We start from the raw sequence: 225225 nt of genomic DNA, 5'->3' as shown, positions 1-225225 counted from the left end.
ACCCCGCGCTCGTGCAGCAGCTGCACCGCATCCAGGCCCCAGCCCGGTGTGGCGGGGGAGTTGTGGGCGGTCCAGCCGGTGTGCAGCGCGACGAAACCACCCGCCGGCAGCGGCCCGTGGCGGGCCTCCCAGCGGAGGAGGTCGGCGGCGGTGAGGGAGGGGGCGTCGATAAGCGGGACGACCGCCAGCGGGAGGATGAGCTCTTCCGGGACGATCCCGGCCAGGCTGCGCGCGCCGGGTAGGGCGTGGCCGGGGGCGTCGACGTGTGTGCCCCAGGGGCCGACGAGACGGTAGTTGAGCACCTCGAAGCTGTCGGGACCGGCCTCCGCCAGCGCCGTGACCGTTATGTCGGGATCGGTGGGGAACTTCGGCTGGCCCGGGCGCATCGGGCGGGTGAGGTCCACCAGGCGGGAGAATTCCATGCCCCTACAATGCAGGCATGTCCAAGAAGAAACCCCGTCCCACGCCCGTGCCTGCCGAGCGGATCCCCGGCCTCGTCGACGCCCACACCCATCTGGCATCGGCTGGGGCGCGGACCCCGGAGGAGGTGGCGGCCCTGGTGGGCCGGGCGGTGGACGCAGGTGTGGAACAGATCTGCACGGTCGGGGACGGGCTCGCCGAGGCGGAGCTCGCGCTGCAGGCGGCACAGCACCATGAGCGGGTCTACGCGGCCTGTGCCATCCATCCGACGCGCGCGCACGAGCTTGACGGCGCCGCGCGCGCCCGGCTCACCGAGCTGGTCGCCGACCCGCGCTGCGTGGCGGTGGGGGAGACCGGTCTGGACACCTACTGGATCCGGCATGAGCCGGAGCGCACGGCCCCGCTGGAGGTGCAGGAGGAGGCGTTGCGCTGGCACATCGATCTGGCGGTGTCCTCGGGTAAGGCGCTGATGCTGCACAACCGGGAGGCGGACGAGGACCTCATGCGGGTGCTGGGGGAGGCCCCGCGGCCGGTGGAGACGATCCTGCACTGCTTCTCCTCCCCGCTGGCGGTGGCCGAGGAGGCCCTGGCGCGCGGTTATGTGCTCAGCTTCGCCGGAAACGTCACGTTCAAGCGGAATGAGGAGCTCCGGGAGGTGGCGCGGATCGCACCGCGGGGGCAGGTGCTCATCGAGACGGATGCGCCCTACATGACGCCCGAGCCTTTCCGCGGTGCGCGCAATGAGCCGGCCCTGATCGGCCACACGGCGTTGTGCGTGGCCCGGGCCCGGGGGATGGAACCGGAGGAGTTCGCCGCGGAGGTCTCGGAGACCTTCGAACGGGTCTATTGCCGCGTGGAGTGACTATTCTCACACCTGCGTGGGGTGCGCTGCGTGTTCCAGCACTTATGGAGCGGGGTGGGTGACGTGTCCGCGGGTTCCGGCGTGTCGTCGATTCCCTGAATGGCATCCAACTGTTACCGTACTGTGATCAACGAGCGGTAACGGACGGCATCTCGCTAACCGGGACCCAACGCCTTCCCCGACCGAGATCGAGAACGTAACCCCATGGGAATCAAGAACACTTCACGAATCACGCGGATCAACTCCGGTACCTCCACCGTCAAGCGGCTCGCCACTGGCGGGGTCATGGGTGCCCTGCTCGTCGGCGGTGTCTCCGTCGTCGGTGCACAGAAGGACGTCACCCTCGACATCAACGGTGAGGCCACCGAGCTGACCACCCTGTCCCGCGATGTCGCCGGCGCACTCAAGGCCGCCGGTGTCACCCTCGGCGAGCATGACCTGGTCTACCCGGCACCGAGCGAGTCCCTGGCCGAGGGGGCGGAGATCACCGTCCGCACCGCCAAGCCCGTCGCCGTGGTCATCGACGGTGAGACCACCGACATCACCTCCACCGCGCTGACCGTCGAGGACCTCGTCGGCCAGCTCGACGGTCTCACCCCGGCCGCCCGCACCGCCGAGGACGGCGACACCCGCCTCACCGACGGCATGCGCGTGGACATCACCACCCCCAAGATCGTCGCCCTCAACGACGGCGGGAAGGTCGTCTACACCGAGATCGCCGCCTCCACCGTCGGTGACCTGCTCAATGACCGCGGTATCGAACTCGGTGAGCACGACCGCGTCACCCCGGACCTGGATTCCCCGCTGACCAAGAACGCCAGGGTCGAGATCGAGCGTGTGGCCGTCGCGGAGGAGACCGTCACGGAGTCCTTCGACGCCGAGCCGGAGTACGTCGACGATCCGGAGTCCGCAGAGGGTAGCGAGAAGGTCCTCGTCGAGGGCGCCCCGGGCAGCCGTGAGGTCACCACCCGCATCACCACAGTCAACGGCGTGGAGTCTGAACGGGAGCAGATCAACGAGGTCGAGCTCGCCCCCGCCACCCCGGCGAAGATCTCCCGCGGCACCAAGGCCGCCCCCTCCGTGGCCGGCGGTTCGGTGTGGGACACCCTCGCCCAGTGCGAGTCCGGCGGTGACTGGTCCATCAACACCGGCAACGGCTACCAGGGTGGTCTGCAGTTCTCGCCCTCCACCTGGGCCGCCTACGGTGGCACCCAGTACGCGGCCACCGCCAACCTGGCCACCCGCGAGCAGCAGATCGCCATCGCCGAGAAAACCCAGGCAGGCCAGGGCTGGGGCGCGTGGCCCGCCTGCACCGCGAAGATGGGTCTGCGCTAGCCGCGGAATCTGGTTACCCTCGGGTGGCGGAAGGATATTCAGCCCAACGCATGCGAGAGGTAATCCCCATGTCCCACCTGAACAACATCCGCGTCGCGGTCATCGCCACCGACAACTTCGAGGACTCCGAGCTCAGCAGCCCGGTTGCGGCCGTCCGTGAGCACGGTGCCACCGTGACCATCCTGTCCACCGAGGCCGGCACCATCGAGGGCAAGAACGGCACGCAGGTCACCGTCGACGCCACCACCGCCGACGCCGACCCGGTCGAATTCGACGCCCTCATCCTGCCGGGCGGCACCGGTAACGCCGACAGGATCCGCATGGATGAGGCCGCCGTCGACTTCGTGAGGAAGCACGTCGAGGCCGGCAAACCCGTCGGCGTGATCTGCCACGGCGGCTGGATCCTCACCGACGCCGACGTGCTCTCCGGACGCACCCTCACCTCCTACCCCTCACTGAAGACGGATCTGCGCAACGCCGGTGCCACCTGGGTGGATGAGGAGGTCCACGTCGACAACGGGCTGGTCTCCTCCCGCACCCCGGAGGACCTGCCCGCCTTCAACGAGAAGATCCTGGAGCAGTTCGCCGCCGGTGCGCGGTAGCCGTCAACCGCTGCGGGTGGTCTAGATTGGTTGCATGACCTCCAGTGACCAGCCCGCCGACCTGCTCGGCCCCGTGGAGATCCGCGCCCTGGCGGAGAAGCTCGACGTCACCCCGACGAAGAAGCTCGGCCAGAACTTCCTGCACGACCCGAACACGGTGCGTCGGATCATCGCGGCCGCGGACCTCGACCCCGCCGACCACGTCGTGGAGGTGGGGCCCGGTCTCGGTTCCCTCACCCTCGGGCTGCTGGACACCGTGGCGAAGGTCACGGCCGTGGAAATCGACCGGCGCCTGGCCGCCGAACTGCCCGCCACCGTCGCCAGCCGCGCCCCGCAGTACGCCGACCGGCTGACGGTCGTGCAGAAGGATGCCCTGCGCGTAGCCCCGGAGGACCTGGGGCAGCCCACCGCCCTGGTGGCCAACCTGCCCTACAACGTCTCCGTGCCGGTGCTGCTGCACTTTCTGGCCACCTTCCCGAGCATCCGCCGGGTGCTGGTGATGGTGCAGGCCGAGGTCGCCGACCGCCTCGCAGCGGCATCCGGCTCGAAGATCTACGGCGTGCCCAGCGTCAAGGCCGCCTTCTACGGTGATGTCCGCCGCGCCGGCGCCATCGGCCGCCACGTGTTCTGGCCCGCCCCGAACATCGAGTCCGGCCTGGTCCGCATCGACCTGTTCGCCCCCGGAACCGAGCCCTGGCCGGTCAATGAGGAATCCCGGGCCGTGGTCTGGCCGGTTGTCGACGCCGCCTTCGCCCAACGCCGCAAGACCCTCCGCGCCGCGCTCGCCGGCCACTACGGCTCCGCCACCGCCGCCGAGGAGGCCCTGCGGGCGGCGGACATCGACCCGCAGCTGCGCGGCGAGAAGCTCACCGTCCACGATTTCGTCCGGCTGGCGGGGATCACCTCATGAGGCGCATCAGTGCCCGGGCCCACGCCAAGATCAACCTCCACCTCGGGGTGGGGGATCTGCGCGAGGACGGCTACCACGACCTGGTCACCGTCTTCCAGTCCCTCAGCCTGGCGGATACGGTGACGCTCGACATCTCCGCGGAGGAGACGGTGGCCTCCGGGAGCATCGTCGGGGCGCTCACCGTCAACGGCCTGGATGCGGCCTCGGTGCCGCGCGATGCGGGAAACCTGGCGTGGCGGGCCGTCGATAAGCTCGTCGACCACTACCGCGTCCAGTTCGGGCTGGAGGAGGCCCCGCGGGTGTACATCAACATCCACAAGGGCATCCCCACCGCCGGCGGCATGGCGGGCGGTTCCGCCGACGCCGCGGCTGCCCTCGTGGCCACCCACGCACTGCTCAGCGAGACATACCCCGCCCTGCCCATGGGCACCCTGCTGGAGCTGGCCGCCGAGCTGGGCTCCGATGTGCCCTTCACCCTGCGTGGCGGCACCATGCTCGGCACCGGCCGCGGCGAACAGCTGACACCGATGCTCTCCCGCGGCACCTACCACTGGGCGCTGATCTTCTTCCGGGAGGGACTGTCCACCCCGGCGGTGTTCCAGGAACTCGACAGGTTGCGCGCCGAGGGCATCACCAGCGGACCCTCCCTGCACACCGAGGACCTGGCCCGCACATTGATGACCGGTGATCCGGAGAAACTCGCCGGCACCCTGACCAATGATCTGCAGCTCCCCGCCATCATGCTGCGCCGCGACGTCGCCCGCACACTGGATGTGGGCAGGCAGGCCGGCGCCCTGGCGGCCATGGTCTCCGGCTCGGGCCCCACGGTCGCCTTCCTCTGCGATTCGCAGCTGCAGGCCCGCGACCTCGTCGACGACCTGCTCGCCGACGGCAGCGCCTATTCCGGCGCCACCGCCCACGGCCCCGGCAAGGGCGCCCACGTCATCGACTGAGTACGCCGTGGCATGCACCCCCGACATGAGTTTTCCCGCCGGAGGGCCGCAGCAGCATAGAATATGCAGTTGATATGGCGAATCTGATTAATCTCGAGAATGTCTCCAAGACCTGGGGGCTCAAGACCCTCCTCGACGGCGTGAGCCTCGGCGTGCAGACCGGCGACCGCATCGGCGTCGTCGGACTCAACGGCGGCGGCAAGACCACCCTTCTGGAGGTCCTCACCGGCATCGAGGAGCCCGACTCCGGCCGGGTGTCCCACACCTCCAACCTGCGCATGGCGGTGGTCACCCAGCGCGCGGACCTCGACGATGAGGACACCGTCGCCGACGTCGTTCTCGCCCCGCTGGGCCTGCAGACCTTCGAGTGGGCCTCCAACGCGCTCGTGCGTGAGGTCCTCGGTGGTCTCGGCGTGGCCGAGCTGGGCCTGGACACGAAGGTCGGCGGTCTCTCCGGTGGCGAACGGCGCCGCGTCAACCTCGCTGCGGCCCTGGTCCGTGACCTTGACCTGGTGGTCCTCGACGAACCGACCAACCATCTCGACGTCGAGGGCGTGCAGTGGTTGGCGGAGCACCTGATCTCCCGGCGCATGGCCATCGTCGTAGTCACCCACGACCGCTGGTTCCTGGACACCATCGCCACCATGACGTGGGAGGTGCACGACGGCCGCGTCGACATCTACGAAGGCGGCTACAACGACTGGGTCTTCGCCCGGGCGGAGCGCGCCCGGCAGGCTGACGCCATCGAGCAGCGGCGCCAGAACCTCGCGCGCAAGGAACTCGCCTGGCTGCGGCGTGGCGCACCTGCGCGCACCTCGAAGCCCCGTTACCGCGTCGAGGCCGCCGAAACGCTCATCGCCGACGTGCCGGCACCGCGTGACTCCGTCGAGCTCATGGCCTTCTCCCGGCAGCGGCAGGGCAAGGTCGTCATCGAGCTTGAGGACGCCCGCGTCGAGACCCTGGACGGGCGGATGCTCGTCGACCACCTCACCTGGCGCCTGGCCCCCGGCGAGCGCATCGGCCTCGTCGGTGTCAACGGCTCCGGCAAGACCACGCTCCTGCGTACCCTCGCCGGCGAGCACCCGCTGGCCTCCGGCAAACGCATCGAGGGGCAGACGGTCCGCCTCGGTTGGTTGCGCCAGGAACTCGATGACCTCGACCCCAGGCGCACGCTTCTTGACGCAGTCGAGGACGTCGCCACCTACGTGCAGCTGGGCAAGAAGGAGATGTCCGCCTCCCAGCTCGCCGAGCGCCTGGGTTTCTCCCCGAAACGCCAGCGCACCCCAGTGGGGGACCTCTCCGGTGGTGAACGCCGCCGCCTGCAGCTGACGCGCGTGCTCATGGCGGAGCCGAACGTACTGCTCCTCGACGAGCCCACCAACGACCTCGACATCGACACCCTCCAGGAACTGGAGTCCCTCCTTGATTCCTGGCCGGGCACCCTCGTGGTCATCTCCCACGACCGTTACCTCATCGAACGCGTCACGGACACCACCTGGGCACTGTTCGGCGACGGGAATCTCACCAACCTGCCGCGCGGTATCGAGCAGTACCTCGAGATCCGCGGCCAGATGGCGGAGGCGGAGGGCTCTGCCCCGCTCGACCTGGGGGAGAAGGACCGCCCGGCTGTCGAGAAGCAGTCCGGACTGAGCTCCCAGGAGGAGCGTGAGCTGAAGAAGCAGCTCAACGCCCTGGAACGCAAGATGTCGCGTATCGACGACCGCATAGCCACCTTCGAGCAGGAGATGGCCGTGCTCTCCGCCTCGGATGACCCCGACTACGGCAAGATCTCCGACGCCAACGCCGCCCTCAACGAGGCCCGCACCGAATACGAGGAACTCGAGATGGAGTGGCTCGAGGTTGGGGAGCAGCTGGAGGGTTAGTCCTCCGCCAGCAGCGTGCCCAGCCAGATGCCGAGCGCCAGGTCATCAATCTGACCGAGCCACGTCTGGCGTACCCGGCCCTGCCGGTCCACGAGCATGGTGGTGGGGGTGCCCTCCAACCGCCAACGACGCATCGTCGCCGGCAGGACCCCAGCGCCGGGCCTGTCGACGGCCACCGGGAAGCTCACCCCGAACTCGGAGAGGAAGACTTCGAGCGCTTCGGGGGTCATGACCTCATGGTGCTCGAAGACGCTGTGGATGCCGATCACCGCGACCTGATCGCCCTTGACCATGCGGTGCACGCGCTGGGCCTGGGGGATGCCGTGGTTGACGCAGCCCGGGCACAGCATCTGGAAGAACTCGATGAGCACGACCTTCCCCCGCAGGTCCTCCGGGCTCAGCGGCCCGGAGTTGAACCAGTGGCTGACATCGAAATCCAGGGGCTCGTACGTGGCCATGGTCACAGCCTAGCCGGAGATGCCGCCGCTGAGATCGGGATCGGGGAGCGGGTGCACCATCCAGCCGGACCAGTCACATTTCCGGAAACCGAAGGGGACGGGGAAGGGCAGGTCCCGCAGCACCACGCGCAGGACGATCTCCTCGTCCCACGCGGCGTCGGCGATCATCTGCTCCACCTTCTCGGTGGTCATACCGGGGTCGATGTGGAAGGCCTTGTAGTCGATTCCCTTCGGGCCGACCACGTTGTAGGGCTTCAGGAACAGGCGCAGGAAGGTGGCCACCGGAATCTCCTTGAGGAAGGGACTGTCTTTCCTGTCCATCGAACACCACGGCAGAGCGTTTCTCACGCCGGACACCTATCATGGTCCGCATGATCCTGATCAATGTCCGATTCCGTCCGCTTCCCGAGTATGTCGAGAATTTCCGCGAGCTGGTCGAGGAGTTCACTGCCGCCACCCGCGCGGAGCCCGGCTGCATCTTCTTCGACTGGTCCCGCAACACCGATGACCCGGCCGAGTACATCCTCATCGAGGCCTTCCACGATGACGGCGCCGAGGCGCACGTGCAGTCGGAGCACTTCAGGAAGGCCGGGGAGATGTTCCCGGAGATCCTGAGTGAGACCCCGCAGATCATCAACACCCTCATCGAGGGCAAGACCGACTGGGACCGCATGGCCGAATTCCAGGTCGGCTGACGGTACTCTCGGAACCATGGGCAACAAGGACACCGACATCACTGACCGCCGCAAGCCACCAGGGAAGCTGAACAAGAAGGCCTACGAGAAGGAACTCAAACGTCTGCAGGCCGAACTGGTGGACATGCAGCAGTGGGTGGTCGAGACCGGTGCCCGTGTCGTCATCATCATGGAGGGCCGTGACGCCGCCGGCAAGGGCTCCGCGATCAAGCGGATCACCCAGTACCTCAATCCGCGCAGCGCGCGCATCGAGGCCCTGCCCGCCCCGAACTCCCGGGAGCAGGGGCAGTGGTACTTCCAGCGCTATGTGGAGAAGCTGCCCACCGCCGGTGAGATCGTCATCTTCGACCGTTCCTGGTACAACCGGGCGGGTGTGGAACGGGTGATGGGCTTCTGCACCTCGCAGGAGTACCGCCGTTTCCTGCACCAGGCCCCCATCTTCGAGCGTCTCCTGGTGGAGGACGGGATCCTGCTGCGCAAGTACTGGTTCTCGGTCTCCGACGAGGAGCAGGTGGCGCGTTTCCAGTCGCGCCTGGAGGACCCGCTGCGCCGCTGGAAGCTCTCACCGATGGATCTGCAGTCGATCACCCGCTGGGAGGACTACTCGCGGGCGAAGGACGAGATGTTCATCCACACCGACATCCCCTCCGCCCCCTGGTACACGGTGGAGAGCGAGGACAAGAAGCGCTCACGCATCAATGTCATCAGCCATCTGCTGTCGACGATCCCCTACGAGAGGATCGACCGGCCGCTGCCGGAGATCCCGCAGCGCCCGACCTCGGACAACGGCTATGCGCGCCCGCCGCGTGCCGAGTTCCACTATGTCCCCGACGTGGCCTCCCGGCTCGTGGAGAAGAAGGCGAAGAAGAAGCGGTAGCACCGGCTCACATGCCCAGCATCCCCCGAAGCACGGTTACCACACCGGCCTCCGTGTTGGGTGGGGCGATGTGGTGTGCGATGGCCCGGATCTCCGGGTGGGCGTTCTCCATCGCGTAGGCCGTGCCGGCGGCCTGCAGCAGCTCCAGATCGTTGAGGTAGTCGCCGAAGGCGAGGATCTCGTGCTTCTCCACGCCCAGTTCCTCCGCCAGCGCAGTCAGCGCCCGGCCCTTGCCGGCCTCAGCTGACATGATGTCGACCCAGTGCGCACCGGAGACCACGACGTTGGCGTCGGGGGCGGCCCGGCGCAGCGGCGGGTAGGCGTATTCCTCGGCGTCGTGGCTGGTGAAGATCGCCAGCTTGATCACGTCGGCGTCGGCGACATCCAGCAGATCCGGCACCTGCTCCCGGGACACGTAGTACTTCTGCAGCTCGGTCCGGGTCGTCTCGCTGACGGTGGGCAGGTGGTAGGCCACGTCGGGGGTGCACACCACCAGGTCGAGTTCCTCCTCGCCGCAGGCGGCGATGACGGAGCGGACGATGGTGGGGTTCAGCAGGGTGGTGGACACGATGCCGCCCTCATGGAATACGCAGGTGCCGTTCTCGGCGATGAAGGTTCCCGGGTCGTGTTCGCCGGGGAACATCGAACGCAGTGTGGCCAGCTGGCGGCCGGAGGCCGGTGCGACGGCGATGCCGCGGGAGCGGGCCTCGGTGAGGACCTCCCAGAAGGTGTCGGGGATGCGGCCCTCGGGGTCGAGCAGCGTGCCGTCCATGTCGAGGGCGATGAGGCGGAACTCCATAAAATATGACCTTCCCGTCGGTAGGCTGTGCACATGACCACACAGACTGAAACGCCCGTGCTCGTCTCCGTCCGCCACCATACCGGCGTTCTGGAACTCAACCGTCCCAGGGCGCTCAACAGCCTCAACCCGGAGATGGTGGAGATCATCACCCGCGCCCTGGAGGAGTGGCGGGACGATGAATCCGTCGCCCAGGTGCTCATCACCTCGACCTCCCCGAAGGCCTTCTGCGCCGGTGGCGATGTCCGCCACGTCCGTGAGGAGATCCTCGCCGGGCAGGAGGAACGGGCCGACCGGTTCTTCTCGGACGAGTACGCGATGAACCACCTCATCGCCGGCTACCCCAAGCCCTATATCGCGGTACTTGACGGCATCACCATGGGTGGCGGGCTGGGCGTGTCCGCCCACGGCTCCCACCGCGTGGTCACGGGGCAGGCGTGGGCCTCCATGCCGGAGATGGCCATCGGTTACATCACCGACGTCGGCATCTCCTGGGCCTCCCAGCGCTGGCCGGGCTCCTCGCCCGCCCTCGGCGCCTTCATCGGCCTGACCGGTTACCGGCTCACCGCCGCCGACATGCTCTACTGCGGCCTGGCCACCCACATGGTCGCCGACGCGGCGGCCTTCACCGGGGATGTCGTTGACCTCGGGGTCGAGGAGGCGCTGACCACCCACGCGACCGTGGTGGCGGAGGAGTCCCGCCTCGCCGAGTGGCGGGAGAGCATCGAGGAGGTCTTCTCCAATGTGACCTGGGCGGATATCGACGCCGCCCTGGCCACCCACGCCGACCAGGACTTCGTCACCGCCGTCCGCGTGCTCATGGCGGGCGGTTCCCCGTCGGCGATTCTCGCCACCGCCGAGCTCTACGCCGCCAACCGGGACGCCCCTGACCTGCGCCACGGCCTGGACAACGAGGAACGCCTCGGTGAGCTCGTCCGCCGCCAGCCCGATTTTCTGGAGGGCGTGCGCGCCGTGCTCGTGGACAAGACCCGTGATCCGCAGTTCAGCCCCGTCCCGGACCCGAACGTCTACCGCGCCGTGCTGCAGTGAAGGTGTGGGGCTGGTACCTCGGCATTCTCGCGGTGCTGCTGGGCTGCTGGGGATACCTGGTACTCAACTTCCACCTCGTGCCGGATCCCATGCCGACCCACTTCGGGCTGGACGGGCAACCGGACGGCTGGGCACGTAAGTCACTGGGCACCGCGTTGGGCCTGGTCGGGATGGGGCCCATGATCCTGCTGGTGGTGGGTGCGGGGGTGAGCGGACTCAATAACGCCATCGCCCGGGACGCAGGGGAACGGCAGCAGCTGTCTGCCCGGTTGATGAGCCCCGTGATCGCCGCCTGGCTCTTTGTCCTGGCCGCCTTCATCGCGACCGGGGTGACTGCCGGTCTGCTCGGCCACCACGGGCCAGTGGTCAGCTGGGGTCTGCTGGGCGGCATCCTCCTGGCCACCGCTGTGATGGCCTGGCGGATGCGCCTGGTCAGCCGTACCATCGATGCCGCGCATCCGCCGGAGGAGAAGGAAAAGCGCACCCGTTGGGGTTTCTACTTCAATGCCGATGACCCGGAAACGATGGTCTCCCTGGAGAACGGCTCCTACACCACCCTCAACTTCGCCCGCCCCGGAGCGTGGGGGATCCTGGCGATGCTGCTCGGGCCGATGATCGTGCTCGTCACGGTGGCGGCGCTGGCATGAGGTCGAGAAGGTCTGCACTGGCGCGGATCAGGGCCTCCGACTGCACAGTGATCGACTGGAGTCGTTTCCGGAGCACATCGGTTGCCTGACTAACATCACCGAACTGGCGGATGGGGACGAGGATCTCCCCGATCGCGCCGCCAGGCCACTGAGTGAGTATTCGTTCACGGTGGCAACCCTCCGTAAGCACTTCAACTTTAAGCTTGAACCATGTCCATGGAACAGGTACTTGAAACAATCAGAAACTTCCCCGGGGTGATGGAACTCGCACCCCAGACCGGCAGTGAACACCCGGAGGTCTCGTGGGGAGACCATTTCTTCTACTACGCCCCGGACGGAGAGCTGCCGACGAACCGGCAGCCCTACGCAACGATCATCACCGACAATTATCCGGACGACACCGGATCACACCTCGATCTTCCCGACCGGTGGCGGTTGAACATCCATGTCGGACGGGCCCAGTTCGCGGAGATCCTGGGTTTCGGCGTCGAGGACATCGACTCGACCGGTGTCGACTTCGGCGTCGCTGACGTATTCTTCCCCCACCCGCTCTACGGGGCCTACGGTTGGATTTCCGTGGTCAATCCAGGAGACAACACCCTGTCGCGGGCCACGGCAGCGCTTCTCGACGCCCACCTGGCCGACCAATCCCGTGTCGAACGGCGTTAGATGTCCACACCCCGTAGCCGGGCATAGGATGCCCGGGCCCGCTGCTGGTCCAGATCGGTGGCGAGCGGGGCCTGCAGGGTCGCCGCCACCGCGGCGGGGGTGGTCGGGGCGTCCGGGCCGGGGAGGCGGAGGGCGGGGGCGTCGAGCAGGACGACGCCCGTGGTCTCCTTATTCAGGGGCACGAAGGCGTGCGTCCACATGCCCAGGACCGGCTTGACCGCATCCGTCAGACCAAGGAGCCGGGCCCGGTCGAGGGAGAGTCTGGGACGGGCCATGTCGAGGATGCCGTTGTCGATACCGAAGCGCCGCAGATTCTCCGCCGGGCCGGGTGGCAGGTTCGGGTCGGCCCACGCCCAGGTCCACGTGTCGGCGGTGACGGTGGCGACGATGAGGGCCGTGGCCTCCACCTGCTCGTTGAGCAGGGCCCGGCCCCGCGCGATGTCGAGATTGATGCGCGGATCAGGGAGAGTGCCGTTGAACAGGAGCTGGTGTTCGGCTGCGAAGAAGTGGGCGTCGGCACGCACCTCGGCCAGATCCATCCCGCCGGAGACCACCACCGGCAGGTCGCCGTCGAAGAGGACCTTCGTGCCGTCGGAGAAGTCGAAGCTCGTCGCACTGGAGCGCACCCCCAGGCCGCGGGTGGCGGCGTAGGAGAGCAGGGCCCGGCGGGCGTCGAGACGCGAGTCGAGTCCGGCCAACCCCAGCGTCAGCACGCTGCGGATCGGACCGGGCTCAGAACGGAAACCCAGGGCCAGCACCCGCGTCGCCCCGGCGGACGGGGCGAGCAGGACAGGCACGTTGCCGTGGAGGGTGCGGGCCGCGCTGAGCAGCTCATCGGAAGCCGGTTGCGGGGCATGCAGCTCCGGGATGTCCAGCTCATGGTGCCGGCTCCACTCCCACCGGCCGTCGGTGATCCGGGCGACCTCGGTGGCCGGCAGGTCCCGCGCCCCCACGCGGGCAATGTCGCCGGTGAACTCCACCCCCGATGTCCCCATCTCCCGGGCCCAGGCGGCGTCGATGTCCGCCTGGGCGAGGGCACCGTCGGTGCGCAGGTCAGTGAGCGAGGTGGGGGCGGGCAGATCCATGGGCCCAGGATATCTGAGCCCCCGGTCCTACTTGATGCCCTGGCGCTCCTTGAACTCGCGGCGCTTGGCGTGCAGGATCGGCTCGGTGTAACCGGACGGGGATTCGGTGCCCTTGAGGATCAGGTCCTTGGCGGCCTGGAAGGCGATGGAGTAGTCGAAGTCGACGGCCATCGGCAGGTAGGCCGGGTCCCCCTCGTTCTGGCGGTCGACGACCTCCGCCATGCGCTTGAGGGACTCGAGGACCTCCTCCTCGGTGACGACACCGTGGACCAGCCAGTTGCACAGCAGCTGGGAGGAGATGCGCAGGGTCGCGCGGTCCTCCATGAGGTCGATGTCGTGGATGTCCGGGACCTTGGAGCAGCCGACACCCTGCTCGACCCAGCGGACGACATAGCCCAGGATGGACTGGCAGTTGTTGTCCAGCTCCTCCTTCTTCTCCGCCTCGGACCAGTCGGTGGAGGGGGAGACGGGGACGGTCAACAGGCCGTGGAAGGTGTCCCGGCGGCCTTTCGCCTTGAGCTCGTCCTGGACGGAGAAGACATCGACCTGGTGGTAGTGGGTGGCGTGCAGGGTCGCGCCGGTGGGGGAGGGGACCCAGGCGGTGTTCGCACCCTCACGTGGCTGACCGATCTTGGCCTCCAGCATTTCAGCCATCAGCTCGGTCATGGCCCACATGCCCTTGCCGATCTGGGACTTGCCCGACAGACCACGGGCCAGGCCGGAGTCGACATTGGAATCCTCGTAGGACTGCTTCCACGGGGCCTTCTGCATGTCAGCCTTGCGGACCATGGCGCCGGCCTGCATGGAGGTGTGGATCTCATCGCCGGTGCGGTCCAGGAAGCCCGTGTTGATGAACGCCAGGCGGTCTGCGACGTTCATGATGCAGGCATCCAGGTTGACGGAGGTGCGGCGCTCCTCATCCATGACGCCGACCTTGAGGGTGTAGCGCGGCAGTCCGAGCAGGTCCTCGACGCGGGCGAACAGGTCGTTGGTGAAGGCGACCTCGTCGGGGCCGTGCTGCTTCGGCTTGACGATGTAGATGGAGCCGGTGCGGGAGTTGCGCAGCGGGTTGCGGACGTCCAGGCCCGGGATGGCGGCGACGGTGGTGACGACAGCATCCATGATGCCCTCGAAGATCTCCTCGCCGTCAACGAGGATCGCCGGGTTCTGCATGAGGTGGCCGACGTTGCGGACGAAGAGCAGGGAACGGCCGTGAAGACGGATGTCGGTGCCGTTGCGGCCGATGAAGTTGCGGTCGCGGTTGAGGGTGCGGGTGAAGGTCCGGTCGCCCTTGGCGACCTCCTCCTTCAGCTCACCGGTGTTCAGGCCGAACCAGTTGCGGTAGCCGAGGGTCTTGTCCTCACCGTCAACCGCGGCGATGGAGTCCTCGAAGTCCATGATGGTGGTGATGGCGGACTCGAGGACGATGTCCTTGATGCCGCACTTGTCGTCCTTGCCCACCGGGGTGGACGGGTCGACCTGCAGCTCAATGTGCAGGCCGTTGTTGCGCAGCAGGATGGAGGACGGATCCTCGAGATCACCGGTGAAACCGCGGTAGGCGGTCTTGTCCTGCAGGCGGTGCTCCTGATCGCCGACACGGGCGACCAGGTAGCCGGCGGTGATGTCGTAGCGGTCGACATCGGCGTGGGAGGCGCCCTCCAGCGGGACGGCCTTGTCCAGGAAGTCACGGCCCCAGGCGATGACCTTCCTGCCGCGGACCGGGTTGTAGCTCCTGCCCTTCTCCGCACCGTCATCCTCGGGGATGGCGTTGGTGCCGTAGAGGGCATCGTAGAGGGAGCCCCAGCGTGCGTTCGCGGCGTTCAGGGCGAAACGGGCGTTGAGGATCGGGACGACCAGCTGCGGGCCGGCCATGATGGCGATCTCGTCGTCGACGCCGCGGGTGCGGATCTCGCCCTCCTCCGGCGCGTCGACCAGGTAGCCGATCTCACGCAGGAAAGCCTCATGCTGGGCCGGGTCAGGCTGGCCGGGGGTGGCGCGGTAGTACTCGTCGAGCTTCGCCTGCAGCTCGTCGCGGCGGGCGAGCAGTTCCTTGTTCCGCGGGGTGAAATCTCTGACGATCTCGGTGAAACCGTTCCAGAACTCGTCGGCGTCGACGCCCACGACCGGGAGGACCTCATTGGCGAGGAAGTCGTGCAGGACCTTGGCAACCTGAAGGCCGGCGACCTCGATGCGTTCGGTGGTGTCCTTCAACTCAGTCTGAGTCATCTGAATGCTCCTTGGCGGGTCTGGGAATCTGAAGAAATGCGGAAACACTCGCATACTAGGCGATGTCCCCACCCTAAGTGATTCCAGTCACGGGGTAAATGGTTTCGCGGATTTAGCCGCTCACTACCCCTGATATGACGTCGGTCTCACCTGTCTGTTCGCATGACTTTGGCGGGCTGTGCGGCCGTACCTGCACTTTTGGTTTCGATTCATTTGTGCAGGCCATGGGGTTGGGAGTCAACCGGACATTCGACCTCCGGGAGTTGTGGGGTTAACAAAATTAGCAAAAACCCCCACTACCCCCGCACATAATTTGGACGGCCCCAGCCATTGACGGCGGGCACTTTTAAGGGCACTGTGTGAGTCACGCCACCGAGAGCGGATGCAGATCCCGCAGGTGGAACCCTCCTCCATACCTACGCCGGGCAGCCCCACGGGCTGAGCCGGCGAACAAGACAGGAAAGTGAGTCCTCTCCATGACCACTACCGGCCAGGCACGTACCGCAGCTGAGATCCAGAAGGACTGGGACGAGAACCCCCGCTGGGAAGGCATCACCCGCGACTACACCGCTGAGCAGGTGGAGCAGCTCCAGGGCAACGTCATCGAGGAGCACACCCTCGCCCGCCGCGGCGCCGAGATCCTGTGGGACAAGGTCTCCAAGCGCGACGGCTCCTACATCAACTCCCTGGGTGCCCTCACCGGCAACATGGCTGTCCAGCAGGTCCGCGCCGGCCTGCAGGCCGTCTACCTCTCCGGCTGGCAGGTCGCCGGCGACGCCAACCTCTCCGGCCACACCTACCCGGACCAGTCCCTGTACCCGGCCAACTCCGTGCCGAGCGTCGTCCGCCGCATCAACAACGCGCTGATGCGCGCCGACGAGATCTCCCGCGTCGAGGGTGACACCTCCGTCGAGGACTGGCTGGTCCCGATCGTCGCCGACGGTGAGGCCGGCTTCGGTGGCGCACTCAACGTCTACGAGCTGCAGAAGGCCATGATCAACGCCGGTGCCGCCGGCACCCACTGGGAGGACCAGCTGGCCTCCGAGAAGAAGTGTGGCCACCTCGGTGGCAAGGTGCTCATCCCGACCCAGCAGCACATCCGCACCCTGACCTCCGCCCGCCTGGCCGCTGACGTCGCCGACACCCCGACCGTCGTCATCGCCCGCACCGACGCCGAGGCCGCCACCCTGATCACCTCCGACGTCGATGAGCGCGACAAGCCGTTCATCACCGGTGAGCGCACCGCCGAGGGTTACTACCACGTCAAGAACGGCCTCGAGCCCTGCATCGCCCGTGCGAAGTCCTACGCCCCGTACGCAGACATGATCTGGATGGAGACCGGCACCCCGGACCTCGAGCTGGCCAAGAAGTTCGCCGACGGCGTCCACGAGGAGTTCCCGGACCAGCTGCTGTCCTACAACTGCTCCCCGTCCTTCAACTGGTCCGCACACCTCGACGCGGACGAGATCGCCAAGTTCCAGAAGGAGCTGGGCGCGATGGGCTTCACCTTCCAGTTCATCACCCTGGCAGGCTTCCACTCCCTGAACTACGGCATGTTCGACCTGGCCCACGGCTACGCCCGCGAGGGCATGCCCGCCTTCGTCGACCTGCAGAACCGTGAGTTCAAGGCTGCCGAGGAGCGCGGCTTCACCGCCGTCAGGCACCAGCGTGAGGTCGGTGCCGGCTACTTCGACACCATCGCCACCACCGTCGACCCGCTGTCCTCCACCACCGCCCTCAAGGGCTCCACCGAGGAAGGCCAGTTCTAATACAACAGAACTGACAGTATTCGACAGCTGATGCCGAAGGCGGCGTGCACCGTGAACCATCACGGGCACGCCGCCTTCGTGCTTCCCGCACCAGATCAAGGAGAAACACGCATGACCACCTTCATTCCCACCGCCGACCTCGTCGACATCATCGGTGAGGACGTCCGCTCCTGCGATACCCAGTTCCGGGACTTCGGGGGTATCACCGATTTCTGCGGCTCCATCACCACCATCCGCTGCCACCACGACAACGGCCTGGTCAAGCAGACACTGAACACCCCCAACCCGGGCGGCGTGCTCGTCGTTGACGGACAGGGTTCCCTCCACACCGCGCTCATGGGTGACCTCATCGCCGGCGCCGGCGTGGCGAACGGCTGGGCAGGTGTGGTCATCCTCGGCGCGGTCCGCGATTCCGCGGTCATCCGCACCCTGGAGATCGGCACCAAGGCGCTCGGCACCAACCCGCGCAAGTCCGCCAAGGACGCGGCGGGGGAGAAGGACGTGACCGTATCCTTCGGCGGCGTCGACTTCGTGCCGGGCCACATCCTCTACGCCGACGCCGACGGGATCGTCGTGACCGAGGAACCGGTCCCGGACCCGGCTGTATAGAATCGTCGGGAACCCCCACCCGCCAGCTCTCCCCGGAAAGGGCGGCATCCTTGTTCCAGGCCGTGTCCTTCGCGCTGTTGGACTCCCTCAACGCGCTGCTCATCGGTGTCATCGTCGCCCTGGGCGTGATGCTGCCACGCACCGGTCGCTACCGGCGCATCGTCACCCTCCTCATCGCGGGTGACTGGCTGGGGGTGTTCCTCCTCGCCCTGGTCACCATGCTCATCTTCGACGGGCTCGGGGACCTGGTGCAGCGGGCGCTGGAATCGCCGGTCTTCGGAATACTGCTCATCGCCACCGGCCTGATCACCCTCGTGCTCACGGTACGCAGTTCCGGAAACGGTGATTCCGCCCTGGTCCGGCGGTTGCTCGGCCCGCTGAAGGAACCGTCGGTCAAGACCGTCGGCGTGGGTTTCGTGCTGGGGGTCACCCAGTCGGCGACGTCGTTGCCTTTCTTCACCGGCCTGGCCTTCCTTTCCGTCAGTGGTTACGGGCCTGCGGTGCGCTACGTCGGGTTGATCTTCTACGCCAGCCTGGCGCTCAGCCTGCCGGCCCTCTCCGCCTTCTTCGTCGGGATGGTCCGTGCCTACCCCTACAGTCCTTTCGGCCGGGCCTTCGAGTACATGCGTGTCCGGCAGGAGCTCATGGTCAGGATCGCGGGTTATGTGGTGGCGGTCGCGCTCACGGTCTTCGGTATTGCGACGCTGCTGTAGCGCTATTCCACGATGAAGGCCACGTTCAGCCCGTCGAGCTCGTAGCCACCCGGCTCCGCCGGCACCGTTGAGGTGATCTCAGCGGCCACCGCACGGGTGACGGGGATGATCCAGCCCCGCTTGGGGTCATGGGCGGGCACCAGGCGGGAATCCTTCACCGGGACCAGCACCACCCGCCTGCCCCCAGCGGACAGTGCGGTGGGGGAGCTGAGGGCGCCGAGAAGCAGGGCAACGTCGGCCACACCGAGGGTGATGATCACCAGGGACTCGGCCGTGTGCACCTGCAGGTGCCCGAGCGCGACCTCGGTGAGGTGCGCGGGGACGTCGACAAGCTCTTTCCGGCGGAACAGCGCCATCAGTCGTCGGCCACCAGGGGATCCATCGTCAGGTGCGGCAGTTCACGCTCGATGAAGGCCAGCTTCCACTTGTCACCGAACAGGGCGATGAGCTCGCCGTCGGTACGTGTGAACACCTCCACGCCGCGCTGGCGGCCCAGCTCGGCCGCCGATTCGGCATCGGTGCGCCGGGCCACGGAGTAGGGCACCGGCTCGGTGATCGTCTCCACGTTGTACTCCAGCTCCATGCGGGCCTGCATGACCTCGAACTGCATGGGGCCGACCGCCGCCATGACCGGGTTGGCCTCGCCACGGACGTCGTTGCGCAGGATCTGCACCACGCCCTCGGAATCCAGCTGCTCGAGCGCCTTGCGGAACTGCTTGTACTTGCCCAGCGACTTCGCCCGCAGGGTACGGAAGTGCTCGGGGGCGAACTGCGGCATCGGCGGGAACTGGACCTTCCGGCCCGCGTAAATCGTGTCGCCGGGTGCCAGTGAACCGGCGTTGACCAGGCCGACGATATCGCCGGGGAAGGCGGTCTCGACGGTGGCGCGGGTGCGGCCGAAGACGGTCAGCGCGTATTTGGTGGAGAAACTACGACCCGACTGTGCATGCGTGACCTGCATGCCGCGGTCGAACTCGCCGGAGACCACCCGCATGAAGGCCAGGGTGTCGCGGTGGTTGCGGTCCATGCCCGCCTGCACCTTGAACACCACGCCGGAGAACTCGTCGTCCAGCTCGCGGACCTCATCCATCGCGCTTGTCGACGCCGCCACCGCCGCCGGATCGCTCGCCCGCTCGTGCGGGGCGGGCGCGATGGCGCACAGGGTGTCCAGGATCTGGTGCACGCCGAAGTTGAGCATCGCGGAAGCGAAGATCAGCGGGGAGGTCACGCACTGCTCGAAGAGGCCCTGGTCGTGGACTGCACCATCGGCGGCCAGTAGCTCGGCCTCCTCGACGGCGGTCTCCCAGACCTCCTCCTCACGCGCGGCGGCGTCATCGGGGGAGTAGAACTCCTCCGGGGCGATGGTGGAACCACCGGCGGTACGGGTGAAGTGGATGTACTCCTCAACCTCCCCCTCCTCGCTGACGCGCGCGAGGCCACGGAAGTCACCGGCTTCGCCGACCGGCCAGAACAGCGGGGTGGGCTGCAGCTCGATTTCGCGGACGATCTCGTCGACCAGCTCCAGCGGCTCCCGGCCGACACGGTCCCACTTGTTGATCACGGTGATGATCGGCAGACCACGTGCCTTGCACACGCGGAAGAGCTTGAGGGTCTGCGGCTCCAGGCCCTTCGCGGCGTCGATGAGCATGACGGCAGCGTCAACGGCCGTGAGCACACGGTAGGTGTCCTCCGAGAAGTCCGCGTGACCCGGGGTGTCCACCAGGTTGATCATGTACGGGTCGCCTGCATGACCCTCGGGGGCGTACTCGAACTGCAGGGCGGAGGACGCGATCGAGATGCCGCGGTCCTTCTCCATCTCCATCCAGTCCGAGACGGTGGCCTTGCGGCCGGCCTTGCCGTGCGTGGCACCCGCCTCGGAGATGATGTGCGCGTGCAGGGCCAGCGCCTCCGTCAGGGTGGACTTACCGGCATCCGGGTGCGCGATGACGGCGAATGTGCGGCGGCGGGCCGCTTCGGCAGTGGTGCTCATAATGAGAACAGCGTAGCCGCTGCCGTACCCCCGGGTCACACCGGAGGCGGCAGCGGCCGTGCGGGGATCGACTAGTCGTCGAAGATGTCGTCCCAGTCATCCCAGTCGATCCGGGAGGAGAGTCCGAGGAGGGACAGCAGAGCCTGGAAGTTCATGACGGTGTCCTTGTCTGTGGAGGGAGTGTCCGGTTTTCCGGCACACCCCCATCACACCGCCCGCAGATGAAACCATCATGAAACGGGGATGAGAATTCTACCGGGCGTGGATCTCGTTCTGGGTTTTGTGCAGTCCCTGTTCCACGAGCATCCGGGCGGCCTCGGCGGCCGTGGCCACCGCGGCGTCCAGCTCCGCGCCGCCCTCGACGGGGGAGAGTACGTAATCCGGCACCGCCATACCCTTCGGCGGGCGGGAGATACCGATGCGCACCCGCAGGTAATCGCGCGTGCCCAGCAGTTCGGAACAGGACTTCAGGCCGTTGTGGCCGTTCTCGTTGCCGCCCAGCTTCACCCGCACCTTGCCGGTGGGCAGATCGAGCTCGTCGTGGATGACGATGATCCGTTCCGCCGGCACCCCGAGTTTCTGCGCCAGTGGGGCCACCGCCTCGCCGGAGAGGTTCATGAAGGTGGTGGAGCGCAGCACCAGCACGTCCCGGTCGCTGATGCGCAGCTGTGCGGCGTGGGCCTTCGTGCCGGGCACCGGCTCCAGCAGGTCCCCACCCTCCGCCAGCAGATCGTCGACCGCCATGTAGCCGACGTTGTGGCGTGTTGAGGCGTATTTCAGCCCCGGGTTGCCCAGACCGAGGATGATCCAGTCGGCCTTCAGCTCCCGCTGCACGGGAGCTGCGGCGGGGGTCGTCTTCTTGCGGCGGAACAGGTCGAGGAGCTTGAACACGTCCGTTAGTGTCTCACACATGGACATTCCGCAGATCATCATCGCGCCGATGGCCGGCGGCCCCTCGACACCACAGCTGGTCAACGCCGCCGCTGCAGCCGGATCGCTGGGTTTCCTCGCCACCGGGGGTGCCCCCGCCGCTGTCCTGCGTGCCCAGCTGGCGGAGGCCACCGGCCCCTACGGCGTCAACCTGTTCACCCGCCAGGTTCCCTTCACCTCGCTTGCCGACGTCGAACGCATCGCCGCCGGACGCCCCCTCCCCGAGGTGGACCTGAGCAGCGGCTTCGACGAGAAATTCGCCGCGCTTCTCGACGCCCCGCACCCGCCCGCGGTCGTCTCCGCGACCTTCGGACCCTTCCGACGGCCGGAGATAGAGGCGCTGCATGCCCGGGGCATCGCCGCCTGGATCACGGTGACCAACCCGGAGGACGCGCGCACCGCCGCGGAACTGGGGGCAGATGCGTTGGTGGTCCAGGGACCGGAGGCCGGCGGACACCGCTCCACCTGGACCGTGGCGGAGGAACCTGATCGGCGTTCCCTGCCCGAGCTGGTGCGTGCCATTGACGTGGACCTGCCGTTGGTGGCCGCCGGGGGCATCCGCGACCGGGCTGATGTCGCCACCGCCCTGGCGCTGCCCGGGGTGGTTGCGGTGTCCTGCGGCTCCGCCTTCCTGCTCGCCGAGGAAGCCGGCACCTCCGCAGCCAACCGGGAGCTGCTGCGGCAGGGCGGGGAATCGGTGGACAGCCGGGCCTTCACCGGACGGGTCGCCCGGGGCCTGGCGACCGACTACACGCGACAGCACCCGGACATGCCGCCGATCTACCCCTACCTGCGGCCGCTGACGCCCGAGCAGCCCTACTGTCTGGTGGGTGAGGGTGTCGAGAAGCTCACCGAGGGCACCGTTGCCGAGCTTGTATCACGTCTGATGGTATGAATAAAAGTTTTCAGGCTAGAGTCAAGGGGAAGTTTCCCCCTTACACCCGGAGGTAGAACCGCAGTGACCGCCAACGCGCAGCCTGAGCAGAACCATCAGATCGACTGGAACGAGAAAGTCGCTCTAGCTCAGGAGATGCTGCCGCTGATCAGCCAGCTGCACCGCAACAACGACGTGGTCGTCTCCATCTTCGGACGACTGCTCGTCGGCGTGAAGGACACCGACATCATCAAGTCGCACCGTTACGCCCGTCGCGTCACAGACCGTGAGCTCCCGCTCACCCAGACCCTGCCCATCCTGCGCGAGCTCGTCGACATGAACCTCGGCACCGCCTCGCTCGACATCGGCCGCCTGGCCACCGGCTTCGAGAAGTCCGGCGGCACCGACCTGCGCGCCTACCTCGATGAGGAACTCGCCGAGGTCGTCGGCACCCACAGCGAGAACGACCCCACCGACGTCGTCCTCTACGGCTTCGGCCGCATCGGCCGCCTCCTGGCCCGCATCCTCATCGCCCGCGAGGCCACCTACGGTGGTGTCCGCCTGCGCGCTGTCGTGGTACGCAAGAACAGCGAGGACGACATCGTCAAGCGCGCCTCGCTCCTGCGTCGCGACTCCGTGCACGGTGCCTTCGACGGCACCATCACCGTCGACGAGGAGAACGACATCATCTGGGCCAACGGCACCAGGATCCAGGTGATCTACTCCAACTCCCCGGCCGAGGTCGACTACACCGCCTACGGCATCAACAACGCCATCGTCGTCGACAACACCGGTCGCTGGCGTGACCGCGAGGGTCTGTCCCAGCACCTCGAGTCCAAGGGTGTGTCCCGCGTCGTGCTCACCGCGCCGGGCAAGGGCGACCTGATCAACGTCGTCTACGGCATCAACCAGGACATGATCGGCGACGAGAAGATCGTCACCGCCGCCTCCTGCACCACCAACGGCATCACCCCGGTGCTCAAGGTCATCAACGACCGCTACGGCGTCGTCCACGGCCATGTCGAGACCGTCCACTCCTTCACCAACGACCAGAACCTCATCGACAACTTCCACAAGGGTTCCCGTCGTGGCCGCGCCGCCGGCCTGAACATGGTGCTCACCGAGACCGGCGCCGCCAAGGCCGTCGCCAAGGCCCTGCCCGAGTTCGAGGGCAAGCTCACCGGCAACGCCATCCGCGTGCCCACCCCGAACGTCTCCATGGCGGTGCTCAACCTGACCCTGGAGAAGGAGGTTGACCGCGACGAGGTCAACAACTTCCTCCGCAAGGTCTCGCTGCACTCCAACCTGCGCCAGCAGATCAGCTACATCCAGTCCCCGGAGGTCGTCTCCACCGACTTCGTCGGCTCCACCCACGCCGGCATCGTCGATGGTCTGGCGACCATCGCCAGCGGCAAGCACCTCGTGCTCTACGTCTGGTACGACAACGAGTTCGGCTACTCCAACCAGGTCGTCCGCATCGTCGAGGAGCTCGCCGGCGCCCGCCCGGAGATCTACCCGCGCCGCCTCGAGGCTGTCGCACTGAAGTAGTTCCGGTCACGAAGCGGTGAAGAAATCCCGGCGGATGGCGTAGCAGCCGCCGCCGGGATTACGCTTTGTGCATGGGCAAGAAAAAATCGGCCAAGCACAAGAACAAGAAGGACAAGAAGAAACACCAGGCCGTCAGCGCTGCAGGATGGAAGACCAAGAAGAAGTGCTGCCGCTCCAACCCGCGCTGCAAAAAATGCCCTGTCGTCTACACCCGGCTGCTCAAGGCGGGGGCCTTTGATGAGGGTGGGGACTTCAGGGAGCAGCTCAAACACGCGCGCCGTTGGTAGGGGAGAAGCAGACGACGCCCCGGCTGCCTCCCGGGAGGGGGACAGACGGGGCGTCGATGAGCAACTGACTACAGCCAGCGGGGCGGGGCGGGCACCTCGCCCTGCGGGCTGGTCACGCCCTGGGCACCGCGGCCGGCGGCCCAGCGGGTCAGACCCGGCAGGGAGCCGTGGATCTCCACGGTGTTGTCACCGGGGGAGACCTCGATGCGTTCACCGGAGTCAGTGTTGACCAGGACCAGGCCCTCACCGGCACCGCCGCCACGCCACTTGCCGGCGATCTCCGGCAGGAGGGTGGCCAGGATGACCTCCGGGATGTCGCTGAAACCAGCATTGACACCCAGGTCGACGGCGTGCAGCCAGACCTCGCGGGTACGCATCCACAGCGTCTCCGACGCCGGGACCGTGCGGCCCTGGGCCGTTTTGACCTCTGCCTGCCACGCGGCGTCGGCGGCGTCGCGCCAGGCGACGTCGAGACGCACGAGGGTGTGGTCGTGCAGGTTGCGGATGGCGTCCGGGAGGAGGGTGGCGCCGAAGGCGATCTCCTGGTTGCGGGCCTGCGGGGAGGAGTACATGGGCTTCTCCTCGCCCGTCTCCGCCCACTCCATGAGGTTGCAGAGTGCGGCGGCGTTGTAGGCCACATGAGCGGCCAGGTGTGCCACGGTCCAGCCCGGGAGCAGAGTGTCGCGGCCGAAATCGGCGTTGTCGATGAGCGCCAGCTGGCCCGAGTAGTGGGCGGTGCCACGACGGGTCAGGCTGAGTCGCTCCTCAATGGACAGATCGTGGAAGGAGTTCATTACTCGAACACCGTCTTGTTGGCGACGTAACCCAGGCCCTCGATCTCGACCTTGACGATGTCGCCGTCGCCGATGTAGGTCTTCGGGTTGCGGGCGTGGCCGACGCCACCCGGGGTGCCGGTGACGATGACGTCGCCGGCGTCCAGCGGGTAGATGTGGGAGATGTACTCGACCAGCTGGGCCGGGTTGAACACCAGGTCATCGGTCGGGGTGGTCTGCATCTTCTCCTCGCCACGGTAGGTGGCCAGCTCGCCACCGAACTCGTAGGAGTCGGCGGTGGTCATCCACGGACCGAAGCCTGAGGTCTTCTCGAAGGACTTGCCCTGGTGCCACTGCAGGGTGCGGTACTGGTAGTCACGCATGGTGTAGTCGTTCATGACGGCGTAACCGGCGATGTAATCGGCGGCGTCAGCCTCCTTGACGCGACGTGCGCGCTTGCCGATGATGACGGCCAGCTCGCCCTCCCAGTCCAGCTCACCGTTGGCGTACTCGGGGACGAGGACGTCATCGAACGGGCCGGTCAGGGCATCCGGGTACTTGACGAAGAGGGTCGGGTGGGTCGGCAGGTCGCGGCCCATCTCCTTGATGTGGTTGGCGTAGTTCAGGCCGACGCACACGATCTTCTTCGGGGCCGGGACAACGGCCTCGAGGTCGGTCTGCTCGAAGGTGACCTCTTCGCCGGCGGCCTTCTCAGCCACCTCGCGCCAGTTGTCCTCCTGCAGCAGGTCGCCGACGTTGGCGAAACCGTCGATCTTCACGGCGGTGTTGTCGGACTCGACGCGGGCGACGAAGGTGCCCTGGGTGGAGCGGATGGTTGCAAGACGCATGTTGGTTTAGATTCCTTCCGGAGTGTAGGTACGAGCGAGGTCCAGCTTCTCGAAGATCGGGTGATCAGAGAAGCAGAAGAGATCGACACCGTCGGTGCCGGCCTCCAGGGACCACAGCTTCCAGGACGGGATGTTCACGACGTCGCCGTGGTTCATCTCGAAGGTCTGGTCGCCGACCTTGATAGTGGCAGATCCTTCGAAAACCTGGAAAACGCGGTTGCCGACCTCCTTGATCGGAGTGGTCGAGGCACCCGGGCGCAGGCGGTGGAACTCAGCGCGGATGGTCGACATGACGTCGCCACCGGTGGTCGGGTTGGTGTAGCGGATGGCTGCGTGACCCGGGCCGACGACTCCGGGGAAGCCGGCGTCCTCGAGGGAGAGCTGGTCCTTGAGGGCGGCGTCGGTGTGCTCCCAGGCGTAACGGCCGATGGTGGAGGAGGTGGTGGCACCCGGGAAAGCAACCGGGCGCAGGCCCGGGTGGGCCCACAGGCGCTCGGAGCGGGAGTAGTCCGGGGTGGACTCGTCGGTGAGCTTCTCGGAGCCGTACTCGAAGAAGCCGGTGTCCATCTGGTACGCGAAGGGGATGTCCAGGCCGTCCAGCCAGGCCATCGGCTCGGTGGCGATGTTGTGGTGGCCGTGGAAGTTCCAGCCCGGGGTGAGCAGGAAGTCGCCGCGCTTCATCGGGACCGCGTCGCCGTTGACGACGGTCCAGACGCCCTCGCCCTCGATGACGAAACGGAAGGCGTTCTGGGAGTGGCGGTGCTCCGGTGCGTTCTCACCCGGGGCGAGATACTGGATGGCCGCCCACAGGGTGGGGGCGATGTAGGTCGGGCCGCCGAGGCCCGGGTTGGCCAGGCCGATGGCGCGGCGCTCGCCGCCACGGCCGACGGGGACGAGCTCACCGGAGCGGCGGGCGAGCTTGATCAGCTCGGACCAGTCCCAGCGATGGGCGACGGCCTGCGGGTCCGGCTCGTTCGGCATGAGGCCGCCGATCTGGTTCCACAGCGGCTTCATCTGGAGATCGTCCATCTTGGCGTACATGTCGTTGAGCTCGGCCTGCTCCTCCGGAGTGGGCTCGGGGGCGACGAAGTCAACGTGCTTGTTCGAGTAGTCGGTGCTCTCGCTCATGCTTGAACCTCCTGCATCAAATGGTGCACTCGGCAGAGGCCGGGTGCAGGGGTGGTTGTGAGGTCAAACATATGCGTCGGAAAAGTGTGACTCAAAGATATTCCGCACCACGGAAAAAGTTTCAGGGGGTAATTTTTTCTACCCCTTGAGGGGTAGGGGAGCCGTCCGCACCTCCTCCAGGCGGAAATTCAGGTCCCGCACATTTTTCACCAGAACTTCAGCGCAACGGCGGTGGACGTTCCGGAATCTGCCGGTCGGCGTGGCCACCGAAACCGCTCCCAGCACGTCGCCGAGGTTATTGCGCAGGCAGGCGGCCACGGCGGAGACATCATGCTCGTAGAGACCGTGGTTGAGGGAGAAGCCGCGGCTGCGGATTCTGTGCAGCTGCCTGCGCAGACTCTCAAATTCGGCGTCGGGGAGGGAGGGATAGAGGGCGCGCAGTTCTGCTGCGGACCGCTCGGCGAGCATCACCAGGCCGCCCGCATTCTGCTCTGCGGGCATGACCTGGCCGCGACGGCTGCCGACACGGACCGGGTGGCTGCCCTCCACCGTATGGAGGAAATGCACCTTATTGCCCACCAGGACCATGAGGTGGGTGGTCTCCCCGGTCTCTGCGGCAATCGCCGTCAGGTGTGCCGAACAGGCGGAGATCAGCTCGTTGCCCACGCCCGGCTGCAGGCTGGAGGAGAGCAGTGCGGGGCCGGGGAGGTAGGTGCGGGACTCGCTGCGGGTGGCGAAGCCGCGGTAGACGAGCATCGCCATGGAGCGGTGGACGGTGGAGGGGCTGACCTTCAGCTGCTCGGCGGCCGCGGAGATGGCCAGGGTGCCCTGGTCGCGGAGCATGAGGATCAGCGTGAGGGACAGGTCCACCGACTGGAGGAATTCCCTCGGGGGTGGGCCATGGGTGGGGGCCGAATTCATCGTCATATCACCTTCCGTCATGTGGAATAACTTTGATTGTAACTCCCATCACGCGGATGATGTCCCTATGGCTCCTATCTCCCAAGACCCGCGAAGCGGGCAAATCACTGCTGGAATGGCAGGTGACACAAACGCGCCTGGCATGGGTGACAGCAACCGTGGTCTGACGATCCTCGGCATCAGCGGCAAGCGACTCGCCGCTGTCCTCATCGGCTGGTTCTTCGTCGTCTTCGACGGTTATGACCTCATCGTCTACGGCACCGTCCAGACCGAGCTCATGGAGGAATGGAATCTGAACTCGGCCACGGCCGGCACCATCGGTTCCACCGCCTTCCTGGGCATGGTCATTGGTGCTGTCTGGGTCGGCAGGCTCTCTGACCGGGTCGGCCGTAAATTCGCCGTCATCGGTTCCGTCATCATCCTGTCCGTCTTTACGCTGTTGTGCGCTTTCGCCATCAGCCCGTGGATGTTCGGTGCATTCCGTCTCCTGGCCGGCATCGGCCTCGGTGGCCTCGTGCCCTCCGTCAACGCCATGACCGCCGATCTGGTTCCGCGCCGCTACATGTCCGCGTGGGCGACCGTCATGATGTCCGGTGTTCCGCTGGGCGGATCCATCGCCGCCGTCCTGGCCCAGTTCATCGTCCCGTCCCACGACGACTGGGGCTGGCGCTTCATGTTCCTTCTGGCTCTCGTGCCGATCGTCTTCGGCCTGCCGATCGCCATGAAGGTCATCCCCTCCGACCAGGCGATCCGTGATGATCACGCCGCCCGTGAGGGAGCCGACGAACCGGCCGGGTTCAAGGACCTGCTCGTGGGCAAGTACATGGTGATCTCCATCTGGTTCGCCCTGGCCACCTTCGTCACGCTGCTCGCGTGGTATGGCCTGGGCACCTGGCTGCCGCGCCTCATGCAGCAGGCAGGCTATGATTTCGGCGCGGCCCTGAACTTCACCCTCGCCCTCAACCTCGGAGCCATCCTCGGTTCCGTGATCACGGCCTGGGCAGGAGTCCGCTTCGGTCCGCTGAAGTCGGGTGCGGTGGCGGCCGGTGTCGCTGGTGTGTCGCTTCTGCTGCTGCTCAGTGAGCCGGGTATCGCCGCGGTGTACCTCATCCTGGTGCTCGCCGGTGTGGGTACCCATGGCACGCAGATCCTCATCATCGCCGCAGTGGCCAACTTCTACCCGCACAACCTACGCGGTACGGCCCTGGGCTGGGCGCTGGGCGTCGGACGTATCGGCGCGGTCGTCGCACCGCAGCTGGCCGGCCTGCTGCTCAACTGGAACCTGGGTGTCGGCTCGAACTTCATCCTCTTCGGTGCCTCTGCGCTGCTGTCCTCGGTGTCGCTGATCGTCCTGTTCTTCATCCACCGCCGGATGGAGAACCCGACGACCAGGGTCATCAACGCCACCGCGGGCAACCGCTAGTCTCTTCCCCACATTTCCGTTGAAAGGAAGTCTCCTATGTCTGAAAACATCCTGACCGCCTCCGAGGACCTCAAGGGCCAGAAGATCATCATCTCCGGTGGAGGTATCGGTGGCGCCGCCGGCGCACTCGCACTCTCCCTGCGTGGTGCCGATGTCACGCTCTACGAGCGTGCCCCCGAGTTCAAGGAGGTCGGTGCCGGCCTGCAGATCGGCCCGCACGGCGTCAAGATGCTGGAGAAGTGGGGCCTGAAGGAGCGTGTCTTCGAGTCCGGCTACCTCCCGGAGCGCATGCAGTTCCGCGACGCCATCACCACCGAGCCGATCCTGACCATGAATTTCGACGATGACTTCGAGAAGCATTACGGCGGCAAGTACCTGGTCATCCACCGCTCCGACCTGCTGTCCATCCTCGTGGAGGCCGCGCAGGAGGCCGGCGCAACCCTGCACAACGACGTGCAGGTCCTGGGTGCGGACACCCGTGAGGACGGCGTCACCGTCCACATCGAACACCGTTCCGAGGGGCGCAAGGAGGACGTCGAGGCTGACATGCTCATCGCCTTCGACGGCACCCACTCCGTCTTCCGCAAGGAGATCGTCCAGGACGATCCGGTCCCGTCCGCCTACGTCGCCTACCGCGGCACCTCCGAGCTGCCCAGCGACCCGGAGATGAAGGACCTCAAGGACGTCGTCGGCTACATCGGCCCGCGGGTCCACTTCATCCAGTACCCGCTGCGCCACGGTGAGCTGCTCAACCAGGTGGCCGTCTTCCAGTCGCCGCGTTACCTCGAGGCCCTGACCGACGGCACCGAGGTCCCGGAGGACTGGGGCAACAACGAGGAGTTCAAGAACGCCTTCGGCCACACCAACGAGTTCGTCCAGGGTCGTCTCGGCTCCATGTGGCTGGACACCTGGTGGCAGATGGCGGACCGCGAGCCGCTGGAGAACTGGGTCGTCTCCGACCGCATCATCGTCATGGGCGATGCCGCGCACCCGCCGCTGCAGTACCTGGCCTCCGGTGCCGTCATGGCCATGGAGGACGCCGAGTGCCTCGCGCTCTACGCCTCCCAGGCCGCGGCGAAGGGCGAGCTCAACTGGGGTGAGGTCCTCCGTGAGGTCTCCGGTGAGCGCGCACCGCGTTGCGCACGTATCCAGACCATCGGCCGTTTCTGGGGCGAGCTGTGGCACGTCGACGGTGTTTCCCGTCTCATCCGCAACGAAACCTTCCGCAACGCCGAGCGTTCCGGCTGGTACCGCTACGCCGACTGGCTGTGGGACTACGACGCTGAGCGTCGCGAGTACCTGCAGGACCCGTCCAAGGGTGAGCTGCCGGTTGAACTGCAGGAGTGGGAGTACAACATCCACAAGGTCATCGCCCAGCGCGAGGCCGGCGTGGCAGCAGCAGAGCTGACCATCTGACCACCCGCTTATCGACGCCCCGTTCTCAACCGAGAACGGGGCGTTCCGCGTTCTCTACAGGCTGCGTTCCAGCTCATCGGCCGCATCGGAGCAGATGAAGATCAGCTCCCCGGCCTCCTGCCGGCTGAAGGGCTTGAGCACGTAGGCGGCCGGGTCCATCCGCCCGGGCGGGCGGCCGATGCCGATGGACAGCCTCTGGTACTCCTTCGTGCCCAGCGATTTCGTCACCGATTTCAGGCCGTTGTGCCCGTGGTCACCGCCGCCGGTGCGCAGACGGATCTGCCCGAAGTCGAGCTCGAGTTCGTCATGGATGACGACGATGTCCGCTGGGGCGATCTTGAAGAAGGTCGCCAACGCCTTGACCGGTCCGCCGGAGACGTTCATGTAGCTGCGGGTCCGCGCCAGGATGAGCCGGCGCCCGCAGTGGCGGACCTCAGCGATCTCGGTGTTGGTGCGCTTGTGCACCGCGAAGCTCGCGGGGACGGGGGAGATGCGGGAGGCGAGTTCGTCGAGAAGCATCGTCCCGATGTTGTGGCGGGTGTCGGCGTATTTCGCGCCCGGGTTACCCAGCCCGACAATGAGAAGTGGAGAATCAGTCACGAGACCCAAGTCTGGCACAGAAAAAGGGGAACGCCCCCGACCAGTACTGGTCGGGGGCGTCGGGGGAGCAGACTACTCTGCGGCCGGAGCCTCGGCACCAGCCTCACCCTCGGCAGCCTCGCCCTCCTCCGGGACCTCGGCGACCTCCTCGAAGGTGATGTTGAAGACGAGGGTCTCGGCGTCGTCGACCAGGGTGACATCGGTCGGCAGCTTGATGTCGCCGGCGTTGATGACGTTGCCGGCCTCGATGCCCTCGACGGAGACGACGATCTCCTCCGGAATCTCGAGGACGTCTGCCTCGATGAGCAGGGTGTCGACTTCCTGGATGAGCATCGCGCCGGAGAAGACCTCGCCCTCGGAGATGACCGGGACCTCGACCTCGACGCGCTCGCCACGGGTGATGGCGAGCAGGTCGACGTGGTCGATGTTCAGGTTCAGGATGTTCTGGTCGATGTGCTTGACCATGGTGAGGTGCTTCTCACCGTCGATGTCGAGCTCCACAATGGCGTTGACGCCCTGGTTGCGGATGACGGCGGTGAACTCGATGCGGTCCACGGAGAAGTGGACGTTCTCGGTGGTGCCGGAGTAGACGACGCCCGGGATGCGGCCGGCGGTGCGCAGACGGCGGGCGAAGCCCTTGCCGAACTCGTCACGGGGGGTGGCGGTAAGGGTGGGGTACTGTGCCATGTGGCTGTGTCTCCTGTAGTTGTTTCCGGCCGCTGCCCTCAGAAAACAATGAAGGCCCGCGACCGACTCTGGTCTGAGGGGAAATGTCCTCGTCGAGTCATCGCAGGCCAATGAAGAACCTTCAAGATCGCGTCGATAACGGCCCGTTTCAGGGCCCTCGCCGAGACGTGGGGAATTTTAGCACGGGGGCCGGGACTGTCCCAAGCGAGGTGGCTCAGAGATGCTTCAAGGCCTCACGGCGCGTGAGCGCGGAAACCTCATGCGCCGCGAGGAAATCCCGCACCCGGCCGGGTGCGGTCTTCGCGTATTCACGTAAGGCCCAACCGATGGCCTTGTCGATGAAGAATTCATCCGACCCCAGGTTCACGCGGATGATCTCCGCGAGCAGTGCCTCGTCCGTGGCCTCCCGGAGCCCCAGCTGGTGAAGGATCGCCACCCGGCGCACCCACAGGTCCCCGTCGGCGGCCCAGTCCCGCATCTGTTCCGAAGTGGCGGCACGACCGATGGGTTTGGCCAGCGCGTCGACGGTGTCCCACCAGGATCTCCGCACCACCAGCGAGCGCAGCCACGTCACATCCCCCGGCCCGAGGGGTACATCACGCAGATGGTCGCAGGCGACGTACTGGAACTCGCGCTCCGCCGCCGCCCAGCACTCCTCGACGAGCTCCCGGTCCACTGCTTTGCGACGCCCCCGCAGCACCTCCTGCACCGCCGCGCGACGGTCCGGCGTCGCCACCCCCAGGAAAAGGAACTGCCCCCGCATGTAGGCCGACATGCCCGCCGCACGGACGGGGTCGGCGAGGGGGCGCAGGGCGGCGTCGATGAGCGGGAAGTCGGTGGCCACAGGAGTAAGGTAGCAACATCATGAAGCGAAAACTGCAGCTGGGCGCGATTCTCCTCGGAGGGTTCGTCGGCCCCTACACCGGCCAGGCGCTCGCTGTCGTCATCCCGGAGTTCGCCGGGACCTTCGACATCAGCGTGGCGCAGGCGGCGGCGACGATGTCGGTCTACCTCTTTCCCTTTGCCACGATGATGCTCTTCTCGGGGCGGCTGGTACGCCGGTTCCAACCGCACCGGGTGGTGGCCGCCGCCTATGCCGTGACGCTGCCGATGGCCCTGCTGCTCCTTATCACCCCCTCCTGGGAACTGTTCGCCGCCGCCTATGCGGTGATCGGTGTGGCCAACGCCTTCACCACACCTGTGCTGCAGAATCTGCTCCGCGCCCTGACCCCGCCCGAGCAGCTCGGGCAGATCCTGGGCACCTATGCGGCGATGCAGTCGCTGGGGATGCTCTCCGCCCCGCTCATCACCGGTCTGTCGAGCCTGGTCACCTGGCGCCTGACTTTCCTGATCCCGGTCGCGGTGGCCCTCTACATCCTCATCGTGCGGCTGCCGGTGGTGCCGCCGCCGGTCCAGTCCGACAACAACAACGGTGGCCGGGTGCGCATCGCGCCCACCCTCACACACATGGCAACCAGCTTCGTCGTCGGTTGCGGCATCATCGGTCTGGGTTTCCTCACCTCGCTGCATGTGGAAAACGTCTTCGATCTCGGTCCGATCGGCCGTGGCCTGGTCATCATGGCCGGCGGTGCGGCCGCCTTCCTGCTCTCCCGGCGGGTCGGGGCGATGGCCGACCGCTACGGTGCGACTGCCGTGCTCGTGGTCAGCGGTGTGCTCGCCGCCGTGGCCCTGTTCATCCTCCCGGTCGCCCCGTGGGTCGTGCTGGTGGCGATGATGTGGGCGGTGGCGGTCGTCGCCGCGCAGGGCATGCAGGCCACGATCAACCTCACGGTGCTGCAGGGGCCCGCGGGCTCCTCGCTCATCTCCACCGTCCAGGCCTTCCGCTTCTTCGGCTCCGCGGCGGCCCCGGTGCTCTTCCTCCCGATTTACACCGGCATCGGCGGGGCCGCCTTCTGGGTGGCGTCTGCAGCCCTGTTCCTGGTGGCCGGCGCCCAGTGGGGGCTGGGCCGGGCCGAGGCACAGCGGATCGGCTGAACGACGGGGAGATCTCGGAACAGACACAGATCTCCTGGAAGGATCGACGGGTGCCGGGGCGCAGTCATAGGCTTGTTCCATGACGCAACGACTGAACCACCCGCAGATCTTCGTCAACCTGCCTGTCGCCGACCTGGCGGCCTCGAAGGCCTTCTACAGTGCCCTCGGCTGGGAGGTCAACGAGGAGTTCACCGATGAGAAGGCAAGCTCGGTCCAGGCCAGTGACACGATCTTCGTGATGCTGCTGACGCGCGAGTTCTTCTCCACCTTCCACCCCAAGGAGACGGCGACGGCCGATTCCCCGCGCGAGGTGATCACGGCCCTGTCCGTGGACTCCAATGAGGACGTCGACGAGATGCTCCGCCGCGCCCGGGAGGCCGGTGCCCACGTCCACACCGAGCCACATCAGGACGAAGGCATGTACATCGGGGCCTTCTCGGACCCTGATGGACATGCCTGGGAGATCTTCGCCAGCGACTGGGGCTAGACGGCGGTGTAACCACCGTCCACCAGGTGGTAGGAACCGGTGATGAAGGAGGCCTCCTCGGAGAGGAGGAAGTTCACCAGGGCGACAACCTCGGGGGTCTCGCCGAGACGGCCCAGCGGGTGACGGGAGACCAACTGGCCCTGGACCTCTTCAGTCAGTGTGTCCATCAGTGGGGTTCTGATGTAGGCCGGGCCCACAGCGTTGACGCGGATGCCATTCTTGCCGTACTCGGCAGCGACGTTCTTGGTCAGGCCGATAACGGCGTGCTTGGAAGCGGTGTAGGCGGCATTGTCGAGGATGGCTACAGAGCCGTGGATGGAGGACATGTTGACGATGGCGTAGTTGCCGTCGCCCTGCTTGAGGAACTGCTCGATCTGGTACCGGTTACCGTAGGCGACGCCGTTGAGATTGATGTCGATGACGCGGTCCCACTTGTCCAGGTCCATCTCGCCGACCGGGGCGCCGGGGCCGTTGATACCGGCGTTGTTGACGGCCAGGTGCAGGGCACCGAACTTCTCGACGGCAAGTTCCACCGCCTTGCGGTTGTCCTCGCGGGAGGCGGAATCCATCTTCATGGCCGCGGCTTTGCCGCCGGCCTGCTCGATCTCGGTGGCGACGTTCTCCGCCCCCTCCTGGTTGAGATCGGCCACGATGACACTGGCGCCACGGGCGGCGAGGTCCTTCGCGATACCTGCTCCCAGGCCCTGGGCGGCGCCGGTGACGAGGGCTACTTTTCCGTTGAAGTCATTCTTGTCGGTCATGGTTCTTCCTTTCCTGCCTGCGGCTAAGGTTCCGCGGGCTGAACACCAGTGTACATACATTTTTGATGACACGTCTACAAAGCGTGTGGGAAGCGACGAAAACCCCCGGTCACCTTGAGGTGACCGGGGGCGTCGATAAGCGGGGAACCTAGGCCTGGCCCTCGAAGAGGGTGGTCACGGAACCGTTCTCGAAGATCTCGTTGATCGTCCGGGCCAGCAGCGGGGCAATGGACAGGACCGTGAGGTTCTTCCAGCCCTCAGTGTTCTGCGGCAGGGTGTCGGTGGTGATGATCTCCTCGGCACCGCAGTCGCTGAGGCGCTCGCGGGCCGGGTCGGAGAAGACACCGTGGGTGCAGGCGATGACGACGTCCTTGGCACCGGCCTCCTTGAGCACGCGCACGGCGCCGGCGATGGTGCCGCCGGTGTCGATCATGTCATCGAGCAGGATGCAGTTCCTGCCCTCGACCTCACCGACCACACGGTTGGCCACGACTTCGTTGGCCACCTCGGTGGAACGGGTCTTGTGGATGAAGGCCAGCGGGGCATCGCCCAGGGTGTTGGCCCACTTCTCCGCGACCTTGACCCGGCCGGCGTCAGGGGAGACGACGACCAGGTTGTCCAGGGAGTACTTGTCCTTGATGTAGTCCGTGAGGATCGGCATCGCGTGCATGTGATCGACCGGGCCGTCGAAGAAGCCCTGGATCTGGTCTGTGTGCAGGTCCACGGACACGATGCGGTCCGCACCTGCGGCGGCGAGCAGGTCAGCGACCAGGCGCGCGGAGATCGGCTCACGGCCGCGGTGCTTCTTGTCCTGGCGTGCGTAGGGGTAGAACGGCAGGATCGCGGTGATGCGCTTCGCGGAGCCACGCTTGAGGGCATCAATCATGATCAGCTGCTCCATCAGCCACTTGTTCAGCGGCTGGGTGTGCGACTGGATGACGAAGCAGTCCGCACCTCGCACGGACTCCTCGAAACGGATGAAGATCTCGCCGTTGGCGAAGTCCTGGGCGGTGGTGGGGGTGAGCTCGTAGTCAAGCTCTCGAGCCACAGCCTCGCCGAGCTCCGGGTGCGCACGCCCGGAGAACAGCATCATGTTCTTGTGGCTTTCGGTCCAGTGGGCAGTCATGACAGGCCGCTTAACCTTCCTGGTCGGTTACGTCGACGCTCTCCCGGGCGTGCCGTGCCGCCTCCGCGGCCGGGGAACCCGGGCGCTTCCGCTCAACCCAGCCGTCGATGTTTCGCTGCTGGCCGCCGGACACGGCGAGTGCCCCCGGGGGAACATCCTCGCGGATCACTGTACCCGCCCCCGAATATGCGCCGTCACCGACGGTCACCGGAGCGATGAACATGGTGTCGGAGCCGGTGCGGACGTGGGAACCGATGGTGGTGTGGTGCTTGGTCATCCCGTCGTAGTTGACGAAGACACTGGAGGCGCCGATGTTGGATTCCTCGCCCACGGTGGCGTCACCGATGTAGGTCAGGTGGGGGACCTTGGAACCGCGGCCGATGGTCGCGTTCTTCGCCTCGACGAAGCCACCGAGCTTGCCCTCATCACCCAGGTGGGTGCCGGGGCGGAGGTAGGTGAAGGGGCCGACGGTGGCGTCCTCGCCGATGGTGGAGCGCTCAGCGTGGGTGCGCACGACGGAGGAACCGCGGCCGACGGTCACGTCGGTGAGGGTGGTGTCCGGGCCGATGACCGCGCCGTCGCCGATGGCGGTCGCCCCCCACAGCTGGGTGCCGGGGTGGATGGTCACATCCCGGCCGACGGTGACGTCCACACCGATGAAGGTGGAGACCGGGTCGATGACGGTGGCACCGCCGCGCATGGCGGCCTCCACAGTGCGGCGGTTGAGCTCGCGGCCGGCCTCAGCCAGCTGCACCCGGTCGTTGACGCCGGCCAGTTCGCGGGGGTCGGCGGCGACGTGGGCGCGCACCGGGTGGCCGGCGGAACGCGCGATGCCGAGCACGTCGGTGAGGTAGAGCTCACCCTGGGCGTTGTCGGTGTCCAGGCCGGTCAGGGCCTCGCGCAGGATGGTGCCGTCGAAGGCGAAGACACCGGAGTTGACCTCGGTGATGGCGAGCTCCTGCTCGGAGGCGTCCTTCTGCTCGACGATGGCGGTGACCTCCCCGTCGGTGTCACGCACGATGCGGCCGTAACCGGTGGGGTCGTCCAGACGCGTGGTCAGGACTGTGACGGCGGTGGGGGAGACGGTGTGGGCGTCCAGGAGCGAGCGCAGTGTCTCCGCGGTGAGCAGCGGGACGTCACCGTTGGTGACGATCACCGTGCCCTCGAAATCCGGGATCGGCGCCAGCCCGCACTGCACGGCGTGGCCGGTGCCGTTCTGCTCCTCCTGCACGGCCTGCAGCACCTCACGTCCCAGCTTCCCGGCGACCTGGTCGACGGCGGGGGAGACCTGCTCACGCTGGTGGCCGACGACGGCCACGATGTGCCGCGGTTCGACGCCCGCCGCCGCGTGCAGAGCGTGGGAGAGCAGCGTGCGGCCGCCGATCTCATGGAGTGTCTTCTGCTTGGCGGACTTCATGCGGGTGCCGGCGCCGGCGGCCAGCACCACCACGGCGCAGTCAGTGAAATTGGGCACGTTCTTCGGTCTCCTTGATGTGATCGCGGTGCTCGTACCGGTTCAGCATATAACCCAGCAGAGACGGCGGCAGGATGTTCGCGCGGAGGATACGCTTTATATATGCAGGCGATCGTCCATTCCACCTACGGCATCTCCTCCCTGGCCCTCACCGACCAGCCCGCCCCGCTACCGCGTCCCGGTGAGGTACTCGTCCGCGTCGCCGGCGCGGGCGTCGACCGTGGTGTCTGGCACCTGGTCACCGGCCGCCCACTGCTCATGCGCCTGGGCACCGGCCTGTTCCAGCCACGCAACACCGGGGTGGGGATCGAGGTCTCCGGCACCGTCGAGGCCGTCGGTGAGGGGGTGACCCGTTTCCGGCTCGACGACCGGGTATTCGGGGTGGGGCGCAGCACCTTCGCGGAACTCGCCGTGGCACAGGAAGGAAACCTCGCGCCAGCCCCCGAATCCATCCCACTTGCTGACGCCGCCGCCCTCCCCGTCTCCGCGCTCACCGCACTGCAGGCGGTCCGCGCCGCTGAGATCGGCGACGGGGCGCAGGTACTGGTGCTCGGTGCCTCCGGCGGGGTGGGTACGCACGCCGTCCAGATCGCTGTGGCCCGCGGCGCGGAGGTCACGGCAGTGTGCAGCACACGCAAGGCCCCGCGCGTGCTGGAACTCGGCGTCACCCGGGTCCTGGACTACCTGGGTGAGGAGAGTGCCGTCGTGGCGGCGGGCCCCTATGACGCGATCATCGACACGGGCGGCAACCGGCCCGCCAGCCAACTCACCGGATTGCTGGCCCGGGGCGGTTCGGCGGTCATCGTCGGCGGTGAACAGGCCGGAACCGCCCTGCTGGGCGGTTTCTCCCGCCAGCTGATTGCACCCCTGGTGGGACTGGTGGGCCGCCGTCGGCTGGTGTCGCTGGTCTCCGTGACCTCAGCCGCTGACCTCATCGAGTTGGTGGGACTCGTGGAATCCGGCCAGCTGCGCCCGGTGGTGGATCAGCGGCTGCCCCTGGCCCGGGCCGGGGAGGCACTGAACCTGCTGGCCAGTGGAGCGGTGACGGGAAAGCTGGTGCTGCAGGTCGATTAAGGCAGCCGGCGTGCCGCGACCACACCGACCAGCCCGGTGGCGGCCAGGAAGAGCAGTGCCGCCGAGGGGCCCAGCATGGCGATCCCGCCCGAGACCGCGCCGACCAACAGGAGGATGACGCCCATGAGGGTGTTGGCGGCCCCCACGTAGCGGGTGCGCTGATCTCCCTCGGCCATGTCGACGATGTAGGTCTTGCGTGCAACCCGCACCGCGGTGTGGGTGAGGTTGAGCAGGAAGAAGCCGATGGGGAAGGCCCAGGCGTTGACCACGTCCGGGGCCCAGTGGGCGGAGGCGACCAGGGCGATGATGACCAGGGAACCGACGAGAGCACCCTGACTCATGGTGGTGCGTGCGGAGATGTCCGACCAGACGCCGGAGATGCGCCCACCCAGCACCGCGGCCAGGCCGGAGGCGATGAGGAAGACACCCAGGCCGGTCAGGCCGTACCCGACCTCCTGGCTGAGAGTGACCACGAAGGCGGTGGACAGCGCCGTGACCAGCAGCAGGGACCGGACGATGACGAACTGCCGGAAGGCCCGGTCCCCGGTGAACAGTCCCACGGTATCCGCCCACCAGCCCTGCTGCAGGCCCTGGGGTTCCTGCCCGGAGACGGGTTCGTGGATGGTGGCGAAGACCGCCGCCGCCACCGCCCACGCCCCGGCGGAGGCGAAGATCAGCACCGCCAGCAGCCAGGTCGGCGCGCCGGTGCCGAGGAACTCCAGCAGCAGACCAACTGCCAGGGCGAAGACCCCGCCGACGGCGGCCGCCCGGCCCGTGACCACCCCGCGCCGGCCCTTCGCGATGGTGCGCCCCTGTACATCCTTCGAGGCGATCGAGCACAGGGAGCGGAAGACCGACAGGACCGCGAGCAGGACGATGACGGTGAAGCCGAGGGCGGTACCGCCCAGAACCAGGACCGCGAGGCCGATCAACGCCGCAGCGACCGCCTGCCCGAGGGAGCCGAGCACCCAGATTCGTTTGCGTGAGCGCTGCGTGGTCACCCACGGGGTGAAGGCGGCCTGGGGGAGCATGGAACCGGATTCGCGGACCGGAACGAGCAGGGCGATGAAGAAGCCAGGGGCGCCGGCTGCCTGCAGCAGCCACGGCAGGACAGTTTTGGCGGCGACGATCTGGTCGCCCACGCCCTGGAGGCCGTTCGACCAGATGAAACGGCGTGCCGCGTGTTTCTCGTCGGCGGGGCCGGGTGTCGGGGGAGTGCTCACACGGTCACCTTAATGGGCGGCACGGGTAGTGGCGTGAATATAAAAGCATCATATTTTCTGTACCGAGTGGTCTGCAATGTATGAACTAAGTAGTACGTAATTTCCCCGAAAGGACACCATGAGCGACAACAGCCCCTCCCTCCCCATCATCTCGCTGGCCACCCTCCTGGGTCGCTCCGGTGAGGCGGAACGCGCCGCGGAGATCATCCGCCTGCGCGAGGTGACCCACACCATCGGCTTCTTCTACCTCGCGGACCACGGAGTCCCCGAGGAGCTCCAACAGCAGCTCTTCGACGCAGCCAGACGCTTCTTCGCACTGCCGAAGGAAGCCAAACAGGAGATCTCCAACCTGAACAACCCGCACTACCGCGGATACGCCGAACTCGGCGACGAGCGAACCCAGGGTCTGGTCGATTGGCGCGAGCAGATCGATTACGGCGCGGACCGGGCGGCGGAGACCGGAGGGCTGACCACCCACCCGTGGCGGGTGCTGGAGGGGCCCAACCCCTGGCCCACCACCGTTCCCGAGCTGAAGGACCTGGTCAACCAATGGCTGGACACTCTCACAGAGGTGGGCCTCGATCTGCTCCGCGCCTGGGCGGAATCGCTGGGCCAGGAACCGGATTTCTTCGACGGGCACTTCACCCGCCCCTACCCGCTGCTGAAACTCGCCCACTACCCGGGCCACGACGGTTCACAGTCCGGGCAGGGTGTGGGCGCGCACCACGACCCCGGCGTGCTCACCCTCCTGCTGCCGGAACAGGGCTCGGCAGGCCTGCAGGTGGAGAACGAGGGTGGATGGATCGACGTCGAACCCCTACCCAACCACTTTGTGGTCAACATCGGCGAGCTGCTTGAGGCCGCCACCGACGGCTACCTCAAGGCCACCCCGCACCGCGTGCTCCCGCCGGGGCCGGGCACCTCCCGCTACTCCATCCCCTATTTCCTCGCCCCCAACCTGGACTCCCGCTTCCCCCGGGTGCCGCTGCCCGGGGAACTGGCCGCCGTCGCGCCCGGCCGCGGCAGGGACATGCACGGCGAGGAAATCTTCGACATTTCCGGCCGCAACACGCTCAAGGCCCGCCTGCGCGCGCACCCGGAGACCACCGCCCGTTACCACGCCGACCTCGCCGCCTCCCTGGCCTAAGGAAAGACACCGACATGAAACACGCACGCCCCCTCCTGCTCACCCTCACCGCACTGGCCACCGCCGGGGCCCTGGCCTCCTGCTCCTCCACCCCGGAGGGGGAAGGCCCACTGCAGGTGCTCGCGGCCTCCACCCCGCACGCCGAGATCCTGGAATGGGTCGATGAGAACGACGACACCTTCGAGCTCGACATCAAGGTTGTCACCGGCGGACCTGAGGTCAACGCCGCACTCGTCGACGGCAGCGCACCCCTCAACTTCTTCCAGCACGAGCCCTACCTCCTGGACTGGCAGGAGCAGACCGGTCAGACCGGCGTGGAGGTGCTCGCCCCGATCCACATTGAGCCGATGTCCCTGTACTCCGCCCGGTACGGGGACCTGGCGGACATCCCCGAGGGCTCAACGATCACCCTGCCGCGCAGCGCCAGCAACTTCGCCCGCGGCTTGCTCCTCCTGCAGGACCACGGGGTGATCACCCTGGACACAGATGCCGATCCGGCAGCGATCTCCCAGATCACCGTCGAGTCCGTCGCGGACAACCCCCGCAACCTCGATCTGGTGCCGATCGAGGACGACCTGGCCGCCCGCTCACTGGATGACTCCTCGGTGGCGGCCGCCGTCATCAGCTCGAACTTCGCACTCGAGGCCGGACTCGACCCCGTCGGTGGTGCCCTGATCACCGAGGACGCGGAGGGCAACCCCTACGCCAACATCCTCGTCGCCTCCGCCGGAGCCGTCGACGATGAGCGGGTGGCTGCGCTCACCGGGGCCATTACCTCGGCGGCGACCGCCGACTGGATCCGGGAGCGATTCGGTTCTGCGGTGGTACCGGTCACAGATTCCGGGGCGATATCCGGGTAATCTGTCCGGACAAGGCTGTCTGTTAATTTTCACCAGAGGAACACCGAGGAAACATGAGCACCCAGGATCCGTCCCTGCCGATCATCTCCCTGCGCAAACTCGTCCACGGCCCCGACCGTGCGGAGGAAATCGCCCGACTGCGCCAGGTCACCCACGAGATCGGCTTCTTCTACCTGGCCGACCACGGCATCCCGCTGTCCTTCCAGCACGAGATGATCGACATGGCCAAGGAGTTCTTCGCCCTGCCCAAGGAACAGAAGTACGAGATCTCCAACCTGGACAACCCGCACTACCGCGGCTACGCCGAACTCGGGGACGAACGCACCCAGGGGCTGGTCGACTGGCGCGAGCAGATCGACTTCGGCTTCGACGGTCCCGCCGAGACCGAGGGATTGGACACCAACCCCTGGCGCATCCTGTGGGGCCCCAACCCCTGGCCCAGTGCCATCCCCCGCATGAAGGACCTGGTCACCCGCTGGCAGGAGGACCTCGGCGCGGTGGGTATGACCCTGCTGCACGCCTGGGCGGAATCCCTCGACCAGGAACCGGAGTTCTTCGACGCGGCATTCGAGAAGCCGTACCCGACCATGAAGTTGGCCCACTACCCGGGCCACGACGGTTCCGAGTCCGGCCAGGGTGTCGGCGCGCACCACGACTCGGGTGTACTCACCCTGCTGCTGCTCGAGGACGGTTCCTCCGGTCTGCAGGTCGAGACCGCCGAGGGCTGGATTGACGCTGACCCCATCACCGACCACTTCGTGGTCAACATCGGTGAGCTGCTTGAGGCCGCCACCGACGGCTACCTCAAGGCCACCCCGCACCGGGTTCTCCCTCCGGAGCCGGGCACCTCCCGCTACTCGGTGCCCTTCTTCCTAGCTCCGGACCTCGACGCCCGCTTCCCGCGCGTCGAGCTACCACCAGAGCTGGCCGCCGACGCCCCCGGCGCCGGCGCGGACCTCTCCGACCAGGAGATCTTCGACCTGTGCGGGCGTAACACCATCAAGTCCCGCTTCCGCGCCCACCCGGAGACCACCGCCCGCTACCACGCGGAGCTCGCGGCCTCTCTGGGTTGATCCGGTGGGGCGCACCGCCGTCTAGGCTGAATACATGAGCACCCGTTTCAGTCGCCGGACCTTCTTCCGCGGGGCGGCGGTGCTGCTGGCCGGGGCGGTAGCCGCTGCCTGCACCCGCAACGGGCAGCCCGAACCCCGCGGCTACGATGCGGAGCCGCGGCCCCTGCCCATCCCGCCGCTGTACGAAGGCGAGCTTATCGACGGCCGCCGCCGGTTCCAGGTCACCACCCAGGCGGGCAGCGCCGAGATCCTGCCCGGCATCGTCACCACCACATGGGGTTTCTCCGGCGGGCACCTGGGGCCGACGTTCCGGGCGCACCGGGGTGAGGACGTCACCGTCGACATCACCAACGAACTCGACGAGATGACCACCATCCACTGGCACGGCATGAAGCTGCCCGCCTGGGCGGACGGCGGCCCGCACTCGCCGATCGAACCCGGCGCGACGTGGACCCCGGAATGGACGGTGGATCAGCCGGCCGCGACCCTCTGGTACCACCCGCATCCGCATGAGCGCACCGCCCTGCACTGCTACCGCGGGCTGGCGGGCATGTTCCTCCTCGACGACGAGGTCACCGCGGGGCTGGGTCTGCCGGAGGACTACGGGGTCGACGACATCCCCGTGATCATCGCGGACGTGAAATTCACCGCCGACGGGCAACTCGACGAGGAGATCGACCCCACCTTCGGGCTGCTCGGCGACACCCCGCTGGTCAACGGCATCACCAACTGCCGTTTCCAGGCCACCACCCGGCGGCTGCGCGTGCGGTTGCTCAACGCCGCCGGGATGCGCTTCCACCACCTCGCGTTTTCCGACGACCGCCCCTTCCACGTCATCGCCTCCGATTCCGGTCTGCTCGCCGCCCCGGAGGAAGTGGACTCGGTACTGCTGGGGCCCGCGGAGCGGGTGGAGATCATCGTCGATCTGGAGCCGGGGGAGGAGGTCACGCTGCGCTCAGTGGGGCTGGACAACAACTTCGGCATCCCGACCGGCGAGAACAGCCCCGACTTCGGTTTCCAGGACGCTTTTAACCTGCTGCAGATCACCGGACCGGGCAACGATGCCCCGCAGCCGCCGGAGCTGCCCGGGGAGCTGGACCCGGCGGCGCAGGCAAGCCCGGACCTGCGGGGAGCACCGCGCCGGGAGTTCGTGCTCAACACCTTCGAGATCAACGGCCGGCTCATGGACATGGAACGGGTTGATTTCGTCATTGACCACCGGGGTCCGGAGTTGTGGACCGTGACCAATGAGAACGCTGACTGGCCCCACAACTTCCACATCCACGATGCCCGCTTCAAGGTGCTCAGCCTCACCGGAACCGACGTCGCTGAAGTGACCACCAGCGGCTGGAAGGACACCGTCGCCCTGCCGCCGGGATCCACTGCAGAACTCGCCGTGGAATTCGGCTGGCACCCCGACAACACCATGCCCTACATGTTCCACTGCCACATGCTGCTGCACGAGGACATGGGCATGATGGGCCAGTTCATGGTGGTCGCGCCCGGTCAGGAGCCGGACCTGGTGCCGATGTCAGAATGAATGGATGGCGGTCTCCTTGAGCAGGCGCAGACGGATCTTCTTGGCTGTCTCCATGTGCTCGCGGGCGAGCTGGCGGGCCAGCTCCTCATCCCGGTCCTCGATGGCCCGGATGATGGCGGCGTGCTCGTCCAGGGACTCGGGCCAGCGGCCACCCACGGCGAGTGTGGGGCGGGGCGAGTGGATCAGGTGGGTGCCCAATCGTTCCAGCAGGTCAATGAGCACGGGATTGCGGGTTGCCGCCCAGACCGCCTCGTGGAACTCGAGGTTGGTGCTCAACATCTCCTGCTCGGTGGGGTTCTCCAGTGCGCGGTCGCGGGCCAACAGCGCCTCCAGACGCAGCAGCTCCGACAACTGATGGGACCGCGCAGCCTCTCCGGCGGCGGTCTCTTCCAGCTTGATCCGCAGGTCATAGACCTGGATGACCCGTTCCGGATCGGTGCGGGGGATCTCCAGACCCCGGTCCCGACGCACGAGCAGCTGCTCCTGCTGCAGGCGGGTCAGCGCGGAACGGATCGGGGTGCGGGAGACCCCGAAACGCTCCGCCAGCGGGATCTCCTTGAACTGAGTGCCGGCCGGGTGCTGGCCGGTGAGGATCTCATCGCGGAGGGTGGTGAAGATCTGGTCGGTGTCCACTTTCCGCTCTCTAGGTGAAACCATCCTCACTCCTCGCTTTCTCCGCAGTGACCGGCACCGGCGGAACCTCCTCCCCTGGATTCTACCCGTCAGGCCAGGCAGCCGGCCCGTCGCCCGAACACGCAACCGGCAGCAAGACCGGTGCCGCCCGGGTAGTTCTGGCTGAACAGCCCACCCAGCATCTCGCCGGCTGCGAACAACCCCTCGATCCACTCACCCTGCTCATTGAGCACCCGGCCGTGGGCGTCCGTCTTCACTCCGCCGAAGGTGAAGGTGATCCCGCAGGTGACCGGGAAAGCGTAGAAAGGGCCCTTCTCCAGGGGGACCGCCCAGTTGCTCTTCGGGGGAGTCACATCGGCGGCCCTGCCGTCCTTGATGGTGGGGTCGAATTCCAGGCCCCTGTCAATGGCGGAGTTGTAGGTCTCAATGGTGGTGGTGAAGCCGTCCCGGTCGATGCCCAGCTTGTCGGCCAGCTCGCCGATGCTGTCGGCCACCTCCACGGAAATACCGGGCATGTCGTATTCCTCGGTCCGCAGCATGGGCCGGATCTGCGAGTCGAAGATCTGGTAGGCGATGGAACCCGGCTGGCGGAGGATCTCCTTGCCGTATTTCGCGTAGGTGTAGTTGCGGAAGTCGGCGCCCTCGTCGAGGAAACGCTCACCGTCGCGGTTGACTAGGACGCCGAGGAAGTAACTCTGGCGGGTGAGACGGTTGGTCAGCTCCCGGTTGGACTCGTTGTTTTCACAGAGAGCGTCCCACTGGACGCTGTGGCACGTGGAGAAGTCCCCGCCCTTCGCGGCGCCGATCTTCAGTGCGGCCGCGATCATGTCCCCCTGGTTGTAGGGCGTGCCGCGGACCTTCGCGTTCTCCCAGCCTTCACCGAGGTGCTCCCTCCGCCACTCGGGGTTAGCCTCGAAGCCGCCGGCCGCCATCACCACCGATTCAGCGTGCAGCTCGACCTCACCGTCCCGGGTCTCAGCGCGGACACCGGTGACTTTCCCCGACCCATCGGTGAGCAGTTCTTTCGCACGGTGGTTGTAGCGGATATCCACGCCGTTCTCCCGTGCCACCCGGGTGTGGTCCTCGATCATCCCCTCGCCGCCGCCGACATTGCCGACATGGAGTCCGCCCCAGAAGAGGTGGCTGCCGTCCGGGCGCTCGTAGGCCTGGCGTTCGTACATGAGCCGGTACTTCAATCCCAGCGACTTCAGCCACAGCAGGGTGGGGGTGATCTCGCTGATGAGGACCTCGGTCAGCTCCGGATCGTTCTTGCCCTCGGTGACCTTCTCCAGATCTGCCCGGTACTCATCGGCAGAGTATGGGGGGACAACGGTGGTGGAGTGGCGTGGGTCTTCCTCGACGAGGCGCTTCAGGTCCTCGAGTCCGTCATGGACGATGCGCGTGGCGCCGGCGGTGTAGAAGCTGTTGCCGCCGGCCATGTCCTCACTGCCGTGCTCAAGCAGGATGACGCTGCGCCCCCTGGTCGCTGCGGCGTGGGCGGCAGTGAACGCCGCGTTGCCCCCGCCGACGACGATGACGTCGGCGTCTCGGCTGTGCTGGCTCTGGTCAGTGTTCACGGATGCTCCTTAGGTGGGCCGGATGGGTCTTTGTATACAGAAGTATACAAATATATTCCGGGAGGTGCTCCTGTATTCCTGGCACGGGACGGGTGCTGCACCTGGTCGCCTGCTCCGGAGGTAATGGCGGCCGTTGATGGAGGCAGCCTCGGGAGCCGGTCGATATCTGAGGTATCGACCAGCTGGCCGGTCTATCGGTGGCGGGGGGTGGGCGGGGTGCTCGCGGTAGAACTCACCTCGGGTGAGTAGGGGGAAGGGAACGTCACGGTACCTGCATGCCAGGCAGCTGGCCGCAGCATTGTGGTGTACTTGTTCCCGATGCGTTTCTTCTCGTGAGTCAAATCCTGGACGACTCACAGAACTGGATGGGCGTAAACGCGGAGTAGGGCAACACGTTCCTGAGTCTCTTGCTACTTGTTCTGACGGCAATTTGCCCTTGACGGATGCGCCGGATCGCCAGGTCACCGGAGAGGTCCCCGCATGAGGGGCCGGGTGTCCGGCAGGGAGCTACTGGCTCCCGACCACCTTGGAGAACTCTGGCCCCAACTCCATCAGCAACGATCTGAAGGCCATTTCCAACGGTGAAAGGGAACGTTCCTCTCGCTGACCCAGTAGTACGCGCCGCACTGGGGCATCGACGGCGATCCCCAGAATTTTGACGTTCGGGTGCTGGACAACCAGCGCGCTCCTCGGTGCAATCGCCACGCCGATCCCTACGCTGACCATCGCCTGCGTCTCCTGGTAGTCATTGGCATACATGGCGATTCTGGGCCGGAAGCCTGCCTGGGATCCTGATTTTTCGATAACTTCCACGACGGGGTGATTATCGCCCCGCGTCACCCAGTTCTCCTCGGCGAGCTGCTCCAGGTGGACGTGGTCCTGCCTGGCCAGATGGTGATCTTTTGCTACCAGGACCACGAAAGTTTCCCGGAAAACTTCTGTGGTGGTCAGCCCTTCTCGCATGAATGGGGTCCAGGGGTAGTCCCACAGGAGTGCTAGTTGGACCCCGCCCTCCTCCAGCTCCTGGACCAGCCTATTCAGTCTCGCGCTGCGGATCAGGAGGTCTACCGATGGGTATCGACGCTTGAATTTATCGATGGCCAGGGGGAGGAACGAGGCGGCGACAGTGGGAAACGCCCCTATTGACAGGCTGCCTTTCCTTCCGCTGGCCAGTTCTGCGATGTCGGATTCTGCCGCTGCCAGTTGTCGCATCACGCGACGAGCATGCTCCGCGAGAACTAGCCCCGCCTCGGTGGGTTCAATGCCTCGGCGGCCCCTCTGGAAGAGGGACAGGCCAACTTCCTTCTCTAGTTTCTTCAGCTGTTGGGAGATCGCTGAAGGAGTGAAGAGAAGTTCGTCTGCTGCTGCCGTCACCGAGCCGAGCTCCAGGGTTTTCACAAACATGTGCAGTCGTCGAGTGTCATACATCTTTTCTCCTTTTTTCGAGATGCTGCAACAGCTTTGCTAAACGATTCTAAATCTATCTGTAGTAACTCTACACTTCAGAGGGGGGGGCGGAATGGCTGCTCGGACCCTCGTGGACACTCTTCGGCTCCAGTCTTCGAGCGATGGAGGGGGGCGGGAGGCCAGTAGATTAAGAAATAGTTAATTCACTTTAATTTAGTTTACATTGACTTCATTGATGGGAGGGGTAAAGCTACTTGTAAATCAAAAGTGATAGGAGTTACATATGCAGGTCCGGGCAGTCTGGATGCGTGGAGGAACAAGCAAGTGCTGGGTCTTTGAGAACGCCGCTCTCTCAGGGACAGGCCTCACGGTGGATCAAGTTCTGTTGCGGGCGTTCGGTAGCCCCGATACCCGGCAGCTGGACGGTGTAGGCGGAGGAACTTCGACGACAAGTAAGGCGGTCATTGTTTCTCGGAGTGAAAGGCCGGACGTCGATGTGGACTTCACTTTTGCGCAGGTGGGCATTGAAGAGGCCAAAGTCGACTGGGGAAGCAACTGCGGTAACTGCTCCGCTACTGTCGGTCTCTATGCGATCGAGCAGGGATGGGTCGATGCGACGCACCCGAGGACACGTGTCAATGTATTCAACGAAAACACGAATCAACTGATTGTGGAGACGATCTCCACACCCGGTGGCCAGCTCCCCGCTCAGCCTGATGACATGATGATCGGAACGCCCTTTGGCGGGCACAAGGTTCTTCTGGGCTTCCGTAGCCCTGAAGGGGCCACCACCGGTGCACTCTTTCCGGCCGGGCAGCGTCAAAGCGAGCTGCAGGTGGAGGACTCAGTAGTAAAGGTCTCCATGGTAGATGCTGGGGCGCCGACTATCTTGATACCAGCAAGCGAACTGAACCTTGATCCCTCCTCTTATGGCGACTGGAAAACCGCTGTCACAGGACTGCTGCCTCAGATCGAAAATATTCGCCGTCATGCTGCAGTTGCAATGGGGCTGGCGGAAAATCCCCGAGTTGCTGCACGCGCCATTCCTAAAATTGGTATTGTGTCGGATTCCCCCGATCAGGGTGCGGACATTCAGATCCTCATGTTCTCGATGGGCAAACCCCACCCTGCTATTCCGATTACTGCGAGTATTGCACTTACAAAGGCGGTTCTGGAGCCCGGGACACTTGCCCATGTTCCTGCCGCCGATCCGCAGCGGTTGCGTATCCGAACCCCTGTCGGAGTTATCGAAACCCATCATGAAGTCACCCTGTCTGGCACTGAAGTCGGAGTGGTGAGGACGGCCCGGAGTATCGCCGAGGCAGAATTGTTTGTCCCTGAGGGTGACCCTTCCTTGATAACCGTAGGAGCTGTGTGAAAATGAGGAAACGAACCAGCCGACGCCGGCTCTTTCGGATGGGGGGAGCAGCGCTGATGGCCAGCTTGATGGTGGCCTGTGCGCCGGCCCAGACTTCCTACCACCCCTCCGGAAACGGGATCATCGATGTGGTGGTGCCCTACGGAACCGGGGGTGGTACCGATACCTGGGCCCGATTTATCACGCCGTATTTTGCTTCGATGCAGCCGGAGGTCAACCGGTATCAGGTGGAGAACATCCCAGGTGGAGAATCAATTACAGGCACCAATGCCTATGTCCACGCGGGAGTAGTTGATGGCAACCAGACTCTTGTGGCCTCGGCAACGACCTATTTCCAGAGCATGCTCGGGCACCCTGCTGCGGAGTTCAGATTTAATGAAATGGAACCGCTGGTTCTCAACGGGACAGGCGCGGTGTTGTGGACGGGAGCTGACAGTGGCATCACCTCCGTCGAGGATCTGATCAACCGCGAGGAAGAGTCGCTGTACGGCGGTATGTCGGCCACCGGCCTTGATCTTGTTCCGCTTCTGGCGCTAGAGGCGCTGGGTGCCCCTGTCAAGGGAGTTTTCGGTATGGAAGGCCGCGGGCCAAGTCGACTTGCTGTCCAACGTGGTGAAACTGACTTGGATTTCCAGACAACCGCCTCCTACCTGTCGCAGGTGCAACCTTTTGTGGAAACCGGGGAAGCGATTCCGTTGTTCAGCGTGGGAATCCTGGAAAACGGTGAGGTTGTCCGCGATCCCAATGTTCCTGACATCCCGACCTTTGCTGAGGTGTATGAAAAGTACGGGGGAAAAACGGAGGAACAGCGTAAAGCCTATGAGGCCTACCAGGCGTTTGTGACGCCAGGTTTCTTTTACCAGAAGGGCCTGTGGGCCAATAAAGACACTGCCGACGATGTCATTGACCAGTACGACCAGATGGTTTCAGCGCTGAACACGGATCCTCAGTTTTTTGATGAGGCGGAATCCGCCCTCGGGGGATACCAGCTTCTTTCAGGTAAGCAGCACCGGGAAACTTTCCGAAAAGCTCTGGAGCTAGATCCGGAGGTCATGCATTTCACGAATGAGCTGCTGGCTGAAAAATACGCCGCACCGGTACACGGATAGGAGACGGACATGGTTGATGCAGCTCTAGCCGCTTTATCCAATTTTGCAGACCCGAGCATGTGGATCTTCCTGGGTGCCGGTGTGCTCGTCGGAATCATTATCGGCGTCATTCCCGGGCTCGGAGGAACAGGGGCAGTCGCGGTCCTGCTTCCTTTCGTATTTGTTCTTGAACCCAATCAGGCCATTGCCATGATCATCGGCGCGGTGGCTGTCGTGCACACCTCTGATGTCATCACTTCAGTGGTGCTGGGCATACCAGGTTCTGCGGCTGCCTCTGTCTTTCTTCTCGACGGCCATCAGATGGCGAAGAAGGGCCAGGGTGGACAAGCACTTTCGGCTAGTTTCATTGCCTCCATGCTGGGGGGACTTATCGGAATCGTGGCCCTCACGATCATCGTCCCCATCGCTCAGCCTATTGTGACTGCCTTCGGCTCTCCGGAGATTTTCGCCCTCATCATCATGGGTGTTTTCCTCACCGCTCTTCTCTCCAAGGGAAACATCATCAAGGGCCTGCTCATTTCAGCCTTCGGACTTGTTCTCGGCATGATCGGTGTCTCACCGATTTCGGCTGAGTACCGATTCACTTTTGGTTCCGAGTATCTCACCGATGGTATCGGGCTGGTCGCTGCCGCCCTTGGCATCTTCGGGCTGTCTGAAATTATTGACCTTGTCGCCCGCAAAACCAAGGTTGCTGAAGGCGACATGAACATTGGAGGTGGCTGGGGCGCAGGTATGCGTGACATCGGCCGCTACTGGGGCGATGTGCTCCGTGGCTCTGCGGTGGGCGTCGGTGTGGGCTTTTTGCCGGGTGTGGGTGCCACTGCCGGTTCCTGGCTGGCATATGGTCAGGCCCAGGCTTTCGCTGCAAGAAAACCAGCCACGGACAGATTCGGCAAGGGTGACCCGAGAGGGGTGATCGCGCCTTCTGCGGCAAGCAACGGTATCGAATCCGGATCATTGATTCCCACCCTGCTGTTCGGAGTCCCCGGAGCTGCCCCGTTTGCCCTGCTGCTCGGAGTCTTACTGATCTTCGGTATCCAGCCAGGCCCCACCCTGATTACCAATGAACTGGATCTCGTATATTTCATCGTCTGGGCCTTCGCCATCGCCAGTGTCCTCGGATCAATTCTGGCGTTCGTGCTGGCACGCCCTCTGGCTCGATTGAGTTATGTACGCTTCCCGATTCTCGCCGCCGCCCTGATACCCATTCTTTTTCTGAGTGGTTTCCAGGAACCCCTGAATCTGAACGTATTCTACATGATGCTGGCACTGGGAATCGTGGGTTGGGTTGCCAAGATGACCAACATTCCGCGCGCTCCGTTCCTGATCGCCTACGTGCTCGCAGAGCCACTTGAGCGGTACTATTTCCTGACCGTCAATGTCTTCGATCCCATTGAATGGATGACCCGCCCATTCGTCCTCGTCATCATTCTGATCCTTGTAGGAACGGTATCAGTTCCTCTGATCCGAAAAAAGATGCGTAAGACGAGGGCTAATGCGCCCGTCACACAGGTCTCGGAGAAATCAGAACTACCCGTCCCCCCGGTCCTTGATCTGGCCGTGTCTGTCATCCTCCTTCTCTTCTTCGCCGGAGTTATCGCGCTCGCTACCCAGTACTCTGCGAGCGGCAGCTTGTTTCCGACGGCGGTGGGTATTGTGGGCGTCGGCCTGGGTCTGTTCAGTCTCTACAAAGACATTCGAGTTGCCCGGAACGAGGGCCTTGAGGTGGAAGCGAAATACCTCTGGCTTGACCGCATACGTATCGTGGCAGGATCCTTGGCCTGGATGTTCGCCTATATCTGGCTGGTTTTCCTGTTCGGCATGATCATCGGGACCGCCGTCTTTGCCCTCCCGTTCCTGTTGATAGTGGCACGCATGAAAATCCTCTCGGCTGTGCTCTACACGGCCAGCATTAGCGGGGTGATATACCTCTTAGCCGAGTTTGCGCAGTTGGTCCCGCCAGCTGGCTACCTGTTCTAGGTAGAGAGCCGAACTGCAAAAGTACTGTCCACGATCACTGTTTCGGCGATCAGTTCTCCGCTCTGTCAACAACCGCCCTGTGAACAGCAGGGCGGTTCATCGTTCCTGAGGATCCAGACTTGAGTTGCCAGTTGCCCACTGCGCACTCTCGAACGACTGCCCGAGCACACGGGGAAGATGCCTCTGTGCAGACAAGCTGACGGACTTCCCCTGTGACGTTGTCATCACGCCATATCCTCCGGTCTGCAGGAGGAGGCCCCAGAGCTCATCCGTGGTCCTGGGTGCGGCTGGCAACCCTCGCTGAGACGGGTGATCCGTCTGCGGACCCCTGTCTCGCTGTATCCGCCCGCGCGTCCCGCAAACAGAAAGCTTCCCCGCCAGGACTCGAACCTGGAAAGCTGGTACCAAAAACCAGAGTGTTGCCGATTACACCACGGGGAACCGCACACTTGATGTGCACGATCAGCGTACCCGACAGTCGGCTGGGGGCTAAACAGCGGCTCGGGATAGGCTGTGAGGCATGGTTCGACAGCGGATGACGGGCAAGGAACGCCGGGAGCAGCTCATTTCGATCGGCCGCGAGGTGTTCGCCGAGCGGGGTTTCGAGGGCTCGAGTGTGGAGGAGATCGCGGCCCGCGCCGGGGTGTCCAAACCGGTCGTCTACGAGCACTTCGGCGGCAAGGAGGGCCTCTACGCCGTGGTGGTGGACCGGGAGATGATCAGCCTGGAGAAGATCATCACCGAGGCACTGTCGCACGGCCGTTCCCGGGTGCGCATCGAACAGGCCGTCATCGCCCTGCTGACGTACGTGGAGGAGGAGACCGACGGCTTCCTCATCCTGGTGCGGGATCTGGTGCCCGGCCAGGACCAGTCCTATGCCACGCTGCTGAACACCGCGGTGGGGCAGGTCTCCCACATCCTGGGGGATTCCTTCACCAGGCAGGGGCTGGACCCGGAGGTGGCGGTCCTCTACGGCCAGGCGCTGGTGGGCATGGTCTCCATGACCGCCCAGTGGTGGCTGGATGAACGCGAGCCCGCCAAGGAGGTCGTGGCGGCGCACATCGTCAACCTGTGCTGGAACGGGCTGGCGGGAATGAAATCCTCACCGACGTTGTCGGATGGGGTCCAGGAACAACTGCGGCAGGCAGGGGAGAAGTAGATGGTGCAGAAGACTCCGGCGATGCTGGCGGGCCTGCTCAAGGTCGCGGCGACGGACCCGAAACTCAAGGGCATGGTCGCCAACATCGGGCAGCGTCGACTGCACCTGACCGGCATCGATCAGGTCCGGCCCTGGGCCGTGGGGACCCTGGCACACCACGCCCCGGTGCTGCTGGTCACCGCCACCGGCCGCGAGGCGGAGGACCTCACCGCTGAGCTGCGCGCCATGCTGGGGGAGAAGGTTGTCTGGTTCCCGTCCTGGGAAACCCTGCCGCATGAACGGCTCAGCCCCGGCGTGGACACCATCGGACAGCGCGCACGCGTGCTCGACCTCCTCGGCAGGGGAGAGGTCTCCGTCGTGGTCACCGCCGCCCGCGGTTTCTGCCAGCCCCTGCTCGAGTCCGTCGAAGGCCGCGAACCGGTGGTGCTCAAGGAAGGCGTGGAACACGATTTCACGCAGCTGACGGAGGAACTGGTCTTCCGCGCCTACAGCCACGTGGACATGGTGGCCCGGCGCGGGGAGTTCGCCACCCGCGGCGGCATCCTCGATGTCTTCCCCACGACCGCGGACCATCCGGTGCGCGTGGAGTTCTGGGGGGATGAGGTCTCCGACATCCGCCAGTTCGCTGTCGCCGACCAGCGTACGGACCCGGATGCCGAGGTCGGTTCGGTGGAGATCTACCCGGCCCGCGAACTTCCCATCACCGAGACCATTGCCGAGCGGGCCGCAGAGTTGGCACTGAAGCACCCCGGTAACGCCACCCTGGTGGAGTTGCTGACGAAGATCTCCGACCGCATCCCGGCGGACGGGATGGAGGCGCTGATCCCGGCACTCGTCGATACGCGCATGGTCACCCTGCCGGAGCTGATGCCGGAGCAGACCCACATCGTGCTGGTGGGCCCGGAGAAGATCCGCACCCGCATCGCCGACCTGGAGGCCACCGACGCCGAGTTCCTCGCCGCCGGCTGGGAGGCAGCCGCCATGGGCGCCTCGGGCCCCATCGCCGCCGAAGGCCTGGACCTGGCGGCCTCCTCCTACCGTTCCTACGGCTCCCTGCAGGTCACAGCGGAGAAGAACGCCCTGCCCTGGTGGACCTTCTCTCCGACCGGCATGTTCGAGGCGGATGATGCGGAGACCCTGCCGTTGGACTTCGAGCCCGGGCCCACCCCGCGTGGCGACGCCGCCCAGATCGCGGCGATGATGTCGCTGCTGCTCGCGCACACCACCGACGGTGGCCGCGCCGCCTTCATCGCCCCCGCCCACGGCGCGATCAAACGCATGGTGGAGCGCTTCGCCGAGGCCGGCATCCCGGCGAAGGTGGCCACCCCGGGTTGGGAACCCTCACCCGGTGAGGTCACCCTCTACCAGGCGCTCAGCCACGCCGGCGTGGTTTTCCCGAAGGTGCGCAAACACCGTGACGGCGCCGCGCTGCCCTTGGTCGTCATCACCGAGACCGACCTGACCGGCAACCGCGTCGGCGACATCGCCGGTGCCAAGCGCCGCCCTGCCCGACGCCGCAACCGCGTCGACCCGCTGGCGCTGAAGACCGGCGACTTCGTCGTGCACGAGACCCACGGCATCGGCCGCTTCCTCAAGATGGCGGAGCGGACGATCCACGCGGGGGATGAGACGTCGAGACGCGAGTACATCGTGCTCGAGTACGCGGCGGCAAAACGCGGGCAGCCCGCCGACCAGCTGTGGGTGCCGATGGATTCGCTCGACCTGCTGAGCAAGTACTCCGGTGGGGAATCGCCGACCCTGTCGAAGATGGGTGGTTCCGACTGGAAGAACACCAAGAAGAAGGCGCGTGCCGCAGTCCGGGAGATCGCGGGTGAGCTCGTCGAGCTCTACGCCAAGCGGCAGGCCGCGCCGGGCCATGCCTTCGCGCCGGACAACCCCTGGCAGAAGGAGATGGAGGACAACTTCCCCTTCGTCGAGACCGAGGACCAGATGCTGGCCATCGACGCGGTGAAGGAGGACATGGAGTCGCATGTCCCCATGGACCGGGTCATCGTCGGTGATGTCGGCTACGGCAAGACCGAGGTGGCGGTGCGCGCCGCCTTCAAGGCCGTGCAGGACGGCAAACAGGTCGCGGTGCTCGTGCCCACCACACTGCTCGCCCAGCAGCACCACTCCACCTTCGAGGAGCGCATGACGGGCTTCCCGGTGACCATCCGTGGCCTGTCCCGTTTCACCTCCACGGCGGAGTCGAAGGAGATCATCGCGGGGCTGTCCGACGGCAGCGTGGACATCGTCATCGGCACCCACCGGATCCTGCAGACCGGTGTGCACTGGAAGAACCTCGGGCTGATCATCGTGGACGAGGAGCAGCGCTTCGGCGTCGAGCACAAGGAACACATCAAGGCCCTGCGCACCAACGTGGATGTGCTCACCATGTCGGCCACCCCGATCCCGCGCACCCTGGAGATGTCGATGGCCGGCATCCGTGAGATGACCACCATCCTCACCCCGCCAGAGGACCGCCACCCCGTGCTCACCTATGTGGGCGCACAGGAGGACAAGCAGATCGCCGCGGCCATCCGCCGCGAGCTGCTGCGCGACGGTCAGGTCTTCTTCATCCACAACAAGGTCGCTGACATCGAGAAGAAGGCCCGCGAGCTGCGCGACCTTGTACCGGAGGCGCGCATCGTCATCGCCCACGGCCAGATGGGCGAGGAACTGCTGGAGAAGACCGTCCAGGGATTCTGGGACCGGGAATTCGATGTGCTGGTGTGCACCACCATCGTTGAGACCGGCCTGGACATCGCCAACGCCAACACCCTCATCGTCGAGAACGCCCACCACATGGGCCTGTCCCAGCTGCACCAGCTGCGCGGGCGCGTGGGCCGGTCCCGGGAACGCGGCTACGCCTACTTCCTCTACCCGAAGGGTGCCACCCTCACCGAGACCTCCTATGACCGGCTGGCCACCATCGCCCAGCACAACGACCTCGGTGCCGGCATGGCCGTGGCCATGAAGGACCTGGAGATGCGCGGCGCCGGCAACGTCCTCGGCGCGCAGCAGTCCGGCCACATCGCCGGCGTCGGCTTCGATCTCTACGTCCGCCTCGTCGGCGAGGCCGTGGAGGCCTATAAAGCGCTGGCCCGGGGTGAGGTCATCGACGCCACCGACCAGGGGCCGAAGGAGATCCGCATCGACCTGCCCGTCGACGCCCACATCCCCGAGTCCTACATCAACTCCGAGCGCCTGCGCCTTGAGGTCTACCGCAAGCTCGCGGCCTCCGCGACGGAGGTCGACCTGCGCCTGGCGGTCGAGGAGATGGAGGACCGTTTCGGCCCCGTCCCGGAGCCGGTGTCCATGCTGCTGGCCGTGGCACGCCTGCGCCACCAGGCCCGTAACGCCGGGATCTCGGACATCATCGTCCAGGGCACCCGCATCAAGGTCGGCCCCGTCGACCTGCCGGACTCGAAGCAGGTACGCCTCAAGCGGCTGTTCCCGGGCTCGAACTACCGGGCCGCCGCCAAGGCCATCCAGCTGCCCTTCCCCAAGGCCGGCCGCGGCGCGGGGCAGCCCAACCTGCGCGATGTGGAGCTGCTGCAGTGGATGGCGGACTTCCTCACCGCCATGTTCGAGGCCCAGGAGACCGACGTGACCGGCGGCGTGACGCCGGAGAAGGCGAAGAAGAAGCGGGTGTTCAGCATCAGCGAATAAGCTGCGGCTGTAACGGAAAGAACCGGTTCCCCCCACGGGGAACCGGTTCTTTCATTATCCAGGCGGAACTATTCGCCTAGGCCGGACTGGCCGACGGCGATCATGCGCTCCAGCGACTGACGGGCGGCGTCGGCGGTCTCCGCCGGGACGTCCACCTCATCGGTGCCCAGCGCGAGGGCCCGCAGGAGGGCCGCCGGGGTGATCATCTTCATGTAGCTGCAGGAGGCACGCTCGTTGACCGGCTGGAAGTCGATCTCGGGGGCGGTCTGACGCAGCTGGTGGAGCATACCCACCTCGGTGGCCACGAGCACGGTGCCGGTGCCCTGGTTCTTGGCCTCGTCAATCATCTGGCCGGTGGAGAGCAGGTGGACGCGCTCCTTCTCCACGAGGCCCTCGCCGGCGAGGTAGATGGCGGAGTTCGCGCAACCGCACTCCGGGTGGATGTAGAGGTCCGCATCCGGATTCGCCTCGGTGATCTCGACCAGGTCGCGGCCGGAGATACCGGCGTGGACGTGGCACTCGCCGGCCCAGATACGGATGTTCTCCCGGCCGGACTCTCGCTTGACGTGCGCACCGAGGAACTGGTCCGGGTTGAAGAGGATCTCCTTGTCCGCGGGCAGGGAGTTGACGATGTCCACCGCGTTGGAGGAGGTGCAGCACACGTCGGTCAGCGCCTTCACCTCGGCGGTGGTGTTGACGTAGGAGACGACCAGCGCCTCAGGGTGCTCGTCCTTCCACTCCTGCAGCTGCTCGGCGGTGATGGAATCGGCGAGCGAGCAACCGGCGCGCTCATCGGGGATGAGGACGGTCTTCTCGGGGGAGAGAATCTTGGCGGACTCGGCCATGAAGTGGACGCCACAGAAGACGATGACGTCGGCATCGGTGGTCGCGGCGATACGCGACAGACCGAGGGAATCACCCGTGAAGTGGGCGATGTCCTGGATCTCCGGTATCTCGTAGTTGTGGGCGAGGATGACGGCGTTGCGTTCGGCGGCGAGACGCCGGACCTCGGCAGCCCATTCCTCATTCGCCTCGATACCGGTCCAGCCTTCGGGACCGTCGACAATCTTGTCGAGCAGCGGTGATGCGAGCGGTGACAGTTTGTTGACCACGGTTGGTTTCTCCTATTAGCCCGGGTGTGACGGGACAATTATCACAGACAACCACTCGCCGGAGGAAATATATCCCCGCCCGGGGAATCTCAGAGGGTCAGTGCGCCCTGCGCCAACCCCCACACGGCGGCGACCGCGGCCGCGACAATGACGGTGACCACAACCCACTCGAAACGGTTGAAGACCCGTTCGTTGGCCTGCATCCGGGTCAACACATAGGGGATCAGCCCCGGGAGGACCGCCAGGGCACCGAAGAGCAGGTAGGTCAGGTCGGCAGCGTAGAAGAGCCAGCCGGCGTAGACGAGGGCCACAATGCCGATGAACAGGTGCCGGCGGTTGTCCCGGGCGGGGACGTCGGGACCGCTGTCGTCGAAACGCTCCCCGGCGTGCGGGTGGATGATGCCGCGCCCGCGGGCGGCGAGGAGCACCAGGTACAGGGCGGAGAATATATAGGGCACGAGATAGAGGACAGTGGCCAGCTGCACCATGGAGACGTAGGCCGTCTCATTGAGGAAGAAGACGATTACCGTGAGCTGGATGACCACCGTTGAGGTGAGCTGGGCGGCCCACGGGGCGCCGGCGGTGTTGACCGCACCCAGACGCCGCGGCAGGAGACCGTCGAAGGCCATCAGCGCGATGGGTTCCGCGCACAGCATCTGCCAGGAGACGTACGCCCCGAGTACGGACAGACACAGGCCCAGGGAGATCAGCGCCGCGCCCCAGGGACCGACGACCACCTCGAGGACGGAGGCCATCGAGTTGTCCGGCAGCGCGGCAAGCTCCTCCTGGGTGAGCACACCGTAGGACAGGGTGGACACGCTGACCAGGAGGGCGAGGACGGTGAGGAAGCCGATGATGGTGGCCCGTCCGACGTCCCGCCGGGTCCGGGCCTGCTTGGAGTACACCGATGCACCCTCCACACCGATGAACACCCACACGGTGAACAGCATGATGCCCTGCACCTGGTCGAATACTGAGGCGGTGGAACCACCGGTGGACCAGAAGTCCAGGGTGAAACGTTCCCAGCTGAAGCCGAGGAAGGCGACCAGCACGATGAACGCACCGATGGGCAGGAGCTTCGCCACCGTGGTCACCGCATTCATGAACGCCGCCTGCTTCACACCCCGGGAGAGCACGGCGAAGACGAGCCAGGTCATGGCGGAGACCGCCAGCATCGTCGGCACCGGATGCTCCGGGCCCAGCCCCGGCACGTAGTGGCCGAGGGTGTTGAAGAATAAGGTGGCGTAACCCACCTGGGCGATCACCGAACCCAGCCAGTATCCCCAGCCCGAGGTGAAACCGATGTAGTCACCCAGCCCCGCCCGGACATAGGAGTACACACCGGAATCGAGGTGGGGTCTGCGCACCGCGAGCGTCTGGAAGACGAAGGCGATGGCGAGCATGCCCACTCCCGAGACCACCCAGCCGATCAGCGTCGCACCCGGGCCAGCGGCCGAGGCGACGTTCTGGGGGAGCGAGAAGATGCCGGAACCGACGGTGGAGCCGACGATCAGGGCCACCAGGCTCCACATGGTCACGGTATGCGTGCGCTTCGTCGTCACAGGTTCACTCTAGCGCCGGGGTGCGGAGGATTTAGGATGGGTCGCATGACTGTCCTGCTTCTCGACGACCGCTGGCCCACCCTCATCCCCCTCGAGGCGCACGGCCGGCTCGGCGGCCCCGTGGAGTTCACCGAGGAGGTGCCCGTCCGCGTCCGCTGGAGCCTCGGGGATTTCATCCCTGCGCAGGGCCCCGGGGTGCTGGTGAGCACCAATGACGCCAACCCGCGGGTGCGCGCCCGCGTTCGGGCCGGCGAGCCCGTCATCGTCGCCGAATCGCGCCGGGACCCTGTGCACACGGCGGTGCGGGTGATGGAACGGGCCTGCTCGGTGGGGGAATGGGAGTCATCCCAGACCCACCGTTCCCTCCTGCCCTACCTTGCCGAGGAGGCACAGGAGTTCGCCGCCGAGGTGGTGGCCTGGGAGCAGGACGGGGATGAGCGGGCCCTCAAGCAGGAACTCGGTGACGTGCTGCTGCAGGTGCTCTTCCACGCCGAGATCGCCGCCCGCAGGGGTGCCTTCGACTTCGGCGATGTGGCGCAGAGTTTCGTGGACAAGCTGCGCTCGCGTTCGCCCTACCTCTTCGACGGGACCCGCCGGGTGGTGCGGATGGAGGAGCAGGAACGGCTGTGGGCACAGGGAAAGGCCCGGGAGAAGGAGCTTCCCCCGGGCCTGTGACCTGAATCAGGCGACCGCCGTCAGTTCAGCGTGGCGGACAGGCCCTGCAGGAGATCCTGGATGTTGTCCATGTCCGGGATGGAGCTGCCCGGGAAGAACTCCGGGTCCTTCTTCACCGTGCCGCACGCGACGGCCTTGTCGCCGATCTGCTCAGCGAACTGGGCGCTGACCAGGTAGGTGGCCGGATCGGTCACGGTGAAGGGCTTCGCTTCGTCGCGGACCTGCTTCACCAGGTCAGAACGGGTGGTGTTGCCGTCAATGGTGAAGACAGCCTTGAGGAGGGGGTCAGCCTGGTTGCAGGGGGTGTTGGCGATGCCCTGGCTGACGATGGCGTTGAGGTCGCCGAGCTGGGCGGAGGCGGCCGGGGCGAGACCCACGACGACGGTGGCGGTTGCGGCGACGGTGGCGAGGGTACGGCGGAGCATGCGGGCACCTTTCAGATGTGGACAGTTGCCCCCGGCATTATAGGTTTCCTGTGGGGTGGTTGTGACGAAAGTGGCAATTTAGGGTGAAGTGCGGGGGTGACGGTCCCGCCGCGGGTCCTGCTTCCCGGATGCCGTAGGATCGTCCTCCATGAGTGGTGCTGTCAGACGGGTGATGGGCTGTGGCCTGGGAGTGGTTCTGGCGATCATCATGGTCATATCCCTCATCGCCTGGCTGTTGTCTTTCCTGGACATATCCGGCCCGACCCGGCAGCTCCAGCCGGTCCCGCCCGATGTTCCGCCTGCGGCCGGTGCCGAGGTTCCGGTCATCGACATCCACGCCCCCGGCCGCACCAGCGACAAACTGGATTTCTGGGCGCAGCCGCTGGCCGGGGCCACGGACATCCCCGCCCCCGCCCTGCGCGCCTACGGCAACGCAGAGCTCATCGCGGGCGAGGCCTGGCCGGGCTGCCAGCTGACATGGAACACCCTGGCCGGCATCGGCTGGGTGGAGACCCGCCACGGCACCTACTCCGGCAGTTACTTCGACCGCAGCGCCATCAACGAACTCGGTTTCGCGGAACCGCCGATCATCGGCATCCCGCTCGACGGCGGCCCCGGGGTGGCTGAGATCCGCGACACCGACGGCGGCATCCTCGACGGTGACACCGAATTCGACCGCGCGGTGGGCCCCATGCAGTTCATCCCCGAGTCCTGGAGGCGTTACGGCCGCGATGCCAACGGTGATGGCGTGGCCGACCCGCACCAGATCGACGACGCCGCCCTCGGCGCCGCCAATCTGCTGTGTGCCGGTGGCCGGGACCTGTCCACGCCGGAGGGTTGGAGCGAGGCCATCTACTCCTATAACCGTTCGCAGGAGTACCTCATCAACGTCCGGGATGCCGCCGCCTCCTATGCCCTGAACCAGCCGGCCCGCTAGAACTGGGGCAGGGGGTGGCCCGGGTAGGCGATTTCAGCCCCGGAACACACGGGTTGGTGGCCCCTCCCGGTGGGTTTTCTGGAACAATCAACGGGGGCGCGTGGGCATGCCGCGCGCAACGCTGACGTATGCATACCCCAAGATGGCTTTAGGAGGCCCAAAGTGGCTGACATCATTCACGTTTTCGCCCGAGAGATCATGGATTCCCGTGGCAACCCGACCGTCGAGGCCGGCGTCGTCCTCGATGACGGTACCCTCGCCACCGCCGGCGTCCCCTCCGGCGCCTCCACCGGCGTCCACGAGGCACATGAGCTGCGTGACGGTGGCGACCGCTACCTGGGCAAGGGCGTGCTGAAGGCTGTCGAGAACGTCAACGAGGAGATCGCCGACGAGCTGGCCGGCCTCGAGGCCGACGATCAGCGCCTGATCGACATGGCCATGCTGGAGCTGGACGGCACCGACAACAAGTCCCGCCTGGGCGCCAACGCCATCCTGGGCGTGTCCATGGCTGTGGCCCGCGCCGCCGCCGAATCCGCCGGTCTGCCGCTCTACCGCTACATCGGTGGCCCGAACGCGCATGTCCTGCCGGTACCGATGATGAACATCATCAACGGTGGCGCCCACGCCGACTCCGGCGTCGACGTCCAGGAGTTCATGATCGCCCCGATCGGATTCGACTCCTTCTCCGAGGCACTGCGCGCCGGCGCTGAGGTCTACCACGCGCTGAAGTCCGTGATCAAGGACAAGGGACTGTCCACCGGCCTGGGCGACGAGGGCGGTTTCGCCCCCTCCGTCGACTCCACCCGCGAGGCACTGGACCTGATCCTGGAGGCCATCAAGAAGGCCGGCTTCGAGCCGGGCAAGGACATCGCACTCGCGCTGGACGTCGCCTCCTCCGAGTTCTTCAGGGACGGCAAGTACCACTTCGAGGGTGGCGAGCTGAACGCCGAGGAGATGGCCGAGGTCTACGGTGGCCTGGTCGACGAGTACCCGATCGTCTCCATCGAGGACCCGCTGCAGGAGGACGACTGGGAGGGCTACGTCTCCCTGACCGCCGCCATCGGCGACAAGGTCCAGATCGTCGGAGATGACCTCTTCGTCACCAACCCGGTCCGTCTCCAGGAGGGTATCGACAAGAAGGCCGGCAACTCCATCCTGGTCAAGGTCAACCAGATCGGTACCCTCACCGAGACCTTCGACGCCGTCGAGCTGGCGCACCGCTCCGGCTACACCTCCATGATGTCGCACCGCTCCGGTGAGACCGAGGACACCACGATCGCCGATCTGGCCGTCGCCCTCAACTGCGGCCAGATCAAGACCGGTGCCCCGGCCCGATCCGACCGTGTGGCGAAGTACAACCAGCTGCTGCGCATCGAGCAGGAGCTGGGTGAGGCAGCCGTCTACGCCGGCCGCTCCGCCTTCCCGCGCTTCAAGTAGCGCCCGCCTGCCGACGCCCCGGCCGCACCGTGGAATACACGGTGCGGCCGGGGCTTCCCCTATCATTGAGGACCTATGGCGCCCGAATCCTCCTCCCGTTCCCGGCACACCGTGCCGGTGGTCACCCGTGCCGCCGATCTCCAGCCGCGCCGCCCGAAACGACCGAAGGTGCGCCTGAGCACCGCAGAGATCGGCGTCCTGGTGCTGGTGACCATCCTGGTGCTGGTGACCATCGCCGTGCCCCTGCGCAACTACTTCCAGAGCCGCTCCGAGATCGCCCGCCTCAACGAGTCCATCGCGGCGAAGGAGGCGGAGAAGGAACGCCTGCTGACGGAGATCGATAAATATGAGGACGAGGCCTATGTCCGGGAGGAGGCCCGGCGTCGCCTCGGGCTCATCGAACCCGGCGAGATCGCCTTCCGCGTCATCGACCCCGGCATGGAGACAGACTCCACGGTGACCACCTCCGCGGAGGAGCTCATCGAGGAGCTCAGCTGGTACCAGATCCTGTGGGATTCCGTCGCAACCCCGCCCGCAGACGACCCCGGTGGCGTGTTCATGGAAGAATGATCGCCATGACTGTCAACAATGCAGATCTGGCGGCCGTCGAGAAGCAGCTCGGACGTGCACCACGAGGGGTCCTGGACATCTCCTACCGCACCCCCGACGGCGCACCCGGCGTGGTGAAGACCTCACCCAGGCTCCCCGACGGCACCCCGTTCCCCACCCTGTACTACCTCACCGACCCGCGCCTGACCGCCGAGGCCTCCCGCCTCGAGGTTGCCCACGTGATGAAGTGGATGGAGGAACGGCTGGCGGCAGACGAGGCCCTGCAGGCCGACTACCGCGCCGCACACGACCACTACCTCGCCGAGCGCAACAGGCTTGACGACCTGGGCACCGATTTCACCGGCGGCGGCATGCCTGACCGGGTCAAGTGTCTGCATGTGCTCATCGCCTACGCACTCGCCGAGGGGCCGGGACGCGTCCGCTTCGGCACCGAGGCCGTGGCCCTGGCCGCCGACCGGGGAGGACTGCGCGGCACCGCCGTCCCCGCCGACTGGCCCACCTGCGGGGAACTGGGCTTCGATGCCCACCAGTTTGATGAGCTCTACCAGGAGGCCGCCAAATGACCCGTGTGGCGGCCGTCGACTGCGGCACCAACTCCATCCGCCTACTCATCTGCGACATCGTCGGCGGCAGTACCCGTGAGGTCACCCGCACGATGGAGATCGTCCGGCTCGGCCAGGGCGTCGACGCCACCGGGGAACTCGACCCTGCGGCGCTGGCACGGACCCGGGCAGCCCTGGAGCGTTTCGTGGGAATCATGGAGTTCGAGCAGGTGACGGCTGTCCGGATGGTGGCCACCTCCGCCACCCGCGATGCCAGTAACCGGGACGAGTTCTTCTCCATGACCGCAGAACTGCTCGGCCGCATCACCCCCGGGGCCCGGGCCGAGGTCATCTCCGGGGAAGAGGAGGCCGCCCTGTCCTTCCGTGGCGCGATCACCGACCTCGACGCCTCCGCCGGCCCCTTCTGCGTCATCGACCTGGGTGGTGGTTCCACCGAGTTCATCGTCGGCACCGCCGAGGGTGAAGTACTGGGTGCGCACTCCACGCAGATGGGCTGCGTACGCATCACCGAGCGCATCATGCGCTCCGACCCGCCCACCGAGACCGAGACCGAGATTGCGGCGGAGTACATCGCTGAGCGGCTGGCGGATGCAGTCAAGATCGTGCCCATCGCCAAGGCCCGCACGATCGTCGGAGTGGCCGGCACCTTCACCACCCTCTCCGCCCTCGCCCAGGGCCTGGAGACCTACGATCCGCAGGAGATCCACGGTTCCGTACTGCGTTTCTCCGCCCTACGGCTGCTCACCCGAGAGATCCGGCACCAGACGTCGGAGACGCGTGCCCTCAACCCGGTCGTGCATCCCGGGCGTGCGGACGTCCTCGGTGGTGGCAGCATGGTCGTCGAAGGCATCATGGACATGCTGGAGAAGGAGACGAAGGCCGACAGCTTCGTCATCAGCGAGAAGGACATCCTCGACGGTATCGTCGCCGGCCTGAAGGACAGGATCGGGGTCTGACCCCGGTGATGTCTCCGGCCAGGTCCGTCTACCGGTGGGCGTCCTGGGCCAGCGCCGTGTGCGGCGCCCATGTCATCGCCTACCTGCTGGGCACCCTGCCGCGTGCCCTCGCGGAACTCGGACTGCTGTATCTGCTGCCGGGTTACCTGGGCATCGTCTTCTGGGCGGTGGCCTTCGGCACTGGCCTGCTGGAGAATGTGGGGCCCCGACTGATGCTGCGCGGCCACATCCTCAGCGGCGCAGGCATGGGCCTGGTTTTCGTCTGGTCGGTCGCCGCACGCAACATGGACCTGCTTGTTCTCGTCCCCGCGGCCTTCGGAATCGGACAACTGCCTGTCCTGTGGGCCCTGTTGACCGTACACCGACCGGGCATGACCTAAAATAGGGAACCTGCAGGCCCCCATAGCCCAATTGGCAGAGGCGGCGGACTTAAAATCCGTTCAGTGTCGGTTCGAACCCGACTGGGGGCACTTTTCACGTCGAGGGGTGTGGACAGATATTGCGCGTGGCTCTAACGCGGTGACGCCGCGAACAGCCCCTTCACTCGTTCGGTCAGCTCTCCGTCCGGACCGTCAATGACGATGTCGGGGAGGACATCCCGGGCGGGGATCGGTGCGACGGGTGCGACCGGGCGCCCCAGTTCCGTCCGCCAGCCGGCGATCTGCTCCGCCGATGCCGCGTAGACGATGCGTCCCAGCCCCACCCAGCCATGCGCGGCGGCGCACATCGGGCAGTGCTCACCGGAGGTGTAGACAACGGCCTTCGACCTCCCCTCCGGGGTGAGGTTCTCGACTGCCCAGCGGGCGATGGCGAATTCGGGGTGGCGGGTGTCATCACCGTCGGCGGTGCGGTTGTGGTCGGCGAAGACCTCGGTGCCGTCCCCGGCGACGAGGACGGAGCCGTAGGGGTCATTTCCGGTTTCCAGGGCCTGTTCTGCCAGGTCAACGGCTCGGGCCAGCCACTGTTGATCAAGATCAGAGATGCTCATGCCCGCCAGCATAGGTGGGTTGTTCCCTAGCATGGGTGGTATGCGTATTTTCGGCTTCAATTCCCATGGCGGCCCCGAGGTTCTCCAGCACCTGGAGGTGCCCGCCCCGACGCCCGGTGCCGGTGAGGTGCTCATCGATGTCCGGGCCACCTCCGTCAACCCCGGTGATCTGAACACCCGCGAGGGCACCAATGATTTCGAGGTGGGCTTCCCCATGGCCTTCGGCCGGGAGGCCGCCGGAACGGTGGTCGCCGTGGGGGAGGGGGTGAGCGGTATCGAACCGGGGCAGCTGGTCTTCGGGTCCTCGGCCTCCGGGCACGGTTCCTTCGGTGAGCAGGCGCTTCTCCATGCCCCCTCAGTCACCCCTGTCCCCGAAGGCCTGGATGTCCAGCATGCAGCGTGCATCCCGGTGGCCTACGGCACCGCGCTGGACCTCATCGACATGCTGGATCTGAAGGCGGGGGAGCGGTTCGTGGTGCTCGGTGCCGGCGGTGGGGTGGGCACCGCGGTGACCTCCCTGGCCACCGCCCGGGGCATTGATGTCATCGGGGTGGCCTCCGCCCGCAAGAAGGAACTGGTGGAGTCCCTGGGTGGGCGTCATGTGGAGTCCGGCCCCGGGTGGGTGGAGCGGGTCCGCGCGGTGGCGGAGCACCCGGTGGCCCTGTTCGACCTGGTGGGCGGCGACGTCCTGCGGGAGGGTGCGGAACTCACCGACCGGCTGGTCTCTGTGGCGGACAAACCGACGGTGAAGGAACTGGGTGGCACCGATGTCCCGCGCCGCCGCACGCGCGAGGTCTTCGGAGAGGTGGCGCGGCTCCTTGCCTCGGGGAAAGCTCAGGTCACCGTCAGTGATGTCCTGCCCCTGAGCGAGGCCGCCGCGGCCGTGGCTGTCGTGGAGGACGGTCACGCCACGGGCAAGGTCGTGGTCACTGTCCCTTAGTGCGGTCCAGTTCCTCGCCGATGCGCGGCCACAGACGCCGGAGGATGTCGTCCCAGGTGATCACGCTGACGCCCTCGCGGTCGTCGACGACCACCGCAACCTGCTCATTGCTGGCGCGCATGCGGCCCAGCGCCTCGGAGAGCGTCATCGACTCGGGCAGCACGAGGCTGGGCCTGGAGTGCTCCCGCGCGGGGCAGCCGGGGTTGGCGAGCAGGGTGTCGCGCACGTGCACCAGGTGGGGGACATCAGAACTGTCATCGATGAGAGCCCGCATGAGGCCGGTGGACCGGGCCCATTCCTGAACATCGACGACGGTGGCCCCGGCTGGCAGCACCTCACGCGGGGTGACGGCGTCACCGAGGGTGAGGACATCGAGGTCGATGACCCCGGCGATCTGCGTGGCGTCGGTCACGTCGAGGGCCCCCTGCTCCCGGGAGTGCTCAACGAGGTGCTGCAGCGTCTCCGGATCGTAGCCCTTCGCTGCGGCGCGTTCGACCGGCTCCTCACCGGCCCGGGCCACCAGTCGGTTGGCGATGGTGTTGATCCACATCAGCAGGGGCCGGAAGACAGTGATGAAGCCGCGGGCGGGCCGGGCAATGAGCGTCAGCGCCTTCTCCGGGTGGGCGATGGCCCAGGACTTCGGCGCCATCTCGCCGACGACCAGATGCAGGAACGTCGCGATGAACAGGGCCAGCGCGAAGGCCACGATGTTGGAGGCGAAGGGCGGGAGCGGGGTGCCGTCGAGAAGCTCGACCAACGCATGGTGGATCCACGGTTCCGAGATCGCACCCAGGGCGAATGTGGCGACGGTGATACCCAGCTGGGCGCCGGCGAGCATGATGGTCAGCTCGTTGAGGCTGCGCAGCGCGGCGCGTGACGACGCCGAGGTCTCCGCCGTCTCCTCGAGACGGTTGCGGCGGGCAGCCAGCAGGGAGAACTCGATGATGACGAAGAATGCCGAGGCGACGATGATGAGCACCGTCAACGGCAGGGCGACATACCAGTTGCTCATGAGCGTTCCTCCTCAACCAGTTCGATACGGACCTGGGCGGGGACGTGGTGGTCGATCTTCTCCACCCGCACGTCCAGGCTGCGTAGCGGGGCGTCCCCGCCCTCGACGTGGTCGCCCGGTTCCGGGGCGAGCTCGATGCGGTGGACCTCGCCCTCCTCGACCAGGCCACCGGTATGGGCGATGAGCAGTCCGGAGATGGTCACGAAATCCCCCTCGGGCAGATCGTGGCCGATGACGCGTTCGATCTCGTCGAGCGGGGTGTCACCGTCGACGAGCCAGGTGTCTTCGCCGGTCGGGGTGATCTCCTCGGTCTCCTCGAGATCGTGCTCGTCGGTGACGTCACCGAGGATCTCCTCGGCCAGATCCTCGACGGTGACGATGCCGACGAAGCCGCCGTACTCGTCGATGACGCACGCCATCTTCTCGTGAGCCTCCTCGAGGGCGTCGACCGCCGCGGGAAGCGGCATCAGTTCGGGCACGACCAGAGGTTCCCGCATGAGAGCGGTGACCGGGGTGGCGTCGGGAAGCTGCGTGCCCAGCACGTCCCTGAGGTGGACGACGCCGACCGGGTCATGGTCATCATCGATCACGGGATAACGGGTGTGGGCCGTTGCCATGAGGACGCGGATCTCCCCGATGGTGGCGGCGGGATCCACCACATCCGTCCGGGAACGCGGGACCATGGCGTGCTCGACGTCGTATTCGTGGAAGTCGAGCAGGCGGCCCAGCACCAGCGAGGTCCCGGTGTCCAGGTCACCGCTGTCGCGGGAGGCGGAGACGATGTGCTCGAGATCCCGCCGGGTGGCGGTGGAGTCGACGTCCTCGAGCGGCTCGATCCGGAACAGGCGCAGCAGGGCGTTGGCGGAGTAGTCGAAGAAGCGGATCAGCCAGCCGAAGACCTTCAGGTAACCGGACGTGGACCGGGCCAGCGCCAGGGAGGACTTCAGGGGGGCGGCGAGCGTGTAGTTCTTCGGGAAGAGTTCACCGAAGATCATCTGCACGATGGTGGACACCGCCAACGCGAGGACGGTACCCACACCCACGGACACGGCGGTGGGCACACCCACCCCGCCGAGCAGGACGCCGAGCTGGCGGCCCACCAGCGGTTCCGCGGCGAAACCGACGAGCAGGCCCGTCACGGTGATGCCCAGCTGCGCGCCGGAGAGCATGAAGGAGGTGCGTTCGGTGACCCGGAGGGCGGAACGGGCCTTGCTGTCGCCCTCCTCCGAGCGGCGGCGCAGGACGGTGCGGTCCACCGACATGAAGGCGAATTCCTGGGCGACGAAATAGGCGTTGAGTGCGATCATCACCCCGATGACGAGGACGCCGCAGAGCAGGATGGCAGCAGCGGTGATCATGCCGTCCCCCTCATGCGCCGGGTGTCAGAGGGACGGTACGAACATTCGGGAGGCTCCATTGAGGAGATTCCACCTACGCTTTCTCAGTTTTCCAGGATGTGTTGGGAGAAGTTTAATGGATAACCACTCGCCGGGGGAACTAACGGCAGTTTTGTTACGTTGTACAGGGTACAAAGCTTAAGTCCGGACAAGGACAGGAACAGAAAGGTACGGGGTCACATCTTGCGCAGCAGCAACCCTGTCATGAATTCACTCACCACAGTCAAGGGCGGTGCCCAGCGCGGCGCCTACCCCTCGGGTATCCCCCAGGGCTACGGCGATCCGTACGCCGGTTATGGCCAGACACCGGCCACCGTCACCGGCGATCGCCCGATGACCGTCGATGATGTCGTCTCCAAGACCGGCATGACCCTCGGCGTCATCGTCCTGTTCGCCGTGGTCAACTTCGGCATCTCCCTGTTCAACCCCGGCGTGGCCATGCTCCTGACCATGGTCGGCGCCATCGGCGGCCTGATCACCGTGCTGGTGGCCACCTTCGGAAAGAAGTACGGCTCCGCGGCCGTGACCCTCATCTACGCGGTATTCGAGGGCTTCTTCGTCGGCGGCATCTCGGTGCTGTTCTCCGGCATGCTCGTCGGTGATGCCAACGCCGGCATCCTCATCGGCCAGGCCGTCCTCGGCACCGTCGGTGTGTTCCTGGGCATGCTCTTCGTCTACAAGACCGGCGCCGTCAAGGTCACCCCGAAGTTCAACCGCATCATGACCGGCGCCCTGGTCGGTGTACTGGTCCTGGCCCTGGGCAACCTCCTGCTGGCCCTGTTCACCGGCGCGAACCCGCTGCGTGACGGCGGCATGATCGCCATCATCTTCTCCCTGGTCTGCATCGGCCTGGCGGCGATGAGCTTCCTCTCCGACTTCGATGCGGCCGACAAGATGATCCGCGCCGGTGCCCCCTCCAAGATGGCCTGGGGTGTGGCCCTCGGCCTGGCCGTGACCCTGGTCTGGCTCTACACCGAGATCCTGCGTCTGCTGTCCTACTTCCGCGGCAACTAGCCCCACAGACGATAATGGACCCGCATCATGCGGGTCCATTTTTCATTCCCCCAGATAGAAGGCGATGGTGCGTTCGGCCTGGGCGCGGGCGGCGGCGGGGTCGCCGCCGCTATTGGCAAGCGCCTGAGCCCAGAGGTGGGCGACCTCGCGGATGAAGGTCTCCTCCTCGCCCTCCTGTGTGTCGGTGTCCATCGCCATGTGGAAGGCCAGCGCCACCAGGGAGCTGTCCCAGCCGATGCCACCGGCCGCCGGGCCGTAGACCGCCCAGTGTTCATCGGCGGGGGCCAGGTGCGTCAAGGTCAGGCGCGTGCCGGGATCAGCGGGGGAGAGGGTGACCTCGACAGTGCTGAGATTGTCGTTGTCCTCCCACGTCAGGCGCAGGAGCCGCTCCGGCGTACAGGTGGTGATCGTGCCGGCGACCCCGCTGTCGGTCAACCGGAAGCGGCCACCCTCACTGAGAGCGCCGCTGACCGTCTCGAACCAGTTCTCCAGGCGGGCAGGATCGGTGAGCGCGTCCCACAGGTCGGCCTCTGAGGCGGGGTAGGTGCGGGAGAGTTCGACGCCGACACCGGCGCCCTCCCGGACGACCCGCCGCGTGACGAGCGGGATCTGGTCGAGCAGGTTCATTTTTCTTCTCCCTGGTCAGAGGACGACGGGTTCGCCGTTAACGGACAGGCGTGAGAATACCAGCCCCTGCAGGCTCTGAACCGGCTCGGAGAACTCCACCCTCCGGTCGGGGTCTGCTGCTCAGGCGGGGAGCCGACACAAAAACGCACCCGGGTCGGTGGCGGTGGTGAAAACCACGCCGGTGACCCGGGTGCGAGGTGAAAGACACACGCCGCAGCGTCTAGTTCTGGGTGATAACTTCCCCGGTATCAGGCCGGTCCTCGTCGACGAGGTTTCCGTCAGCACCACCGGCGCCGTTGGCCGGGGTGGTGGTCGTGGTGGCCTCGGCGGTCTCGTCCGCTTCGGTCTCGGTCTCGGTGGCCCGCGGCGCGCTGAACTCAGTGGCGGTCTCGACCTTCCGGTCGGAGGGCTGCTCATTCGGCGGGGAGCAGGCGGCCAGCGCCAGAGCGAGCGAAGCGGCGCCGGCGACTGCGGCAGCCTTACGGGCGAAGATGCGGGTCATGGTGGGGATCCTCCCTGTAGTCACTGAATTCGGATACGAGATTACTTGGCCGCGCGCGGAGTTGCGGCAAGCTGGGAATCGTAGGGCCTCGCGGACATGAGGGTCACGCTGAGGGTCGTCCCGTTCGGGGCGGTGTACTCCCGCGTCTCGCCCTCCTGCGCACCCAGCAGGGCGGCACCCAGCGGGGAGTGTTCGGAGTAGGTCTCCAGGTGCTCGTTATCCGTCGCAGCGGCACGGGTGCCGATGAGGAAGGTCTCCTTGTCGTCCTTGTCACCGTTGTAGTAGACGTGGACGACCGAACCGACGAGGGCCACTCCCTCGACGACACCTTCACGCTCAGTGGTGGAGTTGGCCAGCAGTTCGGAGATCTGCTTGATGCGGGCCTCCTCCTGATCCTGCATCTCGCGGGCGGCGTCGTAGCCGGCGTTCTCCTTGAGGTCACCCTCTTCGCGGCGCTCGTTGATCTCCGCGGCGACGGCCGGGCGGTGATCGATCAGTGCCTGAAGCTCACGCTCGAGCTTCGCCTTCATTTCCGGGGTGATGTACTGCTTCTGGTTTTCAGCCATGGCTAAGTGACGTCCCTGCCTTCCCTATCCCTGGGTCCGGTGGGGCACATCCGACGGGGAGCCTCGTGCCCCCAGCAAGCGCGTCACCCACCGGTGTGAACAATTGCCCCGGATTTTAACACAGGTGCCCAGGGCAGCATCACTCGACTGCGTCGCCGGGCCCGATGGTCAGATGGTCGGGGATGAGCGTGGAGCAGCCGTAGACGCTGCCTGAGACGGGCAGGTCGCGGGAGGGGATGTCCACCTGGAAACGCTGGATCGGGTCCCCACCGGGTTCAATCAGCAGCTCCCGGCGGCCGACCTCGGCCATCTCGTAGTTGATGGCGGTGACGATGCAGTAGGAGGCCACGTCCGGATCGTCCCGGGTGACGTCGACCCACAGGCGCATGGTGGAGTCGTCGACACGCTCGTGCGAGACCATGGAGATGGTCACGTCCCGGGTATCCCGGTTGGCCAGGAACTGGGCGAGGGCGATGATGATCGCGCCAATGAGGAGCACACCGACCACCGCGACGATCTTGCCTCCGACACCTCCCGGCTTCTGCGGTGTGCGGTCCGACCCGTAACGGGCTTCGGGGCGGGGGGCAGCGGGAGAGCTCATCAACCATCCTCTGGGAGACCTGAACGTGGATCGGCATCATCCTAATGGATGGGCCGGTGAGGACCTGCTTTCCCACTGACCGGCCAGGCCCATTAGGATGGTGTGGGTTGATATCCCCTGGTATCACCACGGACAACCGAGAAAACCAAGACAAGGAAGCGACACGTGAGCGGATTCCGGCTCCTGGCTATTCATGCGCACCCCGATGACGAATCGTCGAAGGGTGCGGCGACGACGGCACGTTACGCCGCCGAGGGCAACCGGGCCATGGTGCTCACCTGTACCGGCGGGGAACGCGGTGACATCCTCAACCCGGCCATGGACCGGCCCGGTGTGCTGGAGAACATCATCGACATCCGCCGGGAGGAGATGGCCACCGCCGCCGAGGCTCTCGGCGTCGAACACGTGTGGCTGGGCCACGAAGATTCCGGCCTGCCGCAGGGTGACCCGCTGCCGCCTCTGCCGGAGGGCTGCTTCGCCCTCGTCCCGGGGATGGACGTGGCGGAGGAGTTCGTGAAGATCATCCGCGACTTCAAACCGCACGTGATCATCACCTACGACGAGAACGGCGGCTATCCCCACCCCGACCACCTCAAGGTGCATGAGGCGTCGATGATCGCCTGGGAGAAGGCCGGTGACCCGGACTTCGCCCCCGAGCTCGGCGAGCCGTGGACCCCGCTGAAGCTGTACTACACCCACGGCTTCGTCCACCAGCGCATGAAGATGTTCCACGACCTGCTTCTCGCGGAGGGGCGCACCAGCCCCTACGGGCCGATGCTGGAGCGCTGGGAGCGCAACCCCGCCGACATCATGGCGCGGGTGACCACCCAGGTCGAGTGCTCGGAGTACTTTCCCCACCGGGAGGCCGCCCTGCGGGCGCACGCCACCCAGATCGACCCGGCCGGTGCGTTCCTGGCCACCCCGGCGGAGGTCCAGCAGCAGCTCTGGCCGACCGAGGAATTCGAACTCGCGAAGACCCGTGTGGCAACCTCCCTCCCGGAGGATGACCTGTTCGCGGGCATCCCCGCGGACAAGAAGTAGGAGAAGACAAGATCATGGATGTCATCACCGACCTGATGATCCTCGCCCAGCAGCAGCAGGGCGGCCCCCTGGGGCCGGAGTTCGGCAAGGCCTCACCCATCGGCCTGCTCATCCTCGCCGTGCTGGGTGTCGCGGTGATCTCCATCGGCTGGGCCTTCCACCGCCGCTACAGCCGGTACAACCGCCGACGCGCCTTCGCCGAGGCACACGGCCTCGACGTCTTCGACCAGGAGGCCGTCGACCGCGCGATGGAGGAGGCCGGTCTGCTGGACCGCCGCAAGAGGAGCTGGTTCTAGCCAGAAACCGGAACCTGTGCTAAAGTGCCGGTCATGTTCGTCTGGCGATTTTATTTTGGAGAGGCTCCGGGGCTGAGTGACAGCCACCACCGCCTCGCCGTGTCGCCTGCGCGCTAACCGCCTGCGAACCGACGAACACCCCGGAGCCGAGCAGCACCTCCCCGAGAAATCGGGTTGAGGGGCTGCTTTTTTGTTTGCCCGGCGCACAGACCCCACACAATGAAAAACCCAGTGAAAGGTTCACAGACCATGACCGTCGCCACCTACGCCTCCACCTCCAACCGCCGCGTCGTAGCCTTCCACGATCTGCCCAGCCCGGAGGAAGTCCGCGACCGCCTGCCGATGACCCCCGCCCAGGAACACCGCGTCGAGAGTGACAGACAGCAGATCGCCGACATCTTCAACGGCGAGGACGACCGTCTCGTCGTCGTGGTCGGCCCCTGCTCGATCCACGACCCTGAGGCCGCCATCGACTACGCCAACCGCCTGGCCCCGCTGGCCTCCCTGCTGGCCGAGGACCTCAAGGTGGTCATGCGCGTGTACTTCGAGAAGCCGCGCACCACCGTCGGCTGGAAGGGCCTGATCAACGACCCGCACCTCGACGGCTCCTACAACATCAACCACGGCCTGGAACTGGCCCGCAAGGTCCTGCGCGAGGTGGTCAACCTCGAACTGCCCACCGCCAGCGAGTTCCTCGAACCGAACTCCCCGCAGTACTACGCCGATCTGGTGTCCTGGGGCGCCATCGGTGCCCGCACCACCGAATCGCAGGTGCACCGCCAGCTGGCCTCCGGCATGAGCATGCCCATCGGCTTCAAGAACGGCACCGACGGCAACATCCAGGTCGCTATCGACGCGGTCGCGGCCGCCTCGAAGCCGCACTTCTTCTTCGGCACCTCTGACGGCGGTCGTCCCGCCGTCGTGGAGACCGCCGGCAACGAAAACTGCCACATCATCCTCCGCGGCGGCACCGCCGGTCCGAATGCGGACTCGGAGTCGGTGGCGGGCATCGTCGAGAAGCTGCAGGCCCACACGGACACCCCGCGCCTGATGATCGACGTCTCCCACGCCAACTCCGGCAAGGACCACGTGCGCCAGGCGGAGGTGACCGCGGACGTCGCCAGGCAGATCGCCGCAGGTGACGAGGCCATCGCCGGCATCATGATGGAATCCTTCCTCGTCGAGGGCGCCCAGTCCCTCGACACCGCCAAGCTGCCTGCCAACGGCGGCGCAGGCCTCGTCTACGGTCAGTCCGTCACCGACTCATGCATGAACATCGACACCACCGTCGACCTGCTCGGTGACCTCGCGGCCGCCGTCCGCGCCCGCCGGGCACGTCGGTCGCAGTAGGTGACGGAACGGCGGGGCAGACCCACTACACTGAGTGCTGTGAAACTGTCCCGCCTGCTCTACCCGCTGTATGAGGCCCGTCTGGCCCGCGAACTCAAAGGCGTCCGACAGCCGAAGCACATCGCGATCATGGCCGACGGCAACCGCCGCTGGGCCCGCGCCGAGGGGCACTCCGACATCAGCCACGGCCACCGCGCCGGGGCGGAGAAGATCGGCGAGGTCGTCCGCTGGTGCGAGGAGACGGAGGTGGAGATCATCACCGTCTACCTCCTGTCCACCGAGAACCTCGGCCGCGAGGCACAGGAACTTGAACTGCTCTTCGGCATCATCGGCGATGTCGTCGACGAACTGTCCGGCGGCGAGTACACCTGCCGGGTCCGGCTCGTCGGCCACCTCGACCTCCTGCCCAGGGACGTCGCCGACCGTTGGCGTGCCGCCGCGGATCGGACCTGCGACAACACCGGCCTGACGGTCAACATCGCCGTCGGTTACGGCGGCCGCCAGGAGATTGTCGACGCCGTGCGCAACCTCATCGCCGAGGAGGTCGCCGCCGGCACCCCGGCGGCGGAACTCACGGCGAAGGTCACCGCCGACTCCCTCTCGCACCACCTCTACACCTCCGGCCAGCCCGACCCGGACCTGGTGATCCGTACCTCCGGTGAACAGCGGCTGTCCGGTTTCCTGCTGTGGCAGGCCGCCTACTCGGAGATCTGGTTCACTGAGACCTACTGGCCCGCCTTCCGCCGCATCGACCTGCTGCGGGCCCTCCGTGACTACTCCCGGCGCAGCCGCCGGTTCGGAAAGTGAGTTCCCCACCCATGAGCACCGTCCTCTACGAATCCGCCTACGGATCCGCCCGCCAGTACGCCGAGGCCCTCGCTGAGCGGCTCGGCTGCACTGCGCAGCCACTCTCCGGGGCCGACCCGGCGCAGCTGCGCACCTCCGCTGAACCGCTGGTCGTGCTCTCCTATGTCCACGGCCCCTCGATCCCGGCAGCCGGCTTCGTGGCCGACAATGACCTCGGTGACAGGCCCGTGGCCGTGTGCGCGGTGGGCATGACCCTGCTGGAGGTGGCCCGCGCCAAGGATCAGATGGCCGGCGCGCTGGGGAAGAAGGATCAGGTGACCCGCTTCTACCTTCCCGGGCGGCTGAGCTACTCCACGATGGGCCGCAGGCACAGGATGATCATGTGGGGGATCATCAAGGCGCTCAAGGCGAAGCGGGAGGCCGACCGCAGCCCCAACGACCGGGCCATGATCGAGTCTCACGACCGGGACACCGACCATGTGGATCTGCGGGAGCTGGACCAGGTCGTGGAGTGGGCGGCGGCGCACCACCCCTGACCCCTGACCCCTGACCACAGCCCTCAGATCTTGCGCATCCGCACCCGCTCGACCTGGTGATCAGCGCGCTTGCGCAGCACCAGGGAGGCGCGCACCCGCGTGGGCAGGATGTTCTCCACCAGGTTGGGCAGGTTGATGGACTGCCAGATCTCCCGGGCGGCAGCCCGGGCGCTGGCGTCCCCGTAGTCGGCGAAGTGGCCGAAGTGCGCACCCGGTTCCCGGAAGGCGGTGGAGCGCAGCTGCAGGAAGCGGTCGATGTACCATTTCTCGATGTCCTCGGTACGCGCGTCGACGTAGACGGAGAAGTCGAAGAGGTCGGAGACCATGAGCGTCGGACCGGTCTGCAGGACGTTGAGACCCTCGACGATGAGGATGTCCGGCTGCGCGATGGTCTGGACCTGGTCCGGCACCCGGTCATAGAGCTTGTGTGAGTACACCGGCGCGTCGACGGAGGCGCGCCCGGACTTCACGTCGGTGACGAAACGCAGCAGGGCACGCTGGTCATAGGACTCGGGGAAGCCCTTCCGGGACATCAGACCACGGGCATTGAGCTCTGCAGCGGGCAGGAGGAAACCGTCGGTGGTGACCAGGTCGACACGCGGGTGGGACTCCCAGCGCTGCAGCAGGACCTGCAGGAGGCGGGCGGTTGTGGACTTGCCCACGGCCACGGAGCCGGCAACGCCGATGATGAAGGGCACGTGGCCGGAGGCGGTGCCCAGGAAGGTCTCGGTTGCGGCCATGAGTTTCTGCCGGGCGGCGACCTGGAGGTGGATGAGCCGGGACAGCGGGAGGTAGACCTCGGCGACCTCGGCGAGGTCGATGGATTCGCCGAGGCCACGCAGCTGCGCGACCTCCTCTTCTGTGAGGACCTGGGGCATGGATTTACGTAGGGCACGCCAGGAAGCGCGGTCGAAATCCACGTAGGGGGTGTGGTCCTTGGGCCGAGACATGGCCCTATTGTGTCACCTGCCTCACTTCTGTCCGGGGTTCGGGGGTACGGGACAACCCCAGGACGCTAAGCTGATTCATCGACTGCCGTGAATTCCTAGAAAGGCTGGCTGAAACGCCCATGACCGCTGAGTCCTCCCTCAACCAGGAGCTGTCCCTTCTTGACCCTGAGGTCCACGCTGCCATCGGCGGCGAGATCACCCGTCAGCGCGACTTCCTGGAGATGATCGCCTCCGAGAACTTCGTGCCGCGTGCTGTCCTGCAGGCACAGGGTTCGGTATTCACCAACAAGTATGCCGAGGGTTACCCGGGCCGCCGTTACTACGGTGGCTGCGAGAACGCCGACATCGTCGAGGACCTGGCGCGCGACCGCGCCAAGGCCCTGTTCGGCGCCGAGTTCGCCAACGTCCAGCCGCACTCCGGTGCCCAGGCCAACGCTGCTGTCCTGCACGCCCTGGCCGACGCCGGGGACAAGATCATGGGCCTGTCCCTGGCCCACGGTGGTCACCTGACCCACGGCATGAAGCTGAACTTCTCCGGCAAGCTCTACGAGGTCGCCGCCTACGAGGTCGACCCGGAGACCCACCGCATCGACATGGACCGCGTCCGTGAGCAGGCCCTGGCCGAGCGCCCGAAGGTGCTCATCGCCGGCTGGTCCGCCTACCCGCGCACCCTGGACTTCGAGGCCTTCCGCTCCATCGCGGACGAGGTCGGCGCCTACCTGTGGACCGACATGGCGCACTTCGCCGGCCTGGTCGCCGCTGATCTGCACCCCTCCCCGGTGCCGCACGCCGATGTCGTGTCCACCACCGTGCACAAGACCCTGGGGGGTCCGCGTTCGGGCCTGATCGTCGCCAAGCAGGAGTGGGCCAAGAAGATCAACTCCGCCGTCTTCCCGGGCCAGCAGGGTGGACCGCTGATGCACGTCATCGCCGCCAAGGCCGTCGCCCTCAAGCTCGCCGGCACCGATGAGTTCAAGGACCGTCAGGCACGCACCATCGAGGGTGCGAAGATCCTCGCCGAGCGACTGACCGCCGCAGACGCCAAGGCCGCCGGCATCGACGTGCTCACCGGTGGCACCGATGTCCACCTGGTGCTCGCTGATCTGCGCAACTCGGACATGGACGGGCAGCAGGCCGAGGACCTCCTCCATGAGGTCGGCATCACCGTCAACCGCAACGCCGTGCCGAATGACCCGCGCCCGCCGATGGTCACCTCCGGCCTGCGCATCGGCACCCCGGCGCTGGCCACCCGCGGTCTCGACGCCGCCGCCTTCACCGAGGTCGCCGACATCATCGGCACCGCACTGGTGGACGGCAAGAACGCGGATGTGGAGAAGCTGCGCGCCCGCGTGGCGAAGCTGACCGACCAGTACCCGCTGTACGAGGGTCTCGAGGACTGGAAGATCAACTAGTCGCCGTGCGTGTCCTCATCATCGACAACCGGGATTCCTTCACCTGGAATCTGGTCGCCTATGTCGAGGACATCACCGGTGTCACCCCTGAGGTGATCACCAACGACGAACCCGGTTGGGATGTCGGCCGCGTCGCCACTTTCGACGCCGTCATCATCTCGCCGGGTCCCGGCCGCCCGGAGCGCGACGGGGACATCGGCATGTGCCTGGATGTCCTGCGCGACGGGCGTGTCCCGATTCTGGGGGTCTGCCTGGGCCATCAGGCCCTCGCCCTCGCCCACGGCGGCACGGTGGATCTGGCCCCGGAGCCCGTCCACGGGCGGGTGTTCCCCGTGCGTCATGACGGCTCGGGTCTCTTCACCTCACTGCCCCCGCTTATCGACGTCGTCCGCTACCATTCCCTCATCGTCAGTGATGTGCCCGGGGACCTGCAGGTCACCGCCCGGACGCCGGACGGACTGGTCATGGCCCTGGCCCACCGGCGGCTGCCCCAGTGGGGCGTGCAGTTCCACCCCGAGTCGATCGGTGGTTTCGACGGCCACACCCTCATCGCGAACTTCCTGGACCTGGCCGCCGAACGCAACCGGCGTTCGCGTTCCCGCTGGCGACTGCACACCGTCACCGTCGAGGGGGAGTGTGACGGCGAGGCCGTGTACGCGGAGTTCTTCGCGGACTCGGCGGATGCTTTCTGGCTGGACTCGACGACCCCAGACCACGGCACGGGGCGTTTCAGCTACCTCGGCGACGCCTCGGGACCACTGGCCCGCGTGTGGAGCGAACGGGTTGATCCGGAACGTTCGCTGTTTGAGGAGCTGGCCGCGGATCTCGCCGCCAACACCATCGACGCCGGGGAGACGGACTTCGGCTTCACCTGCGGCTGGGTCGGCTGGCTCGGCTACGAGCTGAAAGCCGAGTGCGGTGGCTCCGCGGCCCACGTCTCCCGGTATCCGGATCTGGGGATGATCTTCGCGGACCGGGCGGTGGTCATCGACCATGCACTGCGCCGCACGCACCTCATCGCGCTCATCGGATCCGAACATGATGCCGCCCAGCGCGAGTGGTGCACGGAAACCGCCCGGCGGGTGGCGGGGCTGGGGGCGCCGGCGGGCGTCGAGAAGCAGGGTGCGGTGGGCTCGCTGAGCGCCCGCCACTCCCGCACGGCCTACCTGGAGCTGGTGGAGCAGTGCCTGGCGGAGATCCGTCAGGGCGAGTCCTATGAGATCTGCCTGACCAATGAACTCACCGCCCCCGGGACGCTGGACGTGGGTGCGGCGTATGCGGCGTTGCGTGCGGCCAACCCCACGCCCTTCGGTTCCCTGCTGCGGATCGGTGGCGTGAACGCGCTCTCCTCCACACCGGAGCGTTTCCTGCAGGTCAGCGCCGAGGGGCTGGTGGAATCCCGGCCCATCAAAGGCACCCGGCCGCGCAGTGCAGATCCGCGGGAAGACACCCGGCTGCGCTCGGATCTGGCTGTCAACGACAAGGACCGCGCCGAGAACCTCATGATCGTCGACCTCGTGCGCAACGACCTCAGCCGGGTTGCCGAGCCGGGCAGCGTGCGCGCGGAGCCGCTGTTCCAGGTGGAGTCCTACGCCACCGTCCACCAGCTCGTCAGCACCGTCACCTGCCGCCTGGCTCCCGGACGGACGGCCGTGGACGCGGTGCGGGCGGCCTTCCCGGGTGGTTCCATGACGGGCGCGCCGAAGATCCGCACCATGGGAATCATCGACCGGCTGGAGGAAGGGCCGCGCGGCATCTACTCCGGCGGCATCGGTTATTTCTCGCTCGACGGGGCGATGGACCTGTCCATGGTGATCCGCACGATTGTCGCTGATGGGCACGGCCTGAGCTACGGCGTCGGCGGGGCGGTCATCGCGCTCTCGGATCCGGTGGGGGAGTACGAGGAGACTGTGACCAAATCCGCCCCGCTGCTGCGGCTGCTGGACCGGGAGTTCCCGCAGTGACACTGCTGCGCTGGGACGGGGCTGAGCTGGTGCCGGCGGAAGAGCCGGACAGCCGGCCGGATGTCGTCGACTCCTGGCTGGAGCACGACGGTTATGTGGGCAGCCGGCACCTGCATGAAGAGCGTTTCGCGGGCAGCCTGCCCGGGATCAAGGTGGGTGATTTCCTGACGGCGGTACGACGGGCGGTGCCGCACGAGGGCAACTGGTTCCCCCGTATCGAGGCCCACGGTCAGACGCTTTACCTGCGGGTCCGTCCTGCGCCGCCGCTGCGGACCCGAACGGTGCTGTGGGTGCCACCGGAACCGGATCCGCGGGTTGTTCCGCGCGTGAAGGGTCCGGATCTGCCCGTGTTGGCACGGTTGCGGGCGCAGGCACAGGAACACGGGGCGGACGATGCGCTTCTCTGGTCCGCCGACGGCCTGGTCGTGGAGGGGGCGAACTGCGCGTTGGCGTGGTGGGAGGGGGACCGGCTCATGGTCCCGGAACACCCCGGTCAGCTGCCCTCGGTGACGGTGACCGCGACCCGGGAGATGCTGGACGGGGTGGGGCAGCGGCCGGTGACGCCGACGGAGTTACGGCAGTACCCGGTATGGGCGGGCAGTGCCCTGCACGGCTGGACCGAGGTGGTCGGCTGGGTGGGGCAGGACGGCACGCGGCTTCGGGCCGTGACGGAACCGACCCCGGTGAGTGCGGCCGAGGTGACCACGCTGCTGCGCTGGAACTGACTTCACACCGCCCAGTCGCCCAGCGCCCCCTCCAGTGCGCCGAGGGCGGCCTCGATGAGGGGCCAGCGCTGGTCCTGCGGACAGCCGAGCTCCACCCAGTGGCGGCCGGCGTGGTCGAGGAAACCCACCCAGCCCCACAGCGCCCAGGTATGGCGGGGGAAATCGCCGATGCCGATGATCTCACGCAGCTGGCCGACCAGTTCCGTGTCGGCGGCATGCCGGTGGGTGAGAGCGGATTCCGGTTCGCCGACGCCGGGCAGGAGGGTGGGATCCTTCTGTAGGGCGTCGAGGTGCACCTGGAGCAGGTGACTGATGCGCTCGCGGACCGGGTGGCCGGGGTTGAGGGCGGTGACGGCGGTGAGACGGGCATCGAGAAGTGAGCGCAGCGAGTCTTCGACCACGGAGGCGTAGAGGTCTGCCTTGGAGGAGAAGTAGTGGAAGACCAGCGACTGGGAACTGCCGGAGGCCGCGGCGATGGTCGGCACGGAGGCCGCCGGGTAATCGGTGGTGGCGAAGTGGGCGCGGGCGGCCTCGAGGATGGCGGCGCGGCGTTCAGTGGTGCTCAGGCGTCTGCGGGTGCTCACGGTTGACAACCCTACCTGCTGTTGAGTTAAGGTCAATAGCAGTTACTGATCTCGACTCAATAGGAGTACCCGTGCTTGACCACGCCATCTTCTGGCACGTTTATCCTCTCGGCGCCACCGGCGCACCGATCCGCGACTGGTCGACTGGGGACGAGGCGCACCGCCTGCCGCGGCTGATCAACTGGCTCGACCACCTCATCGAGCTTGGTTGCAACGGGCTGCTGCTCGCTCCGGTCTTCGCCTCCAGCACGCACGGCTATGACACCCTCGACCACTTCCGCATCGACCCCCGTCTGGGCGATGACGCCGACTTCGACCGGCTCATCGCCGCCTGCCGGGAGCGCGGCATTGAGGTGCTCCTCGACGGCGTGTTCAACCACGTCGGCATCCACCACCCGATGGTCGCGGACGGTGGCCCCGTCCGTCGCCTGCCGGACGGCAGCCCGGAACCCTGGGAGGGGCACGGTGATCTGGCCCTGCTCGACCATGACGACCCCCGCACCGCCGAGCTCGTCGTCGACGTGATGAACCACTGGCTCGACCGCGGCATCGCCGGCTGGCGCCTCGACGTCGCCTACTCCGTGCCCACCTGGTTCTGGGCGCAGATCGTCGACCGGGTCCGGCAGCGACACCCTGACGCCGTCTTCCTCGGCGAAATCATCCACGGCGACTACGCTGCGCTGATCACCGAGGGACACCTGGACACCGTCACCCAGTACGAGCTGTGGAAAGCCATCTGGAGTTCGGTCAAGGACGTGAACTTCCACGAACTGGCCCATGCCCTGGGGCGCCATCGGGAGTTCATGGCGGCCGGTCCCATGCAGACCTTCGTGGGCAACCACGACGTCGACCGCATCGCCAGCACCGTCGGCGATGAAGGGGCAGCCCTGGCGGCCGTGCTGCTGCTGACCCTGCCGGGCGTGCCCAGCATCTACTACGGCGATGAACAGGCCTTCCGCGGGGTCAAGGGCACCGGTTTCGCCACTGACGATCCCATCCGGCCCGCTCTGCCGGAAACCCCGGTGGTGCTCTCGCTCCCGGCTGCCGCCATGTTCGAGCTCCACCGCGAGCTCATCGCCCTGCGCCGCCGCCACCCCTGGCTCACCCGCGGGCAGGTCGAGGTGCTGGACACCACCAACGAGACCATCCGTTACACCGTCACCGGGTACGGCCACCGCCTCGAGGCGACGCTGACATCCGCCCCGGTCTCCGTGGAACTCGTCTTCGACGACGGGGAGCGCTTCGCCGCGCAGTGGTGAGCCCGGTCGGGACAACGGAAAATCCCCGCTCACCGTGACCGGTGGGCGGGGGCAGTATCCGTCAGGGGGAGAAGCGCCTAGTTGGCGTTGAGTGCGGACTCTTCTTTGGTCGGGGCGACCGGCTCGGAGGAGGAGACGATCTCGGCCTCCGCGGGAGAACGCGGGATGAGGAAGGTGGCCACGGCACCGACCAGGGCGGCACCGGCGAAGATCCAGAAGGAGACGGTCGGACCGAAGCCGGCGCCGATGATCAGGCCGCCGATGGCCGGGCCGACGATGCCGCCGAGTCGGCCGAAGCCGGCGACCCAGGAGACACCCGCGGCACGGGAGGCGGTGCCGTAGTAGTTGGAGGCCAGGCCGTAGGTGAGGACCTGGGTGCCGATGACACCGATGCCGGCCATGATGATGAACGGGTACATCGGGGCAACGGAGGTGAACAGCGGCAGGATCGCCAGGGACGCCGCAGCCAGGGCGAAGGTGGAGGTGATGACGGCCTTGGCGCCGATGCGGTCGGCGATCCAGGAGGCGGTCAGGCCGCCGACGACGGCGCCACCGTTGAGGAAGAGCAGGGAGTACAGGGAGTCATGGGCGTTGGCGCCGTTGGCCTGCATGATCTTCGGCAGCCAGGTATTCAGCCCGTAGGTGGACAGCAGGCCGATGAAGGACATCACGCCGATGAGGACGGTGCCGGTGAGGTAGGAGCGGGAGAAGATGCCGGCGAAACCGGTCTTCTCCAGATCGGAGCGGGCACCGGAGGTGGTGGCGGGCGCGGTGGCCGGCTCGGCCAGGAACTTCTCCTCCGGCAGGCCGTGGCGGACGCAGACTGCACGGGCGTCGGCCTTGCGGCCACGGGTGACGAGCCAGCGCGGGGACTCCGGCAGGGCGAAGAATGCCAGGGGCAGCAGGAAGAGGATGGGGGTCGCGCCGATCCAGAACAGGCCACGCCAGCCGACCATGTCCTCGAAGCCGAGGGCGAAGAGGGAGGCCATGACGCCACCCATGGGGACACCGGAGTAGACGATGGCGTTGAAGAGGTTGCGGCGGTTGGCGGGGGCGAACTCCGCGATGATGGCGCCACCGGTGGCGACGATCATGCCGACACCCAGGCCGGTGACGAAGCGCAGGAAGCCGAACATGGCGATGGAGGTGGCCATGGCGGTCAGGCCCATGCCGACGGAGAACCAGGCGATGGCGGTGAGCATGACCTTGCGGCGGCCGATGCGGTCGCCGATGGCGCCGGCGGACAGGGCGCCGATCAGGACACCGATCATGGCGTAGGAGCCGAGGGTGCCGGCGACGGCGGGGGAGAGCTGGCCGATGTGGCTGGGATCCTCGAGCAGGGAGGACAGGACGGCGCCGTAGATGACGAGGTCGTAGCCGTCGAAGAGGATGGAGATGCCGACGACTGCAAGGACGAGGTACACCGTGCGGCGGTGCGCCGGCGATGCCCATGTTTCGGTGGTGTTCACTGTTCTTCCTTCTGTGGTCCGGATGACTTCCCTCTGTGACGGAGAGGATGACCGAACTGTAGAAGTGTTCCAGAACACATGAAACTAGGGGCGTCCCTAGTAACTGCCCGGGGGTCGGTGGGCGCGTTTCATGGTCTGACCTGTGGAAATGATGGTACCGGGGTGCTCCCCTGCAGGTGGATGGGGGTATTGACAGATTTCCGGTGCGCGCCGTTCCGGCGACGGGCGCAATGCATTGCGGTTTGGTAAACCCCTGTGCGGGGGTGAACAAAAGGGCGCTGAACGAACTTTAATGTTCGTTCAGCGCCCTTTTCTGCTGGTAGGGGGACTGTCAGTCCTCGGTTTCTGCTGCCGGGTTCTCGCGGCCCTCGGCCAGTGCGGTGCGGGCGGCACGCAGCCAGTCAGGCTGATCCTCCAGCAGCGCCTTGATCTCGGCGGTGGTCAACGGCTGGTCCAGGTCATTGCGCTTCAGCGCAGTGATGGTGATGCCCAGCTTCTGGGCGACGACCGGACGCGGGTGCGGGCCTGTCCGGCGCAGCTCAGTGAGCCACTCCGGCGGGGTCTCCTGCAGGGCCTTGAGCTCTGCGTGGGTGACGGCGTTGTTCTGGAACTCCTCCGGGGTTGCGGGCAGGTAGATGCCCAGCTTCTTGGCCGCGGTCTGCGGCTTCATTGCTCGACCGGAAGGCTGACGTGCGGACTCTTCATTCACACCCCCAACGGTAGCATTACCCCCATGCTGCGCCTGAGTTTCGTCACCGGCACCGAACCCGGCAAGTGGTTCACCCGCTTCCGGGACCGCACCGCCCACGGGCAGTTGCTCGCCACCGATTCGGAGGATCCGGTCGCAGAGCTTCTCGATGCCCGCGCCGACCTCGCCCTCACCCGTCTGCCCGACCCGCGCGTCACCGACGAGTATCACGTGGTCGAGCTCTACCGGGAGGCCCCCGGGATCGCCCTGCCGAAGGACAGTGAGCTCACGCTCCTGGACCGGTTGTCACCCGCTGATATTGAGGGCGAGATCATCAACTGGTCCACCCCGCCGGACGGCCGGATTGACATCCCTGCGGTCCGCACCGGGCTCCAGGTGGTGGCCGCGAACGTCGGGGTGCTCATCGCCCCGCGCCCGCTCATCCGGGTGCTCGCGCGCAAACAGATCGAGCACCGGGACTTTCTCGGCGATGTCCCGGTCACCACCATCGCGCTGGTCTGGCGGAGGGCTGACGACTCGGAGGCGATCCAGGATTTCGTCGGCATCGCCAAGGGGCGCACCCCCAACTCCTCCCGCCAGGCCGCACCGAAACGCACCGCCCGGGAGAAGACGCTGGCAAAGCAGCAGCGCCGGGCAGCGGGTGGCGCAGATGAGCGGACGCGCCGGTCGCGGCGGAGATAGCGGCATTTCCGCCCCTGTGTCGCAGAACACATATAAACTATCGGTCACATGTCCGTCCAGAATTAAGGAATCCATCATGAAGACCACTGCATTGACCCGCCGCCTGCTCGCCGGAGCTGCTGCGCTGACCCTGAGCTTCGGCGTCGTCGCCTGCGCCGACGACGGTGACAGCGCGGGGGAGACCACCGCGACGGAGACCACCGCCACCACCACGGACGAGGAAGCCACCGAGGCCACCACGCCTTCCGTGGACGCGGACGCGGAAGCACTGGCCACCGGCGAGGATGTCATGGTCGAGACCGCTGAGGGCACTGTCGGCATCTCTGCCGCCGCGGCCGCCGCTCTCGAGGAGTTCACCACCGAGTGGGGCACGCCCGAGACCATCGAGAACAATGACGTCGGCCAGGTCCTCGCCATCTATCCGGAGGGCAACCTCGCGGTGTTCTCCGAGGAGGCCGGTGCCGTGCCTGTGGGTGGTGAGATCGCCAACGAGTGGCTCGACGGTGGCGGCCTGGAGAACTCCATCGGCCTGCCGACCGGCCCGGAGGGTGACGCCCCAGAGGGCAACGGCCAGGTCCAGGAGTTCACCAACGGCACCATCTCCTGGTTGTCTGATGAGGACGGCGAGTTCTCCATCGACGTCCAGGAGGACGAGAACTAACTCGGGTCACCTCGCTGTCAGATGAGCTTCAGTTGCAGTTAGGTGAAGTTCATCTGACAGCCATGTAATTCTCCCTCTTCGTGTGCCTGCGGGGGTTAGCCTGAGGGCAACCGGATGAACCACCATCCGGCCCGCGTCCGTCCCCGAGTCGGTACCGGCTCGACGGCCGTGTTCCGAGATGATTCCCGTGGCGCTGACGGGTACCCGGACCGCCACACCAGGGGAGCCCGCGCCATGTTCGACTCGACCACCGACCACCTCACCGCCCGCCACCCGGACGACCATTCGGCCGTCGACCTCCGCACCTACGTCATCGACACCTCCGTGCTGCTCAGCGACCCGTGGGCGCTGCGCAAGTTCTCCGAACACGAGGTCGTCCTGCCGGTTGTGGTGATCACGGAGCTGGAAGGCAAGCGTCACCACCCGGAGCTCGGCTGGTTCGCCCGGCAGGCTCTGCGGATGCTCGAGGATCTGCGCGCCACCTACGAACGTCTCGATCAGCCCGTGCCGGTCAACGTCGAGGGCGGCACCCTGCGCGTGGAACTCAACCACCAGGACCAGTCCCAGCTGCCGGCGGCCTTCCGCGGTACGGAGGGCGACCACCGCATCCTCGCCTGCGCCCTCAACCTGCAGCAGGAGGGCCGGGACACGACGTTGGTGACCAAGGACGTGCCCCTGCGGGTCAAGGCCGGAGCCGTGGGCCTGCGGGCGGACGAGTATCACGCGCAGGACGTCGTGCTCACCGGTTATACCGGCATCACCGACGTGCACACCGACGCCGGAACCATCGACACCCTCTACCGCGAGGGCGAGATCGAGCTGCCGGACGGGGCTCTCACCGACACCGGTGACTTCGTCGCCGAGCTGCCCGTCCACTGCGGGATTCGGCTGACCACCTCCACCCAGTCCGCCCTGGGACGGGTCACCCGCGACGGTACGGTGCGCCTGGTCCGCGGTGACCAGCAGGCCTTCGGCCTGCATGGACGTTCCGCGGAGCAGCGCATCGCGCTCGATCTGCTGCTGGACAACAACGTGGGCATCGTCTCCATCGGTGGTCGGGCGGGCACCGGCAAGTCGGCGCTGGCGCTGTGCGCCGGGCTGGAGGCCGTGCTCGAGCGCAACGAGCACCGGCGCATCGTGGTCTTCCGTCCCCTCTATGCCGTCGGTGGCCAGAACCTCGGCTACCTGCCCGGCTCCGAGACCGAGAAGATGAACCCCTGGGCGCAGGCTGTCTTCGACACCCTCGACGGACTGGTCTCCGACAACGTCATGGAGGAGATCCAGGCCCGCGAGCTCATCGAGGTTCTGCCGCTGACCCACATCCGTGGCCGCTCCCTCCACGATTCCTTCGTCATCGTCGACGAGGCCCAGTCGCTGGAACGCAATGTCCTGCTCACCGTCCTGTCCCGCCTCGGCCGGGGTTCGCGGGTGGTGCTCACCCATGACGTGGCGCAGCGGGACAACCTGCGGGTGGGGCGACATGACGGGGTGCAGGCGGTGATCGAGAAGCTCAAGGACCACGAGCTCTTCGGACACGTCACACTGCAGCGTTCCGAGCGTTCCGCCATCGCGGAACTGGTCACTGACCTGCTGGAGGATGGGAAGTAGGCGGCCTGGGCCCCGGGACCGGGCTTCCGCCAGCGTTTGCGGGGCCTGACGTACGTGGGCGACAATGTTCGCATGGCAGACGCGACGTTCACGCTCCGACCCATCCGGCCTGAGGACTATCTTCAGGTCCGCGCGATCTACGAGAGGGGTCTGGAATCAGGCCACGCCACGTATGAGACGCAGGCGCCGACCTGGGAACAGTTCTCCCGGGACAAGATACTGGAGACCGTGTTCGTCGCCGTGGACAATGCGGACCCGGGCAAACTGCTGGGCTGGGTTGCCGCCGCCCCCATTTCCACCCGCGCTGTCTTCCACGGTGTCGTGGAGAACTCCATCTACATCCACCCCGACGCCCGCGGCCGCGGCGTGGCCGGCGCCCTCCTGGACAAACTCGTCGAAGTATGCCGGGACCTGCACAAATGGGGCATCCACGCCTGGGTCTTCCCCGAGAACGAAGGTTCAGCCGCGCTGCACCGTTCGCGCGGCTTCGAGAAGGTCGGCACCTACCACCACCTGGCGAAGATGACGTACGGCGACATGGCCGGCCAGTGGCGTGACACCGACATCTACGAGCTGCTGCTGCCCAAGCCGGGGGAGTAGCTACTCGATCGTCTCCTTGAGCTTGTCCTGTTTGACCGGCAGCAGGATGAACAGGGCAAAGGCGGTCAGGGGAACCATGAGCAGGAAGATCGGTGTCAGGCCGTCGTTGTAGCTGCTGAGCACCACCTCACGGATGGGGTCGGGCAGATTGACCACACCCGCCGGAGTCAGGGAGTTCGCCCCGCCCCCGGCCTCGGAGAACTGCTCGGCATAGGCGGCACCCTGCTCACCCAGCTGCGCAAAGGCACCGGGCAGGCGTTCGCTGAGGTTGGACTGCAGGTTGTGGATGAACATCGAACCGACCAGGGCGGCGCCGAGGGTGGAGCCGATCTGGCGGAAGAAGTTGTTTGCCGCGGTGGCGGTGCCCACAGCCGTGATGGGGAAGGAGTTCTGCACGATGAGCACGAGCACCTGCATGACCAGCCCGAGGCCGAAACCGAAGACGAAGAACAGGAAGCCCAGCTGCACCAGGGAGGTCTCCACGGTCAGCCGCGACATCAGCCACAGCGCGACCGTCACGACGGCCATGCCGACGATGGGGTAGGTCTTGTAGTTGCCGGACTTCGCGATGAGGAAGCCAACCACCGTTGAGGTACCGATCATGCCGACCATCATGGGGATCATCATCAGGCCTGCGTCGGTCGGGGTCAGGGAGTGGACCATCTGCAGGTAGGTGGGCAGGTAGGCCAGTGCGCCCATCATCGCCAGGCCGAGGACGGTGCCCGCGGCGGTGGTCAGCACCATATTGCGGTTACGGAACAGGGCCATCGGAATCAGGGGGTTGACGGCCTTGAGCTCCACGAGGACGAACAGGATCGCGCCGATGATGGTCGTGGCCCCCAGCCCCAGGATCACCGGGTCACCCCACTCGTACTCGGTGCCACCCCACGTGGACAGAAGGATGAGGGCGGCGGTGGTGACCGTCATCAGGGCAGTGCCCAGCCAGTCGAAGCGGCGGTTCTCCCCGCTGCCGGTGCGCAGGTGCAGGACCAGCACGGAGACGATCAGTGCCAGCAGACCGAGGGGGAGGTTGATCCACAGGCCCCAGCGCCAGCCGGGGCCGTCGGTGAACCAGCCGCCGAGAACCGGGCCGAGCACGGAGCTGACGCCGAACATCGCGCCCATGACGCCCATGTACTTGCCGCGCTGACGTGCGGGGACGACCTCGGCGACGATCGCCTGGGAGCTGATCATCATGCCGCCGGCGCCGAAGCCCTGGATGGCTCGCGCCACGATGAGCAGTTCCATGGACTGTGCGAAACCGCCCATGGTGGAGCCGAGGACGAAGACGGCGATGCCGAAGATATAGAGCCATTTGCGGCCCACCATGTCACCGAGCTTGCCGAAGATCGGCATGGCGATGGTCATGGTCACCATGAACGCAGAGATGACCCAGCTCATGTGGTTGACGCCGCCGAGCTCGCCGACGATGGTCGGGAGCGCAGTGGAGAAGATCATCTGCCCGAGCGAGCTCATGAGCATCGTGAGCAGGAGGGCCCCGAAGATGAGGCCGATGCGCGGGGCCTGCTTCTGCGCGCCCGGCGCGGGGGAGGTGGTTACCAAGGCAGTTCCTTTGCGAAGTCTGAGATGATCCGGCCGGTCTCGGGAAGCATGCGTGCCCGGGTGGCGGAATCAGTGGGGGAGTCGGTGCAGCGGGTCAGGCGGGAGACGTGCAGCCACACGCTCTCGCGGATGAGGCCCGAGATGATGGCGGCCTCGATCTCCGGGGGTTGGTCGGGCATCCGCCGGTCCCCGGGGTGTGCCTCGAGGTGGGCCACGACGAGCTGGTGCATCAGTTTCGCCTGTTCGCGCAAGCGGTTGACGGACATGAGCGCCACGGAGGGTTCGGCGGCGAAGATGCGGTGGCGGCGTTCCCGCAGTTCCGCGAGGAAATTCTGGTCAGCGCCGGCCTCGATGTCCTCGCTCTCTGCCTCGGTGGCGGTGGCGACGATGTGCTCCAGGGCGGAGCGGACCAGGTTGTCGGTGGGGGTGTCCACGAACAGCGCGCGACGGTGCTCGGCGACGGTCATGGGCGGCAGGCCGAGGACGGCCTCGTCCTTGGACTCCATGTAGTTGAAGAAGGTGCGGCGCGAGATCTCGGCGTCGCGGCAGATCTCCTCGACGGTGACGTTCTCGAAGCCGTGCTTCTCGACGAGCGCCGTCGCCGCGTCCTCAATCCGCCTGCGGGTCGCCTGGCGTTTGCGTTCACGGAGGGGAGTCTCATCACTCATGAGGTCACACCTTACACCGAGTGCATCTTTGCACTCAAGTGCAGATTTTTGCGGGCAGTGCCGGGGCGATGGGGGTAAGGTCTATGACGATGATCCTCCGCCGCCTCCGCGCGTTCCGCGACCGGAACCGCCCCGACCACATCTTTCCCGGACTCACCCGTGGCCGCGCCGGTGAACTCCGCACCGAACTGCGCCGCAGCCTCGCCGAGAAGGGGGCGACGGTGCGTTTCGACGGCCGCCACGCCATCATCGACCACCCGCACCGGGGGCGTGTCACCGTCAACATGGAGAACCTCATCGGCGACGTCGCCGGCTCCCAGCACCCCAAGGCACCGCGCACCCTGGCGCGTGCTTTCGTCAGCGCCGTCCTCGACGGCGAGCATGCCGAGGACCTCGGCACCGCCGGACTCTACGCCGGCCTGCGTCTGCGCATCGTCCCCACCGGCGGACTTGCGGCGGACGAGGCCGACATCATCTCCTCCGCCACCCTCCACAGCTTCACCGATGACACGGTGGTCACCCTCGTCCTCGACACGGAACGGTCCATCCAGACCATGCCGCTGGAACGTCTCCGCGATGTCGACGACCTGGACACCCTCGTGCGTGCCGCCCGCAACAACCTGCGGGAGGAACTCCTGGGGACCATTCCGGACACCCGCTCCCACCCCGGCTCGGAGATCCGCCCCGGCGCCCACTTCCGCTCCTTCGAATCCGGCAGCTACTACGTCGCCTCCGCCCCCGTCCTCCTGGAGGAGGTGCTGCGCGCCTGGGCACCCGATCTCGACCAGTCCCGCGGCATCCTCTTCGCCATCCCCACCCGACACATCCTCCTGGCCCGTGGGATCACCACCGGCGAGGACCTGCTCGAGGGCCTCGGCCGGCTCGCCCCCGTCGCCGCACAGATCGCCGCCGAGAGCTCCCACTCCGTCTCCCCGCTGCTGCACATGTGGCACGAGGGAGAGATTGCCACCCTGTCCTCCTTCGATGCCGAGGCCGGACAGCTGAAGATCACCCCCACGCCCTACCTCATGGAACTCATCGCCCGGGGCTGAAAAAGCGGACGCCCCGCTCTCGGGGTGAGAACGGGGCGTCGAGAAGCGGAGCGATTAGTCGCGGTCGGTGTTGGCCATGGCCAGCACGTCGAGGCGCTTGTCCAGCTCCTCCTCGGTGAGCTTCTCGCCGTCGACGAAGCCCATGTCGATGACGGTCTGACGGATGGTCTTGCCCTCGGCCAGAGCGGCCTTGGCCACCTTGGCGGCGTTCTCGTAACCGATCGCCGAGTTCAGCGGGGTGACGATGGACGGGGAGGACTCGGCCAGGGTACGCATGCGCTCGACGTTCGGCTCGATGCCGTCGACGAGGTTCTCCGCGAAGACGCGGGCGGTGTTGGCCAGCAGGCGGGAGGACTCGAGGACGTTGCGTGCCATGACCGGGATGAACACGTTGAGCTCGAACTGGCCCTGGGTGCCGGAGAAGGCGACGGCGGCATCATTGCCGATGACCTGGGCGGAGACCTGGGTGGCGGTCTCGCACAGGACCGGGTTGACCTTGCCCGGCATGATGGAGGAACCCGGCTGCAGGTCCGGCAGGTGGATCTCGGCGAAGCCGGTCAGCGGGCCGGAACCCATGAGACGGATGTCGTTGGCGATCTTGTAGAGGGAGACAGCCACGGTGCGCATGGCACCGGAGAATTCCACCAGCGCATCGCGGTTGGCCTGCGCCTCAAAGTGGTTCTTCGCCTCGGAGAGCTCCTGGACACCGGTGAGCTCCTTGAGTACCTCGGTGACCTTCGCGCCGAACTCGGCCGGGGTGTTCAGGCCGGTGCCCACGGCGGTGCCGCCGATCGGCAGCTCGCCCAGACGCTCCACGGTGGACTCGATGCGCTCGATACCCAGCTCGATCTGGCGGGCGTAGCCGCCGAACTCCTGGCCCAGGGTGACCGGGACGGCGTCCATGAGGTGGGTGCGGCCGGACTTGACGATGTCCTTCCACTCCGCGGCCTTCTTCGCCAGGGATTCGTGGAGCACCTTCAGTCCCGGGATCAGGTCGTTGACGGCGGCCTCGGTGGCGGCCACATGGGTGGCGGTGGGGAAGGTGTCGTTGGAGGACTGACCCATGTTGACGTCGTCGTTGGGATGGACCTCGGTGCCCGCGGCCTTCGCCAGGGAGGCGATGACCTCGTTGGTGTTCATGTTGGAGGAGGTGCCGGAACCGGTCTGGAAGACATCGATCGGGAACTCGGCGTCGTGCTCGCCATCCGCGATCTTCTTCGCCGCGGCGATGATGGCGTCAGCCTTGGCGCCGTCCAGCAGGCCGAGGTCCTTGTTGGCCTGGGCGCAGGCTGCCTTGAGCAGACCCATCGCGCGGATCTGGGCAGCCTCGAGGCCACGGCCGGAGATCGGGAAGTTCTCCACGGCACGCTGGGTCTGGGCCCGCCACAGTGCGTTCACCGGGACCTTGACCTCACCCATGGTGTCGTGTTCGATGCGGAATTCCTGCTCGGTCATGAAATCACTCATTTCTGGCTGCGCTTCAAAAAATTGGGTCGACCTGATCTTACCCATCCCACATCCGAATCTCATCGGTACCGCTGGTCAGGTGGACTCAGGCCTTCCTAAGTATGGGGCAGGACCGGCGGCAGCGGTGGAGGAATGGCGGGATTTTCGTCTCAGTGGCGGGAAATCCCGTCAATCCCGCTGGAACGGACGTAGCAGGCGGGGCAGGGCGGAGGCCACGAGGAGGATGAGGATCAGGCGGATGAGCTGGATGGCCACCACAGCGGGGCTCGTCTGTCCCTCGCTCGAGATCGCCAGCACGGTGTCGATCGCGCCGGGGCTGGTGGCCAGGTAGGCCTCGTAATAGGCGATGTCGACCCAGGCCGCGACGGGGAAGGCCACCAGGGCGCAACCGACGATGAGGACGATGATGAAGGTGACCGTGACGGGCAGTTGACGGGCGAAGAGCTTGAGGGAGCCCAGGGAGAGCGTACCGCCGCACAGCCAGCCGATCGCCAGGAAGGCGAGGATTCGGAAGGGCTCCGGCGGGGTCATGTCCACCTCAGAGGGCAGCAGTGCGACCAGGCCGATGGTCAGGAGCAGGGGCCCCAGCACGGAGGGAACCGGCAGGCGGAGCCGGGTGGCCAGGAGCCCTCCGAACAGTGCCATCAGGGCGATGAGCACCACGATCCACCAGGGCTGGTCCCCGGAGGGGGCCTGACCGCCGGGCTCGGCGACGTCGTGGGGCAGCAGCCCAGTCACGATCGGCAATGAGACCGCCACCGCCAGCAGGCGCAGATACTGGGTGAGCGCCACGAACCGCAGGTCACCGCCCATCTCCTTGGCGATGGCGGGCATGAACGCGGCACCACCGGCCAGCATGGACAGGATGCCGGTCTCCCGGCTGATACTCGGCTGTATACGGGACAGCAGCAGACCACCGCCGATGCCCACGCTGATGGTGAAGGCTGCCACCACCACCCCGGGCAGCAGGAAGCGGCTCAGGGTGGCCGGTGATTCGTTCAGCAGGGGGACAGCGGCCATGATGCCGACGATGCCCGCCCCGAACGTGTAGAGGATCTTGTTCACCGGCAGTTGCCGGCCGTTGATGATGGCCGAGGAACCGGCCGCCAGGATCCCGGCGAGGATCCAGGAGGCGGGCACACCCCAGAGGGTGAACAACCAACCGAGGAGCAGTGAGACAGGAGCGACGATCAGCCACCTGTACAGGGGTTTCTCTCCAAGTCCCACGATCGTTCTTCCTTCCGTTGGTGAGATGGTGTGCCGTCCTGGGTCCCGTCCCGGAGACAGTGCGAAAGACAAACGCGACACCGGACCGGTATGGTCCCGTGTCGCGCCGGAGAGTGTTCCTGTACCTGTTTAGGCGGACGGATCCTTGGAGTAGTCGATGACGGAGTACTCCTGCAGCTTGGCCAGCTGGTGACGGGACTCCACGTAACGGACGGTGCCGGACTTCGAGCGCATGACCAGCGAGCGGGTCGTCGCGCCGTTGGCACGGTAGGACACGCCGCGGAGCATGTCACCGTTGGTCACGCCGGTTGCGGCGAAGTAGCAGTTGTCGGAGGAGACCAGGTCGTTGATGCCGAGCACGGACTCGAGGTCGAGTCCGGCTTCTCGGGCGCGGCCGGCCTCGGCGTCGTCGATAGGCCACAGCTTGCCCTGGATCTCACCGCCCATGCACTTGAGGGCGCAGGCGGTGATGATGCCCTCCGGGGTGCCACCGATGCCCATGGCCATGTCGATGGAGTTCGAGTCCTGGGCGGCTGCGATGGCGCCGGCGACGTCACCGTCGGAGATCAGGCGTACCTTCGCGCCCGCGCGGCGGATGTCGGTGATCAGGTCGAGGTGGCGGGGGCGGTCCAGGACGACGATGGTGACGTCGGCGGGCTTGATGCCCTTGGCCTTGGCCACAGCGTTGATGTTGTGGGCGACCGGTGCCTCGATGTCGATGGTGCCGGCGGCCTCCGGGCCCACGGCGATCTTGTCCATGTAGAACACGGCCGACGGGTCATACATCGAGCCCCGCTCGGCGGCGGCGATGATGGAGATGGCGTTGGGGCGCCCCTCAGCCATCAGCGTGGTTCCGTCGACGGGGTCGACCGCGATGTCAACCTCGGCGCCCTGACCGTTGCCCACGCGCTCGCCGTTGTAGAGCATCGGGGCCTCGTCCTTCTCGCCCTCGCCGATGACGACGACGCCGTTCATGTTCACGGAGTTGATGAGGTGACGCATGGCGTCCACGGCTGCGCCGTCACCCTCCTCCTTCATGCCGCGGCCGACCCAGCGCCCCGATGCAAGTGCGGCCGCCTCGGTGACACGGACCAGCTCCATCGCAAGGTTACGATCGGGTGCTTCCGGGTGGGGTGCATTCATGTTCAACGGCCTCCTGCGGGCGGGATAAGTACTTGTGACTGGTGGCGGGGGAGGGTGATCCTCCCGCCTCCGGGATATTGTTCCACCTCTTCCGGGTGTCGGTGAGGGATTGACCACCCGAAAGAGGGGGGTGTGTCGGATCGGGAGGGCGTAATTCCTGAACGGGGGCCGGTCTGACATACTTGGGGCCGTGTCTGCAGCGGAAAAGCCCAGGATCTTCCAGGACGGCCGGGATATGCTCCTGTCCCTGGCCATCATCGTCGTGCTCATGTTGGTCAGCGTCGGTGCGACCGGCCTGTGCAGCTACGAACCGGGTACCCCCGAGAACGGCCCCGTCCGTGAGGTTGACGCCCATACCTTCATGGGGATGGAGGCCCGTGCCTCCTCCTATCCGTTGCGTATGCCGGAGAACCCGGAGGGGTGGGTCACCAACTCCGCCCGGCGCGGCATGGTCGCGGAGAATCAGGCCGCGATCGTCGGGTGGGTGACCGCGGAGGGTGGTTTCATCCAGCTGACCCAGACCCCGGTGCCCCTGGACGAAGCGGTCCGGGAGATTGACCCGGATCCCCGCGACCTGGACCGCACCGTGACGGTGGCCGGCCAGGACGTGCAGGTCTACCAGTCCGAGGAACGGGATGTCCGTGATCTGTGGGCCGTGGACATGGGGGAGACCCGCCTGCTGTTCAGCGGTGCGGCCTCGGATGAGGAGTTCCTCACCATCATCGGGGACACGGTGAGCGCTCAACCGCTGCCGACCTCCTAGGCGTCAGTCCTCGGTCGGGGTGGGGCGGGCGTTGCCCAGCGCCTCCTCGACCCGGCGGGCGGCACCATCGAGGTGCTCCTCGCAACGGCGGGCCAGTGCCTCGCCGCGCTCCCAGTAACGGAGCGATTCATCAAGCCCCATCTGTCCGAGCTCAAGGATCTTGACGGTCTCGATGAGCTCGTCACGGGCCTGCTCGTAGCTGAGCGTGGACACATCCGGGAATGCGTTCTGTCCGGCCTGGCCGCTGCCCACCACGTTGTCGTTCACTGTCTGTGTCTCCTCTGGGTTCTGGATGTCGGGGGATGTTCTAGTCTGCCGGGTTCGCGGACATGCCCGCGGCCGTGATGGAGCCGTCGGCCACACGGATGCGCAGCTGGCTGCCGGGCGGGGCCTGCCGGATGCTCATGACCACCTCCGGTGGGGTGCCGTCCCGGGGGACCACCTGCACCACGGAGTAACCGCGGGCCAGGGTGGCTGCCGGACCCAGGGCGGAGACCTGGGCCCGCAGGGCCCGCACCTGCGCGGTCTCCGTCTGCAGGAGGTACTGCACATCGCGGCGGATGAGGGCCACCCCCCGGTCAATTTCTTCCCGACGCCGCCGGATCGGTGTCATCGGGTCCGCCAGCACCGGGCGCGAGCGCATCCCCGCCAACCCGTGGCGTTCGCGCTGCACCCACCCGCGCAGGGCGGCGGCCATACGGGAACGGGCCTCGGCCAAAAACGCCCGTTCCTCCGCAACATCCGGCACGACCCGCTTCGCGGCATCGGTGGGGGTGGCGGCACGCAGATCGGCCACGTTGTCGAGCACCGGGTTGTCCGGCTCATGGCCGATGGCGGAGACCACCGGTGTCCGCGCGGCGGCCACCGCCCGCTGCAGCGCCTCCTCCGAGAAAGGCAGCAGATCCTCAACGCTGCCACCACCGCGGGCGATGATGATGACGTCGACCACGGGGTCGCTGTCGAGCACCTGCAGCGCGTTGATGATCTCCGGTACCGCGTTCGCGCCCTGCACGGCGGTGTTGATCACGCGGATGTCCACCTCGGGCCAACGGTCGCGGGCCACGGAGAGGACGTCGCGTTCCGCGGCGGAACCCCGGCCCGTGATCAGCCCGACCCTCACCGGAAGATAGGGAAGCCGCTTCTTGCGCGTCGGGTCGAACAGGCCCTCCTGGGCCAGCTGCGCACGCAGGCGTTCAATGCGGGCGAGGAGCTCGCCGATGCCCACGTGGCGGATCTCGGTGACCCACAGGGAGAAGCTGCCGCGTCCCTCGTAGAAGGCGGGGCGGCCGTTGACCACGACCCGGTCGCCGTCGCGAAGCGGGGAGGTCATCGACTGCACCAGGTTCGTCGGTGCGGTCAGCTGGACCGAGGTCTCCGATTCGGTGTCCCGCAGGGTGAGGTAGGACAGTTTCCACGTCGGTTTCACATTCACCTGGGTGAGCTGCCCTTCCACCCACGCGGAGCCCAGGCGCTGGATCCAGCCCTTGACCTCCGCGTTGAGACGCCGGACCGGCCACGGTGCCTCGGGGGTGGACTTCGGACCGGCCATGTGATGCTCCTGACAAGCGGTGTGGAATCAGTGACGCGTCCCAAGTCTAGGCTTAACAGCCCAGGTTGGTTAGGGTGGGGGCATGAGCGATGCAGTGAAGAAGGTTCTCCTCGCGGCTCCCCGCGGTTACTGTGCCGGTGTTGACCGGGCAGTGGAAACCGTGGAGAAGGCCCTGGAGAAGTACGGTGCCCCTGTCTATGTGCGTAAGGAAATTGTCCACAACCGTTATGTGGTGGACACCCTCGCCGAACGGGGTGCCGTCTTCGTGGAGGAGACCGATGAGGTGCCCGAGGGCGCACACCTGGTCTTCTCCGCTCACGGTGTCTCCCCGGCCGTCCACGCCGAGGCAGAGCGTCTCAGCCTGAACACCCTCGACGCCACCTGCCCGCTGGTGACCAAGGTCCACAATGAGGTCAAGCGCTTCGTCCGGGACGGTTACCAGATCCTCTTCGTTGGCCACGAGGGCCACGAGGAGGTTGAGGGAACCATGGGTGAGGCCCCCGACCACACCCACCTCATCGACGGGCTCGAGGGTGTGGAGAATGCGCCGGACTTCCCGGCCGACCAGCCGCTGGTCTGGCTCTCCCAGACCACGCTCTCGGTGGATGAGACCCTCCAGATCGTGGACGCCCTCAAGCAGCGTTACCCCGGCCTGCAGGATCCGCCGAGCGATGACATCTGCTACGCCACCCAGAACCGCCAGGTGGCCGTCAAGGCGATCGCGCCGAAGGCTGATCTGATGATCATCGTTGGTTCGCAGAACTCCTCCAACTCCAAGCGCATGGTCGAGGTCGCCCTCGACGCCGGAGCCAAGGCCGGATACCTCGTCGACTACGCCCACCAGATCGATGACGCCTGGCTGGAGGGAGTGGAGACCATCGGACTGTCCTCCGGTGCCTCCGTACCCGAGATCCTCGTCCAGGGGGTGCTCGAGTACCTGGCGGAGCGGGGCTTCGGGGACGTCGAGGAGATCACCACCGCCTCCGAGAAGATTGTCTTCTCCTTGCCGCGTGTCCTGCGCCCGGCGCGGACCTAGCGGAACCACACAGCACCAGAAGGCCGGTGGGGCCGGGGAAGTGATTCCCCGGCCCCACCGGCCTTCCTCATGCTGTGCCCGCCTGCTCAGCTGTAGAGATCGTCATCCAGGCGGCGACGGCGTCGCGGTGGCTGTGCCGCCCGGGCCTCCCGCGGATCACGCTGCGGCGGCATCTCGCGCCGCTCGCGGGGCGGACGGCCACCTTCTGAACGCGGTATGGGGCGGGGCGGCTCGGTGCGCCGCGGTGTCGCCGTCCCCTCCCGCTCGCGGGCAGTGGCCTGTGCGCGGTTACGGGCCAGCAGCTCATCGACGGTGACCTGGTTGGTGCGTCGTCGCGCCCGGGAGGCGGTGTCGCGGTTGACGCGGTCAGCCTCCGCGGTGCGGCGGCGGTGTTCGATCGCGGCGGCGTCCCGGGCCCGCCCGGAGCGGCGGAGCAACCAGATCCGCCCGACGGCGATGACACCGGCCGCGGCGGTGACACCGAACATGACGGGGAAGAACTGCGCCAGGGGGAACAGGGCCGTGAGGATCGTGGTGGTGGAGAAGGCAGCACTACCCTCGGCCGCCAGGGAGCGGCTGACCGCCCAGGAGGAACCCACCGTCATGACGGCGAAAACCAGCGGCAGGGAGGCGACCACGAGGAAGAGCCCGCGTGCCTCTGTGAATAGGGCAACCACGATGGCGGCGACACCGAAGCAGATGAGGAACGGGGTGCCGACGGCCTGGGCGTTGATGCTCAACAGCAGCCCGGTGACCAGGGCAGCCAGGACGATGGCGATGCCGGACCAGGTCGGGAGCCCGGCCGGCCGGGTCGCCTGACGGCTTCTGCTTCGGTGGGTGGGTGTGGACACGGAGGATCAGTCTAGCCCGGAGTCCTGCCGTACAGGTGAAGACATCTGGGTTCGGCCAGTTCCTCAGCGCCTGCCGAGACGTCCGATGAGCTTGTCGACGCGGGGCAGCCGCGGCCGGGGCAGGGTCCGCCCCCGGGGACCGGGCGGGCGGCTGGCAGGGGAGTCCGACTGCTCATCCTCCCTGTCGGGGCGGGCTTTATCGTACGGGGTATCCGGACGGCGGGGTTCGTCGACGTAGACGAGGGACTCGCGCCACTGCTGGCGCAGCAGGCGACCCTCCTCCTCCGAGAGCTGTCCGTTGAGTGCCCCCTCCGGTGTGACCCAGGTGATGTCCGCGGCAAGTTTCTCACCGGCCCGCAGCGCCGTCATGTCCTGCAGGTAGCGGAAGGCGACGGCGATCATCGCGACGAAGGGCACAGCCAGGAAGGAACCGACGAGGCCGAAGAGGCCGCCACCGATGGTGACGGACACCAGCACAATGACAGGGTGCAGATCCATGGCCTTCGACTGCAGCCACGGGGACAGGACGTTGCCCTCCAGCTGCTGGACGGCCAGGACGATGCCCAGCACGATCAGCGCCTCGGTGAAACCGAGGGAGACCAGTGCGACCAGCACGGAGAGGGTGCCCGCGACGATGGCCCCGACGAAGGGGATGAAACCGGCGATGAAGGTGATCACGGCCAGAGCCAGGGCCATGGGCACACCCACCAGGACGAGTCCGACGCCGATGAAGAAGGCGTCGACGAAGGAGACGATCGCCTGGGCGCGGATGAAACCTCCCAGGGTGGTCCAGCCGCGGGTGAGCGACTCTGTGAGGTGCCAGCCGGCGCGGCGTCCTGCGACGGCCCGTGCCCAGGGCAGGAAGCGGTGGCCGTCCTTGAGGAAGAAGAAGGTGAGGACCAGGACGACGAAGAGCGTGACAATGACCGTCGTGGCGGTACCCACGCCGGTGAGTATGCCGCCGGCGATGGTGCCCGCCTGATCCTGGATCCAGGAGGCCGCGTCATTGATCAGCTGGGAGAGGTCCTCTCCGTCGAGGTTCAACGGTGGGCCCTGCGCCCACAGCTGCAGCCGCTGCACGCCCTCCAGTGACTGCAGGTAGAGGATCTGCGACTGCCGGCCGATATCCGGGGCAATGAACCACAGGAGCGTGCCGAAGATCCCGAAGAAGCCGAGCATCGAGATCAACGCCGCCAACGCCGAGGGGAGACCCCGCCGGCGCAGCCATGTGGTGGGTGGGGCCAGGACCGTGCACACGATGATGGCGAAGACCACCGGCAGCACCCCGCGGCCGACCAGCTTGATCAGCAGCCACGCTCCATAGGCGAAGGCCGCGATGATGATCATCCGCAGCGCGAACATGGCGAAGGACTTCAGCCATTCCCCGGCGACCACCGAGCGGTCGATCTGGTCGGCGTAGCGTCCGATCTCCTCCCGGGTCGCCGGGTCCAGGTCGCTGAGGCGGGTGGAACCGGACACACCGGGCGGCGGGGTCGGGTCATCCAGGACTGCGTCGAGAGGGTCGGTTCGGGGGGTCGGCTGGTCGGTCACAGCCTCCATCTTGCCTGAGAAGCCCGCACTCGGGACAGTGGAGAAACCGCAGGCTGCTAGGATCAACCGCCGTGAGCCTTACTCTTGGAATCGTCGGACTGCCCAACGTGGGCAAGTCCACCCTGTTCAATGCCCTGACCCGTAACGACGTGCTCGCCGCGAACTACCCGTTCGCCACCATCGAGCCCAACATCGGCCTCGTCGAGCTTCCCGACGCCCGCCTGAACCGACTCGCCGAGATCTTCGGCTCCGAGCGGATCCTGCCGGCCACCGTGTCCTTCGTGGACATCGCCGGCATCGTCAAGGGCGCCTCCGAGGGCGAGGGCATGGGCAACGCCTTCCTGGCCAACATCCGCGAGGCGGAGGCCATCTGCCAGGTCGTGCGGGCCTTCTCCGACGAGAACGTCATCCACGTCGACGGCGTCGTCGACCCCGCTGATGACATCGCCGTGATCAACACCGAACTCATCCTCGCGGACCTGCAGACCATCGAGAAAGCCCTGCCGCGCCTGGAGAAGGACGCCCGCAAGGACAAGTCGCTTGGCGACGCCGTCGCGGCCACCAAGCATGCCCAGGCCATCCTCGAGGACGACCGCACCCTCTTCGCCGCCGCGAAGAACGGCGAGATCGACCTCGCCCTGATCCGCGATCTCCATCTCATGACCGCCAAGCCCTTCCTCTACGTCTTCAACTCCGACGAGGAGGTGCTCACCGACGAGGACCGCAAGGCCGAGCTCGCCGCCCTGGTTGCCCCCGCCGACTGTGTCTTCCTCGACGCCCAGACCGAGACTGAGCTCCTCGAGCTCGATGAGGACGAGGCCGCCGAGCTCCTCGAGTCCGTCGGCCAGACCGAGCCGGGCCTGCACTCCCTGGCCAAGGCCGGCTTCGCCACCCTCGGCCTGCAGACCTACCTCACCGCCGGGCCGAAGGAATCCCGCGCCTGGACCATCCCGCAGGGCGCGACCGCCCCGCAGGCTGCCGGCGTCATCCACACCGACTTCGAGCGCGGCTTCATCAAGGCCGAGATCGTCTCCTTCGAGGATCTCGACGCCGCCGGTTCCATGGCCGAGGCCAAGGCACAGGGCAAGGTCCGCCAGGAGGGCAAGGAGTACATCATGGTCGACGGCGACGTGGTGGACTTCAAGTTCAACGTTTAAATCCCAGTTCAGAGGGTATCTGGAGTGTCTCAGAATCCTGTAGCAGTGGCGCTCCTGGGATAAATCTGTGGCAGCTGCCCTAGGCGTGAAAAGGGTTGCTCAGCCAATAGAAGCGCCGGGGAGGGCAGGTATTCCCCGGCGTTTCCGTGTGTGGGATGTCAGGCGCGATCCATCGCGTCTATGTAACGCGTAAGTGCGTCCCGGTTCTGCTCGAGGAAGGCGATGCGCTCGACCATCTTGTCGCGCTGTTCGACGAGCATCGCGCGCAGTTCGGGATCGGGATCTGCGACGATCGTGCCGCTTGTGTCGTTCAGGCACGGCAGCATGTGGCTGATGATGCGGGTGGGGATCCCCGCGTCGAGCAGCCCGCGGATCTTCTGCACACGCGCCACGAGATACTCGTCGTACTCGCGGTAACCGTTATCGAGCCGCAGCGGCGTGATGAGTCCCTGCTCCTCGTAGTACCGCAACATGCGCGTGGGCACCCCTGTCCGCTTGGCCAGCTCGCCGATCCGCATCCGACTCTCCTTCACATCCATGTCAAGGATACGCGACGGACTCTAACGTCGGCACCCATGTGAACGTCAGTGCGCACGCACGTGAGCACATGGCGATTTGACATTCACATGGGTGTCAACGTTGGACGATAGGATCATGACCACGACAGACCGCAAGATCATCCTTGGCATGGCGCTGACTGACGGCTACGGCACCCTGCCGGGCGCCTGGCGCGCACCGTACGTCGACCCCGGAAACTACTCAAAGGTCGAAGCGAACATTCGCTACGCCCAAGCCGCCGAACGCGGCGGCTTCTCGTTCGTGTTCACGCCTGACTTCCCTGCCGTGCGGGGCAACCTCGAGCACGCGACCGTCAACAACATCATGGATCCACTCATGGAGGCGGCCGCGATCTCGCAGGCGACGAACAACATCGGTTTCGTGCTGACTGGATCTACGACGTTCCAGGAACCGTTCAACACAGCTCGGCAGTTCAAGACACTCGACATCATGAGTCACGGCCGCGCCGGCTGGAACGCCGTCACGACGAGCGACCATCTCGTCGCTGCGAATTACGGCAAGCGCGTCGCTGACCGTACCGAGCGATATCAGCGTGCCCACGAATCGATCCAGATCGTGCAGTCGCTCTGGGGCAGTTGGGAGAAGGACGCCTGGATCAAGGATCAGGAGTCGGGCCGCTTCATCGACCCCGCGAAGCTGCAGCCGATCAACCTCGGGGGCGAATACGTCTCATCGCGCGGACCGCTCGCATTACCGCCCTCGGAGCAGGGGCAGCCTGTTATCTTCACCTCGGGCGGCCCAAGCCCACATCTACTTGAGATCGCGGGGCGCTACGCGAGCGGCTTCATCACCGAGGTGTGGACGATCGACGAGGCCCGCGCTTCGCGCGCGGCGCTGCGTCGGGCAGCCGAGGAAGCCGGTCGCAACCCCGACGACGTGAAGTTCATCGTCGGCCTCATGACCACCGTGACCCCGACGGTGCGCGAAGGACTCGACCGGCGCATGTCAATGTCGGGCCAGGTCATCGAGGCGCGCTTGCCACACCTCAGCGCGATGATCGGCGTGCCTATTCAGCCGCAGCACATCGACAAGCCGCTCACACCCGAACAGCTGGCGATCGCGCACGCGTCACCTCAGGACCCGCGCTCCGAGATCGCGCTCAAGGTGGCGCGCGAGGGGTGGTCGCCGCGTGACATCCTTGCGCACGGTGTCATCGACTACCATCCCGTGACCGTGGGGCCGGGGCGGGTACACGCCGATCACATGAATGAATGGTTCGATGCCGGTGCCGCGGACGGCTTCTGGCTGTCGCCCGACGTCTACGAGGACGGCATCGACGCGTTCGTCGACGAGGTCGTTCCGATCCTGCGCGAGCGTGGCCTCTACCCCGAGGACTATGTGGGATCCACGTTGCGCGAAAACCTCGGCATCCCTGACCAGTACGGTCTTGGCGAGTGGTTGAAGTGATCACGCCGGATCAGATGCGCCATACGCTCGCGGGGTTCGCGACCGGACTGTCGGTCGTCGCAGCTGAAATCGACGGACAGATCGTGGGCATGCCCGCGAACTCACTCGTGTCGGTGTCGCTGGATCCGCCGCTCGTCTCGCTGTCGTTCGCGCACACGTCGACAACTTGGCCCGTTCTCCGGCGGGCCGAACGGTGGGGGATCAGTGTGCTCGGCGCTGGACAGGAGCAGGTGTTGAGCGATCTGCGCCGTCCGGCCGGCTCGCGGTTCGTCGGTGTCGAGATGGAAGTGATCGGTCAGGCGGCCTTTGTTGCTGGAGCGCTCGCGATGATCGAGGTCGTTCCGCGTACTACCGTCGAGGCGGGCGATCACACACTAATGCTGCTGGAGGTGCTTGCCCTCGAGCGCGATGAGACGCGAGAGCCCCTCGTATTCTTCGGCAGTCGTGTGCGCACGCTCGAGGGTTGACGTACTGCCGTTCGTGATGGCATCAGAGGTTGGTATGGACCGGGATGCTGTGGAATTCAAGGTCAATGTGTGGCTTCATGTCGGATGCCCTTACAGGAGGAAAGTTCCGGGGATTCCGGAGCAGGAATTCGGGATAACGGCGGTGTCCGTCGGTTGTATCGTTCCTGGTGGCAGATTCGGGTTCAACTCCCTGAACCGTCAGGCTGGCTAGACTGGGGCCGAAACAAATCCTTCTCTATCCAATTCAGGAGTTTTGAGCCATGAGCTTCAATGTCTATCTTTCGGGCGAAATCCACACCGACTGGCGCGAGGAGATCCAGCGCGGCGCTGAGGCCGCCGGGTTGGACGTGGTGTTCACTGCGCCGGTGACGGACCACCCGGCGAGCGACGCCGCCGGTGACCATCTCGGTGAGACCGAGAGCCAGTTCTGGCGTGACCACCAGTCCGCCAAGGTCAACGCCATCCGTACGCGCACCCTCATCGAGCAGGCCGATTTTGTGGTGGTGCGCTTCGGTGACCAGTACAAGCAGTGGAACGCCGCTTTCGACGCCGGATACTGTGCCGCGCTGGGCAAACCCTATGTGACCCTGCACGACGCCAATATCGTCCATCCCCTCAAGGAGGTCGACGCCGAGGCCCAGGCCTGGTGCACGACAACCGACCATGTGGTGGAGACCCTGCGGTACGTGCTCAAGGCCTGAGCCTGCTCATGCACTGTTGACCTAGGTGAATGCGGTCCTGACGAGCCCGGCGATTTTCTCCAGGGTGGCTTCGTCGATCTCATCGAGATACCACGCGCACGGTCGCAGGGTGCTGTCCGGCTCGGGTTCCACGTGGGCCTTCTCGGTCAGACCGAAAGTCATGACGTCGTCATCGAGCCGGAAGAACACCCGGACCGGGGTGCTGCGACCTGTCGCGTAGCCCGGCATGCCGTACCAGATGCGGGGCCTGAGCCTGGGACCGGCACTCAGGATGGTCTCGTGCAGCCGAGTCCCGATTGTGGAGTACGGCTCCGGCATCGCCACAATCCTGTCGAGGACCGCGTTGAGGTCTTCCTGCACCTTGTCTGTTTTCCTGGGGGACATGGGTCCACCTTTCTCTCGCGCCGCATCCGCGGCATGACATACACAGCCACTGCGGTTGCAGGGGCCGGGCAATCTCCATTGCGGACGTGCTCTGACCGGTGCCAGATCTCTCCACGAATGTGTCAGACGAACACCTCGTCATCGACTGCGCGAGGGCACTGATGTGCCGTCTCCATTATGCGCCCCGCGGGTGGCGACGACAAGGTCAACGTCCCAGCGATGTTGAGGGATGCATTATGGTTCGGGCCATGACCTCGCCCGACAACATCCTCCTCCACCTCGCACCTGAGGAGGAACAGCAGGTGCGGGAGATGTTCGCGCGCCTTGAAGAGCGGGGTTTCCCGACCCAGCACCAGACGCCGCACATCACGGTCACGTTCTCCCCGCGGATGGCGGGGGACGTCGTCAAGCGGGCAGCGGAGCTGCTGCCTCCGGTGATCCCCGCCCACTTCCAGCGGATGGGCACCGTCGTATTCGGCACGAGACGCCGACAGACGGTGGCGTGGCTGCTCGAGACCTCCGATGAACTGGAGATCGCCGCCCGCCACATCAGTGCGCTCAACCCCGACGGGCGCGGCCCGCGCTGGACCCCGCACCTGACGATGGGGCTACGGCTGGCTCGAGAGATCGTGCCCGACTACATCCGGGCACTCGACGAGGTGTGCTCCCCGCACCTCAAGGAACTCACGGCCGTCCGGGCGGCGCTATGGAAGCCCAGGCTCAGCGAGCTGACTGTACTGGCGGGGGAGGGGCCCGGCGCGCAGGGCCGGGACAAAGATGCTGCCGAGTCCTGTTGTGGTCCGTTCGGCTCCGTACCGTGAAAACTGTGGGCACCACGGTGTGGCCTGGCGGGGGTTCTCCGAACCACTGGGTGACACGGTTGCCACCCCCTCGGAAGCACCAACCAGCTGACGCACCTCTGAAGCCCCGGCAGCATCATCGTGATGTCCGCCACGAACCTCAGGAAGGGCTGACCACCCCTCATGGCAGTTATCACCGTAGATGTGACCGGCCCCGCCCCGGTGGAAACCGCGTGGCAACGCTACCTGCACCCGCAGAACTGGACCGACTGGGCCCCGCACCTGACCAGGGTCCGTGCCAGCACCCGCACTATCCGCCCCGGCACCACCGGCACCGTCACCGCGCTGGGTGTGGTGCCGGCCCGGTTCACTGTCCTCTCAGTCGACCCCGATAACTTCGCCTGGGCATGGACAGTGTGGGTCGGGCCCATCCGACTGGATCTGCACCACGACCTTGTGGCAGGCGATAACAGCACACTGGCGCGTATCCGGCTGGTGGGCCCGCGGCCGGTACTGCTGGCTTACCGGCCGCTCATGCGGTGGGCGATGCGGCGGCTGGTCTCCGACCGGTGATTTTCAGTCAACAAGCCCACTGATCACCCGGGTTGCCCGGTCCCCGCAGACGCGTATCCCCAGGGACGGAGACGGGATCTGATGATGTTCCAGCAGATCCGGGCGGGCCTCCTCATCAGTTGCAGCCTGCGGGGGCCCCCACGCTTGCGGCCGTACCTTCGGGAGGATACCGTGACAAATTCCTGCCGGGGGCGGGATCAGTAGAACCGTCCCTGATCCTGGACCGCATGTTCGCCCACAGAAGGTGAGCCTGACGTATCCGGGGCAGGTGACCCCTCAGAACGCAGATCAGTTCCCCTGTGACATACAACAGAGGTACCGAAAATCCGTGCATTCTTCTGCAATACGCATGTCCCATGCCTTGGACGATCAGGTCGTACCAGGGCCGGGACCTGAGGAAAACCACGGTCTCATCCCCACGGGAAGACCTCATCACAACAACGGGAATGCCGCAGTCAGTGGTCCCTTCACGTACCCCAAACCCCAGTCCTCGAACAGGAAGGGCACCCGCTATGTCAGCAATGGTGTTCCTTGGTCTCATCGCCTCAGCGGCACTTCTGGTCGCCTTCGCGTTGCTCAACATGGGCAAACTCACCCGAGACCACTACACGTATCAGATCCTCAACTTCCTCGGTGCGGGCTTTCTGGCCGCATCCGCAGCCAACCCGATGAATCCCGGCGTCTTCTGGGCCGAACTGATCTGGGCACTGCTGGGCCTCTACGGCATCATCGCCATCTGGATGAAGCGTCGCCCGGAGAAGACCGATCCCATTACCGTGACCGCCCCCACCCCGTACCTCGCCGCCGCGTAGCGAACCAGAAAAAGAGTGTGAATCGTGGAACCACTGATATTTTCCCACGAAATCGGCATCATCGCCGGTGTATTTCTTGTCGGAGCGTACGGACTGATGAACTTCGGCGTACTGACCACGGATTCCCCCCTGTACCAGGCTTTGAATGTTCTGGGTGCGCTCGGATTCGCCTATACCGCCGTATCGCCTTTCAACCCTGGTCTGCTGCTGACCGAGATCGTCTGGATCATCGTGGCCGTGGGATTTCTGTGGAAAATTTTCACCCGCAGGACCAAAGCGTCCAATGAGGCGACCGTCATAGAGCTCGTTGCACCAGGTACTCCAACCGGTGACAAGGAGACCGCGGGGAGGGAAGTCCCAGTCGCGGGCTGAGGCGGTCTTCCCGTGGTGGGTGCCTCACGTCTTGGTGAAGGAGACCACGAATGCTGTCCACCTGCGCCGGTGGTCCGCCTCCCCCTCTGCCGAGTGTCGGTTCCACTTCTTAGCTGGTCTTTTGTTTTCTCTCAGGGCAAATTTACTGGTGGACCTGCGGGTTCTGCGCTGACAGAATAGGGGGAGGATACTTCGACCGAGAGGCGAAGGCATGGCACAGCACCAGGATACGTACCAGAACGCACAGTTGAGTACCCGGCCCGTGGCATTCGTGCTGGGCGGTGGTGGTGTGCGTGGAGCCGTGGAAGTCGGCCAGGTGCGCGCCTTGTTCGAGGCGGGCATCGCCCCCGACATGATCATCGGTACCTCGATCGGCGCCATCAATGGTGCGCTGATCGCGCAGAACCCCTCGCTCGAGGTCATTGAACCCCTCACCAAGGCGTGGGGATCGGACCTGGCGAAGAAGATCTACGGGCAGTCCTTCGCGCGTCAGGTGGCGAATCTGATCCGGCACCGCAACCACCTGTTGTCTCCGGAACCGCTGCACAGTCTGCTGGAGGAGCACCTGGGAGCCGCCACCAGATTCGAGGACCTGGCTATCCCATTCTCCACGGTTGCCGCCAGTGTGGAAGGGGCCTGCGAGCGGTGGTTTGACACCGGGCCGGTGGTCCCCGCGGTCGTCGCCTCCTCCTCTGTGCCGGGGATCCTGCCCCCGGCTGAGATCAATGGTGAGCACCTCTACGACGGTGGGCTGGTGTCCTCCATCCCCCTGGGTCGGGCCATTGAACAGGGGGCGAAGACGATCTACGTGCTGCAGGTCGGGCGTATCGAGGAACCCCTTGTCCGGCCAACCAATGTCGTCGGTTCCATGTGGGTGTCCTTCGAGATCGCCCGTCGTCACCGGTTCGCCCGCGACCTGGCGGCACTGCCGGAAGGCGTCACCGTCCATGTGCTCCCCTCCGGTGGTGTGCCGCCGGGTGGTAAACGCAATGCCACCATGCCGACCCTGGTCGGTTCCGAAGGCCGCATGGAACAGGCCTACCAGCGTTCCGCCTGCTTCCTCGCCGAATCCGACGAGGTCAACCTGTTGCACAACCCGGAGGGTGATCTGTCCGTCGAATGCCCGTACGGGATGTCGGTGCGTGGGGTCAGGACCCTGAGGCAGCAGGAGCAGCCATGAGTATGCCACCCCGTTGGATCAGGCGGTTGACGGTTGCTCCGGCAGTGGCCATCGCTGCGGTCCTGCTCGTATGGACTCTGCCGCTGCTCCTCCTGCTCGTCGGTCTGACCGCCAGGCTACCCAGGGTCGGTCGACTGCCACGGGCCCTGTGGCTGCTGGTGTTCGTTCTCGTCTGGGAGGCCGTGGCCCTGGTGGTTCTGTTCGGCACCTGGATCGCCTCCGGCTTCGGTTGGGCAACTCACACCCGGCCGATCCGTAACCTCCATTACCGGCTCATCGGCAGGTTCCTGGAGGTCCTGTTCCGTCAGGTACGTTGGGCCCTGCGGTTGAAGATCCACGTCACCGACTCGAACCCGATCGCGGCGGCAGATGGTGTCCCACTCATCGTGGCCTCCCGCCATGCCGGTCCCGGTGACTCCTTCATCCTGGTTCACCTACTGCTCAACCAGTTCCACCGCAATCCGCGCATCGTCATGAAGGACATGCTCCAGTGGGATCCTGTCCTCGATGTGATTGCGCACCGGCTGCCCACGGTGGTCCTCACCCCCACCCCTTTCCAGAGCGGGCTGGTGCATGCCCATGGCACCAAACCTGCGGAACGTATCGCCGTGATGGCGGAGGACATGGGGAAGGGTGACGCGTTGCTGGTGTTCCCCGAGGGCGGCAAATTCACGCCCGGGCGCAAGGAATCACGGATCCGGCAGTTGATTGAGGACGATTACGGGGAGCTGGCCCAGCGCGCCAGTCGGATGCGCCATGTCCTGGCACCTCGACCCGGCGGAATTTTTGCCGCCGTCAGTGCCAGCCCGGAAACCGGAGTCCTGTTCGTCGCCCACACCGGTCTGGATCAGCTTCTCACGGTGAAGCAGTTGTGGCGTGCCCTGTCCGAGGAGAACACCATCGTGCTGAAGACCTGGTACGTGCATCCCTCGGAGATCCCGGGTCCCCTCCCGCAACGCATGGACTGGCTGTTCGACTGGTGGGAACAGATCGATGGGTGGATCGAGAACAGCAGGAATCACAGCCCGGTTTCCGGGGAGGATGGTTAGGTAGGTCACTTGTTGAACCGTGGGGAGCCCTGGATGGCGCCGCTGCGGCGGCCTGAGACGCATGGTCCGGAGAGCGGAGTGAGGTCCGGAATCGGGCGATTCCGGACCGTGGGGGAGTTGGCGGACTACAGGATCACGTAGCATCTGCCGAACAGCAGACAGTCGATCCACTGCATGATCCGGGTGATGAGTCCTCTCAAGCCGGGTTCCGGGGCAATCAGGGTCTGCATCGAGATCTCCTCCTTTCTTCTTGTCGGGGGGTGGTGGGCGGCACTCTCTTGCTGGTCAGGCCGATGAAAGGGTGTGCACTGACTCACCGTCCATCATGTGTCCCAGATTACATCACGGGCAGCCGGTGGAATAGGGGCGCGTCAACTCCGGTGACTGTATGTGCGCGGAAGCCTGATTATGCTGGCGGCGGTCAACCCGTCGAGGTACGTTCAAGCTATGTCCGCCGACAGGCCACCGTGGGAGCGCTACCTCCCCGGCATCGCCGCACTCCGGCGCTATGAGCGCCCCTGGCTGCGGGGAGACATCGTCGCGGGTGTCACCGTCGCTGCCTATCTGGTCCCGCAGGTGATGGCCTATGCGGTCATCGCCGGGCTTCCCGCGGTCGTCGGGCTGTGGGCCGTCCTCGCCCCGATGCTCATCTACTTCTTCTTGGGCACCTCCCGGAAGCTGTCGATAGGTCCGGAGTCCACGACTGCCCTGATGACGGCGGCGGGCGTCGGCGCGTTGGTGGGGGCCGCAGGCGGGCCGGAACGCTACGCCGAGGTCGCGGCCATCATGGCGATCGCGGTCGGCCTGGTCTGTCTTGTCGCTTTCGTCGCCCGCCTGGGATTTCTCACCAGGCTCCTGTCACGTCCCGTACTCATCGGCTACCTCATCGGTATTGCCCTCCTCATGATCGTCAGCCAGCTGGGCAAGATAACCAAGCTCGAGGTGGAGGGGGAGAACACGTGGCAGGAGGTGGTTTCCTTCCTCAACCAGCTGGGCCAGTCGCACCTGCCGACGGTGCTGCTCGCGGCAGGTGTCCTGCTCCTGCTCTACCTGGCGAACTGGCTGGTCCCCCGGGCCCCGGTCGCTTTGATGGCTCTGCTGCTCGCCGCCGCAGTGGTCGCCGTCTTCGGTCTCGACCGCTACGGGCTGGACGTCATCGGAGAGGTGCCCCGCGGACTGCCGGAACCCAGACTGCCGGATCTCGGTGACCTCGAGGTCTGGGCTCTGCTGCCGTATGCGGCCGGCATCGCAGTGGTGGGCTTCTCGGACAACATCCTCACCGGCCGGGCCTTCGCCTCCGGTAACGGTGAGGTCATTGACTCGAACCAGGAGCTGCTCGCCCTGGGCACGGCGAACGTGGCCAACGGTTTTCTCCAGGGTTTCCCGGTTTCCTCCAGCGGATCGCGGACCGTGCTTGGCGACGCCGCCGGCGCCCGCACCCAGGTCCACTCCCTCGTCGTGGTCATCATGGTGGTGATGGTGCTCATCTTCGCCGGTCCGGTGCTGGAGTCCTTCCCGGACGCGGCGCTGGGGGCGTTGGTCATCTACGCGGCAACCCAGCTGATCAACATCGGTGAGCTGCGCCGCATCGGCCGTTTCCGCCGCAGCGAACTCATGATCACGGCTGCGACGGCGGCGTCGGTGGCCATCTTCGGCGTGCTGGTGGGCATCGGTGTCGCCATCGTGCTGTCGATTCTGGACCTCATCCGGCGCATCACCCGGCCGTATGCGGATGTCCTCGGCTACGCGCCGGGAGTTCCGGGCATGCACAGTCTGGATGATTATGAGGAGGCGACTGCGGTCCGGGGGCTGGTGGTCTTCCGCTACGATTCGCCGCTCTTCTTCGCCAACGCCGACGACTTCGTCGCCCGGGCTCTGAAAGCAGTCGATGATGCTGAGCAGCCGGTGGAGTGGTTCCTCCTCAATGCCGAGGCGAACACGGAGGTCGATCTCACCGCGGTCGACGCACTGGAGGAGCTGCGCAGCAGGCTGAAGCAGCGCGGTATCCGTTTCGCCATGGCACGCGTCAAACGGGACCTGTACCGGCGTCTTGAGCCCTCAGGATTCATCCGGGAAGTCGGCGACGAGAACATCTTTGAGACGCTCCCGACTGCGGTACGGGAGTACGTGAGGCGTTATTCGATGAGACACGGGAAGCTACCTGAGGGGGTTCCGCAGGAGGTGCTCGAACCCTGACGAATCAGCATGATCACCGCATCCGCTTCGACTGGGGACAGGTTGGAGCGCAGGCCGCGGCAGCTGCGCTCGATGCCTCCGGGATGGCACCGGTGTGAACGGAGGAATCCGGCAGCAGGTCAGGTGGCTGATGGCGTATACCATCGTGTTGATTCCGGCTGTGGTGATCATCAGCCGACGCAACCGGGGAGTTGAAGGGTGAGTCCCACCCTCGCAGATCCACGCTCGGCGCACAGACCCCATTCTCATTAGGGTGGGACATGGTCGCCGTCGCAACCCCGGAACATCGGCTCGTCTGCGGCCTTCTCACCGGACAGATTCAACATAGGGATGGGGAAGATGCAGGTTTCGTTCGATTTCACAGACAAGATTGTCGTCATCACCGGCGGGGCCACGGGTATCGGTCGGGCCACCGCGGTGGAGTTCGCGAAGGCCGGGGCCGCCGTGGTGGTGGGGGACATCGATGACCGCGCGGCGGAGACCGTGCAGATCATCACGGAGGCCGGTGGCACCGCCGAGTTCGTGCGGACCGATGTGACTGACGACGCCTCGGTGCAGAACCTGGTGGATGTGGCCGTCGAGAAGCACGGCACCATCGACATCGCCTTCAACAACGCCGGTGTCCTGCCGCCCACCGCACCGCTGCATGAGCAGACGGTGGAGGACTGGCACAGAACCATGGGGGTGGACGCCACCGGGGTGTTTCTGGCCATGCGCCACCAGATCCCGGTGATGCTCAAGGCCGGCGGTGGCTCCATCGTCAATACCGCCTCCGTCGCCGGCGTCACCGCCGATCCGGGCATGACCCCGTATGTGGCGGCCAAGCATGCGGTGGTCGGCATGTCCAAGGGCGCGGCCCTGGACTACGCCACCGAGGGCATCCGCATCAACGTGCTCGCCCCGGGCCTGATCCGCACGCCCATGACCGAGCGCTGGCTCGACGACCCGGAGATCGCCCCGCGCGTGCTCGCGGACTCACCGATCGGGCGTGCCGCGGAGCCGGAGGAGGTCGCCGCCACCGTCCTGTACCTCTCCTCCGACATGGCCGGGGCTGTGACCGGTTCCGTCTACCGCGTCGACGGCGGCCGCACCGCTCACTAGACCGGCGGATCCAGCTGCTCCGCAAGCCCGATGAGGATCCCCTCCGGGCCCCGGATGTAGCAGAGCCGGTAGGCGTCCTCGTAACGGATCACCTCATCACTGACCAGCTCCGCACCGACGTTGTACAGCCGCTCCAGCGTCCCGTCGATGTCGTCCACCGCGAACATGGCGCGCAGGTAACCCAGGGCGTTGACCGGGGCGCGACGGTGGTCAGCGATGACCTCCGGGGACAGGTACCGGCACAGCTCCAGGCGGTTGTGGCCGTCCGGCGTGCGCATCATCGCGATCTCCACGCGCTGATCGCCCAGGCCGGTGACCCGGCCCGCCCACTCGCCCTCCACCATCATCCGGCCCTCGAGTTCGAGACCGAGCTCGCGGAAGAAGGCGACCGTGACGTCGAGGTCCTCGACGACGATGCCCATGTTGTCCATCCGCACGCTCATCGGAGGCCTGCCTGGGCGAGCCGCGGGTGAGGAGAGTGGGAAACTTCGGATGTTCGGGGGTTGATCACGGTTTCCTCCGTGTTTCATCAGGTTCACATGCTGCTGAGGTAAATGATACGCGCGGCACCCGGCCAGGTTAAGGGAAAAGTAGGAGCCGGCACTGAATATCGGGCCTGCGTAGGCTGACACCATGAAGTTCGTGGGCGTCGATCTCGCAGCCGATCCCCGGCGCACCGGGCTGGCCGTCATCAGGGGTGAAGACGGGTGCATGATCGAGCATCTCACCGTCGGTGCCGGGGACGAAGCCATCATCCAGGCGGCCCAGTCCGCTCAGCGGGTAGGGGTGGATGTCCCGCTCGGTTGGCCGACGAGCTTCGTCGACCTGCTCACCGCCCACGCCGCGGGCACCCTGCCCACCCCCGAGTCCACGGGACCTGAGTGGCGGAGGAACCTGGCGATGCGCGCCACGGACCTCGCCGTCCACCAACACACCGGGCTGACCCCCTTGAGTGTCTCCACCGACCGGATCGCCCATCCGGCGCTGCGGTGGGCGGGGATGGAGGCCCGCCTGCGGGATCTGGGCGTCGACACCGCCCGGGACGGCTCCGGCGTCATCTGCGAGGTCTACCCAGCGGCTGCCCTCCGCTGCTGGTCGCTGCCGTACCGGGGCTACAAGGCCGCGAAGAACGCTGGCCCGCGGGCCGAGCTGGTGGAACTTCTGCGGCAGCGGTGGACGTGGCTGGACTGGAACAGCAAGGAGGATCTCTGCGTGGCCGACGATAATGCCCTGGATGCGGTCCTCGCAGCGGTGATCGCCCGCGAAATCGCGTTCGGCCGGTGCGAGGCCCCTCCCGCCGAACTCCGGGAGAGCACGCGTCGGGAGGGATGGATCTGGCTACCGAAGGAGGAGAGTCCGGCGGATACCTGTCAGAGTGAAGACAGCTGAATCAGGGAGCTGCTCCGGACGTCTTCACATGCAAGATCAGGCACCGTTCTGACTGTCCTCCCTCTGCCGCTTTCTGAGGATTGAGTTAAGGACCACGACTCCGACCAGAGCAAAAATACTGAAGCTGATCCCGGCCGTCCAGGAAGAATTATTTATCCCTATGAGGACCGCTGTGATCAGTCCCGATACTGCTACCACGATTGCGTTGGGGTGGACTGGTGACGTTTTCCCGGACATGTTCCCATCCTTGCAGAATTCATGGACATTCCGCGGATTAGATTCCGGGCTCTCTCCGCTGCTGGATACGGTGGCGAATCTAGTCGACCAGATCGGGAGGAAAACGCTGGTAGGGCACGTGAAATTCGGCTAGGGTCGCTTATTCATGGCAACGCCCCACGTCAGGAGCTTTCGGGTATGACCATCGTTTCGCAATCGCCTGCCCCTACCCTTCGACGCTCGGGGAGCACCACCTGGATCACGGTGGTGGTCTGTGGGGTCATCTCGGCGATGCACATCTGGAAACTACCCAGTGTGCTCACGGAGGTCCAGGCCGATCTCAGCATCAGCCTGGTGCAGGCCGGCCTGCTGCTGGGGCTGGTGCAACTGGCGGGAATTCTGGGCGGGATCCCGGCATCCATCATCGGTGAGCGGGTGGGGTTGCGCCGCACCCTGGTTCTCGGCATGGGTCTGTTGGTGGTGGGCTCCGTGATCAGCGCCCTGGCGACCACCTCAGAGGTGATGATGTCCGCCCGCGCCCTGGAAGGCATCGGGTATCTCGCAGTCATCGTGATGGCCCCGGCGTTGATCCGCCGTGACACCCCGGTTGAACGGCTGACCGTGGCGATGGGGGCGTGGGCGGGCTTCCAGGGAACGGCGACGTTCCTTGCGGTGCTGAGTAGTGCCCTGCTTCTGCAGGTCACTGACTGGCGGGTGTGGTACTGGATCATGGCCACCGTGACTGCCCTCGGGATTCCACTGTTGCTGAAGTACACGGACCGGGATCCCCGGGGGGAGGGGGGAACAGGGCCGGCCTTCCGCCGGGTCTGGGTGACTGTGCGCAGCTGGAAGCCGTGGCTCGCTGGTGCGGTGTTCTCCTGCTACACCGTCCAGTGGACTTCCGTGATCGGGTTCCTGCCCACCGTCTACCAGGAATACGGGGTCGGCCCGGTGCTCGGTGGGACGCTCTCAGCGGTCGCCGGTGGGATCAACGCCGTGGGTGCTGTGATGGCCGGATTCCTGCTGCAGCGCGGATATGCTGTCCGTCCGCTGGTCATCACGGCCTTTGCAGTCATGGGTATCACTGCCTTCGGCGTCTACGCCGTGGACTGGGCTGTCGTACCCGGCACGTTCATCCCGCAGTTTGTGCTGGTCTGTGTCTTCTCGGTGGTAGGTGCCCTGATCCCGACCACCATGTTCCGGGTCATCGTGGACCTGGCCCCGCCTGGAGGCTCGGCGTCCGGTGCGGTCGGGTTGATGCAGCAGATCCAGAACGCCGGTAATTTCTTCGGCCCCATCCTGTTGGCATGGTTGGCCGCCCAAGCGCAGGGCTGGCACACCTCCTGGTGGCTCACCACTGCAGCGGGTCTCCTCGGTACTGCGTTGATCATGCTCTTCTCCGAGAAACGGCTGGGTTTTTCCCTGCGGGAGAGATGAGTCGACGATAACTGTCCTGGATGCGGTAATCGTCCACGAAAATCAGGCACGGCCGGTGCGAGCCATCTCCTGCCGAACTCCGGGAATCGACGCGCCGGGTGGAGTGGATCCGGGAAAGCATGTGAATCCAGAACGACAGCTGAATCGCCGGGATACCTCCCGGGATCTGTCACCGGGAATCGGAGGCAGGGGACTGGCCCAGCCTTGAGCAGTCCCCCCGGGTGATCGCCTGACCCACCTGTTTCATCCCGTCACGGATCAGTCCGCCGTAGGCGTCTTCCGCGAGGAGGTGCATATCGTGGGTAGCCGCATCGAGGTGTGCAACCGCGGCGGTGAAAGACCCGAGCTGACGCAGGTTGTCCGCGATGTTCAGGTACAGGGAGGGACGGAAGGACGCGATGTTGAATCCGTGTTGGACACCCCCGACCCCCTGTGCGGGTACCGCATCGGCCGCGTCCAGGGCACGGATGTCCCAGATCAGGGCTTCCGCGGGGTCGTCGTAGAGGTCGGCCAGATAATGCGCGAGGATGCACCGGTGGAACGCGTCCCCGGTGACCCCGATCTCGGCCCAGAGAGTGAGCAGCCGTTCGCGGGCTGAGGCTGAGTCCCCGCTCTCCTGCCATTGCCCGACCGCGCGGGTGATCGTCTCCATGACGGGATCGGGGCTGGTCTGCTGATCATGCATGAGTTTTCTCCTCGGATTCGTTGTTCAGGTCAATGAGCGTGGGCATGAGTACTGTCGTCAGGTCTCCGCGGTCGGCAGAGCGAACAGTCACGGGCTGATCCTTGCCCCGTAGCTCTAGGACCACATCCGGGCCGATTGCGGAACTCACCGCAGGAAACAGTTGCGTCGTGGCGAAAGAGATCTCTCCCATCCGGCCGGCGATCTCAGCTCCGATGCGATGAGCATGGCCGGTCGTCTCTCCGTCCCGGACCATCAGGAGGTCGTCAGAGCCGGAAAGGGTTGTGGCCTGGTGGGCGACGCTCTCCAGGGCACGCAGCAGCAGGTGTTTCGGAACGACCACCCGGCAGCGCACCTCCGAGAGCGAATCAAGCATCAGCTGGAAATCCGGGTACTCAATGCCGATCACCCGGCAAGAAAATCTCCGGCCCTCGGAGACGCGGAAAGTCACCTCTGCATCATCCAGCTCAACTGCGACATCGAGATTATGGCGCACCTCGTGGCTGATCCATCGGAGTTGTTCCCCATCCAGAACACCAGACCAGGGCTGCGGGGATGGGCCCGCTGCGATCAGTGTGCGCCTGGTCAACCGGTACCTGTCTGTCGCGGTCAGCGAGACTTCGGCGTGATCGACGCGGACGTATACCCCGGAGAGCGCCGGGTGGTCAGGGGTTCGGCCGGTGGCGGTGAATACCTGCTCGATAGCTTCGGCCAGTACCGGTCCCCGAAGATGCAGGGTGGGGCGCTTACCGCTGGCACCCAGGTGGTCCTTGATCGCCGCTGCCCGGGCCTGCGCAGCGCGCGCATCCGCCGCGATCCCGGCGGCGTGGGCGTCAATCAACGCACCAGCCTCTTCGGGTGGGGCATCGAACACCTCCTGGATCGCGGTGAGTGGCATGGAGATTTCCCGCAACTCCCGCAGCAGCTTGGCGCGGTGGATCTGGTCGTGTCCGTAGCGCCGGTAACCGGAGTGGGGATCCACGTCAGCGGGAGGTAATAATCCGGCGTCGTCGTAGAAGCGGAGCGCGCTCGCTGTCAACCCGGTGCGCCGGGCGAAGACGCCGATGGGCATCAGTTCCGTTTCAGTCACATGCCCATCCTCCGGCCTCAGGTAACTCGAAGGTCAAGTCTTCGTTCAGGAGCCTCAGTCCTGGATGGCCCGGATCGTAGGTTTCGTCGTATCGTGCCGACGATCTGACGTACAGCCTGGTCCCGCGGTCACTGACCCCGACCCACCGGCGGGGCAGAGGGCAGCGTGTCGTCGAGGCCACGGCGGCGCAGCTCCGCCCGGGCCCGGTCGAGACCACCGTGTTCCAGGGCGGCAAGGTTCGTGCGCCCCGTCCACACGTGACGACCGAAACGGTGCACACGCACCTCCAGGTCACCGGCGAGGTGCTCCAGATCGCCCGGCACGTTGCGGTGTTCGCTGGGCAGGGGGACGGGCAGGACGAAAGCCTGGTCGAGTGGGGCGGTGGCGGTGACCTCGATGCGCCAGCCGAAGCCGCGGCCCGACAGCTGCCACTGCTCATCGCTGGTGCGGGTGGTCACCGGGCTGATCATCGGGTCACCGAGGCGGATGACGCGGTCGTCGGGAAGCCGTACGACAAGCCCGGTGACCTCCACCTTCATCCGGCCGGTGGTCACGATGCCACCGGCGAAGGCGAGGCAGGCCTCGGGTTCTGCGAAGCCCTGGGTCTGCCCCCACCACCAGGCCTCGGGGAAGCCCTCCTGTCCCCAGTTTTTCTCGCCGTAGACCTGGGCGTCCTGGAACTTCCAGGTCTCATCGCCTACGGTCGCGGTGCCTGAGGCCTTCCCGCCGAGCAGCCAGGGGTGCCAGTACTGGTTGAGACCGGGGACGGCCTGGAAGATGCTTGATCCGCCGAGCGCGCGGTGCGGCCAGGGGGAGAGGTCGTGGAATTCCAGGTCGACGCGGGCATCAGCACCCAGATTCACGCGGAGGCGGCGGTCATTGCCTTCGAAGGCAGCAGGGGACCCCGGTTCGTCGCCGATGCCGCCTTCGACGCCGAGGCCGTTGGGGTTGGTCCAGGATCCGTCGAGTGCCCCGGTGCGGATGAAACCGTTGGGCCAGGCTGCGAGCCCGACCGTCGCCCAGGATCCCTGCGGACCCTTGTTGGCACCGCACAGGGCGATGAGCACCCGGCCAGTATCGGGGTCGGTGATGCGCCAGAAGTAGCCTTCCATCGCGACGCCGTGGTGGGCGCGCAGCGGATTGCCGAAGGGGAGGTCGGCGCCGGTCGAACGGTATCGTCTGAGCAGGCCCATGAGGTCAGTACAGCACAGGTGTGCCGTCCGCTGGTGGGCTTCGCGAAAATTCCTGCCCCTCCCGGAACAGCCTGCCTAGCATGGAGACCATGGACGATCTCACGCTGGAGAACCTCATGGACCTGGAGCGGCAGGGCTGGGAGGCACTCAGCAGCGCCACGGGTTGGGACTTCTATGGCCGTCTCATGACGGCTGAGGGGGTGATGCTGCTGGTCAACGGCATGGTGCTGGATCGGACGACCATCGCGGCCACGCTCAACGAGTCGCCCGCCTGGGCAAGCTTCGAGATCACCCCGGAGAAGCTGGTTCCGGTCGGCACGCACGCCGCCACCCTGGTCTACCGGGCGGTCGTCGAACGGCCCGGACAGCCGCCTTTTGAGGCGCTCATGGCCAGCACCTATGTGCTCCTTGACGGGGTGGTCCGCCTTGCGCTGTACCAGCAGACCACCACGACCCACTGAACCGGGGCAGTTTTCCGTTCGCGCCTCCCGCTACCAGTCGATGTCCCCGAAACCGGGGTCCCGGCGGCGCAGGTACTCACCGACGACGGCCGCGCCCAGGTCATCGAGCTCAGGGGCGGTGACGCGCCCGCCCACGCGGTCGGCGAGCTGGTTGAGGAAGTGTTCCAGCCCTGGGTCGTGGCCGAGCCGGAAGAAGGTCGTCCGGGTGCCCCGGCGGGTGACCTTGTCCAGCTGGATGAGGGTCTGGCGCAGGGTCTCGGGGTGGGTGGGCCAGTCGAACCAGGCCTCGCCGTGGGGCATGAGGTGGGCCGTCGGCTCACCGTCGGTGACGATGAGCAGCGTGGGGTCCATGCTGGGGTGCCGGGCGAAGAATTTTTCGGCCAGCAGCAGCCCGTGGTGGAGGTTGGTGCCCTGTTCGCGTACCGGGGGCAGGGCGGTGAGCTCGTCGATGTCCATGTTGAGTGCGTGGCGGCCGAAACCGATCAGCGCCAGTTCATCGCCCCGGAACCTCGTGGAGATGAGGTGGTGGAGGGCGAGCGCGGTGCGTTTCATCGGTACCCAGCGGCCCTCGGAGGCCATGGAATAGGAGGTGTCCACCAGCAGCGCCACCGCCGACTGGGTACGGGCCTCGGTCTCCACGACCTCGACGTCCTGCACCTCGATGCGCACCCGACCGGAGGGCGTCTCACCTTCGACGGCGGAACGCTGCAGGGCGTTGGTCACCGTCCGGGTCACGTCCCAGGGCTGGGTGTCGCCGAACTCCCAGGGCCGGGAGGCACCGGTCTGTTCCCCGGAGGCACCGGCCAGTTGGGCGTCGCGCGCGCCGGAGCGGGCACTGAGCTGCTTCGCGGCGTCGGCAAGCAGGGTCTTCCCGAGGCGGCGCATCGCCTGCGGGGACAAACCCAGCGAACCGTCGACATTGTGGCGTAGCAGGCCGCTGTCACGCATGGCGCGTTCCAGTTCCGCGAGGGTCTCGGCGGAGACAGCGGCCTCCTCGCCGAGCTGGCGGCCCAGCGCCTCAAGGTCGATGTCGGAGGAGTGCGCGCCGTCATAGGACTGGCTGAGCTGCTCCGCCAGCTCGTCCAGTTCGGCGATGTCCTGCACCGCGCCGGTGCCATCACCCAGCCCCAGTCCCTCCTCCCCGGAGAAGTCCTCCGAGCCGGACCAGTCAAGGTCCGGGCGCATGGACCGCAGGTTGCCCTCGAGTTCGCCCAACTGCTCCATGAGCTCCGGGGAGCCGAAGGCCTGGGCCGAGAGCTCCATCAGCTCCCGGCGCTGCTCCTCGGTCATGGAGTTGAGCATGCGCTGGGCGGCGGCAGAGCGCTTCGCCATCGCGTCGATGAGCTCGTCGACGTTGCGCGGGTTCTCCGGGAAGTTCCGGCCGTGTTTGTCCATGAAATCGGCGAAGTCCTGCTCGGTGTCCTCACCGCGGCGGTGCTTGTCCAGCAGCTCGTTGAGGTCCTGGAGCATCTGCTTCACGGCCGCCCGGTCCTCATCGGTGGCGTTCTCCAGTGCCTGCTTCATGCCGGCGAAACGCTGGTCGAGGACCTCGCGGCCGAGCAGGTCCCTGATCTGCTCGAATTTCTCCCGCGCGTCGGTGGACTGCCAGTCGTAGTCGGAGAGTTCGTTGACGGCCGCCGCGGTGGAGGCCGGCAGGTTGTCCAGCTGCATCTCGCGGAAGGCGCGGTCGGTGTCGTCCATGGTGACGTCGCGGGCGAGCTGGCCGCGTTCGGCGAGCACGGCGTCGTCGAGAAGCTTCTTCACCTCCTGCAGCGTGCCGCCCAGGTTGTGTTTCTGCAGCTTCTCCCGGCGCTTCTCGGCGATGCGGCGGGCGAGATCGTCGTAGCCCTCCCGCCCCCGGCTGCCGTGGCGCAGGAACTCCCGCAGGGCACGCTCGGGGGAGTAACCGGCCATGACCTCCTCGGCGATGGCCTCCAGCGCCTCAGTGACATCCACCGGAGGCGCGAGGGGATCCGGTCCGCCGGTGTAGCGGCCGTAGCGGGTGCGGCGTCGTTGTGGCATGTCGGCCTCCTAGGGAAGCGGGTTGTTCTAGCCGTAGATGGTCTCGCCCTCGCCGGAATCCTTCGCGATCTTCCGGGCGAGGTAGAGGGCCTCGAGGGCGAGTTCGACCGCACTGGCGCGGGTGCCCTCATCCTGTGCACCCAGTCGGGTGGCGATCTGGTCGTAGAGGTCGGATTCGCCGAGGTCAGGAAGCCCGGCGAGGAATTCGGCGGCGGTGACCTGTTCGCCGGTGGAGACGGTGGTCGTGCCGTCCAGGGCCTGAATCAGGGGAGCGAAGTCAAGCCCGCGCATGCGGGCGCGTACCGCCTCGGCAGTGGCGGTGCGCAGCAGATAACCGAGTACCTCCCATTCGCGGCCCTCCTCACCGGACTCGAACTCGACCTTGCCGCCGAGGACATCGACGGCCGCCTCCAGATCAACGAGGCGGGCCACCGCCTTCTCCTCGCCCCGGATCGCGGCGCGGTGCCGGGCGGCGGCCGCGACGGTCTCCGCACCCGCGATGGCGAAACGGGCGGAGACACCGGCGCGCTGGTTGACGGCCGGGGATTCGCGCAGCGCCCGGGTGTAGCGGGCCAGGATCTCCAGCAGCACCTCCGGCACCTCGGCGAGCAGGGTGGACTCCTGCTCGATGACGGCGATCTCGTCCTCGAGTTCGATGGGGTAATGGGTGCGGATCTCCGCCCCGAAGCGGTCCTTGAGCGGGGTGATGATGCGCCCGCGGTTGGTGTAGTCCTCCGGGTTGGCCGAGGCCACGACCAGCACGTCGAGCGGCAGGCGCAGCATGTAGCCACGGATCTGCACGTCGCGTTCCTCCATGACGTTGAGCATGGAGACCTGGATGCGTTCGGCCAGATCCGGCAGCTCGTTGATGGCCACGATGCCGCGGTTGGAACGCGGGATCAGCCCGTAATGGATGGTCTCCGGATCACCGAGCCGGCGGCCCTCGGCCACCCGCATGGGGTCGACGTCACCGATCAGGTCAGCCACGGAGGTGTCCGGGGTTGCCAGCTTCTCCGAGTAGCGCTCGTCGCGGTGGATCCAGGTCACCGGCAGGGTGTCACCCTCGGCCCCGATACGCCGACGTGTCTCCTCCGTGATGGGGGCCAGGGGGTGCTCGCGCAGGTCGGAATCTGCGACGGCGGGCATCCATTCGTCGAGCAGCCCGGTCAGCGAGCGCAGGAGACGGGTCTTGCCCTGGCCGCGCTCACCGAGCAGCACGATGTCGTGGCCGGCGATCAGCGCGCGCTCGACCTGCGGGATCACGGTGTGCTGCAGGCCGTGCAGACCCGGCCAGGGGTCCTCTCCCGCGGAGAGCAGCGCGAGGAGGTTCTCGCGGATCTCAGTCCGCAGGGGACGGTGGGTGTAACCGGCGGCCTTCAGCTCACCGATCGTGGACACATTGGGCGGAAGACTCACATCCCCAGGCTAGCGAGGAAAATCACATCGGTCGACCATCTGATCCCCACAGGTGTGATTTCCGGCACTGCACGCCGTGGGTTGGGTAGGCTCCGGTCGATGGGTACTGACACAATTTCCGCGCGCCCGACCCTGATTGTCCTGGTGCGCCACGGCGTCACGCCGACCACCGGCCAGGTGCTGCCCGGACGCGCGCCGGGTCTGCACCTCAGCGAGGCCGGCCAGGGGCAGGCACGCGAGGTGGCACAGCGCCTGCAGGGCCTGCCGCTGGCCGCGCTCCACACCTCACCGATGGAACGCACCCGGGAGACGGCCGCACCCACCGCCGAGCTCTTCGGCCTGGAGCCGCAGGTCACGGACGAGCTGGTGGAATGTGATTTCGGAGAGTGGACCGGCGGGAAACTGGCGGAGCTGGCCAAGCTGCCGGAGTGGCAGACCGTACAGAAGACACCCTCGGAGTTCCGCTTCCCGGGCGGGGAGAGCTTCGTGGAGATGCAGGACCGGATGGTCGCCGTGCTGGACGAAATCGCCGCCCGGCACCCCGGCGGGATCGTGGTCTGTTTCAGCCACGCCGACCCGATCAAGGCGGCCGTCACGCATCTGGCGGGGCGTGCCCTCGATGATTTCCAGCGCGTCGCCGTCGACCCGGCCTCGGTTTCCGTGGTGAAGTACGGCGCGGACGGCGCGACGACCATGCTGGAGACGAACTCGAGGTCCGGGCCGCTGCTGCACCTGCTGGAGCAGCTGGGGGAAGCGGGGCCGCAGTGAGCCCGCTGTGTCCGCCCTTCGACCGCGAACTCGGCCTGCTCACCCGCGGTGAGCTGGGCATCGTCGCGCAGCTGGCGGAGTCGAGCAACCTCACCTTCGTGCTGGAGGCCACCGACGGGACGGAGGACGGCGACTACGGCTGGGTGGTTTACAAACCCGAGCTGGGGGAGCGCCCGCTCCACGACTTCGCCCGCGGGCTCCACGGGCGGGAGGAGGCAGCCTTCCTTCTCAGCGAGTACCTCGGCTGGCACATCGTGCCGCCGACGGTGACGCGTGCCGATGCCCCCTTCGGCATCGGTTCCCTCCAGTGGTACATCGAGAACGAGGGGATGCACTATTTCCCCCTCCTGGAGACCCGCTCTGACCTGCACGGTCAGCTGCGCCGAATGGCGGTGTTCGACATACTCACCAACAACACCGACCGCAAATCCGGGCACGTGCTTCTCGACGCCGCCGAACACGTCTGGGGTATCGACCACGGGCTGTGCTTCAGTGCGCAGCCCAAGCTGCGCACCGTCATCTGGGATTTCGCCGGTGAGGAGATCGACGCCGGGTTGCTCGCGGCGGTGGAACCGCTCATCGACGAGGTCCCGGGGGACGTCGCTGCGCTGCTGACACCCGACGAGGTGACGGCCCTGCAGTCCCGGGCCTCCCGCATCGTGCGCCTGCCCCAGCTGCCGCACCCCAGGTCGCACTACCACTATCCCTGGCCCCTGGTGTGATCCCGGCCACGGACGTAGTCTGGGGCGTACACCCCCGGCTGAAGGAGATCCGAGATGACCGATGTGACCGCACTTGCCAACCGCCTCGCCCAGCTCCATGAATCAGGCCGGACTCTGGTCCTGCCCACCGTCTGGGACACCTGGAGTGCGGGTGTCGCCGCGGATGCCGGCTTCGAGGGCCTGACCACCGGCAGCCACCCGATCGCCGACGCCACCGGCAGCTCCGATGGCGAGAACATGAACTTCGATGACTACCTGGCCACGGTCCGGCGCATCACCAGGTCAGTCGACATCCCGGTCAGCGCCGACGTCGAGTCCGGCTACGGCCTGGACCCGGCGGAACTGGTGGAGAAGGTGCTGGAGGCCGGTGCCGTCGGCGTGAACATCGAGGATGTCGTCCACTCCGAGGGCAGGCGCGTGCGCTCCCGCCAGGAACACGCCGACTACATTGCCGCTGCCCGGGAGGCCGCGGATGCCGCCGGAGTGGACTTCGTCATCAACGGGCGCACCGATGCGGTGAAGCTGGGCACGGATGTCTTCGTGGATCCGCTTGCGGAGGCGGAGGAACGCATCCGGCTCATGGAGGCCGCCGGAGCGCGGGCCGTCTACCCCGTGGGCCTGAGCACGGCCGAGGAAGTCACCCGCCTGGTCAAGGCGGTCTCTGTCCCGCTGAACGTGACCGCCCACCCCGTCGACGGCCACGGCGCGGGCGATCTCGGCGCCCTGATTTCCCTGGGGGTACGCCGCGTGAGCTTCGGCCCGCTGTGGCAGATGTGGCTGGCCGAGCAGTCGAGGGCCCCGCTGGCCACATGGCGGGAGAGCTGACCAGCCCGCGGAATGGTCCTCAGTTGAACCAGCGCGTCGGCGGTGCCGGGTGCGGGGCCGGCGGCGTGGGCTCGTGGCCGCGCAGGGAGGTGGCGCAGGCGATACCGGCGATGGTGCCCGAGCTGATGGCGACGGGGATCAGCCGCATGGAAGCGGCGATGTCGCCGGCCGCATACACCCCGTCGATGCTGGTCTTCTGATGTTTGTCCACCACGATGGAGCCGTCGTGGTTGAGCTCGCAACCCAGATCCCCGGCGATCTGGTTGGTGGGCAGGTGCCGGAAGGAGAAGAAGACCCGGGTGCCCGCCACCAGCGTCCCGTCACTCATCCGCACCCCGCTCAACCTGCCCGGCTCACCCACGAAGGCTTCGGCGGTGCCTCGGACCACGGGGATCCGGTGTTCGTTGAGCAGTCTCTTCTGACTGTCGTTGAAGATCCGCTCGCGGGAATGGGTGATGATCTTCACGCTCCGGGCCCAGTCGAGCAGCCCGGCCGCGAAACCGGGGATGATCCGGCTGGAGCCGAGCACGATGATGTCCTCGTTGCGGGCCATGAACCCGTCACAGGAGGGACAGTGGTGCACATCGGTGCCGTAGTGTCCCTCAAAGCCGAGCATCTGCGGGGTCTGGTCGCGGATGCCGGTGGCCAGCACGAGCCGGCTGGTGGTGACCCGGTGGGTGCCGTCGACGGTGGCGTGGAACAGGCCGTCCTCCCCGCGGACCACCCCGGAGACGACACCGTGGTGCAGCTGGACCAGCGGATACTGTTCCAGGCCTGCACGTGCATCGGCGAGCAGGTCCCGTGGTGCGATGGGGTCCCGGCCGAGCAGGCCGTGCACGTGGTCGGCGGAACGGTTGCGGTTCTCCCCGGTGTCGACGACCAGGGTGAAACGTTGGTACCGGCCCAGCCAGGTGGCGGCTGCCAGGCCGGAGGGACCCCCACCCACCACGAGGGCGTCCACCACTGCCGGGAGTTCGGTGTTCATCGCTTTATTCTATGTCCCTTCCGGGGCCGGATAACACACTTTCCCGTCCTCGCCCACGACCCCACCCGCCGTGAGTTCTGCCGAGGTTATCTTCCCCGGCCCCATGATGTGGCGGACATCGCGCCCGGCGGCGAGCAGGTGGTCGGCGATGATGCGGCGGTGGCAGCGCCACCACACCGCCTCCGAGCACATGAGGACGGTGGGGGTGTGCGTGGCGGCGTCGAGAAGCTCGCCCAGGGCGAGGGCGAACTCCTCGCCGAGGGCGTGGTCGGCGTAGTTGTGGAAGCTGCGGTTTCGCCAGTTGCCGTTGACCTCGAAGGGCACGGTCCGTGACACGTTGCGACGCCCCGTCAGCCCCTCCGAGCGGCGGTAGGAGATGCCGTGGGTCGGCAGTTCCGCGGCCAGTACGTCGTCGTTGAAGTGCGGGTACTTCCGGGAGCCGGGCAGCCGGCGCACATCGACCAGCGCTGCCACCCCGGCCTCGGTGAGCAGGTTGATGAACTCCTCGAGGTCGCGGTTGGAATGGCCGACGGTGAAGACTGGTGTACCCGCCATGATGTGGCTCCTATTCTGCCGGTGGATTCAGCTGGGCTGTGGCCGCCTCCCGGTGGGACTCGTCGCCGGAATCCAGGACATAGAGGCCGTAGGCGACGGCGTTCGCCGAGAACATCTCCGCGCAGTGCTCCGCCAGTCGGGGCCAGACCTGCCCGCCGCCGGCGACATAGCGTTCCACTGTGATCCGGAAGGCCTCTGGGCTGGCTGTGGCCTGGTGGAACATGAAGTCCCGGGCGGGATCACCCACGGTGGCCGTGGTCCAGTCGAGCACGCCGCTGATGCGTCCGTCGCGGATGAGGGTGTGGCCGGGGTAGATCTCACCGTGGGTGAGCACCGCGTGCTCCGGCCAGTAACTCTCGTCTGACAGCCACGCCTCCCAGCGCTGCAGCAGATGCCCGGCAACCGTGAACTCCCGCGACACCCGCTCGATGTCCTCGCGCCAGGCCTGCCGGAAATAGGCCGGGGTGCGCACCGGGGCGCCGGTGGTGGATGCCTCGATGGGGTCCGTGCCGTGCAGCTGGGCGAGCAGCTCGCCGAGGGATCCGGCATAGCCGGGCGCGGACACGTCGACCTTCCATACTGGTTCACCGTCGACCATCTCCAGCCCGGGTTCACCGGGCAGCAGGGGATAGGCGATCAGGTCCCCGGTGTGGACCCGCCAGTCCGGGACAGCGGCGCTCAAAAGCGGCGCCACCAGCCGCAGGACCCGGGCTTCGACGGCGGCACGCACCATCACCTCCGGGCGGCGCGGGATGCGCAGCACCCAGTCCGCACCGTCGGTGGTCCTGGCCAGCACCACCCGGAAGTCCAGGCCCATCTCATTGAACTCCAGGGAGTCCGGGGCCAGGTCCAGTCCGTGGTCGGCGGCGAGCCGGAGAACTCCGGCAGGTTCAACGGTGGGGTCACTCACCGACCACTCCGCAGGCGAGGCGGCTGCCGGCATCACCGGTGCTGCGGGTGTCCTCGTCGGCACCGTCAGGTGCGTAGCGCTCGGGGATGTTGGCGTAGTTGTCGGTGCCGTCATGGATCATGAAGGCGGAGCCGTCATCGTCCTGCAGGTCGGCGAGGGTCAGACGGTCGGTCTGGAAACTCAGGGCACCGTCCCCGGACTCCTGGACCAGCAGCTGGGGCAGGTCACCGGCGTGGTCGGGGTGGTCGGATTCCCCGGATCCGAGGTGGCCGCCGGCGGAGAGGAAGGCACCGGTGTTCTCCGGGTTGTCCGGCGCGGCGCTGTCGGTCTCACACAGACCGGTCTGGTGGATGTGGAAGCCGTAGAAACCCGGCTCCAGGCCGGAGACGCTGAGAGTGATCTCCAGGGCGTCATTGAGCTCGTTGACCTCCACTGTGCCCAGCTCCGAGTCCTCTGCGTCGTTGAGGGTGGCGGACAGGACCTCGCCCTGGGATGCGTTGGTGGTCTCGGCGGTTCCGGTGGCGGTCACGGTGTCGGTGTCGGCGGTCGGATCGGCGGTGTCGTCGGCGGCGGTGCAGGCGCCCAGGACAAGCAGGCTGGTGGCACCCAGTGCGGTGAAGATGGCGCGGGGCAGGTGTCGCATGGTGTTTCCTCTCGTGATGATCCGGACAGCTCCGGGAGAGGATCACCTTCTGGTGACGCGACGTGCTTCGGCGGGATCCTGACCGGAACTGCGTGGCTTTCGTGTGTCTGCCACGGTACCGACCTTCCGCTGTGCTGTCAGCGGATTCCCCTGCTCCCACAGTGCTGGCGCGGGGTAATTGCTGGTGACACAGCCGGACATTACCTCTGCAGAATCCACGCCCATGACTTTCTCCACCCTCAGCCGTCGGCCCCGGAGGTCGAGCAGCAGCTGGGGATCCGTTATCGCCTAGGAGACCGGGCCGCTTGCCGACGATCGTGTGGACCCACGGCGGCACGTGGCTTTCCGGTGCCCGCAGCGACTACGCGGGGTACTTCCGTCGTCTCGCGACCACCGGTTTCACCTTCGTCGCCCTGAGTTATTCCCTGGCACCGGGTCGCAGGTATCCCCGGGCCCTGCATCAGCTCAACGACGCCCACACCTATCTGCTCGCACACGCCGCAGACTTCAACGTGGACACTGACCGGACCGTTCTCGCCGGGGAGTCCGCCAGGCGCTGTGGGCCTACACCGGTTCAAGGGACTTCGCCTCCTCGCCCGCCGCGGCGCAGATGGCCCGTCCTCCACCGGGTGGGGGTGGACTTTCCCACCACCTGGATCAGCGGCGGCAACACCGACCCACTGACCGCAGCCCAGTCATGACCCCTGGCAGAGAAATTGCGCGGCCTGGAAGTCGACGTGGAGGAGGTCTTCTATCCGGAGGGTTACACTCCGGCCCTCGGCCACGAGTACCAGTTCAAGCTGGAGACCACCGCGGCCGAAGAGACCCTGCGGTCGATGCTGGACTTCGCACACCGGGTGACACAATAAGACGATGACTGCAACACTCGTGGCGACTGGCCTGGCCGGCGGGCACGGCCACCGCACCCTGTTCGATTCGCTCAACCTGACCGTCGCCCCCAGCGACGTGATCGGCGTCGTCGGATCGAACGGGGCAGGAAAGTCCACCCTGCTCCGTCTGCTCGCGGGTGTGGACGCGCCCCAGGCAGGCACCGTCAGCCTCGCGCCGACCGACGCTTTCGTCGGTTGGCTGCCCCAGGAGCACGAACGAGTCGTCGGTGAAACCATCGCCGACTACATCGGCCGCCGCACCGGATGTGCCCAGGCCACCAAGGACATGGATGACGCGGCAGCCGCACTCGGCGAAACCTCAGAGTCCGGTGCCGACGGAGTGGACCCGGCCGACGTCTATGCGGTGGCCCTGGACCGCTGGCTGGCCAGCGGTGCCGCCGACCTCACCGATCGGCTGCCGGCGGTTCTCGCGGACCTGGGCTTCGAACTCGATGGTGAACAGGCCGAGCAGGCGCTGATGACCTCACTGTCCGGTGGGCAGGCCGCCCGCGTCGGGTTGGCGGCGCTCCTGCTGTCCCGGTTCGACATTGTCCTGCTGGATGAACCCACCAATGACCTGGACCTCGACGGACTCGAAAGACTGGAGACCTTCGTCCAGGGACTACGCGGGGGAGTCGTGCTGGTCAGCCACGACCGCGAGTTCCTCGCCCGCTGTGTCACGCACGTACTGGAACTCGACCTGGTGCAGGGCACGAACCAGGTATTCGGTGGCGGTTACGATTCCTACCTGGAAGAGCGGGCGACCCTCCGCCGGCAGCGGCGGGAAAAATACGAGGAGTTCGCCGACAAGAAGGCAGACCTGGTCTCGCGGGCCAGGACGCAACGGGAGTGGTCGAGTCAGGGCGTGCGCAACGCGATCAAGAAGGCCCCGGACAACGATAAACTCAAGCGTCGGGCAGCGACGGAGTCCAGTGAGAAACAGGCCCAGAAGGTGCGTCAGATGGAGAGCCGGATTGCCCGGCTCGAGGAGGTCGAGGAGCCACGCAAGGAATGGAAGCTGGAGTTCACCATCGGTTCGGCCCCCCGTTCCAGTTCGGTGGTCTCGACGTTGGGCAACGCGGTTTTCCGACAGGGGGACTTCACTCTCGGGCCGCTGTCGCTGCAGGTGAACGCGGGGGAACGGATCGGGATCACCGGACCGAACGGCGCCGGAAAATCCACGCTGCTGCGCGCACTACTCGGCCACCAGCTTCCTGATGAGGGCAGCACCAGTCTCGGCGTCAGCGTGCAGATCGGGGAAATCGACCAGGCGCGGTCCGTCCTGGCTGGCGACCGGACCCTGGTTGAAGCTTTCGGGGACGCCGTTCCCGTCTTTTCCGGGGAAGAGGTGCGGACCCTGCTTGCCAAGTTCGGGCTCAGCGCAGATCACGTGAACCGGCCTGTCGACGAGCTGTCGCCCGGGGAACGCACCCGCGCGGGGATGGCACTGCTGCAGGCCCGGGGCGTCAACCTGCTGGTACTTGACGAGCCGACGAACCATCTCGACCTGGAGGCCATCGAGCAGCTGGAGCAGTCGCTGGAATCCTATTCTGGGACGCTGCTGCTGGTCACCCACGACCGGCGGATGCTGGAGACCGTGCGGCTCGACCGGCACTGGCGGGTGGAGGCCGGTCGGGTCACGGAGGTCTGACCGCTGCCGGGCCTGTGGATCGCCCGTGATCACGACCTAGAAGAAGTGGGCGGCGATGATGACCACCAGGAGCGGGATGCTGGCCCCCACGGTCCCCCGGATGCTTCCGCCCCGAGGCTTCCAGAAGCCGAGGAGGTCGGCGACGACCATGGCCAGGTTGGCCAGCAGCAGGTACCAGGTGGCGGTGAGGACGATGATGGCGCCGGTCGTCTCATTGCCGGTCCAGAACACGATCAGACCGAAAAGCAGACCTGCGCCGGCAATGAGGTTCCGGGCCCCGACCACGAACGCCCACATCCTCGCATCCTCGATATTGGTGGTGTGGACGTTCAGGAACTTACGGGCGGCGGGACGACCGTAGAAGATCATTTCCAGAGGAGACACCGCGATGAAGGTGACGGCGCTCAACAGCGCCGCGATCTGGGCGACGAGATTGAGGGTGGTCATGGCTGCCTCCTGGAGCGGCCGGATGATGCGCTGTGACAATCAATTTTACGGGTGAAGTCGGGTGCGTACCTGAGAGCCGTAGAAGAGATCAGCGGTGACGGGGAGACACGGGTCTGCAGGACAACCGGGGTATCCTCAGGGATTTCGGCTTGCGCGCCCAGCGGGGCAGCGTGGACAAACCCATCACCGCAAGGTGTGTGGACCGGCCTGAGCTGCGTCTTCAACTCCAGGTTTCCGCGACCTCCCCGAACACCGGCAGAGCGGCAGTATCGGCGTCAATCATCCGGTGCTCCTGGGCGAGTATCTGAACCCGACTGGTGGCCAGGACATAACCCTATCCGGGGAAGCGGACACCGCTCCATTCCTCGCTGAGCCGCCAGAGGTGGCGCTGTACTTCGGGGTCATGGGCCTCGGGCAGGGCGTCGGTGACCTCCTGCCTGGAGAAGTACCGGCCGCTCACCCCGGCGAGAGTCGGGGAATCGATCAGGTGGCGGACGGCGGCGACCCCGGTGGCCAGGTCATCCACCGTGGTGCCCCAGCCTTCCGCGACCATGGGGGTGGGCATGAGGGTGGCGGGGTGCAGGCTGTTGACGGTGATCTCCTCGGCGGGCAGCAACCGGGCGAGGTAGAAGCCGGTGGCGATCATCGCGAATTTACTCTGGGCGTAGGCCCGGCTGCCGGAGTAGCGGGCCGTGAGCTGCGGATCCGCGAAGTCGACCGGGGTCTGCGCGGCGGAGGCGACGTTGACCACCCGGGCCGGGTCACCGGCGCGCAGCAGGGGAAGCAGCGACAGCGTCAGGGCAAAGGGGGCGAGGTGGTTGACCGCCAACCGTAGTTCCAGGCCGTCCACGGACTCCTCCCGCACGTTCCCGCGTCCTTGACCGATCCCGGCGTTGTTGACCAGTACCGACAGAGAATCGGTCAGGGTGGGCACCGCGTCGGCCAGCTGCCTGACCTGGGCCAGGTCGGCGAGGTCCGCCTCGACGGTGGAGATGCGTGCCACGGCTCCGGACAATCCCTCCACCAGCTTGCGCAGCTTTATGGGGTTGCGTCCGTGCAGGATGAGGTGACCGGGTTCGGCGGCGTACTGCCGGGCCAGCTCACAGCCCAGACCGCTGGTGGAACCGGTGACCAGGATGGTGCGTGGTGGGGTGCTCATGGCACGAACCCTAGCGGGGAGGTGGCACCGGTGGGAACAATTCTGCCTCAATCTCCGTCGGCCCGTTGACGCTGCTGCGCAGGCGTATCTACGTTGAAACTGTGCCGTCACCCGGCTACCGGAAGGGCCTACCCATGAACCAGACCCTCACCACCGACACGGTGGAACGTGTCATCCGCGCCTCACCTGAGGACATCTACGCCATCGTCTCGGACATCACCCGAACACCCGAGCTGTCCCCCGAGGTCATCCGGGCCCGGTGGATCCGGGGTGCCACCGGTCCGGAGGTCGGGGCTCGTTTCCTCGCGATCAACTCCCTCGGGAGGATCTGGACGTGGCCGAATCTCCCGGTCGTGATCACGGCGGAACCCGGCCGTGAGTTCGCGATCAGCCGGACGGAACCGTTCTTCGGAACCCTGGAGTGGCGGTACGAGTGCCTCCCGCAGGGGGAGCTCACCACGCTGGTCCGGGAGTCCTACACCGTCACCCGACCGCTGACACGTGTGGCCTGGTTCATCATAGAGAAACTGATCGGCAGCACCGACCGGGCAGGGGAACTCCGCTCCGGCATGGCGACGACGCTGGGACGGCTCGCCGAGCTCGTCGAAGCACCGGTGCCGCCGCCGGAGAGCTGATTGATGGGCCCCGATCCGGCGCGGAGGGAGCGCTGACCGCCTAGGGTGGGCGACATGACGAAGGATGACGTCGTTCAGGCCTATGAGGCGCAGACATTCGATCCGGAGGCCATGCTCGGTACCGTCGTCTCCCGGGATGACCCCGACCGGCGGGTGATCGAACCCTGGGCAGCCACGGTCGACGGCGTGATCCTTGATGCCGGCTCCGGGACAGGGCGGTGGACCGGTCGACTCGCGGAGCTTGGCCACCGGGTCGAGGGGTTGGAGCCTGCCCAGCGGCTCATCGACCTGGCACGCGCGACCCATCCCTCGGTGATGTTCCACCACGGCTCTGTCGATGATCTGGTGGATATGGGACAGCGGTGGGCTGGTGTGCTCGCCTGGTACTCCCTCATACACCTGGGGCCCGAACAGTTGCCGGATGCCCTCGATACCCTCCGCGCGGTCACGGAGAACAACGGCTCGCTCCTGATCTCCTTCCTCGCCGGAAAAGAGCTTGAGCAGGTGCCTCACCCCGTGGCCCCCGCCTGGCGTTGGCCACTATCGGAGATAACCCTTGCCCTGGAGCGCGCCGGCTTCGAGGTCACCGACAGTCGGCGTGAACCCGGTTCCATATTCGCCTGGGTGGCGGCGCGGGCGACAGTGGAGCCGATCTCCCGCTAACTTATTCCGGCGCATTCCCGGAATCATGACCGAGCAGGAACGACGTGGTCACTCCTTCATAGGAGACGTGGGTCATCAGCCCTTCCACTGCGTGGGGGAGGTTGTGGCAGTGGTCCATCCACACGCCGGGATTGTCGGCGAGGAAGACGATGTCATAGGACTCTCCCGGATCGACATCGAGGGAATCGGTCCACCAGGGGCTACCGGTGGCCGGGACTCCGTCGCGTGCAGTGACCAGCACGTGGTGGCCGTGCAGGTGCATCGGGTGGGCCTCAACGGAGCGGTTGCGGATGTGCATCGCCACCACCTCCCCCTCCCGAACCACGTACATGGGCACGTGACGTCCCATTCGGCCGTTGATGGTCCACCAGTAGCCGGGGCGTCCGTCGAGGAAACCGATGCGCTGGCCGATGATGTAATCGAAGTGGTGGTCTGGGGTGGTGGTGTCGAAAGTCGCCGGTGCCGGTGAGCCGTAGGTGAGCAGATCCAGTTCGGCGTCAGGCACCTTGGTCTCGGGTGCGGTGGCACCCGGTGGGCCGATGAGCAGCGAGACGCCGGTGGACTGGACGCGTACCGCGCCCTCCTCGGGGACAGCGACCTCCAGATCCGCGCGGGCGCCGGCGGCCAGGCGGACCTTGAGATCCCGGAAAGGTCCCGGCTCGTGGAGGTCGACGCCGTCGATCGCCAGCAGGCGGGCCTGGGCCCCCGGTACCCAGAGAAAAGCCGTGAGATTATCGGTGTTGATGGTGCGGACCCGCATCGTCTCGCCTGGGAGCGCCGGCACGTGGGTCTGCCCTCCCACGGCGCTGATGGTGCGGGAACCACCCGGGTAGGTGTGCAGCAGCATGACGGTGTCGGGTACAGGCTCAGCTTTAGTCGGTTCAATGATGATGGCGCCGAACAAACCGGCGAGTACCTGCTGGTGGGAGACCTGGTGGGAGTGGTACCAGTAGGTGCCCGCGTCCTCGGCTAGGAAGCGGTAGGTGAAGGCCTCTCCCGGCGCGACAGCATCCTGGGTTACCCCGGCGACCCCGTCCATGGCCGCGGGGACATTGATGCCGTGCCAGTGCAGGGTCGTGCCCTCGGCGATGTCGATGTTGTGCAGGACGACCTCCACCAGGTCACCCCGTCGGGCCCGGATCTCCGGCCCGGGAGAAGTGCCGTTGAGGGTGTAACCCCGGAAGCTTCTTCCGGAGGGGTGGTGGAGCTCGGATGTGCGGGCTTCCAGTTCCACGCGGACGTCGGCTGGGTGGGCCGGATCAACCTGGAAGGTGGTGATGTCGCGGGCGGTGTGACCGCCTGCGGTGCCGGGATGGTTACCGTGGGCGGAGGTGGGGGAGCCCGCACCAGGGGCGGCAGACCACAGGGCGGGGTAGCGGCTGTCCCACCACATCCAGGTCAACGCACCGAGGATCAGGATAAAGAGGACGGCGATCACCCGGCGGGCGATCACCGACCAGCTGCGGCCCGCGGGAGGGGTGTCAGTGGTGGGCGACTCCCGGTCAGACACCACTGCCTACGGGGCGGCGGGGCATCTCCGCCTCAGGACTGGTGTCCGTGACGGTAGGGCGGGAGCGGAAGGCCAGGAAGGCCAGCACAGTGACCCCGAGGATCAGCAGCGCGTTGACACCGTGGAGGAAGGCCAGTCCCGTCAGTGCCTTGGCACCGAGGCCGAGTGCGACCTGGATGGCCACGAGGACGGTTACGGCCATCGCCAGGGTCAGTGCCTTCCGGTCATGGGTGAGGTAGCCGATGATGAGCAGGATGATCGCCAGCGCCGGGATGACGTAGAGACCCGAGATCATGTGGATGATCACGCCCCACACCGCTGTGAACGGAAGGTTGTTGATGTCGATCTCGGCGGAGTCGATGGTGCCGCCCGCAATCAGATGTCTGGCCAGACCGGAGGTGAACCAGGCCGTACCGGCAGCCTGGACGACGACGAGGAGGATGATGACGGCTGCGAGGACACGGTAGGCAGTTCTCATGATGGCTCCTGGAGGGAAAGGCCCGCTACCGCGGGCACGGTTGTTAAGTTCAAGGAGCACATCAAAAGGTGAACGCATCAAGTTGTTTAATCCAGTAAACGTCGGTGCAATTTGCAGAGTCAAGGTTTCTGCGGTCACATGTGCGTAACTAATGAGGCTGAAAAAATGCCTGTGAGCAGCTGTGATGCAACGAAGAAGGGCTGTTTTCCAGCTGAGTGTGCTGTTAGGATCAGGGCATGCGCCGACTCCTCGCGATTGCCGCCGCCACTGTCCTCTCCCTGACCTCCAGCGCCTGCGCCGGAGCTGACACCCGGGTCCAGACCGAGGTGTCGGAGACCTTCACAGTCACCGAACACGGCACCTTCAATGAGGGCTGGGCGATGAGTTTCCTGCCCGGCACGGGGCACCTGCTCATCTCCGAACGCGGTGGGGCCCTGCAGTTGCGGGATCAGGGGACAGGGGAGGTGACCGAGGTCAGCGGGACCCCCGAGGTGCACCACGCCGGTCAGGCGGGAATGCACAACATCATCCCCGGTCCCGATTTCGAGGACGACGGCACCGTCTATCTCAGCTGGGTGCGTGATCACGAGGCAGGAGCCCAGGGAGTGGTGGGGCGGGCAACGCTCGATGTTGACGCGGCCGCCCTCCAGGACCTCGAGGTCATCTGGGAGCAGACCCCCACCTCGGGTGACGGACACTTCGCTCTGCGCATGCTCATCCAGGACGACCACCTCTATCTCACCTCCGGTGACCGGCAGAAGTTCAGCCCCGCCCAGGAACGGGAGACGAACCTGGGGGCTGTGCTGCGCCTGACGCTGAATGGTGACCCTGCGCCGGACAACCCCTGGGCGGGGGAGGGCAATACCGCCGCGCAGTTGTGGACCATCGGCCACCGCAACCCGCTGGGCATCGCGGAGGACAGTGGGGGCAGGATCTGGGTCTCCGAGATGGGCCCGCGCGGCGGCGATGAACTCAACCTGCTCGCCGAGGGTGAGAATTACGGATGGCCGGAAGCATCCATGGGCAGGCATTACGACGGCCGCCCCATCCGGGACCACACCGAGGACGACGGTTTCCGGGCCCCGGCCGAGTACTGGGTGCCGTCGATCTCTCCCGGAAGCCTGCTGATCTACCAGGGTGATCTCTTTGATGGCTGGGAGGACAGCGCACTGCTCGGCGGTCTGTCCGGGGAGACACTGGTGCGGGTGCAGCTCGATGGTGAGGACACGGAGATTGTCGAGCAGTGGGACATGGGGGAGCGGATCCGTGCCCTCGCCGAAGCCCCCGATGGGGCGCTGTGGGTGCTGGAGGACGACCAGGGCGGGCGGCTGCTGGAGTTACGCCCGGCCTGATTCCCGCTCCTCCTGCTCCGGGGCGCTCAAGATCGAAAGCTCGCGCGAAGCACCGACGGTGGTGACGGATTCCCAACCACCGGAGTGGTCGAAGCTGATCTCGAGACGTGGTCGTCGAAAAGCTCACTGTCCTGCAGGAACTTCGCTACCCGCCTACGGATCAGAACGCAGATGACGGATGTTGGCTGGCCACGGCCAGTCACGGGGGCAGGGTGACACACCCCGGACCGCCCCGCAACGGATGGGCGCTGCCGGGTCAGTCCCGCTTCTGCCCCTGCCCCGGATCAACATCAGTCTCGGGACGCCATGGTTCCGCAGTCTTCCCGGCGGTGCCGCCGAGGCTCTCCTCGGCAGCGGAATCATCAGCCCACAGGCCACTGGCGTGGTCGTAGGCGATCTCGTTGCCCTCCTCGTCGGTGCGGTGGTACCACTCGGTCACCCGTTGGGAGGTCGAGTCGAAGTGGGCGCCGGCACCCCGGCCCTCCGGGGCGGAGGAGACCGTCAGCTCGAAGTCATCGCCGTGTTCCTCGAGTCCGCGGACCACCGCGTTTTGGACGGCGGCGCTGGCGTAGGTGCGGCGGATGGCCGCAGGGTCCGTGGTCAGGTCCCGCAGGAAGGCCACCGTCATGAGGATGAGCACCACGGAGAAAGGCAGTGCGATGAGGATGGTGAGGTTCTGCAGCGCGGTCAGCGTGGTCTGGCCGCCGGCCAGCAGCATGACGGCGGCAATGCCCATCATGCACAGTCCCCAGAACACCACGATCAGTTTGTTCGGCGCGGGGTTGCCCTTCGAGGACATCGTCCCCATGACCACGGATGCGGAGTCTGCGGAGGTGATGAAGAAGATCGCCAGCACCAGGATGAGGATGAACGGCGTGATGGCGTTGAGCGGTAGCTGCTCGAAGAGGGCGAAGAGCACCTGTTCATTGCCGGCGGTGCCGTCGAAGGACTCCACTCCCTCACGGTTGAAGTTGATGGCCGCTCCACCGAAGATCGTGAAGGCCAGAATGAGGATGAAGGAGGGGATGGCGATGGTCACCAGCGCGAATTCGCGGATGGTGCGGCCACGGGAGATGCGCGCGATGAACATGCCCACGAACGGCGTCCACGCGATCCACCACGCCCAGTAGAAGGCCGTCCACCAGCCCTGGAACTCCACCGTCTCCGCACCCCAGGACAGGGACTTGCCCATCATGGGCAGCATCTCGTCGAGGTAGGTGGCCACGCCGGAGGGGATGAGGTTGAGCAGGAAGAGTGTGGGTCCGAAGATGAAGACGAAGGCGATCAGCGCCAGGGTCAGGGTGATGTTGATGTTGGACAGGTAGCGGATGCCGCGGGCCACGCCCGAGACCGCGCTGATGATGAAGGCCACGCCGAGCAGACCGATGATGACCAGGATGGCGTTGTTGGCCAGGGCCCCGGCCCCGGAGATGATCTCCACGCCCTTACCGATCTGCAGGGCTGAGAGCCCGAGGGTGGCGGCAGTGCCGAAGAGGGTGGCGATGATCGCCAGGATGTCAATGACCCGGCCGGCCAGACCCTCGGTGTTCTTCGCGCCCAGCAGGGAGAGGAAGACGGAGCTGATCAGCGAGGGGCGGCCACGTCGGTAGGTGGAATAGGCCAGGGCGGCGCCGACGAGGGCGTAGAGGCCCCAGACGGCCAGACCCCAGTGGAAATGGGACTGGGCCATTGCCTGGTGGAGTGCCTCCCGGGTGCCCGCCTCCACGGTGTGCGGGGGCGGGGAGATGAAGTAGGACAGCGGCTCGGAGGGGCCGAAGAAGAAGATGCCCACGCCGATACCCGCGCCGAACATCATCGCGATCCAGGAGAAACGGGAGAACTCCGGCTCGTCGTTGTCCTTGCCCAGCGGGATGTGGCCGAAGCGGGAGAAGGCCAGGAAGAGCATGACGGCCAGGCCGAGGATCATGACGAAGTTGAGCAGCCACGATGCGTTACTCATGGCCCAGGAGAAAGCGGTGGAGGAGACCTCGGAGACCGAGGCGGGACTGCTCACACCCCAGATGATGAAGGCGATGATGATGGTGGCGGTGGTGAAGAAGACCACCTTGTCCAGGCCGAATTTCTTGCGCTGGTCCTCAACGCTGATGCCGGGGACCAGACCGGGGTGCAGATCATGGGGGTAGATACCCACCGATCCGCTCTTGGCCGGGTTCAGGAACCGCTGGGTGACCTGGCTGGATATGCTTTCGCGCTGTTCAGGGCGACCGTCGGAAGTGTGCGGCATGGGTTTTCCTCACTGTGCTGAGTGAATGTGTCTGTACTCGTCGGATATGCCGCTGCTGCCTGGGACGCCAGCTGGATCAGCGGGCTCAGGAGCAGGGCAGAGGCTTGTGGTGACAGGGAGCCGATGACAGTCATCAGGCTCTACCGGTCAGGGGCCTCCTCGGATGCGGTGTGGTCGGCCGTCCCCGGGCGACCATCTTCGTGACAGGGACGCGGACATACCGGTTCCCTGTTGAACCCCTCGAACGTTAGTCCGCTCCCGGCGGGGTTGGCCAACCCAGGGACCGCTGCCGGCGGTTTCTCTCCTGGTCAGCGTAGCACCTTCCGCCGCCCTGACCAGCACCGTTCCGGAGCGCCAACGTTTGAGTTGCGGGCCCGAAATCAGGACGTGACTGGAGTCACATGAGGGATTATTCTTGGGTTTCATGGCCACCGTGCGCATCCACGAACAGCTCGATCCCGGCACCGCCGCGGCGGTCGTGGAGCTGTGGGAGCGGCTGGACACGGCATCGCTCGGGACGGTCGATTTCATCACCACCGCCCAGGAGATGCTCGGTTACACCGGCACCACCAGCACCCGCCAGCAGCTGCTGCTCACCTGTGTTGACCCGGAGCTCACCGCCTTCGCCTGGGCGACCCTGCCGCTGAGTGACAACACCGCTCTTCTGGAGGCGGAGATGCGGCTGATGTCAGGCGCCGATCCCGGTCCGCTGCTCCACGCCCTGCTGTCCCTGCGTCCCACTGTTGCCGTGTGGCTGCCGCCCGGTCATGACCTCTCCGGTCACGGCTTCTGCCTGGTGCAGGTGGAGATCGCCAGCGCGCTGCGGCTGCCGGCGACTGTTCCGGAGGCACCCCCGGCGGAGGGCTATGTCATCCACTCGTGGCGCGGTCCCGTGCCGGAGCACCACCTGTCCTGCGTGGCGGGCATGAAGGAGGCGATGAGCACGGACATGCCCTGGGGCGGACAGACGCACGACCGGGAGGTGTGGGACGGGGCGCGGATCCGGGAGACCGAGGAGGTGGACCGGCGGGCGGGCGTCGAGACGCTGTGGAGCCTCGCCCGCCACACCGGCAGTGGCACCTGCGTCGGTTTCACGCAGCTGAGCTGCCCCGCAGGCCGCCCCGCCATCGCCTTCCAGGAGGACACGCTGGTGGCGGGCGGGCACCGCGGACACGGGCTGGGCATGACGCTCAAGGTGGCCAACCTCGCCCAGCTGGCCCGCCAGCTGCCGCGGGTGCGCACCATCTACACATGGAACGCCGAGGAGAACAGCCACATGCTCGCCATCAACCGGCGGATGGGTTTTGTCCCCGCGGCGCGTTTCGAGTGCTGGCAGGCGGGCTGAGCCTGCCGTCCCCCCCGCCGCTTATCGACGCCCCACCTCTACACCGAGACCGTCTCCGCGGACTCCTCCTGGGTCTGCTGGCGGGACAGCTTCGACGGCCACCAGATCTTAGGTCCGATGTCGTAGGACAGCGCCGGGACCAGCAGGGTACGCACCACGAAGGTGTCCAGGAGCACGCCGAAGGCGACGATGAAGGCGAGCTGCACGAGGAAGAGGATCGGGATGACCGACAGGGCGGCGAAGGTGGCCGCCAGCACGATGCCCGCGGAGGTGATCACCCCACCCGTGATAGTCAGCCCGCGCAGGATGCCCGGTCGGGTGCCGTGGGAGAGGGACTCCTCGCGCACCCGGGTCATGAGGAAGATGTTGTAGTCGATGCCCAGTGCCACCAGGAAGACGAAGCCGTAGAGCGGCACCGCCGGATCCGCACCCGGGAAACCCAGGATCCCGTTGAACACGAGTGCGGCCACGCCCATGGCGGTGCCGAAGGACAGGACGGTGGTGAGCACCAGCAGTACCGGGGCGAGCACCGAGCGCAGCAGCAGCATGAGGATGAACAGGATGACGAGCAGCACGATGGGGATGATGAGGTTGCGGTCGTCGATCGCAGTGTCGTTGGTGTCGATGGAGGTGGCTGTCACGCCGCCGACCATGGTCTCGCCTTCGACATCCTCGAGTGCGGTACGCAGCTCACGGACGGACTCCTCGGCTGCCGTGGAATCCGCCGCGGAGGCCAGGGTGCCCTGCAGGAGCACACGTCCGTCGACAATGGTTGGTTCCGGGGCCGGGCCCGGACCGAAGGGGGACTGGATCTGCCCCTCCTCGTCGACAGGTGCGGTGCCGGTGGGCGAATCCGTGGCGGTGACGGTCACGGAACCGATCTCGCCGTTGGCCCACATCGCGCGGGCGACCTCAGCCGTCCGGCTCTGTTCCGCGAGAACGTAGACGGGGGAGCCGGAGCCGCCGGGGAAGTGCTCGCCGAGTTTCTCCTGGCCGGTGCGGGCCTCGGATCCGCCGAGGACGAGTTCGGACTGGGGCACGCCGCTGGCCTGCAGCTGGGTGGCACCGAGCGCGCCGAAGGCGAGGATGACAGTGGTGGTGATCCAGATGGCACGGGGGCTGCGCTTGACCTGGCGGGCCACCCAGGCCCACGGTCCGTCGGTGGCGGCGGCACCCTCGGGGGCCTCAGGGTCGTAGACGGGGCGGCGCGGCCAGAAAGCGGCGCGGCCGAGGGCGAAGAGGACCGCCGGCAGGAAAGTCAGGGCGGAGGCCATGGCGAAGATGATGCCGATGGCGGCCACCGGGCCCAGAGTGCTGTTCGACTTCAGGTCGCTGAGCAGGAGACAGAGCAGGCCGGCGATGACCGTGCCGCCTGAGGCCAGGATCGGCTCGAGGGAGCCGCGGAGGGCGCGGAAGGTCGCCTCCCACTTGTCCTGGGTGTGCCGGAGTTCCTCGCGGTAGCGGGCGACATAGAGCAGGGAATAGTCGGTGGCCGCGCCGATGACGAGGATGAACAGGATGCCCTGGGTCTGCCCGCTGAGCAGGAGAACATCCGCCTTCGCCAGCCACCACACGCTCAGCAGTGCGACGCACAGCGCGAAGAGACTGGTGGACAGCACCGCGATCGGGAGCAGGAAGGAGCGGTAGACGATGATCAGGATGATGAACACGGCGGCGAGCGCCACCGCCAGGAGGAGGCCGTCGATACCCGCGAAGGCGGCACCGAGGTCAGCGGCGAATCCGGCCGGGCCGGTGACATGGACCTCGACGCCCTCTGGCTGTCCCTCACGCAGGGTGTCACCCAGCAGGGTCACGGCCTCGCCGGTGTCGGCGCTGGTGTCCAGCGGGACGAAGGCCTGAGCAGCCAGGCCATCCTCGGAGGGGATCGGCGGCGAGACGTCACCTGCGACCACCGGCAGTTCGCCAGCTCTCTCCATGCTCGCCGCGATCACCCCGAGCTGCTGTTCGCTGAGTTCTTCCTCACCGACAAAGACGACGACGGCCGGGATGGCCTCGCTGTCGGTGAATTCGCTGAGTTTCTGCTGCACGACCGAAGCATCGGCGGATTCGGGGAGGTAGAGGGTCTGGTCGTTGGTGGAGACCTCCTCAACCCGGCCGAAGTAGGGACCGCCCACGGCGGCGCCCGCGAGCCAGATGAGGATGAGGGCTGCTGGTAATAGGACGCGGAGCCAGCGGGGCACGCGAGAGGACATGAGGAACCTTTCCGGGACTGTCCGGGGAATGCGGATAAGAGAAGTGTATTTGCTAGCCGGGAGAGATGCTAGACAAGCTTAGTTTATGGGGTGTTAGGATCGTTCCATGCATCCTGAACACCCCGCGCGCGAACAGCAGGCTGAGGCCGGGGCGTACCCCGCCACCCCCGCAGGAGACTCTGTTGTTCCCGGCGTTGTTCCCGGGGTGCCGCCGGTCGTCTACGGCATCGAGGCCAATGACCCGCACAGCCGGCTCATCGACCGCAGTGGCGTCTCCGGCAGCGACGTCGCCCAGATCACCGAACTCATGCAGGCGATGGGGGCGCTGCGCGAGGCGGAGGACAGGGTCTCGGAGGCCTCCCTGGAGTACATGAAGCTGGGGAAGACCGACATGCGGGCCCTGCACTTTCTCATCGTCGCCGAGAACAGCGCCCAGACGGTGACCGCCTCCTCGCTGGCCGCGCGCCTGGGTATCACCAGCGCATCCACCACTAAACTGCTCGACCGGCTGGAACGCGGCGGGCACCTCACCCGCCGGCCCCACCCCAGTGACCGCCGTTCCCAGAGCATCCACATCACCGACGAGACCCGTACCGCCGCCATGGAGACTATCGGGGTGCAGCATTCCCGACGTTTCCATGCCGCCGCCCGGCTCAGTCCCGAGGAACGGGAGGTGGTCACCCGTTTCCTGCGGGACACCGCCGTGGAGCTGGAGACCGGCCTGGACTGGGCTCGGGGCGGGGCAGGGGAAAGGCTCTCGGAGGGGGAGACGGAGGTCTGAATCCCGGGCGCAGACCCGACCCACTCGGTAGGATGATGTCATGACAACTTTTGCTGAAGTTCCTGCCCTACCCAACTACGACTGGTCGGAATTCAAACGAGTACTCATCGTGGTGGCTCATCCCGATGACGCCGAATACGGCCTGTCCTGCGCGGTGGACATGTGGACCCGCGCCGGGGTGGAGGTCGGCTACCTGCTTCTCACCCACGGCGAGGCGGGCATCCGCGCCATGGATCCGACCGAGGTCGGCTCCCTGCGAGCCGAGGAGCAGCGCGAGGCCTGCGCCGCCGTCGGCGTCAGCGACCTGACCCTGCTCAACCATCCCGATGGGCAGCTGACGGAATCGATGGAACTGCGCCGGGACATCGCCCGCCACATCCGCCAGTTCCGCCCCGATACCGTGATCACCGCGAATTTCGAGCTCGAGGCCTACGGCACCTTCAACCAGGCTGACCACCGTGTCGCAGGTCTCATGACCGTCGACGCTGTGCGCGACGCCGACAACCCGTGGGTGCACCGCGACCTGGACCTGCCCGCGCACAAGACCAGCCGACTGCTCGTGGTCAATCCCGGCCAACCGACCCACCGCATCGTGGTCGACGATCAGGCCGAACAGGCCGGGATCCGTTCCCTTAAGGCGCACAAACTCTATTTCGAGGCGCTGCCGGACCACCCGAAGCCGGAGGAGTTCATCCCGGCCATGATCACCCAACTGGACGGCGGGAAGGCAGTCGCGTTCCGGGTTTTCGAGCAGATTTAGTTGCTGCGCTCGCGCAGCAACGGCACGAAGCGGAACAGGCCGTGACGTGTCATGGCCGACTCGTCCCCGGAGATACGCTCGATGCGCAGCATGGTCCCGTCGACCGGGATGACCATGCTGCCGCCGATTTTCAGCTGGTCGATGAGATCCTGCGGGATGTGGTCGGCCTCCGCGGAGACGAGGATCCGGTCGAAGGGGGCCAGCTCCGGCAGGCCGAAGACACCGTCGGTGGCCTGGTGGATCTCCACTCCCTCGTAACCGGCCGCTGCGAGATTCGCGCGGCCGAACTCGACGAGTTCCGGCACGAGCTCGACTCCGGTGACCTCACAGTCGAGTTCGGCGAGCAGAGCGGTGGTCCAGCCTGAGCCGGAGCCGACGTCGAGGACGCGGTGGCCCGGCTGGACGTCGAGGAGATTGAGCATGAAGGCCACGGTGTAGGGCTGGGAGTTCGTCTGGCCGTGACCGATGGAGACAGGGGCATCGAACTCCGCATGCTGACGCGCCCCCGGCGGCAGGAAATCAGCGCGGTTGACGGTGGACATGGCCTGGGCGACGCGGTTCATGAGGACTGCCTCCGTGCACTCGCGGGAGAAGCTGTGTCCGTCTATTTTAGCAGCTCAGGCTAGATCTCGACAGATTCTCCGGGGCGCAGGGGCAGGTACTCCAGGGCGTGTTCCTCTGCCAGGGCACCCAGCAGACGTCGGCGCAGATTGAGGCCGAAGTCGTTGTCGATGCCGTCGTGGACACCGATGAACCGGGTCGGCCGGTTGGCCCGGAGGTAGTCCTCCACATCGAGCATCTTCAGCCACGGGGCGCTGACCGGTACGAGCGCCACTTCGACGCCGTCCAGCTCCGGGAAGGAGTCACCGGTGTGCAGGACCCGGCCGTTGATGAGGAAGCCGAGATTCTCCGGCAGGGGAGTGGAGCGGGTGACGGTGCCGTGGGCCGACTCGTGGACGGCGATGTGGAGATCACCGACCTCGAAGGTGTCACCGTCGGCGACGGTGGTGTACGGGAAATCCACGTGCCCGACCAACTCAGCCGGGCCGTAGACCGCGAGCTGCGGGTTCTTCCCACGGGCGGTGGTCAGAGCCGCGGCGTCGACGTGGTCCGGGTGGATGTGGGTGACCAGCACGGCATCGACCTCGGCCAGGTTCTCCGGGACCTCGAAAGAACCGGGGTCGATGATGACGCTGGTCTGCCCCTCGGACAGCTCCACGCAGGAATGGTAGCGGCGGGTGATCTTCATGGCTTTAATTGTGCCTGCGCGCACTGCCCTCGGCCACCGGTCAGTTCGCCGGCAGGTTCAGCTCCACCAGGTCGTTGCGGTCGGCATCGTCGAGGAAATCATCCGGATGCTGGTTCAGGGCATCACGGATCGCCTGAACGGCGGTGATGACCCTGCGGGAAGCCATGGTGTTCTCTCCTCTGGGGATGGAGCTGGGTTGTACACTTCCACCTATCCGTCCACGATGAAATGAGGATGAGAGTTGCAGACACCGAGGGAGGAACTGCAGTGGATACCCTGTACGGGCAGCCTTCGCCCCGACGTATGTCAGGGGAGGAGCCGATTCTGGATGCGACTGGAAGTCCCGCTGGCCGGCTGATCGACCTCTGGCGGTGGGCTTATTCGGGGACGCTGGGCAATACCCAACGTGGGGTTATCGCGGAATACGTGGTGGGGCTGGCTGTTGATGGTATCCGCGGCGGGGTCAAGGTGGACTGGGATGCGTTCGATCTGCTGACGCCGGACGGACTCAAGGTGGAGGTCAAGTCGGCCGCCTATCTGCAATCCTGGGATCAGACCAGCCCCTCCAGGATCCAGTTCGGCATCGCCGAGACAGTCGGATGGACCGCCGCCACCAATACTTATGCCGAGGTGCTTTCCCGCCAAGCGGATGTCTACGTATTCTGCCTTTTCACCACCACAGAACGAGGTGAAGCGAATCCGCTGGACACACGGCAGTGGCGATTCTGGGTCACATCGACGGCGCACCTCGCCGAGGTGGTCGGCCAGCAGAAGACCATCTCGCTGAATGCTCTCCTGTCCCGGGTGGAGCCGGACGAGACGGATTTTACGGGGCTGCGGGAGGCTGTGCGCCGCGCGGCCCGTTGATCAGGAGTTCGCGTCGATCCACTTCTCGACCAGGGAGGCACGGACGGGGTAGAAGTCGTGCGCGTCCACCCCGACGTGAAACTGCCGGCCTCGGACCATCTCGGGTTCATGGGTGTGTCCGTGGACGAGGAGGCTGCGTCCGTCATCGACCGGCATGAGCTCGAGCATTTCCTGGGAGGCGTGCGGGTCGACGAAGGAGAAGGGGTAGTGGGAGAGCAGGGCCTCGTTGCCCGCGCTGGTGCGCAGGCGATCGCCAGTCTCGGGCAGGATCAGTTCGAAGGCCTCCTCGTAGAGCGGGCGCTGGCGCTCCGCGTAGTCAGGATCCTGGAGCAGTGAGATGGAGTCGTGGTTGCCGGGCATGAGCAGGACGCGGCCGTTGAGTCGGTCGGCGATGGGCAGGGTCTCCGCCCGCACACCCATCGCAAAATCACCCAGGTGGAGAACCGTGTCATCCGGTTTGACCAGGGAGTTCCATCGCTCGATCATCATGGCGTTCATCTCCTCGACCCGGCCCTCGTATTCCCGGCCGAATACCCCGGCCATACGCTCGTGACCGAAGTGCTGGTCGGAGGTGAGGAAGTCGACCGCGCGGTTGATGCTGGCGATGGTGAGCATGAGGACCTCTCCTTCAGGGTCAGTGTCTCCTTAAGCTCCAGGATAGGTGCGGAAACGACGAACCCGCCCCGGCCCTCGGGGAGGGCGGGGGCGGGCGTCGATAAGCGGCCGACTACTTCACGTAGGGCAGCACCAGGCGCGACTCGTGGCGGGCGTCGCGGTAGACGGTCGTGGTGGTGGCACGGCCGATCGGCAGGTGGAAGGCGTCCGGCGGGAGCAGGGAGTTGTGCTCATCGGACATCGGTTCGTTGTTGGACAGCTCGGCGACGAGTCTGTGGCCCGGCATGAATGTGGCCGCGAACGGGTAGATGCGGATGATGTACTCGTTGATCTCACCCGGGGTGACCGGGGTCTTCGAGGTGTGCGGGTGGACGGGGTTGCCCTCGGTCGAGAGCTCGGTGTCCAGCTCGTTCTGGCTGGCCTTGAGATAGCCGGTGGTCACCAGCTGGCGCCTGCCGTTCGGGGCCACGTCCCACAGGCGCAGGATGAAGTTGGTGTCGTCCTGGTCGATGGCGGCGTGGATGTGGGCGGCACCGGTGCCCATCATCTCGGTCGGTTCGGTGAAGGTGGCGGTGGACCAGGAGATCATGGCGGTGTCGTTGGTCAGCGTCATCGGCAGCTGGGTGAAGGACTCCGGTGCGGCGTACTCCGGCCCCAGTGGTTCCGGCTTGCCGGCGAGGACGTGGCGGGGACGCAGGTAGAGCGGGCGGTGTTCAATCTCCTTCGGAGGGAAGGCATCGCCCCTGACGGTGGTGTCCGAGCCCTCGACGTGGACGCTGACGGCCGGACCGTCGGTGATGCCGTTGTCGATGCCCTTGATCCAGTAGTCGTACCAGGCGAACATCTCGTCGTGGGCGTCGACGAAGGGGCGGGAATTCATCGGGGGGTAGGGCAGGATGTCCAGCTTCTTCGGGCCCTGGACGGTGTTGAACAGCTCGATGGTGCCGTCCATCGTCCAACCACGGCCCTGCGCGATCTGCAGGTAGGTGGGGATGGTGATGTTCCTGGCCAGGGTGATCGGGTTGCGCTCCTCGTACCACTGCCCGTCGAGGTCGTTGAGGACGATGTCGAACCAGGCCTCATGGTTCTTCGGGTAGTTCAGCACGTGGAACATGTTGGGCCAGCCAGCGACATCCGGGTCCTGCAGGCGCTCGGCGACGCGCGCCTTGACCTCCTCGGGGCTGAATTCCTCGAGCATGCGGGACTTGACTCCGTCGGTGAAGGCCCAGCCGGAGTCGCCACCGCGGCCCTCACGGGCGGCGCGCGGCATGAGCCACATGACGCCGCCGTGGTAGGTGGTCTCGTAGAAGTCGTAGTGGCCGCCGTTGACGAAGATGGCCTTCAGCGCCGGGGGGTTCTCGGCGGCGGCGAGCACGGACATGGAGCCGAAGTAGGAGGTGCCGATCATGCCGACGTTGCCGTCGCACCAGGGCTGCTCGGCGACCCACTGGATGAAGTCGTAGGCGTCCTCACCGAGGGAGACACCGCCGGCGTTGTAGTTGCCGACGTGCTCACCCTCGGAGTGGCCGCTGCCGCGGACATCACCGATGACGTGGACATAATCCTCCGCGACGACACGGGCGATGTCGCCGGCCTCGATGCAACCGTCCCAGAGGACGGAGGGGCGGTACTGGGCAGGCATGGTCAAAGACAGCGCCTGGAGTTCCTTGCCGTAGGGCGACAGCGCGATCAGTGCAGGTCGCGGGGTGTCGTCGGGCTTGTGGTAGACGTCGGCGGCCATGAGGGCGCCGTCGCGCATCGGGATGCGCAGATCCTTGCGCACGGCGATCTGTTCGGTGCCGGCGGTGATCGTGGTGTAATCGGCCATGTGTGGGCTGCTCCTTCGCGTCCTGCATGGGGCGCCTGCCGGGTTCCCCCTCAGGCGTGACATAGAACATATTATTATACTAAAGTGGCGTTAGCAAGGTTTTCCCTCGATCCGCACCCAGGAGACACCATGACCACTCCCGTCCACCCCCTGATCTCCCCGTGGGGACGTTTCGGCCTCTACACCTTCCTCATCGACGCCCCGCAGCTGGCCATCGTGGACACCGGCATCGCCTCCTCGCCGGCCGAGGGCATGGCCCCTGAACTGGAAAAACTCGGCCGCCGCATCGAGGACGTCGAGTGGATCCTGCTCACCCACGGCCACATCGACCACCTGGGCGGCGCGTATGCCCTCTGGGAGCTGACCGGACGCAGGGCCAAGGTCGTCCTCCACGAGGCGGACGTGCCCTACCTCGCCTCTCGCCGCGCGCACGTGGACAACTACCTGGGCCTGCGCGCACAGTATCTGGACAATCCGGATGCGGAGGCCCAGCAGACCGCCATGGCACAGAAGGTCATCTCCGGGGAGATGCAGCCGACCATGGTCGTCTGCGGCGGGGAGACCCTTGACCTCGGCGGGGGAGTCACCGTCTCCGTTCACCACACCCCGGGGCACACCGCCGGTTCGGTCTCCTATGTCATCGACGGTCAGAACGACGTCTTCGTCGGCGACGCAGTGCAGATCCACGGCGCGGCCAACGGCTTCCCCGGCTACGAGGATCCCGATGCCTACCGTTCCTCCCTGGAGTACCTGCGGGACGTGGTTCGACCGAACCGCATGTACCAGGGCCACCCCTACGGCAATGCCGCCGGCGAGCCCTACGGTGTCGAACTTGACCGGGGGACCGCCCACCGGGCGCTGCAGGACAGCCTGGACATCGAGACCCGCATCCGCAAGGCGGTCGCGCGTATCGACGCCGCCGACACCGACTCCCCCTACTCGCCCTACGAGGCGGTCGCCGCTGCGCTGGGGTACGAGAAGGACCCGACGCTCGAGCCCTCCCCGTTCTTCACCACGGTCCACGGCTACCGCTCTCTCGTTCAGGGGTAGGGGTGGCTCGCAGGGCTGACAATGTATAAACCCCTTTCTATACTGGCGGCATGACCACCCAGCGCCGCCCTGTCCACCGTCGACGCCGAACCGGTTACCTGCTCGGGGGTGTCGCCGCCGTGGCTGCAGCTGCCGTGACCGCCACCTCACTGCTCTCCGCAGAGGAATCGGCGGCACCCGGGGAGGTTGAGCCAGTCGAGGACGCCCACATTGTGGAGGCGAAGGGGGAGATCCCCGCTGAGGTGGTGGAGCCCGAACCGGAGCCGGAACCGCCCTTCGACTTCGGGGAATGCCCACCGACCGCGCGTGCCTGCGTCGACCTGGAGGGTGAACGCGCCTGGCTGCAGCAGGACGGGGAGGTCACCTACGACGCCGTCCCGATCGGCCAGGGTGGACCGGGTTATGAGACGCCGCCGGGGACATTCCATGTCACCCGCAAGGTGGAGTACGACGTCTCCTACGCCTTCGACATGGCCCCGATGCCCTTCTCGGTGTACTTCACCAACGTCGGCCACGCCTTCCACGAAGGTGATCCGGAGGGCGACTCCCACGGCTGTGTCCGCCTCGGCCCCGGCCACGCCGAGCACTACTTCGGTGAGCTGCAGATCGGCGACGCGATCCACATCTACTGAGCCTGCGGTTTCAGCGGGGCCTCAGAAGCGCAGCACCAGAGTCCCGGAATCGTAGCCGTCCCCGGCGGGCAGGAAGCCGTGGCGTTCATAGAGGTGACGGGCGGGATTGCCTTTCTCCACACTCAGGCTGATGCCTGGCATGTCCTTCTCCCTGGCCAGCGCGACAATCCCGTCCAGCAGCTGGCCGCCCAGCCCCCGGCCCCGGTGGCCCTCCGCCACCCAGATGCTCAGCTCGGGGATGGATTCCTCGACGAAGCCATATCCTGGGTCATCGGCGGGGAAGAAACGCAGCCACACCACGCCCACCGGGCCACCGTCCTCGGCGACCAGCCCCTCGTCGGCGGCGACGTAATGGGCGATCGTGGGTGTATTCATCACGTCGTCGAGGGCGTAACGCGGACCCGCCCAGTTGATGTTGCCCAGGGTGGCCTGGGAGAGAAGAGCCTGTTCGTCAGCTCGTAGGGGGCGGATGGTGGTCATGGTGTGGCCTGCCTCGGGTCGAACCTCGCCGGAATCTTTCGCGGAAACCGTCCTCGTCCGTCATGGTACGGATTCCCCGGGGGCGCCGGGCACCGGCGGCGACCGGTGACCGGTGACCGGTGACCCCGGACTGTTATATAGTCTCTGGCGTTGCACGCATCATGGATGTGAACCTGTCCCGAGGCTTCCCATGAATTCCGATTCTGAGGAGGCTTTTGTGTCACCGATTCTGCGGCGGATCATCTACGTCGTGTCCTACGAGATCATCGCCATTGCATTCGTCACCGTTGCCCTGGTGGTCCTGGGCTTCGGCGGAGGCAGCTCCGGACTCATCGCCGTGGTGTCTTCCGCCGTGGCCATCGTATGGAACTTCATCTGGAACACGCTGTTCGAGGCCTGGGAACGCCGCCAGGCATCAACGAAGCGCACCATCGCGCGCCGGGTCGTCCACTCTCTGGGTTTCGAGGGCGGGCTGATCATCTTCCTTGTGCCCATCCTGGCCTGGATACTCCAGGTCTCACTGGTGGAGGCCTTCATCCTGGAGCTGGGGCTGCTGGTCTTCTTCCTCGTCTACACGTTTGTCTTCGCCTGGGTCTTTGACCTGGTGCTCCCGCCGCGGGCGCGGATCGTCGACAGCTCAGAACCCCACTGACAGGGAACACTGGTTTCCGCTGGTGGTTACGCGGTCGCGAGTTTCTGGGCCTGCTGGAAACTGACACCCAGGAGATGTCCGATATCGCGGTAGGGCAGGCCGCGGGATGAGAGTAGCTTTGCCGTTGCGGTCATAGCCTTTGTGGCCTCGATCTGAGCTTGCTCCGCTGCTGCCCGAAGTTGGCGGGCGGTCTCCGCAGGTGCGGTGATGTCTGCCTCAACCGCAGTGGAGATGGCTGCGTTCTCCGGGTCGGCTTCAATTTCAGGGAACAGGGCCAGGGCATCCCTCACCATGTCCTCGATCTGGTCCAGGCGACGGGTCTGGGTGAATAGGCCGGGGACCTCATCGACGGTTACGGTCCACCAGCCTTCCTCCCGGGTGGCGCGCGCCGTATAGACTCCGCTCATTTTTCCACTCCAATCTGTGCAAGGATGACTGTGGCGAAACGATCGGGAATTTCACTGTGTCGGGGGAGGGTCGTGTATCTGTCGCCGACCCACACCCTTGTGTGGTTGGCGCCTTCCTGAATCCTCATTTCAAGACCCTGCTCCCTGGCATAGGTGCGGATCGCTTTCAGTACGTCCCGTCTCTTGGCCATGAAAATAGTCTATGTGCAGCGACTTATTCAAGTCAATGGAAGGCGACTTAAGTTTCTGCCTGTTGTTTTTGTGGTCGTATGCTGCGGTTTTGCGTAGAGTGATCCTCTTTTTAACTTCAGGACCAAGAAAAGCCCGATCCCTGACACATGCTGAATGCATCGGGGACCGGGCCAGCTGCTAGTGGCGGGCAGGGTCAGCTCTTCACGACCACCGTGTGGCTGCCACCCACCTTGCTCGGCGCGGATTCACGGAGGAAGAGAGCAAAGAAGGTGGCCACGAGTGCGCCGCCGGAGGAGATGAACAGGGCGGAGACCAGGCCGTACTGGTCGGCCACGGCGCCGGTGATCACCGGGTTGAGGAAACCGCCGATGAACTCGCCGATGCCCACCGGCAGGCCCACGGCCAGGCCGGCGACGGCCGGGCGGACGGATTCCGCCGGGATGACCGACATGGCCATGCCGCCCACGCCCATGCCGGCGGCGAAGACGAACACCGCGGCGCCCAGCAGGCCTGGGACCTCGATGAAGACAAAGGCCAGGGGAGCCAGCGTGGACAGCAGACCGAAGACAATCGCGGTGGGCTTGCGGCCGATGCGGTCGGAGATCAGCGGCACCACGAAACCCCAGATGGCGGTGCCTACGCCGAAGGCGGCAAGGATGAGGCTCATGGAGCTGGCGCTCCAACCGCGGACGTTGGTGAGGAAGAGCGGGCCGAAGACCTGCAGGGAAATCAGGTAGACCATGAAGCCGGAGAACATGATGATGGACAGCCACACGTTGCCGTTGCGCAGCACCTCGGCCAGGCCACCCCTGTGGTCGGGCTGCGTGTAGTCCATGGTCTCCGGGGTGGTTGCCTGCGGCTCGCGCATGACCTTCCAGATGACGAAGGCCATGATCAGGCCGGGGACGATGGTGAAGAAGAAGGCGGTGCGCCAGTCGAAGATGTTGGCCAGCGCGACGATGACGATGGGGGCCAGCACGCTGCCGAAGACACCGTTGGCGGTGTTCATGGTGAAGCCGAGGTTGAAACCGCGGCGGTGCGGGGAGGACTCCATCGCCAGCACGGACTGGGTGACGGGGATGGTGGGGCCCTCGAACAGTCCCATGAGCAGGCGCAGGATGATCAGGTGCACGAAGGTGCCTACGAAACCCTGCAGGAAGGACGCCAGGGAGAAGGCGACCATGAGGACGACCAGGTAGAGCCTTTTGCTCTTCACCCGGTCGGAGAGGCGGCCACCCACGATGGAGGCGATCGACCAGGTCAGTGCCGCAGCGCCGGCGAGCTGACCCACCTGTGCATTGCTCAGTCCCAGGTCCGCCTGGATGAAGGGCATGAGGAAGTTGATGATCAGTCGGTCGAAGAACACCAGGCCGACGGCGAAGAAGAACACCGTGACGAGTTTGTTCTCGTAGGTCCAGAATGACTTCTTGACGGTCCCGGGGGACGTGGTGGTGGTCATGGCTGCCACTTTCGGTTGACGGGTATCAGCGGGGGAAGAAGTCAGACGGTGCTCGGGGCGGGGGTGCCCACATCCGGGGTGGTGGCGGCGGCTGGTGCCTGCTTCTTCCCGAGGGGGACGAGGAAGAAAGCGGCCGCGGCGATGAAGCCGGGGATGGCGAAGAAGAGGAAGTTCATCTGCGAGGAGACACCGAGGGACAGCAGCAGGCCGCCGAAGGTGGGTCCGCCGATGGCGCCGAGTCGGCCGATGCCGGAGGCCATGCCGATGGCGGTGGAGCGGATGTGGGAGGGGTAGTACTGGGAGACGAAGGCGTAGGAGATGTTCTGGGCACCCATGGTGCAGGCACCGGCGATGAACACCAGCGCGATGAGCATGGCGAAGCTGTTGCCGTATCCCAGGGCGATGATGGAGACGCCGGCGACGAGGAACATCGGGATCAGCACCTTCTTCACACCCAGCTTGTCGGCGAGTCGCCCCAGGGTGAGGGTGCCGATGATGGCGCCGATATTCATCGTGGCCATGAAGGTCAGTCCGGCGGTGAGTGCGTAACCGGCGTTGACCATCAGACCGGGCAGCCAGGTGTTCAGCCCGTTGACCATGAGCAGACACATGAAGAAGGCGACCCAGACCATCAGGGTGGCCAGAGCACGGCCGTCGGCGAACAGGGCGGCCAGCGGGCTGCGCTTGACTGCGGCCGCGTCGACCGGCACCTCGGAGACGGCGACCAGTTCGGTGACCGGGGAGATCTTCCCCGGGGCGATACGGCCCAGGATGGCGTGCAGCCTGTTCTCGCGTCCGGTGGCCAGCAGCACGGCCGGGGAGTCCGCGAAGTAGGGGAGCATGAGCGGCAGCAGGAGCAGCGGGAGGGCGGCGACGTAGTAGGTGGCCTGCCAGCCGAAGCGGGGGATGACCACCATGGCGACCAGGGCGGCGAGGATACCGCCGACGGAGAAGAAGCTCATGACGATGGCCACGAAGGTGTTGGCCAGGCGTTTCGGCGCGTAGTCGGTGAGCATGGCGATGATGGTGGGCAGGATGCCACCGATACCCAGGCCAGCGATGAAGCGGAGGCCGCCGAAGATCGCCGGTCCGGGGGCCACGGCACACAGGACGGTGGCGGCGGAGAACATGATGATGCTGGCGATGAGGATGTTGCGGCGGCCGAAACGATCCGCGAGCAGGCCGAAGACCATGGCGCCGATCATCATGCCGAACAGCCCGGAGCTCCCGACCAGGCCTGCCTGCGCCGGGGTGATGCCCCAGTCCGTCATGAGGACAGGCAGGACCGATCCGAAGATGACCAGGTCGTACATGTCGAAGGTGATGATCACGCACGCCCAGAACAGCATCCAGAAGTGGAACGGTGTGAATTTGCCTTCCGCGAGGAAGGAGGTGACGTTCAGTCGGCTCATGTCAGGCCTCTTCGGGTAGGGGAAACGGCGCGCACCGGCTTCAGATGATGCGCGCCGTCACGGGGGATTTTTCAGGGTCAGTTGAGGAATCGGGCGGTGTCGTGGAACACCTCGTAGAACTCGGGGAGCCACGAGAAGTTGGCCACGAAGCCGTGGTTGGCGGCGTCGTAACGCTTCAGTTGCGTATCCACACCCGCCTCGCGCAGCTTCTCCGCGTAGGCCTCGCCCTCATCGCGCAGCGGGTCGTAGCCTGCGGTGATGACCAGGGCCTTCGGCAGACCGGAGAGGTCCTCGCGCTTGATGGGGGAGACCAGCGGGTCGGCCGGGTCGGCGCCGCCCTCGAGGTAGAAGGAGTTGAAGGGGGCCAGGCCGTTGTACTCCAGGCCGTAGCCCTCGGCGTTCTCGGTCAGCGAGGGCCAGCGGGATTTGTCGAAGTCGAGGTCGACGGAGGGGTAGTAGAGGATCTGGTGGGTGATCCGGTCGAAGTTGTCGTCGTGGGCCATGGCGGTCACCGCGGCGACGAAGTTGCCGCCCGAGGAGTCACCGGCGACGGCGAGCGGGGTGGTGGCGTCAAGCGATGCGGCCACCTCGCGGACCACTGCGTAGCACTCGTTGAGGGCCACCGGATAGGCGACCTCGGGGGACAGTGAGTAGCCGACGGAGACGACGCGCCAGCCGGTCTCCTTCGCCAGGGCGCGCGCGACGTGGTCGTGGGTGTCCAGGCTGCCGGAGAAGAAGGCGCCGCCGTGGAAGTAGACGAGGGAACCCCGGGGCTCATCGGTGTCGGCGTAGATCCGGACCGGCACGCCGGCGAGGGTGGAGTCCTCGACGGAGGCCACCGGGGTGCGCTCTTCGGCGGGGGCGACGAGGCCGGCCTCGAAGGCGCGGTGCTCTGCCGGGTTGGGCGGGGTGGTGGAGGCGGGCGGGATCTGGGCGACGATCCTGGCGATCTCGGGGTGGAGGGTCATCTACTTCGTTTCCTTGTTCTTCGTGGTGTGGCGATGGCGCCGCCGCACTGACCAGGCTCCGGAGGTCAGCTGCGACGACGCCATCACATTTCTGGGGGTGGTGGACCGACTAGTAGTCGATCTTCTCCTTCTCCGGGAAGGCGGTCTTCCCGGCGGACTCCGCGTTCCAGGACTCACGCGAGATGCGCTGCAGCTCCTGGACCGGCTCCTTGCGCTGGGCGGTGTAGGCGGCCAGTGCCTCGGCCACGCTGTCGGCCTCGGCGATGCAGTCGGCCAGCACACCGGCGTCGATGACGGCGGAGTTCGCGCCCTGGCCCTGGTGGTGGAGCATGGCATGGGCGGCGTCGCCGATGAGGACCACGGCGTCGGAGTTCCACTTGTCCTGCGGATCCAGGTCAGCTGCGGAGCGCTGGTTGACCTTCTCCCAGTCGAGCTTCTCGACGATGCGGATCAGGCGCTCATCGAAGTTCCTCAGCATCTCCAGCACCTCCTCCTTGGACACGTTCGGGTTCCACGAGGTGTCGTCATGGGGGACGGTGATGTCGAAGGAGATCTGGCCGTTCTCACCGCGGTGGCGCAGCGGCAGGAAGTAGATCATGCGGCCGGTCTCGGCCTCGAGGTAGAGGCGCAGGTTGTCGTCGATGAGCAGACCCTCGCCGAGGGAACCGTCGATGACGGCGCGGTAGGCGTGGGCGTGCTGCATGACAGGCTGGGAGTCGGACCACAGGGTGCGGACCCTGGACTTGATGCCGTCGGCGCCGACGAGGATGTCGAAGGTCTCCTCCTCACCGTTGCTGAACTTCACGGTGGCGGAGTCACCGTTGTCGGTGATCTCCTCGGCACGGTAACCGTACTGGAGGACACCCTCCGGCAGCTGGCTGGTCAGCACGTCGATGAAGTCGCGGCGGTGGATCATGCGGGTGTGGTGCTTCTCCGCACCCTCATCCAGGTGCGGCCAGACCTCGCGGGTGATCACGTTGCCCTTGGCGTCGAGGATCTCGAAGTAGTCGGAGGGGGAGGTGACCTTCTCCACGGCCTCGAAGATGCCGAGCTTCTTGAACAGCTTGACCGACGCCGGACGCAGACCGATGCCGGCGCCGACCTCTCCGGAGGCGGGGGCCTGCTCGTAGACCTTGACGTTCGCGCCGATCTGGGACAGAGCCAGACCTGCGGTGGCGCCGGCGTAGCCGCCACCGATGACGCCGATCTTCAGGTTCTTGATGTCTTCAGCCTTCATGGTTTTTCAGTCCTTTGCTGGTGGTGCTACTTGGCCGGCTTGGCGGCGAGGAAGTCGTGGGCGTGGTCGTGGAAGAGGCGGTGGATGACGTCGTCGGCCACGCCGTTGCGCTTCAGGTCCGGGATGAGGACCTCGAAGATGTAGTTGATGGTGTGGCCCTTGACGCCGGGCCAGCCCAGCGGGGAGCAGTTGGCGTCGGCGGAGGCGAGCAGCTTGGCCTCGTGGCCCGCGCCCAGTTCGCGCAGGAAGTGGTCCATGCGCTCCTTGCGGGGACGCGCCCAGAACGGCGGGTCCGGCAGCTCCGTCTCGTAACCGAAGGTGTCGAAGCCCAGTCGGCCGCCGACCTCGAGGATGCGCGCGGTGGGGGTCTGGGCGTGGTTGACGCCGTCGTCGACGTGGCCGAAGAGCACGCGGTCCAGGTCGAGGCCCTCCTCCTGGAAGATGGCGATGGCGGGCTCGGCGTCGATGGCCAGGTGGGTCATGACCGGCACGCCGGTCTGCACGGCGGCGCGGGCCGCGGCGCGGTAGATGCGCTTGTCCAGCTCTGTCATGCGGCCACCGCGGGAGACGCCGACCTTGATGATGCCGGCCTTCGCGTTGGTGCCGGTGATGCCGACGGTGATCTCGTGGAGGAAGACCTCGGTGAGGTACTCGACGGATGCGCGGGCGAAATGGGCCAGGGCGGTGTCGCCGCCGACGAAGCCGGTGCAGGCCACGATGTGGACGCCGGTCTTCTCGGAGAGGGACTGGTAGTAGGGGATGTCGCGGCCGTTGCAGATGCCGGTGGCATCCACGAAGGTGGCGGCCCCGCCCGCGTACTCGCGGAACTTGCGCAGCTTCGGGACGGTCTCCTCGTAGCGGACCTCCGGGGACTTCCACCATTTGGTGTCGAGTTCGGAGCCGGGCATGCCGTAACCGATGTGCTCGTGGATGGCGACGAATCCGAGTTCCTCCACCGGGATCGCGCCGAGGACGGTGTTGACGAAAGACAACGTGGGCTCCTTAGTTGTTCTCGCGGACGGTGATGAACTCGCGCGGGTTGTCGCGGAGGATGCGCTGGGCGTCCTCCCCGGACAGGCCGAGTCCCGGGATGAAGTCGGCGGCGACGGCGCTGTAGGCGACCTCGCGGGGCTCGAGCCCCTTGGCCACACCGATGGCGTTCGACGAGCAGATGATGCGCTCGCCCAGGCCCTCGGCGATGAGGGTGCTGACGAGCTCACCGCGGGCGGTGTCGTCAAGCAGTCCCTCGGACCCGGTGCCGACGTTGTCGATGCCGACGTAGGCACCCTTGCGGGCGATCTCGAGCGCCGGGGCGCCGACGCGGTCGCAACCGCCGACGAGCACGCGGGCGGGGTCGAGGCCCTCGGACAGGACGATCTCGAGGTCGCCGAGGGCGTCGTCGCCGTACTGGAAGGACATCGGCGCACCGGTCTCCTTCGCGGCGCGGGCGGCACCACGCAGGAGGGACTCGTCGGTGGCGGTGCGTCCCGCGCGGGTGACGGCGGTGACGATGAGGCCGGCGCCGGCGCGACGCTCCACGCGCGGCATGACCATGCCCTCGGTCACCTCCTTGGCGAAGAGGTCCGCGAATTTCTCGGCCGGCCACGGGGTCGGCGGGTTGGTCTGCGGGGTGAGGAAGTAGCCGCCCAGCAGCTCTTCGGGACCCTGACCGGTGGAGGCGATGATGTGGACGCCGGTGGCCTTGGACAGGGCCTCCAGCAGGGGGAGGTCCCGGCCGTGGAACATGCCGGTGGCATCCACGAAGGTGCCGCCGCCGTGGGATCTGAAGTCCTCGAGCTTCGCCTGGAGAGTGGTGAAGATCTCGGGGCGGTCGAAGGTGATGTCGGGGGCGTACTGGGCGCCGGGGAGCACAGAGAGCAGGGCCTCGTGGACCGCGACGGTACCCAGGTCCGCGGAGGAAACGGGGCCGAGGACGGTGTTGACTGTCGTCATGGGCGCGACCTTTCAGCGTTTAGGGGCATGAAGAACACGAAAAGGGGGCCGAAGGGTCGGGCGGGGAGCCCGTGGAGCCTTGGTTTTTCGTGGGGTGATGCGGAGGTGCGGGGGAGTGGGCCGGAGAGCGCGCCGTCCGCTGGCGAGCCGTAGCACAGTGCCCCGGGAATGTGACCTTCCTAACGTCGTGACCTAAGATTGGCATAATGTCATGCCAAAGTCAAGCGCTGCACGCTCCTCGCGTCATGTTTACTGAATCATCCTTCTGCCAGCATGAACGTCGTCGGAAAAGGTGCTACGTGACGAAATGGTACTTGAATTCCTCCGCCTGATGGATGGCCAGACGCCATCCCGCGGGCACCCCGCCGGTGGAGAAGAAAATCGTCTCGATGGCCAGCAGCGGACTGCCTTTTGCCACCCCGAGTGCCGCCGCCTGCTTCGTGGTGGCCGCCGTCGCCCACGCCTCATGCTCCGCCCGGTCGAGGGTGATGCCGTACTCGCGTTCCAGCAGTTCCATCGCCGAACCCCGCTCCTCCAGGAACTCCACGCTCGGCAGGAAGCCCTCGGGGGAGCGGATGTAGACATCGGCGTCGACGAGCGGCTCACCGTCAATCGACATCAGCCGGGTGAAGTGCAGCAGCCGCTCATCCTCCGGCAGTGCCAGGCGCGCCCGGATACGCGAGGGAGGAACCACCCGCTCCGGCTCCGAGACCGTCGAGGTCGGCTTAAGTCCCTTATCGGCGAGGAACTGGAACAGCCCGCCCGGACGGATATCCGCCGGTCGGTCCACCCGGGCCCCCACCACGGGGAAGGTGCCCTTGCCCTGTTTGCGGTAGACGAAGCCCTCCGTGGTCAGATCGCTGAGCGCCTGCCGGATCGGGGCGCGGCTGACACCGAAGCGTTCCAGCAGCTGTGCCTCCGTCATGGGCACGCCCGGGTCGGCGGTACCGCTGGTGATCTCCCTGCGGAGGATCTCCTTGATCTGCTTGTACATGGGGACCCCGGAGACGGGGTCGAGCTCACCGGTCGACATGGTTCGAGTCAACCACAGGCGAGGGGACGATCCTGGAACCGGTGGGCAGCGGGTCGACCAGCTCAGCGCCGTCCATGGTCACCGACCACGGCCCGCTCAGCTCCGGCACCGGTTCCGGGGGTGGCGGCGGGACCGGCTCGGCCAACGGGTGAATCGCCTCCGGCTCGCCGTGATCGACGTCGAGGAACGCCGCCCCGCCGACCACGAACACCCGCACCCCGAGAGGCCCGGGGCCGGCCAGATGCTCCTGCATCCGGTGGGCGATGAGCGGATCCAGGCTCGCGATGACCGCACCGTCCACCGTCACCTCAGTCCCGTTCAGCCGCCCCAGCAGCTGGCGGTCGGGGCCGTCCACGTCGGGCAGCTCCACCGGGAAGCGGCGCCCCTGCGGCAGCACCGAAGCTCCCTCGGGCAGCGAGTTCCACGGGACGGTGAGCTCAGGGGCGGGAAGTTCCACCGCGACGTCGAGAAGACCGCGGTCACGGTTGATGCCCACCCGGGCGAAGACCGCCGGCTCCTGCCGGATATCGTGCACGCGGTCAATGTCCCGGAAAACCTGGCGGATGCCCGCCGGCAGCGAACCGATCGTGCCGTAGCCCCAGCGCACCCGCCAACCACCCCGCACCAGGTCCGGGACCAGCCGCACCGGGATGAGCGTGCCCGACGGCTCGATGAGCTCTGCCGTGCGCAGATGGGAGAAGAGGATCGCCTGGCTGACCTTCTCCACCGGCAGGGAATGCACATCGGTGCCCGCCGGTGGGCGGGCGAGGGGGTAGCTGGGGACGGCCATGGAACACAGCCTAGTCGGGTGTTCTCCGCCGCCCCTTGTGTGACAGCGGTAACATGGCTGGCACCGCATATCACCAGAGGAAGGACCTCCCGGAACCATGAGCCTGAAGAAGAAACTCGTTGCCGTTGCAGCCGCCGCCACCATGGCCACCGCAGCCCTGTCCGCCCCCGCCCACGCGCAGGACCCGGCCCAGCAGCTGCGCCAGTCCGCCGAGCCCGTCGCCCAGAGCTCCTTCGACCTCTACCAGTCCCTGTTCAACAACCCCGTCACCGCCCCCAGCGCCATCGGCGTATTCCTCTCCTCCATGACCTGGCACTACCTGATCTGGTGCCCGGTGGCGATGCAGCTGGGTTCCGAGGGCACCGACATGGGCCGCTGCAGCTTCTAGGCTAACCATGAGGATCCCGCCCGCCGGTCTGTTCGCCGGGGCAGCCGCCGCACAGCGCCTGCTCGCCGGCCGCTTATCGACGCCCCCGCTGCTTCTCCCTGCCCTGCCGCTGCTCGCCGCGGCCGGCCTGCTCGGTGTCGGGGCGGTGCGGGAGTTCCACCGCGCCCGGACCACCATCGACCCGGTCCAGGTGGAGCGCGCCTCTACGCTGGTCACCGGCGGCGTGCTGGGGCGTACCCGTAACCCGATGTACCTGGCGCTGGCCCTGATGCTGGTGGGGCATGCAGCGTCCCGCCGTTCCGTGCCGGCGCTGCTGCCGGTGGCCGGCTTCGTGTGGGCCATCGGCAGGTGGCAGATCGCGGCCGAGGAGACGGCGTTGTCGGCGCGTTTCGGTGCCGAATACCAGGCCTACGCCGACCGGGTGCCCCGGTGGCTCGCATGTGTCTAGGGTGGGGCCATGGAGCCGATGAAGTTGAGTATCCGGCCCGGGGACATCACCACCCTGGCCGTCGACGCCGTGGTCAACGCCGCCAACTCGCAGCTGCAGGTCGGCGGGGGAGTGGACCTGGCCATCAACCGGGCCGGGGGCCCGGGCATTCAGGCCGAGGCTCGGCGCATCCGGATTGACCAGTACCCCGACGGTCTACCCGCCGGGCAGGCGGTGGCCACCACCGCCGGTGATCTACCCGCCCGCTGGGTGATCCATACCGTGGGGCCGGTGTACTCCCCGACCGAGGACCGCAGCGCCACCCTCGCCTCCTGTTACCGGGAGTCCCTCCGTCTGGCCGCCTCCCTGGGGGCGGCCTCAATCGCCTTCCCGGCGATCTCCGCGGGTGTCTACGGCTGGCCGATCGATGATGCCGCCCGCATCGCTGTGGAGACCTCCCGGGCCATGGCCCACGAGGTCGGACGCACCGTGAAGGAGGTCATTTTCGTGCCCTTCGGCGAGGAGGCGGTCCGGGCCTATGAGACGGCGCTGGCCCGGTAGACAGGGGCACGGCGGATCGCGGAAAGGTGACCCCGCCGCTGGGTCCGGAAACTGCTGTCGCAGGCCGATCCCGGTGGTGGTTGTCCGCGCTTATCCGGTCGCGCTGATCCGCACGCCGGTCGCCGGGCGGGTGAGCATCCGGGTCCAGGGGAAAGTCGTGTCCTTCACGTCAGAGGAGATCGTGACGTCCGGGCGGCACATGACCACGACTGCCGCGGCCAGGGCGGAAACGGTGATCTTCTCGCCGGGGCAGCGGTGCCCGGTGCGCACATCACCGCCACCCTGGGGGATGAAGGCAGTGATGGACTCCGCGGCCTCCACCCCGTCATAGGGCAGGAAGCGTTCGGGGTCGAAGGAACCGGCATCGCGCCACTCCGCCGGTGAGGTGAGGGTGCCCACGAAGTCCAGCAGCACGCGCTGGCCCTTGCGTACCGGACAGCCGCTGACCTCGGTGTCCTTCTTCGCCAGGGCGGGCAACATCGGCACGAAGGGGTGGGTGCGGCGCACCTCCTGGGCGAAGGCCACCGCCTCCGGAATGTCAGTAAGGGAACCGCCGGCCTGCTGCGAGGCCGCCCGGATCCGTTCCACCCACTCGGGGTGCTTGACCAGCGCTGCCGCGGCGAAGGCCGCGAACCGGCCCACCGCGACAGTGGGCCGGGTGAGGTTCTGCAGCTCGACTGCAGCTACCTTGTCCTCTACCAGTTCGCCGTTTTCATCACGCAGGTCCGCCATGTGGGCGAGGACGGAATCCGGTGCGGCCGTGACCTGGCCTGAGCGGACATCCTGGATCAACTGCGTGGCCCAGCGGTCCAGCCGAACCCGTTCCACCATGGCGACCGGGTTCTGGCTGAGCTGGCCGAAGGTGTCCAGCAGGCGGTTCATCTGCCTGACGCGGCGGTCCATCTCCCCGTCGGACAGTTCCACCCCCGCCCAACGCAGCGCGGCGCGGCCGAAGGCGAGGGCGGCGTCATCATGGACGTTGCCCTCTTCTGCCTTCCATCGTCCATGGGCGGCCTCGAGTTCCTCGGCCACCAGTCGCTGGAAGTCCGCGACCCGGTCGTTGTCGTAGGCCAGGTCGGTCATGGCGTTCTTGCGTACACGGTGGGGCTCGCCGTCGAGGGTGTGCACCGCCTTGTCCCCGAAGAGCGGGAGCTGGACGAGTGTGGGCATGGCGCCGTGGCGCTCCATGAGGTCATTGTCGTAGAAGAAGCGGACCCCTTCCTCACCCCGGACGAGTACGGAGGTCTTCCCCAGCAGGGTCAGGGACAACGGGGTGTGGGAGGTGGCCGGCAGGCCGGCCTTCTCCCGGAGGCGGGAGGCGAAGAGATAGCCCCAGCGGAGGAAGCCGGGGGCCTGTTCGGTGCGGATACGGGCGGGCCTGGTCTGGGTCATCTAAGGTCACCCCTGGAAACCCCTGCCGTCAGGCATGGGGAGGAAAGGGGTGCGTTAGACGTTTCGCTGGTTTTCGACATACTGCTTGACGACCTCCAGGGTTGCGCCGCCGACAGTTGCGACGACATACGAGTTGGCCCAGAACGTGGGAAGCCTGGATAGGAGGGACGGGAACTCTTGCCTGAGAACAGGACGAGCTTCCCTGGATCTGCTTGGCAAGCCGGTGGATGCCGTACTGCGGGCCGCATGCGACCAGCAGGTGAACATGATCGGGCATGGTGTCCGGCTCCATGATGGCGCATTCCCGTGTCGGTGGTGACCTCCCGGACGATCTGTGTGAGCCGGTCCGCCACCCCTTGCCTCGATGACGGGGCGACGATATGTCGGGCACCATACGAGGTGACAGGCACGGCGGGACACGACGTTGTTGTCCGATCTGATGTGCTACCTCTGGACGGTCCATGGTGTGGTGGGGTATAGCTGGCGGTGTGGACGAGATCGTGCGTTACACCTACCGCCTGCGCCCCGGAGCACAGGCGCAGCACGCACTTGTCCAGGAATGGGGCCGGTGCCGATTCCTGTGGAACGAGGCAGTCCACCAACAGAAGACCGGCAGCAAGCCGACTCTGGCGAAACTGGGGAAGCTGCTGACCGAGCTGCGGGGCAGGAACGCGTGGATGCGGGAAGGCTCCCAGGTCGCCCAACAAGCCATGCTGCGCGCTTATACGCAGGCACTCCAGCAGTCCTACACCGTCAAGGGCCGAGGAAGACCGACCTACAAGTCGAAGAAGCGCACGTGGGCGTCGTTGGAGTACAGCACCCGCGGGTTCTCGATCCGGGGCGGTCGTCTGCGACTGCCGAAGGGTGTGTCGATTCCGGTGGTGTGGTCGAGGGAACTGCCCTCCGACCCGACGAGTGTGCGCGTCTACCAGGACAGTCTGGGCCACTGGTACGCCTCGTTCGTGGTCCGACGCGAGGCGAAGCCAGCACCGGAGGCCGAGGGACGTATCGGTATCGACTGGGGAGTGTCCACCACCGCCACGACCACCGACGAACCCTATGACCTGCCCTATCTCGGGCACCGCAGACGCTGTGCCGCCGAGCTGGCCAAGGCTCAACGCAAGATGGCGCGGCGTCGCCGCAAGGGAGGCAAGCAGTCCAACGGGTACCAGCGGGCCCGCCGTCAGGCCGCGAAGCTGCACAAGAAAGCCGCCCGCCAGACCCAGCATGATTCCCGGGTGTGGGCCAAAAGGGTCACCGACAACCATCACCTGATCGCGGTGGAGGATTTCAAACCGACGTTTCTCGCCACATCCACCATGGCGAGGAAGGCCGCGGATGCCGCCATCGGTGCGGCCAAACGGGAACTTGTCACCAGTGCCGAGCGGGCTGGCCGGAAGGGGGTGCTGGTTCAGCCCGCCTATACCACCATGACGTGTTCTGAGTGTTTCGCGAGAGCCAAGCAAGCACTCGGACTCGATGAACGAACCTTCCGGTGCCAGGCCTGCGGATACACCTCAGGCAGGGATAGGAACGCTGCCAGGGTGATCCTGGCTGTGGCAGAACGGGGCCACACCAGTGTTGAGGATATAAGACATGTGCAACCTCCTTTTGGGGAGGTTGTGGGTGCGGTCTGAGCTGGAAATCCCCCGGCTTTAGCCGTGGGGAACCGTTAAGCACCCCAACCTACGGGAGGCGCCGGTCACATGCAGGGAGTTTTATGTCGTATACCCGGTACCCCCGGGGATAACCGGGGGTGAGGTCGGGTGTCCGGAAAAATATGCAGGTGAACAACCTCCCTGGTCAATAACAGGTTTTCTCCGCTCTGCCCACTGATTTCTCCCGCCCTAGAATCAAGGACGAAGATGTTTTCCGGACCCAGGAGCAGACACACATGAACAACATGGATTTCGCGGGGCAGACCATCATCATCACGGGCGCGGGCTCCGGCATCGGGCGGGCGACCGCCCTCCTGCTGGCCCGCCGGGGCGCACACGTGTTCATCGCCGACATCTCCGATAATGCCGACCAAGTGGCTGAGGAGATCACCACCGCTGGTGGCCAGGCCACCGCCGTCATCGGTGACATCTCCGACCGGGCGGTGGTCGACGCGCTGGTGGCGCAGGCCGCGGACACCGGGGGTCGTCTCGGGCTGGTTAACAACGCCGGCATCATGGATCGTTTCGCGGGGGCCGCCGACACCGATGATGAGACCTGGGAGCGCTGTCTCCGGATCAACCTCACCGCCCCTTTCCTGCTCACCCGGGCCGTTCTGCCGCACATGCGACAGGCCGGGGGAGGGGCAATCGTCAACGTCGGTTCCGCCGCCTCCCTCCGTGGCGCTGCCGCTGGTGCCGCCTACACCGCCTCCAAGCACGGGGTGGCCGGGCTGACCAAGAACACCGCCTACACCTACGGCCGCGAGAACATCCGCTGCAACCTCATCGCCCCGGGTGGGGTGGAGACCAACATCATGGCTACCTCGGCGACGGAGACCCAGATCGACCCGGCGCATGGCCTGGCCGCCCTCACCCCGATCCACCAGTCGGCGCTGCGCCAGGCCAGCGCGGAGGAGCTGGCCGGCCCGATCGTGTTCCTGCTTTCCGACGCCGCCTCCGACGTCAATGGCGTCATCCTCCCGGTCGACGGCGGCTGGGCAGCCGGGTAACTTCACCCCGCCGGGGCCACGTACTCCGCCAGATACTGCCCGGTCAACGTGGTCCCGTCGGCGATGAGTTCGTCCGGGGTCCCGGTGAAGGTGACCCGGCCGCCCTCGGAACCGGCGCCGGGGCCGATGTCGATGATGTGGTCGGCGTGCGCCACCACAGCCAGGTGGTGTTCGATGCACACCACGGTCTTCCCGGCGTCGACCAGCCGGTCAAGCAGCCCCAACAGCATCTCGATGTCCGCCAGATGCAGGCCCGTGGTCGGCTCATCGAGGATGAACACGTCGGTCTTCTCCGCCAGGTGTGAGGCCAGTTTGAGCCGCTGGCGTTCGCCACCCGACAGGGTGGTCAGGGGCTGGCCGAGGGTGATGTAGCCCAGGCCGACGTCGACAAGCCGGGTGCAGATCTTCGCTGCCGCGGGGACCTTCGACTCGGGTGCCGAGAAGAACTCGGCGGCCTCGGCCGCCGGCATAGCCAGCACCTGCGCGATGTCCCGGCCGCCGAAGTGGTAGTCGAGGACGGCCTCGTCGAAGCGCCGCCCCTCGCACACCTCGCAGGGGACGTCCACACCCGACATGATCCCGAGGTCGACATAGACCACACCTGCCCCCTTGCAGTTGGGGCACGCGCCCTCGGAATTGGGGGAGAACAGCGCCGGCTTGACGTCATTGGCCTTGGCGAAGGCCTTGCGGATCGGTTCCAGCGCGCCGGTGTAGGTGGCCGGGTTGGACCGCCTTGAGCCGCGGATGGGGGCCTGGTCCACGATGACGGTGTTCTCCCGGCGTGGCAGGGAGGCGATGAGCGAGGACTTGCCGGAGCCTGCCACACCCGTGATGGCGCTGAGCACCCCGGTGGGGATGTCCACGTCCACGTCGCGGAGGTTGTTGCGGTCCGCACCCCGTATCTCGATGGCCCCGGTTGCGGTGCGGGTGGTGTCCTTCAGCCGGGTCCGGTCGTGGAAATGGTGGCCGGTGGCGGTGTCGGAGGCCGCCAGCTCCGCCACGCTGCCCTCGAACTGGATGAGCCCGCCCGCGCGGCCGGCACCGGGGCCCAGGTCGATGATGTGGTCGGCGATGGCGATGGTCTCGGGTTTGTGCTCGACGACCAGCACGGTGTTGCCCTTGTCCCGCAGTTCCAGCAGCAGGGCGTTCATGCGGCGGATGTCGTGCGGGTGCAGTCCGGCGGTCGGTTCATCGAAGACGTAGGTGATGTCGGTCAGGGCCGAGCCGAGGTGACGGATCATCTTGGTGCGCTGGGCCTCGCCACCCGAGAGTGTGCCGGCGGGACGGTCGAGGGTGAGATAACCCAGACCGATGGACACGAAATTATCCAGGGTCTCGCGGACGGCGCTGACCAGGGGAGCCACAACGGGGGCCTCGACGCCGTGCATCCACTCCGCCAGTTCCCGGATCTCCATGGCGCACAGTTCGGCGATGTTCTTCCCGTTGATCCTCGACTCCAGGGCGTGGCGGGCCAGGCGGGTGCCGCCGCAGTCGGGGCAGGTGATGAAGGTGACGGCCCGGTCGACGAATTCGCCGATGTGCTTCTGCATGGCGTCGCGGTCCTTGCTCAGCATGGACTTGGTGATCTTCGGCACCAGGCCCTCATAGGTGATGTTGATGCCGCTGAACTTGATCTTCGTCGGCTCCTGGTAATACAGGGCGTGGCGCTGCTGCGCGGTGAAATCCACCACCGGGACGTCCGCGGGGTAGAGGCCCGATTCGGCGTAGCCGCGCATGCTCCAGGAACCGACCTTGTAGCCGGGAATGAGCAGGGCGCCGTCGTTGAGGGAGCGGGATTCGTCGACCAGCTGGGTGAGGTCGATATCGGAGACCCGGCCCAGTCCCTCGCAGCGCGGGCACATGCCGCCGGTGCGGCTGAACTCCACCTTCTGCCGTTTCCCGCCCCCGACGCTGAGGCCACCCGAGGCGGAGACCGAGGGCACGTTGAAGGAGTAGGCGCCGGGTCCGCCCGCGCGGGGTTCGGCGATGCGCGAGTAGAGGATGCGCAGCATGGCGGTGGCGTCGGTGGCGGTGCCCACCGTGGAGCGGGCGTTGGCGCCCATCGGCTCCTGGTCGACGAGGATGGCGGTGGTGATGCCCTCCAGCCGGTCGACGTCGGGGCGGGCGAGTGAGGGCATGAAACCCTGGACGAAGGTGGAGTAGGTCTCGTTGATCAGCCGCTGCGATTCAGCCGCGATGGCGCCGAAGACCAGCGAGGACTTACCCGAACCGGAGACCCCGGTGAAGACGGTGAGCCGCCGTTTGGGTATCTCCACGCTGACCCCGCGCAGGTTGTTCACGTGGGCGCCGGTGACGCGGATGACGTCGTGGGAATCAGCTGGCGGCAGGCTCTCTGGGCTCACGGGATCCTCCGGGAAAGTGTCTGGGAAAGGGGAGAACCGAGTGTAGTCCCGCACCACCCCGGTGGTACCGGGCTACGGCACGTGGTGGGTCCAGTCTGCGGTGCCGAACTTCTCCTCAACCAGCTGCTCGGCCGCCGCCAGATCCTCGGGCTGCAGCTCGGCCATCTGTGCGCCGTAGCGGTTGCTGAACTCCGTGATCATCGTGTCGATGATCTCCTCGCGCGGGGCACCGGTCTGCCGGCGCAGGGGGTCGACGCGTTTCTTCGCCGAACGCAGGCCCTTGCTGGCGAGTTTGACCTTGCCCACCCGCAGGACGTCGGTCATCTTGTCGGCGTCGATGTCGTAGCTCATCGTCGCGTGGTGCAGCACCACGCCCTTGCGGCGTTTCTGCGCGGCACCGCCGATCTTGCCGCCGTCGGAGGTGATGTCGTTGATCGGCTCGTACCAGGCGTTGACACCGTGGCGGCCCAGGGCGGCGAGCACCCACTGGTCGAGGTACTCGTAGGAGGCCTCGTAGCTCAGGCCCGCGACCATGGAATCGGGGACGTAGAGGGAGTAGGTGATGCAGTTGCCACCCTCCATGAACATCGCCCCGCCGCCGGAGATCCGGCGCACGACCTGGATGCCGTGTTTCTCCACGCCCTCGGGCTCGATCTCATTGATGTAGGACTGGTAGGAACCGATGACGGCGGCGCGGTCCTCCCACTCCCAGAAGCGCAGCGTCGGGCCGCGGTCACCGGCGGCGACCTGGTCGAGCAGGACCTCATCGAGCGCGACGTTGACCCTGGTGGGCAGGGGGCCGGGGTGGATGATCTCCCAGGTGTGGTCGGTGAAGTCGGTGCCGCCGGCCACCGCGCGGCGCACTACCAGCGCCACGTCGGCGGTGCTGAAACCGTGCAGGGCAACACCGGCGATGTGGGCCAGCGCGGCGTCAATACGCTCCTGCAGCTGCCCGGCATCCTCGCTTATGGGCGCCCCCGTAAGCGCCGGCCCCAGCGCCTCATAGGCCTCATCGGGTTCGAGGAAGAAGTCCCCGGAGATCTGCGCGGCGCTGATGTGACCATCCTCGACAGTGACATCCGCGACGACGAGCTTGCCGTGGGGGACCTTGATCTCAAAATGCTGCTGCATACCCGCCCAGGGTACGTGAAGGAGAAAGTGATGGTAGGACTGAAGACATGGACTTCAGCTTCGACAAACTGGTCACCCTGACGCCGCAGGAGGGCGCGGAGGAGGCGCTGGTCTGCGGCCCGGAGGGCTGTGCCCCGGCTCCGACTTCAGAGCCGGAACCTGAGCCCGGGGACCATGCTTAACATCCTCCTGGTCCTCCTCTTCATCCTCATCGGCGGTGTCTTCGCCGCAACCGAGATGGCGCTGGTGAGTCTGCGGGAATCGCAGATCCGCCAGCTGGAGCGAGGGTCATCCACCGCGCGTGGGGTGGCGGCACTGGCCCGGAACTCGGGCCTGTTCCTCTCCGCGGTGCAGATCGGCGTGACCTTCGCCGGTTTCTTCTCCTCCGCCTTCGGCGCCTCCACCATCGCCCCGCAGATCGCACCCCGGCTGGTGGACTGGGGGCTGGGTGAGCGGGCTGCGCAGATAAGCGCGCTCGTGCTGATGACGGTGTTCATCTCCTACCTCTCGCTGGTGCTCGGCGAGCTGGTGCCCAAACGCATCGCCATGCAGAAGGCCCGGCAGGTCAGCCTGCTCACCGCCCCGCCGCTGCGGATCTTCGCCCGGCTGATGCGGCCGGTGATCTGGCTCGTCGACACCTCCTCCGGGCTGCTGCTGCGCCTGCTGGGTTTCGACCCGGCTGCGCGCACCTCCGAGATGAGTACGGAGGAGGTCCGGGACATCATCATCTCCCACCAGGGCATAGACAAACGTCAGCGAGAGCTCTTCGACGACGTCTTCGAGGCCGGGGAACGCATCGTCAGCGAGGTGATGCGTCACCGTTCCGACACCGTCGCCTACCAGGAGGACCTGACCGTTGCGGAGGCCTCCCGGGACATCATGGACCGCCCCTATTCCCGCTACCCGGTCTACGACGAGTCCATCGACGACATCGTCGGCTTCGTGCACGTGCGTGACCTCCTGGAACAAGGGGCCTCCGGCAATGGGGAGGTGCCCATCGGCGATATCGTCCGCCCCATCGCCCAGTTCCCAGGCTCGATCTCCCTGCCGGAGGCGATGTCCCAGATGCGGGCCTCGGGCCAGCACATCGCCATGGTGGTCGACGAGTACGGCGGTACCGACGGCATGGTCACCCTTGAGGACCTGCTTGAGGAACTCGTCGGCGAGATCTGGGATGAGTACGACACCGACCAGCGTCGGGCCTTCATGCGCCTGCACGAATCCCGCTTTCTGGCCGGGATGATGAACCTCGAGGATTTCGCCGAGGCCACCGGCATCACCCTGCCTGACGGGCCCTACGAGACCATCGCCGGCTGGCTGCTCACCCGCCTCGGCCGGCTGGGACAGGAGGGGGATGTCGTGGACATCCCGCCGGAGTTCACCGCCGATCCGGACGATGATGAGGGGGAGGGGGAGGCTGTGGCCCGCTACGAGCTGGCGATCGCTGAGGTCTCGGGTAACCGCATCGTCACCGTGGAACTGAGGAAATCCGGTCGCACCGACCCCACGGAGGACACCGTGGAGGAGTCCTCCCCGTAAGCTAAACGGTCATGTACGATCTCCCGACGATTCTCACGGCTTTCGGCCTGACGCTGTTCGCGGGTCTGGCCACGGGTATCGGCGGGCTCATCGCCGTGGCGAAGCGTGATCCCGGGCAGCGCTTCATGGCCGGGGCCTTGGGGCTGTCCACCGGCGTCATGCTCTATGTCTCCTTCATGGAGATCCTGCCGAAGGCCTTCGACGAGCTCACCAGCGTGTGGGGTGAGCGCGGGGGCAGCTGGGCGACGGTCGCGGCCTTCTTCGCCGGTATCGCGGTCATCGCCGTCATCGACCGGCTGGTGCCCGAGCCGATCAACCCGCACGAACGCGGCATCGGCGACGACCCGAAGAAATCCGCCCAACGCCGCCGCCTGATGAAGATGGGCATGTTCACGGCCGGGGCCATCGCCATCCACAACTTCCCCGAGGGTTTCGCCACCTTCATCGCCGGACTGGAGGACCTCACCATCGCCATCCCGGTGGCGGTGGCCATCGCCATCCACAACATCCCGGAGGGGGTGGCCGTCGCCGTGCCGATCCGGCAGGCCACCGGTTCCCGGAAACGCGCCCTCGCATGGTCGACCGTCTCAGGCCTGGCTGAGCCCGCGGGTGCCCTCATCGGCTTCCTGCTGCTCATGCCCTTCCTCGGCCCGGCCACCCTCGGCCTGTCCTTCGCGGTGGTGGCGGGCATCATGGTCTTCATCTGCCTCGATGAGCTCCTACCTACCGCGGTGTCCACCGGCCGCCACCACACCGCGATTTACGGACTCATCCTCGGCATGGCGATCATGGCGGCCTCCCTGCTGCTCATGCTCTGAGAACCTGCCGCTTCTCGACGCCGCGGCTCAGTGCGCCTCCACCTGCTTGTGCGCCCCGCGCCGGGTCAGGCGGGCGACACCTTCCACGAGGAAGGCGACCACCCCGCCCCAGAGCAGGCCGAAGATCAGCGAGAAGAATGTGTTGACCAGCCAGCCGACAAAGCCGCCGCCGGCGGCGGTCTCCAGGTGGTGGATGGTGTCATAGATCCAGGTCAGACCGAACTCGTCGAGCCCGACGATGATGATGTGCCCGCCCACCCAGAGCATGGCGAAGGTGCCGACCACCGCGATGGTGGTGAGCACCTTCGGCATTGCCGCGACCAGTCCCCGGCCGAAACCGGCCCCGGCTCCGCCACGGGAGACCATGTGCAGGCCGATGTCGTCCATCTTCACCAGCAGGGCCACCGCGCCGTAGACCAGCGCTGTGATGCCGACACCGACTACCACCAGGACCGCGGCGCGGAAGGCCATGGGCTGGTCGGCGACCTCGTTGAGCGAGATGACCATGATCTCCGCGGACAGGATCAGGTCGGTCATGATTGCACCCTTGACCAGCTGGTCCTCCGCCCCGGCGGACTTCTCCTGCGCCGGGGTGTCGTGGCCGCCGTGGCCGAGCACCTTCGCCAGGACCTTCTCCGCTCCCTCGTAACAGAGGTAGGTGCCGCCGATCATGAGGAGCGGGGTCAGTGCCCACGGGGCGATCCACGACAGCAGCAGGGCGACCGGGAGGATGATGATGAGCTTGTTGAACAATGAACCCTTGGTGATCCGCCAGATCATCGGCAGCTCCCGGGCAGGGGAGACCCCGGCGACGAAACGCGGGGTGACCGCGGCGTCATCGACGACGACACCGGCGGCCTTCATGGAGGTCTTGCCTGCGGCGGCAGCGACATCGTCGACGCTGGCGGCGGCTGCGCGGGCGATGAGAGCGACGTCGTCAAGCAGGGCGAGCAGGCCACCGGCCATGGTCTCCACCTTTCGGTCGGGGTGCGTGCGGGAACACATGTGGTCCTGATCATCGATTCTAGGCGCCCGGGCCTAGACTTGGGCACATGAGAATTGCGGTCATCGGGGCAGGGGCGGTCGGCGGCTGGTTCGGGGGAGGGCTGGTACGGGCAGGCCACGAGGTGGTCTTCATCGCCCGCGGCAGGAGCCTGGAGGTTCTGCAGGGGGAGGGGCTGCGACTCAACGACGACCCGCCGATCCCGGTCCGCGCCGTGGAACATCTCTCCGAGGCCGGTTCCCCGGACGTGGTCCTCCTTGCGGTGAAGGCGACCTCCGGCACGGACTTCGCGGCACTGCTTGAGGGCCTGGGGCCGGAATCCCTGGTCGCCGTCACCCAGAACTCCGTCGAGGTGCCCGCCCGCGTCGCCGAGATCGCCGGCACCACACGCACCCTCCCCGGGGTCGTGCGCGGCTACTTCCACCACACCGGCCCCGGCCGGGTCGAATTCCACGGCGGACCCATCTCATACGAATTCGGAACCTGGGACGGGCACACCGACGATGTCGCCGACGGGTTCGCGGCGGCGCTGCAGACGGCGGGTGTCGACGCCCGCGTGCACCCGGACATCTTCGTCGATGTCTGGGAGAAGGCCATGTACGTCACCAGTACCGGCGCCCTCGGCGCCCTGGCCGGCCGACCGCTCGGCGAACTGCGTACCCGCCTGCGCCCCAGCCTGACGGCACTCATGACGGAGATCCACGCCACTGCGCTGGCAAACGGGGTACCGCTGAGCGAGGACGCCGTGGAACGTACCCTCGCCTTCGCCGACCGCATGCCCGCCGACGCCACCAGCTCCATGCACCGCGACCTGGCAGCCGGCCTGCCGGGCAGCAGCCACGAACTCGACGCCCAGGTCGGTGCCATCTGCCGTCTCGCGGCCCGGCACGGGGTGGATGTCAGGCTGCATGACCTGGCATTTGCTCTGCTGGGTTAGGGTGTGGGCATGACAGCTTCATCCACAGCCCGGGTCAGGTGCGACCGCCCGGGCAGGTACGCACGCTCGCTGGCCAACCGTTTCGCGCAGACCGCGCACACGGAGTGGGACAGTGAGCAGGGGACCGGACACATGCTGTTCACCTGGGGACTCGAGGGCGAGGTGGACATGATCGCGGGTGACGGTGTCCTGCTGCTGCACCTGGTGGGCCCGGTCGAGGAAATCGAGCAGTTCGAGGCCATGATCGGCGGCAGCCTCGTGGACATTGCACGGGGCACGGGCCTGGAGGTGGCGTGGAAGCGCGCCGGTGGGCAGGAGGGGACGCGCTGGGTCGACGACACCGGGGACACCGGCGGGGAGAAGGAGGCGTCTTCGGGCGCGGTAGACTGAGCGCACCAGAAGACCAATCGCGGGTACCCGGTGGAAGTCCGGGCTGAGACGCACAGGGCACCGGATGTTTCGCTGCCGGCGAACCGCTGAACCTGATCCGGTTAGTACCGGCGCTAGGGAGATTATCCATGAGCACTCCGCGTGCGCGCTCATCGTGGCGCGTCATCGACATCATCATCGCCTCTGTCCTGGGCGTGGCCTGCGGCCTCCTGTTCTGGGCGTGGAACTCCATCGGCTACGCCTGGTTCACCGCCATGGACGCCCTGACCCCGGGTTTCGGTGGTCTGGCCGTCGGTGTCTGGCTGATGGGCGGCGTCATCGGTGGGCTGGTGATCCGTAAGCCGGGCGCCGCGCTCTTCGTGGAACTCCTCGCGGCCGTGGTCTCCGCGCTGCTGGGCAACCAGTGGGGCATCGAGACGCTCTACGCCGGCATCGCCCAGGGCCTGGGCGCGGAGCTGGCCTTCGCCGCCTTCGCTTATCGACGTTTCACCCTGCCCGTGGCCATGCTGGCCGGCGCGGGTGCCGCGGTCGGCGCCTTCGTCCTTGAGCTGTTCACCAGCGCCAACCTGGCCAAGTCCCTGGCCTTCAACTCGATCTACCTGACCTGCCTGCTCATCTCAGGTGCGGTGCTGGCCGGTGTGCTCGGCCACTGGCTGGTCCGCGCGCTGGCGGGGACCGGCGCGCTCGACCGGTTCGCGGCCGGACGGAAGCCGGTCTGATGACGGCCCTCGTCGAGGCGCGCAACCTCGGCTGGCGGCACGCCTCCCGGCTCAAACCCGCCATCGAGGACATCTCCCTGCGTCTGGAACGCGGGGAGAGGGTCCTGCTCACGGGTGATTCCGGGGCCGGAAAATCCACCCTGCTGGCTGCCCTGGCGGGTCTGCTCGGCGATGAGGAGGACGGCGAGCAGGCCGGCACCCTCGAGGTCAACGGCACCGTCGGCATGGTCCTGCAGGATCCCGATTCCCAGGTCATCGCCTCCCGCATCGGCGATGACGTCGCCTTCGGCTGCGAGAACCTGCGCGTGCCGCGGGAGGAGATCTGGCCCCGCGTGCGCCGTGCCCTGGATCTGGTCGGTCTGGATCTCCCGCTGGATCATCCCACCCGCCACCTGTCCGGCGGGCAGAAGCAGCGTCTCGCGCTCGCGGGTGTCATCGCCATGGGCGCGGAGCTGATCCTGCTGGATGAGCCGACGGCCAACCTTGATCCGGAGGGGCGTCGTGAAGTTGTTGAGGCGGTGGCCACGGTCGTCGCGGAGACCAACGCCACCCTTGTGGTGGTCGAGCACCGCCCCCGCCTGTGGGCACCGATGATGGACCGCTTCCTCCACCTGGGGGATGACGGACTGCGGGAGAGCACCGCTGCCGAACTGCCCGCCCCACCGGTGCTGCCCGCCGCCCGTGGCGTCGTTCCCGGCGCGCAGGCCATGGTCAGCGCCCGTGAGTTGCGCACCATCTGGGGCCCACCCCGGACCCTCGACCTGCCGGAGGGGGCGTCGACGGTGATCACCGGCCCCAACGGCTCCGGCAAATCCACCCTCGCGCTTACCCTGGCGGGCCTGCTGGAACCGCTCGGTGGCCGGCTCGACTACTCGGAGACCCTGCGGCAGGGGCTGCGGAAGGCCCCGCACGCCTGGACCTCCCGTCAGCTCGCCCAGCGCATCGGCTATGTCTTCCAGGATCCCGAGCACCAGTTCGTCGCCCGCACCGTCGCCGCGGAGATGGCCGTCTCCGGCGGAACACAGGAGCGCATTGACGACCTGCTGACCCGACTGCGCCTCACCCACCTGACGGAGGCCAACCCCTTCACCCTCTCCGGCGGGGAGAAACGACGGCTGTCCGTGGCCACCGCCCTGGTCAACACCCCGGCCTTCCTGCTTCTCGACGAACCGACCTTCGGCCAGGACCCCACCACCTTCACCGAGCTCATCGGCCTGGTCCGCGAACTCACCGACGAGGGCGTCACCGTCGCCTCCATCACCCACGACGAGCTCTACATCCACGCGCTCGGCGACCACACGGTGGAGGTGCGGTGAACCTCCTCAACGGCATCAACCCGGTGACCCGCATCATCGGGCTCATCCTGCTGACCACCCCGCTGCTGCTGTCCGTGGACGTCGTCTCTGCGGGCGTGGCGCTGACCTTCACCCTCATCGCCGCACCGTTCTGCGGCGTCGGTTGGCGGCGCCTGCTCCGCCGTGGCTGGCCGGTTCTGCTGGCCGCGCCCCTGGCGGCGGTGCCCATGGCGCTCTACGGCCGCCCCGAGGGCGACACCTACTTCCAGTTCCTCCTGGCACACGTCACCGACAACTCCCTGCAGCTGGCCGCCGCCATCTTCGTGCGCGTGCTCGCCGTCGGCCTGCCCGTGATCGTCCTGTCCGCCGACGTGGACCCCACCGACCTCGGCGACGGTCTGGCGCAGGTGCTCAGACTGCCCGAACGTTTCGTCCTCGGCGCGGTGGCCGCCGCCCGGCTGGTCTCCCTGTTCCGCGACGACCTCGACTCGATGCGCCGGGCACGCCGGGCGCGCGGCATCGCTGACCAGGGTCGTGTCCGTTACTTCCTCACCCTCGCCTTCGGCCTGCTGGTGCTCTCGCTGCGGCGGGGAGCGAAACTGGCCACCGCGATGGAGGCCCGCGGCTTCAACAGGGTGGCTGAACACGGCCGGACCTGGGCCCGGGAATCCACGCTGTCCCGGCGCGACTGGGTGGTCATGGCCGTGTGTCTGTTCGTCTCGGCGCTGGCCATCGGTGTGGCGGTGGTGGTCGGTTCCTTCCGCTTCCTGGGGGTGGCATGAGCCGGTTGACGGTGCTTGTCGACGGTCCCTCCGGTGCCGGGAAGACCACCTTCGCCGAGGCGGTCTCCCGGCGCACCGGGCTGCGGGTGGTGCACCTGGATGATTTCTACCCGGGCTGGTCAGGGCTGGCGGCCGCCTCCCGGATGGTGGTGGATGATGTGCTCCACCCGACCGCACCCGGTTTCCGGCGCTGGAACTGGGAGACGGATACGTCTGCGGACTGGGTGGCGCTGGATCCGGCGGAGTCGCTCATCGTGGAGGGGGTCGGCGCGCTGACGGCGGCTTCGGTGGCTGCGGCACGGGCCCTGGGTGAGGTGTTGACGGTGCGCATCAACGCCCCCACGGAGGTCCGCCGCACCCGGGCGCTGAACCGCGACACCGGCTATGCGCCCTTCTGGGAGATGTGGGCGCAGCAGGAGGCCGTGCATTTCCGCGCGCACGGCCACCTCCCGGTCGACTTCGACCTGAAGTGGTGAGACTCCGGGGATTCAGAGCTGCTTCAGGTCCCTGACCGCCGGCCCCTCCAGGAGGGTGCCGTCAGCGGCGAAACGGGAGCCGTGCAGTGGGCAGTCCCAGGAGGCTTCCGCGTCGTTCCAGGCCAGGGTGCCACCCATGTGCGGGCAGACCAGGGAGACCCGGCAGGACCGGCCGTCGATGAAGGATTCGCCGACGAGGTGGGTGCCCTCCCGGAAGACCACGGCTCCGCTGTCCTCCGTGGAGGAGCCGTCGGGTGCGTTACCGCGCGTGTCCCCGGTGCCGGTGACCGCGCGGGCCAGGTTGGTGATCTCGGTGGTCGGTACCGCGGCCTGCGTGGTGGCGGTGGTCTTCACTGTGCCCAGGACCGAGGGGCTACCGAAGCTGAGCCGCGGTTCCCGGCCCAGCAGCAGATCGATCATCTGCATCGCCGCTGCGGGGGCGGCGGCGAGTCCCCATTTGCTGTAGCCGCCGGCGAAGAATACCCGGCCCCCGCCCCAGCTGAGGGCCTCGACGTGCGGGACCATACCGACGGGGTGGTAATCCTGCGCCGACCACGTGTGGGTGAGCGTCACCCCGGGGAAGTGCTCCGTGGCCCACCGGGTCAGCGCCGCGACGTGTTCGGCGGTGGAGCCGGTTTCCCCGGTGCGGTGGCCCTGTCCGCCCACGAGCAGCCTGGTCATCCCGTCGTGTTCATAGGTGCGCAGGGAGTAGGTGGGGGATTCCGCGGAGATGAACATGCCCGCCGGGATCTCCGTGCCGGGGGCGGGTTCGAAGGCGCACAGGTAGGAGCGCTGGGGCACCAGCTCCATCGTCGTGGTCCGCTTGTCCAGGATCGGGGTGGCCGTGGCCAGCACCACCTGCCGCGCGGTGAGCACGCCGGCGGTGGTGGTCAGTTCCACCTGCCCGTCATCCGCCTGGACCTCCGTGACCCGCGCGTGTTCGGTGACGGTGCCACCGGTCGCCGCCACCTCGCGGACCAGGGCGGCCAGCAGGTGGGCCGGGTTGAGCTGGAGCTGGTCGGGCAGCTCCACTGCGGCGTGGGCGGGGAAAGGGACCGGGAGGGTGTCGCTCAGGATGGTGGGCAGCCCCAGATCCTGGGCTGCCTGGTGCTCCTGCTCCACCTGCGTGACGCCCTCCTCCGTTGCGGCGAAGGTGACGGCCGGGACCGCCTGCGTGTCCACACCGTGGGCGCGGCAGAATTCCCGCAGCCAGTCGAGGCCGGCCCGGTTGGCCGCCAGATAGTCCGCCGCGAGGTCCCGGTCGTGGGTCTGCGTCAGCGAGGACAACCGGGTGCCCTGCAGCAGCGTGGCCTTGGCGGTGGTCGCCCCGCTGGCCCCCGCGCCGGCCTCACGGGCCTCGAGAACGGCGACGCTGAGTCCCTCCCGGGCGGCCAGCAGAGCGGTGACCAGTCCGGTGAGTCCGGCCCCGACCACCGTGACGTCCACCTGCCCGTCGGGCAGGGGAGAGGTGGGGTAGTCGGGGGCGTCCTCATGCCAGATCGGGTGGGTGTTCTGCCTGCTCATGATCGGTATCCTTCCGTTGTCTCCGGCGGCCTCAGGCGTGGGGGTCCAGGACCACCTTGATGCAGCCGTCGGTCTTCTTCTGGAACATCTCGTAGGCCTCCGGCGCCTGGTCGATGGGGAGGCGGTGGGTGACCAGATCCTCGGTGCCCAACGGATCGTCGGGGTCCTCCACCAGGGGCAGCACGTCATCCATCCAGGCCTTGACGTTGGCCTGGCCCATGCGCAGTTGGATCTGCTTGTCGAAGAGCGTGAGCATCGGCAGGGGACTGGCCTGGCCGCCGTAGACCCCGCTCAGGGAGACCGTGCCGCCGCGGCGCACCAGATCGATGGAGGAGTAGAGTGCGGCCAGGCGGTCGACACCGGCGTGCTCCATCAGGGCACGCCCCGCGGCGTCGGGGAGCATCCCCACGGCGGTGTGCGCGGCCTTGGCGATGGGCGAACCGTGGGCCTCCATGCCCACCGCGTCGACGACCCCGTCCGGACCGCGGCCCTGGGTGAGCTCCCGGATGTGGTCGTTGGTGTCCCCGGTGGTGTCGAAGACCTCGACACCGTGGCGGGCGGCCATCGCGCGGCGTTCCGGCACCGGGTCGATGCCGAAGACCCGGGCACCCAGGTGTCGGCCGATACGGGCGGCCATCTGGCCGATGGGGCCCAGACCGATGATCGCCAGGGTGTCACCGCGGCCGACCCCGGCGTACTGCACGGCCTGCCAGGCCGTGGGGATGACGTCGCTGAGAAAGAGATAACGGTGGTCGGGGAGTTCCTCACCTATCTTGACCGGACCGAAATTGGCATGGGGTACCCGCAGGTACTGCGCCTGCGCGCCAGGGACGGAGCCGTAGAGACGGGAGTAGCCGAACAGCCGGGCACCGGAATCCTGGTCCCTCACCTGGGTGGTCTCGCACTGGGAGTACAGCGAACGGTCGCACATCCAGCAGGAGCCGCAGGCGATGGCGAAGGGCACGACCACGCGGTCACCGACGCTGAGGTTGGAGGCCGGGCCAGCCTCGACAACCCGACCCATGGGTTCGTGGCCGATGATGTCTCCCTCATCCATGAATGGGCCGAGAACCTCGTAGAGGTGGAGGTCTGAGCCGCAGATGGCGGTGGAGGTGACCTCGATGATCGCGTCATTGTCCTCCTGGAGGACAGGGTCGGGGACGCTGTCCACGCTGACTTTCCGCTTGCCTTGCCAGGTGACTGCCTTCATTGGTTGCTCCTTGATGCTGGTCGGAATGTGGTGGTCAGGGGTGGAGCGTCAGGGTGACTGGTCGGTGACGGTTGCCTGCATGAGTGCCTGGAGCAGCTCCAGGGCACGCTGGCGTGCCTGGGCGAGAACCTCCTCCGGTTCGCCGGTGTAGTGGTGCAGCTCCGCGCGGGTGGTACCGCGCACGTGGGCGGCGATCCAGGTGGTACCGGGTTCCTGGCCCTCCTGACTGCCGGGGCCACCGCAGCCGGAGAGTGCGACTGTGGCGTCGGCGGTCATGAGCTTCGCGACGCCCGCCGCCATCGCGGTCACCGCCTCCTCGGTGATCACGGGCTGCCCCTCGGGTACACCGAGGACCTCGTATTTGATGCGGGTCTGGTAGCTGACCACGCTGCCGGCGAACCATTCGGAGGAGTCCTCCGCCGCGGCGAGGTCGGTGCCCACCTGGCCGCCGGTGAGGGACTCGGCGGTGGCCACGGTGAATCCGTGCTCCAGCGCCAGGGCGGCGATGGCCTCGGCCATCTTCTCCGCGGCGGCATGGGCGGGGGCGGTGGCCTGCCGGGATGCATCGTTCACTGCTTCACCACCTAATCCCAGAAGATCTCACGGTCATCGCGCAGGGCCCGGCTGCGGGCGTAGGCGTGCACCTTGCCGAGGGTGTCGAGCATGCCCTGGGTGTCCTCGATGAGGCGGCTGAAGACCTCGGCGTCCAGTCCGAGTTCATCCGCGTGCTCGTGCAGCGTCTCCCAGAGCCCGATCTGCCCCTGGACCCCGGAACTCATCAGCTCGCTCTCCAGCAGCATCGTCATCGGGGACCGTTCCAGGAGTCGGCCGTTGAGCTTGAGTCGGCCGACCCGCTCCGTGGCCCATGCCGCTGCCTGCCGGTAGGGGCGACGTGCGAAACCGAGGTCGTCGATGAGGTTGCGCAGGAACTCCCGGTTGGCGCGGATACCCTCGGCCAGGCCGGCCAGATCGGCGTAGACGGGGGTGTCCACGAAATCGGCGGCCATCCGTTCGATTCGGTTGGTGCCGGCGGTGGCACCGGTGAGGTGGTCGGACAGGTACAGGCTCATGAGGTCCTTGGTCAGGTCCTCCGGCAGCTCTTCGCTGCCGCCCTGCGGGGCGGCACCCTGTCCCGCGTGGGCGCCGACACCGGCCGGCTCCTGGAGGGGGTGGACGATGCGATCATCCTTCTTCCGGGGCACCAGCGGTGGGGAGGGCAGACCCGTGCCGGCGACCATACCCTCGAACAACTCCCGGAAAGCGTCCACAGCGGAGACCCGGGCCTGCCAACCCAGTTCCGCCCGGGCCCGGGAACTGTCCAGGAGGGGCAGCTGCATGGCCATGTCCAGCCAACCGGCATCGGCGGGGACCAGGCCCGATTTATGTGCGGTGATCAGCGCCGCGCGGACCACCGTCGGGGGGATGAGCATGAAGTGTCCGTGGTCGACGATGTCGGCGAAGTCCTGCGGGGTGATGAGGTCATCAGCGGCAATGTTGAAGGCGCCGGGTAATTTCCGGACCACGGCAGCAGCGTAGGCCCGGCCGGCATCATCTGCGTGCACACCCTGCATGAGCAGGCCCTTCGGGAGCGTCAGGGCGGGCAACCTGCCCATCTTCAACGCCTGTACAGGCACCGCGCCGCCCACGAAATAACGCTGGATCTCAGAGGCCGCGTCCCCCTGGAAAGTGAAGGCCGAGCGCAGACGGGTGACAGTGATCTCCGGGTGCGCTGCGGCAAAGGCATCCAGGACGTGCTCCTGTGCGACCTTGTCCACGCTGTAGTGCGAGGAGTCGACGCCTCCGGTGGGGAAACTCTCGTCGCGCAGCGGTGGGGAGTCCGCAGAGGAACGGGCCTCATCGGGGGAGTAGGCGCCGACCGAGGAGGCCGCCACCAGGTGCGGCACCCCTGCCCGGGCGACCGCCTCGGTGACCCGCCGGGTCCCCTCGACATTGACGCGGCGCAGCAGTTCGCGCTGGTCGTTGGGCTGGATGAGCCAGGCGAGGTGGATGACGGCGTCGGCCCCCTCGAAGATCGCGCTCAGCTCGGTGACGGTCGCCTCAGCGGCGCTGGCGGCCGCGATGTCGACCGAGTGCCATTCGCAGTCCTTATAGGGTTCGACGCCCGTCTCGGGCAGGCGTCGGGCGATGCCGACAATCGAGGTGACCTCGGGTGTCTCATGGAGGGCCCGCAGGGTGCCGGTGCCCACGTTTCCGGTGGCGCCGATGACGACAACTTTCATGGTTTACACTCCAGATCTCGGGGTGGGCTGATAACTCCGAGGAAACTGGAGAATCCGCCTGTTTTCAAGGGGATTACCTGTCGTTGCTGCTCAGCGCAGTAGCGGATGCTTATGGTTGGCGTGATCTGCCTCACGCGCGGGCGTCGGATGCTTCCCGGGTGCCGGGCAGGCTCAGAGAATCTCCTCGATCGCCTCGGTCGGGCGGGCTAGGCGCACACCCTTGTCGGTGACCACGAAGGGCCGCTCAATCAGGCGCGGGTGGGCGACCATCGCGGCGAGCAGTTCCTCATCCGGCGTCTCCGGGGAGAGGCCGAGTTCCTTATACTCGGTCTCCTTCGTGCGGATGGCGTCGTGGACGGTGATGCCGGCGGCGTCGACAAGCTCGCGGAGCTTCTCGACGCTCGGCGGGGTGTCCAGATACCGGATGATCTCCGGCTCGATCCCCCTCTCCCGCAGCTTCTCGAGGGCCTGGCGGGACTTGGAGCAACGTGGGTTGTGGTAGATGGTCGTCATGTCACAACCCTAGCGTCGGCTCAGTAGTTCGCGGGCGGATCACTGGCGGGGAAGGACTCCTGGCCCCACTCCTCCGCCAGCTGCTGCTTCTGCTCGCGGTTCTCCTTGCCCGGGTTCTCCGGGTGGTTATGGGTAAAAGGCTTATCTTCCGGGAACTCCCAGGTGTAGCCCTTCTCGGCGTCATCCTTGCTATCCATGGTGCGTCCTTTCAGTCAGGCTCAAACAGTGAATTGAGTACTGCGAGCGACGGACGGTCCCGGGCGGAGACTGCGGTACTTCCTGCCGGGACTGTACGCGGTGCTCACATTCGAGCCTACCTCGCTTTGTGTCCCGGGACACACCTATTCGGCGGGGATCATCTCCACGCTGTCGGCCCAGGTCAGTTCGATACCGAGGGTGCGCAGCCACTCCATGGCGTCATCGTGGTGGCGGGTGATGCCCTCCACGGCGGTGAGGGTGGTCTCGATGGCCCGCTCTGCGTCGGCGGCGGTGATCAGGCCGGCGGAGGTTGCGGCGGCCAGTTCATCAATGTCCTGGACGTCGACGGGTTCGCCGGTGACGGAGACGAGGTCGACGTAGAGGTCGCGGGTGGACCACACCCCGTCCTCGACGTGGATGTCGGCGACATCGAAGTAGAAGTCCTGGCGCTCATCGACACCCTCCCGGAAATGGAAGATGTTGGCGCGCAGCCCCAGCTCCGGCAGCAGCCACGACTCGAGATAGCCGAAACGCGGGTGGTTCGCACCGCGGGCCATGTAGAGGCCGAAGTCAGTGACCCGGAAGGTGTCCACCTGTCGGGGGTGGCCCTTCGGGTCGATGTTGACCCGTTCAGCGGTGTTGAAGGTTTCCTGTTTGACCGGATGCAGATCAGCAGCCATGCCTGTCACCTCGCATCAATGATCGCAGCGGTGGGGATGAAGCTGCAGGTGGCGTCCTCGGTGCGGACGTCACCGGAGACGATTGCCACGACGGTGCCCTGGCCGGTGTCTGCGGTGCCGGAGAGGGTGGCCGGGCCATCCGGGTTGATGCCGTGGTAACCCAGCGGGGTCACGCCCTGCCGCAGGGTGTTGAGGTTGAACCAGGTGACGTTCATCCCGCCCTGCTCTGCGGTGGCGGGGGCGGTGCCCAGCGCGGTGAAGACGAAGGCGGTCTGGCCTGCGGCGGCACCCGGTGCGGGGATCTCCGCCGGACCGGGGACGGCGATGGCGCTGCCCACGGCGTCGAGTTCGCCGCCGATGCAGGAGCCGGAGACCGTCGGCCAGTAGAACTGGGTGAAGGTCGGGGCATCCTCGGGAAGCTCCGGACCGCCGTCGCCGTTCACACCGCTGGTGAAGGCCAGTGCGGAGAGGATGGCGTTGCGCAGGTCTGCGGGCATCCACGGCTGGTTGGCAAGGTCCCGGACCTGGGCCTGGGTCTGTGGGGTGGGTCTGCCGAGTTCGTCGAGCGGGCCCTGGATGGAGGTGCCCGGGATGGTCACCGCCCGGGCGGCGGGGGTCGCGGGGCTGAGACTGAGGCCCAGGGCGGTGACGGTTGTCAGGGCGACGGCGGCGGCGGCCGTCCGGACGGTGGTCCTACGCGCTCTGGGTCCCACTGGCAGGCCTTCTTTCATTGCACTCAAAGCAGCGTGACGGTGCGGCTGCCGACCTCCCGGCACGACAGTCACATCTGTCACATTGGTAACAGTAGTTTCGTTACATAACAGTATTCACTTGCGTGAGGCAGTCAACCGGAATGGCGTTATCCGCAGAGTAAGTGCCACCCATGCCTGCTACTTGATGTTTCGCTGAACGACATCTTTTCGTTACATAAGACGACAGTGGCCCGCTGACCTGCGCGAACGCTGCGTCCGGGGGTGGGTGTCCCAGTGGTGGCGGGCCAGGGAAGGGTGCGTGCTGCGGGGGTGGCGGGGCGGCGGCAAGCGGGCGCTGGACAGGGGGGAAGGCTCCGGCCCGGCGGAAGGGGGTGGTCACCCCCGGCCCACGGCCCGGCGTGACCTCGGGAGCTCGATGGTGCGATACCCGCTTAATACGAGTATCGTCGACTGCTGTTCACCATCGCGTGCCCGGTGACCGCCGGCCGCGATCCCTTGTTATAGGAGCAGCCCACTCGTGTCCCATCCTGAGTTCCGCAACGTCGCCATCGTCGCTCACGTCGATCACGGCAAAACCACCCTCGTCAACTCCATGCTTGAGCAGTCCGGCGTGTTCGACGACCACGGTGGCGTCACCGACCGCGTGATGGACTCCGGTGATCTCGAGCGCGAGAAGGGCATCACCATCCTGGCCAAGAACACCGCCGTGCGCCGCAAGGGGGGCGGCAAGGACGGCCGTGATCTCATCATCAACGTCATCGACACCCCCGGTCACGCCGACTTCGGTGGCGAGGTCGAGCGCGCACTGTCCATGGTCGACGGCGTCGTCCTGCTGGTCGACGCCTCCGAAGGTCCCCTCCCGCAGACCCGCTTCGTCCTGGGCAAGGCCCTGGCCGCGAAGATGCCGGTGATCATCCTGGTCAACAAGACTGACCGTGCGGACGCCCGCATCGACGAGGTCGTCTCTGACGCCCAGGACCTGCTGCTGGAGCTGGCCTCCTCCCTCGAGGACGAGGAGGCCGCTGCAGCCGCCGAGACCTTGCTCGACCTGCCGGTCCTCTACGCCTCCGGCCGTGAGGGCAAGGCCTCCACCGAGAACCCGGGCAACGGCAACGCGCCGGACGCCGAGGACCTCCAGGCACTGTTCGACGTCATCTACAACGTCCTCCCGGAGCCCTCCGCCGAGCTCGACGCCCCGCTGCAGGCCCATGTCACCAACCTGGACTCATCTTCCTTCCTGGGTCGTATCGGCCTGGTGCGGGTCCACGCCGGTTCCCTGAAGAAGGGGCAGCAGGTCGCCTGGATCCACTACGACGACGAGGGCAACCAGCACACCAAGACCGTCAAGATTGCTGAGCTGCTGCGCACCGTCGGTGTGACCCGTCAGCCTACCGACGAGGTCATCGCCGGTGACATCGCCGCGATTTCCGGCATCGACGAGATCATGATCGGCGACACCCTCGCGGACGTGGAGAACCCGGTGGCTCTGCCCCGGATCTCCGTCGACGAGCCGGCCATCTCCATGACCATCGGTGTCAACACCTCGCCGCTCGCCGGCCGTGGCGGCGGTGACAAGCTCACCGCCCGCATGGTCAAGGCCCGCCTGGACAACGAGCTCATCGGTAACGTGTCCCTGCGCGTCCTGCCGACCGAGCGTCCCGACACCTGGGAGGTGCAGGGCCGAGGCGAGATGGCGCTGTCCATCCTGGTGGAAACCATGCGCCGCGAAGGCTTCGAGCTGACCGTGGGTAAGCCGCAGGTGGTCACCCAGACCATCGACGGCAAGATCCACGAGCCCTACGAGCACATGATCATCGACGTGCCCTCTGAGCACCAGGGTGCCGTCACCCAGCTCATGGCCGCCCGCAAGGGCCAGATGACCAGCATGGACAGCGGTTCCGGTGACTGGGTGCGCATGGAGTTCGACGTGCCCGCCCGGGGCCTCATCGGCTTCCGCACCACCTTCATGACCGAGACCCGCGGCACCGGCATCGCCAACTCCTACGGCATCGAGGCACGTCCCTGGGCCGGCGAGATCAAGGGCCGCTCCTCGGGTTCCCTGGTCGCCGATCGCTCGGGCAAGATCACGGCCTTCGCCGTTCAGGGACTGGCCGACCGCGGTTCCTTCTTCGTCGAGCCGGGCACCGAGGCCTACGAGGGTATGGTCGTCGGCGCGAACAACCGCGACGAGGACATGGACGTCAACATCACCAAGGAGAAGAAGCTGACCAACATGCGTGCGGCCAGCGCCGACACCACGGTCACCCTCTCCAAGGCCCACACCCTCTCCCTGGATGAGGCCATGGAGTTCTGTGGCCAGGACGAGTGCGTCGAGGTCACCCCCGACATCCTCCGCGTCCGCAAACTCCACCTCAGTGCCACCGAGCGCGCCCGCGCGCGTTCCCGCGAGAAGGCCCTCAACAAGTAGTAGGTTGGCTGGCGTGATCAACACCAGCCCCCTCCGCAGCCCCGTCGGTGTCGCCATCATGTTCGGCACCAACGGGGCTGTGTTCTCTTCTGTCCTGCCCTGGTACCCCACCCTCAAACAGCAGTGGGGGCTGGACGACCTGGCCTTCGGCCTCATCGTGGCCTGTTTTGCCGCAGGTTCCCTGCTGTCCACGGTGCTGCCCTCACTCGCGGTCAACCGTTTCGGCCCACGTCCGGTGGTTTTCTGGGGCACGGTCTTCCTGGCCCTGCTGGTCGCCGGCATCGGCTGGGCACCGTCCGGTCTGCTGTTGGCTGGCCTGCTGCTGGGCATCGGGCTTCTCGACGCTGTCATCGACGTCTCCCAGAACGTCGCCGGCGTGCGCGTGGAGGCCCGGGCCGGACGCTCCATCCTGTCCGCCATGCACGCCTGCTGGTCAATGGGGGCGGTCCTCGGCGGCATCGGCGGGACCGCCGCCGCCAGCCTGGGCTGGGACATCCGCGCCCACCTGGCGCTCGTCGCCACAGTGGTCATCGCCGCCGTCGCCGTCGGGGTGTGGTTGACGGGGCCGGTGCCGGCGCCGGGCACGGCACCGGAGCAGGCGGATGGGGCGGGCGTCGATAAGCGTCGGCCCCTCGGCCGGATCATGCTGCTCACCCTGCCGGTGGCGCTGCTGGCCACCGCCGGGACGATGGTCGAGGACATCGCAAACAACTGGGCCGGACTGTCCTCGGTGGAGCTGGCCGGGGTGGAGGTCGGCAATGCGGGCGTGGCCTTCACAGTGGTACTCGCCGCGCAGATGGTGGGCCGGTTCACCGGCGACCGGCTCATCGACCGTTTCGGCCGCGTCGCCGTCGCCCGGGCCGGCGGCCTGCTCATCGGACTGGGCGGCCTGGGGGTGGTCACCGCGACCGGCCCGGCGCTGCTCTACGCGGGCTACGTCCTCGTCGGTTTCGGCTGCGCCACGCTCGTACCCAGTGCCTTTGCTGCCGCCGCCCGCCTACCCGGCATGACCGAGGGCGCCGGGGTGACCGCGGTGAGCTGGATGATGCGCATCGGCTTCCTGGCCACCAGTCCGGTGCTCGGGGCACTGTCGGCGGCCACCGGTCTGCGCTGGGCGCTGCTGCTGCTCGTGGTCTCCGGTGTGGTGGTCACGCTGTCCGCCCCGGCGCTGCGGAATCGGCCCCAGGCCGCCGCTGGTACATAATCGACTCTGTGAAATTCCGTCTCCTCCCCGCCGTCCTCTTCGCGGCGACGCTGACCGCCTGCGCCGCCAACCCCGGCCCTCCTCCCGTGGAGGACCCGGCCCCCGGCCCGGAGACCACCACCTCAGGTACCGCACCCACCACCACGCCGCCCTCGCGGGCGGAGGCGGTCATCAACGTCGGCGTCGACCCGCTGCCGGCCGGCTTCAACCCGCACATGCAGTCGGACGACTCCACCCTCACCCGCTCCCTGGCTGCCCTGGTCCTGCCGAGCGCGTTCCGTTCCGGGGAGATGGACCCGGACCTGCTGGTCTCCGCTGGACCTGTCGAACCCGCCCCGGAGGCGGCGGGCGCGGCCGCCGCGACCGTCGCCCAGACCATCCGCTACGTCATCTCGCCGGAGGCCCAGTGGTCGGACGGGACCCCCATCACGGGCGCGGACTTCCGCTACCTCTGGCAGGGCATGATCACGACACCGGGTGTCATCGGCTCGGCCGGTTACCGGGAGATCACCGCGATCCGCATCAGTGCGGACGGGCGCACGGTGGAGGTGGACTTCGCCACCCCGGTCGCCGACTGGCAGGGGCTGTTCCGCCACCTGCTGCCCAGCCACCTGCTGCAGGGCGATGCCGGGGACTTCGCCGAGGCCTTCATCAATGATCTTCCGGCCTCCGGTGGCCGCTACATGGTGGGCAACGTCGACCGTTCCCGCGGCGTGGTGGCCATCAACCGCAACGACCGTTTCTGGGGTGCCGACCCGGTGGCGACCGACCGGGTGACCTTCCGGGAGATCCGTTCCGTCACCCAGGGGGTGGAGCAGTTGCGCACCGGGCAGATCAGCTTCCTGGACATCACTCCGGCGGAGACCTCCGTGGAGGCCTATTCCCTCATGCTGGACACGCAGGTGCGCACCCTCGACCAGCCGCGCCAGCTCACCCTCATGATGTCGACGACATCGCCGCTGCTGGCGGAGCACGCCGTGCGGGCCGAACTGCATTCGCTTCTCGACGTCCCCCTCATCGCCCGCCTCGCCGCCGGTCGCTCCGCGGACCTCAACGTGCCCCCGCACCTGCCCGCGCGCAGCCCCGAGCAGGGCCCACCCGAGCTGCTGCCCGGCCTGACGGGGGAGGAGGGACGCCCGCTGCGCCTGGGGGTGGACTCCGCCGACGACACCGCCCTCGCCGCCGCCCGCACCATCGTGGATCTGCTCTCCCACTCCGGCATCGTCGCCGAGGTCACCACCACCGATCTGGCCGACCTCACCGGCAACCTTCTTCCGGCGGGCCAGGTGGACGCCGTCATCGCCTGGGAGAGCAGCGCGGGGGCGCCCCTGGAGCTGTCGGGGCAGTGGCTGTGCCCACCTGCCCCGGAGTCCCCGCGGGCGGGCAACCTGGCCGGCTACTGCACCCCGGAGACCGACGGCATGGCCCGGGCGTTGCTCAGCGGTGAGGTCGGGGCGCAGGAGGCGCAGGACTTCTTCGCGGCGGAGAACACCCGCGAACATGTCCGCGTCCCGTTGCTGGGGGAACGGCGTGTGCTGGTCCTGGGAGAAGGTATCGTAGGTCCAGACCCTGACCTTGACAACTGGACCGCCGGCATCTCGACGGTCGCAAGCTGGAGGAAACAATGACCACCCGGGATCTTGTCGGCTACCGTGTCGTCGCGGTGCACGCGCACCCTGACGATGAGGCCATCACCACCGGCGGCTCCCTGTCCGATCTCGCCCGCCGCGGCGCGGACGTGCTGGTGGTCACCTGCACGCTGGGCGAGGAGGGTGAGGTCATCGGGGAGCCCTTCGCACATCTGACCAACGACCACGCCGACCAGCTCGGCGGTTTCCGCATCGGCGAACTCAGCCGCGCCCTGGCCATCCTCGGTGTCCGCGGCTGCTTTCTCGGCGGTGCCGGCCGCTTCCGGGACTCCGGCATGGCCGGCAGCCCCGCCCACGGGAACCCGCGGGCCTTCGTCAACTCCGGCCGGGCGGCCGTCGACCTGCTCGTGGACATCCTCGCGGCGGAACGCCCACACCTGCTCATCACCTACGGACCCGACGGCGGTTACGGCCACCCCGACCACATCCGGGCCCACGAGATCACCCACGCCGCGGCCAAACGTGTCGACGTTCCGCGCATCCTGTGGACCGTCAGCGATCACGCCGAGACCACCGCCGGGGTGGAGGCCATCACCCGCGTGCCGGAGGGCTGGTCCCTGCCGGACGCCACCTACCTGGCCAACGCCACCTCCCGCGGCCATGATGTGGCGGTGGAGCTTGATGACGCCGCCCTGGCGGCCAAGCGCGAGGCCATGCGGGCACATGCCACGCAGATCTGGTTCGCCGACGGTTCGGTCTCCATGACCAACCCGGAGGCTGCCTGGGGGCAGGGCCGTCACCCGGTGTGGGCCCTGTCGAACCTCCTGGCCCAGCCGCTGCTGTCCCGCGAGCACTACCAGCTGGGTGCCGGGGATCTGCCGGAGGCGGACCTGCTCGGTGGTCCCGGACTGCTCGACGGCATCCCGCTGGAGGGGAACGGGGAGAATTCATGAGCGGGGAGCGGATTGTCCGCACCGACTTCAGCCGCGGGGAGGCGGTCGGGGGGCTGGTGTGGCTGTCGGTCGCAGCCCTGATCGCGGTGCTGCTCCAGGTGGTCTACCTGGGTACCTGGGTGACCCTGCCCGGTGGCTTCCGCGTGGCGGTGCCGTACACGATCGTCCTGGCCTTCCTGTTCAACATGGTGCTCACCCGCACCGCGAAGCTGTGGAGCTCGCGGCCGGCGTTCGCGGCCGTGCCGTTGTATGCGTGGCTCGCGGGTTTCCTGCTGCTGCTCTCGGGGGTCGTGGTCACCGGGGACCAGTTGGTCGGCGATAATATTCGCACTGTTCTGCTGCTTTTCGCAGGTGTGGCGGGCGGCGTTTGGCCGCTGGTACGCGGGAAGTGACATACTGGACCGCGATATTCGTTTTCCCTGCCAGGAGTACCTTCCCCATGACCTACATCATTGCCCAGCCCTGTGTGGACGTCCTCGACCGCTCGTGCGTTGAGGAGTGTCCGGTCGACTGCATCTATGAAGGTAAGCGCATGCTCTACATCCACCCGGATGAGTGCGTGGACTGCGGTGCCTGCGAGCCGGCCTGCCCCGTGGAGGCCATCTTCTACGAGGACGACGTCCCGGAGGAGTGGGACCAGTACTACGACGCCAACGTCGCATTCTTCGATGACCTCGGTTCCCCGGGTGGTGCCGCCAAGACAGGCCCCCAGGACTTCGACCACGCCTTCGTGGCCGCCCTGCCGCCGCAGAACCAGGAATAACCGATGGCACGCACGCCCCTGGGGGCCCGTCTGCCCGATTTCCCCTGGGACACCCTGGACGCGGCCAGGGAGCGGGCGCAGGCGCACCCGGACGGCATCGTGAACCTGTCGGTGGGCACGCCCGTCGACGCGGTCGCCCCGGGCATCCAGCTGGCGCTGGCGGAGGCCGCCGCGGAGCCCGGCTACCCGCCGACCATGGGTACCCCGCAGCTGCGTTCCGCGATCGTCGCGGCGCTCGGCCGCCGCTACAACATGACCGGCATGGAGCCGGATGCGGTGCTGCCGGTGATCGGCACCAAGGAAGCCATCGCGCAGCTGCCCAGCCTGCTGGGCATCCGCGAAGGTTTCGTGGTCATCCCGGAGATCGCCTACCCGACCTATGAGGTCGCCGCGCTGTTGGGGAACAACCGTGTCCTGCGCGCCGATTCCCTGCTGAAGATCGGACCCGAACGCCCCGACCTGCTCTTCCTCAACTCGCCGTCGAACCCGACGGGCAAGGTCCTCGGCGTCGACCACCTGCGCAAGGTCGTCGGCTGGGCCCGCGAGCGCGGCGTCATCGTCGCCTCCGACGAGTGTTACCTGGGCCTGGGCTGGGACGATGACAACGAGCCGGTGTCCATTCTCGACCCGCGGGTCTGCGACGGTGACCACACCGGCCTGATCGCCATCCACTCACTGTCGAAGACCTCCAACCTGGCCAGCTACCGCGGGGGCTACCTCGCCGGTGACCCGGAGCTCATCGCTGAGCTGCTGGAGGTGCGCAAACACTCCGGCCTCATGGTGCCGGGCCCCATCCAGGCCGCCATGGTCGTCGCGCTGGAGGACGATGAGCAGGAGGCAGCCCAGAAGCTGCGCTATGCACGCCGCCGTGCAGTGCTGCTGCGCGCGCTGGTGCAGGCCGGTTTCACCGTCGACGACTCCGAGGCCGGCCTCTACCTGTGGGCCACCCGCGGTGAGGACTGCCGCGCCACCGTCGACGCTCTCGCGGAGCTGGGCATCCTCGTCGCCCCCGGAGATTTCTACGGCCCGCGCGGGAAACAGCACATCCGCATGGCGTTGACCGGCACCGACGAGCGTGTCGACGCCGCCGCCCAGCGCCTCGCCACCCTTGGCTGAGGCTTCCCGCCCACCGATTCCCGCGCGGGAGGGGATCTCCCCGCAGCGGGTCGTCCTGCGCGGTGTGGTCCCCGCCGACCGCCCCTACTGGGCCGGTTCGGCGGGGGACTCGCCCTTCGCCTTCGGGCAGCTGCTGGACCCGGGTACGACGCTGGACCGGCCGGTGCCCGCCTGGTTCCACCCGGAGATCGCACCGGAACCCCCCATCCCCTTCACCCACACGGTGATCCATGAGGACGCCGACCTCATCGTGGTGGACAAGCCGGGCTTCGTGGCGTCGACAAGTAACGGCCGCATCGTCCGCGAGACGGTGCAGACCCGGCTGCGCGTCGCCTACGGCGAGGACGACATCGTGCCCCTGCACCGCCTCGACCGGCTGACCTCCGGGGTGCTGGTCTGTTCGCGGCGACGTGAGAGCCGCGGTACCTACCAGCGGCTCTTCCAGGACCGGCTGGTGGACAAGACCTACCGTGCCCGGGTGCACGGCCAGGTCACGGTGGGGGAGGACTGGCGGCTGGTGGAGCTGCCGATGTGCAAGAGGCGCGGTGAGCGGCAGGTGCAGGTGGTGGACGGGGGTGTCGGTACCCGGACCTGGCTGCGCCGGCTCAGCGCCGATGAGGTGGAGGTGCGTCCCGTCACCGGCCACACCCACCAGATCCGGGTGGTGCTCCACCACCTGGGCATGCCGATCGTCGGCGACGACACCTATCCCGTCGACCGCGGGCTCACCCTGTACGACTTCCACTCACCCCTGCAGCTGCGCGCCGTCTCCCTGGCCTTCGATGACCCCCTCAGCGGGCGACGACGAGTCTTCGAGGTTCCCGCCAGCGCCGGGGGTTAGACTGAAATGTCCACCAGCAGCCGATGTGAAAGAGGTTCCGTGAGTTCCACAGACACACGGGGCAGGGACCGGACCTTGGCCCGATTCCGCTCAACCGCCCAGCAGTTCCTCATGTTCGGTCTCGTCGGCGGCTCCGGCACGCTGGTCAACCTCGCCGTGAGCGTTCTGGCGAAGAAGATCGCCGGCTGGACCGCCGGGATCTCCGAGCATGACGTCTTCCTCAACCTGCTCGGCACCAACTACAACATCCGCTGGTTCAACGTCTTCATGGCCATCGCCTTCCTGGTGGCCAACACGTGGAACTACCAGCTCAACCGCAGCTGGACCTTCCGCGGTTACCCGCAGCGCAGCTGGTGGCGCGGTTTCTTCCCCTTCCTGTTCACCGGTATCGGGGCGTTCCTGGTCAGCCAGATCGTGGCCACCCTGCTGATGAACCCGACTTCCCCCATCGCACTGTCCCCGGAGATCTTCGACGACTCCACGGGCCTCCGCACCAAGTTCTACTGGGCGACCGCCATCTCCATCATCGTGGCCATGCCGGTGAACTTCCTCGTGAACAAGTTCTGGACCTTCCGCGGGCCGAAGACCCGGGTGGTCAAGGCGGCAACACCGGAGTAGTACGGGTGTTCGGCTTCCGGGGGTTGACAGGGGTTGTGGTGGGGCTATAGTCGAACGTGTAGGCGAAAGCGGTTGGGGAACGCTTGAGGGGGGTACATGTCGACGCAACAACACACCGCGGCGCTGGTCGCCCAGATCGAGGCCGGCATCACCGGCCTGAGCGAGCTCATGTCCGATCCCGGCAGCGTGGCCTTCGAGGAGGTCGCCGACTCCTTCGAGGAACTCGAACGCGTCCTCAACGCCAAGGCGCTTATCGACGCCGCCTTCGCCTGGCTCGCCGACACCTCCCCGGCCGCCGGCCGCCGGGCAGGATCCTCCCGGGGACTCGACTATCTGCTGCAGAACCTCGGCCTGTCAAAGCGGGAGGCCGCCGCCCGGCTGCGCACCGGCCACAACCTCTTCACCCGGCCGGATCCACCACCGCCACCTGAGCCGGAGCCGGATGCGCCCGAAGGGACGGAGGAGGAACGTAGCGCCCGGGAGCAGGCCGAACGGGAGCGGCTGGAGAGGGAACGTCGCGAACAGGAGGAGGCCAGCCGCCGGGCTGAGGAGCAGTCCGCCGAGATGCTGCGCATCATCGACCGGGAACTCGAGCACCTCAACGAACACGCCGATCCCGGCTGCGCCGAGCTGTACAGTCTTGCCCTGGCGCAGGCCGAACACCGCCGACCCGAGGATCTGCGCGCCTGGCTGCGTGACAGGGTCACCCGCGCCAACGAGGCCGGCATACCCGACCTGCTGGCCGCATACCGCAAGCGGTACCTCAGGGTGGGGGAGCCCGACAAGGACGGGGGCAGACGTATCGACGGCTACCTGCCGGCCGCGGACGCCGCGAAGCTCATCGCCGCCCTGGCCCCCGGCCTGCGTGCGGGCGCCAACCTGGCCGATCCGACGGGGGAGGACGAGCGGAAACTGTCCCAGCGGGCCGTCGACCAGCTCTCCGTGCTCCTCGACCGGCATCTGGCCAACCAGTCCGCCGCCAGTCGTTACGGCGTCGGATCGGTGATCTTCTCCGTCACCGCGGAGGACGTGGCGGAGCTGTCGGTGCACTCGGGTTTCCGCACCAACACCGGCGACGAACTCAACCTGGTGGACATCCTGCGGCTGGGTACGGCCCAGCATGACGTGGTGGTGCTCCACGACACCGACGGCCAGCCGCTCGCGCTGGGCCGCGGGCACCGGCACGCCAGCTTCTTCCAGCGGGTGGCGCTCTTCGCCGCCCAGGGGGTGTGCGCCTGCCCCGACTGCACCACCGCAGCGATCCACGGCGACGTCCACCACCTGCGGGCCTGGGAACACGGCGGGGCGACAGACCTGGCGAACCTGACGCTGGTGTGCCGACCCCACCACGCCGACAACGACGACTCACGCACCGGGGCGGGCGGGAAGGGCCACCTGGACCGCTGCCCCACCACCGGGCGGGTGGGCAGGCGGGCAGGGCCCGGCCAACCGCTGAAATTCAACACCACCCACGCCCAGGATCGTTCGGCGGGGGCCAGGATCCGGGGGCGGCGGGTACGCGCACCTGACGGCGGTTAGTGGGGGTGCCTAGTTGTGGTGGAGTGCCCCGTTGAGATCCACCTGGCGGGACTCCACCGGGGTCGCCTCGACGGCACCGTTGAGGGAGTTGCGGCGGTACAGGATGTTGTCCGCGCCGGAGAGCTCGGCCGCCTTGATGCGGGTGCCGTTGTCCACATCCGCGATCCGGGCCGCGTCACCGAAGACCGATACCTTGGTGCCGGCAGTGACGTAGAGGCCTGCCTCGACGATGCAGTTGTCGCCGAGGGAGATGCCGATGCCGGAGTTCGCACCGAGGAGGCAGCGCTCGCCGATGGAGATGACCTCCTTGCCACCACCGGACAGGGTGCCCATCACGGAGGCACCGCCGCCGATGTCGGTGCCCTTACCGATGACCACACCCGAGGACAGGCGGCCCTCAACCATGGCGTCACCCAGGGTGCCGGCGTTGTAGTTGACGAAACCTTCGTGCATGACGGTGGTGCCCTCCGCGAGGTGGGCGCCGAGACGGACCCGGTCGGCGTCGGCGATGCGCACCCCGGAGGGCACGACGTAGTCGACCATGCGGGGGAATTTGTCCACGGAGTAGACGGTGACCGGCCCGCGGGCGGTGAGACGCCCGCGGACCATCTGGAAGTCAGCGACGGCGCAGGGACCGTAGTTGGTCCACACCACGTTGGCGAGCAGATCGTACACACCGGTCAGGTTCACCTGGTGGGGGCGGACCAGTCGGTGGGAGAGGAGGTGCAGACGCAGGTAGGCGTCGTAGGCGTCGACGGGGGCCTCCGAGAGGGAGGCGAGGGAGGTGGTCACCGCGATGCGGGCGACACCCCGGTCCTCATCGGGGCCGACGAGTGCGGCGAACTGCTGCGGGGTCTGGTCCAGATGCTCTGTGCCGGAGGACAGTGGATCATCCGAGAGCCTCGGGGCGGGGAACCAGACGTCGAGGACGGTTCCCGCATGCGTGATGGTGGCCAGTCCGCGCGCAGTAGCAGAAGTCATGCCCGAGAGGTTACCCGACCCTGCATCCATCGGCTCACATAGGCGAGAGCGACGAGTCCACCGAAGATGACGGCCACGGAGATGACCTGGGGGCGTGCCGCGGCGTCGAAGAGCATCAGCAGCACGAGCGCCCAGAGGGCGATCATGGTGGCCCAGCCGAGCCACGGCCAGCCCCACATCCGGACGGTGGAGATTTCGCCGAGGCGCTCCAGCTCGGGGTGCAGGCGCAGGTAGGAGGCGGTGATCATGATCCAGATGACGATGAGGCAGCCGCCGACGGCGTTGAGCAGGAAGGCGAGCAGGCCCTCGGGGTTCCAGTACTGCAGGCCCACGGAGGCGAAGGCGAAGACCATGGACAGCACGACCGCATTGATGGGCACGGACTCGCGGTTGGTCACCCCGAAGATGCGGGGAGCATCACGGTCCAGGGCCAGGGAGTGCACCAGCCGGGAGGTGGCGTAGATCTGTGCGTTGAAGGCGGAGAGCAGCGCCAGGACGATGACCGCCTCCATGAATCCGACGACACCGGGCAGGTTGGCCATGGCCAGGACCGCGGTGAAGGGGGAGTCTGCGGCGGTTTCGGCGGCACCGAGCTGGTCGAAGGGCAGCAGGAAGGTGATCACCAGGACGGAGCCGATGTAGAAGACGGAGATGCGCCAGATGACGGAGCGCACGGCGACAGCGATGGCGGTCTGCGGGTTCTCCGATTCGGCGGCCGCGATGGTCACCAGTTCGATGCCGCCGAAGGCGAAGGCGACGGCGAGCATGCCGGCGGCCAGGCCCGGCCAGCCGTTGGGCATGAAGCCGTGGTCACCGATGAAGTTGTCCAGGCCGATGAAGGTGGTGCCGGGCAGCAGCCCGAAGATGAGGGCGGCGCCGACGATGAGGAAGCCGATGATGACGGCGACCTTGATGAAGGCGAACCAGAACTCGAATTCGCCGAAGCCGCGGACGTGGGCGAAGTTGACCACAGCGAAGAAGACGACCGCCACGAGTGCGGGTATCCAGGGGTCGACGCCGAACCAGGCGCCCATGATGGCGGCGGCGCCGGTCATCTCGGCACCCATGACCATGACCAGCATGAACCAGTAGAGCCAGCCGAGGGAGAATCCGGCCCAGTGGCCGAAGGCCTGCCGGCTGTAGGTGGAGAAGGAGCCTGAGGAGGGGCGGGCGGCGGCCATCTCGCCGAGCATCTCCATCACCATGACCACGATCGCACCGGCGGCCATGTAGGCGAGCAGGACGGCGGGGCCGGCGGTGCGGATGCCCACTCCGGTGCCCAGAAAGAGGCCGGCGCCGATGGCGGAGCCGAGTCCCATCATGGTGAGGTGGCGGGTCTTGAGCCCCGATCCGAGTCGGGTCTGTTGCGCTGATCCGTTGGTCATATCGTTAGACGTTATCCCTCGCCGGGGGAGTGGCGGAAACCGCCTCCCTACCAGGTACGGCGCAGCACGGGTTCGGAGTGGCCGACCTCACGGCGCACCGTCCAGTTGGACTGGCCGTTGAGGGTGCCGGCGGAGACATGGTGTCCGGTGTCGGCGTCCCAGATCTGGGTGTCGGCCTCGAGGACGATGTTTGCGCCGAGCGTGCAGTTGTCGCCGACGCTGAGGCCCAGGATGCCGGAGGAGACCCCGAAGCGGCAGTTCGCCCCGATGCTGATGGGGTCGCGCAGCCCGTCGGCCCGGCGCCTGGCCATGATGGTGGAGGACAGTCCGATGTCGGTGCCTTCGCCGATGACGATGGAGGAGGACAGCCGCCCCTCGATGCGGGCGGAGCCGAGGGTGCCGCAGTTGAAGGAGACGTAACCTTCGCGCAGCACCCGGGTGCCGGGGGCGAGGTAGGCGCCGAGACGGACGCGTTCGGCCTCGGCGATGTTGATCCCGGAGGGGACGACGTAGTCGACCATGCGGGGCAGTTTCTCGATGCCGTAGACGTGGATGAGGCCGCGGCTGCGCAGGGCGGTGCGGACGAACTCGAAGTTGTCGGGGGTGCACGGGCCCTTGTTGGTCCACACCACGGTGGTCAGGCAACGCAGGGAGTTGTCCATGTTCAGCTCGAGGGGACGGACCAGCCGGTGGGAGAGCAGGTGGAGACGCAGGTAGACATCGTGTGCATCGATGGGGGAGGCCTGGAGATCGGCGATGGTGGTGCGGACCGCGACCTGTTCGACCATGCGGTCCTCGTCGAGGAGGACGAGTTTGAGCAGGCTGTCCGGGATGTCCCGGGCGCCGAGGCGTTCCGTACCTGACACGAGACCGGTGCCGTCCACGAGTTCCGGCTCCGGGTACCAGGTGTCGAGGATCGTGCCATCCATGGCGATGTTGGCGATTCCGACCGCGGTTGCTCCCTGAGGTGTCATACTGCCGAGTCTACGACGTGGCGAAACCCCCCACACCTCGAGGCGAGACCGTCTAACCTGGGACAGGTGACCCCGCTCGACCTGACCTCTGACCCGGTGTCCCTGACCGCTGCGCTGGTGGACATTCCGAGTCCCTCGCACCATGAGAAACAGCTGGCTGACCTGGTGGAGGCAGCGCTGCGCCGGTTGCCGGGCCTGCCCGACAACCAGATCATCCGCCGCGGGAACACCGTCGCCGCGGCCACCCGCCGGGGGCTGGGCCGGCGGGTGATCCTCGCCGGCCACCTGGACACTGTGCCGTTGGCCGGCAACGTGCCCCACCAGCTCATCGGCGATATCCTGCACGGCTGTGGGACGGTGGACATGAAATCGGGCATGGCCGTGTATCTGCACCTGTTCGCCCTCCTGGCGGATGCGCCGGATCTCACCTCCGATCTCACGCTCATCGCCTACGAGGCGGAGGAGGTGGAGAGCCGTTTCAACGGGCTCGGCCACCTGGCGGTCAGCGACCCGGAGTGGCTGCGGGGGGATCTGGCGCTGCTGGGTGAGCCCTCGAACGGGATCATCGAGGCCGGGTGTCAGGGCACGCTGCGGCTGCGGGTGACGGCACACGGGGCGCGGGCGCATTCGGCACGCGCCTGGCTGGGTGAGAACGCCGCTCACAAAATCGGGCCGGTCATCGCCCGGATCGCGGACTATGAGGCCCGCCGGGTCAAGATTGACGGCTGCCACTACCGGGAGGGGCTCAACGTGGTGCAGCTGGAGTCCTTCGTGGCCACCAACACCATCCCCGATAAGGCGCATGTGCTGGTGAATTTCCGTTTCGCGCCCGACCGCACGGAGGATGATGCCCTGGACCATGTGCTGCGTTATCTGGCGATCGACAACCTTGATGATGGTTTCACCGTCACGCTGGAGGACTCCATGCCCGGGGCCCTACCGGGGTTGCAGCAGCCGGCGGCTGCGGCGCTCATCGAATCGGTGGGGGAGGTCCGCGCCAAGCTGGGGTGGACCGATGTGGCGCGGTTCGCTCCGTTGGGGGTTCCGGCGGTGAATTTCGGCCCCGGGGACCCGGCCTTCGCGCACCGGGTGGAGGAGCAGGTTCCGGTTGGCCAGATCACCCAGGTTGCCTCCCAGCTGCGAAATTTCCTCACCACACGCCCCTCCTGACGCAGCGGACGGCGCAGGAAACAGCTAGGTTCTATGCTATGGCTCCGAACATCACTCCCGATCCCGAGAAGGCGCGCATGCTGCGTGGCCCCGTTCTGCTGCGCACCGAGGGCGATAAGAAGACCACCTACGATCAGCGGCTGCTGGAACTGGGGGCGGACCATGACTGGATGCACGCCGACCCCTGGCGCATCCTGCGGATCCAGGGGGAGTTCGTCGCCGGTTTCGACGCCCTGGCAGCCATGCCCAAGGCAGTCACCGTCTTCGGTTCGGCCCGCATTCCGGAGGGGCACCCCTGGTATGAGCTTGGTTGTGATCTGGGCCGGGCGATCGCTGACTCGGGATACGCCGTGATCACCGGCGGTGGGCCGGGCCTGATGGAGGCCCCCAACCGCGGTGCGCACGGGGCGGACGGCCTGTCCGTCGGTCTGGGCATTGAACTCCCGCATGAGCAGGCGCTCAATGCGTGGGTGGACCTCGGTCTCAACTTCCGTTATTTCTTCGCCCGCAAGACGATGTTCCTGAAGTATTCGCAGGCTTTTGTCTGTCTGCCGGGTGGTTTCGGGACTCTCGACGAGCTCTTCGAGGTGTTGTGCATGGTGCAGACGGGCAAGGTCACCAACTACCCGATCGTGCTCATCGGCACCGAATTCTGGTCCGGTCTGATCGACTGGATCAAGGAGCGCCTGGTAACCGACGGCATGATCTCCGAGAGGGACCTGAATCTGTTCCTGGTCACGGATTCCGTTGAGGAGGCCGTTTCGTTCATCGTCGGCTGCCACCGTGAGATGACGGACGGCCGTCTCATCGGGGCTGACGATGAGTACACTCCGGTCCATGAGGTCCGTGAACAGGCAGGACACCGCTAGATCCTTGGAACACCATGCTCTGCCGGCGGTGATGGCGATCGTCAACCGCACCCCGGATTCCTTCTATGACCGCGGCGCGACCTTCGCCGACGAGGCCGCCCTGCGTCGTTGTGACCAGGTTGTCGCCGAGGGCGCGGCGATCATCGACATCGGCGGGGTGAAGGCCGGTCCCGGTTCGCTGGTCGACGCCGCCGAGGAGATCGACCGCGTCATCCCCGTCATCGAGGCCGTCGCCGCCCGCCATCCCGGGGTGCTCATCTCCGTGGATACCTGGCGTGCTGAGGTCGCCGACCTGGCCATCCGCGCCGGCGCGGGGCTTGTCAACGACACGTGGGCGGGCCACGATCCCGAGCTCGTTGAGGTCGCCGGCCACCACGGCGTCGGTTATGTCTGCTCCCACACCGGTGGGGTGGAGCCGCGGACGCGCCCGCACCGGGTGCATTTTGATGATGTGGTCACAGACGTCATCGCCGAGACCACCGCCCTGGCGGAACGGGCCGTGTCCGTCGGAGTGCCGGAGGAGAAGGTGTTCATCGACCCCACGCATGACTTCGGCAAGAACACCTTCCACGGCCTCGAGCTGTTGCGGCGTATCGACGAGCTGGTGGCCACCGGCTGGCCCGTGCTCATGGCGCTTTCCAACAAGGATTTCGTCGGCGAGACCGTGGATCGGGCGGTGGGCGACCGGCTGGCCGGCACCCTGGCGGCCACCGCCTGGGCCGCGGCCCGCGGTGTGGCCGCCTTCCGGGCACATGAGGTCGCGGAGACCGTCGATGTCATCCGCATGACCGCGGCGATTGCGGGTCACACAGCCCCGCTGAACACCATCCGGGGGCTTGCGTGAGGGTGTCGGTGGTCATCCCGGCACTCAATGAGGAGGTCACCGTCGCCGCGGTGGTGCGTGCTGCCCTGACGGATGGACCTGATGAGGTCGTGGTCATCGACGCCGACTCCACCGACGGCACCGCTGCGCAGGCCTCGGCGGCGGGTGCCCGGGTGCTCAACTGGCGGGAGATCCTCCCCGGTATCGAGCCTGTGCCGGGTAAGGGTGAGTCGTTGTGGCGCGGGGTTGCCGCCGTCACAGGTGACGTGGTGGTCTTCCTCGACGCGGACCTGCACCAGCCGGCCACGGGCATGGTCACCGCCCTGGCCGCGCCTTTCACGGACCCGGGTGTGCACCTGGTCAAGGCGGACTACCGGCGCACCATTGACGGCCGGCCCACCGGTGGTGGTCGGGTCACTGAGCTGACGGCCCGTCCCCTGCTGCGCCTGCTCTTCCCTGATCTGGCTCACATCAGACAGCCGCTGGCAGGCGAGTATGCGATCCGCCGGGCCACTGCCCTGGCGCTGCCCTTCACCGCCGGTTACGGGGTGGAGGCGGGACTGCTTGTCGACGTCGCCGCCCGCCACGGCGCGACCTCCGTGCAGCAGGTCGACCTGGGGGTGCGCCGGCACCGCAACCGGCCGCTCACGGAGCTGGGGCCGATGGCCGATGTCGTGGCCGCCACCCTGCTGGAGCGGGCCGGGGTGGGGGAGACGGGCGTCGGAACGCGGCCGCCCCTGTCCGGTATTCTCTAGCCATGTTCTCCTGGCTGCTGCTGATCATTGTCCTGCTCGCGCTCATCGCGGTCGGCATCTGGTTCTGGGGTGCGGTCTTCGGCCGGGGTGAGGTGCTGCCGCCCCTGGACGCGGACAACACACGGGACAGGAATGAGCAGGCGGTGGCTGCCGGTGACCTCAACTCGGTGCAGTTCGAGATCGTCCACCGTGGCTACCGTCCGGAGCAGGTTGATGATGTCCTCGACCAGCTCCACCGGCGGCTGGCGGAGGCGGAGAAAACGATCACCCGGCTCTCTTCACCGAAAATTGACTAAACTGGTCAGGGTAAACCATCCGAGAAGAAGGAGCCAACTCAATATGGCAGCTATGAAGCCGCGTACCGGTAACGGTCCCATGGAAGCGGTTGAGGAAAACCGGAAGATCGTGATGCGTATCCCGTCTGACGGGGGAGGTCGCCTGGTTGTGGAGATGAGCAAGGAGGAGGCCGCCGAGCTCGGCGCTCTGCTCACCGCTGCGGCTGAATAGGCCCACCATCTGTGAGGGTATGCTCGACTGCATGCTCTCCGACATCATCGACGTGCTCGCTGATCCCGCCGACGGCACTCTGCTGTCCGGTGTGGACGACTACACCCGACTGGTCTCCGAGTCGGGCCACTCCTTTGATGTGGCCCGTCAGGGGTATGTGACCCTCGCCGCAGGCGCGGGTCTGCGCCATCAGGGTGACAGCATGGAGATGGTGCGTGCCCGCGAGACATTCCTGTCCCGCGGGCATTTTGCACCCTTCGTGGAGGCGGTCGCGGCAGGCGTACACGATGCGCTTGACGACGCCGCCGTCCCCGACACCGCCCGCCCCGTCATCGCGGAGATCGGCGCCGGCACTGGCTACTACCTCTCCCATGCCCTCGATTCGGTCGAGGGCTCCCGGGGACTGGGGCTGGACATCTCTGTCCACGCAGCCCGCCAGCTGGCCAGGTGCCACCACCGGGTGGGAGCGGTCGTCGCTGACGTGTGGGAGCGGCTGCCGGTCCGTGACTCATCGATCGACGTGATCACCGTCGTCTTCGCCCCGCGCAACGCTGCGGAGTTCGCCCGCGTGCTCACCCCCGGCGGGCAGGCGATCTTCCTCACCGCCGACCGCGGCCACCTCGCTGAGCTGCGGGGTCCGCTGGGCATCCTCGACGTGGAGGAGGGCAAGATCGACCGGCTCATCAATCAGGCCGAGGGGCATCTCAGCCCGGTCACTGAACCTGCCCTCATTGAGTTCCCGATGGAGCTGGACCGGGAGTCCATCGCCGCGCAGATCGGGATGAGTCCCTCCGCCCGGCACATCGCTCCGGCAGAGCTGGCGGCGCGTATCGCCGATCTTCCGGAGACGATGACCGTCACCGCCCGGGCCCACCTGCTGCGTATGGGCCGGGCGTAGAACCCTAGCTGTCGTAGTGCGGCAGGTCCCCGGATGTGACGGGGCCACGCTCCCAGTGGCGTTCCAGGACAGCCTCCCCGTCGGTCTCGACGTGGATGGCGGAGCAGCCGCCCTCGAAGTAGACGCGGCTGGCCATGGTGACGGCACCGCCGTCGGCGAAGACCTCCACGGTGGAGCCGTCGACGAAGATCGACAGTGAATCTGTGTCCCCCTCCGCCAGGCCGGTGCCGGCCACCGGGTCCCCGGAATACCGGGCGTTCATCGACCGGTCCAGGCTGAGCCGGTCACCGGCGTGGGTGATCACGGCCGCGGGGTTGCCGGCGGCGTCGAGAAGCGTGGCCGTGAGGCTGCTGCCCACGGGGATCTCGCACAGCCCGGTCCACGAGCGGGCGCCGTCGGTGCGGCTGATCGCGTCGGGCAGGCCGGCCGGCGGGGTCTGGAAGATCAGTCCCCCCTGCAGCGTGACCACCCGCGGCAGGGACAGCGCGTTGGCCCAGTTCTCGGCGGCCAGGGAGGGGTGGCGGTTCGGATCATCCCTGCGGCCCACGCCGTTGAGCAGACCGAAGAGGACCGACTGCTGGTAGCGGTTCTCCTCGGGCACGGTACCGGGGGTGACGTTGGTGTTGCGGGGCCGGGTGAAGTCGTGGCCGTGGTCGAGGCGGGTGAAGGGGGTCCGCACGGTGAAGGTCGCCTCCCGCAGTGTGCCCACGAGGTAACCGGAGATGTCGATTCCGTCGGATTCCAGGGTCACCAGCAGGATGTCGTAGATGTTGCCGTCGACCTCGTCACGCAACCGGAGGATACGGGGGCCGACGAGGATGGTGGTGGCGTCGAAACCCGGGTCCCCCTCGAATTCCAGCGCTCCGGTGAAGTCCCAGGAACGCCCGTCCGGGCTGGTGAGCACGACCGGGGTGGGGGAGTCCCCGTGGCCGGTGACGGCGAGCATGAGCCAGCCTGAGTGCCCCAGGTGCCGGTCGTCGGCGGTTTCCCAGTCGGGGACGACACACGGGGAACGGAAACGGCTGTGGCCGTCGATGTCGCTGACCACGTCGCCGATCCGCTGGACGCGGTGGTCCATCGCGAATTCGTCGTCGGCGACGGGGCAGGCCTCACCGAGCTCCGCCAGGTGTGCAACCTGGATGGAGGTGCCGGCGGCGGTGACGGAGGTGAAGTAGAGGTCCAGCCCTTCCCCGTTGGCCACCACCGCACCGGCCCGCAGGGCGGTTTCCCCGCCGACGGGCACGAGGGCATCGTCGCAGATCTCCCAGTCGAAGGGTCCGTCCTCGGAGACGACGTGGGCCCAGCGGGCGGGGGAATCGGGGGTGGGGCGGTACTGGTGGAACAGGTGCCAGGTCTCGCCGTCGAGGAGTACCCCGGCGGGGGCGTCCAGGACGCCGGATTCCGGCGTGACGTGCAGTTCAGGGCGGTGGTGACTGGGGCTCACGGGATTGATCTCCTCCTAGCGCAGCGACTGGTAGATGTCGACGGTCTGCTGGGCGATGGTGGCCCAGGAGAAGGCGTCGACGGCACGCTGGCGGCCGGCCTCGCCGAAGGCCTTGGCACGTGCAGGATCAGAGACCATTGCGTTGACCTGGGCGGCGATGTCGCGTTCGAAGGTCTCCGGGTCGTTCTCGTCGTAGTGGACGAGGGTGCCGGTCTCGCCGTCGACGACGACCTCGGGGATACCGCCGACGTCGGAGGCGACGACCGCGGTGCCGCAGGCCATGGCCTCGAGGTTGACGATGCCCAGCGGCTCGTAGATTGAGGGGCAGACGAAGGTGTCGGCGGCGGTGAGGATCTCCTGGATCCGGTCGCGGTCGAGCATGTTCTGGACCCAGAAGATGCCGTCGCGGCGGGACTGCAGCTCCTCGACGAGGGCAGTGGTACGGGCGGCGATCTCCGGAGTGTCCGGGGCTCCGGCGCACAGGACCAGCTGCACACCTTCATCGAAGTGGGCGGCGGCCTTGACCAGGTGCTCCACGCCCTTCTGACGGGTGATACGTCCGACGAAGGCGACGATGGGGCGGTCCGGGTCCACGCCCAGTTCGGTGAGGACGGACTCCTCGGCCTGCCCGAAGGTGGGGCGCGGCTGCCACAGCTGGGTGTCGATGCCGTTGAGCACGACGTGGACGCGGTCGGGTTCGATGCGCGGGTAGGCATCGAGGATGGAGTCCTTCATCCGGGCGGAGACGGCGATGACGGCGTCGGCGTATTCCATGGCGTTCTTCTCCGACCAGGAGGAGACCTCGTATCCGCCGGCGAGCTGCTCGCGCTTCCAGGGGCGGTGCGGCTCCAGGGAGTGGGCGGTGGCCACGTGTGGGATGCCGTGCAGGCGGGCGGCGAGGTGGCCGCCGAGGCCGGCGTACCAGGTGTGGGAATGGACGACGTCGACGTCTGCTGCCGCCTCGGCCATGCGCAGTCCGGTGGACAGCGTCCTGATCGCCGGGTTGGCGTCCTCGAGTGCCGGGTCGACTCCGTGGACGTGCACACCCGCCATGTCGCGGGGGGCGCCCATGCAGTGGACGTCCACCTCCGTGATCTCACGCATGAACCGGGTCAGCTCCGTGACATGGACTCCGGCACCGCCGTAGACCTCCGGGGGATATTCTCTGGTCAACATTCCGACTCTCATGACAGTCAAGGGTAGCCACGCAGCTCCCTGACTGCAGGGGGTGTCGGGGGTAGCGGGTGATCCGCGGGTAATGCGAGGTCACCCCACCCGGGGGCCACAGGAGAAATGAATGTCACCTTCCCCGGCGAAAACCCCCACGAGCACCTAGATTGGGATTCGTGAAGACTCAGCCGAATGTTCTATCCATTGTTCTCGCCGGCGGCGAGGGTAAACGACTGTTCCCGCTCACCGAGGACCGCGCCAAGCCCGCGGTCCCGTTCGGGGGTAGTTACCGTCTCATCGACTTCGTTCTGTCGAACCTGGTCAACGCGGGCTACCACAAGATCGCGGTGTTGACCCAGTACAAGTCGCACTCGCTGGACCGCCATATCTCCCAGGCCTGGGCGTTACACGGCCCGGTCAGCCAGTACATCGCCTCGGTGCCTGCCCAGCAGCGCCGCGGCAAACGCTGGTTCACCGGTTCCGCGGACGCCATCGTCCAGTCCCTGAACCTGATCTACGACGAGAAGCCGGATTACGTCATCGTCTTCGGTGCGGATCACGTCTACCGCATGGACCCCTCGCAGATGGTCGAGGAGCACATCGCATCCGGCAAGTCCTGTTCGGTCGCGGGCATCCGTGTCCCGCGGGCTGACGCCTCCGCCTTCGGTGTCATCGAAGCCGACGACGAGGGCAACATCACCGAGTTCCTGGAGAAGCCGGCCGATCCGCCCGGCACCCCGGATGACCCGGACGTCACCTTCGCCTCCATGGGTAACTACGTGTTCACCACGGACGCCCTGATCCAGGCGCTGCTGGAGGACGAGAAGAACGAGGACTCCGACCATGACATGGGCGGTGACATCATCCCGTACTTCGTCAACCGCGGTGACGCCCACGTCTACGATTTCTCCCGCAATGAGGTACCGGGTGCCACGGAGCGTGACCAGGGTTACTGGCGTGACGTCGGCACCATCGACGCCTACTACGAGGCGCACATGGACCTGATCTCCGTCCACCCGGTGTTCAACCTGTACAACCGCATGTGGCCGATCCACTCCACCGATGACCAGAACTTCCCGCCCGCGAAGTTCACCCAGGGCGGCATCGCCCAGTCCTCGATGGTGGCCCCGGGTTCGATCATCTCCGGCGGCACGGTCCGAAACTCGGTGCTGGCCGGTGACGTCCATGTCGCCGAGGGCGCGACTGTCGAGGGGTCTGTGCTGCTACCGGGCGTGCGCATCGGCCGGGGGGCCGTCGTCCGCCACGCGATCCTGGACAAGAACGTCTACGTCCGCGAAGGCGAGATCGTCGGCGTCGACCGCGGCCGCGACGAGGCCCGCTTCAAGATCTCCTCCGGCGGTGTCGTCGTGGTGGGCAAGAACGAGGTCGTCTAGCAGGAGCCGGCGGGCCGGGGGCGTCAGCTGAGTGAACGTCCGCGGCCCGCTTCTCGACGCCCGTTCTACCCCAGCCGTGTGATCAGCGTCAGTCCGGAACCCAGCGCCAGGCGGGTGACCAGGGCGCCCTCCAGGTTGCGGGCCAGCTCATCGGTTTCCCGGGCGGCCGCGGTGGAGCGGTCGCGGCGGGAGTCGTCGGAGAGGGTGCCGTCGAGGAGCGAGTCCGCCAGGACCAGCGTGCCGCCGGAGGCGAGCAGCGGCCAGGCAGCCTCGAGGACGGCGGGGAGTTCGACGGGTGGGACCTCGGCGTAGACCAGATGGTAGGAACCGGCCGCCAGGCGACTCATCACGTCGAGGGGGCGTGAGGGGAGGAAACGGACCCGGGAGGGGGCGTAGCCGGCCTCGCGGAAGACGGCGCGGGCCTGGGTCTGATGCTCGACCTCGGGGTCGATGCACGTCATCGTCGCGCGGGGTCCCAGGCCGCGGAGGACGTACAGGCCGACGACCCCGGCGGCGGGGGTCACGGCCACGGCTCCGGTGGACTTCTCGGAGCCGGCGGAAGCCGCGAGGGTGGCCAGGAGCTGGCCGGTCATCTCGTCGGGGACGGAGAGCCCGAACTCCTCGGCGTCGCGTCGGGCCGCGGCGAGGGCGTCGGGATTCTCCGAGGTTGATTCGATGTAGGAGCGCAATGCGTAATAAGCCGTGTCAGTCACAATTGACCAGTCTAGGTTGCCGCGGGACTGTTTTCCCCGGACCCGCGGGTTTGTGACGGATGTGGCCAGTGGGTCCCTTCCGGGGGTCTTCACAGAAGGTTGCCAGTTCATTGTGTAGTGTTCCGCAGTCCGATGTAGCACGATGGATGTCATGACGCGCACCACAGGATACGACGACCAGAACCAGGCCGACGACCTCACCGGTACTGCCGCGTTCGATGCCGGACAGGGGGAGATGCCGGGCTGGGGAGAGCTGGTGGCGGAACATGCCGACAGTGTCTACCGTCTCGCCTTCCGTCTCTCGGGTAATCCGCACGACGCCGATGATCTCACCCAGGAGACCTTCATGCGCGTGTTCCGTTCCCTCAAGCACTATCAGCCGGGCACCTTCGAGGGGTGGCTCCACCGCATCACCACCAACCTCTTCCTGGACATGGTCCGCCACCGCAGCAAGATCCGCATGGAGGCCCTGCCGGAGGACTACGACCGTCTCCCGGGCACCGACATGACCCCGGAGCAGGCTTATAACGTGGCCAACCTCGATCCCGCCCTCCAGGCAGCACTGGACAGCCTCAGCCCTGATTTTCGGGTGGCTGTGGTGCTGTGTGATGTGGTGGGCATGTCCTACGATGAGATCGCTGACACCCTCGGCGTGAAGATGGGTACCGTGCGCTCCCGCATCCACCGCGGCCGGACCCAGCTGCGGGCCAGTCTGGAGGTCGCCGCCCAGAAAGATGAGGGCGCCCAGCTGCTGCTGCGGACCCGCTGAATCTTTCGCGAGTATTCTGGCGGTAGAAGAATGTGAGGAGGCCAGTGGTATCGATGATCCGTCCCAACCTGTCGCGCTTTCCGCGCCGACCGCGTGGGCGCCGGGAGTTCGCCTCTGTCGAGCATCTGAGTCCGGAGGCCGTCGCAGCTTTCGTGGACGGGGAACTCACGGACCCCGCGACGCACCGCGCCCGCGTGCACCTCGTGCACTGCGGGGAGTGCCGTAATGAGATCGAGAGGCAGCGGGGTGCCTCGGAGTGGCTGCGCGGCTCCAACATCGGGGAAGACGTCCGCGCACCCCATGACCTGCTCGCCCGGTTGACGGGTATCGCCAGCGGCCCAGTGAAGGCGGGGCCGGATGCGGAGTCCACCCCCACCCCCGGGCCGGAGTGTCTGCTGGACAAGGTGGAGATGATGCTGCGGGCGGTCAGGCGCAACCAGGGACTCTAGACCGGTCCCCACCGTGCGGTGGGGCTAAGGTGGATATGTGTTTCAGAGTATCGGTTGGCTGGAGATCTTCACGCTGGTGATCGTGGCCCTCATCGTCGTAGGACCGGAGCGTCTGCCCGGCCTGATCGAGGATGTGCGCGCCGCGATCTTCGCGGCACGTCGCGCGATCAACAATGCCAAAAAGGAGCTCAACGGTGAGCTCGGCGAGGAATTCGAGCAGTTTCGTAAACCTATGGAACAGGTTGCCGAGTACACGCGCCTGGGGCCGCGGGGCGCCATAACGAAGGCGCTTTTCGACGGCGACGATTCCGCCCTCGACGATTTCGATCCGAAGAAGATGATGGAGGAGGATCCGCGCACCCCGCAGCCGCAGCCTTCCCAGCAGCAGGCGCGGGGGGCACGCCTTTCGGGCCCGCAGTATCCAGGCCAACCCGACCGGGATGGTCGGGAGGGCGGGAAGGGCGATTACGGGACCGGGGGCGGTTTCTCCTGGACGGACATCACCTGAGGGTGGTCTGGGGTCCTGGGGCCCCGTGCGGGCCGAGCGGACCGGTGGGAAACAATGCATATAATCTGCCGGAAATTATTTATGCAGATGAATTTCTGACTATTGCCCGGTAAATTTCAGTCTTTCGGAAGCGTTATTGAACGACGTAGACTGTCGAATTCGGGGGGAAAAAAGGGGGCGGATGGGTGGATTCCGCCTTCCGGTAGGGAGTGTTCTATGCATCCTGTGTTTCGGCGGATGCGCAGCATAAGTGGCTCTATCTGGACTTATGGAGAGAGTGCCTGCCGGGCCACCCCTGGAATGGGGTGGTGAACTGCGGTCCGAATAGCTGTGTCCCACCATCTGCGGATGGTGGGACGTTCGCTTTTTCCAGGCCCACCTCGGTGCCGGCAGGGCCGGGGATGAAGCTCGGACTACTTCCGGCTCACACCCAGGCCCAGAGGCTTCCCGGCGAGGGAGTCACGGCGGGTCATCAGCTGCTCGGCGATCGCCGCAATGGCCACCCCGGCGGGGGAGTCCGGCTCTGAGACGGCGATGGGGTTGCCGTCATCGCCGTGGACGCGCAGCTGCGGGTCCAGGGGGATCTGGCCGAGGAGGGGGACCTCCCCGCCGGTGAGGACGGAGAGACGTTCGGCGACGTGTTCGCCGCCGCCGGCCCCGAAGACGTCGAGGGTGGAGCCGTCGGGGAGCACCATGGCGGCCATGTTCTCGATGACACCGGCGACACGCTGGCGGGTCTGCTGTGTGATGGAGCCGGCCCGCTCCGCGACCTCGGCGGCCGCGGCCTGCGGGGTGGTCACGATGAGCAACTCGGCGTTGGGCACCAGCTGGGCCACGGAGATGGCCACGTCGCCGGTTCCGGGCGGCAGGTCCATGAACAGGAAGTCCAGGTCGCCCCAGAAGACGTCGGCGAGGAACTGCTGGATCGCACGGTGGAGCATGGGGCCGCGCCAGACGACGGGGGCGTTGCCGTCGACGAAGTGGCCTATGGAGATGAGCTTCACACCGTGGGCGATCGGCGGCATGATCATGTCGTCGACGGCGGTAGGGCGCTGCTCGGAGCCGAGGAGACCGGGCACGGAGTGACCGTAGATGTCGGCGTCGAGGACACCGACCTTGAAGCCGCGGGCGGCCAGTGCGACGGCGAGGTTCACGGTCATGGAGGATTTGCCCACGCCGCCCTTGCCGGAGGCCACCGCGTAGACGCGGGTGGTGGAATCGGGCTCGGCGAAGGGGATGGTGGGTTCCTCGGCGCCGCCGCGCAGGGATACGCGTAGTTCGCGGCGCTGTTCGTCACTCATGACGTCAGTGGTGACGGTGACGGCACCCACGCCGTGGAGTTCCTCCAGGGCGGCCTGCGCGTTGCCGGTGATGGTGGATTTCATCGGGCAGCCGGCGATGGTGAGGTAGATTTCGACCGCGACGTCCGGGCCGGAGACGTTGATTGACTTGACCATCCCCAGCTCGGTGAGGGGCTTGCCGATTTCAGGATCCTCTACGCGGGACAGCGCGCTGCGGACAGCGGATTCGGTGATAACAGACATGGCACACCCATCGTAGTAGGCATGTCAACGATCAGGGTCTTCGGCCAGGTCACCCTGGATGGGCTCGGAGAGGTCTCCTGCGGAATCAATGACATCGGCGGAGACGTCGTCGAGTTTGGCCTCCAACCGCTCCAGCAGCCCGCGCAGGTCGTCGAGTTCGTGGCGCAGATAGTCGCGGGAGACCATCTCGCCGACGGCCAGGCGCACCCCGGCGAGTTCCCGGGCGAGGAATTCGGTGTCGGCCTTGGTCTGTTCGGCACGCCGCCGGTCCGCGCTGACGGTGACCTTGTCGCGGTCCTCCTGCCGGTTCTGCGCCAGCAGGATCAGGGGTGCGGCGTAAGCGGCCTGGGTGGAGAAGGCGAGGTTGAGCAGGATGAAGGGGTAGGGGTCCCATTTCCAGATGAACCACCCGCCGGCGTTGAGCGCGATCCACACGATGACGATGATGGTCTGCCACACCAGGTACTGACCGGTGCCGAAGAAGCGGGCGACCTTCTCGGCGCCGGCGCCCACGGCGTCGTCGTCGAAACGCGGGAGCCTGCGCCGGCCACCGACGGGGGTGTCCAGGTCAACGCTTCTGTATTCAGCCACGGTCCACCTGCTTATCCACGCCCCTGCGCCGCGCCGGGCGCACGCCCTCCGAACGCCAGTCCTCGGGCAGGAGGTGGTCGAGGAGGTCGTCGACGGCCACCGCCCCGAGGAGGTGGTGGTCCTCGTCGAGGACGGGTCCACATACGAGGTTGTAGGTGGCGAAGTAGCGGGCGGCGGTCTCCTGGTCGTCATCGGCGTAGAGCGGTGGCAGGTCCGGGTCTAGGATGCCACCGACCAGCGTCGAGGGTGGTTCACGCAGCAGTTTCTGCAGATGGACGCAGCCGAGGTATTTGCCGGTCGGTGTCGCGGTCGGTGGGCGGACGATGAAGATCAGGGAGGCCAGGGAGGTCGGCAGGTCGGGGTCACGGGCCAGGGCGAGGGCCTCGGCGACGGTGGTCTGCGGGGTGAGCACCAACGGCTCCGGGGTCATCAGGGCGCCGACGGTGTCGGGGGAGAAACTCATGAGCCGGCGCACCGGGGCGGATTCCTCCGGATCCATGAGCTCGAGAAGCACCTCCGCCTTGTTGTCCGGCAGTTCCTGGAGGATGTCGGCGGCATCGTCCGGGTCCATCTCCTCGAGGACGTCCGCGGCGCGTTCGATGTCGAGGGTCTCCAGCAGCTCGGCCTGGTGGTCCTCGGGCAGTTCCTGGAGGATGTCGGCGAGGCGTTCGTCGTCGAGTTCGTTGGCCAGGCGGTGCCGCTGGCTGGTCGGCAGGTCGTGGAGGTAGTTGGCCACGTCCGCCGGGCGCATCCGGTCGAAGGCGGCGATGGTCTCGGCGATGGTGTCGGACTGGCCCACGCCGGCAGCGGTCACGCCGTGGATATGGGACCAGGGGACCGGGATCAGCTTCGGGGAGCGACCGAATTTCGGCCGGGAACCGAAGACCGCGGCGCGGGTGATCACCCAGTCACGGGTGCGGGAGCGCTCTAGTTCGACATCAGCGATCTCGACGGCCCGACCGTGCAGTTGCGGCTGCTCCGGGGCATCGGTGTGCACCTTCGAACCCACCAGGTCCCCCATGACGGTCAGCTCACCGGAGCGGACCTGGAAGGCCCGCATGGACACCGAACCCGTCGCCAGGGTGATGTCGCCCGGTTCGATCGCGGCGATGCGCAGCATGGGCACGAAGATACGGCGGCGGTTTACCAGTTCGATGACGACCCCCAGGGCGCGCGACTGCTGGCCGTGGGGGCGGATGTTGACCACGACGTCGCGGACACGCCCGATCGGGTCCAGATCCGGACCCCGGACCTGCAGACCGACCAGGCGACCTGCGTACACACGGGAGACAGCACTCATGGGCACAAGTGTAGACCGGAACCAAACACCCCTCCGGCACGTTGAACGGGTATGAGCACTCCTTTACGTCCCCGCCCGACGGGCTGGCCGATCGGCAGCTTCGGATCCTACGAGGATGCGCAGGCGGCCGTCGACAAGCTCTCGGACGTGCAGTTCCCGGTGCAGGATCTCACCATCGTGGGGGTGGACCTGATGGAGGTGGAACGCGTCACGGGTCGGCTGACCTGGGGGCGGGTCATCGGCGGTGGTGCTCTGTCCGGTGCGTGGATCGGCCTGTTCTTCGGGCTGCTGTTCGGTCTGCTCGGCGGCGGATTCCTCACTCCTCTGCTGCTGGGCATGGCCATCGGTGTGATCTTCGGCATCGTCAGTGCCGCGGTGCCCTACGCGATGTCGGCGGGCCGCCGCGACTTCACCTCCCGGACCCAGATCGTCGCCGGCCGCTACGACGTGCTGGCGGACCCGGCCCGGGCCGCCGAGGCACGCGACATCATCGCCCGTTCCGGGCTGACGCGGCAGGCGGGTTCCGGCGGGTAAACTTTCCAGTCATGAACCGCCTCCTCACCCGCGCAGCACTGCCCGCACTCGGCCTCGTGGGACTGCTGTCCCTGAGCGCGTGTACCGCCGCGGAGCCGGGGCGTGACCCCAATCCGAACCACACCAAGGCCGTGGAGATCTCCGTGTCCGCGAACTCACCGGAACAGCTGATCCTCGGTGAGGTCTACGCCCAGACGCTGCAGGAGCTGGGCCGTTCGACGAATCTGAGTATCGTCGACACCCCCCACGCCACCAGCCGGCTGGACCGGCTGCGCTCGGGGGAGACGGACATGATCATCGGCTGCACCGGGGTCTTCCTCCACACCCTTGACCCGGTCCGGGCGGAGGAACTGGCGGGGGAGATCGCCGCCGATGAGGTCGAGGACCCCTTCGACGAGGCCTACCGTGAGTTCATCGGGGCCCTGCCCGGCAACATCATCTCCCCGGACCCCTCCTCCGCGCAGGCCTGCGCGGAGGAGGCACGGGAGAAACAGGCGCCGGACCTGCCGCGGTCGGTGGTGCCTGTGTATAAGCGGGAGCTGTTCGACCGGACGGAGCTCGTGGAACTGACCGCTGTCACCAGGCTGCTCACGACCGAGGACATCGCCACCCTCGTTGACTCGGCGGCCGAGGAGTCCTCCGCCTCCCGCGCGGTCGCTGCCTGGCTCGGCTGAACCCGGCCCGGGAGCGAACCCGGCCGGAGAAAAAGGGGACCGCCCCCGTCCGGTGTGAACCGGGCGGGGGCGGTGTTCTCAGACAGGGCGGCGGTTAAGCGAATGCCTCGTCGAGCAGCTGGGCCTGCTCCAGCTGGTGGACCTTGGCCACACCGGTCGCGGTCGAGGACTGCGCACGGCGGGAGATACGGCGCATCTCCGGCATGCCCGGGATCAGGTTGCGCAGGTGCTCGTTGTAGAACGGCCACGGGCCCTGGTTGGCTGGCTCGTCCTGGACGAAACGGATCTCGGTGGCGTTCGGGAAGTGCTCGAACGCGTCACGCAGACGGTTGAACGGGATCGGGTGCAGCATCTCCACACGGACGATCGCGATGTCATCGCGGTTGTCCTTGGCGCGGCGCTTCTCCAGCTCGTAGTAGATCTTGCCGGAGCAGAGCATGATGGTGGTCACCTTGTCGGTGTCACCGACCTTGTTGCCCTCCAGATCAACCAGACGCGGGTCGTTGTAGACCGACTGGAAGCTCTTGATGTCGGTGAAGTCCTCCACTGCGGAGGCGGCATCCTTGAGACGCAGCATCGACTTCGGGGTGAAGACGACCAGCGGGCGCTTCATGGTGCCCAGCGCGTGGCGGCGCAGCAGGTGGAAGTGGTTCGCCGGGGTGGTCGGCTGGGCCACGGTCATGGAACCCTCGGCGCACAGCTGCAGGAAGCGTTCGATGCGGGCGGAGGAGTGGTCCGGGCCCTGGCCCTCGTAGCCGTGCGGCAGGAGGAGGATCAGTCCGGAGGTCTCGCCCCACTTGGCCTCACCGGAGGAAACGTACTCGTCGATGATGGTCTGCGCACCGTTGGCGAAGTCACCGAACTGTGCCTCCCATGCGACGACGGCGTCCTGGTTGCCCACGGTGTAGCCGTATTCGAAGCCCATTCCGGCGAACTCGGTCAGCGCAGAGTTGTACACCATGAACTTGCCTTCACCCTTGGACTGGGCCAGGGCATGCAGCGGGTTGTACTCGTCACCGGTGCGCGGGTCGATCGGGACGGCGTGGCGCTGGGTGAAGGTACCGCGGCGGGAGTCCTCGCCGGCGAGGCGGACGAGCCTGCCGGTGTTGGCCAGGGAGGAGAAGGCGATGAGCTCGCCCCAACCCCAGTCGATGCCGCCTTCGCGGACGGAGGCGGCGCGGCGCTTGGCCACCGGTGCCACACGCGGGTGGAACTCGAAGTCCTCCGGCGGGGTGGAGTAGGCCTGACCGATCTCCAGCAGCTCCTCGCGGGTGATGGAGGTGTCCAGACCGCGGGTCAGCTCCTGGGAGGAGGTGATGCCGGTCTGCTCCTGCGGGCTGCCCTTCTCGGATTCCTTGACCTCGTTGAAGACGGACTCCATCTGGTCGTGGAAGTCACGTGCCGCCTTCTCCGCGTCCTCGGCGGAGAGGTCGCCACGGCCGACGAGGTCGTCGGTGTAGCGGGCACGGACGGACTTGCGGTCGGTGATGATCTCGTACATCTGCGGCTGGGTCATCGACGGGTCGTCGGCCTCGTTGTGGCCGCGGCGGCGGTAGCAGATGAGGTCGATGAAGACGTCCTTGCCGAAGCGGCGGCGGTACTCGGTGGCCAGCTGGCCGACCCACACCACAGCCTCCGGGTCGTCACCGTTGACGTGGAAGACCGGGGTGTCGAAGCCCTTGGCCAGGTCGGTGGCGTAGTGGGTGGAGCGGGAGGAGTCCGGGGTGGTGGTGAAGCCGATCTGGTTGTTGACCACGATGTGGATGGTGCCACCCACGGTGTAGCCGCGCAGGCCGGCGATGTTGATGGTCTCCTGGACGATGCCCAGGCCCGCGAAGGAGGCGTCACCGTGGAGCATCATCGGGACGACGGTGTAGCCGTCGTCGCCCTTGTCCAGGATGTCCTGCTTGGCGCGGGCGATGCCCACCACGACCGGGTCGACGGCCTCGAGGTGGGAGGGGTTGGCGGTCAGGGAGACCTTGATCTCACCGTCGCCGAACATCTGGATGTGGCGACCCTCGGAGCCGAGGTGGTACTTCACATCCCCGGAGCCACCGATCTGGCCCTGGGTCATGTTGCCCTCGAACTCGTGGAAGATCGTCGCCAGCGGCTTGCCCACGATGTTGAACAGGACGTTGAGGCGGCCACGGTGCGGCATGCCGATGACGACCTCGTCGAGGCCCTGGCCGGCGGCCGTGTCGATGGCGGCGTCCATGAGCGGGATGAGTGCCTCGGCACCCTCCAGGGAGAACCGCTTCTGGCCCACGTACTTGGTCTGCAGGAAGTTCTCGAAGGCCTCGGCGGCGTTGAGCTTCTGCAGGATGTACTTCTGCTCGGCGTTGGTGGGCTTGGGCATGCCCGCCTCAAGGCGGTCCTGCAGCCACTCGCGCTCATCACGGTCGAGGATGTGGGTGTACTCGGTGCCGACCTTGAGGGTGTAGGCGGCGCGCAGGCGGGAGAGCACCTCGCGCAGGGTCATGGTCTCCTTGCCGCCGAAGCCACCGACGTGGAAGATGCGGTCGAGGTCCCAGATGGTCAGGCCGTGGGTCTCGATGTCGAGGTCACGGTGGTCCGGGACGGGCATGCCCGGCTGGTGCCACTGCAGCGGGTTGGTGTCGGCGATGAGGTGGCCGCGGGAGCGGTAGGCCTCGATCAGCTGCATGACGCGGGTGTTCTTGTCGAGGCCGCGGTTCGGCAGGTCCTGAGCCCAGCGCATCGGGGCGTAGGGGACGTTCATCCGGTCGAAGATGTGGTCCCAGAACTTGTCGTCGGTGAGCAGCTGCGACATGGTGCGCAGGAACTCGCCGGACTCTGCACCCTGGATGACGCGGTGGTCGTAGGTGGAGGTGATGGTGACGAGCTTGCCCACACCCAGCTCGGCGAGGCGGTCCTCGGAGGCGCCGGCGAACTCGGCCGGGTAGTCCATGGAACCGACACCGATGATGGTGCCCTGCCCCTTGGTCAGGCGGGGGACGGAGTGGCGGGTGCCGATGCCGCCCGGGTTGGTCAACGAGACGGTGACACCCTGGTAGTCGTCGAGGGTCAGCTTGCCGATGCGCGAGCGGGCGACGATGTCCTCGTAGGCCTCGACGAACTCGTCGAAGGCCATGGACTCGGTCTTCTTGATGGCGGCGACCACGAGTGCGCGGGAGCCGTCCTTCTGGGGGAGGTCGATGGCCAGACCGATGTTGATGTGGTCCGGGGTGACCACGGAGGGCTTGTCGTCGATGACGTCGTAGGAGACGTTCATGTCCGGGTGGGCCTGGATTGCCTTGGCCATGGCGTAGCCGATGATATGGGTGAAGGAGATCTTGCCGCCGCGGGTGCGGGCCAGGTGGTCGTTGACCATGGCACGGTTCTCGAACATCAGCTTGACCGGCATGTCGCGCACGGAGGTCGCGGTGGGGACCTCGAGCGACTCGTCCATGTTCTTGGCGATGGCCTTGAACATGCCGCGCAGCGGCTTGGCGCCGGCCTCCGGCTTCGGGGTGGCTGCGGCACGGTCGATGGGGGAGACCGGCTTCTTCCGGTTCTTCGGTGCCGGGGCGGCCTTCTTCGCCTCCTGCGTCACCGCGGTCTCCCGCTTCTGCGGCTTATCAGATCCGATGGGACCCGCAGAGGGGACAGAGACGGGCTCAGCGTTTGCCTTTGTCTGAGCCTTGGCCTTAACCTGCTCTGCCTTGGGTGTAGCTGCAGCGGACACCGGGGCGCCGTTCTTCTTGAACAGCTCCCGCCATTCCTGGTCCACGGACTGGGGGTCCTTCTGGAACTGCTGGAACATCTCGTCTACCAGCCACTCATTCGGGCCGAAAGTACTTGCGCTGCTCACGGCAGATGCTCGCCTCTTTTCGTTGCTTCTTGGTGCAGTCGTCTAACTGACAATAATCGTCCACTACAGGGTAGCGTGTCGCCACTCTGCACCCATCACCGCTGGGGGCGTTTCCTCCACCCCCGTCAGGGGTGTGCCCGCCACAGGGCGGAGTACACACCCTGCCGGTCCAGCAGTTCCGGGTGGGATCCGTCTTCGATGATACGTCCATCATCGATGACGAGGATTCGGTCGGCCCTCGCGGCGGTCGCCAGCCGGTGCGCCACAACCACGGATGTGCGCCCCCGGGTGATGCGGTCCGAGGCGTCCAGGACGGCTGCCTCGGTGGCCGGGTCGAGGGTCGCGGTGGCCTCATCGAGCAGCATCACATCAGGGTGGAGCAGTTCGGCGCGGGCCAGGGCGATGAGCTGACGCTGACCGGAGGACAGACCCCGGCCGCGCTCGCCCACACTGTGCCGGAAGCCGCCCGGGATGCCGGCGATGATGTCGAGTGCACCGATGCGCCGAACTGCCTCCTCGATGTCGTCTTCGGTCGCGGAGGGGTCACCGTAGGCGATGTTCTCGGCGACGGTGCCGATGAACAGGTGCGCCTCCTGCGGGACCTGCGCGATCGACCGCCGCCACCCGCTGAGGGGGAACTCCCGGATATCGGTGCCGGCGGCCGTGACGCGTCCCCCGACGGGGTCGTAGAAGCGGGCCAGCAGCTTCACCACGGTGGATTTGCCCGCCCCCGTCGGACCGACGAGGGCGACGGTGCTGCCCGGCGTGATGGTCATGTCCATTCCGGCGGCCACGAGCTGGCCGTCGGGGCTGTAGGCGAAGGAGACGTCCTCCAGGGCGAGGGTGCCGCGGGCTGCGGTGGCGGCGTCGTCACGCTCCCGCGGTCCGGTGTCGGCGACGGTGGGGCGTTCGGCGAGCAGGTCGGTGATGCGGCGGAAGCCGACGGCGGCCTGCTGCCAGGAGTCGAAGATCTGGCCCAGCTGCTGGATGGGCCCGTAGAGCTGGGCCAGGTACATGACGAAGGCGACGAGTACGCCGGCGGTCAGTTGGCCGTCGGCGACGCGGGTGGCGCCGACGCCGAGGACGATTGCGGTGGTGATCTGGGAGATGGCGTTGACACCGGGGAAGTAGAGTGCGACGGCCAGCTGGGAATTCACGCGCAGGCGGCGGTAGCGTTCGGATTCCGCCCGGAACTCCTCGAGCGCGCCGTCGGTGCGTCCGTGCATCTGGGCGGTGCGCAGGCCGTTGATGTTCTCCTGGAAGGCGGCGTTCACGGTGCTGACCTGTTCGCGGGCGCGGGTGTAGAGGCGGGAGGAGATCCGCCGGAAGATGAGGGTGACCACCACGATGAGGGGGATGGCGGCCACAGCCACCAGGGAGAGTCCGGCGTCGGTCCAGGCGAGCATGCCGATGATGCCGACGAGGGTGCCCACGGAGACGATGGACTGGGCCAGGCCGGTCTGCAGGAAGGAGCTGAGGGTGTCGATGTCGGTGGTCATCCGCGTCATGATGCGCCCGGACTGGGTCGTCTCGTAGTAGCTCATGGACAGCCGCTGCAGGTGGGCGTAGCTGCGCAGCCGCAGGCCGTAGAGCAGGCGTTCACCGGTGCGCGCGGTGAGGACCACCAGTGCGGTGGCCGCGGCCCAGCTCACCGCGACAACCAGCAGGCCGCCGCCGGCGATCCACCACAGGGTGTCCAGGGAACGCTGGCCGACGCCGTCGTCGACGGCCCAGCGCATGAGGGTGGGGAAGACGAGGTCGGTGGCCACCCCGACGAGCAGCAGGCCGATGACGGCGAGGATGAGAAAGCGGACCGCGCGGAAGAGGTCGCGCACCCGGAAACCACTGCGGTCGGAGCGCAGCCGGGTGGTGTCGATGCGTGGCTGTTCATCCGCCGGCGGGAGCTTGTCGACGCGCGCCAGCAGTTCCGGCGTCGCGGTGATCGCGGCGGGACCACCACCGCCCCCGCCACCCCGGCCGCCGATGGCGCCGGAGACGTCGGCGACGTGCTCGGTGCGCTCAGTCGGCAGGTCCTCCGGCCACAACTGTGCACGTTCCGGTTCCGGCAGGGTGCTGCGGTCAGGCAGCGCGGCGGGGGAGGGGTCCATGATGGCGGTGAAGCGCGGATCCGCCGCCAGAGTCTCCGGGTCACCGGTGACGGTGATGCGGCCGGCGTCGATGATGGCCACGCGCTCAGCCAGGTCGAGGGTGGACTGGCGGTGGGCGATGGCCAGCACGGTGACGTCGGCCAGTTCGGCGCGCAGGCCGGCGAGGATGCGGGCCTCGGTGGTGGCGTCGATGGCGGAGGTGGCGTCGTCGAGGATGAGCACGCGGGGGCGGGCGAGCAGTGCGCGGGCCAGTGCGATGCGCTGGCGTTGGCCACCGGACAGGGTCAGGCCACGTTCGCCGACGACGGTGTCCAGGCCCTCGGGCAGGCGGTCGATGAACTCGGTGGCCTGGGCCAGATCCGCGGCGTGGCGGACCTGTTCCTCGGTGGCACCGGAACCCATGGCGATGTTCCCGCGGATAGTGGTGGAGTAGAGGAAGGCCTCGTCGAAGACGCAGGTGACGGCGCTGCGCAGGTCGGCGCGCCGCAGGTCGCGGTAGTCGACCTCCCGGCCGTCGGGGGTGGTCAGGGCGAGGGTGCCGGCGTCCGGGCGGTAGAAGCCGCCCGCCAGTTGCACGGCCATGGACTTGCCGGAGCCGGCCGGTCCGATGAGCGCGAGGGTCTCACCGGGGGTGATGTGCAGGGTGGTGCCGTCGAGCACCCGGTGGCCGCCGGTGCTGAACTCCACCCCCGTCAGCTTCAGTCC

At 66.8% G+C, this 225225-nt stretch carries 227 protein-coding genes, 2 tRNA genes and 1 pseudogene (2 of these 230 running past the window's edge); 125 read left to right on the top strand and 105 right to left on the bottom strand.

From position 1 onward, the window contains the following. On the bottom strand, window positions 1–422 hold the 5' portion of the coding sequence (locus EAH68_RS02625; protein WP_126119756.1) for a cyclase family protein. The gene continues 223 nt to the left of window position 1, outside the view; the window shows 422 of its 645 coding nt (coding positions 1–422); its start codon is at window positions 420–422; its stop codon lies beyond the left edge, outside the window. Between the two features lie 17 nt (window positions 423–439). On the opposite strand from EAH68_RS02625, the gene EAH68_RS02620 reads away from it, so the two are divergent. From EAH68_RS02620 to EAH68_RS02595, 6 genes are all read left to right on the top strand, one after another. After that, complete coding sequence (locus tag EAH68_RS02620; RefSeq protein WP_126119755.1) at window positions 440–1282, top strand: TatD family hydrolase; 843 nt, start codon at window positions 440–442, stop codon at window positions 1280–1282. Between the two features lie 204 nt (window positions 1283–1486). Next, window positions 1487–2617 carry a resuscitation-promoting factor gene (locus EAH68_RS02615; protein WP_126119754.1) on the top strand — a complete coding sequence of 377 codons (1131 nt, stop codon included), beginning with the start codon at window positions 1487–1489 and terminating at the stop codon, window positions 2615–2617. Window positions 2618–2685: 68 nt separating this feature from the next. Continuing rightward, window positions 2686–3219, top strand: a complete 534-nt coding sequence (locus tag EAH68_RS02610; RefSeq protein ID WP_126119753.1) for a type 1 glutamine amidotransferase domain-containing protein — start codon at window positions 2686–2688, stop codon at window positions 3217–3219. A 34-nt stretch (window positions 3220–3253) separates the two neighbouring features. Beyond that, window positions 3254–4129: a 16S rRNA (adenine(1518)-N(6)/adenine(1519)-N(6))-dimethyltransferase RsmA gene (gene rsmA / locus EAH68_RS02605; RefSeq protein WP_126119752.1), complete on the top strand. Its 876-nt coding sequence runs from the start codon at window positions 3254–3256 to the stop codon at window positions 4127–4129. Further along, the gene (locus tag EAH68_RS02600) at window positions 4126–5082 is read left to right on the top strand and encodes a 4-(cytidine 5'-diphospho)-2-C-methyl-D-erythritol kinase (RefSeq protein WP_126119751.1); all 957 of its coding nucleotides are present in this window, start codon (window positions 4126–4128) and stop codon (window positions 5080–5082) included. The genes rsmA and EAH68_RS02600 overlap by 4 nt, the downstream gene beginning before the upstream one ends. Before the next feature lie 74 nt (window positions 5083–5156). After that, window positions 5157–6965 (top strand): ABC-F family ATP-binding cassette domain-containing protein, encoded by a 1809-nt coding sequence (locus EAH68_RS02595; RefSeq protein ID WP_126119750.1) that lies wholly within the window; start codon window positions 5157–5159, stop codon window positions 6963–6965. Here EAH68_RS02595 and EAH68_RS02590 read toward each other — a convergent pair. Together EAH68_RS02590 and EAH68_RS02585 are read right to left on the bottom strand one after the other, a co-directional pair. After that, window positions 6962–7423: a TlpA disulfide reductase family protein gene (locus EAH68_RS02590; RefSeq protein ID WP_126119749.1), complete on the bottom strand. Its 462-nt coding sequence runs from the start codon at window positions 7421–7423 to the stop codon at window positions 6962–6964. The two genes, EAH68_RS02595 and EAH68_RS02590, sit on opposite strands and share 4 nt — an antisense overlap. A 9-nt stretch (window positions 7424–7432) precedes the next feature. After that, on the bottom strand, window positions 7433–7771 hold the full coding sequence (locus EAH68_RS02585) for a hypothetical protein (RefSeq protein ID WP_126119748.1): 339 nt from the start codon (window positions 7769–7771) through the stop codon (window positions 7433–7435). A gap of 23 nt (window positions 7772–7794) precedes the next feature. On the opposite strand from EAH68_RS02585, the gene EAH68_RS02580 reads away from it, so the two are divergent. Continuing rightward, on the top strand, window positions 7795–8118 hold the full coding sequence (locus tag EAH68_RS02580; RefSeq protein WP_126119747.1) for a putative quinol monooxygenase: 324 nt from the start codon (window positions 7795–7797) through the stop codon (window positions 8116–8118). A gap of 16 nt (window positions 8119–8134) precedes the next feature. Then, the gene (gene ppk2, locus EAH68_RS02575) at window positions 8135–8995 is read left to right on the top strand and encodes a polyphosphate kinase 2 (RefSeq protein WP_126119746.1); all 861 of its coding nucleotides are present in this window, start codon (window positions 8135–8137) and stop codon (window positions 8993–8995) included. Between the two features lie 7 nt (window positions 8996–9002). Here ppk2 and EAH68_RS02570 read toward each other — a convergent pair whose 3' ends face one another. Beyond that, window positions 9003–9794 (bottom strand): HAD family hydrolase, encoded by a 792-nt coding sequence (locus tag EAH68_RS02570; RefSeq protein WP_126119745.1) that lies wholly within the window; start codon window positions 9792–9794, stop codon window positions 9003–9005. A 33-nt stretch (window positions 9795–9827) separates the two neighbouring features. Here EAH68_RS02570 and EAH68_RS02565 point away from each other — a divergent pair, with 33 nt between their 5' ends. The 3 genes from EAH68_RS02565 (at window position 9828) to EAH68_RS02555 (ending at window position 12160) form a co-directional block, all read left to right on the top strand. Continuing rightward, window positions 9828–10844, top strand: a complete 1017-nt coding sequence (locus tag EAH68_RS02565; RefSeq protein WP_126119744.1) for a 3-hydroxyisobutyryl-CoA hydrolase — start codon at window positions 9828–9830, stop codon at window positions 10842–10844. Continuing rightward, window positions 10841–11491, top strand: a complete 651-nt coding sequence (locus EAH68_RS02560) for a DUF1648 domain-containing protein (RefSeq protein WP_126119743.1) — start codon at window positions 10841–10843, stop codon at window positions 11489–11491. Before EAH68_RS02565 ends, EAH68_RS02560 begins: the two co-directional genes overlap by 4 nt. Window positions 11492–11701: 210 nt before the next feature. Continuing rightward, on the top strand, window positions 11702–12160 hold the full coding sequence (locus tag EAH68_RS02555) for a DUF6194 family protein (RefSeq protein ID WP_126119742.1): 459 nt from the start codon (window positions 11702–11704) through the stop codon (window positions 12158–12160). On the opposite strand, the gene EAH68_RS02550 is transcribed toward EAH68_RS02555, so the two are convergent. Both EAH68_RS02550 and glcB read right to left on the bottom strand, forming a co-directional pair. After that, window positions 12157–13245: a DUF6882 domain-containing protein gene (locus EAH68_RS02550; RefSeq protein ID WP_126119741.1), complete on the bottom strand. Its 1089-nt coding sequence runs from the start codon at window positions 13243–13245 to the stop codon at window positions 12157–12159. The two genes, EAH68_RS02555 and EAH68_RS02550, sit on opposite strands and share 4 nt — an antisense overlap. Window positions 13246–13272: 27 nt before the next feature. Beyond that, window positions 13273–15471 carry a malate synthase G gene (gene glcB / locus EAH68_RS02545; RefSeq protein WP_126119740.1) on the bottom strand — a complete coding sequence of 733 codons (2199 nt, stop codon included), beginning with the start codon at window positions 15469–15471 and terminating at the stop codon, window positions 13273–13275. Window positions 15472–15947: 476 nt separating this feature from the next. Between glcB and aceA the strand changes: the two genes are divergently transcribed. From aceA to EAH68_RS02530, 3 genes are all read left to right on the top strand, one after another. Then, a complete protein-coding gene (aceA, locus tag EAH68_RS02540; RefSeq protein WP_126119739.1) occupies window positions 15948–17240 on the top strand; it encodes an isocitrate lyase in 1293 nt (430 codons plus the stop codon). Between the two features lie 111 nt (window positions 17241–17351). After that, window positions 17352–17849: a ribonuclease E activity regulator RraA gene (gene rraA / locus EAH68_RS02535; protein ID WP_126119738.1), complete on the top strand. Its 498-nt coding sequence runs from the start codon at window positions 17352–17354 to the stop codon at window positions 17847–17849. A 50-nt stretch (window positions 17850–17899) separates the two neighbouring features. Then, complete coding sequence (locus EAH68_RS02530) at window positions 17900–18562, top strand: hypothetical protein (protein ID WP_126119737.1); 663 nt, start codon at window positions 17900–17902, stop codon at window positions 18560–18562. Between the two features lie 2 nt (window positions 18563–18564). On the opposite strand, the gene EAH68_RS02525 is transcribed toward EAH68_RS02530, so the two are convergent. The 3 genes from EAH68_RS02525 to pth (EAH68_RS02515) form a co-directional block, all read right to left on the bottom strand. After that, the gene (locus EAH68_RS02525) at window positions 18565–18918 is read right to left on the bottom strand and encodes a hypothetical protein (RefSeq protein WP_126119736.1); all 354 of its coding nucleotides are present in this window, start codon (window positions 18916–18918) and stop codon (window positions 18565–18567) included. Next, window positions 18918–20552, bottom strand: coding sequence for a peptide chain release factor 3 (locus EAH68_RS02520; RefSeq protein ID WP_126119735.1), 1635 nt, complete (start codon window positions 20550–20552; stop codon window positions 18918–18920). Before EAH68_RS02520 ends, EAH68_RS02525 begins: the two co-directional genes overlap by 1 nt. A 252-nt stretch (window positions 20553–20804) precedes the next feature. After that, window positions 20805–21464, bottom strand: a complete 660-nt coding sequence (gene pth, locus EAH68_RS02515) for an aminoacyl-tRNA hydrolase (protein ID WP_439647601.1) — start codon at window positions 21462–21464, stop codon at window positions 20805–20807. On the opposite strand from pth (EAH68_RS02515), the gene EAH68_RS02510 reads away from it, so the two are divergent. From EAH68_RS02510 to EAH68_RS02500, 3 genes are all read left to right on the top strand, one after another. Continuing rightward, window positions 21463–22377, top strand: coding sequence for an NAD(P)H-dependent flavin oxidoreductase (locus EAH68_RS02510; RefSeq protein ID WP_126119733.1), 915 nt, complete (start codon window positions 21463–21465; stop codon window positions 22375–22377). The two genes, pth (EAH68_RS02515) and EAH68_RS02510, sit on opposite strands and share 2 nt — an antisense overlap. Window positions 22378–22440: 63 nt before the next feature. Next, window positions 22441–23904 carry a glyceraldehyde-3-phosphate dehydrogenase gene (locus EAH68_RS02505; protein ID WP_126119732.1) on the top strand — a complete coding sequence of 488 codons (1464 nt, stop codon included), beginning with the start codon at window positions 22441–22443 and terminating at the stop codon, window positions 23902–23904. Window positions 23905–23975: 71 nt separating this feature from the next. After that, entirely contained in the window at window positions 23976–24191 is a 216-nt protein-coding gene (locus tag EAH68_RS02500) for a hypothetical protein (RefSeq protein ID WP_126119731.1), read from the top strand. 68 nt (window positions 24192–24259) lie between these two features. Here the strand turns inward: EAH68_RS02500 and EAH68_RS02495 are convergent, their stop codons facing one another. From EAH68_RS02495 to EAH68_RS02480, 4 genes are all read right to left on the bottom strand, one after another. Beyond that, entirely contained in the window at window positions 24260–24985 is a 726-nt protein-coding gene (locus EAH68_RS02495; protein ID WP_126119730.1) for a maleylpyruvate isomerase family mycothiol-dependent enzyme, read from the bottom strand. Beyond that, on the bottom strand, window positions 24985–25812 hold the full coding sequence (locus EAH68_RS02490) for a fumarylacetoacetate hydrolase family protein (protein ID WP_126119729.1): 828 nt from the start codon (window positions 25810–25812) through the stop codon (window positions 24985–24987). Before EAH68_RS02490 ends, EAH68_RS02495 begins: the two co-directional genes overlap by 1 nt. 6 nt (window positions 25813–25818) lie before the next feature. Beyond that, window positions 25819–26940: a cupin domain-containing protein gene (locus EAH68_RS02485; RefSeq protein WP_126119728.1), complete on the bottom strand. Its 1122-nt coding sequence runs from the start codon at window positions 26938–26940 to the stop codon at window positions 25819–25821. A 138-nt stretch (window positions 26941–27078) separates the two neighbouring features. Continuing rightward, window positions 27079–27867, bottom strand: coding sequence for an IclR family transcriptional regulator (locus EAH68_RS02480; RefSeq protein ID WP_439647600.1), 789 nt, complete (start codon window positions 27865–27867; stop codon window positions 27079–27081). 136 nt (window positions 27868–28003) lie between these two features. Between EAH68_RS02480 and EAH68_RS02475 the strand changes: the two genes are divergently transcribed. Both EAH68_RS02475 and EAH68_RS02470 read left to right on the top strand, forming a co-directional pair. After that, entirely contained in the window at window positions 28004–29284 is a 1281-nt protein-coding gene (locus tag EAH68_RS02475) for an MFS transporter (RefSeq protein WP_241228246.1), read from the top strand. A 36-nt stretch (window positions 29285–29320) separates the two neighbouring features. Then, on the top strand, window positions 29321–30700 hold the full coding sequence (locus EAH68_RS02470) for an FAD-dependent monooxygenase (protein ID WP_126119726.1): 1380 nt from the start codon (window positions 29321–29323) through the stop codon (window positions 30698–30700). A gap of 54 nt (window positions 30701–30754) precedes the next feature. Here the strand turns inward: EAH68_RS02470 and pth (EAH68_RS02465) are convergent, their stop codons facing one another. The 3 genes from pth (EAH68_RS02465) to EAH68_RS02455 all read right to left on the bottom strand — a co-directional run bounded on the left by pth (EAH68_RS02465) (window position 30755) and on the right by EAH68_RS02455 (window position 32831). Further along, window positions 30755–31300 carry an aminoacyl-tRNA hydrolase gene (pth, locus tag EAH68_RS02465; RefSeq protein ID WP_126119725.1) on the bottom strand — a complete coding sequence of 182 codons (546 nt, stop codon included), beginning with the start codon at window positions 31298–31300 and terminating at the stop codon, window positions 30755–30757. Window positions 31301–31372: 72 nt separating this feature from the next. Then, window positions 31373–31987 (bottom strand): 50S ribosomal protein L25/general stress protein Ctc, encoded by a 615-nt coding sequence (locus tag EAH68_RS02460; protein WP_126119724.1) that lies wholly within the window; start codon window positions 31985–31987, stop codon window positions 31373–31375. A 214-nt stretch (window positions 31988–32201) separates the two neighbouring features. Further along, on the bottom strand, window positions 32202–32831 hold the full coding sequence (locus EAH68_RS02455) for a DNA alkylation repair protein (RefSeq protein WP_277600450.1): 630 nt from the start codon (window positions 32829–32831) through the stop codon (window positions 32202–32204). Between the two features lie 20 nt (window positions 32832–32851). Here EAH68_RS02455 and EAH68_RS02450 point away from each other — a divergent pair, with 20 nt between their 5' ends. Both EAH68_RS02450 and EAH68_RS02445 read left to right on the top strand, forming a co-directional pair. Continuing rightward, window positions 32852–33982 (top strand): MFS transporter, encoded by a 1131-nt coding sequence (locus tag EAH68_RS02450; protein ID WP_126119723.1) that lies wholly within the window; start codon window positions 32852–32854, stop codon window positions 33980–33982. Between the two features lie 79 nt (window positions 33983–34061). Beyond that, window positions 34062–34469: a VOC family protein gene (locus EAH68_RS02445; protein WP_126119722.1), complete on the top strand. Its 408-nt coding sequence runs from the start codon at window positions 34062–34064 to the stop codon at window positions 34467–34469. Here EAH68_RS02445 and EAH68_RS02440 read toward each other — a convergent pair. From EAH68_RS02440 to glmU, 3 genes are all read right to left on the bottom strand, one after another. Further along, window positions 34466–35230 carry an SDR family NAD(P)-dependent oxidoreductase gene (locus EAH68_RS02440; RefSeq protein WP_126119721.1) on the bottom strand — a complete coding sequence of 255 codons (765 nt, stop codon included), beginning with the start codon at window positions 35228–35230 and terminating at the stop codon, window positions 34466–34468. The genes EAH68_RS02445 and EAH68_RS02440 overlap by 4 nt on opposite strands. Window positions 35231–35378: 148 nt before the next feature. Further along, window positions 35379–36356 (bottom strand): ribose-phosphate diphosphokinase, encoded by a 978-nt coding sequence (locus EAH68_RS02435; protein ID WP_126119720.1) that lies wholly within the window; start codon window positions 36354–36356, stop codon window positions 35379–35381. 10 nt (window positions 36357–36366) lie between these two features. Further along, window positions 36367–37830, bottom strand: a complete 1464-nt coding sequence (gene glmU / locus EAH68_RS02430) for a bifunctional UDP-N-acetylglucosamine diphosphorylase/glucosamine-1-phosphate N-acetyltransferase GlmU (protein WP_126119719.1) — start codon at window positions 37828–37830, stop codon at window positions 36367–36369. A gap of 102 nt (window positions 37831–37932) precedes the next feature. Here glmU and EAH68_RS02425 point away from each other — a divergent pair, with 102 nt between their 5' ends. Further along, window positions 37933–38904, top strand: a complete 972-nt coding sequence (locus tag EAH68_RS02425) for an NAD(P)-dependent alcohol dehydrogenase (RefSeq protein WP_126119718.1) — start codon at window positions 37933–37935, stop codon at window positions 38902–38904. Here the strand turns inward: EAH68_RS02425 and EAH68_RS02420 are convergent. Beyond that, entirely contained in the window at window positions 38901–40127 is a 1227-nt protein-coding gene (locus tag EAH68_RS02420) for an MFS transporter (RefSeq protein ID WP_126119717.1), read from the bottom strand. The genes EAH68_RS02425 and EAH68_RS02420 overlap by 4 nt on opposite strands. A 118-nt stretch (window positions 40128–40245) precedes the next feature. Here EAH68_RS02420 and EAH68_RS02415 point away from each other — a divergent pair, with 118 nt between their 5' ends. Genes EAH68_RS02415 through EAH68_RS02400 form a run of 4 tightly spaced genes read left to right on the top strand, consistent with a single transcriptional unit; the run spans window position 40246 to window position 44747 of the window. Continuing rightward, window positions 40246–41274 carry an isopenicillin N synthase family dioxygenase gene (locus EAH68_RS02415; RefSeq protein ID WP_126119716.1) on the top strand — a complete coding sequence of 343 codons (1029 nt, stop codon included), beginning with the start codon at window positions 40246–40248 and terminating at the stop codon, window positions 41272–41274. A gap of 14 nt (window positions 41275–41288) precedes the next feature. Continuing rightward, the gene (locus tag EAH68_RS02410; protein WP_126119715.1) at window positions 41289–42134 is read left to right on the top strand and encodes a MetQ/NlpA family ABC transporter substrate-binding protein; all 846 of its coding nucleotides are present in this window, start codon (window positions 41289–41291) and stop codon (window positions 42132–42134) included. Between the two features lie 53 nt (window positions 42135–42187). After that, on the top strand, window positions 42188–43207 hold the full coding sequence (locus EAH68_RS02405; RefSeq protein WP_126119714.1) for an isopenicillin N synthase family dioxygenase: 1020 nt from the start codon (window positions 42188–42190) through the stop codon (window positions 43205–43207). 34 nt (window positions 43208–43241) lie between these two features. Then, a complete protein-coding gene (locus EAH68_RS02400; protein WP_126119713.1) occupies window positions 43242–44747 on the top strand; it encodes a multicopper oxidase family protein in 1506 nt (501 codons plus the stop codon). Here the strand turns inward: EAH68_RS02400 and EAH68_RS02395 are convergent. The 3 genes from EAH68_RS02395 to EAH68_RS02385 form a co-directional block, all read right to left on the bottom strand. After that, window positions 44739–45380: a GntR family transcriptional regulator gene (locus tag EAH68_RS02395; protein ID WP_206436336.1), complete on the bottom strand. Its 642-nt coding sequence runs from the start codon at window positions 45378–45380 to the stop codon at window positions 44739–44741. The genes EAH68_RS02400 and EAH68_RS02395 overlap by 9 nt on opposite strands. A gap of 89 nt (window positions 45381–45469) precedes the next feature. Then, window positions 45470–46957: an FAD-dependent tricarballylate dehydrogenase TcuA gene (gene tcuA, locus EAH68_RS02390; RefSeq protein ID WP_126119711.1), complete on the bottom strand. Its 1488-nt coding sequence runs from the start codon at window positions 46955–46957 to the stop codon at window positions 45470–45472. Window positions 46958–47464: 507 nt separating this feature from the next. Continuing rightward, window positions 47465–48385, bottom strand: a complete 921-nt coding sequence (locus EAH68_RS02385; protein WP_126119710.1) for a LysR family transcriptional regulator — start codon at window positions 48383–48385, stop codon at window positions 47465–47467. 262 nt (window positions 48386–48647) lie between these two features. Here EAH68_RS02385 and EAH68_RS02380 point away from each other — a divergent pair, with 262 nt between their 5' ends. From EAH68_RS02380 to EAH68_RS02370, 3 genes are read left to right on the top strand one after another with little or no spacing between them, the layout of a single operon-like run. Then, a complete protein-coding gene (locus tag EAH68_RS02380) occupies window positions 48648–49742 on the top strand; it encodes a PrpF domain-containing protein (RefSeq protein ID WP_126119709.1) in 1095 nt (364 codons plus the stop codon). A gap of 56 nt (window positions 49743–49798) precedes the next feature. Beyond that, window positions 49799–50851 (top strand): type 2 periplasmic-binding domain-containing protein, encoded by a 1053-nt coding sequence (locus EAH68_RS02375; protein WP_126119708.1) that lies wholly within the window; start codon window positions 49799–49801, stop codon window positions 50849–50851. A 9-nt stretch (window positions 50852–50860) separates the two neighbouring features. After that, the gene (locus EAH68_RS02370) at window positions 50861–52831 is read left to right on the top strand and encodes a tripartite tricarboxylate transporter permease (RefSeq protein WP_126119707.1); all 1971 of its coding nucleotides are present in this window, start codon (window positions 50861–50863) and stop codon (window positions 52829–52831) included. 369 nt (window positions 52832–53200) lie between these two features. Here EAH68_RS02370 and EAH68_RS02365 read toward each other — a convergent pair. After that, window positions 53201–53272, bottom strand: a tRNA-Gln gene (locus EAH68_RS02365). A 79-nt stretch (window positions 53273–53351) separates the two neighbouring features. On the opposite strand from EAH68_RS02365, the gene EAH68_RS02360 reads away from it, so the two are divergent. Together EAH68_RS02360 and mfd are read left to right on the top strand one after the other, a co-directional pair. Continuing rightward, complete coding sequence (locus EAH68_RS02360; protein ID WP_126119706.1) at window positions 53352–53990, top strand: TetR/AcrR family transcriptional regulator; 639 nt, start codon at window positions 53352–53354, stop codon at window positions 53988–53990. A gap of 21 nt (window positions 53991–54011) precedes the next feature. After that, a complete protein-coding gene (gene mfd, locus EAH68_RS02355) occupies window positions 54012–57662 on the top strand; it encodes a transcription-repair coupling factor (RefSeq protein WP_126119790.1) in 3651 nt (1216 codons plus the stop codon). Window positions 57663–57730: 68 nt separating this feature from the next. On the opposite strand, the gene nadA is transcribed toward mfd, so the two are convergent. Further along, window positions 57731–58741, bottom strand: a complete 1011-nt coding sequence (nadA, locus tag EAH68_RS02350) for a quinolinate synthase NadA (RefSeq protein WP_126119789.1) — start codon at window positions 58739–58741, stop codon at window positions 57731–57733. A 122-nt stretch (window positions 58742–58863) separates the two neighbouring features. Next, window positions 58864–60336 (bottom strand): amino acid permease, encoded by a 1473-nt coding sequence (locus EAH68_RS02345; RefSeq protein WP_126119705.1) that lies wholly within the window; start codon window positions 60334–60336, stop codon window positions 58864–58866. Between the two features lie 45 nt (window positions 60337–60381). Between EAH68_RS02345 and EAH68_RS02340 the strand changes: the two genes are divergently transcribed. Next, window positions 60382–61011, top strand: a complete 630-nt coding sequence (locus EAH68_RS02340) for a MazG nucleotide pyrophosphohydrolase domain-containing protein (RefSeq protein WP_126119704.1) — start codon at window positions 60382–60384, stop codon at window positions 61009–61011. Between the two features lie 20 nt (window positions 61012–61031). Here EAH68_RS02340 and EAH68_RS02335 read toward each other — a convergent pair whose 3' ends face one another. After that, on the bottom strand, window positions 61032–61436 hold the full coding sequence (locus EAH68_RS02335) for a hypothetical protein (RefSeq protein WP_126119703.1): 405 nt from the start codon (window positions 61434–61436) through the stop codon (window positions 61032–61034). 148 nt (window positions 61437–61584) lie between these two features. Between EAH68_RS02335 and EAH68_RS02330 the strand changes: the two genes are divergently transcribed. The 7 genes from EAH68_RS02330 (at window position 61585) to EAH68_RS02300 (ending at window position 66369) form a co-directional block, all read left to right on the top strand. After that, window positions 61585–62373 carry a lytic transglycosylase domain-containing protein gene (locus tag EAH68_RS02330; protein WP_206436335.1) on the top strand — a complete coding sequence of 263 codons (789 nt, stop codon included), beginning with the start codon at window positions 61585–61587 and terminating at the stop codon, window positions 62371–62373. A 162-nt stretch (window positions 62374–62535) separates the two neighbouring features. Beyond that, window positions 62536–63810 (top strand): phosphopyruvate hydratase, encoded by a 1275-nt coding sequence (eno, locus tag EAH68_RS02325; RefSeq protein ID WP_126119702.1) that lies wholly within the window; start codon window positions 62536–62538, stop codon window positions 63808–63810. A gap of 75 nt (window positions 63811–63885) precedes the next feature. Further along, window positions 63886–64380 (top strand): septum formation initiator family protein, encoded by a 495-nt coding sequence (locus EAH68_RS02320; protein ID WP_126119701.1) that lies wholly within the window; start codon window positions 63886–63888, stop codon window positions 64378–64380. Between the two features lie 5 nt (window positions 64381–64385). After that, the gene (locus EAH68_RS02315) at window positions 64386–64943 is read left to right on the top strand and encodes a DUF501 domain-containing protein (protein WP_126119700.1); all 558 of its coding nucleotides are present in this window, start codon (window positions 64386–64388) and stop codon (window positions 64941–64943) included. After that, the gene (locus EAH68_RS02310) at window positions 64940–65899 is read left to right on the top strand and encodes a Ppx/GppA phosphatase family protein (protein ID WP_126119699.1); all 960 of its coding nucleotides are present in this window, start codon (window positions 64940–64942) and stop codon (window positions 65897–65899) included. The genes EAH68_RS02315 and EAH68_RS02310 overlap by 4 nt, the downstream gene beginning before the upstream one ends. Window positions 65900–65907: 8 nt before the next feature. Beyond that, window positions 65908–66279 carry a hypothetical protein gene (locus EAH68_RS02305; protein WP_126119698.1) on the top strand — a complete coding sequence of 124 codons (372 nt, stop codon included), beginning with the start codon at window positions 65908–65910 and terminating at the stop codon, window positions 66277–66279. 16 nt (window positions 66280–66295) lie between these two features. Then, window positions 66296–66369: transfer RNA gene (locus EAH68_RS02300), tRNA-Leu, on the top strand. A gap of 41 nt (window positions 66370–66410) precedes the next feature. Here EAH68_RS02300 and EAH68_RS02295 read toward each other — a convergent pair. Continuing rightward, on the bottom strand, window positions 66411–66887 hold the full coding sequence (locus tag EAH68_RS02295; protein ID WP_126119697.1) for a nucleoside deaminase: 477 nt from the start codon (window positions 66885–66887) through the stop codon (window positions 66411–66413). A gap of 40 nt (window positions 66888–66927) precedes the next feature. Between EAH68_RS02295 and EAH68_RS02290 the strand changes: the two genes are divergently transcribed. Beyond that, on the top strand, window positions 66928–67827 hold the full coding sequence (locus EAH68_RS02290; protein WP_126119696.1) for an NADP-dependent oxidoreductase: 900 nt from the start codon (window positions 66928–66930) through the stop codon (window positions 67825–67827). Here EAH68_RS02290 and EAH68_RS02285 read toward each other — a convergent pair. Together EAH68_RS02285 and EAH68_RS02280 are read right to left on the bottom strand one after the other, a co-directional pair. After that, complete coding sequence (locus tag EAH68_RS02285; RefSeq protein ID WP_126119695.1) at window positions 67814–68839, bottom strand: hemolysin family protein; 1026 nt, start codon at window positions 68837–68839, stop codon at window positions 67814–67816. The two genes, EAH68_RS02290 and EAH68_RS02285, sit on opposite strands and share 14 nt — an antisense overlap. Further along, window positions 68836–70197: a hemolysin family protein gene (locus EAH68_RS02280; RefSeq protein WP_126119694.1), complete on the bottom strand. Its 1362-nt coding sequence runs from the start codon at window positions 70195–70197 to the stop codon at window positions 68836–68838. The genes EAH68_RS02285 and EAH68_RS02280 overlap by 4 nt, the downstream gene beginning before the upstream one ends. A 222-nt stretch (window positions 70198–70419) precedes the next feature. On the opposite strand from EAH68_RS02280, the gene EAH68_RS02275 reads away from it, so the two are divergent. Then, window positions 70420–71250: a Bax inhibitor-1/YccA family protein gene (locus EAH68_RS02275; protein WP_164546378.1), complete on the top strand. Its 831-nt coding sequence runs from the start codon at window positions 70420–70422 to the stop codon at window positions 71248–71250. A gap of 42 nt (window positions 71251–71292) precedes the next feature. Here the strand turns inward: EAH68_RS02275 and EAH68_RS02270 are convergent, their stop codons facing one another. The 4 genes from EAH68_RS02270 to EAH68_RS02260 all read right to left on the bottom strand — a co-directional run bounded on the left by EAH68_RS02270 (window position 71293) and on the right by EAH68_RS02260 (window position 73546). Next, a complete protein-coding gene (locus EAH68_RS02270; protein WP_126119692.1) occupies window positions 71293–71877 on the bottom strand; it encodes an SRPBCC domain-containing protein in 585 nt (194 codons plus the stop codon). Between the two features lie 220 nt (window positions 71878–72097). Next, the gene (locus EAH68_RS14690) at window positions 72098–72379 is read right to left on the bottom strand and encodes a hypothetical protein (RefSeq protein WP_164546377.1); all 282 of its coding nucleotides are present in this window, start codon (window positions 72377–72379) and stop codon (window positions 72098–72100) included. Between the two features lie 41 nt (window positions 72380–72420). After that, entirely contained in the window at window positions 72421–72945 is a 525-nt protein-coding gene (gene greA, locus EAH68_RS02265; RefSeq protein WP_126119691.1) for a transcription elongation factor GreA, read from the bottom strand. Window positions 72946–73084: 139 nt separating this feature from the next. After that, a complete protein-coding gene (locus EAH68_RS02260; RefSeq protein ID WP_164546376.1) occupies window positions 73085–73546 on the bottom strand; it encodes a DUF4307 domain-containing protein in 462 nt (153 codons plus the stop codon). A 165-nt stretch (window positions 73547–73711) separates the two neighbouring features. On the opposite strand from EAH68_RS02260, the gene mca reads away from it, so the two are divergent. From mca to EAH68_RS02235, 5 genes are all read left to right on the top strand, one after another. Continuing rightward, entirely contained in the window at window positions 73712–74587 is an 876-nt protein-coding gene (gene mca, locus EAH68_RS02255; protein ID WP_126119689.1) for a mycothiol conjugate amidase Mca, read from the top strand. Window positions 74588–74601: 14 nt separating this feature from the next. Beyond that, a complete protein-coding gene (locus EAH68_RS02250; RefSeq protein WP_126119688.1) occupies window positions 74602–74883 on the top strand; it encodes a hypothetical protein in 282 nt (93 codons plus the stop codon). Window positions 74884–75132: 249 nt separating this feature from the next. Next, window positions 75133–76233, top strand: a complete 1101-nt coding sequence (locus tag EAH68_RS02245) for a 3-deoxy-7-phosphoheptulonate synthase (RefSeq protein ID WP_126119687.1) — start codon at window positions 75133–75135, stop codon at window positions 76231–76233. Window positions 76234–76272: 39 nt separating this feature from the next. Then, window positions 76273–77040 carry an isoprenyl transferase gene (locus EAH68_RS02240; RefSeq protein ID WP_126119686.1) on the top strand — a complete coding sequence of 256 codons (768 nt, stop codon included), beginning with the start codon at window positions 76273–76275 and terminating at the stop codon, window positions 77038–77040. Between the two features lie 11 nt (window positions 77041–77051). After that, window positions 77052–77576 carry a flavodoxin domain-containing protein gene (locus EAH68_RS02235; protein WP_126119685.1) on the top strand — a complete coding sequence of 175 codons (525 nt, stop codon included), beginning with the start codon at window positions 77052–77054 and terminating at the stop codon, window positions 77574–77576. Window positions 77577–77599: 23 nt separating this feature from the next. Here the strand turns inward: EAH68_RS02235 and coaA are convergent, their stop codons facing one another. Further along, window positions 77600–78526, bottom strand: coding sequence for a type I pantothenate kinase (coaA, locus tag EAH68_RS02230; protein WP_126119684.1), 927 nt, complete (start codon window positions 78524–78526; stop codon window positions 77600–77602). Window positions 78527–78645: 119 nt separating this feature from the next. Between coaA and glyA the strand changes: the two genes are divergently transcribed. Genes glyA through EAH68_RS02215 form a run of 3 tightly spaced genes read left to right on the top strand, consistent with a single transcriptional unit; the run spans window position 78646 to window position 82627 of the window. Beyond that, entirely contained in the window at window positions 78646–79938 is a 1293-nt protein-coding gene (glyA, locus tag EAH68_RS02225; protein WP_126119683.1) for a serine hydroxymethyltransferase, read from the top strand. 5 nt (window positions 79939–79943) lie between these two features. Beyond that, a complete protein-coding gene (gene pabB / locus EAH68_RS02220; RefSeq protein WP_126119682.1) occupies window positions 79944–81902 on the top strand; it encodes an aminodeoxychorismate synthase component I in 1959 nt (652 codons plus the stop codon). Continuing rightward, complete coding sequence (locus EAH68_RS02215) at window positions 81899–82627, top strand: aminotransferase class IV (RefSeq protein WP_164546374.1); 729 nt, start codon at window positions 81899–81901, stop codon at window positions 82625–82627. The genes pabB and EAH68_RS02215 overlap by 4 nt, the downstream gene beginning before the upstream one ends. 2 nt (window positions 82628–82629) lie before the next feature. Here EAH68_RS02215 and EAH68_RS02210 read toward each other — a convergent pair whose 3' ends face one another. Then, complete coding sequence (locus EAH68_RS02210) at window positions 82630–83211, bottom strand: TetR/AcrR family transcriptional regulator (RefSeq protein WP_241228245.1); 582 nt, start codon at window positions 83209–83211, stop codon at window positions 82630–82632. A 71-nt stretch (window positions 83212–83282) separates the two neighbouring features. On the opposite strand from EAH68_RS02210, the gene EAH68_RS02205 reads away from it, so the two are divergent. Next, window positions 83283–84470 (top strand): alpha-amylase family glycosyl hydrolase, encoded by a 1188-nt coding sequence (locus EAH68_RS02205; RefSeq protein WP_126119680.1) that lies wholly within the window; start codon window positions 83283–83285, stop codon window positions 84468–84470. 77 nt (window positions 84471–84547) lie between these two features. On the opposite strand, the gene EAH68_RS02200 is transcribed toward EAH68_RS02205, so the two are convergent. Then, complete coding sequence (locus EAH68_RS02200; RefSeq protein ID WP_126119679.1) at window positions 84548–85939, bottom strand: MFS transporter; 1392 nt, start codon at window positions 85937–85939, stop codon at window positions 84548–84550. A gap of 331 nt (window positions 85940–86270) precedes the next feature. Beyond that, window positions 86271–86609 carry a DUF5997 family protein gene (locus EAH68_RS02195; RefSeq protein WP_126119678.1) on the bottom strand — a complete coding sequence of 113 codons (339 nt, stop codon included), beginning with the start codon at window positions 86607–86609 and terminating at the stop codon, window positions 86271–86273. Between the two features lie 63 nt (window positions 86610–86672). Between EAH68_RS02195 and EAH68_RS02190 the strand changes: the two genes are divergently transcribed. The 4 genes from EAH68_RS02190 (at window position 86673) to EAH68_RS02175 (ending at window position 90198) form a co-directional block, all read left to right on the top strand. Further along, on the top strand, window positions 86673–87329 hold the full coding sequence (locus tag EAH68_RS02190) for a LysR substrate-binding domain-containing protein (protein WP_126119677.1): 657 nt from the start codon (window positions 86673–86675) through the stop codon (window positions 87327–87329). A gap of 76 nt (window positions 87330–87405) precedes the next feature. Beyond that, window positions 87406–87990 (top strand): LGFP repeat-containing protein, encoded by a 585-nt coding sequence (locus EAH68_RS02185; protein ID WP_164546372.1) that lies wholly within the window; start codon window positions 87406–87408, stop codon window positions 87988–87990. 234 nt (window positions 87991–88224) lie between these two features. Beyond that, on the top strand, window positions 88225–89598 hold the full coding sequence (gene phoH2 / locus EAH68_RS02180) for an RNA 5'-3' helicase PhoH2 (RefSeq protein WP_126119786.1): 1374 nt from the start codon (window positions 88225–88227) through the stop codon (window positions 89596–89598). A 72-nt stretch (window positions 89599–89670) separates the two neighbouring features. Next, a complete protein-coding gene (locus EAH68_RS02175; RefSeq protein ID WP_126119675.1) occupies window positions 89671–90198 on the top strand; it encodes a GNAT family N-acetyltransferase in 528 nt (175 codons plus the stop codon). Here EAH68_RS02175 and EAH68_RS02170 read toward each other — a convergent pair whose 3' ends face one another. Together EAH68_RS02170 and EAH68_RS02165 are read right to left on the bottom strand one after the other, a co-directional pair. Further along, window positions 90199–91761: an MDR family MFS transporter gene (locus EAH68_RS02170; protein ID WP_126119674.1), complete on the bottom strand. Its 1563-nt coding sequence runs from the start codon at window positions 91759–91761 to the stop codon at window positions 90199–90201. It abuts the gene before it with no gap. Beyond that, entirely contained in the window at window positions 91755–92429 is a 675-nt protein-coding gene (locus EAH68_RS02165) for a TetR/AcrR family transcriptional regulator (RefSeq protein WP_126119673.1), read from the bottom strand. Before EAH68_RS02165 ends, EAH68_RS02170 begins: the two co-directional genes overlap by 7 nt. Before the next feature lie 83 nt (window positions 92430–92512). Here EAH68_RS02165 and EAH68_RS02160 point away from each other — a divergent pair, with 83 nt between their 5' ends. Continuing rightward, window positions 92513–93481, top strand: coding sequence for a hypothetical protein (locus EAH68_RS02160; protein ID WP_241228243.1), 969 nt, complete (start codon window positions 92513–92515; stop codon window positions 93479–93481). Window positions 93482–93535: 54 nt separating this feature from the next. Here EAH68_RS02160 and EAH68_RS02155 read toward each other — a convergent pair whose 3' ends face one another. The 3 genes from EAH68_RS02155 to glpX all read right to left on the bottom strand — a co-directional run bounded on the left by EAH68_RS02155 (window position 93536) and on the right by glpX (window position 97318). Next, complete coding sequence (locus tag EAH68_RS02155) at window positions 93536–94936, bottom strand: class II fumarate hydratase (protein ID WP_126119672.1); 1401 nt, start codon at window positions 94934–94936, stop codon at window positions 93536–93538. Between the two features lie 180 nt (window positions 94937–95116). After that, window positions 95117–96175: an AbrB family transcriptional regulator gene (locus tag EAH68_RS02150; RefSeq protein WP_241228242.1), complete on the bottom strand. Its 1059-nt coding sequence runs from the start codon at window positions 96173–96175 to the stop codon at window positions 95117–95119. Window positions 96176–96304: 129 nt separating this feature from the next. Further along, window positions 96305–97318, bottom strand: coding sequence for a class II fructose-bisphosphatase (gene glpX, locus EAH68_RS02145; protein WP_126119671.1), 1014 nt, complete (start codon window positions 97316–97318; stop codon window positions 96305–96307). A gap of 190 nt (window positions 97319–97508) precedes the next feature. Here glpX and EAH68_RS02140 point away from each other — a divergent pair, with 190 nt between their 5' ends. Continuing rightward, a complete protein-coding gene (locus EAH68_RS02140; protein WP_126119670.1) occupies window positions 97509–98081 on the top strand; it encodes a DUF4245 domain-containing protein in 573 nt (190 codons plus the stop codon). A 3-nt stretch (window positions 98082–98084) separates the two neighbouring features. Here the strand turns inward: EAH68_RS02140 and EAH68_RS02135 are convergent, their stop codons facing one another. Together EAH68_RS02135 and xseA are read right to left on the bottom strand one after the other, a co-directional pair. After that, window positions 98085–98348 carry an exodeoxyribonuclease VII small subunit gene (locus EAH68_RS02135; RefSeq protein WP_126119669.1) on the bottom strand — a complete coding sequence of 88 codons (264 nt, stop codon included), beginning with the start codon at window positions 98346–98348 and terminating at the stop codon, window positions 98085–98087. 40 nt (window positions 98349–98388) lie between these two features. After that, entirely contained in the window at window positions 98389–99630 is a 1242-nt protein-coding gene (xseA, locus tag EAH68_RS02130) for an exodeoxyribonuclease VII large subunit (protein WP_126119668.1), read from the bottom strand. An 82-nt stretch (window positions 99631–99712) separates the two neighbouring features. On the opposite strand from xseA, the gene EAH68_RS02125 reads away from it, so the two are divergent. Continuing rightward, a complete protein-coding gene (locus tag EAH68_RS02125; protein WP_126119667.1) occupies window positions 99713–100666 on the top strand; it encodes a 4-hydroxy-3-methylbut-2-enyl diphosphate reductase in 954 nt (317 codons plus the stop codon). 86 nt (window positions 100667–100752) lie between these two features. On the opposite strand, the gene EAH68_RS02120 is transcribed toward EAH68_RS02125, so the two are convergent. Together EAH68_RS02120 and EAH68_RS02115 are read right to left on the bottom strand one after the other, a co-directional pair. Further along, complete coding sequence (locus EAH68_RS02120; RefSeq protein WP_126119666.1) at window positions 100753–101517, bottom strand: DUF6542 domain-containing protein; 765 nt, start codon at window positions 101515–101517, stop codon at window positions 100753–100755. A 63-nt stretch (window positions 101518–101580) separates the two neighbouring features. After that, complete coding sequence (locus EAH68_RS02115) at window positions 101581–103077, bottom strand: AI-2E family transporter (RefSeq protein WP_126119665.1); 1497 nt, start codon at window positions 103075–103077, stop codon at window positions 101581–101583. Window positions 103078–103139: 62 nt separating this feature from the next. Here EAH68_RS02115 and ychF point away from each other — a divergent pair, with 62 nt between their 5' ends. Then, on the top strand, window positions 103140–104225 hold the full coding sequence (gene ychF, locus EAH68_RS02110; RefSeq protein WP_126119664.1) for a redox-regulated ATPase YchF: 1086 nt from the start codon (window positions 103140–103142) through the stop codon (window positions 104223–104225). Between the two features lie 158 nt (window positions 104226–104383). Here the strand turns inward: ychF and EAH68_RS02105 are convergent, their stop codons facing one another. Further along, on the bottom strand, window positions 104384–104764 hold the full coding sequence (locus EAH68_RS02105) for a MerR family transcriptional regulator (RefSeq protein WP_241228241.1): 381 nt from the start codon (window positions 104762–104764) through the stop codon (window positions 104384–104386). Between the two features lie 115 nt (window positions 104765–104879). On the opposite strand from EAH68_RS02105, the gene EAH68_RS02100 reads away from it, so the two are divergent. The 3 genes from EAH68_RS02100 (at window position 104880) to EAH68_RS02090 (ending at window position 107379) form a co-directional block, all read left to right on the top strand. After that, window positions 104880–106211, top strand: coding sequence for an NtaA/DmoA family FMN-dependent monooxygenase (locus EAH68_RS02100; RefSeq protein ID WP_126119663.1), 1332 nt, complete (start codon window positions 104880–104882; stop codon window positions 106209–106211). Then, window positions 106199–106678, top strand: a complete 480-nt coding sequence (locus EAH68_RS02095; RefSeq protein WP_126119662.1) for a flavin reductase family protein — start codon at window positions 106199–106201, stop codon at window positions 106676–106678. The genes EAH68_RS02100 and EAH68_RS02095 overlap by 13 nt, the downstream gene beginning before the upstream one ends. A gap of 260 nt (window positions 106679–106938) precedes the next feature. Then, window positions 106939–107379, top strand: a complete 441-nt coding sequence (locus EAH68_RS02090) for a YtoQ family protein (RefSeq protein WP_126119661.1) — start codon at window positions 106939–106941, stop codon at window positions 107377–107379. 21 nt (window positions 107380–107400) lie between these two features. On the opposite strand, the gene EAH68_RS02085 is transcribed toward EAH68_RS02090, so the two are convergent. Beyond that, window positions 107401–107763 (bottom strand): DUF1801 domain-containing protein, encoded by a 363-nt coding sequence (locus tag EAH68_RS02085; RefSeq protein WP_126119660.1) that lies wholly within the window; start codon window positions 107761–107763, stop codon window positions 107401–107403. A gap of 248 nt (window positions 107764–108011) precedes the next feature. On the opposite strand from EAH68_RS02085, the gene EAH68_RS02080 reads away from it, so the two are divergent. The 8 genes from EAH68_RS02080 (at window position 108012) to EAH68_RS02045 (ending at window position 115846) form a co-directional block, all read left to right on the top strand. Then, window positions 108012–108584, top strand: coding sequence for a 2'-5' RNA ligase family protein (locus EAH68_RS02080; RefSeq protein ID WP_126119659.1), 573 nt, complete (start codon window positions 108012–108014; stop codon window positions 108582–108584). A 162-nt stretch (window positions 108585–108746) separates the two neighbouring features. Beyond that, window positions 108747–109136 carry an SRPBCC family protein gene (locus tag EAH68_RS02075; protein ID WP_126119658.1) on the top strand — a complete coding sequence of 130 codons (390 nt, stop codon included), beginning with the start codon at window positions 108747–108749 and terminating at the stop codon, window positions 109134–109136. 512 nt (window positions 109137–109648) lie between these two features. Next, window positions 109649–109948 carry a CBU_0592 family membrane protein gene (locus EAH68_RS02070; protein WP_126119657.1) on the top strand — a complete coding sequence of 100 codons (300 nt, stop codon included), beginning with the start codon at window positions 109649–109651 and terminating at the stop codon, window positions 109946–109948. Window positions 109949–109972: 24 nt separating this feature from the next. After that, complete coding sequence (locus EAH68_RS02065; RefSeq protein WP_206436333.1) at window positions 109973–110320, top strand: CBU_0592 family membrane protein; 348 nt, start codon at window positions 109973–109975, stop codon at window positions 110318–110320. A 211-nt stretch (window positions 110321–110531) separates the two neighbouring features. Then, the gene (locus EAH68_RS02060; protein WP_206436332.1) at window positions 110532–111500 is read left to right on the top strand and encodes a patatin-like phospholipase family protein; all 969 of its coding nucleotides are present in this window, start codon (window positions 110532–110534) and stop codon (window positions 111498–111500) included. Then, window positions 111497–112549, top strand: coding sequence for a 1-acyl-sn-glycerol-3-phosphate acyltransferase (locus EAH68_RS02055; protein ID WP_126119656.1), 1053 nt, complete (start codon window positions 111497–111499; stop codon window positions 112547–112549). The genes EAH68_RS02060 and EAH68_RS02055 overlap by 4 nt, the downstream gene beginning before the upstream one ends. 447 nt (window positions 112550–112996) lie before the next feature. Beyond that, window positions 112997–114745 (top strand): SulP family inorganic anion transporter, encoded by a 1749-nt coding sequence (locus EAH68_RS02050; protein WP_126119655.1) that lies wholly within the window; start codon window positions 112997–112999, stop codon window positions 114743–114745. Window positions 114746–115084: 339 nt separating this feature from the next. Next, window positions 115085–115846, top strand: a complete 762-nt coding sequence (locus tag EAH68_RS02045; RefSeq protein WP_126119654.1) for an SDR family NAD(P)-dependent oxidoreductase — start codon at window positions 115085–115087, stop codon at window positions 115844–115846. Here the strand turns inward: EAH68_RS02045 and EAH68_RS02040 are convergent. Continuing rightward, window positions 115843–116289, bottom strand: a complete 447-nt coding sequence (locus tag EAH68_RS02040; protein ID WP_126119653.1) for a VOC family protein — start codon at window positions 116287–116289, stop codon at window positions 115843–115845. The genes EAH68_RS02045 and EAH68_RS02040 overlap by 4 nt on opposite strands. 190 nt (window positions 116290–116479) lie before the next feature. Between EAH68_RS02040 and EAH68_RS02035 the strand changes: the two genes are divergently transcribed. Together EAH68_RS02035 and EAH68_RS02030 are read left to right on the top strand one after the other, a co-directional pair. After that, window positions 116480–117235 carry a DUF429 domain-containing protein gene (locus EAH68_RS02035; RefSeq protein ID WP_126119652.1) on the top strand — a complete coding sequence of 252 codons (756 nt, stop codon included), beginning with the start codon at window positions 116480–116482 and terminating at the stop codon, window positions 117233–117235. Between the two features lie 414 nt (window positions 117236–117649). After that, a complete protein-coding gene (locus EAH68_RS02030; RefSeq protein ID WP_126119651.1) occupies window positions 117650–118888 on the top strand; it encodes an MFS transporter in 1239 nt (412 codons plus the stop codon). 169 nt (window positions 118889–119057) lie between these two features. On the opposite strand, the gene EAH68_RS02025 is transcribed toward EAH68_RS02030, so the two are convergent. The 3 genes from EAH68_RS02025 to EAH68_RS02015 all read right to left on the bottom strand — a co-directional run bounded on the left by EAH68_RS02025 (window position 119058) and on the right by EAH68_RS02015 (window position 121853). Beyond that, window positions 119058–119573, bottom strand: a complete 516-nt coding sequence (locus tag EAH68_RS02025) for a hypothetical protein (RefSeq protein ID WP_126119650.1) — start codon at window positions 119571–119573, stop codon at window positions 119058–119060. Beyond that, on the bottom strand, window positions 119566–120660 hold the full coding sequence (locus EAH68_RS02020) for a DNA polymerase III subunit beta family protein (protein WP_126119649.1): 1095 nt from the start codon (window positions 120658–120660) through the stop codon (window positions 119566–119568). Before EAH68_RS02020 ends, EAH68_RS02025 begins: the two co-directional genes overlap by 8 nt. Before the next feature lie 128 nt (window positions 120661–120788). Continuing rightward, window positions 120789–121853: a tocopherol cyclase family protein gene (locus EAH68_RS02015; RefSeq protein WP_126119648.1), complete on the bottom strand. Its 1065-nt coding sequence runs from the start codon at window positions 121851–121853 to the stop codon at window positions 120789–120791. 89 nt (window positions 121854–121942) lie between these two features. On the opposite strand from EAH68_RS02015, the gene EAH68_RS02010 reads away from it, so the two are divergent. Then, entirely contained in the window at window positions 121943–122314 is a 372-nt protein-coding gene (locus EAH68_RS02010; RefSeq protein WP_126119647.1) for a nuclear transport factor 2 family protein, read from the top strand. 30 nt (window positions 122315–122344) lie between these two features. On the opposite strand, the gene EAH68_RS02005 is transcribed toward EAH68_RS02010, so the two are convergent. Both EAH68_RS02005 and EAH68_RS02000 read right to left on the bottom strand, forming a co-directional pair. Further along, window positions 122345–124336: a VWA domain-containing protein gene (locus tag EAH68_RS02005; protein WP_126119646.1), complete on the bottom strand. Its 1992-nt coding sequence runs from the start codon at window positions 124334–124336 to the stop codon at window positions 122345–122347. 27 nt (window positions 124337–124363) lie between these two features. After that, window positions 124364–125752 (bottom strand): sigma 54-interacting transcriptional regulator, encoded by a 1389-nt coding sequence (locus EAH68_RS02000; protein WP_126119645.1) that lies wholly within the window; start codon window positions 125750–125752, stop codon window positions 124364–124366. 99 nt (window positions 125753–125851) lie between these two features. On the opposite strand from EAH68_RS02000, the gene EAH68_RS01995 reads away from it, so the two are divergent. From EAH68_RS01995 to EAH68_RS01985, 3 genes are read left to right on the top strand one after another with little or no spacing between them, the layout of a single operon-like run. Further along, window positions 125852–126520, top strand: coding sequence for a histidine phosphatase family protein (locus tag EAH68_RS01995; protein WP_126119644.1), 669 nt, complete (start codon window positions 125852–125854; stop codon window positions 126518–126520). Between the two features lie 5 nt (window positions 126521–126525). Further along, window positions 126526–127242: an SCO1664 family protein gene (locus EAH68_RS01990; protein WP_439647602.1), complete on the top strand. Its 717-nt coding sequence runs from the start codon at window positions 126526–126528 to the stop codon at window positions 127240–127242. A 54-nt stretch (window positions 127243–127296) separates the two neighbouring features. Continuing rightward, window positions 127297–128067 (top strand): isocitrate lyase/PEP mutase family protein, encoded by a 771-nt coding sequence (locus tag EAH68_RS01985; RefSeq protein ID WP_126119642.1) that lies wholly within the window; start codon window positions 127297–127299, stop codon window positions 128065–128067. 19 nt (window positions 128068–128086) lie between these two features. Here EAH68_RS01985 and EAH68_RS01980 read toward each other — a convergent pair whose 3' ends face one another. Genes EAH68_RS01980 through EAH68_RS01965 form a run of 4 tightly spaced genes read right to left on the bottom strand, consistent with a single transcriptional unit; the run spans window position 128087 to window position 131160 of the window. Beyond that, on the bottom strand, window positions 128087–129052 hold the full coding sequence (locus EAH68_RS01980) for an NAD(P)/FAD-dependent oxidoreductase (RefSeq protein ID WP_126119641.1): 966 nt from the start codon (window positions 129050–129052) through the stop codon (window positions 128087–128089). A gap of 9 nt (window positions 129053–129061) precedes the next feature. Continuing rightward, window positions 129062–129607 carry a DUF488 domain-containing protein gene (locus tag EAH68_RS01975; protein WP_126119640.1) on the bottom strand — a complete coding sequence of 182 codons (546 nt, stop codon included), beginning with the start codon at window positions 129605–129607 and terminating at the stop codon, window positions 129062–129064. Window positions 129608–129617: 10 nt separating this feature from the next. After that, window positions 129618–130517, bottom strand: a complete 900-nt coding sequence (locus tag EAH68_RS01970; RefSeq protein WP_241228240.1) for a macrolide 2'-phosphotransferase — start codon at window positions 130515–130517, stop codon at window positions 129618–129620. Continuing rightward, the gene (locus tag EAH68_RS01965; protein ID WP_126119639.1) at window positions 130510–131160 is read right to left on the bottom strand and encodes a superoxide dismutase family protein; all 651 of its coding nucleotides are present in this window, start codon (window positions 131158–131160) and stop codon (window positions 130510–130512) included. Before EAH68_RS01965 ends, EAH68_RS01970 begins: the two co-directional genes overlap by 8 nt. A 305-nt stretch (window positions 131161–131465) precedes the next feature. Between EAH68_RS01965 and EAH68_RS01960 the strand changes: the two genes are divergently transcribed. Genes EAH68_RS01960 through EAH68_RS01955 form a run of 3 tightly spaced genes read left to right on the top strand, consistent with a single transcriptional unit; the run spans window position 131466 to window position 133701 of the window. Beyond that, the gene (locus EAH68_RS01960) at window positions 131466–131861 is read left to right on the top strand and encodes an alpha/beta hydrolase (RefSeq protein WP_241228239.1); all 396 of its coding nucleotides are present in this window, start codon (window positions 131466–131468) and stop codon (window positions 131859–131861) included. Window positions 131862–131876: 15 nt separating this feature from the next. Then, entirely contained in the window at window positions 131877–132029 is a 153-nt protein-coding gene (locus tag EAH68_RS14870) for a hypothetical protein (RefSeq protein WP_241228238.1), read from the top strand. 4 nt (window positions 132030–132033) lie between these two features. Continuing rightward, on the top strand, window positions 132034–133701 hold the full coding sequence (locus EAH68_RS01955) for an ABC-F family ATP-binding cassette domain-containing protein (protein ID WP_126119638.1): 1668 nt from the start codon (window positions 132034–132036) through the stop codon (window positions 133699–133701). A 36-nt stretch (window positions 133702–133737) separates the two neighbouring features. Here the strand turns inward: EAH68_RS01955 and EAH68_RS01950 are convergent, their stop codons facing one another. Beyond that, window positions 133738–134148 (bottom strand): DUF1304 family protein, encoded by a 411-nt coding sequence (locus tag EAH68_RS01950; RefSeq protein ID WP_126119637.1) that lies wholly within the window; start codon window positions 134146–134148, stop codon window positions 133738–133740. A gap of 334 nt (window positions 134149–134482) precedes the next feature. Then, a complete protein-coding gene (locus tag EAH68_RS01945) occupies window positions 134483–135307 on the bottom strand; it encodes an SDR family NAD(P)-dependent oxidoreductase (RefSeq protein ID WP_126119636.1) in 825 nt (274 codons plus the stop codon). Between the two features lie 134 nt (window positions 135308–135441). Here EAH68_RS01945 and EAH68_RS01940 point away from each other — a divergent pair, with 134 nt between their 5' ends. Next, window positions 135442–135942 carry an SRPBCC family protein gene (locus EAH68_RS01940; protein WP_126119635.1) on the top strand — a complete coding sequence of 167 codons (501 nt, stop codon included), beginning with the start codon at window positions 135442–135444 and terminating at the stop codon, window positions 135940–135942. Window positions 135943–135996: 54 nt separating this feature from the next. Beyond that, a complete protein-coding gene (locus EAH68_RS01935; protein WP_126119634.1) occupies window positions 135997–136605 on the top strand; it encodes a class I SAM-dependent DNA methyltransferase in 609 nt (202 codons plus the stop codon). Between the two features lies 1 nt (window position 136606). On the opposite strand, the gene EAH68_RS01930 is transcribed toward EAH68_RS01935, so the two are convergent. Then, window positions 136607–138115 carry a multicopper oxidase family protein gene (locus tag EAH68_RS01930; RefSeq protein WP_241228237.1) on the bottom strand — a complete coding sequence of 503 codons (1509 nt, stop codon included), beginning with the start codon at window positions 138113–138115 and terminating at the stop codon, window positions 136607–136609. After that, entirely contained in the window at window positions 138108–138593 is a 486-nt protein-coding gene (locus EAH68_RS01925) for a COX15/CtaA family protein (protein WP_126119633.1), read from the bottom strand. The genes EAH68_RS01930 and EAH68_RS01925 overlap by 8 nt, the downstream gene beginning before the upstream one ends. 236 nt (window positions 138594–138829) lie before the next feature. On the opposite strand from EAH68_RS01925, the gene EAH68_RS01920 reads away from it, so the two are divergent. Next, a complete protein-coding gene (locus tag EAH68_RS01920; RefSeq protein ID WP_126119632.1) occupies window positions 138830–139945 on the top strand; it encodes a PQQ-dependent sugar dehydrogenase in 1116 nt (371 codons plus the stop codon). A 256-nt stretch (window positions 139946–140201) separates the two neighbouring features. Here the strand turns inward: EAH68_RS01920 and EAH68_RS01915 are convergent, their stop codons facing one another. Further along, window positions 140202–142190: a BCCT family transporter gene (locus tag EAH68_RS01915; protein WP_126119631.1), complete on the bottom strand. Its 1989-nt coding sequence runs from the start codon at window positions 142188–142190 to the stop codon at window positions 140202–140204. 424 nt (window positions 142191–142614) lie between these two features. On the opposite strand from EAH68_RS01915, the gene EAH68_RS01910 reads away from it, so the two are divergent. Then, on the top strand, window positions 142615–143535 hold the full coding sequence (locus tag EAH68_RS01910) for a GNAT family N-acetyltransferase (protein WP_126119630.1): 921 nt from the start codon (window positions 142615–142617) through the stop codon (window positions 143533–143535). A 38-nt stretch (window positions 143536–143573) separates the two neighbouring features. Here the strand turns inward: EAH68_RS01910 and EAH68_RS01905 are convergent, their stop codons facing one another. Beyond that, the gene (locus EAH68_RS01905; RefSeq protein WP_126119629.1) at window positions 143574–145748 is read right to left on the bottom strand and encodes an MMPL family transporter; all 2175 of its coding nucleotides are present in this window, start codon (window positions 145746–145748) and stop codon (window positions 143574–143576) included. A 106-nt stretch (window positions 145749–145854) separates the two neighbouring features. Between EAH68_RS01905 and EAH68_RS01900 the strand changes: the two genes are divergently transcribed. Next, the gene (locus EAH68_RS01900; RefSeq protein WP_126119628.1) at window positions 145855–146529 is read left to right on the top strand and encodes a MarR family winged helix-turn-helix transcriptional regulator; all 675 of its coding nucleotides are present in this window, start codon (window positions 145855–145857) and stop codon (window positions 146527–146529) included. Between the two features lie 40 nt (window positions 146530–146569). Continuing rightward, on the top strand, window positions 146570–147289 hold the full coding sequence (locus EAH68_RS01895; RefSeq protein ID WP_126119627.1) for a PIG-L deacetylase family protein: 720 nt from the start codon (window positions 146570–146572) through the stop codon (window positions 147287–147289). On the opposite strand, the gene EAH68_RS01890 is transcribed toward EAH68_RS01895, so the two are convergent. Genes EAH68_RS01890 through EAH68_RS15050 form a run of 3 tightly spaced genes read right to left on the bottom strand, consistent with a single transcriptional unit; the run spans window position 147286 to window position 148704 of the window. Beyond that, window positions 147286–147852: a protein-L-isoaspartate O-methyltransferase family protein gene (locus EAH68_RS01890; RefSeq protein WP_126119626.1), complete on the bottom strand. Its 567-nt coding sequence runs from the start codon at window positions 147850–147852 to the stop codon at window positions 147286–147288. The genes EAH68_RS01895 and EAH68_RS01890 overlap by 4 nt on opposite strands. Window positions 147853–147911: 59 nt before the next feature. Beyond that, window positions 147912–148538, bottom strand: a complete 627-nt coding sequence (locus tag EAH68_RS01885) for an MBL fold metallo-hydrolase (protein WP_126119625.1) — start codon at window positions 148536–148538, stop codon at window positions 147912–147914. A gap of 40 nt (window positions 148539–148578) precedes the next feature. Further along, window positions 148579–148704 carry a hypothetical protein gene (locus EAH68_RS15050; protein ID WP_277600449.1) on the bottom strand — a complete coding sequence of 42 codons (126 nt, stop codon included), beginning with the start codon at window positions 148702–148704 and terminating at the stop codon, window positions 148579–148581. Between the two features lie 101 nt (window positions 148705–148805). Between EAH68_RS15050 and EAH68_RS01880 the strand changes: the two genes are divergently transcribed. After that, window positions 148806–149405 carry a hypothetical protein gene (locus EAH68_RS01880; protein ID WP_241228236.1) on the top strand — a complete coding sequence of 200 codons (600 nt, stop codon included), beginning with the start codon at window positions 148806–148808 and terminating at the stop codon, window positions 149403–149405. Here EAH68_RS01880 and EAH68_RS01875 read toward each other — a convergent pair whose 3' ends face one another. Both EAH68_RS01875 and EAH68_RS01870 read right to left on the bottom strand, forming a co-directional pair. Next, window positions 149406–150020: a metallophosphoesterase family protein gene (locus tag EAH68_RS01875; protein WP_126119624.1), complete on the bottom strand. Its 615-nt coding sequence runs from the start codon at window positions 150018–150020 to the stop codon at window positions 149406–149408. A gap of 112 nt (window positions 150021–150132) precedes the next feature. After that, complete coding sequence (locus EAH68_RS01870; RefSeq protein ID WP_126119623.1) at window positions 150133–151848, bottom strand: CocE/NonD family hydrolase; 1716 nt, start codon at window positions 151846–151848, stop codon at window positions 150133–150135. Window positions 151849–151977: 129 nt separating this feature from the next. Here EAH68_RS01870 and EAH68_RS01865 point away from each other — a divergent pair, with 129 nt between their 5' ends. Next, window positions 151978–152898, top strand: coding sequence for an MBL fold metallo-hydrolase (locus tag EAH68_RS01865; RefSeq protein WP_126119622.1), 921 nt, complete (start codon window positions 151978–151980; stop codon window positions 152896–152898). Window positions 152899–152948: 50 nt separating this feature from the next. Next, the gene (locus EAH68_RS01860; RefSeq protein ID WP_126119621.1) at window positions 152949–153530 is read left to right on the top strand and encodes a L,D-transpeptidase; all 582 of its coding nucleotides are present in this window, start codon (window positions 152949–152951) and stop codon (window positions 153528–153530) included. Window positions 153531–153551: 21 nt separating this feature from the next. Here EAH68_RS01860 and EAH68_RS01855 read toward each other — a convergent pair whose 3' ends face one another. Beyond that, a complete protein-coding gene (locus EAH68_RS01855) occupies window positions 153552–154010 on the bottom strand; it encodes a GNAT family N-acetyltransferase (RefSeq protein ID WP_126119620.1) in 459 nt (152 codons plus the stop codon). 217 nt (window positions 154011–154227) lie between these two features. Between EAH68_RS01855 and EAH68_RS01850 the strand changes: the two genes are divergently transcribed. Beyond that, the gene (locus EAH68_RS01850; protein WP_126119619.1) at window positions 154228–154662 is read left to right on the top strand and encodes a PACE efflux transporter; all 435 of its coding nucleotides are present in this window, start codon (window positions 154228–154230) and stop codon (window positions 154660–154662) included. A 26-nt stretch (window positions 154663–154688) separates the two neighbouring features. Here the strand turns inward: EAH68_RS01850 and EAH68_RS01845 are convergent, their stop codons facing one another. From EAH68_RS01845 to EAH68_RS01800, 10 genes are all read right to left on the bottom strand, one after another. Beyond that, the gene (locus EAH68_RS01845; protein WP_126119618.1) at window positions 154689–155069 is read right to left on the bottom strand and encodes a type II toxin-antitoxin system HicB family antitoxin; all 381 of its coding nucleotides are present in this window, start codon (window positions 155067–155069) and stop codon (window positions 154689–154691) included. Beyond that, on the bottom strand, window positions 155066–155260 hold the full coding sequence (locus EAH68_RS01840) for a toxin HicA (protein ID WP_126119617.1): 195 nt from the start codon (window positions 155258–155260) through the stop codon (window positions 155066–155068). Before EAH68_RS01840 ends, EAH68_RS01845 begins: the two co-directional genes overlap by 4 nt. Window positions 155261–155454: 194 nt before the next feature. After that, window positions 155455–156720, bottom strand: coding sequence for an MFS transporter (locus tag EAH68_RS01835; RefSeq protein ID WP_126119616.1), 1266 nt, complete (start codon window positions 156718–156720; stop codon window positions 155455–155457). Window positions 156721–156761: 41 nt separating this feature from the next. Then, a complete protein-coding gene (locus EAH68_RS01830) occupies window positions 156762–158132 on the bottom strand; it encodes an MFS transporter (RefSeq protein ID WP_126119615.1) in 1371 nt (456 codons plus the stop codon). Between the two features lie 77 nt (window positions 158133–158209). Next, entirely contained in the window at window positions 158210–159100 is an 891-nt protein-coding gene (locus EAH68_RS01825; RefSeq protein ID WP_126119614.1) for an alpha/beta hydrolase, read from the bottom strand. Window positions 159101–159209: 109 nt separating this feature from the next. Continuing rightward, entirely contained in the window at window positions 159210–160337 is a 1128-nt protein-coding gene (locus EAH68_RS01820; protein WP_126119613.1) for an FAD-dependent oxidoreductase, read from the bottom strand. 26 nt (window positions 160338–160363) lie between these two features. Next, window positions 160364–161329, bottom strand: a complete 966-nt coding sequence (locus EAH68_RS01815; RefSeq protein WP_126119612.1) for a phosphotriesterase family protein — start codon at window positions 161327–161329, stop codon at window positions 160364–160366. A gap of 10 nt (window positions 161330–161339) precedes the next feature. After that, complete coding sequence (locus EAH68_RS01810; protein ID WP_126119611.1) at window positions 161340–162290, bottom strand: phosphotriesterase family protein; 951 nt, start codon at window positions 162288–162290, stop codon at window positions 161340–161342. Between the two features lie 295 nt (window positions 162291–162585). After that, window positions 162586–163323 carry a GntR family transcriptional regulator gene (locus EAH68_RS01805; RefSeq protein ID WP_126119610.1) on the bottom strand — a complete coding sequence of 246 codons (738 nt, stop codon included), beginning with the start codon at window positions 163321–163323 and terminating at the stop codon, window positions 162586–162588. Beyond that, entirely contained in the window at window positions 163310–164113 is an 804-nt protein-coding gene (locus EAH68_RS01800) for a hypothetical protein (protein ID WP_126119609.1), read from the bottom strand. The genes EAH68_RS01805 and EAH68_RS01800 overlap by 14 nt, the downstream gene beginning before the upstream one ends. Window positions 164114–164210: 97 nt before the next feature. On the opposite strand from EAH68_RS01800, the gene EAH68_RS01795 reads away from it, so the two are divergent. Genes EAH68_RS01795 through EAH68_RS01785 form a run of 3 tightly spaced genes read left to right on the top strand, consistent with a single transcriptional unit; the run spans window position 164211 to window position 165489 of the window. After that, a complete protein-coding gene (locus EAH68_RS01795; RefSeq protein ID WP_126119608.1) occupies window positions 164211–164501 on the top strand; it encodes a hypothetical protein in 291 nt (96 codons plus the stop codon). A gap of 7 nt (window positions 164502–164508) precedes the next feature. Then, a complete protein-coding gene (locus EAH68_RS01790; protein WP_126119607.1) occupies window positions 164509–164949 on the top strand; it encodes a methyltransferase family protein in 441 nt (146 codons plus the stop codon). Window positions 164950–164967: 18 nt separating this feature from the next. Next, window positions 164968–165489, top strand: a complete 522-nt coding sequence (locus tag EAH68_RS01785) for an O-acetyl-ADP-ribose deacetylase (RefSeq protein ID WP_126119778.1) — start codon at window positions 164968–164970, stop codon at window positions 165487–165489. Window positions 165490–165579: 90 nt separating this feature from the next. Here EAH68_RS01785 and EAH68_RS01780 read toward each other — a convergent pair whose 3' ends face one another. Together EAH68_RS01780 and tnpA are read right to left on the bottom strand one after the other, a co-directional pair. Beyond that, window positions 165580–166881, bottom strand: a complete 1302-nt coding sequence (locus EAH68_RS01780) for a cytochrome P450 (RefSeq protein WP_126119606.1) — start codon at window positions 166879–166881, stop codon at window positions 165580–165582. Window positions 166882–166935: 54 nt separating this feature from the next. Continuing rightward, window positions 166936–167322 (bottom strand): annotated as a pseudogene (gene tnpA, locus EAH68_RS01775) (IS200/IS605 family transposase). 47 nt (window positions 167323–167369) lie between these two features. On the opposite strand from tnpA, the gene EAH68_RS01770 reads away from it, so the two are divergent. After that, complete coding sequence (locus EAH68_RS01770; protein ID WP_439647599.1) at window positions 167370–168518, top strand: RNA-guided endonuclease InsQ/TnpB family protein; 1149 nt, start codon at window positions 167370–167372, stop codon at window positions 168516–168518. Between the two features lie 257 nt (window positions 168519–168775). Continuing rightward, window positions 168776–169549 (top strand): SDR family NAD(P)-dependent oxidoreductase, encoded by a 774-nt coding sequence (locus EAH68_RS01765; protein WP_126119604.1) that lies wholly within the window; start codon window positions 168776–168778, stop codon window positions 169547–169549. A gap of 2 nt (window positions 169550–169551) precedes the next feature. On the opposite strand, the gene EAH68_RS01760 is transcribed toward EAH68_RS01765, so the two are convergent. Next, window positions 169552–171897 (bottom strand): ATP-binding cassette domain-containing protein, encoded by a 2346-nt coding sequence (locus tag EAH68_RS01760; protein WP_126119777.1) that lies wholly within the window; start codon window positions 171895–171897, stop codon window positions 169552–169554. Window positions 171898–171984: 87 nt separating this feature from the next. Then, window positions 171985–173043, bottom strand: a complete 1059-nt coding sequence (gene lplB, locus EAH68_RS01755) for a lipoate-protein ligase small subunit (protein ID WP_126119603.1) — start codon at window positions 173041–173043, stop codon at window positions 171985–171987. Window positions 173044–173090: 47 nt separating this feature from the next. On the opposite strand from lplB, the gene EAH68_RS15045 reads away from it, so the two are divergent. Genes EAH68_RS15045 through zupT form a run of 3 tightly spaced genes read left to right on the top strand, consistent with a single transcriptional unit; the run spans window position 173091 to window position 175400 of the window. Further along, window positions 173091–173225 carry a hypothetical protein gene (locus EAH68_RS15045; protein ID WP_277600448.1) on the top strand — a complete coding sequence of 45 codons (135 nt, stop codon included), beginning with the start codon at window positions 173091–173093 and terminating at the stop codon, window positions 173223–173225. After that, entirely contained in the window at window positions 173218–174582 is a 1365-nt protein-coding gene (locus EAH68_RS01750; protein WP_126119602.1) for a hemolysin family protein, read from the top strand. Before EAH68_RS15045 ends, EAH68_RS01750 begins: the two co-directional genes overlap by 8 nt. Before the next feature lie 11 nt (window positions 174583–174593). Further along, the gene (gene zupT / locus EAH68_RS01745) at window positions 174594–175400 is read left to right on the top strand and encodes a zinc transporter ZupT (protein ID WP_126119601.1); all 807 of its coding nucleotides are present in this window, start codon (window positions 174594–174596) and stop codon (window positions 175398–175400) included. 27 nt (window positions 175401–175427) lie between these two features. Here the strand turns inward: zupT and EAH68_RS01740 are convergent, their stop codons facing one another. Then, on the bottom strand, window positions 175428–176366 hold the full coding sequence (locus EAH68_RS01740; protein ID WP_126119776.1) for a DUF808 domain-containing protein: 939 nt from the start codon (window positions 176364–176366) through the stop codon (window positions 175428–175430). An 86-nt stretch (window positions 176367–176452) separates the two neighbouring features. On the opposite strand from EAH68_RS01740, the gene EAH68_RS01735 reads away from it, so the two are divergent. From EAH68_RS01735 to EAH68_RS01710, 6 genes are all read left to right on the top strand, one after another. Further along, a complete protein-coding gene (locus EAH68_RS01735) occupies window positions 176453–177340 on the top strand; it encodes a 2-dehydropantoate 2-reductase (protein WP_126119600.1) in 888 nt (295 codons plus the stop codon). Between the two features lie 9 nt (window positions 177341–177349). Beyond that, entirely contained in the window at window positions 177350–177730 is a 381-nt protein-coding gene (locus EAH68_RS01730; protein ID WP_126119599.1) for a DUF2218 domain-containing protein, read from the top strand. A 128-nt stretch (window positions 177731–177858) separates the two neighbouring features. Beyond that, the gene (locus EAH68_RS01725) at window positions 177859–178449 is read left to right on the top strand and encodes an ECF transporter S component (RefSeq protein WP_126119598.1); all 591 of its coding nucleotides are present in this window, start codon (window positions 177859–177861) and stop codon (window positions 178447–178449) included. After that, window positions 178449–179765, top strand: coding sequence for an ABC transporter ATP-binding protein (locus EAH68_RS01720; protein ID WP_126119597.1), 1317 nt, complete (start codon window positions 178449–178451; stop codon window positions 179763–179765). Before EAH68_RS01725 ends, EAH68_RS01720 begins: the two co-directional genes overlap by 1 nt. Further along, a complete protein-coding gene (locus tag EAH68_RS01715) occupies window positions 179762–180526 on the top strand; it encodes an energy-coupling factor transporter transmembrane component T family protein (RefSeq protein WP_126119596.1) in 765 nt (254 codons plus the stop codon). Before EAH68_RS01720 ends, EAH68_RS01715 begins: the two co-directional genes overlap by 4 nt. Further along, the gene (locus EAH68_RS01710; protein ID WP_126119595.1) at window positions 180523–181002 is read left to right on the top strand and encodes a nucleoside/nucleotide kinase family protein; all 480 of its coding nucleotides are present in this window, start codon (window positions 180523–180525) and stop codon (window positions 181000–181002) included. Before EAH68_RS01715 ends, EAH68_RS01710 begins: the two co-directional genes overlap by 4 nt. Before the next feature lie 12 nt (window positions 181003–181014). Here the strand turns inward: EAH68_RS01710 and EAH68_RS01705 are convergent, their stop codons facing one another. The 8 genes from EAH68_RS01705 to EAH68_RS01675 form a co-directional block, all read right to left on the bottom strand. Next, complete coding sequence (locus tag EAH68_RS01705) at window positions 181015–182526, bottom strand: FAD-dependent oxidoreductase (RefSeq protein ID WP_126119594.1); 1512 nt, start codon at window positions 182524–182526, stop codon at window positions 181015–181017. Window positions 182527–182557: 31 nt separating this feature from the next. After that, window positions 182558–183736, bottom strand: a complete 1179-nt coding sequence (locus EAH68_RS01700; RefSeq protein ID WP_126119593.1) for a zinc-dependent alcohol dehydrogenase — start codon at window positions 183734–183736, stop codon at window positions 182558–182560. A 48-nt stretch (window positions 183737–183784) separates the two neighbouring features. After that, window positions 183785–184309, bottom strand: coding sequence for a CinA family protein (locus EAH68_RS01695; RefSeq protein WP_241228235.1), 525 nt, complete (start codon window positions 184307–184309; stop codon window positions 183785–183787). 11 nt (window positions 184310–184320) lie between these two features. Beyond that, window positions 184321–185976 carry an NAD-dependent epimerase/dehydratase family protein gene (locus tag EAH68_RS01690; RefSeq protein WP_126119592.1) on the bottom strand — a complete coding sequence of 552 codons (1656 nt, stop codon included), beginning with the start codon at window positions 185974–185976 and terminating at the stop codon, window positions 184321–184323. 171 nt (window positions 185977–186147) lie between these two features. Then, window positions 186148–186489, bottom strand: coding sequence for an arsenate reductase (glutaredoxin) (gene arsC / locus EAH68_RS01685; protein WP_126119591.1), 342 nt, complete (start codon window positions 186487–186489; stop codon window positions 186148–186150). 20 nt (window positions 186490–186509) lie between these two features. Further along, the gene (locus EAH68_RS14685) at window positions 186510–186686 is read right to left on the bottom strand and encodes a hypothetical protein (RefSeq protein WP_164546370.1); all 177 of its coding nucleotides are present in this window, start codon (window positions 186684–186686) and stop codon (window positions 186510–186512) included. 144 nt (window positions 186687–186830) lie between these two features. After that, window positions 186831–187367, bottom strand: a complete 537-nt coding sequence (locus EAH68_RS01680) for a ribonuclease FAU-1 family protein (RefSeq protein ID WP_126119590.1) — start codon at window positions 187365–187367, stop codon at window positions 186831–186833. Window positions 187368–187372: 5 nt separating this feature from the next. Next, window positions 187373–188098, bottom strand: a complete 726-nt coding sequence (locus tag EAH68_RS01675) for an Rv1157c family protein (RefSeq protein WP_126119589.1) — start codon at window positions 188096–188098, stop codon at window positions 187373–187375. 499 nt (window positions 188099–188597) lie between these two features. Between EAH68_RS01675 and typA the strand changes: the two genes are divergently transcribed. From typA to EAH68_RS01625, 10 genes are all read left to right on the top strand, one after another. Beyond that, window positions 188598–190508, top strand: coding sequence for a translational GTPase TypA (gene typA / locus EAH68_RS01670; protein WP_126119588.1), 1911 nt, complete (start codon window positions 188598–188600; stop codon window positions 190506–190508). A gap of 13 nt (window positions 190509–190521) precedes the next feature. Continuing rightward, a complete protein-coding gene (locus EAH68_RS01665; RefSeq protein WP_369408295.1) occupies window positions 190522–191712 on the top strand; it encodes an MFS transporter in 1191 nt (396 codons plus the stop codon). An 8-nt stretch (window positions 191713–191720) separates the two neighbouring features. Further along, a complete protein-coding gene (locus EAH68_RS01660; RefSeq protein WP_126119587.1) occupies window positions 191721–193340 on the top strand; it encodes an ABC transporter family substrate-binding protein in 1620 nt (539 codons plus the stop codon). Then, complete coding sequence (gene mshB, locus EAH68_RS01655; RefSeq protein ID WP_126119586.1) at window positions 193337–194254, top strand: N-acetyl-1-D-myo-inositol-2-amino-2-deoxy-alpha-D-glucopyranoside deacetylase; 918 nt, start codon at window positions 193337–193339, stop codon at window positions 194252–194254. The genes EAH68_RS01660 and mshB overlap by 4 nt, the downstream gene beginning before the upstream one ends. After that, a complete protein-coding gene (locus tag EAH68_RS01650; protein ID WP_126119585.1) occupies window positions 194251–194646 on the top strand; it encodes a hypothetical protein in 396 nt (131 codons plus the stop codon). The genes mshB and EAH68_RS01650 overlap by 4 nt, the downstream gene beginning before the upstream one ends. 47 nt (window positions 194647–194693) lie before the next feature. Next, on the top strand, window positions 194694–195017 hold the full coding sequence (gene fdxA / locus EAH68_RS01645) for a ferredoxin (RefSeq protein WP_126119584.1): 324 nt from the start codon (window positions 194694–194696) through the stop codon (window positions 195015–195017). A 3-nt stretch (window positions 195018–195020) separates the two neighbouring features. After that, entirely contained in the window at window positions 195021–196133 is a 1113-nt protein-coding gene (gene dapC / locus EAH68_RS01640; protein WP_126119583.1) for a succinyldiaminopimelate transaminase, read from the top strand. Then, window positions 196126–196974, top strand: a complete 849-nt coding sequence (locus EAH68_RS01635; RefSeq protein WP_241228233.1) for a pseudouridine synthase — start codon at window positions 196126–196128, stop codon at window positions 196972–196974. Before dapC ends, EAH68_RS01635 begins: the two co-directional genes overlap by 8 nt. Before the next feature lie 111 nt (window positions 196975–197085). Next, window positions 197086–197592: a GtrA family protein gene (locus tag EAH68_RS01630; protein ID WP_241228249.1), complete on the top strand. Its 507-nt coding sequence runs from the start codon at window positions 197086–197088 to the stop codon at window positions 197590–197592. Window positions 197593–197688: 96 nt separating this feature from the next. Continuing rightward, window positions 197689–199131 (top strand): HNH endonuclease signature motif containing protein, encoded by a 1443-nt coding sequence (locus EAH68_RS01625; RefSeq protein ID WP_126119581.1) that lies wholly within the window; start codon window positions 197689–197691, stop codon window positions 199129–199131. Between the two features lie 9 nt (window positions 199132–199140). On the opposite strand, the gene dapD is transcribed toward EAH68_RS01625, so the two are convergent. The 3 genes from dapD to EAH68_RS01610 are packed head-to-tail and all read right to left on the bottom strand — an operon-like array spanning window position 199141 to window position 202471. Further along, window positions 199141–200112, bottom strand: coding sequence for a 2,3,4,5-tetrahydropyridine-2,6-dicarboxylate N-succinyltransferase (gene dapD, locus EAH68_RS01620; RefSeq protein WP_126119580.1), 972 nt, complete (start codon window positions 200110–200112; stop codon window positions 199141–199143). Continuing rightward, window positions 200109–201497, bottom strand: coding sequence for an amino acid permease (locus EAH68_RS01615; protein WP_126119579.1), 1389 nt, complete (start codon window positions 201495–201497; stop codon window positions 200109–200111). The genes dapD and EAH68_RS01615 overlap by 4 nt, the downstream gene beginning before the upstream one ends. A gap of 47 nt (window positions 201498–201544) precedes the next feature. After that, a complete protein-coding gene (locus tag EAH68_RS01610) occupies window positions 201545–202471 on the bottom strand; it encodes a DapH/DapD/GlmU-related protein (protein ID WP_126119578.1) in 927 nt (308 codons plus the stop codon). Window positions 202472–202537: 66 nt separating this feature from the next. Between EAH68_RS01610 and dapE the strand changes: the two genes are divergently transcribed. Genes dapE through EAH68_RS01575 form a run of 7 tightly spaced genes read left to right on the top strand, consistent with a single transcriptional unit; the run spans window position 202538 to window position 207493 of the window. Continuing rightward, window positions 202538–203641, top strand: coding sequence for a succinyl-diaminopimelate desuccinylase (gene dapE, locus EAH68_RS01605; protein WP_126119577.1), 1104 nt, complete (start codon window positions 202538–202540; stop codon window positions 203639–203641). Between the two features lie 38 nt (window positions 203642–203679). Continuing rightward, window positions 203680–204510 (top strand): LOG family protein, encoded by an 831-nt coding sequence (locus tag EAH68_RS01600; RefSeq protein WP_126119576.1) that lies wholly within the window; start codon window positions 203680–203682, stop codon window positions 204508–204510. Window positions 204511–204541: 31 nt separating this feature from the next. Further along, entirely contained in the window at window positions 204542–205354 is an 813-nt protein-coding gene (folP, locus tag EAH68_RS01595) for a dihydropteroate synthase (protein ID WP_126119772.1), read from the top strand. Beyond that, a complete protein-coding gene (locus EAH68_RS01590; RefSeq protein ID WP_126119575.1) occupies window positions 205351–206088 on the top strand; it encodes a glucosyl-3-phosphoglycerate synthase in 738 nt (245 codons plus the stop codon). Before folP ends, EAH68_RS01590 begins: the two co-directional genes overlap by 4 nt. 2 nt (window positions 206089–206090) lie before the next feature. After that, window positions 206091–206384 (top strand): DivIVA domain-containing protein, encoded by a 294-nt coding sequence (locus EAH68_RS01585; RefSeq protein WP_126119574.1) that lies wholly within the window; start codon window positions 206091–206093, stop codon window positions 206382–206384. Window positions 206385–206427: 43 nt separating this feature from the next. Continuing rightward, on the top strand, window positions 206428–206595 hold the full coding sequence (locus tag EAH68_RS01580) for a DUF3117 domain-containing protein (RefSeq protein ID WP_126119573.1): 168 nt from the start codon (window positions 206428–206430) through the stop codon (window positions 206593–206595). A 31-nt stretch (window positions 206596–206626) separates the two neighbouring features. Then, the gene (locus EAH68_RS01575; protein ID WP_126119572.1) at window positions 206627–207493 is read left to right on the top strand and encodes a methyltransferase domain-containing protein; all 867 of its coding nucleotides are present in this window, start codon (window positions 206627–206629) and stop codon (window positions 207491–207493) included. A gap of 4 nt (window positions 207494–207497) precedes the next feature. Here the strand turns inward: EAH68_RS01575 and EAH68_RS01570 are convergent, their stop codons facing one another. Both EAH68_RS01570 and glgA read right to left on the bottom strand, forming a co-directional pair. Beyond that, window positions 207498–208937 (bottom strand): GH32 C-terminal domain-containing protein, encoded by a 1440-nt coding sequence (locus EAH68_RS01570; RefSeq protein ID WP_126119571.1) that lies wholly within the window; start codon window positions 208935–208937, stop codon window positions 207498–207500. A gap of 15 nt (window positions 208938–208952) precedes the next feature. Continuing rightward, a complete protein-coding gene (gene glgA / locus EAH68_RS01565; RefSeq protein ID WP_126119570.1) occupies window positions 208953–210125 on the bottom strand; it encodes a glycogen synthase in 1173 nt (390 codons plus the stop codon). 158 nt (window positions 210126–210283) lie between these two features. Between glgA and glgC the strand changes: the two genes are divergently transcribed. Further along, window positions 210284–211501: a glucose-1-phosphate adenylyltransferase gene (glgC, locus tag EAH68_RS01560; protein ID WP_126119569.1), complete on the top strand. Its 1218-nt coding sequence runs from the start codon at window positions 210284–210286 to the stop codon at window positions 211499–211501. A gap of 65 nt (window positions 211502–211566) precedes the next feature. Here glgC and EAH68_RS01555 read toward each other — a convergent pair whose 3' ends face one another. Next, entirely contained in the window at window positions 211567–212214 is a 648-nt protein-coding gene (locus EAH68_RS01555; protein ID WP_126119568.1) for an O-methyltransferase, read from the bottom strand. A 151-nt stretch (window positions 212215–212365) separates the two neighbouring features. Between EAH68_RS01555 and sigE the strand changes: the two genes are divergently transcribed. From sigE to tatB, 3 genes are read left to right on the top strand one after another with little or no spacing between them, the layout of a single operon-like run. Next, window positions 212366–212983, top strand: coding sequence for an RNA polymerase sigma factor SigE (gene sigE / locus EAH68_RS01550; RefSeq protein WP_241228232.1), 618 nt, complete (start codon window positions 212366–212368; stop codon window positions 212981–212983). A gap of 53 nt (window positions 212984–213036) precedes the next feature. Further along, on the top strand, window positions 213037–213432 hold the full coding sequence (locus EAH68_RS01545; RefSeq protein ID WP_126119566.1) for an anti-sigma factor family protein: 396 nt from the start codon (window positions 213037–213039) through the stop codon (window positions 213430–213432). Window positions 213433–213469: 37 nt separating this feature from the next. After that, window positions 213470–213940 (top strand): Sec-independent protein translocase protein TatB, encoded by a 471-nt coding sequence (tatB, locus tag EAH68_RS01540; protein WP_126119565.1) that lies wholly within the window; start codon window positions 213470–213472, stop codon window positions 213938–213940. Window positions 213941–214353: 413 nt separating this feature from the next. Here tatB and EAH68_RS01535 read toward each other — a convergent pair whose 3' ends face one another. The 3 genes from EAH68_RS01535 to EAH68_RS01525 are packed head-to-tail and all read right to left on the bottom strand — an operon-like array spanning window position 214354 to window position 217375. Continuing rightward, window positions 214354–215484: an Mrp/NBP35 family ATP-binding protein gene (locus tag EAH68_RS01535; RefSeq protein WP_126119564.1), complete on the bottom strand. Its 1131-nt coding sequence runs from the start codon at window positions 215482–215484 to the stop codon at window positions 214354–214356. A 24-nt stretch (window positions 215485–215508) separates the two neighbouring features. Then, complete coding sequence (locus EAH68_RS01530; protein ID WP_126119563.1) at window positions 215509–216075, bottom strand: DUF1003 domain-containing protein; 567 nt, start codon at window positions 216073–216075, stop codon at window positions 215509–215511. After that, entirely contained in the window at window positions 216068–217375 is a 1308-nt protein-coding gene (locus EAH68_RS01525; protein ID WP_126119562.1) for a magnesium transporter MgtE N-terminal domain-containing protein, read from the bottom strand. The genes EAH68_RS01530 and EAH68_RS01525 overlap by 8 nt, the downstream gene beginning before the upstream one ends. A 51-nt stretch (window positions 217376–217426) precedes the next feature. On the opposite strand from EAH68_RS01525, the gene EAH68_RS01520 reads away from it, so the two are divergent. Together EAH68_RS01520 and EAH68_RS01515 are read left to right on the top strand one after the other, a co-directional pair. Beyond that, window positions 217427–217909: a YflT domain-containing protein gene (locus EAH68_RS01520; protein WP_126119561.1), complete on the top strand. Its 483-nt coding sequence runs from the start codon at window positions 217427–217429 to the stop codon at window positions 217907–217909. Window positions 217910–217920: 11 nt separating this feature from the next. Further along, window positions 217921–218583: a type 2 periplasmic-binding domain-containing protein gene (locus EAH68_RS01515; RefSeq protein WP_126119560.1), complete on the top strand. Its 663-nt coding sequence runs from the start codon at window positions 217921–217923 to the stop codon at window positions 218581–218583. A 94-nt stretch (window positions 218584–218677) separates the two neighbouring features. On the opposite strand, the gene EAH68_RS01510 is transcribed toward EAH68_RS01515, so the two are convergent. Then, a complete protein-coding gene (locus EAH68_RS01510) occupies window positions 218678–222412 on the bottom strand; it encodes a multifunctional oxoglutarate decarboxylase/oxoglutarate dehydrogenase thiamine pyrophosphate-binding subunit/dihydrolipoyllysine-residue succinyltransferase subunit (RefSeq protein WP_126119559.1) in 3735 nt (1244 codons plus the stop codon). Between the two features lie 125 nt (window positions 222413–222537). Continuing rightward, window positions 222538–225225, bottom strand: partial view of an ABC transporter ATP-binding protein gene (locus EAH68_RS01505; protein ID WP_126119558.1) — the 3' portion only. Its footprint extends 1035 nt past the window's final position; only the last 2688 of its 3723 coding nucleotides appear in the window; the start codon falls outside the window, past its right edge; its stop codon occupies window positions 222538–222540.

It is taken from the genome of Corynebacterium hylobatis, assembly GCF_003955685.1.
GTDB classification, from domain to species: domain Bacteria; phylum Actinomycetota; class Actinomycetes; order Mycobacteriales; family Mycobacteriaceae; genus Corynebacterium; species Corynebacterium hylobatis.
This window is presented reverse-complemented; position numbering and strand designations above follow the sequence as displayed.

Coding starts and splice junctions, on each gene's coding strand:
- EAH68_RS02620 (WP_126119755.1), top strand. CDS start 440: ATGTCCAAGAAGAAACCCCGTCCCACGCCCGTGCCTGCCGAGCGGATC.
- EAH68_RS02615 (WP_126119754.1), top strand. CDS start 1,487: ATGGGAATCAAGAACACTTCACGAATCACGCGGATCAACTCCGGTACC.
- EAH68_RS02610 (WP_126119753.1), top strand. CDS start 2,686: ATGTCCCACCTGAACAACATCCGCGTCGCGGTCATCGCCACCGACAAC.
- rsmA (WP_126119752.1), top strand. CDS start 3,254: ATGACCTCCAGTGACCAGCCCGCCGACCTGCTCGGCCCCGTGGAGATC.
- EAH68_RS02600 (WP_126119751.1), top strand. CDS start 4,126: ATGAGGCGCATCAGTGCCCGGGCCCACGCCAAGATCAACCTCCACCTC.
- EAH68_RS02595 (WP_126119750.1), top strand. CDS start 5,157: ATGGCGAATCTGATTAATCTCGAGAATGTCTCCAAGACCTGGGGGCTC.
- EAH68_RS02590 (WP_126119749.1), bottom strand. CDS start 7,423: ATGGCCACGTACGAGCCCCTGGATTTCGATGTCAGCCACTGGTTCAAC.
- EAH68_RS02580 (WP_126119747.1), top strand. CDS start 7,795: ATGATCCTGATCAATGTCCGATTCCGTCCGCTTCCCGAGTATGTCGAG.
- ppk2 (WP_126119746.1), top strand. CDS start 8,135: ATGGGCAACAAGGACACCGACATCACTGACCGCCGCAAGCCACCAGGG.
- EAH68_RS02570 (WP_126119745.1), bottom strand. CDS start 9,794: ATGGAGTTCCGCCTCATCGCCCTCGACATGGACGGCACGCTGCTCGAC.
- EAH68_RS02565 (WP_126119744.1), top strand. CDS start 9,828: ATGACCACACAGACTGAAACGCCCGTGCTCGTCTCCGTCCGCCACCAT.
- EAH68_RS02555 (WP_126119742.1), top strand. CDS start 11,702: ATGTCCATGGAACAGGTACTTGAAACAATCAGAAACTTCCCCGGGGTG.
- EAH68_RS02550 (WP_126119741.1), bottom strand. CDS start 13,245: ATGGATCTGCCCGCCCCCACCTCGCTCACTGACCTGCGCACCGACGGT.
- glcB (WP_126119740.1), bottom strand. CDS start 15,471: ATGACTCAGACTGAGTTGAAGGACACCACCGAACGCATCGAGGTCGCC.
- aceA (WP_126119739.1), top strand. CDS start 15,948: ATGACCACTACCGGCCAGGCACGTACCGCAGCTGAGATCCAGAAGGAC.
- rraA (WP_126119738.1), top strand. CDS start 17,352: ATGACCACCTTCATTCCCACCGCCGACCTCGTCGACATCATCGGTGAG.
- EAH68_RS02525 (WP_126119736.1), bottom strand. CDS start 18,918: ATGGCGCTGTTCCGCCGGAAAGAGCTTGTCGACGTCCCCGCGCACCTC.
- EAH68_RS02520 (WP_126119735.1), bottom strand. CDS start 20,552: ATGAGCACCACTGCCGAAGCGGCCCGCCGCCGCACATTCGCCGTCATC.
- EAH68_RS02510 (WP_126119733.1), top strand. CDS start 21,463: ATGGACATTCCGCAGATCATCATCGCGCCGATGGCCGGCGGCCCCTCG.
- pth (WP_439647601.1), bottom strand. CDS start 21,464: ATGTGTGAGACACTAACGGACGTGTTCAAGCTCCTCGACCTGTTCCGC.
- EAH68_RS02500 (WP_126119731.1), top strand. CDS start 23,976: ATGGGCAAGAAAAAATCGGCCAAGCACAAGAACAAGAAGGACAAGAAG.
- EAH68_RS02495 (WP_126119730.1), bottom strand. CDS start 24,985: ATGAACTCCTTCCACGATCTGTCCATTGAGGAGCGACTCAGCCTGACC.
- EAH68_RS02490 (WP_126119729.1), bottom strand. CDS start 25,812: ATGCGTCTTGCAACCATCCGCTCCACCCAGGGCACCTTCGTCGCCCGC.
- EAH68_RS02485 (WP_126119728.1), bottom strand. CDS start 26,940: ATGAGCGAGAGCACCGACTACTCGAACAAGCACGTTGACTTCGTCGCC.
- EAH68_RS02480 (WP_439647600.1), bottom strand. CDS start 27,867: ATGACGATGAATTCGGCCCCCACCCATGGCCCACCCCCGAGGGAATTC.
- EAH68_RS02475 (WP_241228246.1), top strand. CDS start 28,004: ATGGGTGACAGCAACCGTGGTCTGACGATCCTCGGCATCAGCGGCAAG.
- EAH68_RS02470 (WP_126119726.1), top strand. CDS start 29,321: ATGTCTGAAAACATCCTGACCGCCTCCGAGGACCTCAAGGGCCAGAAG.
- EAH68_RS02460 (WP_126119724.1), bottom strand. CDS start 31,987: ATGGCACAGTACCCCACCCTTACCGCCACCCCCCGTGACGAGTTCGGC.
- EAH68_RS02450 (WP_126119723.1), top strand. CDS start 32,852: ATGAAGCGAAAACTGCAGCTGGGCGCGATTCTCCTCGGAGGGTTCGTC.
- EAH68_RS02445 (WP_126119722.1), top strand. CDS start 34,062: ATGACGCAACGACTGAACCACCCGCAGATCTTCGTCAACCTGCCTGTC.
- EAH68_RS02440 (WP_126119721.1), bottom strand. CDS start 35,230: ATGACCGACAAGAATGACTTCAACGGAAAAGTAGCCCTCGTCACCGGC.
- EAH68_RS02435 (WP_126119720.1), bottom strand. CDS start 36,356: ATGACTGCCCACTGGACCGAAAGCCACAAGAACATGATGCTGTTCTCC.
- EAH68_RS02425 (WP_126119718.1), top strand. CDS start 37,933: ATGCAGGCGATCGTCCATTCCACCTACGGCATCTCCTCCCTGGCCCTC.
- EAH68_RS02415 (WP_126119716.1), top strand. CDS start 40,246: ATGAGCGACAACAGCCCCTCCCTCCCCATCATCTCGCTGGCCACCCTC.
- EAH68_RS02410 (WP_126119715.1), top strand. CDS start 41,289: ATGAAACACGCACGCCCCCTCCTGCTCACCCTCACCGCACTGGCCACC.
- EAH68_RS02405 (WP_126119714.1), top strand. CDS start 42,188: ATGAGCACCCAGGATCCGTCCCTGCCGATCATCTCCCTGCGCAAACTC.
- EAH68_RS02400 (WP_126119713.1), top strand. CDS start 43,242: ATGAGCACCCGTTTCAGTCGCCGGACCTTCTTCCGCGGGGCGGCGGTG.
- EAH68_RS02385 (WP_126119710.1), bottom strand. CDS start 48,385: ATGTATGACACTCGACGACTGCACATGTTTGTGAAAACCCTGGAGCTC.
- EAH68_RS02380 (WP_126119709.1), top strand. CDS start 48,648: ATGCAGGTCCGGGCAGTCTGGATGCGTGGAGGAACAAGCAAGTGCTGG.
- EAH68_RS02375 (WP_126119708.1), top strand. CDS start 49,799: ATGGCCAGCTTGATGGTGGCCTGTGCGCCGGCCCAGACTTCCTACCAC.
- EAH68_RS02370 (WP_126119707.1), top strand. CDS start 50,861: ATGGTTGATGCAGCTCTAGCCGCTTTATCCAATTTTGCAGACCCGAGC.
- EAH68_RS02360 (WP_126119706.1), top strand. CDS start 53,352: ATGGTTCGACAGCGGATGACGGGCAAGGAACGCCGGGAGCAGCTCATT.
- mfd (WP_126119790.1), top strand. CDS start 54,012: ATGCTGGCGGGCCTGCTCAAGGTCGCGGCGACGGACCCGAAACTCAAG.
- EAH68_RS02340 (WP_126119704.1), top strand. CDS start 60,382: ATGACTGTCCTGCTTCTCGACGACCGCTGGCCCACCCTCATCCCCCTC.
- EAH68_RS02335 (WP_126119703.1), bottom strand. CDS start 61,436: ATGCTCCGCCGTACCCTCGCCACCGTCGCCGCAACCGCCACCGTCGTC.
- EAH68_RS02330 (WP_206436335.1), top strand. CDS start 61,585: ATGAGTGGTGCTGTCAGACGGGTGATGGGCTGTGGCCTGGGAGTGGTT.
- EAH68_RS02320 (WP_126119701.1), top strand. CDS start 63,886: ATGGCGCCCGAATCCTCCTCCCGTTCCCGGCACACCGTGCCGGTGGTC.
- EAH68_RS02315 (WP_126119700.1), top strand. CDS start 64,386: ATGACTGTCAACAATGCAGATCTGGCGGCCGTCGAGAAGCAGCTCGGA.
- EAH68_RS02310 (WP_126119699.1), top strand. CDS start 64,940: ATGACCCGTGTGGCGGCCGTCGACTGCGGCACCAACTCCATCCGCCTA.
- EAH68_RS02305 (WP_126119698.1), top strand. CDS start 65,908: ATGTCTCCGGCCAGGTCCGTCTACCGGTGGGCGTCCTGGGCCAGCGCC.
- EAH68_RS02295 (WP_126119697.1), bottom strand. CDS start 66,887: ATGAGCATCTCTGATCTTGATCAACAGTGGCTGGCCCGAGCCGTTGAC.
- EAH68_RS02290 (WP_126119696.1), top strand. CDS start 66,928: ATGCGTATTTTCGGCTTCAATTCCCATGGCGGCCCCGAGGTTCTCCAG.
- EAH68_RS02285 (WP_126119695.1), bottom strand. CDS start 68,839: ATGAGCAACTGGTATGTCGCCCTGCCGTTGACGGTGCTCATCATCGTC.
- EAH68_RS02280 (WP_126119694.1), bottom strand. CDS start 70,197: ATGATCACCGCTGCTGCCATCCTGCTCTGCGGCGTCCTCGTCATCGGG.
- EAH68_RS02270 (WP_126119692.1), bottom strand. CDS start 71,877: ATGAACCTGCTCGACCAGATCCCGCTCGTCACGCGGCGGGTCGTCCGG.
- EAH68_RS14690 (WP_164546377.1), bottom strand. CDS start 72,379: ATGACCCGCATCTTCGCCCGTAAGGCTGCCGCAGTCGCCGGCGCCGCT.
- greA (WP_126119691.1), bottom strand. CDS start 72,945: ATGGCTGAAAACCAGAAGCAGTACATCACCCCGGAAATGAAGGCGAAG.
- EAH68_RS02260 (WP_164546376.1), bottom strand. CDS start 73,546: ATGAGCTCTCCCGCTGCCCCCCGCCCCGAAGCCCGTTACGGGTCGGAC.
- EAH68_RS02250 (WP_126119688.1), top strand. CDS start 74,602: ATGGATGTCATCACCGACCTGATGATCCTCGCCCAGCAGCAGCAGGGC.
- EAH68_RS02245 (WP_126119687.1), top strand. CDS start 75,133: ATGACCGTCGCCACCTACGCCTCCACCTCCAACCGCCGCGTCGTAGCC.
- EAH68_RS02235 (WP_126119685.1), top strand. CDS start 77,052: ATGAGCACCGTCCTCTACGAATCCGCCTACGGATCCGCCCGCCAGTAC.
- coaA (WP_126119684.1), bottom strand. CDS start 78,526: ATGTCTCGGCCCAAGGACCACACCCCCTACGTGGATTTCGACCGCGCT.
- glyA (WP_126119683.1), top strand. CDS start 78,646: ATGACCGCTGAGTCCTCCCTCAACCAGGAGCTGTCCCTTCTTGACCCT.
- EAH68_RS02195 (WP_126119678.1), bottom strand. CDS start 86,609: ATGAAGCCGCAGACCGCGGCCAAGAAGCTGGGCATCTACCTGCCCGCA.
- EAH68_RS02190 (WP_126119677.1), top strand. CDS start 86,673: ATGCTGCGCCTGAGTTTCGTCACCGGCACCGAACCCGGCAAGTGGTTC.
- EAH68_RS02185 (WP_164546372.1), top strand. CDS start 87,406: ATGAAGACCACTGCATTGACCCGCCGCCTGCTCGCCGGAGCTGCTGCG.
- phoH2 (WP_126119786.1), top strand. CDS start 88,225: ATGTTCGACTCGACCACCGACCACCTCACCGCCCGCCACCCGGACGAC.
- EAH68_RS02175 (WP_126119675.1), top strand. CDS start 89,671: ATGGCAGACGCGACGTTCACGCTCCGACCCATCCGGCCTGAGGACTAT.
- EAH68_RS02165 (WP_126119673.1), bottom strand. CDS start 92,429: ATGAGTGATGAGACTCCCCTCCGTGAACGCAAACGCCAGGCGACCCGC.
- EAH68_RS02160 (WP_241228243.1), top strand. CDS start 92,513: ATGACGATGATCCTCCGCCGCCTCCGCGCGTTCCGCGACCGGAACCGC.
- EAH68_RS02155 (WP_126119672.1), bottom strand. CDS start 94,936: ATGACCGAGCAGGAATTCCGCATCGAACACGACACCATGGGTGAGGTC.
- glpX (WP_126119671.1), bottom strand. CDS start 97,318: ATGAATGCACCCCACCCGGAAGCACCCGATCGTAACCTTGCGATGGAG.
- xseA (WP_126119668.1), bottom strand. CDS start 99,630: ATGGCCGGTCCGAAGTCCACCCCCGAGGCACCGTGGCCGGTCCGGCGT.
- EAH68_RS02125 (WP_126119667.1), top strand. CDS start 99,713: ATGAGCGATGCAGTGAAGAAGGTTCTCCTCGCGGCTCCCCGCGGTTAC.
- EAH68_RS02115 (WP_126119665.1), bottom strand. CDS start 103,077: ATGGAGGCTGTGACCGACCAGCCGACCCCCCGAACCGACCCTCTCGAC.
- EAH68_RS02105 (WP_241228241.1), bottom strand. CDS start 104,764: ATGGATGTGAAGGAGAGTCGGATGCGGATCGGCGAGCTGGCCAAGCGG.
- EAH68_RS02100 (WP_126119663.1), top strand. CDS start 104,880: ATGACCACGACAGACCGCAAGATCATCCTTGGCATGGCGCTGACTGAC.
- EAH68_RS02090 (WP_126119661.1), top strand. CDS start 106,939: ATGAGCTTCAATGTCTATCTTTCGGGCGAAATCCACACCGACTGGCGC.
- EAH68_RS02085 (WP_126119660.1), bottom strand. CDS start 107,763: ATGTCCCCCAGGAAAACAGACAAGGTGCAGGAAGACCTCAACGCGGTC.
- EAH68_RS02080 (WP_126119659.1), top strand. CDS start 108,012: ATGACCTCGCCCGACAACATCCTCCTCCACCTCGCACCTGAGGAGGAA.
- EAH68_RS02075 (WP_126119658.1), top strand. CDS start 108,747: ATGGCAGTTATCACCGTAGATGTGACCGGCCCCGCCCCGGTGGAAACC.
- EAH68_RS02070 (WP_126119657.1), top strand. CDS start 109,649: ATGTCAGCAATGGTGTTCCTTGGTCTCATCGCCTCAGCGGCACTTCTG.
- EAH68_RS02060 (WP_206436332.1), top strand. CDS start 110,532: ATGGCACAGCACCAGGATACGTACCAGAACGCACAGTTGAGTACCCGG.
- EAH68_RS02055 (WP_126119656.1), top strand. CDS start 111,497: ATGAGTATGCCACCCCGTTGGATCAGGCGGTTGACGGTTGCTCCGGCA.
- EAH68_RS02050 (WP_126119655.1), top strand. CDS start 112,997: ATGTCCGCCGACAGGCCACCGTGGGAGCGCTACCTCCCCGGCATCGCC.
- EAH68_RS02045 (WP_126119654.1), top strand. CDS start 115,085: ATGCAGGTTTCGTTCGATTTCACAGACAAGATTGTCGTCATCACCGGC.
- EAH68_RS02040 (WP_126119653.1), bottom strand. CDS start 116,289: ATGAGCGTGCGGATGGACAACATGGGCATCGTCGTCGAGGACCTCGAC.
- EAH68_RS02035 (WP_126119652.1), top strand. CDS start 116,480: ATGAAGTTCGTGGGCGTCGATCTCGCAGCCGATCCCCGGCGCACCGGG.
- EAH68_RS02030 (WP_126119651.1), top strand. CDS start 117,650: ATGACCATCGTTTCGCAATCGCCTGCCCCTACCCTTCGACGCTCGGGG.
- EAH68_RS02025 (WP_126119650.1), bottom strand. CDS start 119,573: ATGCATGATCAGCAGACCAGCCCCGATCCCGTCATGGAGACGATCACC.
- EAH68_RS02015 (WP_126119648.1), bottom strand. CDS start 121,853: ATGGGCCTGCTCAGACGATACCGTTCGACCGGCGCCGACCTCCCCTTC.
- EAH68_RS02010 (WP_126119647.1), top strand. CDS start 121,943: ATGGACGATCTCACGCTGGAGAACCTCATGGACCTGGAGCGGCAGGGC.
- EAH68_RS02005 (WP_126119646.1), bottom strand. CDS start 124,336: ATGCCACAACGACGCCGCACCCGCTACGGCCGCTACACCGGCGGACCG.
- EAH68_RS01995 (WP_126119644.1), top strand. CDS start 125,852: ATGGGTACTGACACAATTTCCGCGCGCCCGACCCTGATTGTCCTGGTG.
- EAH68_RS01985 (WP_126119642.1), top strand. CDS start 127,297: ATGACCGATGTGACCGCACTTGCCAACCGCCTCGCCCAGCTCCATGAA.
- EAH68_RS01980 (WP_126119641.1), bottom strand. CDS start 129,052: ATGAACACCGAACTCCCGGCAGTGGTGGACGCCCTCGTGGTGGGTGGG.
- EAH68_RS01975 (WP_126119640.1), bottom strand. CDS start 129,607: ATGGCGGGTACACCAGTCTTCACCGTCGGCCATTCCAACCGCGACCTC.
- EAH68_RS01965 (WP_126119639.1), bottom strand. CDS start 131,160: ATGCGACACCTGCCCCGCGCCATCTTCACCGCACTGGGTGCCACCAGC.
- EAH68_RS01955 (WP_126119638.1), top strand. CDS start 132,034: ATGACTGCAACACTCGTGGCGACTGGCCTGGCCGGCGGGCACGGCCAC.
- EAH68_RS01950 (WP_126119637.1), bottom strand. CDS start 134,148: ATGACCACCCTCAATCTCGTCGCCCAGATCGCGGCGCTGTTGAGCGCC.
- EAH68_RS01945 (WP_126119636.1), bottom strand. CDS start 135,307: ATGAGCACCCCACCACGCACCATCCTGGTCACCGGTTCCACCAGCGGT.
- EAH68_RS01940 (WP_126119635.1), top strand. CDS start 135,442: ATGAACCAGACCCTCACCACCGACACGGTGGAACGTGTCATCCGCGCC.
- EAH68_RS01935 (WP_126119634.1), top strand. CDS start 135,997: ATGACGAAGGATGACGTCGTTCAGGCCTATGAGGCGCAGACATTCGAT.
- EAH68_RS01925 (WP_126119633.1), bottom strand. CDS start 138,593: ATGAGAACTGCCTACCGTGTCCTCGCAGCCGTCATCATCCTCCTCGTC.
- EAH68_RS01920 (WP_126119632.1), top strand. CDS start 138,830: ATGCGCCGACTCCTCGCGATTGCCGCCGCCACTGTCCTCTCCCTGACC.
- EAH68_RS01915 (WP_126119631.1), bottom strand. CDS start 142,190: ATGCCGCACACTTCCGACGGTCGCCCTGAACAGCGCGAAAGCATATCC.
- EAH68_RS01910 (WP_126119630.1), top strand. CDS start 142,615: ATGGCCACCGTGCGCATCCACGAACAGCTCGATCCCGGCACCGCCGCG.
- EAH68_RS01905 (WP_126119629.1), bottom strand. CDS start 145,748: ATGTCCTCTCGCGTGCCCCGCTGGCTCCGCGTCCTATTACCAGCAGCC.
- EAH68_RS01900 (WP_126119628.1), top strand. CDS start 145,855: ATGCATCCTGAACACCCCGCGCGCGAACAGCAGGCTGAGGCCGGGGCG.
- EAH68_RS01895 (WP_126119627.1), top strand. CDS start 146,570: ATGACAACTTTTGCTGAAGTTCCTGCCCTACCCAACTACGACTGGTCG.
- EAH68_RS01890 (WP_126119626.1), bottom strand. CDS start 147,852: ATGAACCGCGTCGCCCAGGCCATGTCCACCGTCAACCGCGCTGATTTC.
- EAH68_RS01885 (WP_126119625.1), bottom strand. CDS start 148,538: ATGAAGATCACCCGCCGCTACCATTCCTGCGTGGAGCTGTCCGAGGGG.
- EAH68_RS15050 (WP_277600449.1), bottom strand. CDS start 148,704: ATGGCTTCCCGCAGGGTCATCACCGCCGTTCAGGCGATCCGTGATGCC.
- EAH68_RS01875 (WP_126119624.1), bottom strand. CDS start 150,020: ATGCTCACCATCGCCAGCATCAACCGCGCGGTCGACTTCCTCACCTCC.
- EAH68_RS01870 (WP_126119623.1), bottom strand. CDS start 151,848: ATGGCCGATTACACCACGATCACCGCCGGCACCGAACAGATCGCCGTG.
- EAH68_RS01865 (WP_126119622.1), top strand. CDS start 151,978: ATGACCACTCCCGTCCACCCCCTGATCTCCCCGTGGGGACGTTTCGGC.
- EAH68_RS01860 (WP_126119621.1), top strand. CDS start 152,949: ATGACCACCCAGCGCCGCCCTGTCCACCGTCGACGCCGAACCGGTTAC.
- EAH68_RS01855 (WP_126119620.1), bottom strand. CDS start 154,010: ATGACCACCATCCGCCCCCTACGAGCTGACGAACAGGCTCTTCTCTCC.
- EAH68_RS01845 (WP_126119618.1), bottom strand. CDS start 155,069: ATGAGCGGAGTCTATACGGCGCGCGCCACCCGGGAGGAAGGCTGGTGG.
- EAH68_RS01840 (WP_126119617.1), bottom strand. CDS start 155,260: ATGGCCAAGAGACGGGACGTACTGAAAGCGATCCGCACCTATGCCAGG.
- EAH68_RS01835 (WP_126119616.1), bottom strand. CDS start 156,720: ATGACCACCACCACGTCCCCCGGGACCGTCAAGAAGTCATTCTGGACC.
- EAH68_RS01830 (WP_126119615.1), bottom strand. CDS start 158,132: ATGAGCCGACTGAACGTCACCTCCTTCCTCGCGGAAGGCAAATTCACA.
- EAH68_RS01825 (WP_126119614.1), bottom strand. CDS start 159,100: ATGACCCTCCACCCCGAGATCGCCAGGATCGTCGCCCAGATCCCGCCC.
- EAH68_RS01820 (WP_126119613.1), bottom strand. CDS start 160,337: ATGAAGGCTGAAGACATCAAGAACCTGAAGATCGGCGTCATCGGTGGC.
- EAH68_RS01810 (WP_126119611.1), bottom strand. CDS start 162,290: ATGACGACAGTCAACACCGTCCTCGGCCCCGTTTCCTCCGCGGACCTG.
- EAH68_RS01805 (WP_126119610.1), bottom strand. CDS start 163,323: ATGTCGACCGGTGAGCTCGACCCCGTCTCCGGGGTCCCCATGTACAAG.
- EAH68_RS01800 (WP_126119609.1), bottom strand. CDS start 164,113: ATGGCCGTCCCCAGCTACCCCCTCGCCCGCCCACCGGCGGGCACCGAT.
- EAH68_RS01795 (WP_126119608.1), top strand. CDS start 164,211: ATGAGCCTGAAGAAGAAACTCGTTGCCGTTGCAGCCGCCGCCACCATG.
- EAH68_RS01790 (WP_126119607.1), top strand. CDS start 164,509: ATGAGGATCCCGCCCGCCGGTCTGTTCGCCGGGGCAGCCGCCGCACAG.
- EAH68_RS01785 (WP_126119778.1), top strand. CDS start 164,968: ATGAAGTTGAGTATCCGGCCCGGGGACATCACCACCCTGGCCGTCGAC.
- EAH68_RS01780 (WP_126119606.1), bottom strand. CDS start 166,881: ATGACCCAGACCAGGCCCGCCCGTATCCGCACCGAACAGGCCCCCGGC.
- EAH68_RS01765 (WP_126119604.1), top strand. CDS start 168,776: ATGAACAACATGGATTTCGCGGGGCAGACCATCATCATCACGGGCGCG.
- lplB (WP_126119603.1), bottom strand. CDS start 173,043: ATGCAGCAGCATTTTGAGATCAAGGTCCCCCACGGCAAGCTCGTCGTC.
- EAH68_RS15045 (WP_277600448.1), top strand. CDS start 173,091: ATGGACTTCAGCTTCGACAAACTGGTCACCCTGACGCCGCAGGAGGGC.
- EAH68_RS01750 (WP_126119602.1), top strand. CDS start 173,218: ATGCTTAACATCCTCCTGGTCCTCCTCTTCATCCTCATCGGCGGTGTC.
- zupT (WP_126119601.1), top strand. CDS start 174,594: ATGTACGATCTCCCGACGATTCTCACGGCTTTCGGCCTGACGCTGTTC.
- EAH68_RS01740 (WP_126119776.1), bottom strand. CDS start 176,366: ATGGCCGGTGGCCTGCTCGCCCTGCTTGACGACGTCGCTCTCATCGCC.
- EAH68_RS01735 (WP_126119600.1), top strand. CDS start 176,453: ATGAGAATTGCGGTCATCGGGGCAGGGGCGGTCGGCGGCTGGTTCGGG.
- EAH68_RS01730 (WP_126119599.1), top strand. CDS start 177,350: ATGACAGCTTCATCCACAGCCCGGGTCAGGTGCGACCGCCCGGGCAGG.
- EAH68_RS01725 (WP_126119598.1), top strand. CDS start 177,859: ATGAGCACTCCGCGTGCGCGCTCATCGTGGCGCGTCATCGACATCATC.
- EAH68_RS01720 (WP_126119597.1), top strand. CDS start 178,449: ATGACGGCCCTCGTCGAGGCGCGCAACCTCGGCTGGCGGCACGCCTCC.
- EAH68_RS01710 (WP_126119595.1), top strand. CDS start 180,523: ATGAGCCGGTTGACGGTGCTTGTCGACGGTCCCTCCGGTGCCGGGAAG.
- EAH68_RS01705 (WP_126119594.1), bottom strand. CDS start 182,526: ATGAGCAGGCAGAACACCCACCCGATCTGGCATGAGGACGCCCCCGAC.
- EAH68_RS01700 (WP_126119593.1), bottom strand. CDS start 183,736: ATGAAGGCAGTCACCTGGCAAGGCAAGCGGAAAGTCAGCGTGGACAGC.
- EAH68_RS01690 (WP_126119592.1), bottom strand. CDS start 185,976: ATGAAAGTTGTCGTCATCGGCGCCACCGGAAACGTGGGCACCGGCACC.
- arsC (WP_126119591.1), bottom strand. CDS start 186,489: ATGACGACCATCTACCACAACCCACGTTGCTCCAAGTCCCGCCAGGCC.
- EAH68_RS14685 (WP_164546370.1), bottom strand. CDS start 186,686: ATGGATAGCAAGGATGACGCCGAGAAGGGCTACACCTGGGAGTTCCCG.
- EAH68_RS01680 (WP_126119590.1), bottom strand. CDS start 187,367: ATGGCTGCTGATCTGCATCCGGTCAAACAGGAAACCTTCAACACCGCT.
- EAH68_RS01675 (WP_126119589.1), bottom strand. CDS start 188,098: ATGAAAGAAGGCCTGCCAGTGGGACCCAGAGCGCGTAGGACCACCGTC.
- mshB (WP_126119586.1), top strand. CDS start 193,337: ATGACCACCCGGGATCTTGTCGGCTACCGTGTCGTCGCGGTGCACGCG.
- EAH68_RS01650 (WP_126119585.1), top strand. CDS start 194,251: ATGAGCGGGGAGCGGATTGTCCGCACCGACTTCAGCCGCGGGGAGGCG.
- fdxA (WP_126119584.1), top strand. CDS start 194,694: ATGACCTACATCATTGCCCAGCCCTGTGTGGACGTCCTCGACCGCTCG.
- dapC (WP_126119583.1), top strand. CDS start 195,021: ATGGCACGCACGCCCCTGGGGGCCCGTCTGCCCGATTTCCCCTGGGAC.
- EAH68_RS01630 (WP_241228249.1), top strand. CDS start 197,086: ATGTTCGGTCTCGTCGGCGGCTCCGGCACGCTGGTCAACCTCGCCGTG.
- EAH68_RS01625 (WP_126119581.1), top strand. CDS start 197,689: ATGTCGACGCAACAACACACCGCGGCGCTGGTCGCCCAGATCGAGGCC.
- dapD (WP_126119580.1), bottom strand. CDS start 200,112: ATGACTTCTGCTACTGCGCGCGGACTGGCCACCATCACGCATGCGGGA.
- EAH68_RS01615 (WP_126119579.1), bottom strand. CDS start 201,497: ATGACCAACGGATCAGCGCAACAGACCCGACTCGGATCGGGGCTCAAG.
- EAH68_RS01610 (WP_126119578.1), bottom strand. CDS start 202,471: ATGACACCTCAGGGAGCAACCGCGGTCGGAATCGCCAACATCGCCATG.
- EAH68_RS01600 (WP_126119576.1), top strand. CDS start 203,680: ATGGCTCCGAACATCACTCCCGATCCCGAGAAGGCGCGCATGCTGCGT.
- folP (WP_126119772.1), top strand. CDS start 204,542: ATGGCGATCGTCAACCGCACCCCGGATTCCTTCTATGACCGCGGCGCG.
- EAH68_RS01585 (WP_126119574.1), top strand. CDS start 206,091: ATGTTCTCCTGGCTGCTGCTGATCATTGTCCTGCTCGCGCTCATCGCG.
- EAH68_RS01580 (WP_126119573.1), top strand. CDS start 206,428: ATGGCAGCTATGAAGCCGCGTACCGGTAACGGTCCCATGGAAGCGGTT.
- EAH68_RS01575 (WP_126119572.1), top strand. CDS start 206,627: ATGCTCTCCGACATCATCGACGTGCTCGCTGATCCCGCCGACGGCACT.
- glgA (WP_126119570.1), bottom strand. CDS start 210,125: ATGAGAGTCGGAATGTTGACCAGAGAATATCCCCCGGAGGTCTACGGC.
- sigE (WP_241228232.1), top strand. CDS start 212,366: ATGACGCGCACCACAGGATACGACGACCAGAACCAGGCCGACGACCTC.
- EAH68_RS01545 (WP_126119566.1), top strand. CDS start 213,037: ATGATCCGTCCCAACCTGTCGCGCTTTCCGCGCCGACCGCGTGGGCGC.
- EAH68_RS01535 (WP_126119564.1), bottom strand. CDS start 215,484: ATGTCTGTTATCACCGAATCCGCTGTCCGCAGCGCGCTGTCCCGCGTA.
- EAH68_RS01525 (WP_126119562.1), bottom strand. CDS start 217,375: ATGAGTGCTGTCTCCCGTGTGTACGCAGGTCGCCTGGTCGGTCTGCAG.
- EAH68_RS01520 (WP_126119561.1), top strand. CDS start 217,427: ATGAGCACTCCTTTACGTCCCCGCCCGACGGGCTGGCCGATCGGCAGC.
- EAH68_RS01515 (WP_126119560.1), top strand. CDS start 217,921: ATGAACCGCCTCCTCACCCGCGCAGCACTGCCCGCACTCGGCCTCGTG.